This is a genomic window from Caballeronia sp. GAFFF2 (assembly GCF_023631485.1).
Lineage (GTDB): Bacteria > Pseudomonadota > Gammaproteobacteria > Burkholderiales > Burkholderiaceae > Caballeronia.
Map to the genome: position 1 here is coordinate 1 of NZ_JALQDA010000006.1, position 230686 is coordinate 230686.

Below are 230686 nucleotides of genomic sequence, written 5' to 3' on the forward strand. Positions count from 1 at the left end.
CGAAGTGGCCGCTCGTTTAGTGTTCAGCGGCTGCGTGCGGTTTGGGACGTGGGGGGCGCCACCATACCCGGGGCAGAGACACGCGCGGCGCATGCGCCGCGCCGAGTCGGTCGCCGGCTCCGTTCCGCGAGCCGCTGGCGATCTATTGAACCGCCGCGTTGTCGTCGAAAAGATGCCCCAGTCTGCCGCCAGCGATGAAGACGCCGATGAAGACGTTCAAGACGAAACCGTAAAACCAGCAAGCGCCATAGCTCATGCGGTTGTGCTCCATGAACGCGGGCAGAGCGATGCCGAACAAGCAAACGAACGAGCCGAGCACAAGCCATAAGAAGTCTTTGCCCCTTTGAGCGCTTCGCGCAAAGATGTTCACGGAAAACCAGATGAAAAAACCCATCCCGAACAGCAAGTTGAGAATGGGGATCGACATGAAGATCACAAACAACCCGATCAGCGCGACTTTTGAGAACGCCTTGCCGCGTCTAAGTTGCGATGCTTCGCTTGCTAGTTTTGCGTTTGACATGGAAAACTCCGAATGATTAAAAATATGCTCTTGCGGAGAGCCGGCGAATTCAGTGAACGTCTGCGAGCCGCGAGTCGTTTTCGCAAGCCGTCAAAGATCAATTGAGAATGGGGTTAGCCCTTCGCGGGGTCGGCGGCAATCCATCCCTCTGAGCCTTTAAGCATCCGAACGCGGCTTGTGCCTGCTTTGTTCTCGATGTCGCAAAGATAGGCTTTTTCGCCGTCTGATTTGCAGCCAATCAACTTTGTCGCGTCGACCGCCCGCCTTTCTTCCGAGAGTCGCTGATCGAGAAATGAGTTCTTTCCCATCAGTTGCTCCGCTTGCGTCTTTCCTTGATCGAGTTGCTTGGTCAACGCGGCCCTCACGTCGGCTTCGCTCGGCGAGCCGCCGCAAGCAGACAAGAGCGTCGAGACCCCGAGCGCGGCGACCAAGCTCAGTCGTTTAGGCCGCTTCGACGATTTGGGAATTGCGTTGGTTTGGCGGCGTATTTGTTTGATTTGCATGTCTAATTTTTGGGTGTTTGTTTGAGATAGGCAGCTTGCTTTTAAGGCTTTGCCGCAGGCGTTGTGTGCCGCAGCAGCATGAGCCGCGTTGAAACCATTGGCCCTTTGGCTGGCGAGTCGCGCAGCTCGGATTTGACGATTCGCTTGGCCGAGGGCGCATACCACAGCGTCTCTCGCGTGACGCCCGAGCCGCCGTAAAGCTCGTCGCTTTGCCACAGCGTCTTCTCCGCGATTCGAAACGCCTCGAAAATTCCGGCCGGCGTCTCCACGCGCTCGACGGCCTCGACTTTGGCCTGTCGCTTGCACTCGGAACGCCACGAGCCGTTGCGATAAAGATAGGAAGCCGTCCAGCTCTTGCCGACAAACAATGGGAATTCGAGCCGCTGGTCGCTCGGCTCGAATTCGCTTGCCCCCGAGCGTCGATAGTTCGTGTTCGCGTCAATGAGCGCGAACCCCGAGCGGCCGCCCGAGAGCGAGATCGCGGTCTCGCTGGCGGAGACGCTGGAAACGGCCTGCGCGTAGCGCGCGTTTTGCGCGGGGTCCAGATCGCTGCGATAGTCGAACTCCCACTCTTCTCCGACAGCGAAGGCCGGGGCTTCGGCCCGGACCAGCGCGGGGGCGGTCGTCGCCGAGGCGGGAACGGGCGGCGGGAACACGGGGCTTGTGTTCGCCGCGCACGCGGCGAGGCCGGCGAGGACGGCGCACGCAAGTGGAAATGGCGCTCTCATTGCGGCGCGCCTCAATTGAAGACCGGCAAGCGATTCGCGCCGGCTGCGCCAGGCGAGCGTTGCGACTTCGCAGAAGTGGCGGCGGAGGGCGTCGCCGACGTGTTTGACGAGCCTGTCGTCGTGCCCGTCGTGAACGACCAGCTCACAGAGAACGGCGTGGCCGTCGTGATCGACGTGTTCGTCAGCGAGCCCGTTGCCGTGACCTTGTAGGTCGTGTTGTTGGCCAGCGGAGCGATCGGAACGCACACGGCCAGGCGGGTTGCTTCCGCGTTGTTGCTGTTGTCCATCTCGTCGCACTGAACCGCGGCGCCCGAAGCGTCCGTGATCGCGAACGACACGTTCGAAAACGCGCCATTGCCAGCCGCGGTGAGCGTCACCGGGTAGCCGACCACCGTGTTCACCAGCTGCGGGTGGTTGGCCGCCAGCGGATTCGGCGTTTCGATCGCCAGCCAGGTCGGCTTGACGTTCGTCTGGCCGGCATACGGGTAGGCCACGAGCTTGTTGTCCGGCGTCGAAGCGACGTAGTCGACGAAGTCGCCCACAAACGTCGAATACTTCGTCGGGTCCGTGGTCGGGACTTGGCCCATGCCGACGCCCGTCGTGTCGAACAGGAAAATCGCGCGGTGGAACGGAGCGTCAAACAGGCCGTCGATCGCTTCGGTCGAGCTCGAGAAGCCCGTCGGGTTCGCGGGGTTGCCCGGGAAGCCCGCGGCGATTTCGCCGACCGAGTTCGTGGTGTAGCCGGCGGCCGCGACGCGGTCCGTCGGCGACACGCCCGTGAAGTCCGGCTGGCCAGCGGTTTCATAGTGGCCGACGCTGTTGGTGTCTTGCATGTTCTTGGCGTGGTTCAGAGCCGCCGTGCCCACGGCCGACACATACTTTAAAACTGGCAGGCCGAGTTGAGCGCGCATCGCGTTCGCGTAAGCGAGCGAGTCGTTGACTGCGTCGCCGGTCGCCGTGAAAGAGGCCGCGCCCGCGCCCGCCGGGGTCAACAGGGAGATCGAGCTTGTGTTCGTGTTGGTGTCCGCGCCGGTGTTCGCGCCCCCTCCCGTGTTCGCTCCGCTGCCGGCCGGCGTCGTGGCCGCTCCGCCGCTGTTTCCTCCGCCTCCGCCGCAAGCTGCCAGGAAGAGGGCAAAGGCGGCCGCTGAGGCCAAGGTTTTAGTTTTCATTTGATCCTCGTTTGCGGCTTGCGCTTTTTCTGGCGCGCCCCGCATGTCTTGATATGTTTATAAATTAACGTAGTGCGACTACAGATTAACGTAACTCGTGTATTTTGCGCAGGGCATCCCCTCGAAAATAGACCCGCGTCGCTTTTTCGCGACGAGGGAGCTAGCATGCGAACGGCCGGTGGGAGCGAAGAACTGCTTAAGCGAATTGGCGGAGCGATTGCGGCCGCGCGCAAGCGCGCGGGTCTCACGCAATCGGTCGTGGCGAACGCCGTCGGCGTCGAGATTCAAACGATTTCTCGGCTGGAAACCGGAACCATCTCCCCGACCGTTCACCGCCTCTCTCAATTCGCCGAATTGTTCGACTGCCCCATCGGATCGCTCTTCGGCGAGCATCGAGCAGCCGCAGGCGAAGACGCGCGGTCTTTGAGCTTGTTGATCGCGGATTTGCCAAGGGAGGACCGGCGAGTGATCCTCCGAATCGTCTCGGACGCGGCGTCGCTGGCTCGCGCGAAGGATGAGAGGCAATACCGCGAAGCGGCCATCGAGCGCCGTGAATTGCTTGAAGCGACCGGCGGCGACAAAGGCAAAAAGCGGCGGGCCAAACGCTTGTGAGCGAATCGGCGCGTTGGCCATGACCATCTTTCGCCATCGCGCATGGCGACTTGTCTCAACAGTCATCTCCCCCGTCCTTCTCTCGTTCTGCCGCTTTAAGCGGCGCTGTCCAATGGGCGAGATATTCCTCGAAGCCCGCGTGTCGCGCCGCTCGTTGCGTCCGGCGTTTCCTCTCATTTCGTCCGCAATCGCTTGGCTTGCGCCGCCGCGCCGCCGCCGCCGCGCGCGCGGGCCAATTAAAATGCGCAAAAAACGAACAAGCGATGAAATGCCGAAGCCTTTGCGATTTGACAGCGGAGCCGTGGGGCCGATGGACGCGGAAGAAGTGTGGAGGGAGGCGTTGCGCCCAATCTACGAGTTGCAACGATCAAAGACGGAGTTCGAAGCCCTGATTCACACGTGGAGCCTCGACGGCAAGATGTTGCTGACGAGGCATTTCACGAAAGACGAGGTTTGGTTCAAGCGCACGCGGCGACGCATAGCGACGAGCGGCGTCGAGCACTATCTCGTGCACTGCCTGCTCGGCGGAAGCTTGGCGTCGGAATCCGAAGGCGCGCAACAGCGGGTCGCGCTTAATTCGATCGCTGTGCGCGACACAAGCGTGGAGAACGTCGGCTTCGCCGTGAACGCCCCCATGCTCACGCTGAGCGTTCCGCGCGCGGCCCTTGACCGGCTGATGCCGGAGGGCGCTAAGCTGCACGGGGCGACGTTCGCGGCAGCCGATCCCGTCGGCGCGCTCATGTCGTCGCACGTCGTGGCGCTCGCGAATGTTTTGACGGACATGTCAACCGACCAATCGCGCGTCGCGGCGGAGGCGACGATCGGCTTGCTGGCCTCTTGCCTGCTTCCGCAAGTTGTGGAGATCGACGAAAGCCGGCCGGACGCCCGCTTGTCTCCGATGCTCCGCGCTCGCGCTTTGGCGATGATTGAGCGTCGTTTGCTGGACCCCGAGCTAGGCGTGGAATCGCTTTGCAAGTCTTTGCGGCTTTCGCGCACTTCGCTTTACGAGTTGTTCGCTGATCGCGGCGGGGTGGCGAACGCGATTCGCGGCAAACGGCTTGACGAGGCGTATCGGCGGTTGGCGGATCCGATGCGAATGCGGGAGCGAATTGGCGAGATAGCCTACGCCAGCGGTTTTTCGAGCGAGTCGACATTCCATCGAGCTTTCAAGGATCGCTTTGGCTGCTCTCCGACGGAGGCTCGCAACGAGAGCGCGGGCCCGAGACGGCCGGAGGCCGACGACACGCCCGAGGCCCTGGCCGCACGATATGAAGCGGCCGTGCGCAACTTGAAGGGGTAATTGCGAAGTCAGTGGCGGACCAAGAGCGCGCGCGTCGCGGGCAAAATCCTTGGCGCTCATGGCCGCCGGGATCAATCCAGCGTCGCGTCAGGTTCCCCGAGCCAAGGCAAGTCGATCGGCGAAATGACGAACGCGCGCTCCGGCGTGTTTGCAGTTTTCGGTTGGGTCCAAACAAGGCCAAACCGCAGCTCGTCCCGCTCGGGCAGCGAAAATATGCGTGGCCGCTGCTTGAAGTCGCCGCTCCATCCAGCCGCGCGAGCGGTGTCGAGCGCCCATTGATATTCGATTTCAAGGACGCCGATTTCCGGGCTGTTTTCCTTGCGCGCAAGTTCGCGCGCTTCGTCAAACATCGGCATCCATCCAAAGTTGCTGTGAGAGAGATCTTCCAGAGCGTAAGCGCGCCACGACATGCGAATTCCTTTGTTTTTTAAGCGCGCGCCGAATGGCGCGCTTCCTGAATGTCGGACGCGCGACGATTATCTTAAGCCTTGCCGAATCCGAACGAGTCAGCAGCGATTGCCGTGAGGCCATGCAACTTTCTCAGTATGGGAGGGCTCGCATCGTTCACACGGCAAGGAATGAGCAGCCGGAGCGGCCCTAGCGAGGCCACGCGGGTGCCGGTGCGCCACGCGGCGACGCGGAGTCCGCATTCGGAGGCGGCTTTAGACGAAACGCGCCTCGCCAATCGGCGCGGCCGGTGGTCGTCAACGGGCGCGGTCGATTCGGCCGCAGACGGCCTCTCTGAAACGAGCGCATGCGGCGTCGAGATCGGCGATGGCGCCTTTCAGCTCGCTGGCGTGGGCCGGCGAAAGGCGAGCGGGATTCAGGTAAGGCTCGACGGCCTGTTTTGCGCGCGACAAATTTCGAAACTCGGCGAACGCCTGGCCCGCCGCGCCGACGCTCGCGCCGTCGGCGGCGCAATGGCTCAGCCGCGCGAACAACTCCGGCAAAATCCAATGGGACGCGGCGATGGAATCCATCGCGTCGGCGAAGGGGAGCCGGCCTTCGCTCACGCCCAGATGCATGCGGCAGACGCCTAGAAAACGTTTGCTCCAAGAGTCGAAAATGTCCAGCGTCTCTTGCAGCGCGCAGGAGTCGCGCTCGCACACGGCGCCACGGGGCGACGGGCTTGGCGAGTCGACGCGCTCGGGCTGATCGCGAACCCCTTCGGACGGGCTTTGAAAAGTCAGGCGGCCGCTGAACAGTCGCGGCCAGCGATAGGGCTGGGCCATGGTCGCGCTCCGAGTCGTTTCGTCTAAGCATACGCTTTCAGAGCGGACGATTGTTTTAAGGATTTCACGGAGGAGCGGCGCGTCGTCTCGCCGCGCCCGTCGAGCGTTGCCCGCCGCGCCGTCGTGCGAGAATGACGCGTGATCATACAAAATGGCCTTGCCGATGCCGAAAGACTCAAAGGCCAAAGTGAAGCCGGGCTTGGCAAAGCGCGCCCGACACAAAAAGGCGTTGTTTTTGCCGCTCGACACGGCTGCGGCAAACCGCATTTCGCTGCGCTCGTGGACCGCTCTTCAACGCGCGCGCGACGGCGACGCCGACAACGAGGCCGCCCTTGCGCTCGCGCACGCGGCCATGGTGGCCGCGCGCGTCGCCGAGAAGGGCTTCGGCGAAGTGGACGGCGTCGCGATGGGCAAGGCGAAAGAGGGGCTCGCCGAGGTCATCGAAAGAGGCTGCGACAGCGGCGACTGGCGTTTCTCCGCCGAGCTGCTGGACGCGCTCGTCCCTGTGCTCGATGAGCATTGCCGCCAGCTTCGGCAAGTGAGGATGCTCGCCCAGGTCGAGGCGAACGAATGGCTTGAGGCGCGGATTGAGAAGGGCGCGCTGATGTCTGACTTGTTGAGCGGCAAGGCTCAAGGGACCGCTGAAAGGGCCGTTAAGAGCGGGAGCGGAGGCGGGGGCGCCGGAGGGGTGGCGGAGCGCGCAGACCAAGCGCCGGCTGCGCCCTCGGGCACGGATGAGCAAAATCGAGAGCGAAAGTGAACATGGGCGGCGAGCAGCATCGCGCGGAGGCGCGATATCAAGAGTTTCTGGCGACGATGGCGGCGCAGCGGTATTTCCTGACGATCGCCGAGCAGAAGGCCGCCCACGCGTTGCTGGCGCAGGGGTTTGGATTTGTGGAAGTCGCGACGCTTCTAGAAGCGTCGCCGTGGGTGGCGTTTTATCGAGAATGCCTCAAATCCCATCGCTTGCCCGAGTGTCCTCAAACGCGCGAGGCCTTGCGAGAATCGTTTGATCTTGGCGAGCCGAGCGCCGTCGCGGCGGAGCGCGCTTTGGAGGCTGTGCGACGACACGTCCAATCAATGGACAGGCCCCCAGTGGGGCACCCGGCGGCCGGGGCTGCGACGATCAAGGCGGCCGCCATTGAGTTCGAGATTGAGCTCTTCGGCCGAAGGCACGTTCGTAAGCAGCGCTGGCCCGACTGGATGGATCGATTGGTGGCAGGCGGCCGTTGAGCGCTATCTCGCGACGCTGTGGAGATCGAGCGCCCCTGCTATGCGAGGCCGCGCCCATGCGTTGCCCTTCATGCCTCAAATATTTGGCTGCTCGACAGGCCGACTGCTAACAGTCATGTCAGCGACGCTTTCAAGGCCTCGAAGTGCAGTGTGTCTTTCTCAAGCAGCTCGAATAAGTCGGAGACCACGTGCTCAATGTCGCAAATGAGATCGGTGTTCTTCGAGAGCCTCTCGATGTCGTTGAGATGGCTGAAGTAATGCAGGACTTTAAGAATGCGCTTCGACTTCTCCTTGCCGAAAAGCGTGTCAACGCGCTGGTCAACCGTTCCTTCGACGAAATGCGGAATGCGCGCGTAGCTATACAACTCCACGAATCGTCGAACGGCGTTAGGAATCGACAGCAGCGTTTCCAAATCGCCTTTGTCCGCGCTCGTGTGGAAGTTGCGGACGACGCCGAACATATAGTGGTATTCGGACGAATATTTAAGGATGGACAGCGGGAGATTCACAAACGTCGAGCTTGTGGGCGACAACTTTTTCGTTTGGAAATAGCGCCTTTTTTTCTTCGCCGGCAACTCGCGAAGCAACGAGAAGAACTCAAATTTGTGCGTCGAAATGAAGAGTTGCGCGCACGCTATTTTCCACTCGGCGTCGGTCTCGTCTTGCTTGAAGAAGACCTCTCTAATGATCGAGTTGACTTGAAATATATGGTTGCTGTCCAAGCTCGAAATGGGGTCGTCGATGTAGACAAGCGACTTCGAGAGGTCTTCGATCTCGTCCAGCTTGGTTAGGAAGAAGGCGAACGCAATGGCTGTCTTCTCGCCTTCGCTAAGGTTTTTCGCGATGGTCTCGCGGCGGGCAAGCCGGAAACGGTCTGACTCCCCTTCTTTGACGACTTCGATTTGGAGTTCATCGCTGCCGAGCAGATTCGAGATCCGCTCGTTGATCTTTTCGCGTCCTTTTTGCGCAAAGCTTATCTGCGCTTCCAGCTCCGAGTTTTCCGCTTTGAGGCGCTTTCCGATGGCCTCTATCTTGGTCCGGTGGGCAAGATTGATATCGCGTTTTTTGGCAATGCCCGACGCGCGTTCCGCTTCGAAAAGCTCGGCGGCGAAGTGCATTTTCGCTGTCTTGACGGCGCCGTTTTTGAGTTTGCCGAAGCTTGCGCCAATGGCGTTGTTGGCTGCCACGATTTCGTTGAAGGTGGCTGCGCGCCGCGCCACTTCTTTTTCCGCCTCGTTCGACAGAGCCGGAGGCTCCATCGCGTCGAAGGGGGCTTCCATTCTGCGCGCCATGGCTGCGGAAAGCAGGGCCGTCTGCTCATTGAAAGCCGTTGTCGCGGCCACCAAGTCTTGGTCGCGCTCGCCGCCTTCTCGCGGAAGTCGGGATAAAAGTTTGCCTTCGCGAACGCCGCAACCTCAACGCGAAGCGCGTCAGCGGATTGTTTCGCCGCGATCAATTCCCCTTTGAACCTCCGCAGGTCAGTGGAGAAGTGAGCGCGCAGAGCTTCCATTCGCTCCAAGGCCAGCGCGTTGCCGCAAAACTCGCAATGGCCCATGCCTTGATGCAGCGTCAAACCGTTCTCCACCCAATTCGCGACAGCCGAATTCTCTCGAAGGTAGTCGATTGCGGTCGACATCTGCGGCACCTTTCGAAGGAGAGGTCCGCATGCCGCTATCGCTTTCGACAAAGTGGGTTGAAGTCGAACCAAGGTTGCCGGGTCAAGCTTGTCCTTGTCGGAGGCCAAGGCCTGCTTGAGGCACGCTGCCAGATCTTCTGCGCTGAGGCGAGCCGCCGCCGCATTTTCTGCGTTTAGCCCGGCAAGCAAGCTGTTGAGATGCGAAGCTGTGAAGGCTTCGACAAGGGACAACTGCACTTTGATCTGCTTGGCCTCAACGGTGCGATTCTGGCTCATCTGATTTTCAGCGGCGTCCGCCAGCCGGCGGTGTTTCGCGAACGCCATTCGGCAGCGCTCAATGAGCTTGGCGTTTGAGGCGATCTTCTTTTGCGCCTCGATTGTGTCTTCGCCCAACAACAAAATCGGATGAAATGTTCCTCCGTTCCAACTGAGATTCTTTTCGACAAAATCCGAATTGAAAACGCGAACGACGCCGGCGTATGCGCCTAAGTTGGACTGGTCCAGCGTCGAACCGTTTTCCTCGGCAAGGGAGAATGCCGCCCCTGCGTAGTCCGCGTGAAGCGACTTCGCTTCTAGACAATGGAACAATCTTGACAACGTCGTTTTTCCTGAATAGTTCCATCCATAAATGACGTTCACCGGGGCGAAGTCCTGCATGCCGGCTGGCTTCGCATAGTCTCCAAAGACGCCAAACCTCTTGATGCGCGCCACTGTTTTGATCATGGTGTTTCCGCTCTCAGCGCCTTGTTATTTGATTGTCGATCCGGCGGCCCACGCGGCGAGAAGCGAAACACGCCGCGCCTCGTCGATAGGCAGAGGATTCTAGGTCAAGGTCTTGATCGCGAAAGGAGCGATTAGAGGCGAAAGTCGCCTCCAATTTTCCGCATCGAAAATCGAGGTTATTCCGCCGGCCGCTTCGAGTTCGAGACGAAATGAGTTTTTGACAACGGGGATTCGTAGTAATCCTCGGCCAGGAAAGTCAGAATCCGTCGCAATCCAACTCTATCGGTTGGCAGTATGATCCGTTCGTCGGGGTCCAGATCAATCTGAAGCTTGAATTGCAGAGCCGCCTCGGCGATCGCCTTGCCGGAGTGCGCGTCGAGCACGCCAGACTTGACGATGAATGATATCTTTCTCCTGACAAGCGGTTTGGCGGAGGTGACAAATCCATCCAAATCGAACACGGAAAGAGCGTCGTGCGACGCGAAAGCCTCGACATCCTCGTTTGTGGCTTCTTCGTAATGCCGGCTTAGATCAAAGACTCGTCGGAGCAGATGAAAGCTCTTGAATTTGAGAACGCCATTTTCCAAGACCGCCAGCAGGCTGTCGCCCAGCGTTATCCCGTCGTCGCGAATTTGCTGGAAGGTGTCTCCCGAATAAAACATTGAAAGACGTTTTTTCGAGATGATTCTTCGTCGATCAAAAATCTGAATGAGAGCCGCCACGCGAATGTCGTGCTCATGGCCCATAAACAGCGCCAAAATGCTCTCCGCGGAATGACGGGCGGGATCGAACTGGTCGATGGACAGCGGCCGATCAATCGCGGTTATTATGCCATCCACATCCTGGAAGCCCGCGATTTCAAGCGCTTCATCGCTCTCCGGCGAATAGCGTCCGTCAAAGGCGAACACTTCCTCGATCGAATTCTCGAAGAACGCGAGTTGGTCCGCGAAAGTCTTCTGCACTTCCCTTTGCAGATCGGCGGTTAGGCTGAAACGGAGAATGCGCGGCGCTGGCGCCTTCATCAAAGCAAACAAAGTCATTGATACGCCTTTTTATTTTTGGTCGGGCGCTTCGAGAATCCCAAAATCGCTGATTTGCACGACCTTCTTCACAGATAAGACGTTGCTGATCCTTCGTCGCGTGATCATAAGATAAGAAACGCCTCCGTCCGTGTCCACTTCGTAAAAATGATATCCGAGCAGCCCAAGCACGGGATTGACCTGCGCGCTTTGCGTCCCCCACAACACGAAGAGCAGCATCGCCGCTGCTACAAGCCACGCTACGAGGTCGGGGCTGGACGGCTGGGGCTTGAAAATCAGCGGCAGCGCGTAGGCGATGAAAAAGCCAATGACTTCCTTGTCGGCGCTTTTGGCCTTGGTGATGGTCACACGCAGGGTTTCGAGCCGACGCGCCGAAGCGGCGATGATGCCACCAGCTAGAAAGCCAAGCGCCAAGCACGTCGCGACAGCGGCAGAGGCCCAGAGGTAATTGCGAGATCGCGCGAATTGAAACGCCAAGGAAACCGACAAGGGCGAAATGGCGGTGAGCGCGAGAAGGACGCGAACGAGCCGGCTTAGCATGCGTGGGACCTTGCAGTTTCGACCTAGGGCTTAATGTTTGCGGACAGCCAGTCATTCCATCTGCCGCGCGAGTAGCAAAGCCCGCTCAAATCTAGCCCGGGATATCGCAAGCGGGGCAGAACGAGTTCGGCGAATTGCGCTGGCGTGTATTTCGCCTTGTAGCGAGCGGCACCCATCCCCTCGGCTTTGTGCCCGACAAACTCATCGATCTGAACCGGTTTTGCGTCATTTGCGTGCAGCGTCGTCTCGACTGTGTCGCGAAAACTATGGAAAACCTTTCGCCGGGGCTGATGCACACCGACTTCTGGCAGATGCTTTTCGTTGAAGTCGCGGCTGATGTATTTCTCACGCTTGCCCATCGAATCGGCTGGCAGGTGAGGAAAGAGCCGCGTCCCGCCGGCGCTGCGAACGTCTTCGATATAGTCGAGCAAGCCAAGGCGCAGCAGCTCGGAGTGAATTGGAATCGTTCGTGTCGAGTCTGCGTTTTTCGTGCGGGTGGGGTTCTCGCCGCGCGGATCGTGAGCGATGCGCAAGCACGGAAGGTCATCGACCGGCTCCAAGTCTTGCAGGCGAAGCTGAGCAATCTCGTTCGCTCGCGCACCTGTGAACAACGCGATGAGCGGAGCCCAGAATTGATGAGGTCTTTTGGCGTCGTTGAAACGTTCCGGCTCGAAGATCAACTTCAGCTCGTCTAGCGTAAACGCCTCTGCGCCGCCCTCGTCGCTGCGCGTCGGCGAGGGGCGCGCCACGCCCTCCAATGGATTCGGGCCGGCGTGCCTGCCGTTGCCGACCGCCCACTTCATGAACAGTTCGGAGGCGTTGATCTGCGCGCGAACAGTCTTTGGATGCAATGTTTTTCCGGCGCTCGTCTGCGTCAGCAACCCCTCGGCGTAGCGGATGCATTGGGCGCGCGCGATCGAATGGACCAACGCGTCCGGGCCGCCGACGGCTCGCGCAAAACCCGCCAACGCGGTCGCGTAGGCCTTGCGAGTCGATCCGGCCAGAGATCCGAGGTGGGACAGCCACGCCGCGATTGCTTCGTCGAGGCGCTGCGGAACGTCGACGGGCGGCGATGGGGCGCGCGGCGGTAACCCGATCGCGGCGGCCAACTCGTCTCGCTCGGCCAGTTGAGCGGCCGTCGGCTCGCCCGCCATTCGTTGGCCGAGTCGCGTTCGGGCTCGATCGATCATGGTCGAGAACGCGCGCAGCTCTTCGGCCTCTCGCCCCGGCGTGGTTTCCAAGCGATCGGCCGAGACAGAGCCGTCGGCTCCGATGCGCAAGCCCTCCACGATGAGCTTTCGGATCGAATCCGCGTCAATGCGGTCAGGGTCAAAATGCGCGGCCAAGCGTTTCGCCTCCTCAACGATCGGAATCATTCTTGCCGACAGATGGTAAGCCAAGAGGCGGGCGGCCGTCGGGCTTTTCGTGCCAAGCGAGCGCTTGATTTCTCTTTGGCCGAGGACCGCCCGAAGGGAGGCGGGAAGGACGAGGCGAAACGAATAGACGCCGTGTCGAGAACGGCGAAGGTGCGACGCAAGGCGCATGGGCTCACTCAATAAAGAGTGGACCACCGCTTTGGACCCCCGGGCGCGCCCGGAAATGAAAAAAGCCCTGACAAGTCAGGGCTTTCGTGATGCTGGTGGCGAATCAGGGATTCGAACCCCGGACCTGCGGATTATGATTCCGTCGCTCTAACCGACTGAGCTAATTCGCCGAAAGAAGCGAGATTATGGCGATAGGTGAAACCGCTGTCAACCCCTGCCGCTCGTTTTATTCAAGCGGCAGGAAAGCGCCAGGAAAGCACCATCGTCATCAATCTTCGTCATAGACATTCGTCTTGCGCGTGTCCTTGACGAACAACATGCCGATCACGAACGTCGCCAGCGCAATCACAATCGGATACCACAAGCCCGAATAGATATCGCCTCTCGCGGCGACGATAGCGAAGGCCGTCGCCGGAAGAAATCCACCGAACCAGCCATTGCCGATGTGGTACGGCAGCGACATCGACGTGTAGCGAATCCGCGCCGGGAACATCTCGACCAGCATTGCCGCGATCGGGCCGTAGACCATCGTCACGAAGATCACGAGGATGGTCAGAACGACGATCGCCATCGGCCAGTTGATGAGCGCCGGATCGGCCTTCGCCGGGTAGCCCGCGCTCTTCAACGTGCCAGCAAGCGTCTTGTCGAAGGCCGCGCCTTGCGCCTTCGCGTCGGCCGCTTTGCCGTCGTAGGTGTTCACCACCGTTTCGCCGACCTTGATCTGCGCGAGCGTGCCCGCCGGTGCCGCGACGTTTTCGTAGTTGAGACCGGCCTTGGACAGCGCGCTCTTCGCGATATCGCACGACGACGTGAACTTCGACGTGCCCACCGGATTGAACTGGAACGAGCACTCGTCCGGATTCGAGATCACGACAATCGGCGACTTCTGCGTGGCGGCTTCGAGCGTCGGGTTGGTGTAGTGCGCGAGCGCCTTGAAGAGCGGGAAGAAGCTCAACGCGGCGATCAGGCAGCCCGCCATGATGATCGGCTTGCGGCCGATCCGGTCCGACAGCGACCCGAAGAACACGAAGAACGGCGTGCCGATCAAAAGCGCCACCGCGACCATGATATTCGCGCTGGTGCCATCGACCTTGAGGGTTTGCGTGAGGAAGAAGAGCGAGTAGAACTGCCCCGTGTACCACACGACCGCCTGACCCGCCGTCAAACCGAACAGCGCCAGCAACACGATCTTCAGGTTCTTCCATTCGCCGAACGCTTCGGTCAGCGGCGCCTTCGAAGTCTTGCCTTCGGACTTGATGCGCTCGAACACCGGCGATTCATGCAGCTTCATGCGAATCCACACCGACACCGCGAGCAGCAGGATCGATACGAGAAACGGAATACGCCAGCCCCAGGCACCGAACTGTTCTTCGCCAACCATCGTGCGTACCGCCAGAATCACGATCAGCGAAATGAAAAGGCCAAGCGTCGCCGTGGTCTGGATCCACGCGGTCCATGCGCCGCGCTTGTTGGCCGGTGCGTGCTCCGCGACGTAGGTCGCCGCGCCGCCGTACTCGCCGCCGAGCGCGAGGCCCTGCAGCAAGCGCATCGCGATGAAGATGACCGGCGCCGCAATGCCTATGGTCGCGTAGCCGGGCAGGAAGCCGATCAGAAACGTCGACAAACCCATGATGACGATGGTCACGAGGAAAGTGTATTTGCGCCCGACCATATCGCCGAGCCGCCCGAACACGATCGCGCCGAACGGACGCACCGCGAAACCCGCCGCGAAGCCGAGCAGCGTGAAGATGAAGCCAGCGGTCGGATTGACGCCCGAGAAGAACGTCTTGCTGATGTAGATGGCAAGCGAGCCCGCCAGATAAAAGTCGTACCACTCGAACACCGTGCCGAGCGACGAAGCGAAGATGACCTTCCTTTCCTCGCTCGTCATCGGTGCGTGGGAAATGCGCCCCTCAACCGTAGCCATGAATCGTCTCCTGTTTTGAATTCGCGTACGTGTCGGAAACGCCCGAGGCGCTCCGGTGCAACGATTATTGGAACGAAAACTTACGGCGTTCTGACTCGCTCGGATGCGTGTCGAATCGGCGCATAAAGTACATCTTCGGCTAACCATCTGCTATTTTCTTTTTATCTCGCTCATTCTTGCGTCAATGCGCGTTTTATGTTGTTTGTCGAGGTGTTGGGCGCTGGGCGGGCTCAGGGTTTGTCCCGCATAGGAAAAACCCGCTGTAAGCTCACGCGAACCAGCGTTCCAGCCAGTCGCGGCGCTTCCTGATACACATGATCTTCGATGACGAGCGTGCCGCCGTGCATCGCCGTGATCTCCTTGACGATGGCGAGACCGAGGCCGCTGCCGTCGCCCTCGCGTCCGAGAATGCGATAGAAACGCTCGAGCACGCGCTCGCGTTCGGCGCTCGGAATGCCAAGTCCGGTGTCTTCCACTTCGAGATGAACGTGATCGAGATCGTGCTCGCCGGTCCGCACGCGCACGGTCACGCGTCCGTTCGGAGGCGTGTAGCGGATGGCGTTATCGATCAGATTCGACAGCAATTCACGCAGCATCACCGCGTTGCCCTCTACTTCGACGGGATACGCGGGCTCCTCGTAACCGATATCGATACCCTTCGCGAGCGCCGCCTGCACCCAGTCGCGCACGGCGAGCCGCGCGAGATCGGTCAGTTCGACGTGCGAGAAAATCTGCCCCGTCGCGCGATTTTCCGCGCGCGCCAACGCGAGCAATTGCGTGACGAGCCGCGCCGCGTGCTCGGAACTCGTGGCGATCTGTTCGAGCGAGCGCTGCACTTCCGTCGATACCTCTTGGCGCAACGCAAACTCCGCCTGCATGCGCAGGCCGGCGAGCGGCGTTTTCATCTGATGCGCGGCATCGGCGATAAAGCGCTTTTGAAACTCCATGTTCTGTTCGAGCCGCACGAGCAAATCGTTGAACGACGCCACGAGCGGCGCGATCTCGGGCGGCGCGCGGGCCGCTTCGAGCGGCGAGAGGTCGTCCGGACGCCGCGCGCGAATGTTCGACTGCAGCGCGTGCAGCGGCGCGAGCCCGCGCGAGAGGCCGAACCACACGAGCACGATGGCGAGCGGCAGGATCACGAACTGCGGCAGGATCACGCCTTTGATGATGTCGTTGGCGAGCTGGCTGCGTTTGTCCAGCGTCTCGGCGACCTGCACGAGCACCGGCTGCGTCTCGGCGGGATCGCGTCCCGGCGCGAGACCGGGCACATCGACCGTCGTATAGGCGACGCGAATGTCGTTGCCGCGCAGGGCGTCGTCGCGAAATTCGACGATGCCCGGCTGCGGACGATCGTCGTCATGCGGCAAGGGCATGTCACGGTCGCCGCCGACCAGTTCGCCGCGCGTGCCGAGCACTTGAAAGAACACGCTGTCGACGTTGTCGGCGCGCAGGAAATCGCGCGTGACATCGGGTAGACGCAGTTCGGCGACGCCGTTCACCGGCTGGATCTGGCGCGCGAGCATGTAGACGTCGGCTTCGAGCGCGCGGTCGAACGGACCGTTCGCAATCGACTTCGCGACCAGATACGTCACCGCGATGCTCATCGGCCAGAGCAGCAGAAGCGGCGCAAGCATCCAGTCGAGAATCTCGCCGAAGAGCGAGCGCGGATGCGTTTCGTTGTCGGGTTCGAGTTCGTCGGGAGGCGCGAACGGGTTGGCGTAGCGCGCGTCGCGCTTGGCGTCGGTGTCGCTTTCGGTGGCGGCGTGGTCGTGTCCGTGCCGGGCTTCGCTTGGTTCGGTGGAAACGGGCGACGCCATGCGCGGCTACTTGTATTGAGGGCTGGCGGGCAGGGAATCGCTCGCCGCGGGTTGGGCAACGGCGCCGTTGTCGACGGTGGCGACGGCTTTTTCCAGCGTGTAGCCGAGCCCGCGCACCGTGATGATGCGCGCGCCGCTCGCTTCGATTTTTTTGCGCAAGCGGTGCACGTACACCTCGATTGCGTTGTTGCTTACTTCTTCACCCCACTCGCACAGATGATTCACGAGCTGTTCCTTCGACACGAGCCGCCCGATGCGCTGGAGCAGCACTTCGAGCACGCCGAGTTCGCGCGCGGACAGGTCTACGACTTGCTCGCCGATATGCGCGACGCGTCCGACCTGGTCGAACGCCAGCGAACCATGCTTCACGACAGTCGGACCGCCACCCGCGCCGCGTCGCGTCAACGCTCGAACGCGCGCTTCGAGCTCGTTGAGCGCGAAGGGTTTGGCCATATAGTCATCGGCGCCGAGGTCGAGTCCCTTCACGCGTTCGTCGACACTGTCGGCCGCCGTCAGGATCAAAACCGGCATCTGCGAATTGCGTGCGCGCAGGCGGCGCAGCACCTCCAGACCGGGCATGAGCGGCAGGCCGAGATCGAGAATCAGGAGGTCGAAAGTTTGCAGCGAAAGGGCGGTATCTGCCTCGACGCCATGCTTCACATGGTCGACGGCGTATCCCGATTGGCGGAGTGATCGAATGAGACCGTCCGCGAGTATGCTGTCGTCTTCGGCAATGAGGATTCGCATCGTGTTGTGCGCCTTCGTGCGCGGCAAAGCGCAGTCATTGCCGACACCGCATTTCGCCCGGCGCGGCGGTCTCCAGGTGTTTTGCGGTTTTTGCGCGGTGCGCGCGGCGTGGAAAAAAGACTGCGTCGCGCGATCGGGCTTGCAAAAACTACTGTTTTTTTATACAGTGTCTGCGGGAGTGCTACAGACGGGCTCGAGTTCGTTTCGAGCTTGCCGGCACCCGCCTCAGACGCCGTTCATCATAGCAAAGGACGATTCATGGAAGAAAGCAAGAAAGGCCCGGCTGGCATGACTGCGGAGAAGGGCAAGGCATTGGCCGCCGCGCTCGCGCAGATCGAAAAGCAATTCGGCAAAGGGTCGATCATGCGGCTCGGCGCAGGCGAGGTGGTGGAAGACATTCAGGTGGTCTCGACAGGGTCGCTCGGTCTGGATATCGCGCTTGGCGTCGGCGGCTTGCCGCGCGGCCGTGTCGTGGAAATCTACGGGCCCGAGTCGTCGGGCAAGACCACGCTCACGCTGCAGGTGATCGCCGAGATGCAAAAGGTCGGCGGCACGGCGGCGTTTATCGACGCAGAACACGCGCTCGACGTGCAATACGCGCAGAAGCTCGGCGTGAATGCGCAGGAACTGCTGATCTCGCAACCGGACACGGGCGAGCAGGCACTGGAAATCGCGGATGCGCTGGTGCGCTCCGGCTCCATCGACATGATCGTCATCGACTCCGTCGCGGCGCTCGTGCCGAAGGCGGAAATCGAAGGCGAAATGGGCGACTCGCTGCCTGGTTTGCAAGCGCGCCTGATGTCGCAAGCGCTGCGCAAGCTGACTGGCACCATCAAGCGTACGAACTGCCTCGTCATCTTCATCAACCAGATCCGCATGAAGATCGGCGTGATGTTCGGCAACCCGGAAACCACCACGGGCGGCAACGCGCTGAAGTTCTATTCGTCGGTGCGCCTGGACATTCGCCGTATTGGTTCCATCAAGAAGAACGACGAAGTCATCGGCAACGAAACGCGCGTGAAGGTCGTGAAGAACAAGGTCTCGCCGCCGTTCCGCGAAGCCATTTTCGACATCCTTTATGGCGAAGGCATTTCGCGTCAGGGCGAGATCATCGACCTGGGCGTGCAGGCCAAGCTGGTAGACAAGGCGGGCGCCTGGTACAGCTATAACGGCGAGCGTATTGGTCAGGGCAAGGACAACGCGCGCGAATTCCTGCGCGAGAACCCGGACATCGCCCGCGAGATCGAGAACAAGATCCGCGAATCGCTCGGCGTGGCGGCAATGGCTGACGCCGTGGCGCCGGGCGCCACGGTGGCGGACGAGTGAGTTGTCGCTTAATCGTTACGTGGTCGTCGTCTCGTTGTTTAGATACTCACTTGGTCACTGACGATGTTGAAGCGCCGGTTCGGATCGAAGGCTGGCAGAACGGACGGAAGGTTCGGGCGGTCTGCTGGTTCTGATGATCCGAATGGCGCGAGTGATCCCCAGTCGCGTGACACTCAGTCGCGCGATTCGACGAAGGCGTTGCGTGGTGGCTGGCGGCGAGAGTTGCCGGTGAATGCGCGTGATGCTGCTGAGTTGGACGCAAGGGCGGCCGATGTTGATGCTGCTGCTGTCCGGGAAAGTGAGACACCGTCGTCCGAAGATCGCCGGGCGCGTCTGGAGCAAGCCCGCGCGTTGCTGATGCAGGCAGCGTCCATTCGTGAGGGCAACGCACCGTCGAGAAACGCAACCTCCAAGCCGGCAGTGGAAACGCCGACTCTGGCGACCAACCGTGCGCAGAACGCGTCACCCTTGGCAAGCCGGATTGCCAATCCAAACCAATCATCTGCAATCGACGCCTTCGAAGACGCCGATCCTTTCGAGCCCTTCGAGCAGTGCACGCCGGATGTAGGCGTCAACACAGCATCCGAATCGGTCTACAGCCGTTCAAGTCAACGCGCTCGCAAAACTTCCGCTGCCGAAGTCAAAGATTCCAAGCGTCCGCAACGTTCGCTTAAAGGACGCGCGCTTGCTTACCTGTCTCGTCGGGAATATAGCCGCGCGGAGTTATCGCGCAAGTTGCGACCCTACGTCGAAGAAGCCGATTCGCTCGAAACACTGCTCGATAGCCTCGAACGTGACGGCTGGCTCTCGAACGAGCGCTTTGTCGAAAGCGTCGTGCATCGAAGAGCGGCGCGCATGGGCGGCAGCCGGATCATCCACGAATTGAAGCGTCATGCAGTGGGAGAGACGCTCATCGGCGAAACTGCCGACAAACTCGCGCAGACCGAAACCGCGCGAGCGCAGTCCGTATGGGAGAGGAAGTACGGCGTCGTACCAGAAACGCCCGCGGAGCGTGCGAAGCAAGCGCGCTTTCTCGCGGCGCGCGGCTTTTCCATGAGCACGATCAGCAAGGTGTTGAAGGGAAGCGACGAAGACTGGACCGACGAAGTCATCGACGATTGATGGCGAACGCCGTCTAGTTTAGTGCGGGCGCATTCGAGCGCCATGTGATTGCCCGAGCGCCATGTGCATCTATTCGTGCTTTCACGTGCTGGACTCATGGCGAAGCCGCATTCCATCACGACGTGGTTCAAAACCATTCACACGCGAAGCGTTAGGTTAATTATTCCATGCTCCACGCGCTTGCCTCATCGTGCTGGCGGATTTCGACCTCTGAGTAATTTCAGGTTTTGCGCGCATGCAAAGAGGCCGGGCTCATGTTTCCACATCCGCGTGTTGAGCTTCTAGTCCACCAAAGTAAGAAGTGATTCCAAACGACCATGTGCATGCAAGCTCCGAGGCGGGAAGAAAATCCCGCACCGCGCCGAAGCGTTAATAAGCACAGGCTTTCAAGCTTTCCCCGCGCACGTTTCTGGTGCCTGAGTCATCCCCGGCTTGAAATACCCAATATGCTAAAATTCCACGGTTTTCCCGTTCCGGCTTTGGTCCAGCATGCCTCTTTCCCCGCCCGTTTCCCGACAATTGCGCCATCGTCGCGCGATTCGGATTGAAGCGTTCGAGCGAGATGACGGCCTATGGGACATCGAAGCCGTCCTAACCGACGAGAAGACGCGCGACTTTCAACTCGTGACGGGCGTGCGGCCCTACGGTCAGCCAATCCATGAACTCTGGCTACGCATTACCATCGACCGCGAACTCACTATCGTCGACGCAGAAGCGTCCTCGGAGTGGGCGCCTTATGCTGGTCTCTGCGCCGAGTCCAATCCCGCCTATCGCTCGCTCATCGGGCTCAATCTCCTCAAGAACTTTCGCCGCGAAGTCAATCAGCGTATTGGCGGCGCGGCTGCTTGCACGCATCTCACCGAGTTGTGCGCCGTCCTTCCGACTGTCGCCATCCAGGGATTCGCGGGTCAGGTCTGGAACACCGAATCGGGCAATCCGTTCGATTCGAAGGACGCAAAGGCAGCATCGGACACACCGCCGTTTCAACTCGGGCGCTGTCACGCATTGCGCTTCGACGGCCCCGCGGTCGAGGAGTACTATCCGCGCTGGTTCGAGCGCGCAGGCACAAACGACACCAAGCCGCGCGACACCTAGCGCGCACGCGGCGATCAGCATTCAAACAAGAATCGATGAAATCAGCGGTTCAGCAAATCGAAGTTCACTCCAACTCTCAGACTGAAGGAATCACGCATGAAGATTCACGAGTACCAGGGTAAGGAAATCCTGCGGAAATTCGGCGTCGCGGTCCCGCGCGGCAAACCCGTGTTCTCGGTGGATGATGCGGTCAAGGCCGCGGAAGAGCTGGGCGGCCCGGTATGGGTCGTCAAGGCGCAGATTCACGCTGGCGGCCGTGGTAAGGGCGGCGGCGTGAAGGTCGCGAAGTCGATCGATCAGGTCCGCGAATACGCGAACCAGATCCTCGGCATGCAGCTCGTCACGCACCAGACCGGTTCCGAGGGCCAGAAGGTGAACCGTCTTCTGATCGAAGAAGGCGCGGACATCAAGAAGGAACTTTACGTCGGCCTCGTGCTCGACCGCGTATCGCAGAAGGTCGTCGTGATGGCGTCGAGCGAAGGCGGCATGGACATCGAGGAAGTCGCGGAAAAGACGCCCGAGTTGCTGCACAAGCTGCCGGTCGATCCCGCCACGGGCTTGAAGGACGCCGAAGCGGACGACCTCGCCCGCAAGATCGGCATTCCAGACGCATCGTTGCCGCAAGCACGCACCATTCTGCAAGGTCTCTACAAGGCGTTCTACGAGACGGATGCATCGCTCGCGGAAATCAACCCGCTGATCCTGACCGGCGACGGCAAGGTCATCGCGCTCGACGCCAAATTCAACTTCGACGCGAACGCGCTCTTCCGTCACCCGGAAATCGTCGCGTATCGCGATCTCGACGAAGAAGATCCGGCTGAAGTCGAAGCGTCGAAGTTTGACCTCGCGTACATCTCGCTCGACGGCAACATCGGCTGTCTCGTGAACGGCGCGGGTCTGGCCATGGCCACGATGGACACCATCAAGCTGTTCGGCGGCGAGCCGGCCAACTTCCTGGACGTCGGCGGCGGCGCCACGACCGAGAAGGTAACCGAAGCCTTCAAGCTGATGCTCAAGAATCCGAACCTGAAGGCGATCCTCGTCAACATCTTCGGCGGCATCATGCGCTGCGACGTGATCGCGGAAGGCGTGATGGTCGCGTCGAAGGCCGTGGACCTGAAGGTGCCGCTCGTCGTGCGCATGAAGGGCACGAACGAAGACCTCGGCAAGAAGATGCTCGCGGACTCCGGTCTGCCTATCATCTCCGCCGACAGCATGGAAGAAGCCGCGCAGAAGGTCGTCGCGGCGGCCGAAGGCAAGTAAGCGCGCCCGCTTCCTAGTCTGACAAGAGCGTTCCACCAGACACGAATGGCGGCGCGGGCTTTCCATATGAGAAAGCGTCGCGACGCCAAACGAACAGAGGTCACTACATGTCGATTCTGATCAACAAAGACACGAAGGTCATCACGCAGGGCATCACCGGCAAGACCGGTCAGTTCCATACGCGCGCCTGCCGCGAATACGCGAACGGCCGCGAAGCGTACGTTGCGGGCGTGAACCCGAAGAAGGCCGGCGAAGATTTCGAAGGCATCCCCATCTACGCGAGCGTCAAGGAAGCGAAGGCCGAAACGGGCGCAACCGTATCGGTGATCTACGTTCCGCCCGCGGGCGCCGCCGCCGCGATCTGGGAAGCCGTCGAGGCCGATCTCGATCTCGCCATCTGCATCACGGAAGGCATTCCGGTTCGCGACATGCTGGAAATCAAGGACCGCATGCGCCGCGAAAATCGCAAGACGCTGCTGCTCGGACCGAACTGCCCCGGCACGATCACGCCGGACGAACTGAAGATCGGCATCATGCCGGGTCACATCCACCGCAAGGGTCGCATCGGCGTGGTATCGCGCTCGGGCACGCTGACGTATGAAGCAGTGGGTCAGTTGACGGCGCTGGGTCTTGGCCAGTCGTCGGCAGTCGGTATTGGCGGCGATCCGATCAACGGTCTCAAGCACATCGACGTGATGAAGATGTTCAACGACGATCCGGAAACGGACGCCGTCATCATGATCGGCGAGATCGGCGGTCCGGACGAAGCGAACGCCGCTTACTGGATCAAGGACAACATGAAGAAGCCGGTGGTTGGCTTCATCGCGGGCGTCACGGCGCCTCCGGGCAAGCGCATGGGTCACGCAGGCGCGCTGATCTCGGGCGGCGCGGACACGGCCGATGCCAAGCTCGAAATCATGGACGCGTGCGGCATCAAGGTCACGAAGAACCCGTCGGAAATGGGTCGTCTGTTGAAGTCGGTGATCTAAGTGGGTTTATCGGCAGAACGGCCTGGGGTTTGGTACTCTTACCGAATCCTTTCGTAACCGCCGAATAGAAAGCGAGGGAGCGTTGGCTTCCTCGCTTTTTTTATTACTACATGCTCGATTTTTTTGCGACGCTCCATTGGGGCGCGGTGCTTCAGATCATCGTCATCGACATTCTGCTCGGTGGCGACAACGCGGTCGTGATCGCGCTTGCCTGTCGCGGTTTGCCCGACGGCCAGCGCACGCGTGGCATCTTGCTGGGCACGCTCGGCGCCATCGTGCTGCGCGTCGTGCTGATCGCGTTCGCGGTGTTTCTGCTCGATATCCCGTTCCTCAAGTTCGTCGGCGGCATCCTGCTGCTGTGGATCGGCGTGAAGCTGATGCAGCCCGACCACGACGCGCACGAGATCAACGCGTCGGACAAGCTCTGGACAGCGGTCAAGACCATCGTCATCGCGGACGCCGTGATGAGCCTCGACAACGTCATCGCCATTGCGGGCGCGGCGGAGGCGGCGGACCCGCGGCATCGCTTCACGCTCGTCGTCTTCGGGCTGGTGGTGAGCATTCCGCTCATCGTGTGGGGCAGCACGCTGGTGCTGAAGCTGCTCGATCGCTTTCCGGTCATCGTGCTCTTCGGCGCGGCGTTGCTCGGGTGGATCGCGGGCGGCTTGATCATCGACGATCCCTTCATCGATCGATGGCCCGAGCTGAACACGGAGCTCGTCGGGTATATCGCGAGAGCGGTGGGCGCGATTTTCGTGGTCGCGGCGGGCGTGCTAATCAAGCGGCGCGCGCTCGCCAGTGGAAAACGGGCGCCGGGGTGAGGTTGTTCTATGCAGTGGGGTGATTGAGGCGCACTCCGCCGAATCGCGTTGACCGGAACGGCTCACACTGAGGCCTTTACCGAAAGACGCTCACCCCAGGCCCCCACGTTAGCCATTCGGCCGACTGTCACCGCTAAAGCTCCCTGAATAAGATCGAAGCGTCCAGATTGCATCATGCATCCGGGCGCTTTTTGTCCTTTTGGGAGTACCGATGACAACGATCACCTGCAACACGAATTCGCCGCGCGCCTGGCGCGCAATGCACGGCTGGCTGCGCTCTGCCGGCGACGCGGCGACGCGAGGCTTCACCCTGATCGAACTGATGATCGTGTTGGCGATCGTCGGCGTGGTGGCCGCGTATGCGATTCCCGCGTATCAGGATTATCTGGCGCGCAGCCGGGTGGGCGAGGGCTTGTCGCTCGCGGCATCGGCGCGGCTTGCCGTGGCCGAGAACGCGGCGAGCGCGGCCGATCTCGCAAGCGGATATGCCTCGCCGCCGGGCACGCGCAACGTCGACTCGATCCACATCGACAGCGACAACGGCCAGATCACGATTGCCTATTCGACGCGCGTCGCGCCAGCAGGATCGAACACGCTCGTGCTCGTGCCATCCACGCCCGACAACGCCGAGACTCCGACGGCCCGCGTGTCGCTTGCGCGCGGATCGGTGCAGGCAGGCACCTTGACGTGGGAATGCTTCGCGGGCGGCAAGGCGGCGTCGTCGTTGCCGGCGCCGGGCGCGGGACCGTCGCCCGCGGAGGCACCGAGCTTGCCCGCCAATCTCGCGCCGGCGGAATGCCGTGGCTGACGTGCATCGCTGACGACGGGCAGACGAGCGGTGCGTCGGCATCGCTCGTCTGCCATCGGCAAGAAGCGGTCAGGTGCGGGGATTTTTTGTTGGAAACGCGGGGATTTCGTCGCAAATCGGGCTGTGTACCGGACATGGGCAGCAAAGTTTTGTATAGTGCGCCGGTTGCCGACGTTCACAGCCCCTCATGCCTTCTCAATACGCGCGCTACCTTTGTTTTGCCGTTCTGTGCCTTGCGTTGACCTTGCCGTTTGGCGTCGTCAACCACACGTACCCGATTCCGACCTTCTACGCCGAATACAGCGCGCTGGCGCTTTACTTGGCGCTCGGGGCGACGGTCGCGCTGCTCGTGCGCGTGTCGGAGCCGCGCGTGTCGTTCGCCTCGCCGGTCGTTGCGCTCATGCCGCTTGCGTTCGGCGTGCTGCTCATCGCGCAGACGGTGTTGCTGCCGGTATCGCAGCCTTCGATGAACTGGCTCGGCGGCGCGTATCTGCTCGCCTCGTTCATCGCGGTGCATACCGGCTACGGGCTCGTGCGCGCGGGTTTGTCGGAGAAGGCGTTGCGCATCGGCGCGGCCGCGCTCATGGCGGGCGGTTCGTTCGCGGTCTTTTGCCAGATCGTGCAGTTGCTGCATCTGGAGGTGAAGTTCACGCCGTTTGTCGTCGCTTATAACGTGATGGCTGAGCGGCGGCCGTTCGGCAACATGGCGCAGGCGAATCACCTCGCAACGGTGATCGCCTTCGCGATGGCGGGCGCGCTGTACTTCGTGCAGACGCGGCGTTTGCCCGTTATCGTGTGGCTCGCGCTGACGGCGGTGTTTTCGCTAGGACATGCGCTGACCGTTTCGCGCGGACCCTGGTTGCAGATGGCGGTGATCGTCGTCGCCGGATTCTGGATGGCGTTCGTGCAGGGGCGGCCGGCAGCGGCGGAAGGTTTCGACGGACCCGGCCGCCGCGATCTTCGCGCGTGGCTCATGCCGGTGGTGCTCGCGCTCGTGTTCTTCGCGGTGAACGCGGCGGTGCGCTGGGCCAACGTGCGCTTCCACTTCGACCTCGCGCAATCGGCCGCCGAGCGCATGCAAGACGCCAATCAGATCGCGCCGCGCCTTGCGTTGTGGAAATACGGCTGGACGATGTTCCATACGCATCCCATCCTCGGCGTCGGCTGGGGCGAGTTTCCGCGCTATCAGTTCGACATGGTGCGCGAGCTGGGCGGCGTCGAGATCGCGAACAATGCGCATGACATCTTCATCGATTTGCTCGCGAAGACGGGCGCGCTGGGCCTCGGCATTCTGGTACTGGGGTTCGTCTTCTGGCTGATTCGCGTGCTGCGCGCGCCGCAGACGCCCGCGCGCATTTTCGGGCTTTCGCTGCTTGGCGTTCTGCTGATGCATGCGTTGGTTGAGTATCCGCAGCAATACATGTTCTTTTTGATGCCGGCGATGCTCGTGATCGGCTTGCTGGAGACGCGGCCGTTGCGGCTGGTGGCGAAGCCGTTGTCGTTCGGCGTGTACGTGGTGCTCGTGGTGGGCGGGCTGGCGGCGTTGTATCCGGTAATGCTCGACTATCATCGGGCCGAGGTGCTTTACTACGGATCGCGGCCGGCGGAGCAGTATCGGGACGATCCTTCGTTCCTCTTCACCGCGTGGGGCGAATACGGCGCGGCCACGCTCGTGCCGATCAACGCGCAGAACCTCGAAGAGAAGCTCGCGATGCATCGCAAGGCGATTGCGTTACTGCCGGGCGAGACGGTGTTGCGGCGATATGCGGTGTTGCAGGCGCTTGCTGGTCAGCGCGACGAAGCGCTGGACACGATGGCGAAGCTCAAGATTTTCGCGACCCAACTTCATGACTGGCCGAAGCAACTGGCGTCGGTTTATCAGCTCATCGATGAGACGGGGAAGCCGCTGGCTTCTTTCAAGGCGGATCTGGTGAAGTTGTATGGAGAGCCGGGGGTGGGGGGCGCCACTGCCGATGATGACGATGATGATGAGTGAGGTCGGCGTCGGCTCCGGGCGCGAGGACTACGTCGCCACCCAATCCCCCGACTTCCCGCCATGCTTCTCCAGCACCTTCACATTGTTGATGGTCATGCCGCGATCCACCGCCTTGCACATGTCGTAGATCGTCAGCAAGCCGATCTGCACGGCGGTGAGCGCTTCCATTTCCACGCCGGTGCGCCCGACCGTTTCCACACGCACTTCGCAGTGCACGCCAGGTAGCGTTTCGTCGATGCTGAAATCCACCGCCACGCGCGTCAGCGCAAGTGGATGACACAGCGGAATCAGGTCGGCCGTGCGCTTCGCGCCCTGAATAGCGGCGATGCGCGCCACGCCCAGCACGTCGCCTTTTTTCGCGCGGCCTTCGCGGATCAGCGCCAGCGTGCCATCGAGCATGGCGATGGAACCGCGCGCGACGGCGATGCGGCGTGTCTCGCCCTTGTCGCCGACATCGACCATGTGCGCCTCGCCGGCGGCATCGAAATGTGTGAGTCCGGACATAGCCTCTCCTTCGAACGGGCGCTCATCATACCAGCGCGATACGGCGTCTTCGGTCCGATTCAATCCACCGCCGAGCGCCGAACACTTGATACGATAAGCCTGTTTTCGTCATCAAGCTGACCGGCTCGCCGACGCCGGTTTCGCGCCATGAATTTGACACGTTCGAGCCGTGCGCTCATTTTCGTGCTGTGCCTGAGTCTCGCCATGCCGCCCGTTGCGTTGGCGCAGGTTGGTGCGTCCGTGGCTCGCGTGGATGATTCGGCGAAGGCGGGCGCAAGGGGCGCTGCAAAGGCGACCGCCGCGAACGTGACCGCCGCAAATGCGATTACCGCAAATGCGACCAACGCAAATGCGACCACCGCAAATGCGACCACCGCAAATGCGGCCAACGCAAATGCGATCGCCGCAAACGCGACCACCGCAAACGCGACCACCGCAATCGCGACCAACGCAAATGCGACCACCGCAAATGCGACCGCCGCAAACGCGACCAACGCAAACGCGACCACCGCAAACGCCGGCACCTCAAACGCGCCCACCGCCACCGCGCCCACCGCAAACGCGCCCACCACAACCGCGCCCACCGCAAACGCGCCCACCGCAAACGCGCCCACCGCAAACGCGCCCACCACAACCGCAACCGCAACCGCAACCGCAACCGCAACCGCAACCGCAACCGCAACCGCAACCGCAACCGCAACCGCAACGGCAACCACGCCCAAGGCAACCGCGACCACCACCACCGTCCTCGCCTCACCCCCCGCCAACCTGGCCGACGGCGTCTTCGGCGTCTACGGCGGCGCCGAAAGCCGCTTCGCCAATCGGCCTGGTGAAATGAGCGGCCTGCGTGCGCCCTTGTCCTCGGTGCAGCTTCCCGATCTCGGCGATGGCTCCGGCGGCACGCTTTCACCGCAAGCCGAACGCACGCTCGGCGAACGGATGATGCGCGAAGTCCGCGCCGACCCCGACTATCTCGACGACTGGCTGATGCGCGATTACCTCGATTCCATCGCCACCAAGCTCTCCGCCGCCGCCGCGACGCAGTACCTCGGTGGCTATCGGCCGGACTTCGACCTGTTCGCCGTGCGCGATCCGCAAATCAACGCGTTCTCGATGCCCGGCGGTTTCATCGGCGTGAACACGGGGCTGATTTCCGCGACGCAGACCGAGTCGGAACTGGCGTCGGTCATCGGTCATGAGATGGGGCACGTGCTGCAGCGGCACATCGCGCGCATGATCGGCGCGCAGAAAAAGAGCGGCTATGCCGCGCTCGCTGCCATGCTCGCCGGCTTGCTCGCTGGCGTGATGGCGCGCAGCGGCGATCTCGGCATGGGTATCGCGATGGGCGGGCAGGCGTTCGCCGTCGACAATCAGCTCAAATTTTCGCGCGCGGCGGAACACGAAGCGGACCGCGTCGGCTTTCAGATGCTCGCCGCCGCCGGCTACGATCCCTACGCGATGACCGCGTTTTTCGCGCGTCTGGACCGCCTGACGATGTCCGACAACGGCGTGCCGCCTTATGCGCGCACGCATCCGCTGACCGTCGAGCGCATCGCCGATATGGAGGATCGTGCGCGGCGCGTGCCGTATCGCCAGCCGCGTCAGTCGCCCGAATACGCGTTCGTGCGGGCGCGCGCGCGGGTGTTGCAGGTCAATTATGCGAGTGATTATCGCGAGGTCGCGAGCCGGCTGAAGACCGAGATCAGCGATCAGACCGCGCTCAATCCGGCGGCGAACTGGTATGGCGTCGCGCTCGCGCAGTCGCTGCTCGGCGATTACGACGCCGCCAACGATGCGCTCGCGAAGTCGCGCCGTCTGTTCGAAGGCGAGGAGGCGAATGCGGCGGTGGCATCGGCGCAGGCGCGGCAGGAGTTGAAGAGTATCGGCGGCGCGGATGCGGCTAGCGGCGCACGGGGTTTGAAGGCGCAGCGTGGGACGGCATCGTCGGCGAAGGCGGCTGCTTCCGTCGATGCCGGGTTGAATCTCGCTGCCGACGGCGTGAGATCCGCACAGACGAGGCATGCGCCTGCCGTCACCGATGCAAGGACGAATGGCGTCGCGTTATCGGAAGGCATGTCTTCGCTGCTCGGCAGTAGTGCGCACGATGTGCTGAGCTTTTCGGGGAGCGGCAATCGCGCGAGTAATCCGAACAATCCGCTCGACGTCAAGAGCGCGGCCAACACAGACGGCGCGACGCTGGCGAACGGCGGGAACGGCGGGAACGGCGGGAACGGCGGGAACGGCACGAACGGCGGGAACAATTCGCTCAACGTCAAGAACGCGGTCAACACAGGCGGCGCGACGCTGGCGAACGGCACGAGCAGCACTAACAACGCAAACAGCGCAAACAGCGCAAACAGCGCGAACAGCGCGAACAGCGCGAACAGCGCGAACAGCGCGAACAAGTCGCTCAACGTCAAGAACGCGGTCAGCACAGGCGGCGCGACGCTGGCGAACGGCACGAGCAGCACGAGCAGCACGAACAACGCAAACAACGCAAACAACGCAAACAACGCAAACAACGCAAACAGCGCGAACGGCGCGAACGGCGGGCACGGCACGAACAATTCGCTTAACGTCAAGAACGCGGTCAGCACAGGCGGCGCGACGCTGGCGAACGGCACGAGCAGCACGAACAACCCAAACAACCCAAACAACCCAAACGCAAAAGGCCTGAAAACCGCAAACGTCTCAACCGCAGAGAAAGATTCGTCGAGCCACCAAAACAACCCATCCGAGACGAATCGCGCGGGCGCTGCGACAACCACCGATGCGAACAGCAACTCCCGCCACACGACCGCATCCAACACCCCGACCTCGAAGAACACGATCCCGCTTCCGCCGGTCCATGTCACGAGCACCTCGATCCCGCGCCAGAGCCCACAACCCGCCGCGCCACCGCAGCCGCCAGCGCCTGCAACGCCCCGCAGCACGCCTAGCCTCGACGTGCTAGCCGCCGATATCGCCCGCCGCGCCGGCCGTAACGACGACGCCATCCGCCTCGCGGAAATAGCGCAGAAGCGCTGGCCGGACTCGCACGCGGCGATCGATATCCATCTGCAAGCCTTGCTGTCGGCGCACCGCTACGCCGATGCCCAATCGCTCGCGCGCCAGGAAACGCGCGCCGACCCGTTACGCCCCGACTGGTGGCTCTATCTCGCGCAGGCGAGCGCAGGCCTCAACGACCCGCTGAGCCAGCATCAGGCGATGGCCGAGAAATTCGCGCTCGACGGCGCATGGCCATCCGCGATTCGGCAGCTAAAGGAAGCGCGCGACCTGAAAACCGCGAGTTTCTACGATCTCTCGACGATCTCCGCGCGTTTGCGCGATTTCGAAACGCGCTACAAGGAGGAGCGCGAGGAGGAGAAAAACAGCTGAACGGCGGCGGGCTACGGGTAGCTCTAAGCGAGCGCCCGACCTTGGCCACGACCGTACACGATCCGTGCGCCGATAACCTCTAACCCTGCACGCCAATAGCCCGCGCAGCCGGACTCGCGACAAAGCCAAAACGCGCTCCGACATCCGTCCGTCTGATCGTCTGCAAGGGAAGATCAATGCCGCCGCGCCAATGAAACACGCCACCGTGCTCGGGCGAGGCAGCCTCATCCAGCGAAGCATGATCCGCCAGCACCTCCAGATCATGATCGTGCAAGGCGGCCACGCGAGCCGGCGAGGAAGCATCGGCGAACAACACACCGCCTTCATCGTCGATCCACGCCTGTTCCGGCTCGAACGCCGCGCCCGCCTGATCGGTCAGCTGCAACGAACCATCCGCCGATACATCGAGCCGCACGATCCACGGCGTATAAGCCAACTCCACATACACGCGCTGCGGACCGTTCTGGAAGAACCACTGACCCTCGTCGTCGCGCTCGTAATTGCGGTTGATGAAGCCGATCAGCGCCTCATGCCGGATGGGACTGCCGAGTTCGCCCGCGGCTTGCGCGGCATCGTCGCGCATGCGCCACTGGCCGCGTCGGTCGAGCAGAAGCCAGCCCGTGCAATGCGGCACGTTCGGCCATTTGGCAAGCGCCTGCCTGACGATGTCATCCATGAGCGACGAAGTTCTCCAAATAGCCGAACACACGCTGCGACAACCAGTCGATCCGCCCTGGAAACGGCCCCGTCATGAAGCCGACATGTCCGCCGTGGTTCGGCTGATCGAGCGTGACGCGCGACGACACTTCCGCCTGCGACGGCAACGCGAACTCGGGCAAGAACGGATCGTTACGCGCGTTGAGGATAAGCGCTGGCGCCGCGATGCGGTTCAGATGTGCGCGCGTGGTCGCGGTCGACCAATAGTGGTTGGTATCGCGAAAGCCGTGCAGCGGCGCGGTCACGACGTTGTCGAACTCGTACAGCGTGCGCGCGGCGAGTACGGCGTCGCGGTCGTAAAGGCCGGGAAACTGTCCGAGCTTCGCAAGCGCCTTGCGCTTGAGCGACTTCAAAAAGCTGCGTGTGTAGATCATGCCGAAGCCTTGCGAGATCGCTGCGCCGCCCGCGTGAACATCGAGCGGAGCGGAGATGGCGGCCGCCGCGCTGATGATCGACGAAGCCTCGGCGCCGCGGTCGCACAGCCAGTGCAGCAGCACATTGCCGCCCAGCGAGACGCCCGCCGCCACGATCGGCCCCGCGTGATTGGCGCGCAGGCGTCGCAGAATCCAGTCGACTTCGGCGCTGTCGGCGAGATGGTAAAACCGCGGCAGCAGATTGAGCGCTCCGCTACACGTGCGAAAGTGCGGCACGACGCCGTGCCAGCCGCGCGCTTGAGCGGCGGCCATCATCGTGCGGGCGTAGTGGGAGTCCGAACTGCCTTCGAGGCCGTGAAACAGCACGAAGAGCGGGGCGTCGGCGGGTGCTTCGTCGGCTACCCAGTCGAGATCGATGAAGTCGCCATCCGGCGTGGTCCAGCGTTCGCGCCGGTATTGCACCGCCGGCTTGCGCGCGAAGAGCGCCGGCACGATGGTCTGCGCGTGGCTCGTCGGCAGCCAGCGCGGCGCGTTGTAGAGCCAGTCCGCAACCGGCGCGCCGAGCGTTCGCCCGGCTGCCTGCACGCTTTCCTTAAGCGCCGCTGCGGGCCCCGTATCCACGAATGACGAATCGTGTTTCAACAAAGGATCGCGCTTCATGGCCACTCCCCGACATACGTCTTCTTAGTGCTGCTCTGCAACCGGGCCGCGTTTTTTAGTGCAGCGGCCCCTGACCGTGGCGCATCTTGACTGCGAACTGGCCGGCTGTTTCCATCGGCATCTCGCTCGCGTGAATGTGCGCGATTTTCCATTCGCCGCGTTCGTGGACCATCACATAAGTCGTGAACACCATGCGCGGCGCCACCGTTCCGGCTGGCTGATGCGCCTCCGCGATCGCATACACGACGGTGCCGAGACTGTCGTACACGCGGATATCGAGCGGCTCGATGGTCACCGCCTGCGCTTCGAACTGCTTGCCGATCCCGGCGCGGATGCTCGGCAGGCCATGCAGATGCGTGCCGTCCGCGCAGATGCACGTGGCGAATTCCTCGTCGATCCACAACGACATCACGCTGTCGATGCTGGCGTCCGCGACAGCCTGGTAATAAGCGTTGAGGGTGTCGGCTGCGGCTTCGAAGAGGCGGGCGAAACGTGGCATGGCTCGTGGGTCTCAGGCTTTCGTTACGGCGCGCGCCCGTAGTGCCGGACTAGCGCCGCATCGGTCATTGGTCAAAGCATGCCCCCGTTCGGAGGCATTCGCGTGTGAGCGCCCGCACACTTGGGTCGATGCCGTCGGAGAACCGCTAGCGGATGTCGCAGCGGATCAATCTTCGAGATATCAACGATGCGCGAGCAGCATGCCGCGCAAGTCGCCGAAAACCTGTTCGGCGGAAAGTTCGCGAAGGCAGTTCAGATGGCCGAGCGGACACTCGCGGGCAAAGCACGGACTGCATTCAAGATGCAGCCATTGTACCTTTGCGAGATCGGACAAGGGCGGCGTGTGGCGCGGGTCGGTCGAGCCGTACACCGCGACGAGCGGCCGTCGCATGGCCGCCGCGACGTGCATGAGGCCGGAATCGTTGGTGACCACCGCGCTCGCTCGCGCGATCAACGCGCATGCTTCGCCGAGCGATGTCTGGCCGCACAGGTTGCGCACATTCGGTGCGCGGGCGGCGATGGCATCGGCGACGGCGGAATCTTTATTCGATCCCAGCGCGATGATCCGCGCATACGGAAACGACTGCGCGACGAACTGCGCCAGCGACGCAAAATGCTCCGGCGGCCAGCGCTTGGCGGGACCATACTCCGCGCCGGGGCAAAACACGACGAGCGGCGTACGCGTATCGAGATTGAAGCGCGCCGACACACGCGCGGACTCGTTCGGATCGTTTTCCAGGCGCGGCACGGGCAGCGTTGGCGCGGGATTTTCGATGCCTTCGGGCTGCGGTTGCGCAAACTTGTCGACGAACGGCAGCTTCGCGCCCGGCGCATAAGCGAGCGCGGCGTAGTGCACGGTCATCGGCGGACGCTCGGTCTTCGGCGGATTGGCATGCCGCACGTTGAGCAGACCGTAACGGCTTTCGCCCTTGTAACCGATGCGCAGCCGGATGCCCGCCATCCAGGGCAGCAGCGCGGATTTCGCGGAATTGGGCAGCACGTAGGCGGCGTCGTAGCCGACATCGCGCAGGTCGCTCGCCAGTTGCCAGCGGCGCAGCAGTTGCAGCTTGCCGTGGGCGAGGTCGGTGGCGTAGACGTCGTGAATTTCCGGCATGCGTTCGAGCACGGGCGCGACCCACGAGGGCGCGACGGCATCGATCACGATGCGCGGATGCAGCTTTCTCAACAGCGTGAAAAGCGGCTGCGCCATGAGTGCGTCACCGATCCAGTTCGGTGCTATTACCAGCGCGCGGCGCATCAGTCGTTTTCCGATCTCAAAATATACGCGGCTCGCGGCTTATGGCGAGTCGTCGGTTGATGTGGGTGAGGGGCTTGAGCGCGCAATGTGTGATTGCGATTCGCGCATTGGACGAAGGCCGAAGCGGGCACGAGGCGTGGCTTCGGCCTTCCGTAAGAGGGCGGCTGCTCAATGCCCCTTGATGACTTCGCCGTCTTTCAGCTTGTAGCGCGTGCCGCAATACGGGCAACGCGCTTCGCCGTGCGTGATGTCGATAAACACGCGCGGATGCGTGCTCCAGCGCTGCATCTTCGGATTCGGACAGAACGCGGGCAGGTCCTTGGCCGACAGTTCAACCAGCGGCATTTCCTTCAGGTCGCTCATTGCAATCTCTTTTGAATGACTTGTGTTGCGTGCGGGGACACGGCGGGACGCTTGAAACCTCGCCCGCCGCAGCTTGCATTAAACCTTGGCGAGCCAGCTTGCGTACTTCTCGTTCTTGCCGCCGACCACGTCGAAGAATGCGCTTTGCAGCTTCTCCGTGACGGGACCGCGCGCGCCCGAGCCAATGGTGCGGTTGTCGAGTTCGCGAATGGGCGTGACTTCGGCGGCCGTGCCGGTGAAGAACGCTTCGTCGCAGGTGTAGACCTCGTCGCGCGTAATGCGCTTTTCGATCACCGGAATGCCGAAGTCGCGCGCCAGCGTGATGACCGTGTCGCGTGTGATGCCGTCGAGGCACGAAGCCAGGTCCGGCGTGTACAGCTTGCCGTTGTTGACGAGGAAGAAGTTCTCGCCGGAGCCTTCGGAGACATAGCCGTCCACGTCGAGCAGAAGGGCTTCGTCGTAGCCGTCGGTGATGGCTTCCTGATTCGCGAGGATGGAGTTCACGTACCAGCCGGAGGCCTTGGCGCGCACCATCGACACGTTGACGTGATGGCGCGTGAACGACGAGGTCTTGACGCGAATACCCTTCGCGATGCCGTCTTCGCCCAAATACGCGCCCCACGGCCACGCAGCAATGGCCACGTGAATGGTGTTGCCCTTGGCCGACACGCCGAGCTTTTCCGAGCCGACCCAGATGATCGGGCGGATATAGCAGGATTCGAGCTTGTTCTCGCGCACGACTTCGAGCTGCGCGGCTTCGATGGTGGCCTGGTCGAACGGCACTTCCATCTGAAAGATCTTGGCCGAATTGAAGAGACGCTTGGTGTGTTCCTTCAGGCGGAAAATGGCCGTGCCTTGTGACGTCTTGTATGCGCGCACGCCTTCGAACACGCCCATGCCGTAGTGCAAGGTATGGGTCAGAACGTGGATATTGGCGTCACGCCAGTCGACCAGCTTGCCATCCATCCAGATCTTGCCGTCGCGGTCGGCCATTGACATACGGTTCTCCTAGCTGTCTCGTTCAGTGAATGCGGGGCTTGGCGCCTTAGTTCGGCATGAGTGCGGCGCTGGCCGAAAGGCGGCGAAAGACCGTTATTTTAGCGTGATTTCGCGACGGAACCGATCTCGAAGCGGCTTTCACGACGCTATAATTTTCCTTTCGCCGCCAAGTTGCCGGCAAAGTTTCCTTTCGTCGCGGTATTGCGCGCGGATTACGCGCGGGATCGAAACCAGCGTGGAGCCAGCGCCCGGCGCATCGGTTGGAAGCGGCCAAATACGCGTCATCATGGATTGGCCGCTAAAAGCATCCGGTGCTATCGGTTAAAATGCTGGTCTTTCCTGTTGCATCAAGCGAGGTCGAGAGTGTGTCCGGCAGTCACCGCGCAACGGTTCCCAAGCTCACCGCCTCAACGGAGCGCGCCCGGCATGTGCTTGTATCTAAGCGCCGCCGCCTGTCTGTTCCTTCGATCTCCTGCTTTCCCGGTTCCTCGTATTGCCTGTTTTGCCCGCGCGTTCGGCCCGCTCGCGCGGCCTTCGCCTCCGGCATGATCCGCGTGTCGTTGCCACGGCTCCAAGAAGTCCTCGAAGTCACGCGGCCACCCCACGAACCGGCCGGCACAAGCCGGTCTTCCTCGCCCGAACCGCTTTTCTACCTACGTTGACTCCCATGACGAAAGTATTGCGTTTCACCGACCTCATCTCCGAAGGCAAAGTCTCCGGCAAGCGTGTGTTCATCCGCGCGGATCTGAACGTGCCGCAAGACGATGCCGGCAACATCACCGAAGACACGCGCGTGCGCGCCTCGGTGCCGGCCATCGAGGCCGCGCTCGATGCAGGCGCTGCCGTAATGGTCACGTCCCATCTGGGCCGCCCGACCGAAGGCCAGTTCAAGCCGGAAGACTCGCTCGCGCCCGTCGCGAAGCGTCTGTCCGAATTGCTCGGCCGCGACGTGCCGCTCGTCGCGAACTGGGTCGATGGCGTCGAGGTTCAGCCGGGCAACGTCGTGCTGCTCGAAAATTGCCGCTGCAACAAGGGCGAGAAGAAGAACGACGACGGCCTCGCGCAAAAGCTCGCGAAACTCTGCGACATCTATGTGAACGACGCCTTCGGCACCGCACATCGCGCGGAAGCAACCACGCACGGCGTCGCGAAGTACGCGCCGGTCGCGTGCGCGGGCCCGCTGCTCGCCGCCGAACTCGATGCGCTCGGCAAGGCGCTCGGCAACCCGAAGCGTCCGCTCGTCGCCATCGTCGCCGGGTCGAAGGTTTCGACCAAGCTGACCATTCTGAAGTCGCTGGCGGAGAAGGTGGATCAACTGATCGTCGGCGGCGGTATCGCCAACACGTTCATGCTGGCCTCGGGCCTGAAAATCGGCAAGTCGCTCGCCGAAGCCGATCTCGTCGACGAAGCGAAGGAAATCATCGATCAGGCGCGCACGCGCGGCGCATCCGTGCCTATTCCGAGCGATGTCGTCACCGCGAAGGAATTCGCCGCGACCGCGAAAGCCGAAACCAAGCCCGTCGCGGATGTGTCCGACGACGACCTGATCCTCGATATTGGTCCGGACACCGCGAAGGCGCTCGCCGCGCAACTGGAAACGGCGGGCACGATCGTATGGAACGGCCCCGTCGGCGTGTTCGAGTTCGACCAGTTCGGCAACGGCACGAAGACGCTGGCGCAGGCCATTGCGAGTTCGTCGGCATTCTCCATCGCGGGCGGCGGCGACACGCTCGCGGCCATCGCGAAGTACAACATTTACGACAAGGTGAGCTACATCTCGACCGGCGGCGGCGCGTTCCTCGAATTCCTGGAAGGCAAGACGCTGCCCGCGGTCGAAGTGCTCGAGTCGCGGGCTTAAGGTCTTGACGACCCGAGGAAATCCGGCGAAGGCAGGCAAGAAGGGCGCGCAGGAAGCCGGCGGCGCGCAAAAAGACGGAATCAGAAATGTAGTGGCGGGCGGGGCATCGGGCGACGAGCTCGACGCCGCCGCGCTCGCGGCGCGGGCCATTGCCGAAGCGGCTCAGAACACCGAGCCGTCGTCCGGCGAAGCCCGCGCGCAGAATCAGCAACCGAGGCAGAACGAAGACGCGGCATCGCCGGCACCAACGGCGGCGCCCGTCATCATCGGCGGCTTGCCCGCTCATGCAATCAAGCAAATCGATAAAGCGACGCCGGCACGATCCGGCGCGCGCGCGCAACCGGTGAGCAACACCTCACCGTCGGCGCAACGTGCTCGCAGCGTCACGGGCGGTCCTACAGAGACGAGGAATTCCATGCATCGCGCTACCAAAATTGTTGCCACCATCGGTCCGGCATCGAGCAGTCCCGAGATCCTGCTGCAGATGATGCAAGCGGGGCTCGACGTCGTTCGCTTCAACTTTTCGCACGGCACCGCCGACGATCATCGCCAGCGCGCCGAATGGGTGCGCGAGGCCGCGCGCCAGACGGGCCGCGAAGTCGCCATCATGGCCGACCTGCAAGGCCCAAAAATTCGCGTCGGCAAGTTCGAGAACAACAAGACGATGCTCGTCGCGGGCAACAGTTTCGTGCTCGACGCCAATTGCGAACTCGGCAACAACGAGCGCTGCGGACTCGACTACAAAGACCTGCCGCGCGATTTGCGCGCCGGCGACGTGCTCCTGCTGAACGACGGCCTGATTGTCCTCGACGTCACGCGCGTGATCGGCGAAGAGATTCACACGGTCGTGAAGGTCGGCGGCGAGTTGTCGAACAACAAGGGCATCAACCGGCAGGGCGGCGGACTCACGGCGCCGGCGCTGACCGAGAAGGACATGGAGGACATCAAGACGGCGATGTCGCTCGGCGCGGATTTCGTCGCGGTGTCGTTCCCGAAAAACGCGACGGACATGGAAATGGCGCGTCAACTCGCGAACATCGCGGGCGCGCCTTACGGCATCAAGCCGAAGATGATCGCGAAGATCGAGCGCGCCGAAGCCATTCCGGCGCTGCAAGGCATTCTGGATGCGTCGGACGGCATCATGGTCGCGCGCGGCGATCTCGCGGTGGAGGTGGGCAACGCGGCCGTGCCCGCGCTGCAAAAGCGCATGATCCGCATGGGGCGCGAGTCGAACAAGCTCGTCATCACCGCCACGCAGATGATGGAATCCATGATCCACGCGCCCGTGCCGACCCGCGCGGAAGTGTCGGACGTGGCCAACGCCGTGCTCGACGGCACTGACGCCGTGATGCTTTCGGCCGAAACCGCGGCGGGCAAGTATCCGGTGACGACCATCGAGACGATGGCCGCCATCTGCGTCGAAGCCGAGAAGTCGGAAGAGTCGCAACTGGACCGCGATTTCCTCGACCGCACGTTCACGCGCATCGACCAGTCCATCGCCATGGGCGCGCTGTTTACGGCGTTCCATCTCGGCGCAAAGGCGGTCGTGGCGCTGACCGAATCCGGTTCGACCGCGCTGTGGATGTCGCGTCACTGGACGCATGTGCCGATCTTCGCGCTAACGCCACGCGTGGCGAGCGAGCGCACGATGTCGCTGTATCGCAATGTCACGCCGTTGCATCTCGATACCAACATGGACCGCGACGACGCGCTCAATCAGGCGCTGGAAGTGGTCGTGTCGAAGGGATACGCGGCGCGCGGCGACATGGTCGTGCTCACCGTCGGTGAGCCGATGGGCGCGGCGGGCGGCACCAACACGCTGAAGATCGTGCGCGTCGGCGATCATTTCTGAGCGCGCGCAAGCAAAAAAACGCTTTCGGATGAGCGCGAATTCAGCCTGATCCGAGCCAGGCGTTATTTGTAAAGTAAAATCAACGGGTTCCGGCGACGGGACCCGTTCCCATTTCTTTTTCGCCGCTCATGGCAACCTGAGCGGCGGTCAACATTTCTCCGTACCTCTTCGGACCATGACGATGTCCACGCTATACGAATCCACGATCAAATCGCTGCCGCTGCTCGGCCGCGGCAAGGTTCGCGACAACTATGCCGTCGGTCAGGACAAGCTCCTGATCGTTACGACCGACCGCCTCTCCGCATTCGACGTCGTCATGGGCGAGCCGATTCCGAACAAGGGCCGAGTGCTCAATCAGATGGCCGACTTCTGGTTCGAGAAGCTCGGTCATATCGTGCCGAATCACAATACGGGTATCGATCCGGCGAGCGTCGTCGCGCCGGACGAGGTGGCGCAGGTGACGGGCCGCGCGGTCGTGGTGAAGCGGCTCGAACCGATTTTGGTGGAAGCGGTCGTGCGCGGCTATCTCGCGGGCAGCGGCTGGAAGGACTATCAAGCGACGGGCGCGGTCTGCGGCGTGGAATTGCCGCCCGGCCTGCAAAACGCGCAGAAGTTGCCCGAGCCCATTTTCACGCCCGCCGCGAAGGCCGAAATGGGCCATCACGACGAGAACATCACGTACGACGACATGGAACGGCGCATCGGCACCGAACTGTCGGCCACCATCCGCCGCATTTCCATTCAGTTGTACAAGGAAGCCGCCGAGTATGCGGCGACGCGCGGCATCATCATCGCGGATACCAAGTTCGAGTTCGGCCTCGACAACAAGGGCGAGCTGTTTCTGATGGACGAAGTGCTCACCGCCGACTCCTCGCGCTTCTGGCCGGCCGACGGCTATCAGGTCGGCACGAACCCGCCGTCGTTCGACAAGCAGTTCGTGCGCGACTGGCTCGAAACGCAGCCGTGGAAGAAGGAACCGCCCGCGCCGAAGCTGCCCGACGAAGTCGTCGCCAAGACCGCCGAGAAGTATCAGGAAGCGTTGCAGCGCCTGACCGGGCAGACGCTCGCATAACACCCGTATCGCGCGCGGTCATTTGGAAGAGATGACGGCGCGCCCGAACCAACGCCCAAGGAAAGCAGCTAAATGAGCGAAGTACAGACCGGAGCGCATTCGCACGATGCGCCGCTCGTCGGCGTGTTGATGGGTTCCAGCTCCGACTGGGACGTCATGAAGCACGCCGTCGCGATCTTGCAGGAATTCGGCGTGCCTTATGAAGCGAAGGTGGTGTCCGCGCATCGCATGCCGGACGAGATGTTCGGTTATGCCGAAAGCGCGCGCGCGCGCGGCGTGCAGGCGATCATCGCGGGCGCGGGCGGCGCGGCGCATCTGCCGGGCATGCTGGCCGCCAAGACCACGGTGCCGGTGCTCGGCGTGCCGGTGGCGAGCAAGTATCTGAAGGGCGTGGATTCGCTGCATTCCATCGTGCAGATGCCCAAGGGCGTGCCGGTCGCGACCTTCGCCATCGGCGAGGCGGGCGCGGCGAACGCGGCGCTCTTCGCGGTGTCCATTCTGAGCGTGACCAATGCGCGTTACGCCGAAGCGCTGGCCGCGTTCCGTGTGAAGCAGAACCAGGCCGCGCGCGATATGGCGCTGCCTCCGCTCTGAAGCGTTGAAACGTCGAAGCTTTGAAGTGCGATGCCGCGCGCCCAGTTGCGCGGCGTCTGGAAATCAAACCAGCAAATCAGTCCCGGCAAGCCCCAGCCCACGATGAACCCAAACAAATCCCCGAACTCACCCATCCTGCCCGGCGCGTGGCTCGGCATGGTCGGCGGCGGCCAGCTCGGCCGCATGTTCTGCTTTGCCGCGCAGTCGATGGGCTACCGCGTCGCCGTGCTCGATCCTGACCAGACGAGTCCGGCGGGCGCGGTCGCTGATCGTCACATCCGCGCCGGTTACGAAGACAAGGCCGCGCTCACCGAACTCGGCCGCTTGTGCGCGGCGGTTTCCACCGAGTTCGAGAATGTGCCGTCGGCAAGTCTCGAATTCCTCGCTTCGTGCACGTTCGTGAGCCCGGCGGCGAGTTGCGTGGCAATTGCGCAGGATCGCGTTGCGGAAAAGCGGTTCATCGCCGAGGCGGGCGTGCCGGTCGCGCCGCACGTGGTGATTGAATCGCCGGAAGCGCTCGCGGCGTTGTCGGACGAGAAGATCGCGGCAGTGCTGCCCGGCATTCTCAAGACCGCGCGCCTTGGCTATGACGGCAAGGGACAGGTGAGCGTGCGCAACGTGCAGGAAGTGCGGAACGCGTATGGCTCGCTTTCGGGCGTGCCGTGCGTGCTCGAAAAACGCATGCCGTTGAAGTACGAAGTGTCCGTGCTGATCGCGCGTGGCGGCGACGGCAAGTCGGCCGTGTTCCCGCTTGCGCAGAATTCGCATGTCGGCGGCATTCTGGCAAAGACCGTCGTGCCTGCGCCCGATGCGCCCGCCGCGCTCGTCGCGCAAGCGCAGGATTCGGCGTTGACCATCGCGGCAAAGCTGGGCTATGTCGGCGTGTTGTGCGTCGAATTCTTCGTGCTGGAAGACGGAACCCTCATCGCCAATGAAATGGCGCCGCGTCCGCACAATTCCGGCCATTACACGGTCGATGCCTGCGCCACGAGCCAGTTCGAACAGCAAGTCCGCGCGATGACCGGCATGCCGCTCGGCGATACGCGCCAGCATTCACCAGCTGCAATGCTGAATCTGCTTGGCGATATCTGGTTTAACGGCGACAAGCAACGTGCTCCCGCCTGGACCGACGTCGTGGCAATGCCGGCTGCGCGCCTGCATCTGTACGGCAAGGAAGAAGCGCGCCATGGCCGCAAGATGGGCCACATCAACTTCACGGCGGCGACGCTGGAAGAGGCGCGCACGGCGGCGCGCGACTGTGCGCGCATGTTGCATATCGCGCTCGATTGAAAGACTTGAAGCAGTAAGGCAATGACCATCATCCATCCGAGCGCCGCGCAGATCGACGAAGCAGCGGCCCTGCTCGACGCAGGCGAACTCGTCGCGTTTCCGACTGAAACGGTCTACGGCCTCGGCGGCGATGCCGAGAATCCCGAAGCCATCGCGCGCATCTATGCCGCGAAGGGCAGGCCGGCAAATCATCCGGTGATCGTGCATCTCGCGCCCGAAGCCGATCCAGGCTATTGGGTAAGCGCGTTGCCGGCGGATGCACAAAAGCTCATCGACGCCTTCTGGCCCGGACCCTTGACGCTCATCCTCAAGCGCGCGGAGCATATTCCGGCGGCGGTGAGCGGCGGGCAGGATTCGGTGGGCATTCGTTGCCCGTCGCATCCGGTGGCGCAGCGGCTGTTGTCGGCCTTTCACGTTTTACGCAGCGGAACGGGCAAGCAAGGCGGCGTGGCGGGGCCTTCGGCGAATCGCTTTGGACACGTAAGTCCGACGAGCGCACAACATGTTCGCGATGAATTCGGCGCGAGCGTTCATGTGCTCGATGGCGGGACGGCGCAAGTGGGAATCGAATCGACGATTCTGGATTTATCGCGCGGCTTTCCCGCTTTGTTGCGGCCGGGACACGTGAGTCCGCTGCAGATCGCGGATGTGATCGGCGTCGCGCCGAGATTGCCGGATGGAACGGATGCCACCGCGCCGCGCGCCTCGGGCACGCTGAAGGCGCATTACGCGCCGAGGACGCCGCTCGCGTTGCTGCCTTTCGCGGCGATCGAACCGATCCTCGTTGCGGCCCGTGCCAATGCGCGTGACAAGAAAATCGCGCTGGTGGCGCGTGCGTCGAGCGCAGGCGATTGGGCGCGCGATTCCGGCGTGCACTTCGTGGCTGCACCTGAAGACCCGCAGAGTTACGCGCGGGAGTTGTATGGCTTGCTGCGGGCGCTGGATCGGGCGAATGTCGAACGCATTCTCATCGAGAAGCTGCCGGAATCGGTCGAGTGGATCGCGGTGAATGACCGGCTGGGAAGAGCGGCGGCGGCATTCGAAGGGGAAGGCGCTTAGCTCGCTCATGTTCGCTTCGACAGCGACGCGAAGGATTGTCCACGGCAAAAAGAAACCGCCCGGAAGACCATCTCCGGGCGGCTCGCCGACTTCCAATAAACCGGACTACTTACCCAACCCCGCCGCCGCGACCTTTTGCTCGGCTGTCTGCGCATACAGCGCATGCAGATGCGTCGTCGGGTGCACGGTGTCCGCGTACATATAAAGTTGATCCGCGTTGGCCACCGTGTAGTTCTGCGGCGAGCAGAAAAGCGAGGTGGCGAATGCTTGCGGATTCGGCTCGCCGAAAGCCGCTGCTGCCGCGGCCATCGCCTGCAGATTGCACGCCGTGCCGGTATTCGACACCGTGAATCCGAACTGCCCGAAGTTGGCCGTGATATTGGCGAGCGCCGGCACGATATCCAGATAAATCACCTTCGACATCAGGCCCGATTGCGTCAACGCGGCGGCAAGCGCCTGATTGAAGCCAAGCGATGCCTGCGTCAGCAGCGCCTTGACGGCCGCGTTGCTCATCATGCCCTGCGGCGTGGTGCCGATATCCGGTACGTTCGACACCAGCACGTGCGTCGCACCATGCTGCAGCACCGAGCCGATGACGCCCGCCAGATCGATCGCCGATTGCACGATGGCGGTGGTCGCCTGCGCTGGCGTCATCTGTCCTGCCTGCACGGCCGTGAGGTTGTACAGGATATCGTTCGCGCCGCCATTGACGATGACGAGCTGATTCGAATTGAAGCTCCCGTGCGACGCCAGATAGTTCGTCACCTGTTGCGCCACCGGCACCGTCAGCGCGCCCGTGTAATTGGCGGGATCGGTCGTCGCATGACTCACGCCGATAGGATTGGTCACGCGCGATCCGCCCTGCGCGTAGCCGAGCCCCGATTGCGCCTGGGGTGGCGTGCCGAAGCCACCGGTCATCGCGGGCGTGAGCGTGTCGCCGTAGTATTGCGCGACATCCTGAACCCACACCTGACCGGGATTCGTCGTGAAGCGGCCGCCGCCGAAGTTGGCCGCCGCCACCGGCGCGTAGGTGCCGACGTCGGAGAGGCTATCGCCGAAAGAGACGACTTGCAGTTTGACACCGCCCGGCGGCAACGAATTGTTGTTGTCGTCGCCACCGCCGCCGCACGCGGCAATCAGGGCGAAAGCGGCGCTCGCCGTGGCGATTCGGGCGTAGCGCACCAGGGCGGCGCGCGTCGAGAGTTGCTTCTTCATGGACCTCGTCTCCAATTTTCGGTGTTATCTGTTTGAATCCGCAGCGCGTGTGCCTTGTGTTGGCCCGCGTGTCTGTCTGCGTTTCGTCCGGCGTGCGCCTCGATACGCGCGTGCGCTCGAACGAATTGTGCATCACGAAGGTGGTCGAGTCATCCTTCCGTCATGCGTGCCCGACAGCGTACACGGCGCGCGTGCAGGCGCGGGCGGTCTTCGTAGAAGAAATCTTCGGTCCGCCTTGCCGGGCGCGGGTTTGGCTCAATTGCGTCGCGCCTGCCTCCTATGCTTGGCGCAACGCGCGTTCAGTCTTCGATGCCCGGCTTGCGCGCGCCTTCGTACACCCATTCGAGGAGCGCGTCGTGCGCGGCGCGCGCTGCCTCGGCGCGCGGATCGTTGATGAAGCTCACCACGACATAACTCTCGCCATTGGCCGCGCCGACGTAGCCCGCGATCGCCCGGACATCGCGCAAGGTGCCGGTCTTGATGTGCGCATTGCCGAACGCGCCCGCGTTGGTCAGGCGGTTGCGCATGGTGCCGTCCACGCCGGCAATGGGCAGCGATTCGACGAACACTTGCGCGACCGGACTCGCGTTCGCCGCTTGCAGAAGGTCGGCAAGGGAGAGCGCGGAGATGGTTTCGTCGCGCGAGAGTCCGGAGCCGTTGTCGAGCACGAGACCGGCCATTGGCAGGGCGCTTTTCTTGAGAAACGTCTGGATGGCCTGCGAGGATTTGGCGGTCGTCGCGGGCGGTTTCAGTTGCGCCGCGCCGATGGTCAGAAACAGATTTCGCGCCATCACGTTGTTACTGAACTTGTTGATGTCGCGCACGATATCCGACAGCACCGGGCTGCGATGCGTACCGACGAGCCGCGCCGACGAAGGCGTCGGGCCTTCGCGCGTGGCGCCCTGAAACGTGCCGCCCGCCTGCTTCCACAGCGCGAGGAAGCCGCCTGCGAAGAACGTCGAATGGTCGAGCGCGGCGACGTTGATGGTGCGCGAGCCGCAGCGCAACGGATAGTCGCCGATGAACGACGCCTGCACGAAGCCGCCCTGCGTCTGCGCCACGCTCGGCGATGCGGACGGCAACGTGCCCGCGCACGCGCCGCGCGTCACGCGCAATTCGTTGTCGATCTGCAGTTGCGCCAGTTGCGGCAATACGTCGATGGATACCTGCCCGTCCGGATTCGGCGTGAGCGTGAAGGTAAGCGACTTGAACGCGTAGAGCAACGGATCGGGACCGACGTTGTAGGGCGCGGCATCGTCGTTATCGAACGCGGGCAGATCGCGCGTGGAGGCGTCGAAATAGCGCTTGTCGAGCACGAGCGCGCCATCGATTCCCGTGATGCCGTTCTTGCGTATCTGATCGACGAGATCGATCAGTTCTTCCGGCACGAGCTTCGGGTCACCCGTGCCCTGAATGTAGAGATTGCCGTGCAGCACGCCTTGTGCGTCGACATCGCCATCGGCGTAGGCGGTGGTTTTCCAGCGATAGTCGGGGCCGAGCAGCGAGAGGCCCGAGTAAGTCGTGACGAGCTTCATCGTCGATGCGGGGAGCATCGGCCGGTCCGCGTTGATCGTCACGAGCGGCACGGGCGCGCCGATACGTTGCACGACTACGCTCATCGACGAAAGCGGGATGTGCGCGTGAGCGAGCGCCGCCATGACCGGTGCGGGCAGTGGCCCGGCGGGCACGCGTTCTCGTGCGGCGAGGGCTTTCTCGGCTCTGGACGCCTTGCCTGCGCGTTTTGCCTTCGCGCCGCCATGCGCCGCGCGCTCGGGCGCCTGCGCTTGCGATTCGGACTTCGAGCCGCCACGCGCTTGTGCTTCGGGCATGTGAGCGATGGCGGCAAAGCCGATTGCGGCGGCGAGTGCAAACGACGAACAGCGAGAAACGAGCGAGACAAGCGGCATGGGCGTGCTTTTGATGTTGTTAGGCGAAGCCCACACGGGCGAAAAGCTCATTGTAGACAAGCTGGCTTGCGAAAATCGTACGAATAGGGGTTTGTCGGCTGGCCAAGGGCGGCGAGCAAGCGCGCCCCTCGTCACATCGCGTGATTGAGCGTCATAGATTCCAGCACCCTGCAAGATCCATCACATCCACCCATTAAGCCTTGCTTAAGCCTGCCCGCGCCCGGCAAAGCTAGAATGGCTACGACTTTCAAAGCCGGTCTCCCCACCACGAAGACGAGATGCCATGCGAATCCTGCTAGTCGAAGATGACCGGATGATCGCCGAAGGTGTGCGCAAGGCGCTGCGCGCGGACGGCTTCGCGGTCGACTGGGTGCAGGACGGCGAGGCCGCGCTGACGGCCGTCGGCGGCGAGCCCTACGACCTGATGCTGCTAGACCTCGGCTTGCCCAAGCGCGATGGCATCGACGTTCTCAGGACGCTGCGCGCGCGTGCGAACGCATTGCCGGTGCTGATCGTGACGGCGCGGGACGCCATTGCCGATCGCGTGAAAGGACTCGATGCCGGCGCCGACGATTACCTCGTCAAGCCCTTCGATCTCGACGAACTCGGCGCACGCATGCGGGCGCTCATCCGTCGTCATGCGGGACGCGGCGAATCGCTCGTGCGTCATGGTCAACTCACGCTCGACCCGGTCGGGCATCAGGTGACGCTCGCGGGCGCGCCTGTCGCGCTCTCGGCGCGCGAATTCGCGTTGCTCGAAGCGTTGATGGCGCGTCCGGGCGCCGTGCTCTCGAAGAGTCAGCTCGAAGAGAAAATCTACGGCTGGGGTGAAGAAATCGGCAGCAATACGGTCGAGGTCTACATCCACTCGCTGCGCAAGAAGCTCGGCGCGGACCTCATTCGCAACGTGCGCGGCTTGGGCTACATGGTCGCGAAGGACGCCTGATGCGGTCCATCCGCCGGCAATTGCTCATCTGGCTGCTCGCGCTCGTGATTGTCGGCGTGGGCTTTGCCGGATGGCTCATCTACCGGCAGGCGCTCGCCGAAGCCAACGAACTCTTCGATTATCAATTGCAGCAGATCGCGGCGGCGCTGCCTTCGGAGCCGTTTTCGTCGGTGCTCACGTCGCGCAGCGAAAGCGACGAGGGCGTCGTCATCCAGATCTGGAATCGCAACGGCGTGCTGATGTACTACTCGCATCCGCGCGTGCCGCTCGCGCCGCACGCCGAACTCGGCTTCTCGACGGAAATGACGGCGCGCGGCGAGTGGCGCGTGTATAGCGCGATCGTCGGCGACAACGTCGTGCAACTTGCGCAGCCGCTTTCGATACGCAACCGCGTCGCGGCGGGCGTCGCGTGGCGCACGTTGTGGCCGCTGGTCCTGTTGCTGCCGCTGCTCGGGCTTGCGATCTGGGTGATCGTCGGACGCGGGCTTGCGCCCTTGCAGCGTGTGACGAGCGCGCTCGATACACGGCATCCCGAAGCACTCGATCCGCTTCCCAATCAACGCTTGCCGCAGGAAGTGCAGCCGGTCGTGCGGGCGCTGAACGCGCTGCTGGCGCGTTTGTCGACGGCGCTCGATACGCAAAAAGCCTTCGTCGCCGATGCCGCGCACGAGTTGCGCACGCCGCTTGCCGCCGTGCAGATTCAGGCGCAGCTCGTGGCGCGCGCGCAGGACGACGCATCGCGGCGCGAGGCGTTGCTCGATTTGCACGAAGGCATCGCGCGCGCCACGCGGCTCGCGGAGCAGTTGCTTGCGCTCGCGCGCTCGGAGCCGGACGGCAAGGGCGTGGCGACGAAAGTCGATCTGGCCGCGTTGCTCGAAACGTGCGTGCGCGGTTACGTGCTCGTGGCGCAGGAGCGCGGCGTGGACCTCGGCATCGAGGCAAGCGAGCCCGCCACCGTGACGGGCGACGCGGATTCATTGCGCGTGATGTTCAACAATCTCATCGATAACGCGACGAAATACACGCCGCGCGGCGGCCGCGTGGATGTCTGCTTAAAAATAAAAGATGGACATCCAGTCGTCGAAATCGCGGATTCCGGGCCGGGCATTCCAGAGAACGAACGAGAAAGAGTATTCGACCGGTTTTATCGCGTGGGCGAAAGCGTGGACCGCGCGCGTACGGATGTGGCGGGCAGCGGGCTTGGGCTTGCCATCGTGCGGCGGATTGCGGATCAGCATGGGGCGGCTGTTCACCTTGGAGCGTCCGTCGCAGGCGGACTTCGAGTCGTGGTCACGTTTTGAGTTTCACGCGCTGGTCCCTATCGGATCGTCATGCGCTGATGGGCGCATAGGGCGTTGGGCTGCGCTAGCAGGCCAAACAGCGTCCGCCTTTAGGCGCCGTCGTTGTTTAAAAAGAATTCCAAATTCCGATTCTTCTCCGGTTTGTTCAAACGCGATCGCCGGAATGAAGAACAACCAAGTTAGCGATTTGAAGGAAAGCTGTAATGCGGTAACACAGGATCTTTTCAAATCCACACAATTAATTACTCGTTTCAGACCTGATTTTCTATCGGTTAGACGTAAGTCTATTGACATCGGCAGACATTAGGAGCGCGCTTATGTCTCCTGACAACAAATTGCCGTAAATTTCGTCTCACTGCAGGCGAGCTAGTTTCGATTGATCGACGTGCTTCAAGGCAGTTAAATCAACGAGACCCCTAATGCTTGCAACTGTCAACGTCGGCTGCGCCTATTCGGTGACATTGCTCTCTTTGATTCGTTTTTAACTCGCGATCCTTTTTTGCTTTGAACGAATTCTCGTGCAAAGCAGTGTTTTATCGCATTCGATTTTTACTCTTAGGTTTATTCATGAACAAAGTTCTTCGTCCCTCGAAACTGCAATCGCGCCTGATCAAAAAAGTAATGCCCGCCGCTCTCGCTGCAGGCGCTGTTGCAATTGCATTGCCGATGACGGCGTCAGCTGTTACTGCACCATTGATCGTCAATGACATGGACTTTGGTACGCCTGATCCGGGCCAGTGTCAATTTCTGTCGGGTCAAGCCGTAACAACCGTTGGCATGGAAAATTGCGGCACGTCTGCCACTGCCGGTTACAACACAGTTACCCAAACGGGCTCAGTTTCGATCGCGAATGCTTCTATCTCTGTCGGGGGTTATCAGTTTATCAATGGCGCCGATTCTAATAACAACGCGCTGACCGTTTCGAAAACGGGCGCCAATATTCAACTCAACAATGGCAAGGTAACCAATCTTGCAGCTGGCACGGCGAATACGGATTCGGTGAATTTCGGGCAGTTGAAGAACACCGCACAAAGCACGGCAAAGGCGATTGGCGGCGGTTCTGCCCTGAATAGCGACGGCACGATTTCGGCTCCCAGCTTCGCGCTGACGAACGCAAACTCGATCAATGGTACGTCTGGCGCCGCTACCGACGTCGGCACGGCTTTCGGTACGGTCGATGCAGCGTTGGGCAAGCTCAACTCGAACGTGACGCAAAACACAGCCGACATCGCGAACCTCAACACCGGACTCACAAACGGCACACTCGGCTTGGTTCAGCAAGACCCGACGACACGCACTATCACCGTGGCAAAGTCCACGAACGGTACCGTTGTCGATATGACGGGCTCGCAGGGCGCTCGCACGGTCACGGGCGTTGCTCCTGGCGCCATTTCCGCATCGAGTCTAGATGCAATCAACGGCTCGCAGCTCTACGCTACGAACCAGAACGTGGCACAAAACACGTCCAACATTGCGCAGAACACGTCCGACATCGCGGCGCTGAACACGAACGTTGCTCAAAACACGTCTGATATCTCGTCGCTGAAAACCAACGTTGCGCAGAACTCGTCGGATATCGCGCAGAATACGAGCGACATCAGCAACATCAATCAACAGATCGCCAGCGGCAACGTCGGTCTGGTGCGTCAAGACGCAACGACGCAAAACATCACCGTCGCGAAGGACACGGGCGGCACGGTCGTCGACATGACGGGCACCGATGGCACGCGTACGGTGACCGGCGTATCGGCTGGCGCCTTGAGCGCCGACAGTACCGACGCAGTCAACGGCTCGCAGCTCTATCAAACGAACCAAAACGTTTCGAGTCTGGCGCAGCAATTGAGCAACGTCGAAGGCGCTGCTTCAACGGTCGCTTCGCAAAAGACCGACACCCCCGCTGTTGCGTCCGGCACCGACTCGACCGCCCTCGGAAATGGCTCGAAGGCAACGGGTAACAACTCCGTCGCGTTGGGTAGCGGTTCTGTCGCGGACGAAGACAACACCGTCTCGATCGGCTCGAAGGGCAACGAACGTCGCCTGACGAACGTCGCGCCGGGCATCAACGGTACCGACGGTGTCAACATGAACCAGTTGAACGCAGTTCAAAGCAACGTCGATACGGTAGCTCGTCAGGCATTTTCCGGTATCGCCGCCGCGATGGCCATGCCGAACCTGACGCCGAGTCAGCCGGGCAAGACCGTGGTCGCAGCCGGTGTCGCGAACTACAAGGGCTATACGGCCATGGGCATTGGCGGCACCTACCGTTCGCGTGACAGCCGCTGGCTCGTCAACGCTGCAGCCTCGATCACGCCGCACGGCGACGCAGGCGTGCGCGGTCAAGTCGGCTACGAGTTCTAAGCGCGCGGTTCGCGAGCGAGACCAAACCAGAAGCACGAAGCATCGATAAGGCAGTAAGCAGGGCGGCTATCCGAAAGGGTAGCCGCCCTTTTTGCATTTTTACGCACCTTAAGAAAGCTTTAAGCGACACCCCGTAATCTTCGTTCATCCAATGGCGCCTTCTCAAGCGCAACCCGTCAGGAGCACACACGATGAAAGCGAAGATTCTCACACGCAGCGCCGTCGCAGCAGCGGTCGCCGTTGCCTTGTCGGCGGGCTACGTGGCCGGCCATAACAACGTGCCTGCGCCGCAGGTCATCGCGCCCGCGCAAGCCGCGCTGATGCCTGCCGAAGCCGCGGCGAAGACCGGCGTTCCCGATTTCTCCGGCCTCGTCGAAACGTATGGTCCGGCCGTGGTGAATATCAGCGCGAAGCATGTCGTGAAGCAAACGTCCGCCCGACGCGGCAACGCGAATCAAGTGCCGATGGACCCCGACGATCCGTTCTATCAGTTCTTCAAGCGCTTTTATGGCGGCGTGCCCGGCATGGGCGGCGGCGATGGCGCGGGTCCCGGCGCGGACCGTCCGAGCGAAGGGCTGGGTTCGGGTTTCATCGTCAGCAACGACGGCTACATTCTCACCAACGCGCACGTGGTCGATGGCGCGAATGTCGTCACCGTCAAGCTCACGGACAAGCGCGAATATCGGGCGAAGGTGGTTGGCGCGGACAAGCAATCGGACGTCGCGGTGCTGAAGATCGACGCGAAAGATTTGCCCACGGTGAAAATAGGCGATCCCAACGGCAGCAAGGTCGGGCAGTGGGTGGTTGCCATCGGTTCGCCGTATGGCTTCGACAACACGGTGACCTCCGGCATCATCAGCGCGAAGTCGCGCGCGCTGCCCAACGAGAATTACACGCCGTTCATCCAGACCGATGTGCCGGTGAATCCGGGCAATTCGGGCGGGCCGCTCTTCAATCTGCAAGGCGAAGTCATCGGCATCAACTCGATGATCTATTCGCAGACGGGCGGTTTCCAGGGGCTTTCGTTCGCCATCCCGATCAACGAGGCGATCAAGGTAAAGGACGCGCTCATCAAAACGGGTCACGTCGATCGCGGCCGGCTCGGCGTAACGGTGCAAGGGCTAAATCAGACGCTCGCCAATTCGTTCGGCATGAAGTCGCCGCAAGGTGCGCTCGTGAGTTCGGTCGAGCCGGGCGGACCGGCCGCGAAGGCTGGCTTGCAACCCGGCGACGTGATTCTTTCGCTGAACGGCACGCAGGTGACGGATTCGACCTCGTTGCCGTCGCAAGTCGCGGGTCTTTCGCCGGGCACATCGGCGAAGGTGCAGGTGTGGCGCGACAAGAGCGCGAAGGATCTGACCGTGACGATCGGCGCGCTGAAGGACGCCAAGACCGCAAGCGCTGACGTGAAGGGCGACGACGATGGCGGCGCCGCCGCACAGGACGCGCGCCTCGGCGTCGCGGTGCGCCCGCTCACGCCGGAAGAGAAGCAGGAAAGCTCGGTGTCGCGCGGTTTGCTCGTGCAGCAATCGAACGGCGCGGCGGCGAATGCGGGTATCCAGGCAGGCGACGTGATTCTCGCGGTCAACGGCCAGCCCGTCACGACGGCGCAGCAGTTGAAGACGATGATCTCGCACGCGGGCGACAGCATCGCGCTGCTGATCCAGCGGGACAATGCGCAGATTTTCGTGCCGGTCGATCTTGGCTGATGGTGTACGTCGATGCGCGTCGTGCGGTTCGGAGTGGCGTGTTCGCGTCGCTCCGAAACGCGCTTGCGCATGCGGCATGAATGGCGCTTAGCGTCGCTGAGTCGTCCGGCGTGCTTTTCCAAACGCGCAATGGATAGCACGTTCTGCAATGGCTTTCGCATCATTCCACCAAGCGCGTTCCACCGCACGATCAACAACACCCCGCCCGAACGCGCAGGCACAAAGCATGCTCTACACCCCACTCGGTGCCCCATCGCGTGGAAAAGACGCATCGGGCGTGGCGTCGTCGGTGTGTTCGCATGCCGCGGCATCGAATAAAGGAGCCAACATAATGATGAGCAAGACCACGGGAAAACTGGCGACCGCGTTGCTGGTGACGGCGCTTTCGGCTGGAATGGCAGGCGCCGCATGGGCGCAGGCATCGAGTGCCGGCACGAGCGATACGTCGAGCGCGGGCAACGAAAACGGCGGCGGACTGCCGCAAATCGAACAGCAAGGCGACGTGTCCTACACGTCGGGCGGCGTCGGCCTCGACGAATCGCACGCCTTGCAGCGCGAACAAGCGCATTGGCCGCTATCGCTGCGCTTTACGGGTCCGACCGCGGATTACTTGTCGGGCGTGCACGTGCGGATCGTCGGCGGCAAAGGCGGCGAAGTGCTGAGCACCGATTCCATGGGACCTTACATGCTTGTCAAGCTGCCGGCGGGCAGCTACACGGTCTACGCCAAGTACAAGGATCAGGAGAAGAAGCAGTCGGTCAATGTCTCCGGACCGGGCAAGGCAAAGGCGGCGTTTCACTGGAGCATCCAGTAACGATAATTCCCGCCGGTCCGGGCGAAATCCCGTCCACCCGGCGACCAGAGTTTGTCTCATAATGAAGCCACGGGCAGCACGCTCGTGGCTTTTTTTGGTGACGAGGCGTCCAACGCGCCTCGCAAATTCGGCAGAGGCCGGAGGGCCCACGATGAGCACGGATCTGAACGACGGGCATGAAGCGGCGCATCGGATCGAGATCGCGCCGAACGGACGGCGCTGCCGCGTGATTCACCAGGGCGTCACCTACGCCGACACGCACGAAGCCGTGACGCTTTCCGAAACGGGCGCCGACGACGTGCACTATTTCCCGCGCGCCGACGTCAACATGGCGCGCTTGCAACGCTCCATCCATACATCGGACTGTCCGTTCAAGGGGCAGGCCACACACTACCATCTGATGACCGAGGAAGGTCTGGTCGAAAACGCCGCCTGGAGTTACGAGGCGCCGCTCGAAAGCGCGCGGCAGATCGGCGGATACCTCGCGTTTTATCCATCGCGCGTCGATCGTATCGACGTGACTTCCTAGGCAGGGCGTCGAATAAAAGCGCCGAACTCGAGGCGCGCGAGCCGAAACGCAATAGCCAGATCGCGGTCCTTGCCCGGAGAAGCGGATGGAAGTCACCGAAGCGTTGCGCGTTCCGCTCGATCCGGCGCATGTGAAGGCGGCGTTGAGCGATCTCACGCTGTTGCGCGCGAGTCTCGATAATTGCGAGTCCTTTACGCTCACGCCGAGCGGCGAGTACGTGTTGACGCTCGTCATGCCGATCGGCGCCTTGCGCGCGCGTTACGAAATTCGCGCGCACATTGCTCGTCGCAGGCGTCTGGCGCAGGCCGACGAAAGCCAAGAAATCGACGACGACACCAGCACGCTCAGTTTCAAGGCCCGCGGCGAAGGCGTGGGTTCGTTGCGCGGTCAGATAGCCGTCGCGGTGAACGCGGAGGACGGTGGCGCGGACACGTGGATCGAATATACGGTCTGGGCGACGGTTTCGGGGCCGCTCGCCGCATTGCCGCCACGGCAGATCGAAAACGCGCTGCACGAAGCAGCCGACGACTTTTTCGCCGAATTCTGCGAAGTCGTGCGGGCGAAATACGGTTTGCCATCGGCGCGTGCGGAACAGGGAGCCGTGCCGCGCCGGCATCTCTTCTTGCGACCGGGTTCGATGTCGGCGGCGTTCTCGCGTCGCGGCGGCGCGACCGCTCGCGCGATGGGCGGAACCTCCGTCGATGGCGCCGCGACCAATGTGCTGCGTCATCGTCTGGCCGCGCATGGCCTCGTGCGCCGTAGTCGCGATGGCGCGGGCGCACCGCGCGTGTTCGGTCTGCTCGCCTGGGCGTGGCTCGCGATGCTAGTTTGCGTCGGACTCTTTGTGTTCTTCGCAGAGTACGTTGGCCTGCAATGAGGCGGGCATCGAACGCTCGGGGTAGCCGGCGTTCTTGAGCAAGGCCGGACTGCACCGCAAGGCGTCGAAGCAGGCATCGATGACGGCTTCGGAGTCGTGTTCCGGATCGACGCTTCCGGGCAGCATCAGCGAATCGTGCAGGATGCCGGTGAAAAGCCCGTGCAACAGCGTGGTGGCGCGTCGCGTGTCGAGCGCCGCTGGCAGTTGCTTCTTTTCGATGGCATTACGCAGCGCACGCTCGATGCGCTCCATGCCGTCGCGCATGTTGTTCTGATGGCGCTCGCGCACCGGTCCCATTTCCTCGACGAACTCGCACTTCAAAAACAGAATGTCGAAGACGCGGCGGCGCTGTTCATCGGCCGTGATGCTGCGCATGCACCAGATGAAGATTTCGCGGATGCGCGCAAGCGGGTCAGGCTCCTTGCCGTCGAGCGTCGCTTCCACGAGTTCGTCGAGCGGAAGAAGACTGCGGTCGAACATGGCGTTGAAGAGGTCGCCCTTGTTGGCGAAATGCCAGTAAATCGCGCCGCGCGTGACGCCCGCGGCGTGCGCGATATCCGCGAGCGTCGTTCGCGACACGCCTTTTTCGTAAAAGACGCGCTCCGCCGCGTCGAGGATGCGGTTGCGTGTCTCCTGTGCTTCTTCCTTGGTTCGTCTGACCATATTCTGCGGCCGTTGGCCGTCTGCTCCTGCCTTGCTGTTCGACCGGGCGAAGGCCGGTTGTCGAAGGTTTGTCGAACGTAATCGATTCCGTCGAGGCGATTTCGCTACGCCTTGCCGACGGATCGCTGTCTCAGTTTTTTACATTCATTCGTGAATGTATATACAATACCACCCGTCGACCGATAGCCCAAGCTGGAGAGGGCGAGTACTATCCGACCAAGCTTTCATTTCGATTGCCCGTTCTGGCCGTCCTCTTGGCCATCGGCGGCGCTTGCATAGCGCCGCGCACGGGCAGGAATACAGGCAAGCGAGCCGGCCACTGGCCGGTCGTTGCGCTCACTGGTCTCACTGCTTGGTTATTGGTCAGCGTCTTGCGACGCTTGTGCGCGGCATCGCCCGGGGAAGGCCGTCGCGCACCCAACTTCACTCTCAGTCTTAGACAGAGGTCGCTCCATGCGCGTCGAACGGGTTCCATTCCGCTTAATCACCGCCGCGACGGCTGCCGTTTTCCTGGCTGCCTGCGGACAAAAACAGTCAGCACCTCCGCCGCAAACGCCCGAAGTGGGCATCGTCACCGTGCAGCCGACCAGCGTGCCGGTCATCGCCGAATTGCCGGGCCGCACGAACGCGTTCCTGGTCGCGCAAGTGCGCGCGCGGGTGGATGGAATCGTCCTGCGCCGTGAGTTCGTCGAAGGCGCGGAAGTCAAGCAAGGTCAGCGTCTGTACAAGATCGACCCGGCGCCGTATATCGCCGCACTGAACAACGCCAAGGCGACGCTCGCCAAGGCGCAGGCGAACGTCGCGTCGCAGAACGCCTTGACCGGGCGCTACAAGGTGCTGGTCGCGGCCAATGCGGTGAGCAAGCAGGACTACGACAACGCCGTGGCCGCGCAAGGCCAGGCCGTCGCCGATGTCGCCGCGGGCAAGGCCGCCGTCGATACCGCGCAGATCAACCTCGGCTACACCGACGTGGTCTCGCCGATCACCGGCCGCACGGGTCTGTCGCAAGTCACGCCGGGCGCGTATGTACAGGCGAGCGCGGCGACGCTGCTCACCACCGTGCAGCAGCTCGACCCGATCTACGTCGATCTGACGCAATCGAGCGTCGACGGCCTCAAGCTGCGTCGTCAGATTCAGGACGGGCGTTTGCAGACTCAGGGCATCCACGCGGCGAAGGTGTCGCTGGTGCTGGAAGACGGCCGCGTCTATCCGGAGCAGGGCAAGCTGCAATTCTCCGATGTGAGCGTCGACCAAAGCACGGGTTCGGTCACCGTGCGCGCGATCTTCGACAACAAGGATCGCGTGCTACTGCCGGGCATGTTCGTGCGGGCGCGTATCGAGGAAGGCACGAACGACAAGGCGCTCGTCGTGCCGCAAATCGGCATCACGCATGACCAGAAGGGCCAGCCGACCGCGCTCGTCGTCAACAAGGACGACAAGGTCGAACTGCGTCAGCTCGTCACCGGTGGCACGTTCGGCAACAACTGGGTGGTCGACAGTGGCTTGAATCCGGGCGACCGCGTGATCGTGAACGGCGTGGAAAAGGCGAAGCCCGGTATGCAAGTGAAGCCGGTCGCGGCGCAACTGCCCGCACAGCCGGCCTCGGGCGCGGCGGCCGGTCAGGCGCCGGCGGCATCCGGCGCGGGCGCGACACCCGACAACGCCAACAGCGCGAGCGGCGCCACGGGCCCGAGCGCAGCCGCGCCGGGCGCAGCTTCGGGCAACGCATCCGGCGCGCAAGCGGCGCCGGCATCTGCCGCATCGGGCGCGTAATAACAGGGAGCCTGTTTCATGGCAAAGTTTTTTATCGATCGCCCGATTTTTGCGTGGGTGATCGCGATTATCTTGATGCTGGCGGGCATGGCGTCGATCTTCACGCTGCCTATTGCGCAGTATCCGACGATCGCGCCGCCTGCCATCCAGATCAGCGCGACGTATCCGGGCGCATCCGCGAGCACGGTCGAGAACACGGTGACGCAGGTGATCGAGCAGCAGATGAGCGGCCTCGATCACTTGTTGTATCTGTCCTCGACCAGTGACGACTCGGGTACGGCCACCATCACGCTGACGTTCGCGGCGGGCACGAATCCGGACATCGCGCAGGTGCAGGTGCAGAACAAGCTGCAGCTCGCGACGCCATTGCTGCCGCAGGTCGTGCAGCAGCTCGGTACGAAGGTCACGAAGTCGAGCAGCAGCTTTTTGCTAGTGCTTGCGTTCGTGTCCCAGGACGGAAGCATGAACAAGTACGACCTCGCGAATTACGTGGCGTCGAAAATTCAGGACCCGCTTTCGCGTATCGATGGTGTGGGTACGGTCACGCTGTTCGGCTCGCAGTACGCCATGCGTATCTGGCTCGATGCGACCAAGCTCACCAACTACAGTCTGACGCCGGTCGACGTGCAGACCGCCATCACCGCGCAGAACGTGCAGGTGGCGGCGGGCTCGCTCGGCGGCACGCCGGCTGTTCCGGGGCAGATGTTGCAGGCGACCATCACGCAAGCGACGCTTCTGCAAACACCCGAGCAGTTCGGCAACATTCTGCTGAAGGTGAATCAGGATGGCTCGCAGGTGCGCCTGAAGGACGTGGCGCGTATCGATCTGGGTGGCGAAAACTATAACTTCGACACCAAGTACAACGGTGCGCCGACGGCCGGTTTCGGTATCCAGCTCGCAACGGGCGCGAACGCGCTCAACACCGCCAAGCTCGTGCGCCAGAAGGTCGACGAACTGTCGAAGTACTTCCCGAACGGGCTGGTCGTGAAGTATCCGTACGACACCACGCCGTTCGTGCGGCTTTCGATCGAGGAAGTGGTCAAGACCCTGATCGAAGGTATCGTGCTGGTGTTCCTCGTGATGTATCTGTTCCTGCAGAACTTGCGGGCAACGCTCATCCCGACGATCGCCGTGCCGGTCGTGTTGCTCGGCACGTTCGCGATCATGTCGGCGGTCGGGTTCTCCATCAACGTGCTGTCGATGTTCGGCCTCGTGCTTGCCATCGGCTTGCTGGTGGACGATGCCATCGTGGTGGTGGAAAACGTCGAGCGGGTGATGTCCGAGGAGCACTTGTCTCCACGGGACGCAACCCGCAAGGCGATGGACCAGATCACGGGCGCGCTGGTGGGCGTGGCGCTCGTGCTGTCGGCGGTGTTCGTGCCGGTGGCGTTTTCGGGCGGTTCGGTCGGCGCCATTTACCGGCAGTTCTCGCTCACCATCGTGGCGGCCATGGTGCTGTCCGTGATGGTCGCGCTGGTGCTCACGCCGGCGCTGTGCGCGACCATTCTGAAGCCGCATCCGGAAGGGCATCAGCCCGAGAAGAAGGGTTTCTTCGGCTGGTTCAATCGCAACTTCAACAAGAGCCAGGACAAGTACCACAAGGGCGTGCAGCACGTGATCCGGCGCTCGGGGCGCTGGCTCATCATTTATTTGGTCGTGATCGTGGCAGTGGGCATGCTGTTCCTGCGCCTGCCAAAGTCGTTCCTTCCCGATGAAGACCAGGGCACGATGTTCGTGCTCGTGCAGGCGCCGTCCGGCTCGACGCAGGAATACACGGCCGGTGTGCTCGCCGACGTGCAGAACTATCTGCTGAACGACGAGAAGGCGATCGTCGAATCCGTCTTCACGGTGAACGGCTTTTCGTTCGCGGGTCGCGGCCAGAACTCCGGTCTCGTGTTCGTGCGGATGAAGGACTACGCGCAGCGTCAGGCGAGCAACGACAAGGTGCAGGCGCTGGTCGGCCGGATGTTCATGCACTTCGCGCCCTATAAGAACGCGATGATCTTCCCGGTCAATCCACCGTCGATTCCGGAACTCGGCACCGCGTCGGGCTTTGACTTCGAGTTGGAGGATCGCGCCGGCGTGGGGCACGCGAAGCTGATGGAAGCGCGCAACATGCTGCTCGGCATGGCGTCGAAAGACCCGGTGCTCGCGCAGGTGCGTCCGAACGGCCTGAACGACACGCCGCAGTTCAAGGTGAACATCGACCGCGAGAAGGCGAATGCGCTCGGCGTCTCCATCTCCGATATCGACCAGACTTTCTCGATCGCGTGGGCGTCGCAGTACGTGAACAACTTCCTCGACGTGGATAACCGGATCAAGAAGGTGTACGTGCAGTCCGAGCCGCGCTTCCGTATGTCGCCGGAAGACATCGGCAAGTGGTATGTGCGTAACACCTCGGGCACGATGGTGCCGTTCTCGGCCTTTGCGACCACCGACTGGATCTACGGTTCGCCGAAGCTCGAGCGCTACAACGGTATCTCGGCGGTGGAAATCCAGGGTGCGGCCGCGCCTGGCAAATCGACCGGTCAGGCAATGACGGCCATCGAAGCCATCGCGGCAAAGTTGCCGGCGGGTATTGGCTACGAATGGACGGGGCTGTCGTATCAGGAACGTCAGTCGGGTTCGCAGGCGCCTATTCTGTACGGCATCTCGATTCTCGTCGTGTTCCTGTGTCTCGCGGCGCTGTACGAAAGCTGGTCGATTCCGTTCTCGGTCATCATGGTCGTGCCGCTCGGCGTGCTCGGCGCGCTGCTCGCGGCGACGCTGCGCGGTCTGGAAAACGACGTGTTCTTCCAGGTCGGCCTGTTGACTACGGTGGGTTTGTCCGCGAAGAACGCCATTCTGATCGTCGAGTTTGCGCGCGAGTTGCGCATGCAGGGCATGTCGACGGTGGAAGCCGCGATGGAAGCGGCGCGTCTGCGGCTGCGTCCGATTCTGATGACGTCGCTCGCGTTCATTCTCGGCGTGATGCCGCTTGCCATCAGTAACGGCGCGGGTTCGGCGAGCCAGCACGCAATCGGCACCGGCGTGATCGGCGGGATGCTGACCGCGACCTTCCTTGCGATCTTCACGATCCCGATGTTCTTCGTCGTGATCAGCAAGTTCAGCAAGAGCAAGGACATGCCGGCACCGGGTTCGTCCGGCGGCGATATCGAAGGTCCGCATGGCGGCGCGCCCGCGGGCTCTGGCAAGGAAGGACATTGAAATGCTAAAACTTTCGTTGATCGCAGCCGCCGTGGCTTTCGTGGCCACGGGCTGCACCTTCGAGCCGAAGTACGACCGGCCGGCCGCGCCCGTCACGCAGACGTTCCCGGAAGGCGGCGTGTACGCCACGCAGCCGACTGCCGAAGGCGCGGCAGACAAGAGCCGCAGCGCGAGCGGGCAGACCGCGCCGGATATCGGCTGGCGCGACTTCTTCGCCGATGCGCGTCTGCAGCGTATTGTCGAACTCGCGCTCAAGAACAATCGCGATCTGCGCGTGTCGATGCTCAACGTCGATGCGGCGCGCGCGCAGTATCAGATCACGCGCGCGGGCCTCTTCCCGACGCTCGATGCGGTTGGCTCGCAAAGCAAGCAGCGCACGCCGCGCAACCTGTCGTTCTTCGATCAGACCATCTCGAACACGTATTCGGTGGGCGTGAATGCGTCGTGGGAAATCGACTTCTTCGGGCGGATTCGCAGCCTGAAGGATCAGGCGCTCGCGCAGTATTTCTCGCTCGCGGAAACGCGCAAGGCGGCGGAAATCTCGCTGGTGTCTTCGGTGGCGGACCAGTATCTGACCATGCTTGCCTACGACGATCTGCTTACCGTCACGCAGAACACGCTGAAGACGGCGCAGGAGTCGTATCGCATCACCAAGCTGCAGTTCGACAACGGTACGGGTTCGGAACTCGATCTGCGTCAGTCCGAGGGCGTGGTGCAACAGGCGCAGGCGAATCTGCAGTCGCAGGCGCGTCTGCGTGCGCAAGCGGAAAACGGTCTCGTGCTTCTCGTGGGCGAACCGTTGCCGGACGATCTGCCGGGCGGCATGCCGCTGGATGCGCAGGACTTGCTCGCCGACATTCCGGCAGGTCTGCCTTCCGACCTTCTCACGCGCCGTCCCGATATCGCGGCGGCCGAGCAGAGCTTGCTTGCGGCCAATGCGAACATCGGCGCGGCGCGGGCCGCGTTCTTTCCGCGCATTTCGTTGACGGGCAGTTTCGGTACGCTCTCGCCCACGCTTGGCGGATTGTTCAAGCCGGGTTCGGCGGCGTGGTCGTTCGCACCGCAGATCAGCGTGCCGATCTTCGAGGGCGGCACGAACGTCGCCAATCTGGATCTGGCGAACGTGCAGAAGCGCATCGAGATTGCCAACTACGAGAAGGCCATTCAGACGGCGTTCCGCGAAGTGGCCGACGGTCTCGCCGCGCGCGGCACGTACGACGAGCAGATTCGCTCCCTGCAACGCTTCGTGAGTTCGCAGAGCCGGCGGCTGGAGTTGTCGGACCTGCGCTATCGCAATGGCGTGGACAGCTATCTCGCTGTTCTGACCGCGCAGACCTCGTTGTATGACGCGCAGCAAACGCTCATCAGCGCGCGCCTGAACCGCCTGACCAACCTCGTCGATCTGTATCAGTATCTCGGCGGCGGATGGATCGAGCATTCCGGCGATGCCCCGCGTCCGGCCGACACTCCCACGGATTTCGGCTCGGCTACTCCGCCGAAGGCGGCATCCGACGCGGCGAGTTGAGGTTCGCAAGTTGCGCTCGGTAGTCACTTTCGCAAGCTGTCCGTGATGGTTGATAGTGGGATGATGCAGTGAAGAGCCCGACCTCGTGTCGGGCTTTTTTTCGTCCATGGTCCACGTCGCGGCGTGACACTGAATGTACCGGGAAAACGCGTCGCGCGATGACAGGTCGTGCCAAATTTCAGCAAATTATTACCTTTGTTTAGCGTTACTGATCGACGCGCTAACTATAATCGGCATCCTCCAACGTGCCTGCGTGCTGAAGGCATGTCAGCTTTCCTGTGCAACTGCGTGCGTATCGGCATTAATCGACACGCAAATCAGTTGCGATTGCATGTGAATCGGCTGCGAATGGACTGCAAATGGGCTGCAATCGACGAAGCGCTTCCTGGCCACAGGCTTCATTCAATGGGGAAGATTAGGTATCCCGAAAAGACGATTGGCAACGACGTTCTTTCCGTCCGTTCTCGACCGAGGACGCGCGTATCTATTCATCTATTTATCCCGGTAACCACAGAGGTCGTCGCTCCATGCGTTTCGAACGGATTCCATACCGCCTCATCTGCGCTTTGTCGGTCGTCACGCTAGCGGCCGCATGCGGTGAAAAACATCCGGACATGCCGGCGCATGCGCCCGAAGTCGGCGTCGTCATGCTTGCGCCGGTCGCGGTGCCCGTCACGAGCGAACTGCCGGGCCGCACCAGCGCTTTCATCGATGCACAAGTGCGTGCGCGCGTCGATGGCATCGTGCTGCGCCGTGAATTCACCGAAGGCAGTCTCGTCAAGGCTGGTCAGCGGCTCTACAAGATCGACCCGGCGCCGTACATCGCCAAGCTGGACAGCGCGAAAGCGTCGCTTGCGAAGGCCGAGGCGAATCTCGCATCGACCAATGCGCAAGCCGAGCGCTACAAGGTACTGGTCGCCGAGAACGCGGTAAGCAAGCAGGACTACGACAACGCTGTTGCGTCGGCCGGTCAGGCCGCCGCCGACGTGGCACAGGCTCGCGCCTCCGTGCAGACCGCGCGAATCGACCTCGGCTATACCGATGTCACCTCGCCCGTGACCGGCCAGATCGGCATCTCGCAGGTCACGCCGGGCGCCTACGTGCAAGCGGCGCAAGCCACGCTCATGGCAACCGTGCAGCAGCTCGACCAGGTGTATGTCGATCTCACGCAATCCAGCCTCGACGGGCTCAAGCTGCGCCGCCAGATTCAGGAAGGGCGTCTTACCGCGTCGGGTCCGAACGCCGCGAAGGTTTCGCTGATTCTCGAAGACGGCCGCGTCTATCCCGAACAGGGCCGCCTGCAGTTTTCCGATGTGACCGTCGACCCGTCCACCGGCTCCGTGACCGTGCGCGCCGTGTTCGAGAACAAGGATCGCGTGTTGTTGCCCGGCATGTTCGTGCGAGCGCGTATCGAAGAGGGCGTGAATCCGCAGGCGCTGGTCGTGCCTGTCACGGGCGTCACGCATGACCAGAAGGGCACGCCAATCGCACTGATCGTCGATACCGACGGCAAGGTCGCGCTACGCGAGCTCGTGACCTCCGGCATGGTCGGGCAGAACTGGGTCGTCGACAGCGGCGTGAAGGCGGGCGACCGGGTGATCGTCGAGGGTATCGAGAAGGTGCGTCCCGGCATGCCGGTGAAAGCGGTGACGGTTCAGTCGCCCGGGCCTTCCACGCAGCCTTCTTCCGACAATCAGGCCGCCGCTCCCGCGAAGGCTGCTTCAGCCGTTGCTGGCGCGTAGGGACGGAGGATACGCCACATGGCCAAGTTTTTTATCGATCGCCCGATTTTCGCGTGGGTGCTTGCCATCATCCTGATGCTCGCGGGCCTCGCGTCGATCTCGACGCTGCCGGTCGCGCAATATCCGACGGTCGCGCCACCCAGCATCCAGATTACGGCGACGTATCCCGGTGCATCGGCGCAGACGGTCGAGAACACAGTCACGCAGGTGGTCGAGCAGCAGATGAACGGGCTCGACCATCTGCTCTACATTTCGTCCACCTCCGATGACTTCGGCACGGCCACCATCACGCTGACCTTCGCGGCGGGCACCAACCCCGACATCGCGCAGGTGCAGGTGCAAAACAAGCTGCAACTGGCGACACCGAACTTGCCGCAGATCGTGCAGCAACTCGGGTTGTCGGTTTCGAAGTCGAGCAACAGCTTCCTGCTCGTGCTCGCGTTCGTCTCCGAAGACGGCAGCATGAGCCGCAACGATCTCTCCAACTACGTCGCGTCGCATTTGCAGGACCCCATCAGCCGAGTCAACGGCGTGGGCACGGTGAGCCTGTTCGGCACGCAGTACGCCATGCGCGTCTGGCTAGATCCAAACAAACTCAGCAACTTCCAGCTCACACCGGTCGACGTGCAGAACGCGCTCAAGGCGCAGAACGTGCAAGTCTCGGGCGGCCAGCTAGGCGGCACGCCTGCGGTGCCCGGCCAATCAATGCAGGCCACGATCACCGAAGCTACTTTGCTGCGCACGCCCGACCAGTTCGGCAACGTGCTTCTGAAGGTGAATCAGGACGGCTCGCAGGTGCGGGTGAAGGACGTGGCGAAGGTGGGTCTCGGCGGCGAGAACTACAACTTCGAGACGCAGTACAACGGTTCTCCGGCGGCGGGCTTCGGTATCAATCTGGCGACTGGCGCGAACGCGCTGGCGACGGCGGACGCGGTGCGCGCGAAGGTACAGGAGCTGTCGAAGTACTTCCCGCCCGGTCTCGTCGTAAAGTATCCGTACGACACGACGCCGTTCGTGCGCCAGTCGATCTCCGACGTGGTGAAGACGCTCATCGAGGCCATCGTGCTGGTGTTCCTCGTGATGTATCTGTTCTTGCAGAACATCCGCGCCACGCTCATTCCGACCATCGCGGTGCCGGTGGTGCTGCTCGGCACTTTCGGCGTGATGGCGGCGGTGGGTTTTTCCATCAACACGCTATCGATGTTCGGCATCGTGCTCGCCATCGGCTTGCTGGTGGACGACGCGATCGTGGTCGTCGAAAACGTCGAGCGCGTGATGAGCGAGGAAGGGCTTGCGCCGAAGGAAGCCACGCGCAAGGCCATGGGCCAGATCACCGGCGCGCTGGTGGGCGTGGCGCTCGTGCTGTCGGCGGTGTTCGTGCCGGTGGCGTTCTCGGGCGGCTCGGTCGGGGCGATCTATCGCCAGTTCTCGCTGACCATCGTCTCGGCAATGGTGCTCTCCGTGCTGACCGCGATGATCCTCACGCCGGCCTTGTGCGCGACCATCCTGAAGCCCTTGCCGCAAGGTCACGAGGAAAAGACCACGGGTTTCTTCGGCTGGTTCAATCGGACCTTTAACAAGGGCCGCGACAAGTATCAGGTCGGCGTTGCGCGTGTGATTCGTCGCTCGGGGCGCTTCCTCGTGTTATACCTCGCGGTCATCGCGGTGGTTGGCCTCTTGTTCACCAAGCTGCCGAAAGCGTTCCTGCCCGACGAAGATCAGGGCACGATGTTCGTGCTCGTGTCCACGCCCGCCGGTTCCACGCAGGAAATGACCCAGCGCGCGCTGAACGACGTGGCCAACTATCTTTTGAAGAAAGAAAGCGGGATCGTCGAGTCCGTCTTCACGGTCAACGGCTACAGCTTCGCGGGCCGTGGCCAGAACTCCGGCCTCGTGTTCGTGCGCATGAAGGACTTCGCCAAGCGCCAGAGCGCGGACGAAAAAGTGCAGGCGCTCGTCGGCCGAACTTTCGGACAGTTCGCGGGCTATCGCAATGCGCTCGTATTTCCGGTGAATCCGCCGTCGATTCCCGAACTCGGCACCGCGTCGGGCTTCGACTTCGAACTGGAGGATCGTGGCGGCGTGGGACACGAAAAGCTGATGGAAGCGCGCGGCATGCTGCTCGGTCTGGCCGCGAAAGATCCGTCGCTTGCGCAGGTGCGCCCGAACGGCTTGAACGATACGCCGCAGTTCAAGGTCGACATCGACCGCGAGAAGGCGCTTGCGCAAGGCGTGTCGGCGTCCGATATCGACCAGACGTTTTCGATCGCCTGGGCGTCTTCGTTCGTCAACAACTTCCTTGATGTCGACAGCCGGATCAAGAAGGTGTATCTGCAGGGCGACGCGCCGTTCCGCATGTCACCCGACAACATCAATAGCTGGTACGTGCGCAACAACGCCGGTTCGATGGTGCCGTTTTCGTCGTTCGCGACCGGCCGATGGAGTTTCGGCTCGCCAAAGCTCGAACGCTACAACGGCAATTCGTCAGTCGAAATCCAGGGCATGGCCGCGCCGGGCCGCTCCACGGGCCAAGCCATGCAGGCCATCGAAGCCATCGCCGCGAAGTTGCCGGCAGGCATTGGCTACGAATGGACGGGTTTGTCGTTCCAGCAAATTCAATCCGGTTCGCAGGCGCCGGTTCTGTACGGCATTTCGATCCTCGTGGTGTTCCTGTGTCTCGCGGCGCTCTATGAAAGCTGGTCGATCCCGTTCTCCGTGATCATGGTCGTGCCGCTCGGCGTGGTCGGCGCGTTGCTTGCCGTCACCTTGCGTGGACTCGAAAACGACGTGTACTTCCAGGTCGGTCTTCTGACCACGGTGGGCCTGTCGGCGAAGAACGCCATTCTGATCGTCGAGTTCGCGCGCGACTTGCAGATCTCCGAAAAGATCGGACCGATCGAGGCCGCGCTCGAAGCCGCGCGTCTGCGTCTGCGTCCCATCCTGATGACCTCGCTCGCCTTCATTCTCGGTACCTTGCCGCTCGCAATCAGCAATGGCGCGGGCTCGGCGAGTCAGCACGCCATTGGCACCGGTGTGATCGGCGGCATGGTGACCGCGACGTTCCTCGCCATCTTCATGGTCCCGATGTTCTTCGTCGTCGTGCGCGCGCGCTTCGGCGGCGACAAGGAAGACGCGGACGCGGCGATCGCGCACTACGAACGGCAACGTGCCAATGCCTCGCACGGCGAGGGAAAGGGCAACAGCAACAGCAACGGCACGGGCAAGCAGGGACATTGAGATGCGTAGAGTTTCTTTGATTGCAGCAGCCGTGTCCGTGATCGCGACCGGCTGTACGATGGCGCCGAAATACGAGCGCCCCTTGCCGCCAGTCGCAGCGAGCTTTCCGACAGGCGGTGTGTACGAGACGCAACCGCCGGGCGCGCACAATGCAAACGGCGTGGCCGCGGCCGACACTGGCTGGCGCAATTTCTTCGTCGATGCGCGTTTGCAGCAGCTTATCGATATCGCATTGAAGAACAATCGCGATCTGCGCGTCGCCGTGCTCCACGTGCAGGCGGCGCAAGCGCACTACCGTGTCGTGCGTTCGGAACTGTTTCCGACTATCGGCGCGCAAGCGGGCCAGTCGAAGCAGCGCACGCCGAAAGATCTGTCGTTTCTCGATCAGACGATCTCGAATCAGTATTCGGTCGGGTTGAACGGCGCATGGGAGATCGATCTGTTCGGCCGCGTGCAGAGTCTCAGGAATCAGGCGCTCGCGAAGTATCTTGCAACGGCGTACGCACGCAAGGCAGCGGAGTTATCGCTCGTGTCCCAAGTGGCGACACAGTATCTGCAAGTGCTGGAGGCTGACGACCTGCTTCAAGTCACGCAACAGACGCTCAAGACCGCGCGCGATTCATACGGTATCAACAAGCTCAAGTTCGATAACGGTACGGCATCGGAACTGGAACTGAGTCAGTCGCAGACCGTGGTCGAAAGCGCGGCGGCCAATTTCCAGGCGCAGGAGCGCGCACGCGCGCAAGCCGTCAATGCGCTCGTGCTGTTGCTCGGCGAGCCGATGCCCGCCGAGATGACGGGCGGCATGCCGCTCGACGATCAGCACCTGTTGACCGATATTCCGGCGGGTGTGCCGTCGGATCTGCTGACGCGCCGTCCGGACATCATGGAGGCCGAGCAGAATTTATTGGCGGCGAACGCGAACATCGGCGCGGCGCGCGCGGCGTTCTTCCCGAGCATTTCGCTCACCGGCAGTTTCGGCACGCTGAGTCCGTCGCTCGGCGGGTTGTTCAAGCCGGGTTCGGCAGCATGGAGTTTCGCGCCGACCATCACGCTGCCGATCTTCGAAGGCGGTCAGAACATGGCCAATCTCGATCTGGCGAACGTGCAGAAGAAGATCGAGATTGCGCAGTACGAGAGGGCCATTCAGTCGGCCTTCCGCGAAGTCGCCGATGGGCTCGCGGCCCGCGGCACTTACGATCAGCAAATCGCGGCGCTCACGCGCGAAGTGAGCGCACAGCAGCGGCGTCTCGATCTTTCGACATTGCGCTACAAGCAGGGCGTCGATAGCTATCTCGGCGTGCTCGAAGCGCAGCAGGATCTGTATTCGACACAGCAGATGCTGATCACGGCGCGCACTGAGCGTTTGTCTAATCTGGTGAGCTTGTATCAGGCGCTCGGCGGCGGATGGATCGAGCATACGGGAGACATGCCGCGCGAGGCAGATGCGCCGGTTGCGGCATCGGCGGGTTGAGATCGTGCGAAACAGCGCCTGCTGTTCTTGCGCGACGTAAAAAAACGCCGCGGCTTACACCGCGGCGCTCAACGCAAGCACTACAGGAATCTGCTCTTACTGCGCTTCACGCGCATGAGCCGCGCCGTCGAACTCGTGTGCGGCCTCGCGAATCTCGCGGCGCGCATCGCGCTCCTTGCGCACGCCGTTGAACACGATATTCAGAATCACCGCCGACACCGAAGCCAGCAAGATGCCGCTGTGAAGAATCGGCTCCAGCGCATGCGGCAGTTGCGTGAAGAACTTCGGTGCGACCACCGGCACCATGCCCATACCCACGCTCACCGCGACGATGAACAGGTTGTGATGGTTCGTCGAGAAGTCCACGCGCGACAGCGTCTTGATGCCGTTCGCCGCGACCATGCCGAACATCACGATGCCCGCGCCGCCAAGCACGAACGGCGGCACCGATGCAACGACCTGCGCCATCTTCGGAAAGAGGCCGAGCACGACGAGAATCACGCCACCGGTCGCGCAGACGAAGCGGCTCTTCACGCCCGTCACGCCGATCAGCCCGACGTTTTGCGAGAACGACGTATGCGGGAACGAGTTGAACACGCCGCCGATCAGCGTGCCGAGGCCATCGACACGCAGGCCGCGCACGAGCGCTTTCTGATCCACCGGACGATCGACGAGATCGCCGACCGCGAGAAACATGCCGGTCGATTCGATGAAGGTCACGAACATGACGATGACCATGGTCGCCACCGACAGCGCGTCGAAGTGCGGCAAGCCGAAGTGGAACGGCAGCACGACGCCGACCCACGGGGCGTGCGCGACGCCGTCCATGTTGACGCGGCCGAGCATGGCGGCGATCACGAAGCCCGCGACAATGCCGAGCAGCACCGAAATATTGGCGATGAAGCCGCGCGCGAACTTGTTGATGAGCAGAATCAGCGAAAGCACGACGAGCGACAGCAGCAGATAAACGGGATTGCCGTAGTCGGGATTGCCCACACCGCCCGCCGCCCAGTTGATGCCCACGCCCATCAGCGACAAGCCGATCACCGCGATCACCGTGCCGACCACGACGGGCGGGAAGAAACGCAGGAGCTTGCCGATCATCGGCGCGAGCACGATGCCGATCACGCCGGCCGCGATGGTCGAGCCGAACACATCGAGAATGCCGAGCGAAGGATTGGTGCCGATGGCGACCATCGGGCCGACGGCGGCGAAGGTACAACCCATGATGACCGGCAAGCGGATGCCAAAGATCCAGAGACCGAGCGTCTGGATCAGCGTGGCGACGCCGCATGAAAAGAGATCGGCGCTGATGAGGAACGCGATCTGATCCTTGGACAGATTCATCGCGGCGCCGAGAATCAGCGGCACCGCAACCGCGCCCGCGTACATCACGAGAACGTGCTGGATGCCAAGTGTCAGTAACTGTCCTGTCGGCAAACGCTCGTCCACCGGATGCACCTTGTTCGAAGCCATGTCTCTCTCCTTGTATGCCTTGGCATTTGTGTGGCCTCCACGGTAAGTGCATCAAAATGCGCGAACAAGACCACGGGACGCTATACGCCGCGTTCGCACGCCGATATATATTTAGCGCGCCCGGATCGTTTGCGTTTCGCGGAAGTCCTTGCTACAAGGGGTTTGGCGGTTATCGAAGCAGAACCGTCGTGTGACGAAAGGCCGCCATCTTCGTGTGCTCGTTATGATGTTCATGGCGGCGCGCGTATAGTCCGTTTTTCATGCTCGTCGCGTATTGGCGGGGTTAACCCGCGATTTACGCGTTTTCCCTTACTCCTTCCGAAGCACGAAATCCCATGCGTTTCTTAGGCATCGATCTCGGTACGGGTTCGCTGAAACTGGCCATCATCGATGAACGCGGCCACGAGGTCGCCATGACGAGCCGTGCTTATTCGGTCACGAGCGCACATCCCGGCTGGGCTGAAACTTCCGTCGATACCTGGTACGCCGCGCTCGCCGATGCCGCCGCGCATCTTCCCGTCGACGAACGTCAGGCGGTGCGCGCGATCGGCTTCTCCGGTCAAATGCATGGCGTCGTTCCCGCCGATGCCAACGGCCGCGCGTTGCGCCCCGCGATGCTTTGGCCGGACACGCGCGCGAGCCATCTGCTCGATGCGTGGCCCGAGCCGCAGCAAAACCCCGTCGCGCCGGGCATGGCCGGTCCGCTGTTGCGCTGGCTCGTCGCGCATGAAAGCACGCTTGTCCCGCAGATGCGCTGGGCGTTGCAGCCGAAGGACTGGCTGCGCGCGCGTCTGGGCGGCGCGTTCGTGACGGATGCATCGGATGCATGCGCCACGGCGCTCGCCGCGCCATCGGGCGAATGGGACGATGCGCTCATCGACAAGCTGGGTTTGCAGCGCGCGTGGTTCGCACCGCTCGCGGCATCGCATGCAACGGCGGGCACGCTGTCGGCGGCAGCGGCGGCCGAACTGGGCTTGCGCGCGGGCATTCCGCTCGCCGTCGGCGCGGGCGATACGCCATGCGCCGCGCTCGGCAGCGGACTCACCGCCGACGGCGACGCGCTTCTCACCACGGGCACCGGCGGCCAGATCATCGTGATGTGCGACGCCGCGCCCGCACCCGTGTACGGACTGCATACGTATCGCGCGGCGAGCGGCGCGTGGTATCGCATGGCGGCCATGCAGAACGTGGGCGTCGCGCTCGAAGCGGTGCGCGGCTGGCTTGGTTATGCATCGTGGCCGGCCGCTTACGTCGCCGCCTTCGCCGCCGACCCGTGCGCCTCCGTCACGTTCCTGCCGTACCTGAGCGGCGAGCGCTCGCCGTGGATGAACCCGGCAGCGCGCGGCGGCTGGCTCGGCCTCGGTCTCAACGATTCGCGCGGCACGTTGATGCGCGCCGCCTTCGAAGGCGTGACGTTCGCATTGCGTGCGGGACTCGATGCCATCAGACAGCACGGCACGCCGCTGACATCGTTGCGGCTTGCGGGCGGCGGTTCCATCGATGCACGCTGGCGGCAATTGCTCGCGGATTCCCTGCAAGCCGAACTCCATGCCGTCGATTGCCCGAACGCGGCAACGCGCGGTGCGGCGATGCTCGGCGGCATCGCGGCGGGGCACTTTCGTATCGACGAGATTCACGCGCTCGCGCCATCCGCGACACGGGTCGCGATTCCGCAAACGAACCCCGCACTCGATACGCGGTATGCGCGCTTCATCGATCTGTACCAGCGCGCGCATGACTGGTTTTGAGCGTGGGCGCTCGGGGCATCGGCTACGCAAAGTGCCATGTCTAGAGCGAACCCACGCCGACCCCGCGCCGCGTTTTTCTTTTACCGCTTAAACTTTGCGCTCGACCGAAGTTCGCGCCGTCCGGTTCATGAAGAACCGCTTCATATGAGCTGCCCCTGACCACATCGAAATCAGCCATGTCCGCATCCGCACCGTCGCAACCCGCTTTCCGCTCGCGCGAATTCCTGCTCGATCACGCGCTGCACACGATGATCTTCTATCACCCGCACTGTCTCGATCCGAACGGCGGGTTCTATCATTACTACAAGAACAACGGCACGATCTACGACCGCAAGTCGCGGCATCTCGTGTCGAGCACGCGCTTCGTCTTCAACTACGCGATGGCGCACAAGCACTTCGGCCTCGACGAATACCGCGGCGGCGTGAAGCACGGCATCGACTATCTGCGCGAGTTTCACTACAACCCGCAAACGGGCGGCTACGCGTGGACGCTCTCCGGCCGCGACGTCACCGATGCGACGAATCATTGTTATGGCCTTGCGTTCGTCGTGCTTGCGTATGCGAAGGCGATCGAAGCGGGTTTCGACGAAGCACGCGCCTATCTCGACGAAACCTGGCAACTAATGGAGACGCACTTTTGGGACGCCGCCCACGGCTTGTACAAGGACGAAGCGAGCGCCGACTGGAAGGTGTCGGACTATCGCGGCCAGAACGCCAACATGCACACGTGCGAAGCGTTTCTCGCCGCCTTCGAGGCGACCGGCGAAGCGCGCTATCTCGACCGCGCGGCGCTCCTCGCCGACAACATGGTGAACCGTCAGGCAGCGCTTGCGGGCGGGCTCGTGTGGGAGCACTACAAGCCGGACTGGTCTGTCGACTGGGATTACAACAAGGGCGATCGCAGCAACATCTTCAGGCCTTGGGGTTTTCAGCCGGGACATCAGACCGAATGGGCGAAGCTGCTGATGATTCTCGACCGGCATCGTCCGGAAGCGTGGCATGTCGCGCGTGCGCGTGAGCTTTTCGATCGCGCGATGGAACTGTCATGGGACGACGAGCACGGCGGCATGGTCTACGGCTTCGACCCCGACGGCAAGTTCTATGACGAGGACAAGTACTTCTGGGTGCAGGCGGAATCGTTCGCGGCCGCGGCCTTGCTCGCGGATCGCGCCGAACGCGATAGCGACAGCGCCGCCGCGACGCGCTACTGGAACGATTACGACCGTTTGTGGACCTATAGCTGGGCGCATTTCGTCGATCACAAGTACGGCGCGTGGTATCGCATCCTCACGCGCGATAACCGCCAGTACAACGACGAGAAAAGCCCCGCCGGCAAGACCGACTATCACACGATGGGCGCATGCTACGAAGCGCTGAACGTGATCCGCTAATCCCTATCAAACGACATCAGGAGCCTTGAACGATGAAGACCAAAGCAGCAATCGCATGGGAAGCAGGCAAGCCGCTCACCATCGAGGAAGTCGATCTCGAAGGCCCGCGCGCGGGCGAAGTGCTGATCGAAGTGAAAGCGACGGGCATTTGCCACACCGACTACTACACGCTCTCGGGCGCCGACCCCGAAGGCCTGTTCCCCGCGATTCTCGGCCACGAAGGCGCAGGCGTGATCGTGGATGTCGGGCCGGGCGTCGGCACGCTGAAGAAGGGCGACCACGTCATTCCGCTCTATACGCCGGAATGCCGTCAGTGCAAATTCTGCCTCTCGCGCAAGACCAATCTTTGTCAGGCAATTCGCGCGACGCAGGGCAAGGGCTTGATGCCCGATGCGACCTCGCGCTTTTCCATCGACGGCAAGCCGCTCTTTCACTACATGGGCACGTCGACGTTTTCGAACTACATCGTGGTGCCGGAGATCGCCGTCGCAAAGGTGCGTGAGGACGCGCCTTTCGACAAGATTTGCTACATCGGCTGCGGCGTGACGACCGGCGTGGGCGCGGTCGTGTATTCGGCGAAGGTCGAAGCGGGCGCGAACGTCGTCGTGTTCGGGCTGGGCGGCATCGGCCTGAACGTGATCCAGGGCGCGAAGATGGTGGGCGCGGACAAGATTATCGGTGTCGATATCAATCCGGGGCGCGTGGAGCTTGCGAAGAAGTTCGGCATGACCCACTTCATCAACCCGAACGAAGTGGAGAACGTGGTCGACCATATCGTGCAACTCACCGATGGCGGCGCGGACTATTCCTTCGAATGCGTGGGCAATGTGAAGCTGATGCGTCAGGCGCTCGAATGCACGCACAAGGGCTGGGGACAGTCGTTCATCATCGGCGTGGCGGCGGCGGGGCAGGAGATCAGCACGCGGCCGTTCCAGCTCGTGACCGGGCGCGAATGGAAGGGCTCGGCATTCGGCGGCGCGCGTGGACGCACGGATGTGCCGAAGATCGTCGATTGGTACATGGAAGGCAAGATCAATATCGACGATCTGATTACGCACCATTTGCCGCTTGAACGTATTAACGAAGGCTTCGACCTGATGAAGAAGGGCGAGTCCATTCGTTCCGTCGTGATCTATTGATAGAGGATGCAGCCATGCTCGAACTCGTCGAAGAACACCGTTGTTTCGATGGCGTGCAGCGTATTTACCGGCATCAGTCGGACGTGATTGGCCTGCCGATGCGCTTTTCGGTTTTTCTGCCCGCGCAGGCTGCCCATTCGCGCGTGCCGGCGTTGTTTTATCTTGCCGGCCTGACTTGTACCGAAGAGACGTTTCCCATCAAGGGCGGTGCGCAACGTTACGCCGCCGAGCATGGCATTGCATTGATTTCGCCGGATACGAGCCCGCGAGGAGCGGGTATTCCGGGCGAATCCGATGCGTGGGATTTTGGCGTTGGCGCGGGTTTTTATGTCGATGCGACGGTGGCGCCTTGGGCCGAGCGGTATCGGATGTATTCGTATGTGACGCAGGAGTTGCGTGAACTGGTTTTGCGAGAGCTGCCGTTGCGCGAGGACCGGATTGGCATTTTCGGGCACTCGATGGGTGGGCATGGTGCGCTCGTGCTCGCGTTGCGTAATCCTGATCTTTATCGCTCGGTGTCGGCGTTTGCGCCAATTGCCGCGCCGTCTTTGTGTCCCTGGGGCGTTAAGGCTTTCTCCGGATATCTTGGTGATAATCGCGAAGCGTGGAAGCTATACGATGCCAGCGAACTCGTTATCGGCGATGCGGCTTCGCGTTTCGATGGCGGGATCTTGATCGATCAAGGACTTGCGGATCAGTTTCTCGACGGGCAGCTTTTTCCGGATGTTTTCGAGCGGAATGCTCGGGAGGCGGGGCATCGAGGGGTCGTCTTGCGTAAGCACGATGGGTACGATCATGGATACTTTTTTATTTCCACGTTCGTGGGGGAGCATGTTGCGCATCATGCGCGAGTTTTGTGTAAGTGATTTTTTTGGGTTTCGGCTGACTTTGGTTTTTGTATCTGGTTGGGGCGCTTTTTTTCTTCGGGGAAGTTGCTCTGGTTTCTTGCGGTCCTTTGCAGTAGCCGCCTGCCCGGCGGAGGGGTTACTTTCTTTGCTGCTGCAAAGAAAGTAACCAAAGAAAGCAGCTTTGGAACCGGCTTCTGAAGCACAACTGGTCCCTCGCTATTTCCCACAAACCCTTTGAGCACTTCCCATTGCTCGCGCTCGTGGTTAATCAATTATTAGGTATGCGGCGTTTTTGACTGCGCTGTGTAGTGGTCTAATGAATCCGGACGCTGATTTAGGCGAGAATGGTCGCCATGAAGAGGTGTCTGATGAGCAAGCAACGACGTACGTTTCCCCGGAGTTCAAACAGCAAGCCGCCGGTCTGGTGTGGTGCGGACCAATATCGGTAAGCGTGGCCCAGGCATCGAATGTCGCATCGGACAAGTCCGAATGTTGACCTGAACCGTTCCAGCACACACGCATATAACTTCTTGAATCTGCGGAATATTCAGCGGTTCCTACAGAATCCCGCTCAGTTCATTGCCTAATGGCAGCGATTTATTGCGTCACAATGGCCCGTGGTCGAAAAAGTAATTTCGTCGTCCTTTCGAACACGAGGCAACGCAAGACATGGCTGCAACCGATTTTCTGACGGCGATCAAAGATCGCAACGCATGGCTTTCCCAGCACCTCTCATTGACTGTCGCAGGACTTAAGGTCCCGGTCCGTCCGCTGGAATACACCATCACGGAAGCGATGAACGAGTTGTTCGAACTCGATATCCTCATCTATTCCGACGATCAGACGCTCGATGGCGTCCACTTTCTCGGCAAGAACGTGTCCTTCGTCGTCGAGGAGCGCGCGGCGCTGAAGTACCTCGACACCGCATCGCGTCACGCGCGGACCTTGCACGGCGTAGTCCGTGAATTCACGCACCAGAGTTCAAGCAACGATGGTGCGCAATTCCGTCTGAAGATCGCGCCACGTGTGTCCTTACTCGATCTGACGAAGACGTCAAACGTCTTTTTACAGAAGACGCTCAAGGACATTTTCTACGAGCTATTGGTCGATCGTGAACATCTCTTTCCGCATGATATCGAGTTGAATTTTGAGGGCGTCGATCAGCGCTACGATCAACTGCTGATGCACGAGGAAAGTGTTCTTGAATTTTTCCGACGTCAGTGCTTACGGCATGGGTTGTATTGGTACTTCAGGCACGCTCCGCTCGACAGTAAAACCCATCGCGATACGCTCGTGGTGGATAACCGTGCGAACGGTTACATGCGTTCGATCGACGTGCCCTACATCCGTCCCAATGGTCTGGACGGCGAGTTTCACGAAGCGCTGCTGAGCATCAAGCGCAGGCAGACGCTGCTGCCTGAAAGCGTCGAGTTGCGCGATCACAACTATCGGACGCCCAATGCGCCGGTGTCCGCGATCGCGTATGTGGATCGAGGCGACAAAACGCTCCATGGCCAAATCAATCGGAGCAGCGAGCATTTCCATACTCCGGAAGAGGCGCAGGCGCTCACCAAAGTTCGTGCGCAGGACATTGCTTCGAAGCAGGTCATTCACGCTGGCACGACGAACATCGCCGGGCTGTATCCGGGCTGGGTGCTGACGACCACCAACCACAAGTTGCCGAAAGCGCCTTATGGTCTGGTGATCGTCAAGCTCAAGACGACGGGTTCGCTCTCCAAGCCGGTTCTGAACGAATTCGAAGCCACGCCTGCGGACAAGATATGGCGGCCCGAGTACGTCCCCGAGCGCGACTGGAAATGGATGAACGGCTCGATCATCGCGACGATCGAATCGAGCGCCGAGGGCAGCCCCTATGCGGATTTAGACGCGCATGGCCGGTATCTGGTCAGGTTTCACTTCCATCGTGGCGCGGGCAAGTCGGGATCGAACAGCATGCGGCTACGGCTGATGACGCCGTCGGCCTCGCGCGAAGGCGGGTTTCATGCGCCCTTGCTACCCGGAACGGAAGTCAGAATTTTTTTCACAAATTCTGATATCGACAGGCCCTATATAGGATTCGCCGCCTTCGACTATTCACACACGAATCACGTTCACGGGCTTGAGGGCTGGAACTCGCGTTCGGTGTGGCGCTCGGCGCTGCTCGCCAACAAGGTGCGCTTCGAGGACTTCAAAGGCCGCGAAGGCGTGAAGCTGGCGACGATCTATCAGAAGTCGTCGGTGAGCATGGGCTATCTGGTGGACAACCAGAAGCAGCTTCGCGGTGAAGGCGTCGAAATTCACACGCAGGGCCACGCGACCATTCACGGATCGAAGGGGCTGTTCTTTTCTGCGGATGCGTTGTCGAGTCCGAATGCGCCGCATCTGGAGATGAACGCCGCGCTGAAGGAACTGCAATCGGCTTTGACGCGCGTCACGTCGCTGGTTCAGGCGACGACGCAGGCGAAGGCCGAGCCTGCCGATCGTGATACGCAGGCAAGCTTGATGGACACGCTCGATCAACTCAAAAGCGCCGGCCTGCTCGCGAGCGCGCCGGGCGGCATGGCCTTCGTGACGCCGCGCTCGGTGCAGCAGGCGGCGGGCGACAACGTGATCGTCAATGCGGGCAAGCACGTCGATATCAGTGCGGTGAGGCGCTTCACGGTCGCTGCGGGCGAATTGATTTCGCTGTGTGCGCAGAAGCTGGGCATGAAGCTGTTCGCAAAAGGCCCGGTGGATATTCAGGCTCACGACAGCACGCTGAACCTTTATGCCGACCAGCAATTGCACGTCTCCAGCGCCAACGCGAATGTGCTCGTCAACGGCAAAACCCGCGCCGTCCTCGCCTGCGGCGGCGCGGCGATCAAGATCGAGAACGGCAGCATCGAATTGGTCTGTCCGGGGGATTTCAAGATCAAGGCGGCGTCGTTCACGTTTGAGGGGCCGCAGAGCCTGAATCCGCCGCTGCCGAATTTACCCAAGAGCGATTTCAAGCTCGCAGAAACTTATATTCAATCTCGCTAAAACATGATTATCAGCCCCCCGTTCCTTCCGGCTGAAGGCCTCACCGTGCCCGCCGAGAAGTGGAAAACCGATCCGATGATGGATGTGGTGGATAAGTTCGAGCTGACCTATAGCGGCGTCTTTCCAATTGCCTCGGATCGTCGCTGGCATTGCGGCATGCATCTGGTGCCTGATTGCGGACTTGGCCAGAAAGAGCCGGTGCGCGCGATTGCTGATGGCGAGGTCGTGGCGTATCGCGTGGCGCAGAATGCAGTATCGGATGGGCAGAAGAAGTCCGATGGCACCAATGCGCTGAACAGCAATACGAGTTTCGTGCTGCTCAAACATACGACCGACACGGGCGAAGGTCGCACGATCACGTTTTATTCGCTGTACATGCACCTGCTCGACCTCGTGAGCATGCAGGGGCTTGTGCCGCAGCTGCAGCCAAGCCAGGCTCCGCAAAACAGTTCGCCTAACGCGCTACCTGCGTGGCTGCTCGCCGAGACCGAAGGCGTTCAACCCGGCGGGAGCAAAAAGGTGTATCGCAAGGATCAGCTCGGCTATGTCGGGAAGTATCACAACGAGACGCATCTGCACTTCGAGATCTTCATGACCGAGGCGGATTTCACGGCGTGGTTTGAGCAGAATGGTCATAAGGTGGCACTGGGAGAGTCGCACCCAGAGACGCCAGCGTCAAAGGACTATTGGGGGCATACGTACTTCGTCATCCCTGAGAAATCCGCATTCGTCAGCGTGCCTCCGGGAATGGCAAGCCTGAACACTGGAGGACACACCCCAAAGCCATTTTTTCCGGCGCTGAATGAGGGCGTCTTGGGCGATGGCAATACGCTGTATGTCCAGACGTATTTCAGTCGCGGCGAGCGGTTCATGCGCGCGTGGATCGATCGGGGCGATGGTACGCTGGTCGCGCTTACGCCGGATGAGCCGATCAAGGATAAGTTCGACGAATACGAGTATCAGTTATACGAACGTGCCACGAAGCTGTACGGAACGTGTCCGAGCGATGGCTACGAGATGCTGCGCTTCGGGCGGATTCTGAGTACGGATACGCCCTCGCTGTCGGCAGAGGCACAGGCGACGTGGCTGGCTGTGCCGTTCGATCAGGGCAAGGTCGGATATATCAATGTGAATCAGCAGACAGTGAAGACACTGTCGGATGCGGATTTCCCGTTCTTTATGGACTGGCAGAAGATCGAGGACGGCAATACGCCTTTTGATCAGGCTGGTCTGTGCGGATATGACGAGCTATGCCGGATCACCGGCGTGAGCGATCTGCAGTCGCCTGATGCGGCTACGCTTCAGGAATTCAGTAAAGAGGAGAGCCTGAAATCGTACGTACAGGGACAGGCGGCGGTACGCGCCAAGCTAAAGGGCTTTATCTGTCACGCGAAGAGCGAGTGGGACGCGAGTAACAATGAAGCTCGATACGGCGGCTTAAAAGAGCCGGAGGGGTTCTTTGGAAAGCGCAAGGATCTCGATCCTGACGGGTACACGCGTTTCATCGAGTTTGTGGAGCAGTCGCAGTTCATGGGGCAAGTGCAGGTGCAGTCGGGTGAGGACAACAAGCTTTGGTTCTTCCATCCGCTTGCGTTTATTCGGCACTTTAGGAAGGGTGGGTGGTTGAGTGCGAATGAATTCAAACGGATTTATTCCGACAACCATTATCCGAGAAATGTCCGCCCTAGCGGAGAAGAGTTGCGGTCTACATATCTAACGCCGCTAAACCTCGCGACAAGGAAGTTTGTCCTTGCAACCCCCTCGCGATTAGCACATTTTTTGGGGCAAGGTGCTGTCGAGAGTGCATGGCTGATGTCAATGCAAGAAACAAGCATGCTAGGAACTGTCACCGCGGGCGCGCTTCACGGTGCCGCAATTAATCCAGCCTCGAAAATATCAGAATCCGATCTCGGGCATTGGTACGGACAAGTGCCGTCAGAAGAAGATCTCTGGTTTAAATCTGAGAAATTCAATAGCCACGGTGGCAGGGTAGCGGGTAGCTACGACTGGAAAAATGGAAACTGTGACAAGGATGATGCTCAAAAATTTCGCGGGCGTGGATTTAAGCAACTTACAGGCAGGAGCAATTACGCAAGTTACTGGCTGTTTCGGGGCTGGATTACGCGTTCTTCATTTACGGATTCATGGTGGAATGATGCAGCATTCAGGCGGCATGATCGAAACGGCATGACAAAAACTCCAGCGAATATTGAGGACCCACATAGAGTCGCCTTTATCGAAAATTGCATCGATAGCGGAGCATTCTATATACGTGTTGAGCGGCCAAAAGTGGTGCAAGAAATTGATCGCGATACTTTGCGTGCTGCGAGTAACGATCAAGAAAGAAATAGTGAACGAGAGATTTCTAGAGCAGTCACCTATGCGATCAATGGTGGCTACATTGATGACGCGCGTAGATTAGAATATACGCATGCAGCAAAGGAGATTATTTGTGACTAGGAAGTATATTCTTTTATTGTTAATCGGATTCTTGTCGCTAAGTTCGGGTTCGATAATGGCGGAAGGCCAGTATGAGGTTCAAGGCGACGCCATTCGATTATTCAATCACGCTACGACTACTCAGTTGTGTAAATTGGACGCACCAGCTATTTATGCAACAGAAACTTACGACGAGGCTGCAATCATTGTCTCCGGTCGCGGATATGTAGAAAAAAAAGATCTTGAAGATTGCTCCGATAATAAAAAAATACATGTACATAATATTCCGGGACATGTTGGTGTTCTAACAGATGTCAATGTTGAGCAAAAGCTCTACGTTGCGCTGGATTTTGTGACAGTGCAGCCCTATACATGGCTGGCGACCATTGCTAAGCTTGGTACGTCAAAAAATTTAGTCTCTCTCCGTGGCGCTTATATTCCCAGGCAGTCGCTTTCCAATATGAAGAAGTTTTCATTTGGAGGCAGTGGTGATGCTGGTAGTTCTATCATTTCCTTAGATGGTAAATTTGTTGCACCGAACGGAGAAGTTGGTTGCGAGGAAAACTCTTACCCAGGTGTTTGGGACATATTAAAAAATGAGCGGGTTGTCACTGACAGTAGTGCATGTAGTTCATTATTTGGCAAAAAACCTAAATGAGGTATACGTCGTCCTTCAACGAAAGGTGAACAAAAAGCAAGAGGATTCGGCGATGCTTGAGTAATTTTCGTCAGCAGCACATATATCGATTGATGAATCTTGTTGATGGACTTAGTCAAAATAGAAGTGCTTGCCTCAACAGCGTAGAGATTATTCAGCGGATAACGTAGGTTTCGTCAATCGACTTGTCAACGGTGGCCCGAATGCTTACAACGAAAGACAGGCTTATACAGTGTTTATGCTGAACCAATTATGGGATGCGATGCCTGACTTCTTCCCTGAGTTGCTGACGCCCGCTCACCGCTCGGCAATAAAGCCGGATCTGACTCGCATAGAGAACTAAATTGAAAATATTAAAACTTTTTATGTTTGTTCTATGGTTTTTTTTGACCGGACCAACTGTCGCAGCGGACCAGTACAAGAATTTTCGTGTGGCTCCTTCTGTGACGACGTCCATTTATCGTGTCGATAGCTCAGTAAAAGTTAAGATTTCGGAGGTAGGTAAAAAAGAACGGTATCAAGTATTGACTTTTGATACCGAAAGCACGCTGCATCTGGCTGTAGCGGACTATGCTTTTAACGGGACGAGGGGCTTTTCCGTGTGGTACCTGGACGAAGGAATGGGTAAAGACACGATCTCAATGGTGTTTCTATTCTCATTGAAACAACATCGATTCGTCGATATTCGGCCCGCTTGTGGGGACGACTTTGTTAACCTTCAAATTGACAACGTCAGACGTGAATTGGTTAGCACGTATTACGAAAGAAACGAAGCCGTGCTGTGTCGAACAAAGTCTAAAACGCTCAGCCCACAATGAAATCCCCGATCCGCTACGGCGACAGAATCGAACACAGCGGCGAAGTCACGAGCGACTCGCGTCCAAAAACAATTTAAGACACGTTATTTTTTGCGGCTCTGCTTGCTTGCTCAGCTTCTGTTTTCTCAGCGAGCCCAAACAGTAGCGGCGATGCTTTTTCGCAATGTATGGCTCGCACAAGTAACGATAGGCTAACCTGTGGTTCTGGATGCGGAATGATTTTGCATCAGTACTACGAGGAGGGGGTATCCGAATTGAATCGGAATTCCGAAAAAATTGTTTTGCAGATAAATAATGTCAGTTCCTCATGCGTAACGGTTGCGGAGGATTATCTGAGTATATTTTCGCAAGCATCCGAACGTATTAAAAAGGAAGCAGCGGATCAACCAGGTTGGTTGGAAGATAAGCTAGATTTACATTTCGCAAAACAACAGCTAGCCACACTTAAGCTGCTCTTGAAAGAGTGTAGATAAGAATCATGCGTTGTCCCCCTTCCTTACGGCCGAAGGCCTTACCATGCCTGCTGAGAAGTGGAAAACCGATCCGATATCAGATACTTCTCACGGGCGATCGTACTTCGGGTACAAATTCCTCACGGACAATTTTTGAGGGGCGCGCTGGTGGGAGTTGGTGCGTCGTACTTACGTCACCGCCTGTTGCCAGTCTCTCTCCGGTGAGCCAACGTAGTGTGACTGCAAACCCAATACGATGGAAAACATAGACGCAGGCATCACCTGGCTATCCGGAAACTCACGTAATCTATGTTTGGAGTCAAGCGAGTCACATTTATAAGCCATCGCAATGCTATTTAGTATTAGGTGGAAAGAGACAAAAATATTAGTTGCTCAAACGCGTATAGATGACTGCGTATCGACTAGGAACGGCAGGGTTGGAGCTGTTTAATTTACGTAAACGCAAAGACGGAGCCTCGGTCCTCCGGATCGAGCCGAGTGAAAAATAAGTTATGATATTAAAACTGATAAAGGTGCTTTCCCTTCTATCGCTTTTCATCCCGATGGTAGCCCATTGCGATGCACTTGCGGATGTTTATTGCTTCTCATCAGACACTAAGGGCATTGAAGACTTCGAATTTCGCATGTTCTTCGATCAGTCAACGAAATTTTCAAGCGGGTTTGTTCGATATCAGAATTCGAAATCTGTAATTCCGCTGGTACTGAAATCTGCTGACGAACAGACGTTGAGTGCAGGTAGGCCGGACGAATTAACCTCGACGTGGCTTGAATTTAATCGCGGAAAGATTACCGGTGAATACGAAATGGTAAGTCAAGGAGCCAACATTTATTCAATGGTATATACAAATTATGGTACACGGAAAAAGTCAAGCTTTATTCTTGATCCAAACGTCACCCCTAGCCTTGAGAAGGGTTGTCAGTGGTAGCTTTCTGTAATGCGTGTCCTCAAGTTGGGCATGCAAATAAAAAGGTTTGCAAATGAAATCCCCCATCCGCTACGGCGACAAACTTGAGCACGGCGGCGAAGTCACAAGCGGCTCGCCGTTCAGCACGTTCATGGGCCGCGCACTCGCGCGCCGCGACGACAGCGCCCAATGCGACCTCCACGGTCAAACCACGATTGCCGAGGGCGACGAACGGTTCCCCGATCGCGACGGCAAGCCCTACGCGATGCAGGATCATCGCTGCGCGTGCGGCTGTCGCCTTATCTCATCCTTGCAGAACGTGAACTTCGCGTAATACATGCCGGTTGATCTGTCCGACATCGGTGAGCCTTATCCGTATCCGGCACATGGCCCGCGCCTGCTGCCGTGGCTCGGTATCTGGCTTACGTGCTGCGCGGTGGGCGCGCCGCTTATCCTGCTGATGTGGCCATCGAGTGAACCCGCGAGCGGCGCTGCGTTCTGGGTCGCTGTGATTGGCGGCCCGCACGCGGTGTTCCTCGGCCTGTTGTGCTTCGCGCGCATCGCATATGAAGCGATGTGGCACTACGCGCACAACTGCAACACAGCGCGCGCCGCGCGGCTCGCTGCGCGTCTGCGCATCGCGCAAAAGCGCTTGCAGGTACTGGGCGTGGGTTACTGCGTGCCATCCGTGACGTCCAAGTTGAGCGCAATCGTCACCATGACGACGCCGCTGTTCAAATCGCAAATGCCACGCAGCGGAGCGGGGCTCGTCGTTCACAACCGCTTCGACGATGAAGCGTGGTCTGAAGAGCCGCAGCCCGAGCCCGAGGACAATGAGGACCAGGCGAACGAAGAGCATGATCAAGCATGCGAAGCCGTACCTAAAATCGCCACCGTCGTACTGAAGCTCGTCGATGCACTCGCGCCGCTGATTCCGGCGCTGCAAGCGCTCGCGCAATATGGTCCGCAATACGCACCGCTCGCGCGCGTGCTGGCGCATCCCGACGAAATGGACCTGCGCACACAGCAAGCGCGCGATGCGTTGCGCATCGCAGGCGCGCCCGCACTCGAATGCGCGGCTGAGCCAGCGCCGCACAATCTGATGCTGGCCGACGCTTGGCTCGACTCGCGCGAGCGTCGCGCGTTGTTGATTCTGGCCTTCGCCTGGCATGACGCCGATCCGCCCGCCAACAGCAGCGAAGCGGCTGTTGCGGTGCTGCTGAGTCCGGGCTTCTATCAACTTCCCGAGCCGATACGTGTGCTTGCGACCTTACACCGCCCGGTCGAGGAACTGGCCGGCGTCGAGTCGCTGCGCGATCTCATTTGCAACACAACGATATGGGGCAAGGCCGAACCTCAGACCATCACACGTGCGTGGCTCACGCGTCTCGAGCGCAATCACGACAGCACGCTACTCGATACGCTCAAACAAGCCTCTTTCACCGGCATCGCCACCCGCGAATCGCATGGCCGTCTGGATCGCGTATTGGGCAATGCAGGCGCAGCAAACGCATGGCTTTCCATCGCAGCCGCGATCGAATCGCGTTTGGCAGGCCCACACCTGATTGTCGATCGCTTGCAGTCTGCCATTCTCTACGTCAACACGAATCCTTTGCATGACCACACCGAGTACGCCGGGCAACAACCTGAAAGCGCTTGAATCGAAAGCTTCCACATCACTATCGTCTGGTTTCCTTATCATTTGGGGCGTCGCGCTGGGCGCTTTCCTGATCGCTGCGCTTTTGGGTGCGCTCGCATGGTGGGGACGTGCCGACATCACCGGTCTCACGTCGCTGGAAATGCGCATTTCTGCGTTGCTCAGGATCGTTCTTGTGCTTGCGGTCGTGTTGGTTGTGCACGCGGGGGCGCTGTGGCTCGGTCTGTACAGGAAGTTCGCGCGATGGATCGGCGATATCGGTGAAAGTGGCAAAGCGACGCGTTCCGCGAAAGCGCAGAAGCGCGATCCTCGTCTGCAATTGCTGTGCGACGAACTGCGCGTCTCGATCGGATGGCGCTGGCGAAGCGCGATGCCGTGGCTCATGCTCACGGGCGAAGAAGCGCTCGTCGATGAAGTCGCGCCCGGTCTCAAGCAATCGGCCGTACTGCGGGTGGGCGATACGATCCTCGTGCATGCCGCGCCCGATGGCATCGACCCTGAAACGTGGCGCACTCAGCTTCGCCGTTTGCGCCGCGCGCGCCCGGTAGATGCCGTCATTCCCGTGATGCAGGCCAGCGAAGCGCTGCCGGTGAATGAGGAGCGGCCCCGTGCGCTCTCGAATCTGGCGCGTGAGTTGGGCTGGGCAGCCCCGGTGACGTTGCTGCACACGGTGAGCGTACGCGGCGAGCGCCCTGACGAATTTCATGCGCTGGGCGCATTCATTCCGACGCCGTTGAACGCGGACACGCAAGCATCGACCAACTTGTTGACGCACGAACTGAGCGTGATCGAAAAGGCGGCAGCGGACGTTGGCGTGGCGCTATTGGGCAACGCGAAGCCGGTTTGGTATCTGGCCGAAATATCGCAGTATCTCGATGTGCGGCGCGAGCAAATCGTGAGCGCATGGCAAACGTTATGTGCATCGAAGTGGCGTCGTGCATCGCTCGCGGGCGTTATGTTTGCGCCGGTCTATGCGACGCCCGCCGTTCCGACGCCAATTCCTGCACACGAGGAAGATGTTGCGCAGGAAGTGGCCGAACGGATTGCGAACAAGACGACAGTGCCGCGTGAGCAACCGCGCGCGCTGCTGCCAATCTGGCGTGAAATCGGCGCACGCGTCGATCCGCGCAAAGGACGGCGTATCGGCTTTTATTGGCCGAACGCGCTGGCGGCTCTGGTGATGATCGGCGCCATCGCCTGGTGCGCGGCGATGACGATCTCGTTCATCGGCAACCGCTCCCTCGTTCAGGATGCGCGCAGTACGGTCGATGCGGCGCTCGCCGTTCAACCGAACACCTCTGCCGCTTTACGCAGGCAACTCGACCTTCAACAGCAAATCGAGAAGCTCGAATACCGCCAGCAGCACGGTGCACCGTGGTATCTGCGCGCGGGCCTGAATCGCAATGACGAATTGTTGGCCGCACTCTGGCAACCGTATTCGACGATCGCCGCACGAAACCTGCGCGATCCGATTGGACGTCACCTCGAAGCATCGCTCACGCAGTTATCGCAAGCCCGCGCCGACGCTTTGCCTAACGCCGACGAGCAACAACGCGATTACGACGCGCTTAAAGCCTATCTGATGCTCGCTGACCCGAAGCACGCCGATGCCGCGTTCCTGTCCAGGCAACTCCCAAGCGCATGGCCCGCGAACCCAGACATGCGCACCGGCGAGTGGCTCGATCTCTCGCAGCGCCTCGCCTCCTTCTATGCCAATCATCTCCGCGCGCATCCCGAATGGCGTCTCAGCGGATCAAGCGATCTCGTCGGCATGGCGCGTAACACGCTGGTCAACCAGATCGGTCTGCAAAACTCCGATGACACGCTCTATCAATCCGTGATCGCGCAGGTGAAAGGCAAGTACGCGGATATGACCTTGCCGACACTGCTCAACGGCGCGGACGCGCGCGGCCTGTTCGCATCGGCGCATACGGTTCCCGGCGTCTATACGCGCGCCGCGTGGGACGGGATCGTGAGCGATGCCATCGACAAGGCCGCGAAGGAAGGCCGCGTCAGCGCCGATTGGGTGCTCGCCGATGCACGCGCCGCACGTGTGCCCGGTGCGGCGCTCGAAGCGCAGCAGGACATGGAGGAAGTGCGCCTGCGCCTGCGGGCGCGCTACTTCTCCGAATACGCCGCCGCGTGGCAGTCGATGCTAAACAGCATCCAGTGGCAGCCTGCCACGAACTTGAGTGCAGCGATCAGCCAGCTTACGCGCCTGACCGATGCGCAGACATCACCGTTGATCGCGCTGATGAAGTCGGTCGAATATCAGGCCGGAGCGGGCCGTCCGTCGCAGGCGCTGCCCGACACGCTGGTGCGCAAGGCTCAGGACATGATCGGTACAAAGACGAACAACCCGAGCGAACCGATCGTCAATCCACTCGACAAACCCTTCGGCCCGCTGCTCGCGCTGATGGGCGATGACGTGATGACAGGCGCCAAAGCCAACAGCAGATCCGGCAGCAAAAACGCAGCCGACTTCAGCGGCGTCAGCCTCGCGCACTTTCTGACAGTCGCCACCACCATGCGCCTAAAGCTGCAACAGATCGCCACCGGCGCGGATGCGCAGGCGATGGCGCGTCAAATGGCGCAGGCCGTGTTTCAGGGCAAGCTCTCCGAACTCACGCAGGCGCGGGACGATGCCGCACTCACCGCCGCGAGCCTCGGCTCGCAATGGTCAGGCTTCGGTGACGCGCTGTTCGCTCGTCCGCTCGATGTGGCATGGCAAACGATTCTGCAACCCGCCGCGGCCAGTCTGAACGACCTGTGGCGCTCGGCAGTGGCCGCACCGTTCGCCAGTTCATTCGACGGCCATTACCCGTTCGCCGACACGGATGCCGACGCGTCCTTCGTCGAACTTGGCCGCTACATCAAGCCCGATACGGGGCTGATCTGGCGCTTCGTGACGACGCAACTCGCCGGTATCTTGCAGCAGCAAGGCAACGCATGGGTCCCGAACGACCTCGCCCCGCAAGCGCTGCAGTTCGATCCCGAGTTCCTGTCGGCGCTGCGCCAGTTATCGACGCTGGGCGCGCAACTCTACACGCAGGGCGATGCGAACTATCGGTTCCAGCTCATGCCGCATCCGACGCCTGAGGTAACGCGCAATGTGCTGACGATCGATGGCACGAAGATCGAGTACTTCAACCAGTTGGAGCAGTACACGTCGATCGTGTGGCCGAGCAACGGTCAGAATGGGCGCACGACGCTGACGTGGGAATCGGATACGGCGGGCACGCGCATCGCGTTCCAGGCGAATGGTGACTGGGCGCTGTTGCGTCTGCTTGGCACCGCCAAAGTAAAGCCGCTCGACAGCACAAGCTACGCGTTGACCTTCAATCAGGACAGCGGCTTTCCGCTGCACTACGACCTGAAGGCACAGGTTGGCGCGGGACCGCTCGATCTGCTCAAGCTGCGCGGTTTCAAGATGCCGCAGCGCGTGTTTATCGTCGGCAAGGGCGGCGTGGTCGCAGGAACGCCCGTGCTGCCGCCGCTGCCACCCGAGTTGCAGTAACCCGTTTGAACAGAATGAAGCACGACACCACCAGCGGCATCGAACCCGACTTCCCGCCATCTCGCCAGGATCAGGACCCAGTTCTGCGCTACTACGAAGCCGAGATGCGCTATCTGCGCGAGTCGGGCCGCGAGTTCGCGCGCGCTCATCCCGACCGCGCCCGCATGCTCAATCTCGATCGCGTCGGTGACCGCGATCCGTACGTCGAACGCTTATACGAAGGCTTCGCGTTCCTCACCGGCCGCTTGCAGCAGAAACTCGACGACGAACTCCCCGAACTGACCGAAGGACTCGTGAGCCTGCTATGGCCGCATTACCTGCGCATGATCCCGTCGCTGTCGATCGTCGAATTGATCCCGCGTATGGAGAAACACGAGCGCACCGAACAAGTGCCCGCAGGCGTAACGGTCCGATCCAAACCGATTCCGGTGACCCGAGACGCATCGGACGGTATTACGCAGAAGAACGTCCAATGCCTGTATCGCACGACGCAGCCGGTGGACTTGCACCCCGTGCGTCTGGAGCAGGCGGGACCGGGCGTGCGTCACGATGGCCGCTCGATCATCCGGCTTGCCTTCAGACTCGATGCCGCCGCCAAGCGCAACGAAACCGACCTCTCGCGCCTGCGCCTGCACCTGAGCGCCGATCAGGCCGTCGCGTTCGCCATGCACCTCGCGCTCACGCGACACGTGCATGCGATCGACTGGCGTATCCCTGAAGTGCGCGATGGCGAAGCTCTACCGCTCGATGGCGTGACGATCGAACCGGCTGGCTTCTCGCCCGAAGAACGCCTTTGGCCCAAGTCCGACGCGGCGTTCGCGGGCTATCAACTGCTGCTCGAATACTTCACGTTCCGCGAAAAATTCCTGTTCGTCGATATCTGCGGTCTCGACGTGAACGAGCTGCCGGAACGCTCCACGCATTTCGAACTGGACATCGTGCTGAAAGAAACCTATCCGCACGACATGCGCTTCAGCAAAGACAACGTGCGGCTGTTCTGCACGCCGGTAATCAATCTGTTCGAACTGGACGCCGAACCGCTCGTGATCGACCATCATGAAACGGAATACCGCGTAATTCCGGCGAGCCATCAGGGCGAGCACATCGAAACCTATTCCGTCGATGGCGTGGTCGGCTTCGATCACGTCACAGCGCAAAGTTTCGAATACGTGCCGTTCTCGAACTTCCGTCATCGCGGCGGCATGATGCGGCACGAGTCGCCCGAGCGCTATTTCCATACGCGCGTGCGCCCCGGCATGGACGGCCTGCATGAGACGTGGCTGATCTTCGGCGGCAACGCATGGGAGTCGATGGAGGACTTGCCGGAAGAAAGCGTGTCACTGCGCGTGACCGGCACGAATGGCCTGTTGCCGCGCAAGGGCCTGCGTGAAGCACGCATCGACGAAATGGTGGGCGGCGCAGCGGAGCTTGTCGGCGTGAGAAACCTCGTCGCGCCGACGATGCCGCTGTACCCGCCGACCGGCGATCGCTTCCAGTGGCGCGTGCTGTCACACCTCGCGCCCAACTTCCTGTCGATGATGAATGCCGAAGTGTTGCGCGGTGCGCTGGCGCTTTACGACTGGACCAATGACGAACTCAATCGCAGGCGGCTGGCGGGCATTCTGTGGGTATCGGAGACGCTGCTCGAAGAGGTGTCGGGCGGGGCCGTAGAGCGTGGCGTGTTGATCGAAGTGACGATCGATTCGCAGGCGTTCTCGGGTGACGGCGATGTGATGTTGTTCGGCGAACTGCTGCATCGGTTCTTCGAGCTTTACGCGGAGATCAACCTGTTCACGAAGCTCGAGGTCATCAGTCTGCCGACGCAGAAGCGCGTCGAATGGCCGCGCAGCAAGACGTGGCGCTCGCCACTATGAAACCGCGCGATCTGCCCGATATGCAACAGTCGATCGAACCGCTTATCGCGGCTTTGCTCGCACATGCGCCGGCGATGAGCTTCATGCAACTGTACCGATCGCTTGAAGCAAACCACCCCGAGATGGCAAACGGCTTTGGCTCTTGCGAGCGAGACACGCACGAGCATGAGCCGGTGCGCTTTGGCTCGCATCCCCGCATGGGTTTCCCTGCGGGCGAGATCGAGCGTGTCGGACTCGATGACTCTAGCGATGGCCCGTACGCTGTTCCATTGCCGCCCGTCGTTCGCACGACTTTAATGGGTCTGTACGGTGTCGATGCCGCGATGCCGAGCCATTACCTCGACGATATCGCGCAACGCGAAGAAGGACACGAAGCGGTCGAAGCGTTCCTCGATCAGTTCCATCACCGATTCGTGACGCTGCTGTATCGCACATGGAAGAAGTATCGCTATACCGAAACCTTCCGTTACGGCGGAGCCGATACCCATTCGCAAAACCTGCTCTGTCTTGCCGGTTTCGGTTGGGGCAACAAGCCCGCGCGCGCCGGTGAGCGACGGTGTTGGACGGAAAAAGCCGGACTTTCCTTGTAAATCCCTATCCATGAGGGGTTCAGCCTCAAACCCGTCTTTGCTTTGCAAAGAAAGTAACCCCCTCCGCCGGGCAGGCGGCTACTGAACAAAAACGCAAGAGAGCGGCCCAACTTCTCAACCGCGCCGAATAAAGAATGCAACCCGCTAAGCGGATGGAAGCTGCTTTCCTTGGTAACTTTTTTGCAGCCGCAAAGAAAGCTACCCCCGACCGGAGACGGCTACTAAACCAAAACGTAAGACAACGACAAAACCCCAACCCACCGCGCCCGCAAAAGCAGCAAAAAACCTTCTCAACCCTTCCTCAACAAACTAACCCCATAAACCAAAGCCGCGAGCATCGTAATCCAGAAACTGGTAGGCCAATCCGTGTAATAGGCAAGCGTCAACCCCACCCAAGCCTGCGCGAGCGCAAAAAGACCAGCCAACACCAACCCCGACGACAACCGCGTCGTCAAATTCTGCGCAGCGGCAGCCGGCCCGACCATCAACGCAAAAACGAGCAATACTCCGACGATCTGCGTACAAGCCGCCACCGCCAACGCGGTAATCGCAAGAAACAACGTCGACACGAGCCGCAGCGAAACCCCTTTCGCCTCCGCCAACTCCGGCTGCAGCGAAGCAAACAACAGCGGCCGCATGATCACCGCCAACGCGCCCAGACTCACGACCGCAAGCCCCGCCAGCACGATCAACACGCTATGACTCACGCCCAGCACATTGCCGAACAAGAGAGCCGTAGCCTGCGTCGCATAAGCCGTGAAGAAGTGCAGAAACAACAAACCGAAGCCAAGCGATAGCGACAAAATCACGCCAATCGCCACGTCACGTCCCGCGAGCTTCTCGCCGAGCGCGCCCATGCCGACGCCCGCCGCAAGCGTGACGCCAATCATCCCCCAAAGCGGCGGCAGGCCGATCAACACGGCGCCCGTTGCGCCCGTGAAGCCGACGTGCGACAACGCGTGACCCGCGAACGTCTGCCCGCGCAGCACCAGAAAATAGCCAACGATCCCCGACAGCACCGCGACGATCCCCGACGCCGCGAATGCGTTGACCATGAAGTCGTATTCAAACATTGTGCGTATGCTTTCCCTTCGTGTCGTGACCGTGCGCATGCGCGTGGCCATGACCGTGATCGTGCTCATGCTCGTGCCCATGAGCATGTTCGTCGCCTTCTTCGTGCGCATGATCGAGCTTGTCGATCTCCACATCGCCCGACATCACGAAGATGCGGCCGTTCACGCGCATCACGTCGATCGGCGAGCCATACAGCTTCGACAACACCGGCTTCGAGATGACCTCATCGACCGTGCCGAGCGCCGCGCGTCCATTGCCGAGATACAGCACGCGGTCGAGCGAGTTGAGCAGCGGATTAAGTTCATGCGCCGAGAACAGCACGGTGATGTTCAACTCGCGCTGCACACGCCGCACGAGTTCGACCACGCTCGTCTGATGCCGCGGGTCCAGACTGATGAGCGGTTCATCGAGCAAGAGAAGGCGCGGATCGCCGAGCAGACATTGCGCAAGCAGCAAGCGCTGCCGCTCGCCTCCCGACAACTCGGACAGCGGCCGCCCGGCGAGCTGCACCGCGCCGACGAGATCGAGCACGCGCTCGACATCCGCGCGAATGCGGGCATTGCGATGCGGCACGCCCCAGTGATGTCCGTCCGCCGCCATCGCGACGAAATCGCGGCCCAACACTCGCCGGCCCGCAAGCCCGCTGCGAATCTGCGGCATATAGCCAATGGTCGGATTGCCGCGCACCACCGCCGCGCCGTTCACGCGAATCGTTCCGCCGGCGAGCGGCACGAGGCCGAGCAGCGCGCGCATGAGCGTGGTCTTGCCCGCGCCGTTCGGCCCGAGCACGCCGATGAATTCGCCCGTGTGGACGGTGAAACTTGCGTCGTCGAGGATCGTGCGGCCGCCGAGTTCCAGCGTCACGCGATCGACTTCGAGCGCGGGTCCCGAGTGAACGCTCATCTTTGCCATCCTTGCAAGGCGCCCGATAACGAATCGAGCTGACCCAGCATCCATTGCTGATAGGTCTTGTTGGCAGGCAACGTCTCCGTCACGCTGACGCTAGGCAAATGCGCGTCCTTCGCCACGTTGAGCAGGCGTTTCGTGAGCGCGCCCGTCGCCTGGCTGTTGTAGATGAGCACGTGCACGCGCCGCTCGCTCAGATCCTTTTCGAAAGCGGCGATATCGGCGGGACTCGGCTCGGTCTCGTTCATCTCGGCCATCTGGAAGCGCTGATTGCGCATCTCGAAGCCGATGGCATCGGCCATATAGCCGAACACCGGCTCGGTGGCCGTCACCGGCACGCCCTTGAAGTGTGCGCGCAATTGCGCGACGCTGGCATCGATCGGCTTGAGCGAATTCAGGAAGGTCGCGAGGCGCGCGTCGTAATCGCTCTTGTGGGACGGGTCCGCGCTTACGAGATACTGGCTCACCGCTTTAGCGACGGCGGGCATGGTCGCCGGGTCGTACCAGAGATGCGGATTGTCGCCGGACTTCTTGCCGACGAGCTGCGCCGCGACGATTATCGTGCGCGTGTCGTTCTTTCTCGATGCCGCGAGCAGTTTGTCCATCCATGGATCGTAGTCCGCGCCGTTGTAGACGACCAGCGCCGCGTGCTGAAGCGCACGCGCGGTCTTCGGGCTGGCTTCGAAGAGATGCGGATCTTCATCCGGATTGCTGAGGATGCTCGTCACCTGCACGTGATCGCCGCCGAGCTGGCGGATCACATCGCCATAGAAGTTTTCAGCCGCCACGACGGGCACGCGCGTGGCTTGCGCGAAAGCTCCCTGGCAAAAGCCGAATGCGGCGACGAGGCAGGTGAGGACATGCGCGAGTTTCATCGGGTTCCTTGAGTCGTTGAAGGGCGTGCCGGCGCGGTGCGGCAGGGGCAAGGTTCGTGGCTCGAACGACGTGCGCTCAGGCGTGGCGGTGCTTCTTCTGGCAATCGCTGCACAGTCCGCTCAATTCGACGACCTGATGCCGTACTTCGAAGCCATGCGCAGGCGGCGTGGCCGAAAGCGACGAAGCCAGATCGCGGCCCTGTATTTCGAGCGTGTTGCCGCAGTCGTCGCAGATGAGGAATTGGCTTTCGTGCGGCTTGCCGGCATCGCAGCAGGCGACGAACGCGTTCTTCGATTCGATGCGATGCACGAAGCCGTTCTCGACCAGGAAGTCGAGCGCGCGATAGACAGTGGTGGGCGGCACGCGCGCGCCGCGCTTCGGCTCCATCGCGTCGATGAGGTCGTAGGCGCCGATCGGCTTGTGCGCCTTCAGCACGAGTTCGTACACGTGCCGGCGCAAGGGTGTGAGCGCGACGCCGCGCTCGCTCGCCAGCGCTTCCGCGCGAGCGAGCATGGTTTCGACGGATGCGGTCATGTTGAGGCTCGGTGTTCGGGTTTGATGCATGACACGGCGTTCATGTCGAATGCCGCATCGGAGAATTCCGAGATGATATAACGTATCAGCGTCGAATGCATCCTTCGGAAGGACCGCTCCTTGAAGCAAGCCGCGGCGCGGCTTTCCGCCGCGGACGCAATTGCGCGTCGCACCATCGAAACTGGTTTTCCCGCCTTGACACTTCTCTACACAACGCCGATCATTCGACCACACAAAGAGCAATTGATCGAAGCCAGAGCGTTCGCTCACTTCGAACCAAACAAAAATCTCGGAGATGTCGGTGAGATTGAGCGACAAGGTGGCGATCATCACGGTTGCCACGAGTGGTATTGGCGAAGCGGTGGCGCGGTCTTTTCTTGAAGAAGGCGCGAAGCTCGTGGTCGAAGACGAGAGTGAACTCCGTCGGCGCTCCGAAGACGCTGGCGAACGCGTGCATGTGTTCGAGCGCATCGTCGCCAAGACCGTCGAGCGTTCCGGCGGTATCGACATTCCCTTCAGTCACGCGGCGCTCATCGACATGCACCCAATCCTCGGCAAATCGCGGGAAATCCACGGCCATGTCTTCGCGGTCAACGACATCATGGCCCGCGAGCTCAGCGTCAAAAAGTGGCAAGCGGACGAGTTGACGGCCCTTGCAGCGCGAGGCGCACCGTCTATAGTGAAACGGCACGATAAGCACGCAAGGGTAGGGCGCAAGACCAAAGAAGGCAGCGAAAGGTAAGAGGCGATACCGCAGCGAAGATTCAAAAGAAAACCCGAAGCAAAACCGGAATCCACGCGATATCCATCGCGCATCCCTGAGGCAGCAGGCAGCGGCACACCGGCGCTTGCGAGACAGGCACCGACGGCATCGAAGACATCGCCGCACGGCCTGTTTCCCGCATGGCGCCCATGCCAACAAAAAAGGAGACGCACCACAATGAAACGCATCCACACTATCGTTCGGACAGAGCCGCGTGCACAGCTTGCCGTGACCGGCGTCGTCGCATCGCTTATCGCGGCAAGCGCGGCCTTCGTGCCGCCTGCGCAAGCAGCGACCACCATCACGGTGGCCACGCTCAACAACCCGGACATGATCGAGCTGAAAAAGCTCTCGCCCGCGTTCGAGAAGGCCAATCCGGACATCCAGCTGAAGTGGGTGATTCTCGAAGAAAACGTGCTGCGTCAGCGCGCCACCACCGACATCACGACCAACAGCGGCCAGTTCGACGTGCTCACCATCGGCACGTACGAAGCGCCGCAGTGGGGCAAGCGTGGCTGGCTCACGCCGATGGCCAATCTGCCCGCGAACTACGATCTCGACGACGTGGTGAAAACCGCCCGCGACGGTCTCTCGTACAACGGCCAGCTCTATGCGCTGCCGTTCTACGTCGAAAGCTCGATGACCTATTACCGTAAGGATCTGTTCGACGCGGCCGGCCTCAAGATGCCCGATCAGCCGACCTACGATCAGATCAAGCAATTCGCCGACAAGCTGACCGACAAGGCCAAGGGCCAATACGGCATCTGCCTGCGCGGCAAGGCAGGCTGGGGCGAGAACATGGCCTTCGTTTCGACGGTGGTGAATACCTTCGGCGGCCGCTGGTTCGACGAACAATGGAAGGCGCAGCTCGATTCGCCCGAATGGCACAAGGCCGTGTCGTTCTATGCGGACTTGCTCAAGGCCGACGGCCCTCCGGGAGCGAGCTCCAACGGCTTCAACGAAAACCTCACGCTGATGTCCTCGGGCAAGTGCGCGATGTGGATCGACGCGACGGTTGCCGCCGGCATGCTTTACAACAAGGCGCAGTCGCAGGTCTCGGACAAGATCGGCTTTGCCGCCGCGCCGATCGCCGTGACGCCGAAGGGCTCGCACTGGCTGTGGTCGTGGTCGCTCGCGATCCCGAAGACGTCGAAGCAGCAGGACGCCGCGAAGAAGTTCGCCGCGTGGGCCACGTCGAAGGAATATATCGAAATGGTCGGCAAGGACGAGGGCTGGGCCTCGGTGCCGCCGGGCACGCGCAAGTCCACCTACGCGCGCCCCGAGTACAAACAGGCCGCGCCGTTCGGCGACTTCGTGCTGGCGGCGATCGAAAGCGCCAATCCGAACGATGCGTCGCTCAAGAAGGTGCCGTATAGCGGCATCCAGTTCGTGGGCATCCCCGAGTTCCAGTCGTTCGGAACGGTGGTGGGTCAGTCGATCGCCGGCGTTGTCGCGAATCAGGGCAGCGTCGATAGCGCGCTCAAGGCCGCCAACGCGGCAGCCGATCGCGCAGTGAAACAGGCGGGCTATCAGAAGTAAGTCACGTAGTTCGCAGGCCGCGCGTCTTCGCCCTCCGAAGATGCGCGGCCGGTCAATCATCGAGAGGTGTCACGATGAGTCAACTGAATCCCCCTATCTCCGACCACTACCAGGAGTCCGCGGCCGAGCGCGACAAGAAGCGCGCGAAGTCGGTGCGCTGGCTGATCACGCCCTCGACCGGTCTCCTGTTCTTGTGGATGGCGATCCCGCTCGCGATGACGATCTGGTTTTCGTTCTCGCGCTACAACCTGCTCAATCCCGATGTAAAGGGTTTCGCGGGCTTCGATAACTACGAGTTCCTCGCCACCGACCCGGCGTTCGGCCCGTCCATTGGCCATACGCTGACCCTGATCGGCTCGACGCTCGGCATCACGGTGATAGGCGGCGTGCTGCTCGCCGTGCTGTTCGACCGCAAATTCATCGGGCAGGGCATTGCGCGGCTTCTGGTGATTGCGCCGTTCTTCGTCATGCCGACGGTGTCCGCGCTGATCTGGAAGAACATGATCCTGCACCCGGTGTATGGCCTGGTCGCCTCGCTGATGCGTTCCATGGGCATGCAGCCGATCGACTGGTTCGCAGACTATCCGCTCTTCGCGGTCATCATGATCGTGTCGTGGCAATGGCTGCCGTTCGCGTTCCTGATTCTCTTCACGGCGATCCAGTCGCTCGATCAGGAGCAGAAGGAAGCGGCACGCATCGACGGCGCGGGTCCGTTCGCCATGTTCTTCTTCATCACGCTGCCGCACTTGCGTCGCGCAATCGCCGTCGTCGTGATGATGGAAACCATCTTCCTGCTGTCGATCTTCGCTGAAATCTATACGACCACCGGCGGCGGTCCGGGCACCGCGACCACCAACCTGTCGTATCTCATCTATGCGCTCGGTCTGCAGCAGTTCGATGTCGGTCTCGCATCGGCGGGCGGCATCCTCGCGGTGATCCTCGCGAACGTAGTTGCGTTCTTCCTCGTGAGAATGCTCGCGAAGAACCTCAAAGGGGAGTACGAGTCATGAGCACTCAACCGGTTTCCACCAGGCCGCCCGTGCCCGTGTTCGAACATGTGAAGCGCATCGTGCCCGGCATTGTTGCGTGGATCGTTTCGATCCTGTTGTTCTTCCCCATCTTCTGGATGACGATCACCGCGTTCAAGACCGAGCAGCAGGCATACTCGTCGTCGCTTTTATTCACGCCGACGCTCGACAGCTTCCGCGAGGTCTTTGCGCGCAGCAACTACTGGGGCTTCGCGCTCAACTCGGTGCTGATCTCGCTGGGCGTCACGGTGATCTGCCTGTTGCTCGCCGTGCCCTGCGCCTACGCGATGGCCTTCTTCCCCACGAAGAAGACGCAGAAAGTGCTGCTGTGGATGCTCTCCACGAAGATGATGCCGTCGGTCGGCGTGCTGGTGCCGATCTATCTGTTGTGGAAGAACACGGGCCTGCTCGATACGGTGTCGGGTCTCATCATCGTGTACACGCTGATCAATTTGCCGATTGCCGTGTGGATGGCGTTCACTTACTTCAACGAAGTGCCGCGCGACATTCTCGAAGCGGGACGCATAGACGGCGCGACGACGTGGCAGGAGATCGTCTATCTGCTCATGCCGATGTCGCTGCCGGGACTGGCATCGACCGGTCTCCTGCTCGTGATCCTCTCTTGGAACGAGGCGTTCTGGAGCATCAACCTGTCGAGCTCGAACGCGGCGCCGCTTACCGTGTTCATCGCGTCGTATTCGAGTCCGGAAGGCTTGTTCTGGGCCAAGCTTTCGGCGGCGTCGCTGCTTGCCGTCGCGCCGATTCTCATCGTCGGCTGGCTCTCGCAGAAGCAACTGGTGCGCGGCCTGACCTTCGGCGCGGTGAAGTGAGGCGTACCCAGTGAACCTGACACCTTCCAGAGAAGCCGCGCTCGCAGATCGACTGATGATCTGCGACTGCGACGGCGTGCTCATCGACAGCGAAGCCGTGGCGGCGCGCATGCTCGTCACGGAATTGCAGACGCTGTGGCCAGGCGTCGATATCGAACCCGTGGTGATGCCGCTGCTCGGCTTGCGCATCGAAGCCGTGCTCGCGAGCGCGGCGGACACCGTGAACCGCACGCTCACGCAGGATCAGATCATGTCGATCCGCCGCGCGGTCGAAGCGGCGGCGGTAGAAGCGCCGCCGGTCGCGGGCATCGCCGAGGCGCTTGCCGCCGTGCCGCTCACCAAGGCATGCGCGAGCAACAGCTTCGCGGCTTACGTGGATACCGTCCTGAATCGCACGGGCCTCGTGCAGTTTTTCGGCGACAGGCGCTTCACGGCGGACATGGTGGCGAACCCGAAGCCTGCGCCCGACGTGTATTTAGCGGCGGCGCGCGCGTTGAAGGTCGACCCGTTGCGCTGCCTCGTGGTGGAGGACAGCGTGACCGGCGTGACGGCGGCGCGCGCGGCGGGCATGCAGGTGCTGGGGTTCATCGGCGGAGGACATGCGACGGAAGGACAGATCGGCGCGTTGAAGCGCGCGGGCGCGGAAGTCGTCTTCGACGACATGGCGCGCTTGCCCGCACTCGTCGAACAATGGCTGCAGCATGCGACCTTCGAGACGCCTTGAAAAGAGGCTCGGCTAAGCGTCGCAAACAAAGAAACATGGAGACGGATCATGGCTAGTCTGACACTGCGTAACATCAACAAGCGATATGAAGACACCGAGGTGATGAAGAGTGTCAACCTCGATATCAACGACGGCGAGTTCGTCGTGTTCGTCGGACCGTCGGGCTGTGGCAAGTCCACGCTGATGCGCATGATCGCGGGGCTGGAGGAGATCAGCGGCGGCGATCTGTCGATCGACGGCGTGCGCGTGAACGAGTTGCCGCCCGCGAAGCGCGGCATTGCGATGGTGTTTCAGTCGTACGCGCTCTATCCGCACATGACGCTCTACGACAACATGGCGTTCGGACTCAAGCTCGCGGGCGAGAAGAAGCCCGCGATCGATGCGGCCGTGAAGAACGCCGCGAAGATTTTGCATATCGATCACTTGCTGGACCGCAAGCCGAAGCAGTTGTCGGGCGGGCAGCGCCAGCGCGTGGCGATTGGCCGCGCGATCACGCGCAAGCCGAAAGTGTTTCTCTTCGACGAACCGCTTTCCAATCTCGACGCCGCGTTGCGCGTGAAGATGCGCCTGGAATTCGCGCGCCTGCACGACGATCTCAAGACGACGATGATCTACGTGACTCACGATCAGGTCGAAGCAATGACGCTGGCGGACAAGATCGTGGTGCTCTCGGCGGGCAATATCGAGCAGGTCGGCACGCCCAACACGCTGTATCACGCGCCGGCCAACAAATTCGTGGCGGGTTTTATCGGCTCGCCGAAGATGAACTTTCTCTCGGGCACGGTCGAGCGCATTCAGGACGATGGCGTGCTCGTGAAGTATTCCACCGGCGAGACGCAACTGGCCGGCGTGCTGCCAGGCAATGCCAAGCCCGGCGATGCGGTGACTATCGGCATTCGTCCGGAAGCGTTACAGCCGAACGTTTCGGAATACGGCGTGTCCGCTTCGACGATGACCGTGGAAACGCTCGGCGACGCGGCTTATCTGTACGCGGAGACATCGGTGGCGCCGGACGGCTTGATCTCGCGGATTCCGCCCTTGGAGAAGCACACGCGGGGCGAGAAGCTGAAGGTGGGCGCGTCGCCGGAACACTGCCATTTGTTCAACGCCGACGGCATCGCGTTCAGGCGGCACGTGGTGGAAGCTTATCTCGTGGAGCATCCGGAATTGGCTGTGCCGAGCGTGGCGCGGGCTTGATTTCCGCAGTGGCGCCGGTGTCTCGCGTGGACGCCGGCGTCATGGGACGAGCGATTCAAGCCGCCAGCGCCGCGCGCGCGCAAAGCTCATCTGTCACCAATCCAGACAACCACTTCCCCTTCAACGCCGCGACCAGCGCCGCGCGCTTGCGCTCGCCGCCGGCAAAGCCGATGGTCGGCCGTTTCGGCGGCGAATCGATCTTGAGGCTCGTCGCGCGCGCGCCTGTTTTCGAATCGACGCGCGCTCCGTTCGCATCGATCGGCAGGCCGAGCAGTTCCGCCACCGCGCCCGCTTTCATCAACTCGTGGACTTCGGCGTTCGAGATGAATCCGTCCTCGTGCAGCGGACAATTGATGCCCACATTGCCGATGCCGACAAAAGCCACGTCCGCTTTCTGCGCGAGCGCATCCACGATCCGATAAAGACGGTGATTGCACCATTGCGCGCGCTCGGCTTCGCTATCGGCCATGAGCGGCGCGGGCAGCATGAAGTGCTTGCCGCCGGTCTTTTCGGAGAGCTGCTGCGCGACGTCGTAGCGATTGGACGAACCATCGTGCGCAATCGCGCCGACGAGCGACACCAGCCGATGCTGCGGCCGCTCCAGTTGCCCGATCTGCGCGACCACCGCCTTGAGCGTGCGCCCGCTGCTGATGGAGACGACGAGCGGTTTCTCATCGACGAGATAGCGTTCCATCACCTGCGCGCCTGCTACCGCGAGCTTGCGGTCCACTTGCTCGTTGCTGTCGCCGTCGATGGGCACCACTTCGCACATCGCGAGTCCGTAGCGGTCGCTGAGTTGCTTCGCAAGCGAAAGGCAATCGGCGATCTGATGATCGACTCGCACGCGAATCAGGTTCTTTTCGACCGCGAAGGCGACGAGCCGCTGCGCGACAGGTCGCGAGATTTGCAGTTTTTCGGCGATCTCATTCTGAGTATTGCCCGCGACGTAGTAGAGCCACGCGGCGCGCGTCGCCAGATCGAGTTTTTCGTTGGACTTGGGCACGGTCGTTGAATTGAGTCTGCTTCAGTTGTAGTTCTTTTTATAGCGCGCGGCGCGGTTTATCGTCGGAAACCATCGCCGAATATTTACCCGCACGACCGAAACGCTGCATTCAGGCCAAGCAAGGCGGCCAATGAATGCCGTTTGAAAAACGAAACAGCCGGCTGCCCGCTTAATGGCAACAGCCGGCTTTCGAACGTCTCTCGGCGTCAGGCTAGTCGCGGACGCGCCGGATCGAACAACGGCCGCACGTGCTGATACAGCTCGCGATAGCCCTTGAGCCGCTGGCGCAACGCCGCGTGGCGCTCGGCATTCGGCGTGAACTCCTGCTTGATGGCAGGTTTGGTCAGCACCGTCGCCGGATCGCCGCCCGCCGCGAGCCAGCCGAGCCGCGCCGCGCCGAGCGCCGCGCCCGTCTCGCCGCCGCCGTGCGTGCGCGTGGGCGTATCGAGCGCATCGGCGAACATTTGGCCCCAGTACGCACTGCGCGCGCCGCCGCCAAGCAGCGACAAGGCATGCGCTTCCGTGCCCGCGGATTGCAAGGCGTCGAGACCATCGGTCAGGGCGAGCGTCACGCCTTCCAGCACCGAATAGCCGAGCAAGGCGCGATCGGTGGCGTGCGTCATGCCGAAGAACACGCCCTGCGCGTAAGGGTCGTTGTGCGGCGTGCGCTCGCCGCTCAAATACGGCAGGAACAAAGGCGCGGTCGATAAGGCATCGGCGGGCAGCGCCTCGATTTCCGCAAGCAGCGTGGGCTCGTCGGTGGACGTGAGCTTGCATACCCAGCGCAGGCAACTCGCCGCCGACAACACCACGCTCATTTGATGCCAGCGGTCCGGAATGGCGTGACAAAACGCATGCACCGCCGATGCCGGATTGGGCCTGAAGCGATCGCCCACCACGCACAACACGCCCGACGTGCCGAGCGAGAGGAAGCCATCGCCGGGTTCGGTTGCGCCGATTCCCACCGCGCTCGCCGCATTGTCGCCGCCGCCTGCCGCAACGATGACGCCATCGGGCAAGCCGAGTTCACGCGCGAGTTCCGGACGCAAGGTGCCCGAAGGCTCGCTGCCTTCGGCGAGCTTCGGCATCTGCTGCCGCGTCATGCTGCACGCGGCGAGCAGTTCGTCCGACCAGTCGCGTCGCGCAACATCGAGCCAAAGCGTGCCGGCGGCATCGGATGGATCGGACACCTTCGTGCCCGTGAGATGCATGCGCAGATAATCCTTCGGCAACAGCACGCAAGCCGTCTGCCGGAAGATTTCCGGCTCGTTGTGCGCGACCCAGAGCAGCTTGGGCGCGGTGAAACCGGGCATCGCCAGATTACCGGCGATCTCGTGCAGATTCGGCGCGCGCTCGTAAAGCTCGGCGCACTCCTTGTCGCTGCGCATGTCGTTCCAGAGGATGGCCGGGCGCAGCACGCGATCGCTCGAATCGAGCAGCACCGCGCCATGCATCTGCCCGGACAGGCCGATGCCGCGCACTTGCGCGAACTCTTTCGGAGACTTGTCGCGCAAGGCGAAGAGGGCGGCGCGCGTGCCTGCCCACCAGTCGAGCGGATTTTGTTCGGACCAGCGCGGTTTCGGGCGCGACACCGTAAAAGGCGTGCCCGCCGTGCCGATTACACTGCCGTCGCTTGCGAGCAGCAGCACTTTCACTTCGGAGGTGCCGAGGTCGATACCTAAATACATGAACGGACCTTTGTCGAAGCCAGGCGCGAAGCCCGGCAGAAAACCGGAGGCGCTAATGTAACGCCGTGCGCCTCAATGCGCCATGAGCACAACACCCAAGCGAGCCAATCAAGGCCGGTTCTTGAGCCACGCATCGACGCGCCCGATTGCCGCGCGCAGCACGCGCTCCAGGCTTTCGGTCTGCGCCATGCTGCCCCAGAGCAGCTTGTCGCCGGCGAAGGCCTTGATCGGATCGTCGGCCGTGAAATAGCCATGCGCGACGGCGGGGTCCATCACGCCATCCTGATAGGTATAAGGCAGCTTGCCTTCGTGCCAGCGTTCGAGGAAGCGAAAGAAGAGCGCGGGCAGAATCGCGGTCGCGTCGGGATCGACGTCGCGCTCGAAACATTCCGCGAGCGTCGGCGCGATAAAGCCCGGCAGCTTCGAGAAGCCATCGGCGGCGACGCGCTGATTCGTGTCCTTGATATACGGATTGCTGAAGCGGTCGAGCACGACATCGCGATACTTCGCCAGATCGATTGGGCTAGGCGTGAGGCACGGGATGACGTCGTCGGTGACATAGGCTTCGGCGAGAGCGCGAATCTCCAGGTCCTGCGTGCCTTCGTGAATGTACTGCAGGCCGACGAGCGTTCCCGCCCACGCAATGCAGCTATGACTCGCGTTGAGAATGCGGATCTTCGCCTCTTCGTACGGCAGCACGGACTCGACCATCTCCGCGCCAACCTTCTCCCAAGCGGGCCTTCCCGCGATGAAGTGATCCTCGATCACCCACTGAATGAACTTCTCGCCCATGATCGGCGCGCGGTCGTCGAAACCCGTCGCGGCTTTCACGCGCTCCGCGACATCGGGTGTCGGACGCGGCGTGATGCGGTCGACCATCGCGTTCGGGCACGAGGTGTTGGCGATCATCCAGTCGCGCAATTGCGTCTCGCCGCGCAGTTCGAGGAATTCGAGCATGCCCGCCTTGAAGCGGTCGCCGTTGCTGCGCAGGTTGTCGCAGTTCTGCAGCGACAGCTTGCCCGCGTCGTTCTTCATGCGGGCGTCGAGAATGGCGGCAATGGCACCGTAGATGGTGGTCTTCGCGCCTTTCAGGTCGGCGGCGAGATCGACGTTGCCGGTTTCGAGCTTGTCGTGTTCGTCGAGGTAATAGCCGCCTTCGGTGACGGTGAACGATACGATCTTGCATTCGGGCGCGCTGCCCGCCGCGATGAGCCCGTCGAGATCGGCGGTCCAGGGGATCACGCGGCGGATGGAGCGCACCGTTTCGTAGTCGCGCTCGCCTTGCGGCGTGACGGTTTCGAGCGTGTATTCGCCGTTTTGCGCGGCGAGCGCATCGAGCACGGCGTTCATGTCGCCGCGAATGTTGCCCACGGCGAGCGACCAGCTCGCATCGCCCGATTCGATCAGCCGGCTCAAGTACCACGCCTGATGCGCGCGATGAAAAGACCCCGCGCCGATGTGCAGGATCACATTGTTTTCGCTCGTCATGTCTCGCTTCCTTTGATTGGATGTGCGCCCGTTCTTCGCGGACGACCGTTTGCGTTTGCGACGCCTTGCGCTCACAATTTACGCAGCCGTGGTGAGCATTTGCTCTTTGGTTGATCGAATGATCGTATTGGACATCGCGAAAGTCAAGGCGCGGTGCCGCATGCGGCCGCGCGCGGCAGCGGCGCTTAAGCGCCGGACGTAGCCCAGCGCGCCGTTACAGGACGAATCGGGAATAACCCGGATAGTCAGCATGGCCGGCGTTGAACGAAGGTCTGCATCAACCATAGGCAATGACGCGGCAAACCACACAGAAAGATACGAGTCGGAGACAAAGCATGGATTACGTGATCGGCATAGACATCGGCACGCAGAGCACGAAGGCGCTTCTGGTCGATACGACTGGCGCAATCGTCGCGCAACATTCGAGCGCCTATCATCCGGATACACCGAAGCCGCTCTGGGCGGAACAATGGCCGTCCGTCTGGTTCGATGCCGTGACCGAAGCCTTGAGCGGCTGCGTCGCGAAAGCGCGTGCGAAGGGCGTCGCGGCCGATCAGATCAAGTCGGTCTGCGTGAGCAGTCTCTACGGCGGCTCGGGCATTCCCGTCGACGACGACATGGAAGCGCTTTACCCGTGCCTCATCTGGATGGATCGCCGCGCGACCGCGCAAGTCGAATGGGTGCGGCAGAACGTGGATATGGCGCGCATCGAGGCGATCACCGGCAACGGCGTCGACAGCTACTACGGCTTCACGAAAATTCTGTGGATGCGCGAGCAGCAGCCGGAAGTCTGGAAGAAGACGCGCTATTTCCTGCCGCCGAACGCGTTTATCATCCAGCGCCTCACGGGCGAACTCGCGATCGATCACAGCTCGGCGGGCAATATCGGCGGCGTGTACGACATCGGCCGCCGCGCGTGGTCGGAAGAAGCGCTCGACATGCTCGGCATTCCCGTGTCGATGATGCCCGCGCGGCTCGTCGAGTCGTCGGAGATCGTGGGCGGGCTGTTGCCGCAGTGGGCGGACAAGCTCGGGCTTGCGGCGGGCACACCGATCGTCGCGGGCGGCGTCGATGCGGCCGTCGCCACTTTCGCGGCGGGCGTGACGCGCGCGGGTCACCATGTCGCGATGATCGGCACGAGCATGTGCTGGGGCTACATCAACCAGAGCGTCGATGCGCGACACGGTCTCGTCTCCATGCCGCACGTCTACAACGGCAAGCGCGATCTCTACGTGTTCGGTGGCGCCAGCACGGCCGGCGCGTGCGTCGCGTGGTATCGCGATCAGTTCTGTCAGGCCGAGATCGCGGCAGCCAAGCAAATACCCGATGGCGATCCGCATCGGCTGCTCGAAGATGCGGCGGCCAAGGTCGCGGCGGGTTCGGACGGCGTCGTGTTCCTGCCTTATCTGATGGGCGAGCGCAGCCCCGTCTGGGATGCCCACGCGAGCGGCACGTTCGTGGGCTTGAATCTCTTTCACACGCGCGCGACGCTCTATCGCGCGGTGCTCGAAGGCGTCGCGTTTGCGTTGAAGCACAACATGGAAGCAGGGCGGCGCGGCGCGCAATCGCTGGATGACAAGCTGATCGTGGTCGGCGGCGCGGCGCATTCTGACCTGTGGATGCAGATCATCGCGGATGTAACGGGTTATCCCGTGCAATCCATCGAACAGGAAGTCGAAGCGGCGATGGGCGCGGCCTTGCTCGCGGCGCTCGGTGCCAATCTCATTTCACGCGAAACGGCGGAAGGCGGCTGGGTCACGCTCGTGGATCGCGCAGAGCCGGACGAAGCACGGCAACGCGTTTATAGAGACCGCTTCGGCGTCTATCTCGATCTGTATCCGGCGCTGAAGCCGCTGATGCATCGCCTGCGCAGCGACAGCTAACGCAATTCTCCGGGATGCGCGTCGAACACCGGCCCTTGCACGAAGTGCACGTCGTATTGTTCGAGCGCATTGAACTGCGCGGCATCGGCGACATTGCTGAAGATGAGCGGAATGCGCAGCCTATGTGCATACGCCACCAGATGCTTGACCACGGAATCGCGCAAGGCGGCGCGCGCATCCATCTTGATGAAGTCGAGCCGCGCCATGTCCGATACCGCCATGATCTGCCCGGCATTGGGCAGATTGCCCGCTACCTTGAAACCGTAGCGCTGATAGCTTTTGATGAGGTAGCCGAGAAACGTCTTGTGCGCGACGGCCGCCGCCGGCAATTCGATCACGATGCGTCCGGGATTCACGCCGAACTCCAGCAACACCGACGAGAAGTGCAGACCGTGGTCGTACTTCACGCTCTTCAATAACCGCTCATGCACGCGCAAAAACAGCAGACCGGGCTTTTGCGCGCCGAAGAAATTGAACGCATGCAGCGCGCGCGATAACCGGTCGAGCGCGACGAGTTCGCGGTCGTTGTCCAGTTGGCCAAAGGGATCGTGCGGAGTATCGCCTTCGATCAGCGTCTGCGCCTGCACGCCGAGTTCGTCGCCGAAACGCTCGGCGCTCTCGGGCGACGCGCTCAACACCTGCGGAAAGCTATGCGTGCCGACATCGAAGATCGGCTCGTACGCGCTTGCAATACGCAACTCGCCATAGTTCGCGACCGCTTGTCCCGCGTGCTCGCCTTCGCCCAGCACGATATGCGCGCCGAGAAACGGATGCGCCTTGGCGCGGTTGACGAGTTCTGTCACGGACGGGGTGATCATGGCGCGTTCGGCGTTAAGGCTTCCAAGGTGGGACGAATTCCGTCGATGGTACCAGCGCATGGCGCCGTGGCTTGCGCCAAATTCACATATTCATATGCGGGTGGGATAAGCCACGCTCAGGGTTTACGACAAATTTCACTAAACGTAATTGGTTTTACCATTCGTAAATACCACGCGATGGCACTCATCGAGGATCACGACCATGCCGACGTTCGACACGCATACCGACGCCAGCGCGCACTATCAGTCGGGTTTCGCCAACGACTTCGCGACCGAAGCGTTGCCGGGCGCGCTGCCCATCGGCCGCAACTCGCCGCAGCGCGCGGCCTACGGTCTTTATGCGGAGCAGCTTTCCGGCACGGCTTTTACCGCGCCGCGCGCGCATAACCGGCGCTCGTGGCTGTACCGCATCCGGCCGGCGGCAGTGCATCGGCCGTTCGTGCAATTGACTGGCGATGCCTCGCGCGCGCGGCTCGTCGCCAATTTCGCCGATGTGCCGCCCACGCCGCCGAACCAGTTGCGTTGGGACCCGCTGCCGATGCCCGCCGCGCCGACCGATTTCATCGACGGCTGGGTGACGATGGCCGGCAACGGCGCCGCCGAATCCATGAGCGGCTGCGCGATTCATTTGTACGCGGCGAACCGTTCGATGCACGAGCGCTTCTTCTACAGCGCGGACGGCGAATTGCTGATCGTGCCGCAAGCAGGGCGGCTCGCGATCTGGACCGAACTCGGCAAGCTCGATATCGCGCCGTTCGAGATCGCGGTGATTCCGCGCGGCGTGCGCTTTGCCGTGGCGCTGCCGGATGGCGAAGCGCGCGGCTATATCTGCGAGAACTTCGGCGCGTTGCTGCAGCTGCCCGATCTCGGGCCTATCGGTTCGAACGGGCTCGCCAATCCGCGTGATTTCCTCACGCCGCACGCGGCTTATGAGGACCGCGAAGGCGCGTTCGAACTCATCGCCAAGATGAACGGCGTGCTGTGGCGCGCGGATATCGGCCATTCGCCGCTCGACGTGGTCGCGTGGCACGGCAACTACGCGCCCTACAAATACGACCTGCGCCACTTCAACGCCATCGGTTCGATCAGCTTCGATCATCCAGATCCGTCCATCTTTCTCGTGCTGCAATCGCCGAGCGATACGCCGGGCGTCGATAGCATCGACTTCGTGATTTTTCCGCCGCGCTGGCTCGCCGCCGAGGACACGTTCCGGCCGCCCTGGTTCCATCGCAATGTGGCGAGCGAATTCATGGGCCTCGTGCATGGTGTCTACGACGCGAAGGCCGAGGGCTTCCTGCCGGGCGGCGCGAGTCTGCACAACTGCATGTCGGGACACGGGCCGGACGCGGATACCTTCGAAAAGGCATCGAGAAGCGATACCTCGAAGCCCGCGAAGGTCGGCGACACACTCGCCTTCATGTTCGAGACGCGCACGCTCATCAAGCCGACGCAGTTCGCGCTCGAAACCGCGCAATTGCAGGCGCATTACTACGAGTGCTGGCAAGGGCTCACGAAACACTTCAACCCGGAGCAACGATGAACGACGCGCTTCACGCGACGCGTGCGCCGCAACTCAGAAGCTGGCTCGACTCCGCCAACGATCCGGCGAGCGACTTTCCGATCCAGAACCTGCCGTTTGGCATCTTCAGCGACCCGGTGAATCCGCGGCCGCGCGCGGGTGTGGCTATCGGCGACTGGATCGTGGACCTGGCGGCGCTCGAAGAAGCGCGTCTCGTCGATGGTCACGGCACCTTCAACGCGCCGCGTCTGAACGACTTCATCGCGCTCGGACGCGATACGTGGCGCGCGGTGCGCAGCGCGCTCGGCGGCCTGCTGCAAGAGGGCGCCTCCACGCTGCGCGACGACTCCGCATTGCGCCGCCGCACGCTCGTTCCGCGCGCCGATGCAACGCTCCATCTGCCCGTCGAGATTCCCGGCTACACGGACTTCTATTCCTCGAAGGAACACGCGACCAACGTCGGCTCGATGTTCCGCGATCCGAAGAATGCGCTGCTGCCGAACTGGTCCGAGATGCCGATCGGCTATAACGGACGCGCGTCGTCGGTGGTGGTGAGCGGCACGCCGGTGCGCCGCCCTAACGGCCAGTTGAAAGCGCCCAACGAAGAGCGGCCGGTGTTCGGCGCATGCCGCAAGCTGGATATCGAGCTGGAGACGGGTTTCATCATCGGGCGCGGTAATGCGCTCGGCGAACCGATTGCCTGCGCGGATGCGGAGTCGCATATCTTCGGCATGGTGCTGCTCAACGACTGGAGCGCGCGCGACATCCAGCAATGGGAATACGTGCCGCTCGGACCGTTCAACGCGAAAGGGTTCGCGACCACCATTTCGCCGTGGATCGTCACGCTCGACGCGCTCGAACCCTTCCGCACCGCGACGCCCGTGCAGGAGCCGCAACCGCTCGCGTATCTTCGGCATGAGGGAGAGCACGCGTTCGACATCGACCTGGAAGTGACGCTGAGGCCGGAAGGCGCGAGCCGCGCCACGACCATCTCGCGCACCAATTTCAGGCTGATGTACTGGTCGATGGCGCAGCAGCTTACGCATCACACGGCATCGGGCTGCAATACGCGCGTGGGCGATCTGATGGGCTCCGGCACCATCAGTGGCGCGACGCCGCAATCGTGCGGCAGTTTGCTCGAAAGCACGTGGAACGGACAACGGCCGTTGAGCCTCGTCGAAGGCGGCGAGCGCGCGTTCCTTCAGGACGGCGATGAAGTCACCTTGCGCGGATGGTGTCAGGGCGAGGGTTATCGCATTGGTTTCGGCGAGTGCGCGGGGCGCATCCTCGCGGCGCGCAACTAACTTCAAGGATTGAACATGGCGAATGCGGTCGATGTGGAGAGCGCGCTTGGCCACGCGCACCGGCCCGGCTTCCAGGCGATGCTGCTCGTGTTGTGCGGACTATGCCTCGTGATCGATGGCTTCGACGCGCAAGCGATGGGTTACGTCGCGCCGGCCGTCATCGCGGACTGGCACGTGTCGAAAGCGGGGCTCGGGCCGGTTTTCAGCGCGAGTCTTTTCGGCATGCTGCTTGGCGCGCTCGGCTTGTCGGTGCTGGCGGATCGCATCGGGCGCAGGCCGGTGTTGATCGGCTCGACTTTTTTCTTCGCGTTCTCGATGATCGCAACCGCGTTCACCGACAGCTTGCCGGTGCTCACGGCCTTGCGTTTCGTGACGGGTCTTGGCCTCGGCTGCATCATGCCGAACGCAATGGCGCTCGTCGGCGAGTTCTCGACGGCCGAGCATCGCGTCAAGCGGATGATGCTCGTCTCGTGCGGCTTCACGCTCGGCGCGGCGCTGGGCGGCTTCGTGAGCGCGGCGCTGATCCCTGCTTTCGGCTGGCGTTCTGTGTTCTGGGTCGGCGGCCTGGTGCCTTTGTTGCTCGCGGTTTGGATGGTCATCGCGCTGCCTGAATCGCTGCAATTTCTCGTGCTGAAAGGCCGCGAGGCGCGCGCCCGCGACTGGCTCGCGAAGTTCGATCCGTCGCTTGCCATCGATGCCTCGACGCGGCTCGTCGTCCGCGAAAAAGCGAGTTCGGGCGCGCCGGTCGCCGAACTGTTCCGCGCGGGCCGCGGGCCGGTCACGCTGATTTTGTGGGCGATTAGCTTCATGAATCTCATCGATCTGTACTTCCTGTCGAACTGGCTGCCGACGGTCATGCGCGATGCGGGATACTCGCCGGGCATGGCCGTGCTGGTCGGCACGCTGTTGCAGACGGGCGGCGTGGTAGGCACGCTCATGCTCGGCTGGTTCATCGAACGATTCGGCTTCGTGCGTGTGTTGCTGGCCTGCTTTCTCGTGGGCGCGGTGAGCGTGGGGATGATCGGCGGCGTGGCGCACGTGCAGTTCTGGCTGTTCGTCGCGGTGTTTGCGGGCGGGTTCTGCATCGTCGGTGGACAGCCTGCGGTGAATGCGCTCGCGGGGCATTTTTATCCGACCTCGCTGCGGTCTACGGGCATCGGCTGGAGTCTGGGCATCGGACGCGTGGGGTCGGTGATCGGGCCGCTCGTCGGCGGACAGATGATCGCGCTCGGATGGAGCAATGCGTCGCTCTTTCATGCGGCGGCGTTGCCGGTGTTCTGCTCGGCGTTGCTGGTTGGCGTGCTGGCTTTCGTGCGGCGGGAGCAAAGTGGGGCGGCGCAGACGGCTTGATGTGATGGAGACTTGATTCCTCAAGCGAAGCCGGCGCCGGCGCATGATGTCGCGCCACGCCGCCGCGTGGCCTTCGGTCGGCACGATCCAGATGTGCAACGAAGGCCCGCGCGTAACGGCGTGTGCGCCATGCCTGCTAGGGCGACCCATCCGGTGGCGCGCTCGCAGCCGGCTCCGACAGAAAGACGGCGCGTTGGACGTTCAGGAAACGCAATCAGCGTCATCTGTCGAAGCGCGCTTCTCCCAAGCCGCCGCGCCCAGAAACGCCGCCGCCGCGACCACCAGCACGCCAATCAGCGCATCCGGACTCACGCGATCCATCAATGTCCCCGCGATGATCGGCCCGCCGAAACTCGCCACGCTCCACGAAGCGCCGACGATAGCCGTCGCCGACACCAGCGCCGTGCCGCGAAAGCGCTCGCCGCACGCAACGATAGACAGCGTATAGACGCTGCCCGCGGCCGCGCCGGTCACGAACAGGAGCGGCCAGCACAACCACGGATACTCGACCGCCCACGGCAGCAGCGGCAGCAGCAGCGTGACCACCACGCCCGCGCCGACATGCACCTTCGTGCGCCCGATACGGTCCGCCAGCCAGCCGATGGGAAACTGCATCAAGGTATCGCCGAACAGGATGGCGGAGGCGAACAGCACGCCCACGTCCGCGCCGACGCCGTGCGAGATCGCGAAGAGCGGCATCAGCGAAAGCGCGAGCGTGTCGAAGAGCGCGAAGAAACCCGTGCCGATCACGAGCGCGGGCATGCGCGGCAACACATGCCGCCAGTCGCCAGCGGTAGCGTGTTCGTCGTGCGATGCAAGCGTGTGCGGCGTGCCGCGAATCGAGGCGAGCGCGGGCAGCGCCAGCAGAAAGATCGCGCCGCAGACGGCGAAGCGCGCCGAAGTCCAGCCGCCGATGGCGCTGACGAGCACCGGCCCCGTCATCTGAAACAGAGTGAAGTTGGTCGCGTAAATGGCGACGACGCGCCCGCGCGTGGAGTCGTCGGCGAGCTGCGTGACCCATGCTTCGCCAATGGTGAATAGCAGCATCAGCGCCGCGCCGCATAGAAAGCGCAGCACGGCCCATAGCCACAGATTCACGGTGAACTGCATTGCGATGGTCGCGAACGCTGCGACGATCACCGCCCCGACAATCGTCCCGCGTGCGCCCAGCCGACTCGCAACGCGGCTTGCGAAAGGCGCGACGGCCAGCCCGCCGCCTGCCTGCATCGCCGTCATCAGGCCGACGATGCCCGTGCCGAACCCGGCTTGCGTGAGTGCAAGCGCGGTGAGCGGAATGGTCGCGCCTAGCCCGAGGCCGACCACCGCGACACTCAGGATGAGCGCGAGAAAGTCGCGAGAAAGAATGCCCTTCATATACCGCCGTGCCGCTCGCTTCGCCGAGAACCCGTGAGGATCGGCAGCAGCCTCAAGCGGCCTGCCCGAACGCAACGCGCCGCGCACGCTTGTCGAGCGTCGCGGAAAGCAGCGTGAGCGCAAAGGCGCAGCACGCCATCAGCACGCCGACCCACGGCAGCGAAGTCAGCGGCGCGCCTGCGCTGATGACGCAGCCGCCCAGCCACGCGCCCGTGGCGTTGCCCAGATTGAACGCGCCCTGGTTGAGCGTGGAGGCGAGATTGGGCGCATCGCTCGCGCGGTTCACTATCAGGATCTGCAGAGGCGGCACGATCGCGAACGCGAGCACGCCCCACAGGAAGATGGTGATCATCGCCGAGACCGGTTCGTGCATGGCGCCCGCGAAAATCGTGAGGATCACGACGATCGACAAGAGGAACGTCAGCAGCGAGCGCAACAGCTTCCAGTCGGCGAGCTTGCCGCCAAGCGTGCTGCCGACCGTGAGGCCGAGGCCGAACAACAGCAGCACGTAAGTCACGGCGTGCGGCGTGAAACCGGTGACATCCTCGAGAATCGGCGTGATGTAGGTAAAGACCGAGAACAGGCTCGCCGAAGCCAGCACGCTGATGCCGAGCACCATCAGCACCTGCGGGTTCTTGAGCACGTCGAATTCGCGCAGGATGCTGGTCTCGCGCATCTCGATGTGCTTCGGCAGGCAAACCGCGAGCGCGCCCGCCGCGGCGAGGCCGATCAAGGTCACGACCCAGAAGGTCGCGCGCCAGCCGGCCGCTTGGCCGAGCGCGGTGCCGAGCGGCACGCCGAGCACGTTGGCGAGCGTGAGGCCGGTGAACATCAGCGCAATGGCCTGCGCGCGGCGGTTCGGCGCGACCAGATCGGCGGCGACCACCGAGCCGATGCCAAAGAAAGCGCCATGACAGAACGCGGTGACGATACGCGCGCCCATCAGCACCCAGTAATTCGGCGCGAGCGCGCAAAGCGTATTGCCGACGATAAACACGCCGATCAGCCCCATGAGCGCCTTCTTGCGCGGCATCTTCGCCGTGACGACGGCAAGAATCGGCGCGCCGATGGTCACGCCGAGCGCATAGCCCGAAACGAGCATGCCTGCCGCCGGAATCGATACCGCGAGATCGCGCGCGACATTGGGCAGCAGGCCCATGATGACGAATTCGGTCGTGCCGATGCCGAACGCGGCGATGGCGAGAGCGAGAAGGGGCAGAGGCATGGCGGAGGGTGCGAGTGCGGTGTGTCGCGCGGCGCGCGTCGTCGGAATGAGCGGCGCGAATGTCGGCGAGTGAAGGCTCGGATTCTACCGAAAGGTCATTTTTGATGCTGGTGGAAACCCTTAGTCTGCTCGGCCCGGACAATGCACTCCCGCGAACGGATATTTTGACGAATGCCGCCTCGTCGACGGAGTTTTACCCGCACGGCAGCTAGTTGACGTCAGATGTTTCTAGTAATGTTCTGACAGGACGCCATTGCTTGCGCGAGCGAAGTTCTGGGCGAGTGTTGGAAAAACGCAGCATCCACTGATTGACATGTCCCAACTCAAAAGTTTTTTCGGCGCCGCCTTTGCTGCCGCGCTGCTCGTCTCGGTTCACGCGCAGGCGCAAAGCAGCGCCACCGGACCCATTGCCACGTCGGCGGGCGCGCTCAATTTTCTGCGCGACGAATCGGGCTTCGCCGCCGTGCTCGGCACCGATACCTTCGACCGCTTCGACGCCAAGCGCGTCGTGCATTTCGACCAGACGGGCGCGTCCGACACGCTCACGCGCTCGCTCGTGCAGACCGACGTCGGTCCCGTGCTTTACGACTTTCGTCACAAGCCGCCGCTCGTGCAGCGCATCGGCAAGAGGCTCGTCGTCAAACGCGTGTTCTGGCAAGGCGAGGAAGTCGTCATGCAGACGTCGTCCGGCTGGTACGGCTATCAGCGCGGGACATTGACCAAGCTGCAATCGTCGACGTCGACGTATCACTGACTCAGTTGCGCACGTTGAAGACGCGTTCGCCCGCCACGACATAAACCGCTTCGCCGCGCACGTCGCCGTTGACCTCGAAACCGCCAGTGAACGCGCCGAACGCGGGCAGCACGCCCGAGCGTTGGCCGAAGCGAAAGCACGGCAGCCGCACGCTGTCGGCACGCGTCGCGAGCCGGTAAACAGGGTGTTCATGTCCGGCGAGCGCGTAGGCATCGTCCACGGTTTGCGGATGATGACAAAGCGCCCACGGTCCCAGCCGATACGGCTCCTTCACGAGTTCCACGCCGAACGCTTCGGGCAGCGCGCCCGCGTGCTTGTCGTGATTGCCTTCGACCAGCACGAGCCGCATTTGCCGATGCCGCATGCGCCACGCATGTAGCGCCGTAAGCGTTTCATCGGCATGCGACTCGCGCGCATGGAGCAGATCGCCGAGAAACACGATCGCTTCAGGTTTATGCGTGGCGACGAGCGTATCGAGCCGCATCAGGCTTTCCGCCGTCGTGCCGACTGGCACTGGAATGCCGCGCGCGCGAAACACGGCGTCCTTGCCGAAGTGGGCATCGGCGATGAAAAGCGTCATCAGAATGGGATCGAAGGCCGCGCGCTCCGCCGAAAGCAGGAGCGCGTGACCGTTCACATCGACCGTCAGTGCTTCAATTGCCATTTGCATCCTATGCTTGCGCTGCTTTTTCCAGATCGGCAAGCATACGCTCCACGCGGTCCGACAGCTTTTCGGTACTCACCTTTTCACGCAGACGCGCGATGATCAGCGGAAACGCAAAGGGCGTCGGCTTCTTCGGATGCGTGAGCGCGAGACGGCTTTCGCTCATGCGTTGCAGCGCGGCGCGGATGCGGCCGAGTTCGAGTTCCTGCAACATGACTTCTTGATCGGCTTGCGTGAGCAGCAGATTGCCGCTGTCGTGCTTGCGGAACACTTCGTAGAAAAGCCCGCTCGACGCCTGCAATTGCCGCGCGCTTTTCTGTTGCCCCGGATGCCCTTGATAAATCAGCCCCGACACGCGCGCAATTTCCCGGAAGCGCCGCGCCGACAATTCCGAGGCATTGAGGCTCGCGAGAATGTCGTGCTCGAGATTTTCCGCCGAGAAAAGCCCTTCCTCGATGAGCGTTTCCCAGTCGAACGGCCGCGCCGACAGCAGTTCGAAGCCGTAATCGTTCATCGAAATGGAAAAGGTGCTGGGCTGATCGCGCGCGACGCGCCAGCCGATGAGCGAGCCCAGGCCGATGTGCGCCATGCGCCCGGCGAATGGATAACAAAAGAAGTGATGTCCTTCGCGCGACCGCACGCTTTCGACGACCAGCACGCCCGGTCCCGGCAGCGCGGACCATTTCGCCTGCAAGTCGAGCAGCGGTTGCACGGCGCGCATTTCGGGTTCGTCGTAGATGCCGTCGTTGGCGCGCGCGAGCATGACGAGCGCGGCCTCCGAGAGTTCGGACGAGAGTGGCATCTTGCTGCCGGCCCATTGCGGCATCGCGCCGCGCGAGGAGGTCGCGCGTTTCACGTAGGCGGTCATGTCGCGCACGCGCACGAGTTCGAGCGCGCGGCCGCCGAAGGTGAAGACATCGCCCGGTTTCAGGCGCGAGATGAACGATTCTTCCATCGCGCCGATCCGTCCGCCCGTCATGTAGGCCACGCTGATGGTCGCATTGGCGACGATGGTCCCGACATTATTCCGATGCCTGCGCACGAGGTCCTCGCGCGGCACGCGATACACGCCGTCGTCGCCATGAACGACGCGGTGATAATCCGGATACGCCGAAAGCGAAGTGCCGCCGCGTTCGACGAAGGCGAGCGCCCAGTCGAATTCGGCCTGCGTGAGATCGCGATACGCATACGCCGTGCGTACTTCGTCGAACATGTCGGCGGGCGTGAAGCCGCCGCCTATCGCCACGGTCACGAGATGCTGCACGAGGACATCGAGCGGCTTGAGCGGCATGTCTCGTCCTTCGATACGCCGCTCGCCGATGGCCCAGCGCGCCGCGGCCGCCTCCACGAGTTCGAGCGCATGCGTCGGCACGATGGTCACGCGCGACACACGCCCCGGCGCGTGTCCCGAACGTCCGGCGCGCTGCATGAGACGCGCGACGCCTTTGGGCGAGCCGATCTGAAACACGCGATCCACCGGCAGAAAATCGACGCCGAGATCGAGACTCGACGTGCATACGACGGCTTTCAGTTGCCCGTTCTTCAGACCGAGTTCGACCCAGTCGCGCACTTCCTTGTCGAGCGAACCGTGATGCAGCGCGATGAGCCCGGCCCACTCCGGCTTCAACTCCAGAAGCGCGCGATACCAGATCTCGGATTGCGAGCGGGTATTGGTGAAGACGAGCGAGCTTTGCGCGTGCTCGATTTCATCGGCGACGGGTCCGACCTGGCGCACGCCGAGATGGCCGCCCCACGGAAAGCGCTCGATGGTCTCGGGAATCAGCGTGTCGACGACGAGCGTTTTCGGCTGCGCGCCGCGCACGATGACGCGTGGCGTGCGCACGGGATGCAGCAGCGCGTCGTGCGCGAGCGCGAGATTGCCGAGCGTGGCGGAGAGACCCCAGATCTGCACCTCGGGACGCCAGCGCGCGAGGCGGGCGAACGCGAGTTGCGTCTGCGTACCGCGTTTGTTGCCGAGCAGTTCATGCCATTCGTCGACCACGACGAGCCGCACGTGCGCGAGTTCTTCGCGCGCGTTGGCGCGCGTGAGCATGAGCGTGAGGCTTTCCGGCGTGGTGACGAGCGCGGAAGGCATGCGGCGGTTCTGACGCGAGCGTTCCGTGGATGACGTATCGCCCGTGCGCAGGCCGACGGTCCACGGCACCGAGAGCGCCGTCACCGCCGTTTGCAAGGCGCGGGCGGAATCGGCGGCGAGGGCGCGCATCGGCGTGATCCACAGCACGGTGAGCGGCGCGGGGAGGGGCGTTTTGTCGGTGATGGCGGCAACGCGGTCGGCGGTCTTTGCAGTGGATTGCGCGCTGTCCTCCGGGTCCGCAACAGCAAGCGCGCGGCTTTGCTCGTCGAGCCGGGAATTGCCAGCGGTCTTGCCTTTACGCTTCGCGCCCGCTTTGGGCTTCGGCGGTCCCGCGTACGCCGCAAGCGCCCCGAGCCACACGGCCCATGTTTTGCCCGCGCCCGTGGTCGCATGCAATAAGCCGCTCGCGCCTCGTTCGATCTCACGCCAGACTTCCCGCTGAAACTCGAACGGCTGCCAGCCGCGCGAATCGAACCAGCGCGTGATGCGTTCGTCCATCGGCTTCGCGGCTTCCTGCGCGTCGTATTCAAACGGCGCGGGTTTGAATAGCTCGGTGGCGGCATCGAGCTTGGCCTGCGCCGCCTGCGTGCGCGGCACGCGACGCGGACGCGGCGCACGGCGCCTGGAGCGCGCCGACGTGTCGGGCGTGTCGGGCGTATCGATACCGTCCGCATCGTCGAGTTCACTCATGCCGATGCTCCGCGCGAGCTTCTCATGCCACCGCCTCGTTCAAAAACCCCTTGAGCATGTCGAGCGTATCGGCGTCCTCGATAGTCTTGTCGGTCCGCCAGCGCAGCATGCGCGGAAAGCGCACCGCGATGCCCGATTTGTGGCGTGGACTCGCCTGAATGCCCTCGAAGCCGATCTCGAACACGAGCGTCGGCGTGACGCTGCGCACCGGACCGAATTTTTCGATGGTCGTCTTGCGCACGATTGCATCGACCTTGCGCATTTCCTCGTCGGTCAAGCCGGAATAGGCCTTGGCGAACGGCACCAGCGTGCGCACGCCGTCCGCTTCGTCCCAGACCGCGAAGGTGAAATCCGTGTAGAGGCTCGCGCGCCGGCCATGGCCGCGCTGGGCGTAGAGCAAGACGGCGTCGATGGCGTAGGGATCGATCTTCCACTTCCACCAGGTGCCCGACGCCTTGGTGCGGCCAACGCCATACATCGACATGCGCTCTTTCAGCATGAGCCCTTCGACACCGCGCGCGCGGCTTTCGCCGCGCAAGCCGGCGAGCGTCTCCCAATTGGGCGCCACCACGAGCGGCGACACGCGCAAGACATCCACCGCGAGCGATGCCGCCAGCGCATCCAGCTTCGCACGACGCGTTTCCAAAGGCTCGGTGCGCAGGTCGCGGCCATCGGCTTCGAGCAGATCGTAGGCGAGCATCGCGGCGGGAGAATCGGCGAGCACTTTCTTCGTCAGCGACTTGCGCGTGATGCGCGGCTGCAGACGCGCGAACGGCAGCGGTGCGTCCGCGCCCGGTTCCCACGCGAGAATCTCGCCGTCGATCACGGTGCCGTCGGGCAGTGCCGCGCCGAGCGCGGCAAGCTCCGGAAACCGCTCCGTGACGAGATCCTCGCCGCGCGACCAGATCCACACGCGGCCCGCGCGCTTGACGATCTGCGCGCGAATGCCGTCCCACTTCCATTCGGCGATCCAGTCCGATGGCGCGCCGAGCGTCGCCGGATCGATTTGCAACGGATGCGCGAGAAAGAAGGGAAACGGCAGGCCGATATCGCTTTCGTGCGGGGTATCGACGTCATCGCCTTCGGCTGTCGGCGCGATCAGCCGAAGATAACGCGCCGCGCTCGGGCTTTGGCGCGAGTCGGTCCAGCCGACCATGCGTTGCGCGATGCGCTTGTGATCGACGCCCGCCACTTGCGCGAGCGCGCGCACGACGAGTTGCCGCGCGACGCCCACACGAAAACCGCCGCCGATCAGCTTGGTGAGCAGGAAGCGCTCGCCCCAGTTGAGCTCGTCCCAGTAACCGAGCAGCCGCTCGCGCAACTCCGCCGGCGACACGCCACGCAAGGTCAGCACGTGCTCCTCGATCCATTGAGCAAGCCCGAGTTCCGATTCGCGCGAGGCGGGCGGGAGCACGTGTGCAATCGTCTCCGCGAGATCGCCGACGGCCTGATACGACTCCTCGAAGAGCCAATCCGGCAGACCCGCGCGTTCGCGGGCGAGTTCGGTCAAAAGGCGCGTCGGCACCGACTGGCGCGGCTTGCCGCCTGCAAGGAAGTACGACGCCCACGCCGCGTCTTCGGCCGCGGCGCCCGAGAAGTAGGCGATCAGCGCTTCGAGCTTCTCGTTCGTCGATGTGGTGGCGTCGAGCGCCGTATAAAGCGTCGCGAAGCGTTTCATTGCGGCGCCGTCTCGGCTGACGCGTCGGTCGCGGCTGGCGCAGAGACTTCGGCGGGCGCATCGGCGGCATCGGCTTCGATGGCGTCGTCGCCGTATTCGGTCGTGAACGCGCCTGCTTCGAGACCTTGCTCGGTGAGCCAGCGCACCATCGGCTCGATCTGTCCGTGCGTGACGATCACGCGTTCCGCGCCCGTCGCGCCTATCGCGAGTTGCAGGCCCGGCCAGTCCGCATGGTCGGACAACACGAAGCCGCGGTCCACGCCCTTGCGCCGCCGCGTGCCGCGCAGACGCATCCAGCCGGACGCGAAGGCATCGCTGTAATCGCCGAAGCGGCGCATCCACGTGCTGCCTTGCGCGGATGGTGGCGCGACGATCAGCGCGCCCTTGAACTCGGCCTTGTCGCGCGCGGCGATTTCACTGACGAGGCGCGTCGGCGGCAGGTCGACACCCGCATCGCGATAGGCGCGATTCAGCGGCTCGACCGCGCCATGACAGAAGATCGGCCCGATGCTCCTGTCGATGCCCGCGAGCACATGCTGCGCCTTGCCGAACGAATAGCAGAAGAGCACGGAAGCGCGGCCTTCGGCGGCGTTATGCCGCCACCATGCATCGACGCCATCGAACACGGCCTTGGACGGTTCCCATCGATAGATCGGCAAGCCGAAGGTCGATTCCGTGATGAAGGTATCGCAGCGCACGGGCTCGAAGGGCGCGCAAGTCGGATCGGGCTCGACCTTGTAGTCGCCGGATGCGACCCACACGCGGCCGCCGTGCTCCACGCGCACTTGCGCCGAGCCGAGCACATGTCCGGCGGGATGCAGCGAGACCGTCACGCCATTCACGTCGATTCTCTCGCCATAAGGCAGACCTTGAACGTCGATGCCCGGAAGGCGCGACTGCAACACGCCCAGCCCCGCTTCGGCGGTGAGATAGTGCGCATGTCCGAAGCGTGCGTGGTCCGCATGCGCGTGCGTGATCACGGCGCGTTCGACCGGTCGCCACGGGTCGATATAGAAGCCGCCCGGCGGGCAAAACAGCCCTTCGGGCCGCGCGACGATCAGGTCGGAAGAGGTGTCCACGAGACGTTGAGGCATGCAGCTTGCCAATAGTGTTCGATTCCGACCACAAAAGCACGCCACGTGCCCGTCATGGTGCTTTCACGATTAACCGCTAGGGTGTAAAAGTTTAACTGACTCATCTATCGCCGCTTCATCTCGCGATACGCGCGCACGGGGCGCGCGCCGCTCGTCTTTTTGGTGCCGAACATGGATACGATCGTAGCGCCGACCGCCGCAGAAGCGGTCTGGATCGTCAGGCTGCAAGGCCATCCTCAGTACGACTTCGTGCGCCTGAAACGGGTCTTCAACGACCCGGGTTCCCGCCATCAGGTCGTACTCGTCGATGTCAGGAAACTGCTCGAATGCGCCAATCGCGACGACACCGACTACGTGCTCAAGGCCGTCACCGACTGGCACGCGGGCAAGGTACGCGGTATCCGCGAGTTTCTCGACCCGGACAATCCGCGTGTGCCGGAGATGCCTTACGTGACCATCAGCGTGCGCCGCTCGTCGGGTTTTCTCGGCTTGCTGGGCGTGCATCGTGAGGGTGTGATCGCGTTTCGCAACGGGCAGCATCGCGCGCGCTATCTGGCTCATGCGGGCGCGCTTTGCATGCCGGTGGAAGTGCACGAGCGCGAAGCGGCCATGCTGCTTGCCATGTGCGCCGCGCCCGGCGAAGCGAGCGCGGAATACGGCGATATGTGATTGCGCCGGTCAGGCGGCGGGGGCATCGACCAGATTACGCGGCGTGCCGTTCGCCCATGCGATGAGGTTGCCGAGCGTGGTCGATGCAATCTCGATCAACGCCTCGCGCGTAAAAAACGCCTGATGCGCGGTAATGATGACGTTCGGAAACGTGAGCAGACGCGCGAGCACGTCGTCCTGAAGCAAGTGGTCCGAATGGTCTTCGAAGAAAAGACCGCCTTCTTCCTCGTAGACATCCAGTCCGAGATGCCCTAACTGGCCGCTCTTCAACGCGCCGATCAACGCATTGCTTTCCACGAGCCCGCCGCGTCCGGTATTGATGAGCATGGCGCCGCGCTTCATGCTTGCGAGCGCGGGTTCGTCGATCATGTGATAGGTCGCGGGCAGGAGCGGACAGTGCAGCGAGACGACATCGGAGTTCGCGAGCAGTTCGTCCAGGGCGACATAGCGCGCGCCGCGTTCGAGCAGGTCCGTGGCGGGCGGTCCTGGATCGTAGGCGAGCACCTGCATGCCGAAGCCCGCCATGATCTTGCCGAACGTGCGCCCGATGATACCCGTGCCGACCACGCCGACGGTCTTGCCATACAGATCGAAGCCGAGCAGGCCGTTGAGCGAGAAATCGCCTTCGCGCGTGCGCGCCACCGCGCGATGCAGCCGGCGATTGAGCGTGAGGATCATGCCGGCCGCGTGTTCCGCCACCGCATGCGGCGAATACGCGGGAACGCGCGTGACGGCGATGCCAAGGCGCTTAGCCGCATGCAGATCGACATGATTGAAGCCCGCCGAGCGCAATGCGACCAGACGCGTGCCGCCTGCGTGGAGCTTTTCGAGTACGGCGGCGTCGACGAGATCGTTGACGAACGGGCAGACGGCCGTGAAACCTTGCGCAAGGATGGCCGTCTGCGCGTCGAGATGAGCTTCGCGAAAATCGAGCTCGACGCCGAACGATTCGTTAGCCTGACAAAACGTATCGGCGTCGTACTGACGGCTGCTAAAGAGAATGAGGCGATGGGAATGGGCGCTCGACATGTTTCGTCACAGGCAAGAATCGACGCGTACCGGCCTGTGAGATAAGCCGCACGCCTTTGGGGTCAGTGGTGGGTCGCCGAGGTGACGGCAGGCGTCACGCCTGCGCCCGGTGCGGGTTTGAAGGCGGGGGGCGTCGGCCGATAGATTTCATCTGGCTTGGACGATGCCGAGGTCACTTCCTGAATGAGCCTTTCAAGCGCGTAGTCGATGAAAAAGCGCGTCTTGGCAGGCAGATATTGACGTCCCGGATAGACGATCGACACTTTCATCTCCGGGTCGTCGATGGTGTACTCGGGCAAGAGCCGCACGAGCGTGCCGTCTGCGATATCCCGGTTGACGATGCCTTCGGGCAGGATCGAAAAGCCCATGTCACGCATCGTCGCAAGGCGCACCATCAGCGCACTGTTGACCGAGTAGACGGGAGCGAGGGCAACTTGGTCCGCTGCTCCATGGCGGTGCCGAAAATGCCACGAAGAGCTTCGTATCTCGCTGGGTAGCCCAACGGACGGCATGGACTGTAGATCGGTTGGCGTGGCGGGCGTGCCGTGTTCAGCGAGATACGCGGGCGTGGCAACGGGCACGAGCGCGTTATTGCCGACGGGACGTTCCACGAGCGCGGTGCTCGACACCATGAACGCGGTGACGATTCCCACGTCATAGCCGTCTTCGACGAGATCGACGTGACGTTCGGCGAGCGTCAGGCGCACATTGACTTTCGGATAAAGCTTTCTGAATCCGTCGATTAACGGAGTAAGGGTTAGGAGTGAAAGCGCGCTCGATGCCACCACGCGCAAAGTGCCGCTAGGTTCGCCTTCGGTATGGGTAACTGCCGACTCAAGATGATCCAATTCTTCCAGCAGAGCCCGACAGCCTTCGAGATAGCGTGTGCCGGCTTCCGTGAGAGAAAGATTTCGCGTGGTCCGGTTAATCAAACGCGTTCGCAAATGCGCTTCGAGCATGGCAATTGCCCGTGTCACCAAGGCATTTGAGACGTCTAGTTGCTGGGCGGCTCGTCTGAAGCTTTCGGTATCGGCTACCCGAACGAAAACTCGCATTGCATGGATCTGATTCATTGTGCAGCCCTCAGGTTGTACAGCGATGGAGTGAGTTAGGCGCATCCAAAAATACGGCCGTTCACTTTTGTTGACCCTCGTTTTGTTCTTTAAACGGATAATATTGACAGGACGAAAGAAATGCAATATTTAATTTTTTAAGGTAAATAGAGTAATTGCGCACGTGACGGGTTTTATTTCGGTTTTTCGTAGATGCACGGACTTGATGGTTGATTTTTATACGAATCTGCTCCTGAAGGTGCGATATCGCACGGAACCGCGCTTATGCTTGCCAGCAAAGCCATAACGAAGTCGTATGAAGTATTGTGTGGATACTAAAAAGCAGCATTTTAATTAACCGTGAGATTAGTAGCGGGTTTATGTTAGGAAACGTATCTCCGCTTTGCTGAATTGGATAAAATCCAATCGGGATTTTCCCGGCTTGAGAGCTAATAAATAAGCCCGAGGTTTTGTCGACAATCAACCGGATCTACACCAACCATGCTGTGGACTCTGTTAAAGGCGCAACCGGAAATAGCTCTCTTCGCGAGTCTCGCGATCGGTTTTTTTATTGGGTCTTTCAAACTCGGGCCGATTCAGCTGGGCGGCGTTTGCGGCACGCTCATCGTCGCATTGATTCTCGGGCAAAGCGGCGCGCGAATTTCCTCCGATCTGAAGAATATCGCTTTTGCGCTGTTTATCTTTGCGCTCGGATTCACGGGCGGCCCGCAGTTTTTCGCGAATGTCGGACGCGGCTGGCGCTACGGCATCCTCTCACTCGTGGAAGTCGTGGTGGTGGTGGCGCTCGTGCTCCTGAGCGTGCGTCTGCTCAGGCTCGATCCAGGCACGGCGGCGGGACTTCTGGCCGGCGGCGCCACCGAATCGGCCGTGATCGGCACGGCGTCCGAGGCCATCGGGCGGCTTGGGCTTCCGGCCGCGGAAATCGCGCGCTTGCAGGCGAATATCGTGACCGCGTACAGCGTGAGCTACCTGTTCGGGCTCGTCACGATCGTGCTCTTTTCGAGCCAGTTCGCGCCGCTCATCCTGCGCGTTAATCTGCGCGATGAAGCCGAGCGCGTGTGGCGCAAGCTCGGTGGCGACGGCGCGCTGTCCGAAGGGCAGACGCTTGCCGCGCCGCCTCTCGCCGGACGCGAACTGAAAGTGACGGCGGGCGCGGGCCAGTCCATCGGCGATCTTGAAAAGCGCTTCGGCAACAACATCAGCGTGCAGCGCGTGTTGCGCGACCGCTCGGTCATCAAGGCGCAGCCGTCGGTCATCCTGAAGGCGAACGACCGCGTGATGGTCGGCGGCCGCCGCGAGGCGATCGTCGAGGCACTGCCCGCCATCGGCGAGGAAGTGTTCGGCGGCGGCGTCTCGGATGTCTACGTCGAGAAAGTCGATGTCATGCTCACAGCGCGCGCGCTGCACGGCCTCACGCTTGCCCAGGCGCGCGCCCGCGCCGCGCCGGGCGAAGGGCGCGGCGTCTTCGTCGCGGCCGTGACCCGACTGGACAGCACCATTCCCGCGTTGCCCGGCACGCAACTGCATCGCGGCGATGTGCTGACGCTCGTCGGCAACAAGGAAGATGTCGCGCGCGGCGCGTCGAAGCTCGGCTACATCATCCGCGCGACCCAAAAAACCGACTTCGTGTATCTCGGGCTCGGCGTGATCGCGGGCATCGCGATCGGGCGGTTTTCGGCGCGTGTCGGCGGCATCGACATCACGCTCGGCACGGGCGGCGGTTGTCTTCTCGCGGGTCTTCTGTTCGGCTGGATTCGTTCGCGCTATCCGGTGATCGGCTCGTTGCCATCCGCCGCCGCGCAGATTCTCAAGGACTTCGGGCTGTGCACCTTCATCGCGGCGGTGGGCTTGTCGGCGGGCGCGGACGCGCTGCGGCTGATTCGCGAATTCGGTGTCGCGCTGCCGCTTGCGGGCATCGTCATCACGCTGGGGCCCGCGCTCGCGTCGCTTTTTATCGGCAGGATGCTGCTCAAGCTCGAAGTGCCGATGCTGCTCGGCGCGATCGCCGGCCAGCAGTGCAGCACGCCCGCCATCAGCGCGCTCGTCGGCGTGACGGGCAACGCGACGCCCGTGATCGGCTACACCATCACCTATGCGATCTCGAACGTGCTGCTGCCGCTGCTCGGGCCGCTCGTCGTCGGGCTGGCAAGCAAGCTCGGCTGAAGGGGACATCGACATGGAATGGCTGCACCTCGTCTTTCAGAAGTCGCCCGAAACGGCGCTCTTTCTTTCGCTCGCGGCGGGTTATCTCATCGGCCAGATCAACTTCGGCAAGTTCCAGCTGGGCGGCGTGGGCGGCTCGCTGCTCGCGGCAGTGGCGATCAGCCAGATCGGCGTGCAAATCGACAATGGCGTGAAGGCGGTGATGTTCGCCGTGTTCATCTATGCGGTCGGCTACGACTCCGGGCCGCAGTTCTTCAATTCGCTCAATCGCAAGACGCTGCGCGAAATCGCGATGGCCGTGTTTCTGGCCGTCTCCGCGCTCGTCACGGTGATCGTCTGCGCGAAGGTCTTCGGACTGAACAAGGGACTCGCGGCCGGACTCGCGGGCGGGGCGCTGACGCAATCGGCGATCATCGGCACGGCGGGCGACGCCATCGCGCGGCTCGGCTTGCCGGCCGCCGAAGCGAAGGCGCTCCAGTCCGATGTCGCCATTGCCTATGCCGTGACTTACGTCTTCGGCTCGCTCGGCGCGATCATCGTCTGCGTGAACATTCTGCCGAAGTTCATGGGACAGAGCCTGAAGGAAGCATCCGTCGATGCCGAGCGGCAGCTTGCGGGCGGCGGCGCATCCGGGCCCGCGGCGGGCCAGGTTTCCGCGTTGCCCGCGCTCGTCGGGCGGGCGTTTCGCGTGACGGCGGCAAGCGGCGCGGCGGGCCGCACGGTGGCCGACCTCGAAATGGCCGAAGCGGACATGATCACCATCGAGCGCATCCGGCGCGGCGGCAAGGCGCTCGAAGCGCGCCCCGACGTCATGCTCGCGGCAGGCGATATCGTGCTCGTCGTCGGACGGCGCGAAGTAATGGTGAGCGCGGCGGCGGAACTCGGCGAGGAAGTCGCGGACACCGACGGCATCAGCGTCGTCATGCAGAAGCGTCAGGGCGTGTTCACCAAGCGCGGCATGAACCACACGACGATCGCCGCGCTGCGCGCGACCGTGGATCGCGACATGCGGCACGGCGTCTATATCCAGGAGATTTCGCGCGCCGGTTTGCCTATGCCCGTGTTGCCGGAGACGCGCCTCGAACATGGCGATGTGATCACCGTCTACGGTTCGCCGCAAGACACGAAGCGCGCCGTCGATGCCGCCGGTTACGAGCTTCCCTTTACCGACAAGACCGACTTCATCTACATGGGCGTGGGTATCGTGCTGGGACTGCTGATCGGGCTGATCGTGGTGCGCGTGGGCGGCATACCGATCACGCTCGGCTCGGGCGGCGGCTGTCTGCTCACGGGCCTTCTGTTCGGCTGGATGCGCGGCAAGCATCCGATGTATGGCGTCATGCCGCCCGCCGCATCGCAATTGCTGAAGGACTTCGGGCTGGCTGCGTTCGTCGCGGTGGTCGGCCTGAACTCGGGCTTGCAGGCGGTCGTGACGGTGAAGCAAAGCGGCGTGACCATCTTTCTGCTCGGCGTATTCGTCACGCTGTTTCCGCTTCTTCTCACGATGCTGTTCGGCCGATATGTCCTGCGCTACGACAACGCGGCGGTTTTCGCGGGCGCGCTGTCGGGGTCGCGCAGTGCGAATCCGGCGTTCGGCGGCGTGCTCGACAAGGCGGAAAGCCCGGTGCCGACGGCTGCGTTCGCCGTCACCTACGCGCTTGCGAACGTGCTCCTGACCTTGCTCGGGCCGCTCGTCGTCGGACTGGTCTAGCGAAGACCTGGAGTGCTCCTTGCGACATAATCGGCCTTCAGCACAAGGAGGCTTTCCATGGCGAACACACTGCCAACCGTCACGTTGCCGAACGGCGAAACCGTTCCGAAGCTCGGCCAGGGAACCTGGGAGATGGGCGAACGCCCGAACACCCGCAAGACCGAGATCGCCGCATTGCGCGAGGGCGTGGAACTCGGCATGACGCTCATCGATACCGCCGAAATGTACGGCGATGGCGAAAGCGAAAAGCTGATCGCCGAAGCGCTCGGCGACCGGCGCGAGGACTTGTTCATCGTCAGCAAGGTGTATCCGCATAACGGCAATGAACGCGGCGTGCAGAGCGCGTGCGAGCGCAGCCTGAAGCGGCTGGCGACGGACCGCATCGATCTTTACTTGCTGCACTGGCGCGGCGGCGAGGATCTGGAAGGCGTGATCGCGGGCTTCGAAAAGCTCAGGCGCCATGGCAAGATTCGCCACTGGGGCGTGAGCAACTTCGACACCGACGACATGGAAGAACTTTTTTCGCTCGATCACGGCGATGCCTGCGCAACCGATCAGATTCTCTATAACGTCGCGCGACGTGGACCCGAATTCGACCTGCTGCCGTGGTTGCGCGAGCGCCGCATTCCGGCGATGGCGTATAGCCCCGTCGATCATGCGCGTCTACCGAGGGGCGGGGCGCTGGAGAAGATCGCGGCGGCGCGCGGCGTATCGGCGTTTCAGGTCGCGCTCGCGTGGGTGCTGCAACAGCCGCAAGTCTTCGCGATTCCTAAAGCCGCGGATATTGTGCATATCCGCGAGAATCGCGCGGCGCTCGACCTTGCGTTGTCGGCGGATGAACTGGCGGATATCGATCAGCAGTTCAAGCCGCCAAAAGCGAAGCGCGGGTTGGAGATGCTTTGAGCGGGCTCAAGTGCAAAGCACGTGCAAGTCACGTGCAAGCGTGATGCAAATGCACCGACCCCAGCACCGCCACTTCAGCCGGCGTGCGCTTGAGATCGGCTTCGTTCACCTGTTTCGCATCGGCGAGAAAGTCATCGACGATCGATGACACCGACGTATCCGTCAGGCACAGCGACACGCGCTTGGTGTCGCCATCCTGCAGCGACGCGCGTTGCGACAGGAACAGCACGCCGTACTGATAACCCCGCACGATGCCGCGCACGGCGCCCACGCACTGACCTTGCGCGGTGTTGTCGCCCTTCTGGGCGCATTGCTGCGCGAGCGAATAAGCAGTGAAGCTCTGGTCGATGGCGGCAGGCGCCGCCGTCTGCGCGTGAGCGGCGGCCGAACCGAATGCACAAGCTGCGGCGAGAGCGAGCGAGAGAGTGGGTTTCATCGATTGAATCCTCGTTGTTTTGAGAGTGAACCGATGAGAGGCGCAAACACGCACTTTGGTTCCGGACGCGCGGCGCTTAAGTCACCTTTTCGGGACTTTGCAGCGCGCGCAGCTCCTCGACCGGAATATGACAGTGAATGGCATGACCGTGCCCCGCATCGCGGCAAGGCGGAGCCTTGCGTTCGCAGATGTCGCCGATCTTGCGCGGACAGCGCGTGTGGAACACGCATCCCGAAGGCGGATTCGCCGCGCTCGGCAACTCGCCCGACAAGCGAATGCGCTCGTTTTGCACGGGCGCGCTTTCGAGCGCGGGCACCGACGAGAGCAGTGCTTCGGTGTACGGATGCTGCGGCCCCGTAAAGACATCCGCCGCGCGGCCGATCTCCATGATGCGCCCGAGATACAGCACCGCAATCCGATCCGACAAATAGCGCACGACGTGCAGATCGTGCGAGATGAACACGTAGCTCACGCGCCGTTCGCGCTGCAAGTCCGCCAGCAGATTGAGGATGGCGGCCTGCACGGAGACATCGAGCGCGGAAGTCGGCTCGTCGCAGACGACGACGCGCGGATCGCCCGCAAAAGCACGCGCGATCGCCACGCGTTGCTTCAACCCGCCCGACAACTGGCGCGTGCGCGAGCCGAGATAGCGCTCCGGCAGACGCACGGCTTCGGTCAGCGATTGCAGGCGCTTTTCCTTCGCTTCGCCACGCAGCGACGCGAGTTTCGACAGCGAACGCGCAATCAGCCGGCGCACCGAATGCGCGCGATTGAGCGCCGAATCCGGGTTCTGGAACACGATCTGCAGCGACTTCACCTGCTCGTCGCTGCGCCGCGTGACGCGTTCGGGCAGATGCTGGCCGTCGAGTTCGAGCGTCGCGCCCTTGTCCGGCGAGACGAGGCCCAGCAGCAGCTTGGCGAGCGTGGTCTTGCCGCTGCCCGATTCGCCGACGAGTCCGAGCGTTTCGCCTTGCACGAGGTCGAGCGAGACATCGTGAACGGCGCGCACTTCTTCATCGCCGACATGGAAGGTTTTGGACAGGTTGCGTGCGGTGAGCGCGAGCGTCGGTTGCGCTCGATGATCGAGTGGAGGCGCGGCGGGCGTTTCGTCGGTCGAACGCGGCAGCGTTTCCGCGCGTTCGTGATAGTGACAGCGCGCCATCTGATCGCCGTGCGCCGCACTCATCCGATACGGCGGCGGCGCTTCCTTGAGACACCGTTCGTCGGCGAGCTTGCAGCGCGCGGCGAAGATGCACCCTTGCGTCACCGATCCCGGCAGCGGCAACGAACCGGGAATGGTGTCGAGCCGGCCGTTTTCCTTGCTGCGGCCACTCGTCGGCAGACAGCGCAATAGGCCCACGGTGTATGGATGGCGCGGCTTTGCGAAGACATCGGCGGTTGCGCCTTCCTCGACGAGCTTGCCCGCATACAGCACGCCGACGCGCTCGCACATGCGCCCGATCACCGCGAGATTGTGGCTGATGAACAGCACGGCGGTGCCGAGTTCCTCACGCAATTGCGCAATGAGATCGAGCACTTCGGCTTCGACGGTGGCATCGAGACCGGTGGTGGGTTCATCGAGAATCAGCAGTTCGGGATTGCAGGCAAGCGCCATGGCGATCACCACGCGCTGCTGCATGCCGCCCGACAGTTGATGCGGGTAACTTTCCATCACCCGTTCGGGCGATGCAATACGCACACGCCGCAGCATCTCCACCGTGCGCTCGAGCGCATCGCTTTCAGAAGCGCCCGAAGCCTCGAAGGCTTCGGACACTTGCCGCGCGACGGTCAGCGACGGATTCAACGCGCGCCCCGGGTCCTGATAGACCATGGAGACGGCATCGGCGCGCATTTCGCGCAGGGCGTCGGCGGACAGCGCGGAGACATCGCGCCCGGCTATCGAGATGCGGCCTGACTTTACGCGGCCGTTCTTCGGCAAGTAGCGCAGCACCGCGAGCGCCGCCGTCGACTTGCCGCAGCCGGATTCGCCGACGAGTCCGTACGCTTCGCCACGCCGCACGCGCAAGGAGACGTCCTGCAGCACTTCGCGCTCGCGTCCGCGCGAACGGTAGGCCACCGTCAGTCCGACGATGGTGAGCGCGTCCGTCGCTTCGCCCTTGGCGGCGCCGAACGTGGGAAATGCCGATGGCGGCGGTCCGTTCATCGGTCGAGCACTCCTTGCACGGCATCCGCGACGAGGTTGACAGCGACGACGAGCGAGGCAATGGCGGCGGCATCGAACACGACCGTCCACCACGCGCCGCCCGCCATCAGCGTATAGCTTTCGGACAACGCGAGTCCCCAGTCGGCGGACGGCGGCTGAATGCCAAATCCCAGGAACGATAGCGTCGCGACCGCGAAGATCGCGTAGCCGAGCCGCACGGTGGCTTCGACGATGATCGGCGGCAGCACGTTCGGCAGAATCTCCGCGAACATGATGTAAAGCGCGTTCTCGCCGCGCAACTGCGCCGCCATCACGTAGTCGAGATGGCGTTCGCCCAGCACGGCGGCGCGTACCGTGCGCGCGGTGATCGGCGCGAAGGTCAGGCCGATCACGATGATCACCGTCGTGTTGCTCGCGCCCACCGCGGCCAGCGCCAGCAGCGCGACGATGACGAGCGGCAGCGCGAGAAGAGCGTCGATAGCGCGGCCGACGACGGCATCGACCCAGCCGTCGAAGTAGCCGACCACGAGGCCGATGGCCGTGCCCGCAGCCGTGCCGATGAGTGTCGCGAGCGGCGCGATGGTGAGAATGTCGCGCGACCCGACGATCACGCGCGCGAACACGTCGCGGCCGAGCTGATCGGTGCCGAACCAGTGATCGCCGGAAGGCGGCGCGAGCGAGTTCAAGGGATCGGAAGCGTAGGGATCGATCGGCACGGCATGCTGACCGAACAAGGCGCACAGCACCCAGAAGAGCAGGATCGACACGCCGACGACGAAGGTCGCCGAGCGCGACAGCGCGAAAAGCGCCTCGAAGCGCTTCGGTTTGACGGGGGCGAGGGCTTGCGTGCTCATCGCCCGTCTCCCGACGAATCCGCCGTGCGCAGACGCGGATTCAGCACGACGTAAAGCGCATCCGCGATCAGATTCGCCGCCGTGTAGATCACGCCGATGCTGAGTACGCCTGCTTCGAGCATCGGGAAGTCCTTGGCCTTCGCCGCGTTGTAGATCAGCGAGCCGATGCCCTGATAGTGGAAGAGCGTCTCCACGACGACCAGCCCGCCGATCATGTAGCCGAGCTGCGTCGCGGCAACCGTCACGGTTGGCAGAAGCGCATTGCGCAGCACGTGCCGCCAGATCACGATACGGCGCGGCAAGCCCTTGAGGACCGCGGTGCGCGTGTAGTCGGCATCGAGCGCTTCGACGGTGCCCGCGCGCGCCATCCGCGCGATATAGCCGAAGAACACGAAGACGAGTGGCAGCACCGGCAAAATCAGATGCTGCAATTGCGTGAGAATGCCGGCATCGGCGCTGACGCTTGCTTCTATTGGCAGCCATTGCAGCCACACGCCGAAGATGAGGATCAGCACGATGGACGAGACGAATTCCGGCACGACCGTCAACGTGAGTCCGCCAATGCTGATAATCCGGTCGATCCAGCGCCCCGCGTGCAGCGCCGCATACACGCCGCCTGCAATGCCGAGCGGCACCACGACGATGAACGCCAGCGCGCCGAGCTTCGCCGAATTCCACAGCGCCTCGCCGATAAACGGTGCAACCGGCGCGCGAAACGCATACGACTCGCCCATGTCGCCGCGCAGGAAATGCGTGATCCACGCCGAATATTGCGTGAGAAGCGGCCGGTCCACGCCGAGCTGATGATTCAGCGCGGCGACAGCGCGCGCATCCGCGAGCGGGCCGAGAATGGCGCGGCCGACATCGCCCGGCAGCAACTGGCCGCCGGCGAAGATGATCATCGACAAGAGCCAGAGTGTGACGAGCGCGAGCAGCACGCGCACGCCGACGAAGCGCAACACGCGGCGTGCTTTCGCGCCGCCGTTGCGCGCCGGCCCGATGCGGGTCGAGGGCGTGATCGTGCTCATCCTCGCGAACCTCCTTTAAGCCGCCGACACCGTCGCCCGGTCGAACCACATCTGCGAAATCGCATTGAAGCGCACGCCCGAAACATTGGCGCGCGTGACGATCAGCTGGTCGTAGAAGTACGGGATGATCACGGGCGTTTCATCGAGCAACAGATGCTGAATGTCGCCCGACACTTTCTTCTGCGATGCCACGTCGAGCGAGGCCACGAACTGCGCGACGAGTTTGTCGTAAGCGGGATTCTTGAAGTGCGCCGCGTTCCAGGTGCCGTCGCTCGTGAGCGGCGCGTTGAGGAACACGTTCGGCACGCCGCGATGCCCGTAGTCCGTGATGCCGAGCGGCGAATCCAGCCAGTCCGACTTGCCGAACGTGCCCGAGCCGTAATACAGATCCTGACTTTCGACCTTCAGCGTGATGCGGATGCCCACGGCCTTGGCCGCGTTCTGCACGACGACCGCGAGGTCAGGAATTTCCATGTACTTTTCGGTCGTGAGCGTGATGTCGAAGCCGTTCGCCACGCCTGCCTCGCCGAGCAGTTGCTTGGCCTTCGCAACATCGAGATGGCGCTGCGGCACGGAAAGATCGCTCGACGGAAACACGGGCGCAAACGGGCTGTCGTTGCCGACCGTCGCGCGGCCCTTGAACAGCCCTTTCACGATGACTTCGCGATTGATCGCCAGTGCCAGCGCCTGGCGCACGCGCTTGTCCTTGAACGGGCCGGTGTCGCAGCGCATGTGAATCTGCCGATGCGAGCTCGACTTCGCGCCCAGCACCTTGAACTGCGAGTTGCTCAGGATCGAGACGCCGCCTTGCACGGTGAAGTCGCCCATGACGTCGGCCTGGCGGCCTTGCATGGCGAGAAGCTGCGCCTGATGGTCCGCATAGAACGAGAAGTTCACGCGGTCCGGCAGCGCTTTCGCGCCCCAGTAGTCGAGATTGCGCACGAACGACGCGCCCACTTTCGGCGTGTACTTTTCGAGCTTGAACGCGCCCGTGCCCATGAAGGTCTTCTCGTACGAACCGGTGAAATTCGCCGGGAGAATGACGGCGTTGTAGTTGTCGGACGAAACGTAGTAGGGGAAATTGCCGTTGGGCGCGTCCAGATGAAACTCGACGGTGTGATCGTCGATAGCCTTCGCGGAATCCTTCGACAGCACGCCTTTCAGAACCGAGAGCGCGGCCGAACCGGCGTTCGGATCGGCCAGGCGGTTGAAGGTCGCGGCTACGTCCTTGGCGGTCATGGTCTGGCCGTCGTGGAACTTCACGTTCTGGCGCAGCTTGAAAGTCCAGACATCGCCCTTCGCATTCGACGACCACGACAGCGCGAGCGCGGGATTGAGCGCGAGCTTTTCGCTGTCGTCGTCGATCAGGAATTCGCCGGTTTGATTGATCAGCGCGAGACCCGAGGCATCGGTGACGGTGAGCGGATCGACGGCGCCCGCGGGCGTCAGATGCGCCACGCGAATGGTGCCGCCCGGCTTGGCCGCGGCCTGAGCGCGAGCGTTCGTCGCGCCGAGTCCAAGCAAGCCGCCAGCCGAAAGCGCGATACCCAGCACGCTCGCATGCCGCAATAACTCGCGGCGCGTAAGCCGGCCTGCCTTGAATTCGTCGATCGCATGATTACCCAGTTCGCCCGCATGAGTGCGCGCTGCGTCGAGGTGATGTGCGTCGGTCGAGGATTTCTTCATCGGTGGTCGTTCCGTATGCGGGTTGTCGTTATGCGTTCGGCCATGCGAAAAGCGTTGCCGCGTCGTTTCGAGGAAGCAAGGAACGGGCCGCATGCCAAGGCGTGCGGCCGGTATGTCAATGATCGCGCGGATGCTTGTGGATCGGGTCGACCCAGAAGACTTGCTCTGGCGCTTCCACGGCATCGATATTCAGGTTCACGACGACGGCTTCGTTGTCGCTGCGCACGAGCACGCATTCGAGCGGATCGTCGGTGCTCGCGTTGATTTCCTGATGCGGCACGTAAGGCGGCACGAAGATGAAGTCGCCCGGACCGGCTTCGGCGGTGAATTCGAGGTGTTCGCCCCAGCGCATGCGCGCCTGTCCGCGCACGACGTAGATCACGCTTTCGAGCGCGCCATGATGATGCGCGCCGGTTTTGGCATTCGGATGGATCGTGACCGTGCCCGCCCAGATTTTCTGCGCACCGACGCGCGCCGCATTGATCGCGGCCGCGCGGTTCATGCCCGGCGTCTGCGCGGTGTTGGGGTCGAGCTGGTCGCCCTTGATGACCTTGACGCCGTGCTCGCGCCAATCGGTGTGATGTGCGTCGCTCATAGTGGTCGTGATGGTCGTGGTGATCGCGTCGGGTTTGTCGTTTTGGTCTGCGGATAAAAAAAGTCCGTTGCCGCCACCAACAACGCGCGAGCAACGGACTTCCGATATTACACGTCTTAAGCGGCGATCATTTTCCTTTGGAATTGATGATCGCTTCGGACACGTTGGACGGCGTCTCGGTGTAGTGCTTGAACTCCATCGTGTAGGTCGCGCGGCCTTGCGTGAGCGAACGCAGCGAAGTGGAGTAGCCGAACATCTCGGCCAGCGGCACCTCGGCGCGCACGATCTTGCCGCCGCCGCCCGCGATATCGTCCATGCCCTGCACGATGCCGCGACGGCTCGACAGATCGCCCATCACGTTGCCCATGAACTCCTCGGGCGTTTCCACTTCGACGGCCATGGTCGGTTCGAGCAGCACCGGCCGCGCGCGGCGCATCGCTTCCTTGAACGCGATGGAGCCTGCCATGCGGAAGGCGTTTTCGTTCGAATCGACATCGTGATAGGAACCGAAGGTCAGCGTCACTTTGGTGTCGACGACCGGATAGCCCGCCAGCACGCCTGCCTTGAGCGTTTCCTGAATGCCCTTGTCGACCGCCGGGATGTATTCGCGCGGAATCACGCCGCCCTTGATGGCATCGACGAATTCGTAGCCCTTACCCGGGTCCGGTTCGAGCGTGATGACCGCATGGCCATACTGGCCGCGCCCGCCCGATTGCTTGACGAACTTGCCTTCCACGTCCGTGACCTTGTTGCGCACCGTCTCGCGATACGCCACTTGCGGCTTGCCGACCGTCGCTTCGACGCCGAACTCGCGCTTCATCCGGTCGACGAGAATTTCAAGGTGCAGTTCGCCCATGCCGGAGATGATGGTCTGACCGGATTCCTCGTCGCTCGTGACGCGGAACGACGGATCTTCCTGCGCAAGCCGGTTCAGCGCGATACCCATCTTTTCCTGGTCGGCCTTCGTCTTCGGCTCGACGGCCTGCGAGATCACCGGTTCCGGGAAGATCATCCGTTCGAGGATGATGACGTGGTTCGGATCGCAGAGCGTGTCGCCCGTGGTCGCTTCCTTGAGACCGACCGCCGCCGCGATGTCGCCCGCGCGCACTTCCTTGATTTCCTTGCGCTCGTTGGCGTGCATCTGCAGGATACGGCCGAGGCGTTCCTTCTTTTCCTTCACCGGGTTGTAGACCGTATCGCCGGAATTCACGACGCCCGAATACGTGCGGAAGAAGATCAGCTGGCCGACGAACGGGTCCGTCATGATCTTGAAGGCGAGGGCGGCGAACGGCTCGTCATCGCTCGGATGGCGTTCCGCTTCCTGGTCGTCTTCCGTGTGGCCAAGGATGGCGGGCACGTCCACCGGCGACGGCAGATAGTCGATCACCGCGTCGAGCATGGCCTGCACGCCCTTGTTCTTGAACGCGCTGCCGCAAAGCATCGGCACGATTTCGTTGGCGATGGTGCGTTGTCTGAGCGCCGCCTTGATTTCTTCCTCGGTCAGGCTTTCGTGGTTCTCGAGGTACTTTTCGAGCAGTTCCTCGTTGGCTTCGGCGGCGGCCTCGACCATCTTGCCGTGCCATTCGTGCGCGAGTTCCTTGAGGTTGTCGGGAATCTCCGCATAGGTGAACTTGATGCCCTGGCTGTCGTCGTCCCAGAGAATGGCCTTCATCTTCACGAGATCGACCACGCCCTGAAAGTGATCTTCCGCGCCGATGGGAATTTGAATCGGCACGGCCACGCCCTTCAGACGCTCGCCGATTTGCCGCTGCACGCGGAAAAAATCCGCGCCGACGCGGTCCATCTTGTTGACGAACGCAATGCGCGGCACCTTGTACTTGTTCGCCTGACGCCACACGGTTTCAGACTGCGGCTGCACGCCGCCGACCGAGTCGTAGACCATGCACGCGCCATCGAGCACGCGCATCGAGCGTTCGACTTCGATGGTGAAGTCGACGTGTCCCGGCGTATCGATGATATTGATACGGTGTTCAGGATAATTGCCCGCCATGCCTTTCCAGAAGGCCGTGGTTGCAGCCGACGTGATCGTGATGCCGCGCTCCTGCTCCTGTTCCATCCAGTCCATCGTGGCCGCGCCGTCGTGCACCTCGCCGATCTTGTGCGTCACGCCGGTGTAGAAAAGAATGCGCTCGGTGGTGGTGGTCTTGCCGGCGTCGATGTGAGCGCTGATGCCGATATTCCGGTAGCGCTCGATGGGAGTCTTGCGGGGCACGTGAACCTCCTTTGGAGTAGTAAGCCCTGGCGGCATGCGCATATTCCGTGCACGCCGCCACACGATTGCCGTCCGGGCTCGCAACGGCATCGCGATAATCTTTTCAGGATAGCGCGTTGGCAAGGTCTTTGCAGGAAACTCGCTGGAACGCTCCTGCGGCAATGGAAAAGGCTCGGAGACGGCCATATGCGGCCGGTATGGACGAAAAAAAGGCGCGTTCACGTGACGCGCCTCTTTATCTTTCCAGCGATTGCCGCGATTACTGTGCGGCCGGCAAGCCCGAAATCTTCGTTCCCGGCTTGATGCCTTTGGCCGTGAACCAGCCCTTGCTCATTTCGAGGGCATAAACGCCGTTGTTGCGCGGGCAATGGTTGTTCTCGGTTTCGGCTTGCATCTCGTCGATGTCGGTGACGGTGCCATCCGCGCGAATGAACGCGATCGACAGCGGGATCAGCGTGTTCTTCATCCAGAAGCAGTGGACCGCGTTTTCCTGAAACACGAAGAGCATGCCTTCGTTCGATGCAAGCTGCGTGCGATACATGAGGCCTTGCTCGCGATCGGCGTCGTTGGCGGCGACAGCGGCATCGATCACGAACATGCCGGCGGTGAGTCTTGCGCGGGGGAAATCGGAAGGCTGCTTGGCACCGGGCGGCATGGTCTGCGCTTGTGCTAGCGGCATTGCCGCAAACGGCAACAACAACGCAATAGTTAATGCTTGCACGGCGGCAAGCGCGCGGCTCGCAATGCGCGAACGCCAATTTGAATGATTCGGACCGAATGAAGACTTCAAGGCATGAAACAACGGAATCACGACGATGCTCCTTATCAAGAATCGATGCGCCGAGAATCCGGCAGGCTCACGGCAAACTCGCGAATGTTACTCGAAGCGCGTGCCATGAGGCGAGTCGATAAAACAAAAGGGCAGATGCCGTGTTGGCCATCTGCCCTTCAACGCCGTAAAGACGGCGATATTGCTCGTTATTGATTTTGCAGGTACTGCAACATCGAACTTCGCTATACCGCCTCTTACAACGAACTTACTGAGCTGCCGAAGCGGCTTCCGGTGCCGAAGCGGCAGCCTTCTTGTGCGCATGCTTCTTCGAGCTCTTGTGCGACTTGTGAGCCTTCTTTGCCGGTGCCGACGAAGCAGCAGCCGGAGCAGCAGCTTCCGGTGCCGATGCTTGTGCGAATGCAGCCGTTGCGAACAGGCCAGCGACGAGAGCAGCGATCAGTTTGTTCATTTGTGAATCCTCTAGCTTGAGTTGATTAACCAAACGACCCGGTCATGGAGTCATGTCGGTAAACGAGCCATCCACCTTTCGGTTGACAGTCGTATCGATGATTTGGTCTTCGATACAGCTGTGAGCGCTTTGACCTTTCAAATACCCTGGAGCACACAGCATATTCAATTGGTTTATCGCTCATGCCGGATAGCTTTGTTCGGCATCTGCGGTCCTTAACGCATCGCGTGAAGACTCGGTTGACGTCGTTTGAAAGAGATTTGCAAACGCGCGGCAAAAAGTTTCTCGGCGCTTTGCACGCGTGCTTACACGACACGCCATTTAAACGCACGACGTGACGCTTATCGTCGATAAAGCTTTAAGCGCGTCGCCACGGCGCACGCGCATTCACCTCGATGCATTCGCCCGGCGCGAGTCCGAGCGCGAAGATATCGAGTGCGCCGACAGCCACGCGCACGAGCCGCAACGTCGGATAGCCCACGGCTGCGGTCATGCGCCTGACCTGCCGGTTCTTGCCCTCGGTGATGGCGAGCTCGATCCACGTCGTGGGGATTGCCGCGCGATAGCGGATCGGCGGATTGCGCGGCCAGAGCGCGTCGCTATCTTCTTGGGCGACGAAGGCGCATTGGCACGGACGCGTCACGTAGTCGCCCAGATCGACGCCTTTCGCGAGATGCGCGAGCGCGGCATCGTCAGGGGCGCCTTCCACTTGCGCCCAATAACGCTTGACGAGCTTGTGACGCGGCTCGGCAATACGCGCCTGCAACGCGCCATCGTCGGTGAGTAATAGCAGGCCTTCGCTGTCGGCGTCGAGCCGGCCCGCCGGGTACACGCCCGGCGTCTTTACCCAGTCGCCGAGCGAGGGACGCGTTTCGTGCGCGGAAAACTGGCAGATGGTGCCGAAGGGTTTATTGAGCGCGATGAGCGGCATCGGAGGAAGGCGCGGCGGAATTCGAAGCGGCATCTTAATGCATAATGAGCCGCCCCCAATCCTGACGCGAGCCGACGCAAGCGCGACGCCAGGCTTCGAACGGCGACCGGCTGTACTCGCGCGTGGTTAGAATGCTGTTCTGGCCATGCTCGCGGGCGCCGTCGACGTTCATGGTCCGCGAATCGTCCGCACTATCGCGCCAGCTTCCATTCGAGCCCGGCCTTCTTTGGAGTCGACCATGCCGTATCAGCACATCCAGGTTCCGGCGGACGGTGAAAAGATCACCGTCAACGCGGATTACTCGCTCAACGTCCCGGATCAGCCGATCATCCCGTATATCGAGGGTGACGGTACGGGCGTCGACATCACGCCGGTCATGATCAAAGTGGTCGATGCGGCGGTCGAGCGGGCCTACGGTGGCAAGCGCAAGATTCAATGGATGGAGATCTTCGCGGGCGAGAAGGCGACGCGCGTCTACGGTCCCGACGTCTGGCTGCCGGACGAAACGCTCGACGTGGTGAAGGAGTACCTCGTGTCCATCAAGGGACCGCTCACGACGCCGGTGGGCGGCGGCATTCGCTCGCTCAACGTCGCGCTGCGCCAGCAGCTGGACCTCTACGTTTGTCTGCGGCCGGTGCGCTACTTCAAAGGCGTGCCTTCGCCCGTGCGCGAGCCAGAAAAGGTCGACATGGTGATTTTTCGCGAGAACTCGGAAGACATCTATGCGGGCGTTGAGTGGCCCGCCGAATCGCCGGAAGCGAAGAAGGTCATCCAATTTCTGCGCGAGGAAATGGGCGTGAAGAAGATCCGCTTTCCGGACTCGTCGGGGCTCGGCATCAAGCCGGTGTCGCGCGAGGGCACCGAGCGGCTCGTGCGCAAGGCAATTCAATACGCCATCGACAACGAGCGCCGCTCGGTTTCTCTCGTGCACAAGGGCAACATCATGAAGTTCACCGAGGGCGCGTTCCGCGATTACGGCTATGCGCTCGCGCAGAAGGAGTTCGGCGCGGAACTGATCGACGGCGGCCCTTGGATGAAAGTGAAAAATCCAAAGACGGGTGGCGATATCGTCGTCAAGGACGTGATCGCGGATGCGTTCCTTCAGCAGATTCTTCTGCGCCCGGCCGAATACGACGTGATCGCCACGCTGAACTTGAACGGCGATTACATTTCCGATGCGCTCGCGGCGCAGGTCGGCGGGATCGGCATTGCGCCGGGCGCCAATATGTCGGACTCGGTTGCAATGTTCGAAGCCACTCACGGCACCGCGCCGAAGTACGCCGGCAAGGATTATGTGAATCCGGGATCGGAAATTTTGTCCGCTGAGATGATGCTGCGTCATCTCGGCTGGACCGAGGCGGCGGATCGAATCATCGACTCAATGGAACAATCCATTCTGTCCAAACGCGTTACTTACGACTTCGCGCGTCTCATGGAAGGCGCCACGCAAGTTTCATGTTCGGGTTTCGGCGAAGTAATGATCGAGAATATGTGACAGCGCGGCCGCAACGAATCACCGGCATTTGCATTAAAACCCCAAGGGCTTAAAGTCTTTGGGGTTTTGTCTTTGGTAAAACGCGTAGAAACAGGCAATAAAAAAACCCGGCCTGGGCCGGGTTTCAAAGGCTTTGCGCTTCTTACGGTCAGTCCGCGTCTCAGACAGTGTCCTGGATGTTGGAAGCCTGCTTGCCCTTCGGTCCCTGGACAATCTCGAAGGAGACCTTCTGGCCTTCCTTGAGCGTCTTGAAACCGTTCATTTGAATCGCCGAGAAATGTGCAAACAGATCCTCGCCGCCTTCATCGGGCGTGATGAATCCGTAACCTTTCGCGTCGTTAAACCATTTGACCGTACCAGTAGACATTCGTACATCCCCTCTAACTCTCGTCGCAACCAGAGCACGCTCGAAAAGCTCGTCGGCCACCCCACTTTGTGAACCGCGTCCTCCTCACTAGCTCACCTCGGCTCTTTTTCTATTTCCGGAGGCCCCCGGAAAAAAGTGCCAGTTTGATTGTTGAATCTCTTAAATCGGGTGTCAAGGAAATTTTGAGATGGCCGTTAAGCTCGTTGTGTATGTCGCATTCGTAGGGTAATTCCTGCATTGCGTGTGCGCAGCCGCCCAAGCAAGCCATCTTGAAAAGTCGCATAATCGTCTCACTTGTGTGGTAGCCCGGCGGCCCCCGGCACCCGGCGTGCAGTTTGTTTTTTTTGAAGCTGTGCGATACTGGTTTCAACGAGGTGCAAGCGGGCCGCGCTGACGTGATAAGCAGCGGCAGGATTGAATGGACGTTCCATCTGCGAGGGTTGCAGCCAGCAGTAATATCGACCGGGTGACCGGCGCTGGTGCGACGATTGCGATGGAGTCGGTGTTGTTTAGAATGGGTGTATGGCGACAAATCCCAACAAGCAGGACGGCACGGTACTTGAGCGGCAGGAGCAGAAGCTCAAGCAGCCGGCGATGTACAAGGTAGTGCTGCTGAACGACGACTTCACGCCGATGGAATTCGTCGTGATGATCGTGCAGGAATACTTCAATAAGGATCGTGAGACTGCGACGCAGATCATGCTGAAGGTTCATCGCGAAGGCAGGGGAGTTTGTGGGGTCTACACGCGAGACATTGCGTCGACCAAAGTTGAGCAAGTCGTTAGCCATGCACGGCAGGCGGGTCATCCGCTGCAGTGCGTGATGGAGGAAGCATGATTGCCCAGGAACTGGAAGTCAGTCTGCACATGGCGTTTATGGAAGCACGTCAGGCGCGGCATGAGTTCATTACGGTCGAGCATCTCTTGCTCGCCCTTTTGGACAATCCGACCGCGGCTGAGGTGTTGCGTGCCTGCGCAGCCAACATTGAAGATTTGCGTCAGAACCTGCGCAATTTCATTCATGACAACACGCCGACCGTGCCCGGCACGGACGACGTCGATACTCAGCCGACGCTTGGTTTCCAGCGCGTGATTCAACGCGCGATCATGCATGTGCAATCGACCTCGAACGGCAAGAAGGAAGTGACCGGCGCGAATGTGCTCGTCGCGATCTTCGGCGAGAAGGATTCGCATGCGGTCTACTACCTGCAACAGCAGGGCGTGACGCGTCTCGATGTCGTGAATTTCATTTCGCACGGTATTGCCAAGAGCAGTAGCGGCGATGCGGCCAAGGCGAGCAGCGAGGCGAATCCGGAGTCGGAAGACGCCGCGGCGCAGAAGGAAACGCCGCTCGCGCAATTCACGCAAAATCTCAACCAAAGCGCGAAGGACGGCAAGATCGATCCGCTGATCGGCCGCGAGTCCGAAGTCGAGCGCGTGGTGCAGGTGCTGTGCCGTCGCCGCAAGAACAATCCGCTGCTGGTCGGCGAAGCGGGCGTGGGGAAGACCGCGATTGCGGAAGGCCTCGCCTGGCGCATCACGCGCGGCGAAGTGCCGGACATTCTGGCCGACGCTCAGGTCTACTCGCTCGATATGGGCGCGTTGCTGGCGGGCACGAAGTATCGCGGCGATTTCGAGCAGCGTCTCAAGACGGTATTGAAGGAACTGAAAGAGCGTCCGCACGCCATTCTGTTCATCGACGAAATTCATACGCTGATCGGCGCTGGCGCGGCTTCGGGCGGTACGCTCGACGCGTCGAACCTGCTGAAGCCGGCGTTGTCGTCGGGACAGTTGAAGTGCATTGGCGCGACCACGTTCACCGAATATCGCGGCATCTTCGAGAAGGACGCGGCGCTTTCGCGGCGTTTCCAGAAGGTCGATGTCACCGAGCCTTCGGTCGAGCAGACAGTTGCGATTCTGCGCGGTTTGAAGTCGCGTTTCGAAGAGCACCACGGCGTGAAATATTCGTCGGGCGCGCTGTCGGCGGCGGCTGAACTGTCGGCGCGCTTCATTACGGATCGTCATCTGCCGGACAAGGCGATCGACGTGATCGACGAAGCGGGCGCGGCCCAGCGCATTTTGCCGAAGTCGAAGCAGAAGAAGACTATTGGAAAGAGCGAGATCGAAGAGATCATCTCGAAGATCGCGCGCGTCCCGCCGCAAAGCGTGTCGCAGGACGATCGCAGCAAGCTTCAGACGCTCGATCGCGACCTGAAGGCGGTCGTGTTCGGTCAGGATCCGGCTATCGATGCGCTGTCGGCGTCGATCAAGATGGCGCGTGCGGGTCTCGGCAAGATGGACAAGCCGATCGGCGCGTTCCTGTTTTCCGGCCCGACCGGTGTCGGCAAGACCGAAGTCGCGAAACAACTGGCGTTCACGCTGGGTATCGAGTTGTTGCGCTTCGACATGTCGGAATACATGGAGCGTCACGCGGTGAGCCGGTTGATCGGCGCGCCGCCGGGCTACGTCGGGTTCGACCAGGGCGGTTTGCTGACCGAGGCCGTCACGAAGAAGCCGCATTGCGTGCTGCTGCTGGACGAAATCGAGAAGGCGCACCCGGACATCTACAACGTGCTGTTGCAGGTGATGGACCACGGCACCTTGACCGACAACAATGGCCGCAAGGCGGACTTCCGCAATGTCATCATCATCATGACGACGAACGCGGGCGCCGAGGCCATGGGCAAGGCGGTGATCGGTTTCACCGCGAAGCGCGAGTCGGGCGACGAAATGGCCGACATCAAGCGGATGTTTACGCCTGAGTTCCGCAACCGGCTGGATCAGATCATCAGCTTCCGTTCGCTGGACGAGGAAATCATCCTGCGCGTGGTCGACAAGTTCCTCATGCAACTGGAAGATCAGCTGCACGAGAAGAAGGTCGACGCGGTCTTTACCGACGCATTGCGCAAGCATTTGGCGAAGCACGGTTTCGATCCGCTGATGGGCGCGCGACCGATGCAGCGTCTGATTCAGGACACCATCCGCCGCGCACTCGCCGACGAGTTGTTGTTCGGCAAGCTGCTCAACGGTGGTCGCGTGACGGTGGACGTCGATGCGGAAGACAAGGTGCAACTGACCTTCGACGAAAACACGGCTCCGCCGCGTAATCCGAATCCGGAAGCGATCGAGGTAGATTGAGCTTTTTGCGGTTGAAGACAAAAACGGCGCGGATCGAATCCGCGCCGTTTTTTTTACGCGTCTCGCCCAGATTCCTAGTGATCGAGCGAGATCGGGTTATCCATATAGATATTCAGCTTCTGTCTGGTCCACGGTTCCGGGTTGCCTATGGTCGTGACGATGCCCGTCGTCGCGCCGCCGCCGAGCAACAAGGTGAAGATGCCACGCAGTGGAAAGTCGCCGTAGAGGGGGGTGGTGATATCGAACGGCTCGGAGCGCGTGAACATGTCCGCGACCGTGTTGCCCATGTATTGCGTGAACGCATCCGGGAAAGGCAGCGCAAGCACGGTTGCATTGACGTGGCTCGCATCCGAGCCGATCGCCGGATCGCCGAGAATGCAGCTTCCGCCCGTGCCCCAGTGCTGTGAATCGAACGGGTCCGCGACGGGGTCGTCAACGGTCGGGATGTGGCTGGCCGGAATTTGCCACGGCATCACGGGCAACTTGAGCGCACGACTGACGGCCTTGCAAAAGTCGAAAAAGCGATCCCATTCGCGTGGGCCGTAGCAATAGCCATTTTCGTAGGCGCGCTGAGTGAAGTCATCGGCTTCGTACCGGTCGATAGCCAGAAAGTCGGGCTTGTACGGCTCGTCGTAGACGCCAAGGCTCTGGACGTAGCTCGCCGTCTGCTGCGCCATTTGCGCGGGATCGACGTCGGCCTCGTAGATCCACTCCGAGTAGCCCACACCCCAAAGGTTGATCTGCCAGCCGAAAGTCACCTTGGGCGCGATGGTGCGCGTCAGCCAGTTCACGGCCAGCACATAGCCTTTGATGTCCTCCGTGACGTTTGCGGGAATCGTGGCGGTGACCTGCCAGTGATCGAGCGCGGTCTGCAGCGGCGCGCGTACCGGCATCGCGTAAGTCGGAGCATATTTACCCTGCTCGCATGAGCCGAGGAAGTCAGGATTCACGATGAATCCCGCCGGCACCGGATGCGCGCTGTCGATTGCCTCGTTCGCGATATTGAGCGCCAGAATGTAGTTCGCGAAGCTGTGTGCGTGAGCGTCCGCGTTCGCCAACTGGTCCGGCGTGTCGCCGAGCGACAGGTTGCAGGTGTAGGACACCATTACGGGCAGCACCGGCTGCACATTGCCCAGGTCGTCCTCGACTGAACGGGCGAGCGAGATCGTCGCGCGGGTCTGAGGGTCGTCCGTCAGGTACGTGCTGGCGTCGCCCGCGCCGTCCGTTCCGGCATAACAGAAGATCGAAGTTGCGCGCGCGGCGACGAAATCCGCTTCATTGCTCGGCACGAGATCGGTACAGCCGCCGAACGACAGATAGTTCGGAAAGCCGGGCACGGTGAGATTGGCGGAGGTCGTAATGTTCACATCGAGATGCGCGCTCTCGTCGTTCGTCACGTTGAGCGAGGACGGTGCCTCGACGACATAGACCACGCCCGCGAGAAGGAAATCGCCCGCCGTCGTGCTATAGCTGCCTGGCTGTATCGGAACGGCAAATGCCGTCTGTTGCGACTTGGCGGATACGTTCTGCACATAGGTCATGGAACCGCCCGTCAGACGCAATTCGATCGCATGATCGACCGCATCCTGAGCCGTGATATTGATCGGCAGCTCGACATAGCCCGTGGTGGGGACGTTCGAGGTGGTGATCATCGAATCACTGATCGTCAACGTTTGCAGTGCGTTCGTCAGCGTGACGAGCGGCACCGAGAACGAGTATTCGACATTATTGAGCGCGACGTTTTGAATCGAGACTCGTGCGCTGCCCGAGGGTGGCAGCTTGCGTAGCGAAACGACGCTGTTCGTCCGGGTGTCGAATAATGCGAGCGTCGCGCCGGTCTCGATGTCGTTCACCGTCACATGAAGCGTTTCGGTCGAAAGGCCGGTAAGCGCGCCAAACGAGAGATCGAGCGAACAGTAATATTCGACCGGACCAAAGCTCGCTTTAAGCGACGAGGTTTGACCCGCCACGATCTTGACGGTCGACTGGTCCACGAGCAACGGAGCGAGGACCGTCTCATCGCCCGTGACAACAGGGTTGGCTATCACGCTATACGTGCCTTGTTCCAGTTCGGACGTACACGTCTGGTCATAGCAAAGGACGACGGTGACGGCCGCGTCCCCCTGAGTCAGCGTGAGTGTGGGAAGCACACCGGACAGAGCGGGATCGGGCGCGGCCGGACACGTGATTGACAGGGTTCCTTCGATATCGGGCGACTGGTCCGCCGCGAAGGTGAACGAATTGAGCCACGTGTCGGGGCTGGCTACCAGATTCCCATTGATGCCGATGGTGATCTGATCCGCCGGCTGCATCGTGTAGGACGTGGTGTAGTCGATCGTCACGGTGGCGTCGAAAGTGCCGTCGCCCAGTTGCGAAACGTCTGCGGTAATGTCTCCGATCACGTACACGGCATACGCTGGCGTGATTGCCGTAGCGTCGATATTGGCTGGGGAGTGAAAGTTGAACGCAAGATAGTTGTCGACCGTGACCGCGCTGTCGTCTTCATAGCGCAGGTTGGAGACGATGATCGTGCCGTACCATTCATTGGCGCCCGCACCGACGACTGCATCATATTTGATCTGCATGTTCTTGCTCCATCCGTTATTTCGGCTGGAATCATTATCAATTCGATATACGAAATAATAACGAGCCGATTTGTGAACTTACTTTATTTAAGTATGTACAACGAACTAATTGCAATGTGTCTTGTTTGTCGGCTCCTAGAACAATCAAGATATTGAGAATCTCGATAGCCGCTGCCAGCTTATCGAGGCGTGGTGCCGAACACCTTTAAATCAGTTCGACACCCGATTTATAGGTGGCGGAAATAAATGCCAGAATGGGAGAAATCCGAGATTTGCGCACCGTATCGGGGCGCGCGCCGGGGATGGCGCTCGAATAGAAAACGAATGATCGGGCCGTTGCAGCCCGACCTATGCGGCTTAGTGCTTGCCCGTGCTACCGAAACCACCCGCGCCACGCGCGCTGGCATCGAAATCATCGACGATATTGAACTGTGCCTGCACCACCGGCACGATCACCAATTGCGCAAGACGCTCCATCGGATTCAACGTAAATGCAGTGTCCCCGCGATTCCATGTCGATACCATCAGTTGCCCTTGATAATCCGAATCGATCAGACCGACCAGATTGCCAAGCACGATGCCATGCTTATGACCGAGTCCTGATCGCGGCAGAATTAGCGCCGCATAACCGGGGTCCGCGAGATGAATGGCGAGGCCAGTGGGCACGAGCACGGTTTGATGCGGCTCGATGACCATCGGCTCGTCCAGACACGCGCGCAGGTCGAGGCCCGCGCTGCCAGGCGTGGCATACGCGGGCAGGAAATCGCGCATGCGCGCATCGAGAATCTTGACGTCGAGTTTCATACGTTCTTTTGAGCGTGGCGGCCGAGTTCGAATGCCTCGGCGAGAAGTTGATAGGACCGCGTGCGCGCAGCATAGCTGCCGGCGACTGTAAGGACGATGAGTTCATCGGCGTCGAATTGCTCTTGCAGCGCATGCAGCTTTTCCGTCACGCGCTCTGGCGTGCCGATGATACTGCGCGCTTTCTCATGCGCGATCACTGCGAGCTCGCGTTCGCCGTAGACCTGCGAGATGCCCTGCGCAATCGACGGAATAGGCTGATTCAAACCATAAGCCATTTGCACGCGCCGCAGATCCACCGCGCGTTCGAGCGCATCGGCTTCCTTGTCGGTATCGGCGCAAATCACGAAAACCGCTGCGGCGAGATAAGGCTTCTCCTCGTGGCCGGCCGTGAAACGCTCGCGATAAGCCTCCGCCACGCGATGCCCATACTGCGCGTTGATGAAGTGCGCAAACGCAAAGCGAATGCCGAGTTGCGCGGCGAGCAAGCCGCCGAAATCACTGGAGCCGAGCATCCACAGTTGCGGACGCGTTTCGATCTGCGGCTGAAGCAGCACGCCTTTCGCGAGTGAATCGTCGGGCAGTTCGCCTTTGAAAAGCGCGACGAGTTCGGCCACTTGTTGCGGGAAAATGTCGCCGCGATTGTATGAACCCGCGGCCACCGCCTGCGCCGTGCGCATGTCGCCGCCCGGCGCGCGCCCGACACCCAAGTCCACGCGATTCGGAAACAGCGCTTCAAGCATCAGGAACTGTTCGGCCACCTTGAACGAACTGTAGTAGGGCAGCATGACACCGCCCGAGCCAATGCGGATACGCTTCGTGAGACTTCCGATACGCGCGAGCATCACTTCCGGACACGGGTTCGACACACCGTACAAACCGTGATGCTCCGCGCACCAGTAGCGCGTGTAGCCGAGGTCGTCCGCGAGTTGAGCGAGATCGAGCGTGGCCGCGATGGCATCCGCGGTCGAGTGACCGTGGATCACAGGCGTCTGGTCTAAAACCGAGAGCTTTGTCATGGGCTTAGGAGAGGATCGAGCCGCCGCCGTGTGGCGCGCGTTTCGCTATTTCGCCGATCAGCGTGCGAGCAAGCGTCGCTTTGTCGGCGCGCGGCAAGGGTGTCGCGCCGGATGCTTCGAAGAGCACGACTTCGTTGTCGTCGCGGCCGAACGTGAGCGGACCGAGATTGCCGATCAGAAGCGGCACGTTTTTGCGCTTGCGCTTCTCTTCGCCGTGAACGTCAAGATCGCCGCTTTCCGCCGCGAAGCCGACGCAATAGGGCGGGTTCGGCTGCTTGGCCACCAACGCGAGAATGTCCGGATTCTCGACGAACTCGAATGATGGCAACGGCTGACCCGCGACCTTCTTGATCTTGTGCTCGCTGACATGATCCACACGCCAGTCCGCGACCGCCGCCACCGCGATGAAAATGTCCGCATCGGGCGTGGCCTGCATGACGGCGTCATGCATCTGCATGGCCGTCTGCACGTCTTGCCGAAACACGCCCCAGGGCGTTGGCAGCGAAACGGGCCCCGCCACCAGATGCACGTCCGCGCCGGCTTGCGCCGCCGCACGCGCGAGCGCGAAGCCCATCTTTCCTGATGAACGGTTCGTGACGCCGCGCACGGGATCGAGCGGCTCGAAAGTCGGGCCGGCCGTGATGAGCACGCGCTGGCCGCGCAAAATCTTAGGCTGGAAGAAGGCGCAGATGGCTTCGAACGTGGCTTCGGGTTCGAGCATGCGTCCGTCGCCGACCTCGCCGCACGCTTGCGAGCCCGAATCCGGTCCTAGCACCTCGATGCCATCCCCGCGAATGTGCGCGACGTTGCGCTGCGTGGCCGGGTTTTGCCACATCTGCTTGTTCATGGCGGGCACGACGAGCAGCGGACAATCGCGTGCAATGCACAAGGTCGAGAGCAGGTCGTCGCACATGCCGTGCGCGAGTTTCGCGAGAAAGTCGGTGGATGCGGGCGCGATGACGATGGCATCCGCCTCGCGCGAAAGATCGATATGCGGCATGTTGTTCGGCATGCGCGCGTCCCATTGCGAGGTGTAGACGGGACGGCCCGACAACGCCTGCATGGTGACTGGCGTGATGAACTGCGTGGCTGCTTCCGTCATCACGATTTGCACGGTCGCGCCCGCCTTGATCAAGAGGCGCGTGAGTTCCGCGATCTTGTAGCAGGCGATACCGCCGGTGAGGCCAAGCACCAAATGCTTACCCGTGAGTTCGCTAGTCAACTTGCCTCCATCGATGCGAGACGCACGGCTCTCTGTAAAGCCGCGCCGGAAACATCAGCGCGAACCGCGCACGCGCCGCAGTTCGTCGAACACGAGCAGGACCGCGCCGACCGTAATCGCGCTGTCGGCAAGGTTGAACGCGGGCCAGTGCCACGCGCGCACGTGAAAGTCCAGAAAGTCGATCACGTGACCATAAGCGATACGATCGATCACGTTGCCGATCGCGCCGCCCATGATGAGCGCAAGCGCCGTGCAGAAGAGCCGTTGCGCCGCGTGCTTCTTGAGCAGATAGCCAATCACGACAGCAGCCACCACGCCCAGCGCCGTGAACGCCCAGCGCTGCCAGCCGCCCGCCGCCGCGAGAAAGCTGAAGGCGGCGCCGCGGTTATAGACGAGGAACAGGTTGAAGAAGGGCGTGAGCGCGTGCGGTTCGCCGTAAGCGAAAATCTTCTGCACCGCGATCTTGGTCAACTGATCGAACAGAATGACGATCAGCGCGACGCCGAGCCACGGCGCAAGTGAGCCACTACCGGAAGTTTGTTTCGACATCGTTCGAACCATTATGCCGCGCCCCGCGTTTCGCCAGCGCCGAAAAGGTTGGAGAAGCAGCGGCCGCACAGTCCCGGATGATCCGCGTGCGAGCCGACATCCGCGCAGTAGTGCCAGCAGCGCTCGCACTTGAGATAGCTCGATGCGCTCACGTCCACGCCTTCTTCCGCTTCGCTCGCCACGCGCTCGAGCGCCGCCGATGACGTGATCAGCACGAAGCGCAACGCATCGCCGAGACTGGCGAGCGCGTCATAACGCGCGCCGCTTGCGCGCACGAGCACCTCGGCTTGCAGCGACGAGCCGATCAGATTGGCCGTCCGCGCTTCTTCCAGCGCCTTCGTCACGTCGCCGCGCGCGTTGCGGATGAGCGTCCACGTATCGAGCAATTCGCCCGCATTCGCCACTTCCGGATACGCGTGATAGACCTCGGTGAAGATGGTTTCCTGACCGGGCTTGAGCACCTTGTACGCCTCTTCCGCCGTGAACGACAAATACGGCGCGATGAGCCGCAGCAAGCCATGCGCGATGTGATAAAGCGCCGTCTGCGCGCTGCGGCGCTCGCGTGAATCGGGCTTCGTCGTGTAAAGACGATCCTTCAGCACGTCGAGATAGAAGCCGCCCAGGTCTTCCGAGCAGAACGTGGCGATCTTGGCGACGACCGGGTGGAACTCGTATTTCTCGTAATGCGCGAGCGCGTCGTCCTGCAGATTGCGCGACAGCGCGATCGCGTAACGATCGATTTCGAGCCAGTCTTCGACCGGCAACGCGTTCTTCTCGAAGTCGAAGTCGGACAGATTCGCGAGCAAGAAGCGCAGCGTGTTGCGGATACGCCGGTACGTCTCCGTCACGCGCTTCAGGATTTCCTCGGAGATCGCGAGCTCGCCGGAATAGTCCGTCGATGCGATCCACAAGCGAATGATTTCCGCGCCCAGACGGTTCGCCACCTCGTGCGGATCGACGCCATTGCCGAGCGACTTCGACATCTTGCGGCCTTCGCCATCGACCGTGAAGCCGTGCGTGAGAAGCGCGTCGTAAGGCGGGCGGCCGTCGAGCATGGATGCCGTCAACAGCGACGAATGGAACCAGCCGCGATGCTGGTCCGAACCTTCGAGATACAGGTCCGCCGGAAATTGCAGCGAGTCTTTGTGCGAGCCGCGCAGTACGTGCCAATGCGTGGTGCCGGAGTCGAACCAGACGTCGAGCGTGTCGCGATTCTTTTCGTACATGTTGGCGTCGTCGCCGATCAGCTCGCGCGGGTCCAGCGCCTGCCATGTTTCTATCCCGCCTTGCTCGACGCGCTTCGCCACTTCCTCGAGCAATTCGAGCGTGCGCGGATGCAGTTCGCCCGTTTCCTTGTGCACGAAAAACGCCATGGGCACGCCCCACTGACGCTGACGCGAAAGCGTCCAGTCCGGGCGATTCGCGATCATGCTGTAAAGGCGCTGCTTGCCCCACGACGGATAGAACGCCGTGTTCTCGACGCCTTCCAGCGCGGTCTCGCGCAGCGTCTTGCCGCCGTCCTTCGGCGTCACGTCCATGCCTGCGAACCATTGCGAGGTCGCGCGATAGATGATCGGCGTCTTGTGGCGCCAGCAATGCATGTAGCTGTGCGTGTACTTCTCGGTCTTGAGCAGCGAGCCCGCGCCTTCGAGCGCCTCGATGATCCGCGGATTCGCGTCCCAGATCGACAGTCCGCCGAAAAGTGGCAGCGATTCGATATAGCGGCCGTCGCCCATGACGGGGCTGACGATGTCGGAGTCCGACATGCCGTGCGCCTTGCACGACACGAAGTCTTCCACGCCGTACGCTGGCGACGAGTGCACGACGCCCGTGCCGCTTTCTGTCGTCACGTACTCACCGAGATACACGGGCGCCGTGCGCTTGTAGCCCGGATGCGCCGCCGCGAGCGGATGATGAAACCGCAGGTTCGCGAGCTTCGCACCGGTCGTCGTGGCGATGACTTCGCCCGGCAAGCCGTAGTTCTGCAGGCATGCCTCGACGCGCTCTTGCGCGAGGATGAGGAGGCCGCGCGGGGTACCGACGAGTGCGTAGACGATCTCCGGATGCACGTTCAGCGCCTGATTGGCGGGAATGGTCCAGGGTGTGGTCGTCCAGATAACGATGCCGCCTTCAGCCTTCGGCAACGCGGGCAAACCAAACGCCTGCGCGGTCTTTTCGGGTTCGGCGAACGCGAACAGCACGTCGATGGTCGGATCGGTCTTGTCCTTGTATTCGACTTCCGCTTCGGCTAGCGCCGAGCCGCAGTCGAAACACCAGTTCACGGGCTTGAGGCCGCGGAACACGTAGCCCTTTTCCATGATCTTGCCGAGCGCGCGGATTTCACCGGCTTCGTTCGCGAAGTTCATGGTCTTGTACGGATTGTCCCAGTCGCCGAGCACGCCAAGACGCCGGAAACCGACCTTCTGTTTCTCGATCTGCTCGCTCGCATAAGCGCGCGCCTTCTGCATGACTTCCGTGGCCGGCAGCGACTTGCCGAACTGCTTTTCGATCTGGATTTCGATCGGCATGCCGTGGCAATCCCAGCCCGGCACATAGACCGCGTCGAAGCCCGCGAGATTGCGCGCCTTGACGATCATGTCTTTCAGAATCTTGTTGACCGCGTGACCCAGATGGATGTCGCCGTTCGCATACGGCGGGCCGTCGTGCAGGATGAACTTCTTGCGGCCCTTGCTGGCGGCGCGAATTTTCTCGTAGATTTTTTCGTCCTGCCATTCCTTCACCCACGCAGGTTCGCGCTTGGGCAAATCGCCGCGCATGGGGAACGGGGTGTCGAGCAGGTTGACGGGATATTTCGCAGCAGCTTTTTGTTTCTTGTCGCTCATGTGTGACTCGGTGAATTCGGTGAGACGGCGTCGCCGACGCGCGCAGTGATTCGATGACGGGGCAGCGGGCGGCGCAAGGGCGCCGCGCGCTCACCTAATTCGGTCGGTGGCCGAAATGGCGAAGCCCGTCGCGCCGCTGCCCGCCGCGCTTGCCGGCGGCAGGCCGAAGTAGGCGCGCGCGCTGGCGACGTCCTTCGCGATGGCAACGGAAAGCGTTTCCAGGTCGACGTACTTTTCTTCGTCGCGCAGCTTCTTCAGGAATTCGACGCGCACGAGCTTGCCGTAGGCGTCGCCGTGCCAGTCGAGCACGAAGACTTCGAGCAGCACGCGGCCGGAGTCGTCGACGGTCGGGCGCAGGCCGAGACTCGCGACGGCGGGCAAGGGTTCATCGGCAAGCCCATGCACGCGCACGACGAAGATGCCGGCGAGCGCGGGCCGCTTGTGCGCAATCGGCACGTTGAGCGTGGGAAAGCCGAGATCGCGGCCAAGCTTGGCGCCATGCACGACGTGGCCGCTGATGACGTACGGACGGCCAAGCGCGAGTTGCGCGGCGTCGAGGTCGCCCGAGACGAGCGACGAACGCACCGACGACGACGAAATGCGCGCGCCGTTCGGATGCGCGACGGTTGCCATCTGCTCGACTTCGAAGCCGTGTTTTTCCCCGGCTGCCTTGAGCGATTCGAAGTCGCCCGCGCGTTTGGCGCCGTAGCGGAAGTCGTCGCCGATCATGACCCAGCGCGCGTGCAGCCCGTTCACGATGATGTCTTCGACAAACTTGTCGGGCGGCTGGCTCGCGAACGTGTGATTGAAATGCTCGACCACCACGCGATCCACGCCATTCGTGCGCAGCGCTTCGAGCTTGTCGCGCAACATGGCGATACGCGGCGGCGCGCCCGCCGGATTGAAGAATTCGCGAGGGTGAGGCTCGAAGGTCATGACGCAGACCGGCAGCCCGCGTGCGTCCGCGGCGGCGCGCACGCGCGCGAGCAACGCCTGATGACCGCGATGGACACCGTCGAAGTTGCCGATGGTCAGCGCACAAGGCGACCGGCTTTCGGCATTGGGGAGGCCGCGAAAGACTCTCACGATAGACGTTGGTGGGTGGGCAGGGCTTGCGCCGCAAAGCGTTAGATTATAAACGCTCGCACGCATCGACGGGCGCGCGCGGCCGGATGCTGCGCGCTCGTCAATCGGATTGGCACGATTTTCGCCGTCGCCGAATGATAAAATCCGCGAATGAAAAATATCGTCATTCTGATCTCCGGACGCGGGAGCAACATGGAGGCCGTCGTGCGTGCTTGCGCGCGCGAAGGCTGGCCGGCTCGCGTTCGCGCGGTCGTTTCAAACCGGCCGGATGCCGCCGGGCTTGGCTTCGCGGCCGAGAACGGCATTCAAGGCGTGGTGGTGGATCATCGCGAATTCGACTCGCGTGAAGCGTTCGATGGCGCGCTCGCGCGGGAAATCGATCGCTTCGAACCGGATTGCGTGGTGCTCGCGGGCTTCATGCGGGTTCTGACAAATGCCTTCGTCGAACGCTATTCGGGGCGCATGCTCAATGTGCATCCGTCGCTCTTGCCGAGTTTCGCGGGCTTGCGCACGCATCAGCAAGCGCTCGATGCCGGCGTGCGCGTGCACGGCGCAAGCGTGCATTTCGTGACGCCCGAGCTGGATCATGGTCCGATCGTCGCGCAAGCCGCGGTGCCGGTTTTGCCCGGCGACGACGCCGCCACGCTCGCCGAGCGCGTGCTGGCCGTCGAACATGAGATTTACCCACGCGCGGTGCGCTGGTTCGTGGAAGGGCGTCTTGCCATCGAGGGAGAGCGCGTCGCGCTTCGTTCCTCTGAGCCACAGTGGCTCTTTGCCGACATTGCCGGGGAGGGCGCATGAGGCTGCATGGATTTTTGATTGGTCAAACCGAAACGCTATTGGCGGACGTACTCCGCTTTTCAGGTCCCGCCGATGCCGCGACCAGCCGTTTCTTCCGCGCGCATCCGAAGCTCGGTCACAGCGAGCGCGGCGTGATCGCGGAGGCGGTGTTCGCCGTGCTGCGCCGGAAAATGGAGTTTTCGCATCTGGCCGAAAGCGGCAGCGGCAACCAGGCGCGGCGTCTCGCGCTGCTCGGGCTGATGCAGACTGCCGGTCTCACCGCGCTCAAGCCGCACGTCTCGGCCGACGAATACCAATGGCTCGCGCAGGTATCGAAGATCGATCCCGCGAGCTTGCCGGTGCGCATACGCACGAACTTGCCGCAGTGGATTTACGAGGCCATGGCCAAGCGTTTCGACGCCGAGGAACTCGCCAAACTCGCGGCCGCGCTGAACTATCCGGCGCCGCTCGATCTGCGCACGAACCCGATCAAGGCGAGCCGCGATGTCGTTTTGAAAGCGCTGAGCGAAGCCGGCATCGACGCGGGCGAAATGCCGTTCGCGCCGTTCGGCGTCCGCGTGGACGGCAAACCCGCGCTCACGCGCCTCGCGCCGTTCCAGGAAGGCTGGATCGAAGTGCAGGACGAGGGCAGCCAGTTGCTGTGCTCGCTGATGGCGCCGCGCCGTGGCGAGATGATCGTCGACTTCTGCGCGGGCGCGGGCGGCAAGACGCTGGCGCTCGGCGCAATGATGCGCTCGACCGGCCGTCTCTACGCGTTCGACGTCTCCGACCGGCGTCTCGCCAAACTCAAGCCGCGTCTTGCGCGCAGCGGGTTGTCGAACGTGAATCCGGTGCTGATCGACAGCGAACACGACGCGAAGATCAAGCGCCTCGCGGGCAAGATCGACCGCGTTCTCGTCGATGCTCCCTGCTCCGGCTTGGGCACGTTGCGTCGCAATCCCGACCTGAAGTGGCGGCAATCGCCCGCGACGGTAGCGGAACTCACGCCCAAGCAGCTCTCGATTCTCACGAGCGCGGCGCGCCTCGTCAAACCCGGCGGGCGTCTCGTCTACGCGACGTGCAGCATGCTCGAAGCCGAAAACGAAGGCGTGGTGAAGCAGTTCCTGGAAGCGCATCCGAACTTCCGTGTCGTGCCCGCGCGCGATGTGCTGGCGGAACAGCGCATCGACCTCGACACGGGCGAGTTCTTGTCCTTGTGGCCGCACAAGCACGGCACCGACGGCTTCTTCGCCGCCGTGCTGGAACGCGTGCCCGACGCAAAATCGCCGAAGGCTTCCGCGGCGGAAGACGAAGCGCCTTCCGAAAGCTGATGCCGAACCGCATCCTGACGCATCTTTCCGAACGCCTGTTTCGCGACTTCGGCGAACCGGAGGTGCTGTGGCAGGTTGCGGTTCTGATCGGCCTGCTGGTCGTCGCGTGGTGGTGCGCGCGGCTGCTGCGCAAGCGGCTGGATGCGCGCCGCCAGTCGCGCTTCGAGGCGGTGCGTTTCGGCGCGGAGAGCCTGAACAAAGCGCTCTTTCCGCTGCTCGGCACGGTGTTCGTGACGGCCGCGCAACTGTTGCTCGCGCCGTTCATCCACACCGCGTTCCTGCGGCTCGCGCTGGTGCCGTTGTTGGGCATCACCGTCATCTATCTGATGTTCTACGTCGCGCGCCGCGTGTTCAATCGCGACGGCACCGAGCACGAGGCGGGCGCGCTCCTCTTTCTGTTCGAAAAGCTCGTGACGACCATCGTCTGGGTCGTGATGCTCCTCACCGTAATGGGCATACAGGACGACGTCGTGCGCTGGATGGCGAGCGTGCGCTTCAATTTCGCCAACGCGCACATGACTCTGCTGTCGCTTGCATCGGGCGTGCTGTGGGTCTGCGTGACGCTGATCGTGGCGATGTGGGCCGGCGCGCTGCTCGACGACCGGCTGATGCGCTCCCGCTCACTCGACGCCAATCTCAAGGTCGTGCTCGGCCGCGTTGCGCGGGCACTGATGATCCTCGCGGCCATATTGGTCAGTCTGTCTATCGTCGGCATCGACATTACGGTGCTCGGCGTGTTCGGCGGCGCGCTCGGCGTGGGGCTGGGTTTCGGCTTGCAGAAGATCGCGAGCAACTATGTCTCGGGCTTCATCATTCTGCTCGACCGGTCGCTGCGACTTGGCGACATGATCAACGTGAGCAACTATCAGGGCACGGTCACGCAGATTCGCACGCGCTATACCGTCGTTCGCGGACTCGACGGCATCGAAACGTTGATTCCGAACGAAAAACTCATCACCGACGTGGTACAGAACCATTCGTCGTTTCTGACGCGCGGCAACGCGAAGATTGCCGTGCAGGTGAGTTATCGCTCCGACGTGGAACGCGCGATGCTCCTACTGATGGAAGCCACGCACGATGTCGAACGCGTGCTGCAGGACCCTGCGCCCGCCGCATTGCTTGCCAGCTTTGGCGCTGACGGCATCAATCTAGAATTGAGTTTCTGGATCGAAGATGCCGCAAAGGGCACGGGCGGCGTCAAGTCGCAGGTAAATCGTCGTGTTTGGCGGTTATTTTGTGACAACGGCATTGAAATCCCCTACGCGCAACGCGAGATAAGGATTGTTGGCGACGCGCGCAATGCACCAGTCGATACGGTAGGAAATGCCGAAAGGCGCGGCGATGACGCCGCAGGGCCGGCCGGAGCCCCGGTTTGATGCTCGATCCGTTGATTTGGATCGAAAACAGGCATTAAATCGGCGCGTGAGTTTTTGCGCGTTTTGTTACCATACAAGAAATTCTACCTTTACGACAAAGACTTGGAACGCATGCAGTAGAATGCGATCGAACTTGCGCGCGTTTCTTTCATGTGCCCAACACGGTGTTCAGCGTCATTTGCACCGGCCATTTTTTCCGAATTTCACAGCTAGATAGGTAAATTGCCTTGCTGAATTCTTCTCTCGAATTTCTCGCCAACGGATTGCTCGACTTTTCTTGGTGGCAGATCATTTTGTTCACGCTCGCGATGACGCACGTTACCATCGCTGGCGTCACGATCTATCTGCATCGCTGCCAGGCGCATCGTGCGCTCGACCTGCATCCGATCGCGAGTCACTTTTTCCGTTTCTGGCTCTGGTCGACCACCGGCATGCTGACCGGCCAATGGGCGGCGATCCACCGCAAGCATCACGCGAAGTGCGAAACCGAAGAAGATCCGCACAGCCCGCAAACGCGCGGCATCTGGAAGGTGTTGCTCGAAGGCGCCGAGCTTTATCGCGTCGAAGCTAAAAACGAAGAGACCATGCGCAAGTTCAGTCACGGCACGCCGAACGACTGGCTCGAACGCAATCTCTACACGCGTTATCCGATCCTCGGCATCAGCATCATGATGGTTATCGACGTCGCGCTGTTCGGCATCGTCGGTCTGTCGGTCTGGGCCGTGCAGATGATCTGGATTCCGTTCTGGGCAGCTGGCGTGGTCAACGGTCTTGCGCACTGGTGGGGTTATCGCAACTTCAATTCGGCCGATGCCAGCACGAACATTTTCCCGCTCGGTATCCTGATCGGCGGCGAAGAGCTGCATAACAATCACCACACGTATGCCACGTCGGCGAAGCTGTCGAATAAGTGGTACGAGTTCGATATCGGCTGGCTCTATATCCGCATGTTGTCGGCTGTGGGTCTCGCCAAGGTGAAGAAGGTCGCGCCCACACCGCGTCTGGCGGACAGCAAGTCGGTGCTCGACAACGACACGCTGCAAGCCGTGCTCGCGAACCGCTACGAAGTGATGGCGCGCTACGGCAAGGCGCTCAAGCGCGCATACGCACAGGAACTGTCGAAGCTGAAGGAAGCCGGTGCGCGCGAGAAGTATCAGTTGATGCGCGGTGCGCGCAAGTGGGTTCATAAGGAAGAAGACGGTCTCGACGAGCCGCAGCGCAAGCAATTGCCGGAACTGTTCTCGGACAACCAGAAGCTGCGCACGTATATCGAAATGCGCAAGGACCTGTCGGCAATGTGGGACCGCTCCAATGCGTCGCGCGAGCAACTGCTGGTGCAATTGCAGGACTGGTGCCACCGTGCGGAAGAGAGCGGCATCAAGGCTCTGCAAGACTTCGCGATGCGCCTGCGACGCTACGCCTGACATCGCGATATCCGTTAAAATTTGACGACGTCACAAGACCCCGCTCTGGCGGGGTCTTTGTTTTTGGGCGGCGGATTTCGCGTTTTGTCGCGGCGCTGGGTTTGCAGCGTGGCCGGGCAGCGCATCGATACGAGTCAGCGCCGGCACGACACTCGCGCGGACACAGGAGACAGAAACAATGGAAGCGATCAGGAGCGTCGAATACGACCGGCCGCATGGCCTGACGTGCGGCGTAGGCGAGGCGTGGGCACGTGTTCCCAACGCGCCGTCCGCCGAAGAGAAGCGCGAATTGAAGGCGCGAATCCGTGCGCTGTTGCATCGGGAAGAGGCGGTTTTGGTGGCGCACTATTACGTGGATTCCGAGCTCCAGGAACTCGCCGATGAAACGGGCGGTTGCGTCGCCGATTCGCTCGAAATGGCCCGTTTCGGCCGCGATCACGCCGCGAAGACACTGGTCGTCGCGGGCGTGCGTTTCATGGGCGAGACATCGAAGATCCTGAGCCCCGGCAAACGCGTGTTGATGCCCGATCTGGACGCCACCTGCTCGCTCGACCTCGGCTGTCCGCCCGACGAATTCTCCGCTTTCTGCGATGCTCACCCGGACCGCACGGTCGTCGTGTATGCGAACACGAGCGCGGCCGTGAAGGCGCGCGCGGACTGGATGGTCACCTCATCGATCGGACTGGAAATCGTCGCGGATCTGCACGCGCGCGGCGAGAAGATTCTGTGGGCGCCGGACCGGCATCTCGGCAACTACATCCAGAAGAAGACCGGCGCGGACATGCTCTCGTGGCAGGGTTCGTGTCTCGTGCACGACGAGTTCAAAGGCATCGAGCTGGATCTTTTGCGCGCCGAATATCCGGACGCGAAGGTTCTCGTTCATCCGGAGTCGCCGGAAGGCGTCGTGCAACTGGCGGACGTCGTCGGTTCGACCACGCAGCTGATCGATGCCGCCGTCAAGCTCGACGCAAAGCGCTTTATCGTCGCGACCGATCTCGGCATCCTGCACAAGATGCGGCTCGCGGCGCCCGGCAAAACCTTCATCGAAGCGCCGACCGCCGGCAATAGCGCCACGTGCAAGAGCTGCGCGCATTGTCCGTGGATGGCGATGAACGGCCTCGCCAATCTCGCCGATGTCCTCGAGCGCGGCCACAACGAGATTCACGTCGATGCGGCTATCGCCGGGCGCGCGCGCGTGCCGATCGACCGCATGCTCGACTTCGCCGCGCGTCACAAGAAGCGTGTGCAGGCGAGCGGCGATCTCGCGAAGGATCAAACGTTGTTCTCGAACGTGGGGCCCGCATGACGAACCACTCGCCTTTATTCGCGGAGATCCGCGCGCAGTACGGCGAAGCGTTCGATGCCGCGCTCGCCCGCAATGTCGCCGATGCGCTCGCCGAGGACATCGGCAGCGGCGATCATACGGGGCGTCTCGTGCCAGCAGACACACGTCGCACGGCGCGCATCATCGTGCGGGAAGAGGCGGTGCTGTGCGGCGCGCCGTGGTTCGACGAGGTGATGCGTCGCGTCGATCCGAGCATCGAAGTCGAATGGCGGTATCGCGAAGGCGAGCGCATGACGGCGAATACGCCGGTCGTCTTGCTGCGCGGCCAGGCGCGTTCGCTTCTGACCGCCGAGCGCAACGGCCTCAACTTCCTGCAATTGCTGTCGGGCGTGGCAACGGCGACGCGCCGTTATGTCAATGCCATCGAAGGCACGCGGGCGCGCATCCTCGACACGCGCAAGACGCTGCCCGGCTTGCGGCTCGCGCAGAAGTACGCGGTGCGCGTGGGTGGCGGCGCCAATCAGCGGCTCGCGCTCTATGACGGCATTCTGATCAAGGAAAATCACATCGCGGCGGCGGGCGGCGTCGGCGCTGCAATGGACGCCGCGCTCGCGCTCGACGCAGGCGTGCCCGTTCAGATCGAAGTGGAAACGCTGGCGCAGCTTGAAACCGCGTTGGCGCATCGCGCGGAATCTGTGTTGCTCGACAACTTCACGCTCGACGCCATGCGCGAAGCCGTGCGCGTGACGGCGGGAAGGGCGCTGCTCGAAGTCTCGGGCGGCGTGAATTTCGAGACCGTGCGGGCGATTGCGGAGACGGGCGTGGACCGCGTCTCTATCGGCGCATTGACGAAGGACGTGCGGGCAACGGATTTTTCGATGCGCTTGATCGAAGAGTAAGCTTGCTGCGCGTCGACATCTAAACCGCGCGCCGCCTCGCCGCCGGCGGCATCAACACTGTCGGGAGCGCTTTCGGCAAAGTCGCCGGCCAGTCGCGACTGAAGTGCAGCCCGCGGCTCTCGCGTCGCGAGCACGCGCTTTCCACGATCAGCGACGCCACATCCACGAGATTGCGCAGTTCCAGCAAATCGCGGCTGACCTTGAAGTTCGCGTAGTACTCGTGGATTTCGTCGCGCAAAAGCGCAAGCCGGTGCTGCGCGCGCGCCAGCCGCTTGTCCGTGCGCACGATGCCCACGTAATTCCACATCAGCCGCCGCAACTCGTCCCAGTTGTGCGCGACGACGACTTCTTCGTCCGGATCGGAAACGCGGCTTTCGTCCCAGTCGGGCAGCGGCGCATGGCAGCCCGCTGAATAACCTTCCGTCTCGATCGCCTCGGCCGTCGCGCGCCCGACCACCAGACATTCGAGCAGCGAGTTGCTGGCGAGCCGGTTCGCGCCATGCAGACCTGTGTACGACGTCTCGCCGACCGCATAAAGTCCCGCGCGATCCGTGCGGCCCGCGAGGTCCGTCACGACGCCGCCGCAGGTGTAATGCGCGGCGGGCACGACGGGAATCGGCTCCTTTGCCATATCGATGCCGAATTCGCGGCAACGCGCGAGGATCGTCGGGAAATGTTCTTCGAGAAACGCGCGCGGCTGATGGCTGATGTCGAGATAGACGCAATCGATGCCGCGCTTCTTGATTTCGAAGTCGATCGCGCGCGCGACGATGTCGCGTGGTGCGAGTTCGGCGCGTTCGTCGTGCGCGGGCATGAAGCGTGTGCCGTCGGGCAGACGCAGTACGCCGCCTTCGCCGCGCACGGCCTCGGAGATCAGGAACGACTTGGCGTATGGATGGAACAGGCAAGTCGGATGAAACTGGATGAACTCCATGTTGGCGACGCGGCAGCCAGCGCGCCACGCCATCGCGATGCCGTCGCCGGTGGCCGTGTCGGGATTCGTCGTGTACAGATAAACCTTGCCCGCGCCGCCCGTGGCGAGCACGGTGTGCGGCGCTTGAATCGTCACGGTTCGTCCGCTCGCGAGATCCAGCGCGTAGAGACCATGACAGCGGTGCCCCGGCAAGCCGAGCCGGTCGGACGTGATCAGATCTATCGCGGTATGGTCTTCGAGAACCGTGATGTTCGGATGATTGCGCACGCGCTCGTTGAGCGTCGTGACGACTGCGTGGCCGGTGGCATCCGCGGCATGAATGATCCGCCGATGGCTATGGCCGCCTTCGCGCGTCAGATGGAAGCCGAGTTCCGCGGAGACATCGCGCGTGAAGGGCACGCCTTCCGCGATCAGCCATTCGATTGCCGCGCGCCCGTTTTCGACGATGAAGCGCGTCGCCGCTTCGTCGCAAAGTCCGGCGCCCGCGACGAGCGTATCGCGCACGTGATTGTCGATGCTGTCCGCCGAATCCAGCACGGCCGCGATGCCGCCTTGCGCCCAGTCGCTCGCGCCAACGCTCACCGCGCGCTTGGCGATGATCGCGACGCGCCGCGTTTCGGCCAGGTTCAACGCCACGCTCAAGCCTGCGAGCCCGCTTCCCACGATCGCTACATCGAAATTCATGCTGCTCGATCTCCGTCTATGTGCTTTTATGACTGCAAGCCGGCAAGCATAACGCGCTCGCCACCCAACCGGCACGGATAACCCGCGCGCGAACGTGTGAAAGCGAAAGAAGAAAAATCGCGCGCACAAACAAAAAGCCCCGCGTGTGCGGGGCTTCTCGTGTCTTTGTCAGGCTCTCAATATCAAGCGCTTACTTGATCTTGGTTTCCTTGTACTCAACGTGCTTGCGGACGACGGGATCGAACTTCTTGATCAGCATCTTTTCCGGCATGTTGCGTTTGTTCTTGGTCGTCGTGTAGAAGTGACCCGTACCTGCGGTCGATTCCAGCTTGATCTTGTCGCGTGCGCCCTTGGCCATGTGCGTGCTCCTTAGATTTCACCGCGTGCGCGCAGGTCTGCGAGCACGGCGTCAATACCGTTCTTGTCGATCAGGCGCAGGCCGGCGTTCGAGACGCGCAGACGCACCCAGCGGTTTTCGCTTTCAACGAAGAAACGGCGGTTCTGCAGGTTCGGCAGGAAACGGCGCTTGGTCTTGTTGTTTGCGTGGGAAACGTTGTTGCCCGACATCGGGCCTTTCCCAGTTACTTGGCATACGCGTGCCATGAGGACACTCCTAAAACACGTTGAGTCCGGAAGTCAAACGCTCGATTTTGGGGGAATCCCGCAATCGATACCTCAAATTCGCCCGATTGCCTTGAACGGGGAGTTGGCAGCACGGTTATGCCAATGAGGACGACGTAAGCCCGAAACAGGTGGGTTGAGAAAACGAATCGTGGATTCTAGCAGGAAAAACGTAGCAATATCAAGCCCGTTCGTCCTTATCTTAGTCAACCTCGACTACTTCGGGTCAAATCTAAAGCCAGCCCTCACGCGCAAAAGAAAAAATCTCATTGCCCGCGACCACCATGTGATCGAGCAATTTCACGTCGATGAGATTCAGCGCATCTTGCAGCGTGCGGGTGAGCTTCTTGTCGTTCGCGCTAGGCTCCACGCCGCCAGACGGATGATTATGCGCCACGATCAGCCCCGCCGCGTTCAGATGCAAGGCACGCTTCACGATCTCGCGCGGATACACCGCCACCCGCGTGAGCGAGCCGCTCGCTTCCACGTGCGCATCGATCAGTTGATGCCGCGCATCGAGATAGATACATAGGAAAAGTTCGTTGGGCTGAGTGCCGATTCTCAGGCGCAGAAAGTCTTCCACCGCGCCCGGCGAGTTCAGCAGCATGCGTTCGCGCGCCTTCTCGATGAGCGCCCGTCGACACAGTTCCGACACGGCCAAAAGCGTGGCCGCGCGCGCCTCGCCGACGCCGCGCTCTTCCTGGAGCTGAAGCGCGGACGCGTCGAGCACGCCGCGAATCGAGCCAAAGCGCCGCAGCAGCGCACGCGCCACATCGACTGCCGTTTTGCCCGGCAATCCTGTGCGCAAAAATACGGCGAGCAACGCGGCGTCGCTCAACGAGTCGCCGCCGGACTGCAACAGACGCTCGCGCGGCTTGTCCGTCTTGTCCCACTGGGAAATTGGCAGAACGGAAACGGGCTGCGGCAGCGCGGGGCCGGCTTCCATTTCACGCATCAGAATCTCAAAATTGGCGGACATTCCTTCCCCTGAGGCCATCTTAAGGCTGTATTTTTGCGAGATACACCGCACTTACGCCGCTCGAGCGAAGCGCGGCGCTTCCCAACTCTGTCTTACAATAGCGGTTTCGGCGCGCGCTCCGCCCCGCCACGCGGCCCGAAGTATCGCGCCAGGCGCACGTCCCGCTTCCGACTGAACCGTCACAGCCAATACTCATGAGCATCATCGATATCTCCGAGGTGAAACCCGGTTCGCATGTCACGCTTCATTACCGGCTCGCACTGGCCGATGGCGCCGACATCGTCAACACGTTCACCGACAAGCCCGCGACCCTCCTGCTCGGCGCAGGCCAACTCGCGCCGCCACTGGAAGAGATTCTGCTGGGAATGAAGGTCGGCCACCATTCGACCTTTCAGCTAACGCCGGAGCAAGCGTTCGGGCCGCGCAATCCGGAGCTCGTGCAGCGCGTGTCGCTCGCGACGCTGCGCGAAAACAGCATGATTGGTGAGGATTTTTCTCCCGGCGATCTCGTCGAATTCAACGCGCCCAACGGTGGGCGCTACGCGGGCGTGCTCAAGGAAGTGGGCGAGACGTCGGCGCTTTTCGACTTCAATCACCCGCTCGCCGGCCAGTCGCTGGCCTTCGAAGTGAAAATCATCGGAATTCTGTAGCCATGAGCCTGACTGAAAGCCTCAACGAGATCGATACCGACGTCGAGATCCTGCTCGCGCAGCCGCGCGGCTTTTGCGCCGGCGTGGATCGCGCGATCGAGATCGTCGAGCGGGCCATCAAGCTGTTCGGCGCGCCCATCTACGTGCGGCATGAAATCGTCCACAACGCCTACGTGGTGTCGGACCTGCGCAAGAAGGGCGCCATTTTCATCGAGGAACTGGACGACGTGCCCGAAGGCGCCACGCTTATCTTCAGCGCGCACGGCGTGTCGAAAGCGGTGCGCGGCGAAGCCGAAGCGCGCGGTTTGCGCGTGTTCGACGCCACGTGTCCGCTCGTGACCAAGGTGCACATGGAAGTCGCGAAAATGCGCCAGGAAGGCTTCGACATCGTGATGATCGGCCACAAAGGCCATCCGGAAGTCGAAGGCACGATGGGCCAGTCGGGCGAGGGCATGCATCTCGTCGAGGATATCGAAGACGTCCTAAAGCTCGATCTGCCCAATCCTGACCGCATTGCCTATGTCACGCAGACAACCCTGTCCGTCGACGACGCCTTCGCCATCATCGACGCGTTGAAGACCAAGTATCCGGCCATCAAGGAGCCGAAGAAGCAGGACATCTGCTACGCGACGCAAAACCGTCAGGACGCGGTGAAGTTCCTCGCGCCGCAATGCGACGTGGTGATCGTCGTAGGCAGCCCGAACAGTTCGAATTCGAGCCGTCTGCGCGAAGTGGCCGAGAAGCGCGGAATCCCGGCCTATATGGTCGATTCGCCGACGCAGATCGATCCGCGCTGGGTGGAAGGCAAGAAGCGTATCGGCGTGACGGCGGGCGCATCGGCGCCGGAAGTGCTCGCGCAGGCGGTAATCGCCCGTTTGCGTGAGCTCGGTGTGCGCAATGTGCGTTCGCTCGAGGGAATCGAGGAAACCATCGCGTTTCCGCTGCCGCGCGGGCTGACCTTGCCGCAATGAGTTAGATAGTTCTTTCGAAAAAAGCGCCTACGGGCGCTTTTTTTCGTTCTGTGTGGACGCTTTCGCTCAAGAACGGAACTACTCGGGCCGAGATAAGACCCAAGCGGTAAGCACTATTTTGGGGCGACTTTTGTTCGGTAAGAATTTAAGGGTTTCCCCTCGCTGCAAAGGCGCAGACGTCAACGCTTAAACGCGCCGAATAAACCCGTTCCCGTTATGGTGCAACTGCTGCACAAAAACGAATCGCAACCCGGTTGCGACTTGCGCGGAAAATCGTCAAAAAAAACGGGTTGCAATGCTGGAAAACCCCGCCACACAAGAATATTGCTCGTCTCATATTTAGCGTTACAATGCGCCCGTCTTGGGCTCGGAGGGGTCTCTCGGCAACGGTTTTGAAAGGCGCAGGAGACCTATTTGATGCGATTCAAGTTTGCTTACGCCGTGTCCATCGCGGCTGCGGTTGCAATGGCAACAGCATGCGGCAAGAAGGGCGAAGGCGAAGCGAGCGCACCGGTAGCGGCGGCGAGCGCGGTGTCCGCACCTGCCGCAGCGTCGGCTGCGGCAGCCCCCGCCGCGAGCGAAGCAATGGTCGTCAAAATTGGTCACGCCGCGCCGCTTACCGGATTGCAGGCACATCTCGGCCGGGACAATGAAAACGGCGCGCGGCTCGCACTCGAAGAGATCAGCGCGCAGGGTTTGACGATCGACGGGCGCTCCATTCGCCTCGAACTCGACAGCCAGGACGATGCAGCCGATCCGCGCGTGGGCACCGAAGCCGCGCAGCGTCTAGTCGACGACCATGTGGTCGCGGTGATCGGCCACATGAACTCCGGCGTGTCGATTCCGGCTTCGAAGATTTACAGCGATGCGGGCATCGCGCAAATTTCGCCGTCGACGACCAATCCCGAATACACGAAGCAAGGCTACAAGACGACGTTTCGCGTCGTGGCGACCGACGCGCTGCAAGGCCCCGTGCTGGCCAATTACGCGATCAAGACGCTGCACGCGAAGAGAATCGTGGTGGTCGACGACGCCAGCGCCTACGGCCGCGGCCTTGCCGATGAATTCTCGAAGACGGCGCAGGCCGGCGGCGCGAAGCTTGCCGCCCGGGAAGCCACGAGCGAAAAGGCGCGCAAATTCAAGGCGATCCTCACGAAAATCAAACGCATCCAGCCGGATGTCGTGATGTACGGCGGCATGGACGTAACGGGCGGGCCATTCGCGAAGGAAGCGGCGGCGCTCGGCATCAAGGCGAAGATTCTGGCGGGCGACGGAGTCTGCACCGGCAAGCTCGTGGAACTTGCGGGCGACGCCGTACAGAACATCGTCTGCTCGGAAGCGGGGCTCGCGCTTTCGAAGATGGATAAGGGCGCCGACTTCGCGCAGAAGTACGAAGCGCGCTTTCATGCGCCGGTCCAGATTTATGCGCCGTTCACGTACGACGCGATGTACGTGATCATCGATGCCATGAAGCGCGCCAATTCAATCGAAGCGCCCAAGGTGCTCGCGGCGATCGCCACGACGGACTTTAACGGTCTGACCGGGCATATCGCGTTCGACGACAAAGGCGACCTCAAGGCGGGCGCCATCACGCTCTACGAGTTCAAGGACAAAAGGAAGGACGTGCTGGACGTAGTCAAGCAGTAAGCGAGATGTGTGAAAGCGGCGTCGCGCGTTGAGCGCCGTTCTCATGGCTTCGTGGCAGTGGATGGGAGTAAGACTTCCGTGAAAACCGTTCGGAGACGTTTGCAGCCAGATCCGGCAGCAGGCGGGACCCGGGCGATTAACCTTACCGGTTTTTTTAATCAGTACGCGCAGTGCTGCTCCAGATTTCGCTTCACATCGGTTTATCGGCCGGTGATAAAGACGTAATCCGGTCGCACGGGGCTAAGGAGCGTTATATGGATATTTTCATCCAGCAGGTCCTCAACGGTCTGGTGCTTGGCAGCATTTACGCCATCATCGCACTGGGCTATACGATGGTGTACGGGATTCTCGGCATCATCAACTTCGCGCACGGCGACGTGCTGATGGTGGGTGCCATGGTCGCGCTGTCGGCCATCGGCGTGATGCAGAATCACGCGCCGGGCATTCCCGGGCCGATCATGCTGACCATCGCGCTTGTCATTGCCGCCGTGGTCTGCGCGGTGGTGGGCTACACGATCGAAAAGGTCGCGTACCGTCCGCTTCGTAAAGCGCCGCGTCTTGCGCCGCTGATCACCGCGATCGGCGTGTCCATTCTCTTGCAGACGCTCGCGATGATGATCTGGGGCCGCAATCCCCTTGCGTTCCCGCAGTTGCTGCCGACCGATCCGATCAACGTCATCGCCGCCGACGAAACCCGTCCGGGCGCGGTGATCTCGATGACCGAAATCGTCATCATCGTGGTCGCGTTCCTCGTTATGGGCGGCTTGCTCCTTCTCGTGCACAAGACCAAGCTCGGCCGCGCCATGCGCGCAATCGCCGAAAACCCAGGCGTTGCATCGCTGATGGGCGTGAACCCCAACTTCGTGATTTCCGCGACCTTCATGATCGGCTCGGCGCTTGCCGCACTCGCCGGCGTGATGATCGCCTCCGAATACGGCAACGCGCACTTCTATATGGGCTTCATCCCCGGTCTCAAGGCGTTCACGGCGGCGGTGCTGGGCGGCATCGGCAACCTGGGCGGCGCGATGGTCGGGGGCGTGTTGCTGGGTCTCATCGAACAGTTGGGCGCCGGTTATATCGGCAACCTGACAGGCGGCGTCTTCGGCAGTAACTATCAAGACGTGTTCGCCTTCATCGTGCTGATCATCGTGCTCGTGTTCCGTCCGTCGGGTCTGCTCGGCGAACGTGTCGCGGATCGCGCTTAACCCTCGCGTGAGGAGCTAAAAAATATGACTTCGATTCAACCGATTGAGCCGTCCACGACGCTCATTCCCGAGAAAAACGCGACCCGCAAGCTGGTGGTCGGCGTCATCACCACGGTGCTCGTGATCGCGGCGCCGATGATCATCGGCGCGGCAGGCGGCAACTACTGGGTGCGCGTGCTCGACTTCGCGATGCTCTACGTGATGCTCGCGCTGGGCCTGAACGTAGTGGTCGGTTTCGCCGGCCTGCTCGATTTGGGCTACATCGCGTTCTACGCGGTCGGCGCTTACGTCGCAGCGCTGCTGTCGTCGCCGCAACTGACCTCGCAGTTCGAGTGGATCGCGCATCTCGCGCCGGGCGGTCTGCACGTGCCGTTCCTCATCATCGCGCCGTGCGCGATGGCGCTGGCCGCGACCTTCGGTGTGCTGCTCGGTGCGCCGACGCTTCGTCTGCGCGGCGACTACCTCGCCATCGTGACCTTGGGCTTCGGGGAGATCATCCGGATCTTCATGAACAACCTCGATCGTCCGATCAACATCACGAACGGTCCGAAGGGCATCACCGGTATCGATCCGGTGACCGTCGCGGGCTTCAACCTCTCGCAGACGCACACGTTCTTCGGCATGAAGTTTCCGTCCGTGTACATGTATTACTACCTCTTCGTGCTCGGCGCGTTGCTGGTGATCTGGGTGTGCACGCGCTTGCAGCACTCGCGTATCGGCCGCGCGTGGGCCGCTATCCGCGAAGACGAAATCGCCGCCAAGGCAATGGGCATCAACACGCGTAACGTAAAGCTGCTGGCCTTCGCGATGGGCGCGTCCTTCGGCGGTCTGTCGGGCTCGATGTTCGGCGCGTTCCAGGGCTTCGTGTCGCCGGAATCGTTCACGTTCTGGGAGTCGATCGTCGTGCTGGCGTGCGTGGTGCTCGGCGGCATGGGCCATATCCCGGGCGTGATTCTCGGCGCGGTGCTGCTTGCCGTGTTCCCCGAATTCCTGCGCTCGACCATGGGTCCGCTGCAGAACGCGATCTTCGGTCATCAGATCGTCGATACCGAAGTCATCCGCCAGTTGCTCTACGGTCTCGCGATGGTGCTGATCATGCTGTATCGCTCGGAAGGCCTGTGGCCGGCCCCGAAACACGAAGACAAGATCGCGAAGATCGCGAAGCGCGGCAGCAAGAAGCCAGTGCGCGCCTAAACGGGGAACTCAAAGATGAGCGAAAAGCAAACGCGACTGTCCGTGAAGGGCGTCAACAAGCGCTTCGGCGGGCTGCAGGCTTTGTCGGATGTCGGCCTCGAAATCAAGGCGGGCGAAATCTACGGTCTGATCGGTCCGAACGGCGCGGGCAAGACCACGTTCTTCAACGTGATCACGGGCCTTTACACGCCGGATTCGGGCGTGTTCAAGCTCGATGGCGAAGCTTATACGCCGACGGCGGTGTATCAGGTGGCGAAGGCGGGCATTGCGCGCACGTTCCAGAACATCCGGCTCTTCGGCGGCATGACCGCGCTCGAAAACGTGATGGTCGGACGCCATGTGCGCACGAAGCACGGTCTCATCGGCGCGGTGTTTCAGACGCCGTCCGAGCGGCGCGAAGAGCGCGAGATCAAGGAGCGCGCGCTCGAGCTGCTCGAATACGTGGGCGTGCTGCAATACGCCGATTACACGTCGCGCAATCTGTCGTACGGCCACCAGCGGCGTTTGGAAATCGCGCGCGCACTGGCGACCGATCCGAAGCTGCTCGCGCTCGACGAACCGGCCGCCGGCATGAACGCGACGGAGAAAGTGGAGCTTACGCGTCTGCTCGACAAGATCCGTAGCGACGGCAAGACGATTCTGTTGATCGAACACGACGTGAAACTCGTGATGGGATTGTGCAACCGCATGACGGTGCTCGATTACGGCAAGGTGATCGCCGAGGGTCTGCCGCAGGACGTGCAGAAGGACCCGAAGGTGATCGAGGCATATCTGGGTGCGGGGGTGCATTAATGGCGACGCCAAGCGCAATGTTGAAGGTCAAGGGTTTGCAGGTGAACTACGGCGGCATCCAGGCGGTGAAGGGTGTCGATCTGGAAGTCGGACAGGGCGAACTCGTCACGCTGATCGGCGCGAACGGCGCCGGCAAGACCACGACGATGAAGGCCATCACCGGTCTCAAGCCGTATTCGGGCGGCGACATCGAATACATGGGTCAGTCGATCCGTGGCGTGCCGACGCACGAGTTGCTCAAGCGCGGTCTTGCCATGGTGCCGGAAGGCCGCGGCATCTTCGCGCGCATGTCGATTCTGGAAAACATGCAGATGGGCGCCTATCTGCGCAACGACGCCGACCAGATTCAGAAGGACACCGACCGCATGTTCGGCTTCTTCCCGCGTCTGAAGGAGCGCGCATCGCAATATGCGGGAACGCTGTCGGGCGGCGAACAGCAGATGCTCGCCATGGCGCGCGCGTTGTTGTCGCGTCCGAAACTGCTTCTGCTCGATGAGCCGTCGATGGGTCTTTCACCCATCATGGTCGAGAAGATTTTCGAGGTGGTGCGGGAGATTTCGTCGGAAGGGCTGACGGTGTTGCTCGTCGAACAAAACGCGCGTTTGGCGTTGCAGGCGGCGAATCGCGGCTACGTGATGGACTCGGGCGTGGTCACCATGTCCGGCGACGCCAAGATCATGCTCGACGATCCGAAGGTGCGTGCCGCGTATCTCGGCGAGTGAATAGTGCTTGAGTCGTTCGAAAGCCCTTCCACGGAAGGGCTTTTTTTATAGCCGCGTTTATAGAGACGTTTATAGCCGCTTGCCGAGGCTCACGACTTCATCCATCCGATACCCGAGCTTTTCATAGAAGCCGCGCAGTTCGGTCTTGACCGCGAGTATCTGCAGATTCACTTTCGGGCATCCGCGTGCCGCGAGCGCTTCTTCGGCATGGCGCATGAGCGTTGCGCCATAGCCGCGCCGGCGTAACGCGGGCGCCACGGCCAGCGAATAAACCCAGCCGCGATGACCGTCGTAGCCGGACATCACCGTGCCGACCACGCGGTCCTCGACCGTTCCGACGAAGAACAACTCCGGCTGCGTGTTCATCTTGTTGGCGATCGACAATGCCGGATCGCGCTGCGGCCGCGATGCATCCGCGTATTCGGGGAAGACATCGCGCCACAGGGCGATCACGGCTTCGCGATCGCTTGCATCGAACGTACGGATGATCACAGCGCATCCAGCACGGTGCGCAGCATTTTCAGCATTTGGTCGATCTCGTCCTTCGTCACGTTCAGCGCGGGCATGAAGCGCAACAGATTCGGACGCGCGGCGTTGAGCAGCAGGCCGTCGGGTTGCAACAGACGCGCCTTTTCGACGATCTGCGGACCCTTGTCGCTATCGAGCAGAAGCGCGCGCAACAAACCTTCGCCGCGCTCGCCCCTGAAGCCGCGCTCGGCCGACAGCTTCAACAACTCGGACTTCAGGTATTCGCCACGCTCGCGCACGCCTTCGAGAAAGCCGGGCGCGACGAGTTGCGAGATCACCGAGTAACCCACTGCCGTCATCAACGGATTGCCGTTGTAGGTGCCACCCTGATCGCCCGGTTCGAAACATTCGATTGCCGCCGTCGAAAGGAGCGCTGCCAGCGGCACGCCACCGCCAATACCCTTGCCGAGCGTCATGATGTCCGGCTCGATGCCCGACAGTTCGTAGGCGAAGAGCGTTCCCGCGCGGCCGCATCCGCTTTGCACTTCATCGACGATCAAGAGCAGGTTGTGTTGCTTCGTCAGATCGCGCAATTGCTGCATGAATTCGCGCGTGGCCGGAATCACGCCGCCTTCGCCCTGAATCGGTTCGAGCATCACGGCGACGGTCTTTTCCGTGATGAGCTTTTCCACCGATGCGATGTCGTTCAGATCGGCCTTCGGAAAGCCCGGCACTTGCGGTGCGTAGATGGTGTCCCAGCCCGGCTTGCCGCTTGCCGACATGGTCGCGAGCGTGCGGCCATGGAAACTGTGGTCGAACGTGATGATTTCATACGCGCCGTTTTTGAACTTGCGTCCCCACTTGCGCGCGAGCTTGATCGCGCCTTCGTTGGCTTCCGCGCCGCTGTTGGCGAAGAACACCTTGTCGAAGCAACTGTTGGCGGTGAGCAGACCCGCGAGCTGTGCCATAGGCGCGTTGTAGAACGCGGGCGACGGGTTGATGAGCGTGCGCGCCTGCTTTTCCAGTGCTTCGATCATGCCTTCGTTGCAATGGCCGAGCGAATTGACAGCCCAGCCCTGAATGAAGTCGAGATATCGCTTGCCGGTGTTGTCGTAAATCCAGGAGCCTTTGCCGTGCGTGAACACGATCTCGGGGCGGTTCGTGATGTACATCAGCGAATCGACGGGGTACTCATTGAAATTCATGACAGCAGGCTCCACGAAAGCAGTGACGAAGGAAAGGAAGCGAGAAGAACGGCGAGCCGAAAAAAACAAAAGCCACGGATATCCGTGGCTTCATTTCTTGCGCGTTGAACAAACCGAACCTTTGCGCGCAAATGCGTGACGAGCCAGCGGCATCCCTAGGGAAGCGGCGAGCGGCGACGTCGAAGTGCGCGAAGGTGAATCAGGATCGAGTTCATTCGCGAAGGATACGTTATCAAGTTCCCGCCTGTAAACCGTGCGCGCGAATTTTTATCCGCGCGCAGGTTCGCAGGCTGGCACCTTTGGCGATTCAGACCGGATGCGCGAGATCCGCCGCGCTCGTGAACGAATCCGCATAGAACTCGTCTTCCGGCAAGCGATGATGCAACGTGAAGTCGCGCTGCGCCGATTCCACCATCACCGGCGCGCCGCACGCGTACACCTGATGAGCGCTCAAGTCTGGCAGATCTTCGATGACAGCACGATGAACGAAGCCCGTGCGGCCGGTCCATGCGTCGTCGGCGTCGGGTTCGGAGAGCACCGGCACGAACTTGAAGTTCGGCACTTCGCGCGCCCATTGCTCGGCAAGCGCCATCATGTAGAGGTCTTTCTTGCGACGGCCGCCCCAGTAGAGCGTCATCGGGCGATTGAGGTTCTTGAACACCGCATGCTCGATGATCGCCTTGATCGGCGCGAAGCCCGTGCCCGACGCGAGCAGCACGATGGGCTTGTCGGATTCGTCGCGCAGAAAGAAGGTGCCGAGCGGACCTTCGAAGCGCAGGATGTCGCGTTCCTTCATCGCGCCGAAGACGTGGTCCGTGAACGTGCCGCCGGGCATGTGACGCACGTGCAGTTCGAGCGGGCCTTCGTGATGCGGCGGGCTCGCCATCGAATAGCTGCGACGTTTGCCGTCCTTCAGAATGAATTCGATGTACTGCCCCGCGAGATATTGCAGACGTTCGTTGGCGGGCAGTTGCAGCTTCAGTTCGATGACGTCGCCGGCCTTGCGTTCGAGCGCGTTCACGCGGCAGGGCAGCTTCTTCACCTGCACGTCGCCGACACCCGCGACTTCGCGCACGTCGATGGTGAGATCGGTCTGCGCGGTCGCGCAGCAGAAGAGCGCCATGCCGCGCGTTTTTTCGTCGTTCGAGAGCGCGGACGAGGAATGCGGCGCCTGCTCGATTTCGCCCTGGACAACGGACCCCTTGCAGGAGCCGCACGCGCCGTTCTTGCACCCGTAAGGCAGACCGATACCCTGGCGCAAAGCGGCCGTCAGGACCGGTTCATCGGGTTCCACCTGAAACTGCCGGCCGCTTTGCCGGAGCGTTACATTGAAAGCCATAGATCGAATTCTTGCTGTCTCGTGAAGGAGTGTTCCGTGCGATGCCGCGAGCCATGAAGCCGTCGACAATGACTGCCGCGGATACAATGCTCGGCATGATCGCCACTCGAACTTTGCGCCGCTCGCGCGTGCTTGTCGTCGGATGCGGCGATGTCGGCATGCGCGCGTTGCCGCTTCTGCAAAACCGCGCCGCCGCGCCGCGCGTGATCGCGCTTACGCATCATCCTGAACGCGCGGGCGAGTTGCGTGCCGCGGGCGCGCTGCCCATTGGCGGCGACCTCGACGCGCGCCGGTCGCTGCGGCGCCTGGCCGGTATTGCGAAGACCGTCTTGCATCTCGCGCCGCCGCAACGCGATGGCGCCGCCGATACCCGCACGCGTGCGCTCATCGCCGCGTTGCGCGCACCGCGCCGCTCCGTCGCGCGTGGCCCTATGCAACCGGGTTCGCGCATTGTCCGAAGGTCGTTCATTGTACCCGACGCCCCTTTCGCGACGGGCACGCGCTTCGTGTACGCAAGCACGACGGGCGTCTACGGCGATTGCGCCGGCGCGCACATCGATGAAACACGGCCCGCGCGTCCGGAGAACGAGCGCGCCCGGCGCCGCGTATCGGCGGAACGGCAACTGCGGCATGCAGGCGCGACGAGCGGCTGGCACGTGTCGATCGTGCGGATTCCGGGAATTTATGCGGCGAATCGTTTGCCCGTGGCGCGCATCGAGAAGCGCATGCCGGCGCTTCTGGCGAGCGAGGACGTCTACACGAATCACATTCACGCCGACGATCTCGCGGCCATCCTCGTGCGCGCGCTCGAACGCATGCGGCCGCAAAGAGTCATCAACGCATCCGACGATACGGATCTGCGCATGGCCGACTATTTCGATCTCGTCGCCGATGCCTACGGACTGCCGCGTGTGCCGCGCATCTCGCGCGAGGAAGCCGCGACGCAGCTCGAACCGGTTACGCTTTCGTTCATGCGCGAATCGCGACGACTCGCCAACGCGCGCCTGAAGCGCGAGCTCGGTTACGCGCTGCGTTATCCGACCGTTTCCGACTTCCTGCGCGCGACGGCAAGCGAGCGCGCGGCCCGCTAGATAAGCGCGGGCAAGGTTTCGAGCAGGATGAAGCACATCAGCGCGCCGATCAACGCGCCGATCAGATTCGGCGAATACTTGTGCCGCATGTGCATGGCGACGGCCAATGCCCCGATAAGAACAACGCTCAGTGCGGCGAACGCGATCAGCGCAACGGTGGTGTGGGCGAACATGATGCCCTCCTGCTTTTTTGATAGTCATTCTGGTGTCCGTGCTTTGAGTATATGAATACGGACGCCGGAAAGCATGCTGCGGTGCAACGCCTCGCGTTCAGGGCTTACACCGATTTGCAGGATCAATGCGCGCCGATAAACGCGGCGACATCGGCCAGAACCGGGGAATTTGCGTGTGCCGACGCGGTGAAGGCATCGACGATGCGCCCGTGGTCGTAGCCCGGATAGCGCTTGAGCTCGACGCTATCGTCGTGCGCGCGCAACGCCGCGGCGAAGCGCTCGCTGTTGCGCGGATCGACGACGTTATCGGCGGTGCCGGTGGCGAGAAGCATCGGCGGCTCGTTGCCGGAAATGAAGTCGATCGGCAGCGTTTCGGCGCGCTCCGCTGCCGGAAAGATGTCGCCCATGTGCGGCTCGGACGGAATGGCGACATACGGCCCGGCGAGCCCGATCATGCCGCGCAACGATTCCTTCGCCATGCCTTGCGCTTGCAGATAGCGGCCGTCGGTGGCGAGCATCGCCGCGATATGCGCGCCCGCCGAATGTCCCATCACGAAGATGCGCTCCGGGTCGCCGCCGAACTCATGCGCGTGATCGCGCGCCCAGCGCACCGAGGCGGCGGCATCGGCAAGGAAGCCAGGGAAGACGGTTTCCGGATATACGCGGTAATCCGGCGTCACCGCGACGAAGCCGCGTTGCGCGAGCGCGTCGGCCACGCCGCGCGAATCGGCGCGCTGGCCGGCTTGCCAGCTTCCGCCATAGAAATACACGATCACCGGACGCGCATGTTGCGAGGCTTCTTCGGGCGCGTAGACGTCGAGCCGTTGCCGCGAAGTCGGGCCGTAGGGCAGGCCGTCGGCGAGTTCTTCGTCATCGGACGCGGCCGTGACTGCCGTTGCCCGCGCGCGCGACGGACCGAAGCCCGCAGCGCACGCCGCCAGTGCCAGAGTGATGAAGCGCCGTCTCGCCGCGAGTTGCATGATGTCGTCGACCCTGAAAGTGATCGGCGCGCAGCCGATGCTATGACGTGCGTGAGTCCCGCAGCGCGGCGAGATCGGTCTCGTCGAGCCAGCGCCACGCGCCTTCGGCCAGGGACTCAGGCAAAGCATAACCGCCCACGCGCTCGCGATGCAGTTTCTCCACCCGGTTGCCGGCCGCCGCGACCATGCGCTTCACCTGATGGTATTTGCCTTCCTGCACGGTGAGTTCGAGCAGATGTTCGTCGCGTCGCGTGGCCGCGAGCGCGGCGCTCGGCTTCGTCTCGCCGTGCAACAGGACGCCTTCGACGAGGCGCGCGAGTTGTGCATCGTCGATGGGGTGACGCGTCGTCGCCAAATACAGCTTCGGCACCTTGCGCTTGGGCGACGTGAAGGCATGCACGAAGGCGCCGTCATCGGAGAGCAGAAGCAGGCCGGTGGTGTCCTGATCGAGCCTGCCGACGGGCTGCACGCCGCGCTCGATCAACTGCGGCGGCAACAGGTGAAAGATGCTCAGGTGATGTTGCGGATCGCGCGAACATTCGTAGCCGGGCGGCTTGTTCAGCGCGATGTAGGCTTTCTCGCGATACGTCCAGGCGTGCCCGTCCACTTCGAATTCGGGCGATGGCGTGAGGGAAATGCTCGCGTGGGGATCGGCGCAAACATCGCCACCGATACATACGCGGCCTTCGGCGACGAGTCCGCGGCATTGGCGGCGCGACCCGAAGCCTTGGGAGAAGAGGAGGGTTTCGAGGTCCATCGGATAGGCGGGGTTGAAGCGGCGATTCTAGCAAGCGGCGGGGGCTTGCGAGCGATTGCCCCCGCCGTTGCTCAATGCGCGTCGCCGCGACCCTTCGCCACCGTCGGCACGCCCCAGCCGAAGAGCGTCGCGTTGGAACGGTCTTCCGCGAGGCTCGTCACGGGCGCGTGGTGCGATCCCACGCTCCAGCGGCCATCGAAGGTCATCGCGGGCACCGCGGGCGCCGGGATGGCCGCGCCTTGACTGAAGTAGGCGATGTTCGCTTCGTATTGCGCGGCCGTCGCGTGGCGCAGGACTGCTTGCGTTTGCGCGTTGCGCGGATCGAGCGCCACGGCGCGCCGGGCATTGCGGACCGCGCAGGACGGGTCCTTGTTCAACGGGCACGAGCGGGCGCTTGCCACGGCGCTGTCGCGGGCGCGTTCCTGGCGGGCGACATCGGCTGCGAGTTGTTGAACTTCCGGGTTGCGCGATTGGCTCGAAGCGAGGACGCGCAGGTTGCGGCGGGCGGCAGCCAGGTCGCGATTGGCGAGCGCCTGCTGGACGGCGGCGATGTTGCGGGCCACGGCGGGTGATTCTTGCGGCGGATGGGTGTCGGCGGGTTTGGCGGCGATCGATGCTGTCTTCGATAATGGAGCGGCGGATGCGCTCGCGGCCGACGTGGTCGTGTGGTTGCGGGAAGCGTCCTGCGCGATGACGGTCGCGGCGGCTTGTGTCGATGCGAGAGGGGTCGTGGCGGGATGCGCTGCGTTTCCGGCTGCCGGGCTGTGTTGGGAGGCTTCGGGCGCGTTGGCGACTGCGGTCTGCGCAGCCGGCTTCGCGCTTGGCGATGCGGTCTTTGAAGCTGCCAATGTCGTCGCGTTGCTTCGCGAAGCATCCGCTGCGGTGACAGCGCCGGCTGCGGTCTGCGTTGCCGGCTTCCCGCTTGCGGTTGTTTCTGATGTTGTCGTCGTCGCGTTGCTTCGCGACGTATCGGGCGTGTTGGCGCTAGCGGCCGCGGTCTGCATCACCGGCTTTGCAGTCGTCGATGCAATGCCGTTCGATGCCGTCTTCGATGCCGCCGCGTTGCCCCGCGAAGCATCCGCCGGGGTGGCGACACCCGCTACGGTCTGCGTCGCCGGCTTCGATGACGTCGAGCCATTCTCAGGCTTCGAGTTCGCCGCCGTTTGCGTCGCAGGCGACGCGACCGCTCCAGGCGCGCTGTGAGCGGCGAGCGAAGGCGCTGCCGGTTGTGCGGCGTTCACATTCTTCTTGCCATCGGTACCGGCCGCGACTGCTTCCCGTGTGCCGATCGCATCGTTCGCGGGGGCCTTGTTCGATGAGCCGCTCGCCATCGTGGCATTGCCGGGCGATGCCGGTTTCACCGTCGATGCACCGGCGTCACCAGCACCAGCCGCATTCGACGCCAAAGCCTTGTTCTGCGATGCGCCAAGCGCGGAAGCTGCCGGCGTTTGCACGGAAACAGTGCCGCCGCCCGCCGACGGCTTGCTTTGCGATACCACTGCGCCGGTAGACACACCCGCATCGGCGATCGATGCGGTTTTCACCACCGGCGTAGTCGCGGACTGCGGAGCCTGACTCGTCGATGCCAGAGCCAGAGCAGCGGATTTCGGCTCCGTTCCCATTGCGGGCTTCGCAACCGTCGAATTCCCAAGCCCGGCGTTCGTCGCACGACGATCGGCCATTGCCGTCGCCATAGGCCGATTGCCCGACGGTGTCGCCGATGCTCCCGCTGTCACGCCGGCAATCGCCACGGAACCGCCCGCAGAGGATGCATCGGGTGCCCGACGCGAACTCGCATCGGCCGAATTCGCGCGACTAGCAAGCCTTTGCGCGTCATCTGCACGAACACGTTTCGCATCGTCGTCAGCCGATGCCAGTGTGCGCGCCTGTTCCGCGACCGCTCTCGATTGGTCGAGTCCGGCACGCTTCTCGTCGCCCGCGCCGCGCGCCGCCGACGCACCATTTCCAATCGATCCAGCCGCGCTGATCACCGGCCGGTTCGCCGTGACGACGCCTCCGTCCGATTGCACGTAAAGGTATCCGCCTGCGGCGAGTCCCGCGACCACGCCGCCAATGAGCACCGCCAGTCCCTTCCTCGCCGGCTTGCGCTCGGCCTCGGGTGGCAGGTCGCCCGGCTCGGCAAGACTCGGGTAGGACGTCACCATCCTGCGACGAACGAGACGCGTCAGCCAGCCGGTATCGCGCAGATCGGTAATGTCGAGTTGCCCCGGCATCGGCGCGGCGGCAGCGGCGGCCGCGGGCGCCGCGGATGCAATGGGCGCGACAGGATCGGATCGCGTCGTGAAGATCGCGCCCTGCCGATCGGACCCGCAAGAAGGGCACGTTTCTTCCTCTGCGCGCGAAACGGCGTTACAGCGGCGGCAAATCACCGAATCGAGCGTGAGCGAATATTCTGGTCGGTTCATGTCGCACCCTATTGGAGTTATGGCCCGACACATGGCGCGGGCGGGTCACGACATCGGAACTCCTAAGGAAGCCGAAAGCGGTCGCCTGCGCAGGCACGCATCCTCGCGATGCACCCTGCGCCGGAGTCCTGAATGCCGAGCGGGAGCCTATTTTTGCGACTCCCGGTGAAACGCGTCTACGCGATTGCGCACATAGGCGTAATGATCGTGTAGGGGAAAACGCGGAGTTTGTAGTCTGAATATGTGCGTTGCGCCGCATAAAACAGGTATTAGCGATCTTGTCCTGGCCGATAGGCCGACTACCCGATGCACGCGGCATCGGCGAAATTGGCGGTCAATGCAAACGAGCGGGCACGACGATGAAATCCAGCGGTTTTGAATCGACGACGCGGCAGTTGGTTCTTCTGCTGCCGATCTTCATGGGCGTGATCGAATACTTGTTACGTGTCGCGATGAGGCAGTCGGATCAGAGCGAGTTCTTTCCAATCTCGCTTGTCGCGTCGGGGATCAGTTTGAATCTTGCGGTGACTGCGTTGCCACACGACTTGCTTGAAGTGACTGCGGGACGGCAGCTATATAGGCATTTTCGGCAGGCGATATTTATTGCGAATCTGGGAATTTTCGCCTCGCTAGGCGGGGTTCTTCTGTGGATATACTTGCTACTGGCTTCATTCAGTGAGGATGTCAAAGGGTTGATCGTGCTTCATCCTTTGCTGGACGCTTTGTCCTACTACCTAATTTCAATGTCTTTGACATATCACAAGGCAGAGGTGGAAAAATGCTGGACCTCGTAATTGGATTCTTCAAGGAGTACGGAATCGTAGTCGTGATGTGCGGCGGCGCGTATTTCGCCTTGCCGCAATATCTCAAATGGCTCAACCGGAGGCTAATGGCAGAACGCGCGCAAGCGAAACTCGAGGACAGTCTCAGGCTGTAGACGCTATGCCTCGGTCGCCCCAAACGCAAAAAAGCCGCTCTAAAAAGAGCGGCTTTTTCATCAATTCTGGTGCCCAGGGCCGGAATCGAACCGGCACGCCTTGCGGCGGGGGATTTTGAGTCCCCTGCGTCTACCAATTTCACCACCTGGGCCTTCAAAATTGCCACTCGCGAGGAGCAGCAAATCGAGTCCGCGATTATGGCGCAAAAATCCGCCGTGGGCAAGCCGGTTCGACAAGCCGCCCGAAAGCACGCCTTCACTGACTCAAATAAGTGAACTGTCCGTCCTTGATCACGCCCATCACGCTTGCGCGCTGATCCAGCCCGACGTGATCCGTCGCGCTCGTGTTCACGACGCCATTCGGCACGACGAGCTCATGCGCGTGCTCCAGTTCCGACCGCAAAGCCACGCGGAATTCTTTCGTACCGGGTTTCGCGGTCTTGAGCGCGCGCGCCACGGCATCCTGCAAACGCGGGTACACGCCCGCCGCATCGCCGGCAAATTGCGTCACGGTGCCCTTGCCGTACTTTTCCTCATAAGCGCTCACGAACGCCAGCGCCGCTTTCTTCGAAGGATGATCGGCCGGCAGCGTGCGCGCGACGACCACGGGCTGCGTCGGAAAGAGCGTGCCTTCCACATCCTTGCCGCCCAGCTTGATGAACTCCGGCGTCGCAATGCCGTGCGTCTGATAGATCGCGCCCTTGTAGCCGCGCTCGACCAGCGTGCGCTGCGGCAAAACGGTCGGTGTGCCCGCGCCCGCGATCAGCACCGCATCGGGCTTCGCGGACATCAGCTTGAGAATTTGCCCCGTCACGCTCGCGTCGGTCCGGTTGAAGCGCTCGCTCGCGACGATCTTTATGTGACGCAACTCCGCGAACTTGCCGAACTCGTTGAACCAGCTGTCGCCGTAGCTATCCGCGAAGCCGATGAAACCGACCGTCTTCACGCCATGATTCGCCATGTAGCGCGTCATCACGTCGGCCATGGCGCGGTCGGTCTGCGCCATCTTGAAGGCCCAGACCTTCTTGCCTTCCTGCGGCTCGACCACCGAAGCCGAACCGATCAGCGTGATCATCGGTGTCTGGTATTCCGCCGCGGGATCGAGCGCCGCGAGCGCGGCCGGCGTGATGTTCGGGCCGACGATCACATCGACACGATCCTCGGTGATGAGCTTGCGGATGTTGCGCACGGCCGCGCCCGGGTCCGAACCGTCATCGAGGATGATGTACTCCGCGTTCTGCCCGGCGATGGTTTTCGGCCACATCAACATCGCGTTCTTGCTGGTGATGCCGATGGTCGCGGCGGGGCCCGTGCTCGACAGGTCCACGCCTACTTTCAGTTGCGCGTGCGCGGCAGCGGCCAGCGCGGACAGGGCAACGCCGGCCATGAGCCGGCGCGTGAACATCGACAACTTCATCGAAAAGCTCTCCAGGAGGGTGATGGGTTCTTCTGCGTCTCTATTACTCAAGACGAGTGGCGATCAGAGTTCGTAGCTTTCGTGGTCGCCCGAAAGCGCTTGCTCGATCAGCTTGCGATTCATCGACGGCGACAACAGTTCGACGAGCGTATACACATAGCTGCGCAAGTACGCGCCCTGTTTGAGCGCAAGCCGCGTCACGTTCGTGCCGAACAAGTGGCCAACCGGCATCGCGCGCAAATGCTTGTCGCGCTCCGGATTGAACGCGATGTCCGCCATGATTCCCACGCCGAGCCCGAGTTCGACATAAGTCTTGATGACATCGGCGTCGATGGCTTCGAGCACGATATCCGGCGTGAGATTGCGCAACGCAAACGCCTGATTGATCTTGCTGCGGCCGGCAAACGCCGCTTCATAAGTGATGAGCGGGTACTGCACCAGATCGTCGAGCGTGAGAAGCTTGCGTTCCAGCAGCGGATGATCGGCCGGCATGACGGCCAGATGCTGCCACTGGAAGCAGGGCAGCGAAATCAGTTCTTTATAGTTGGCGATGGCTTCCGTCGCGATAGCCACATCCGCCTGATCGTGGATGACCATTTCCGCGACTTGCGTCGGGCTGCCTTGCAGAATCGAAAGATGCACCTTGGGAAAGCGCTTCTTGAATTCCGCGATAGCCGAGGGCAGCGAGTAGCGCGCCTGAGTGTGCGTGGCGGCAATGACGAGATTGCCCTGATCTTGCGCCGCGTAGTCCTTGCCAACGCGTTTCAGGCTTTCCACTTCCTGCAGAATCTTTTCGACCGATGCGAGAATGATGCGCCCCGGCTCGGTCAGCGATCTGACACGCTTTCCGTGGCGTGTGAAAATCTCGACGCCGAGTTCATCCTCGAGCTCGATGATCGCTTTCGACACGCCCGGCTGCGAGGTAAATAAAGCCTTTGCGGCCTCGGTCAGGTTGAAGTTCTGCCGCACGGCCTCGCGGACGAAGCGGAACTGGTGCAGATTCATGTAGTGCCTTCGTTTTTTGCCCTTTCGTTATTACCTGAGGGCATATCAAAGTAAGTTTTAAGTCGTTTGCAATATATAGCAGGTTTATTACTATCAGTCCAATTTTTCCAATATCCATATCTGTTTTTGTCATTAGCTAATGAATTAAGCGTCGGAACGGCGCTTGCGGTGACGAATCAATATGGAATGGCTGAATTCTCAACGCGCCGCGTAACCTAGGACGCAGGCGTTTGAACTAAAACTTGGGGCCCCGAATGTACCAATACGATCAGATCGACCAGCGCATCGTCGACGAACGTGTCGCGCAATACGCCGACCAGGTTCGCCGTCGCTTGTCGGGCGAGTTGAGCGAAGAGGAATTCCGTCCGCTGCGTCTGCAGAACGGCCTGTACATGCAGCGTCACGCCTACATGCACCGCATCGCGATTCCGTACGGCAATCTGCGCAGCGATCAGATGCGCATGCTCGCCACCATCGCGCGCGAGCACGATCGTGGGTACGGCCACTTTTCCACGCGCACCAACATCCAGTTCAACTGGGTCGAGTTGGAAGAGACGCCCGAGATTCTGCGCAAGCTGGCATCGGTGCAAATGCACGCCATTCAGACGTCGGGTAACTGCATCCGCAACATCACGGCGGATCAGTTTGCGGGCGTGGCGCCGGATGAACTCGTCGATCCGCGTCCGTGGGCCGAGATTCTGCGTCAATGGTCGACGTTCCACCCCGAGTTCGCATGGCTGCCGCGCAAGTTCAAGATCGCGGTGTGCGGTTCGGAAGAAGATCGCGCGGCCACGCAGGTGCACGATCTGGGCGTCTATCTGAAGAAGAACGAAGCGGGCGAAGTCGTCGCGAGCATTCTCGCGGGCGGCGGGCTCGGCCGCACGCCGATCGTCGGCGCGGTCATCAAGGAAGACTTGCCCTGGCAGCATCTCATTACGTATTGCGAAGCCGTGCTGCGCGTGTACAACCGCTACGGCCGCCGCGACAATATGTATAAGGCGCGTATCAAGATTCTCGTGAAGGCGCTGTCGCCGGAGAAGTTCGCGAAGCAGGTCGAGGAAGAGTGGCAGCATCTGAAGGACGGCCCTTCGACCATCACGGCGGAAGAAGTCGCACGCGTGTCGCAGTACTTCGCGCCGCCTGCCTACGAAAAGCTGCCGGATACCGACGCCTCGTATGAAAAGCATCTGATCGACAGCAAGCCGTTCGCGCGCTGGGTCGAGCGCAATGTGCGTCCGCATAAGGTGTCGGGCTACGCGTCCGTCACGCTGTCGCTCAAGCCCACCGGCATTGCGCCGGGCGACGCCACCGACCAGCAGATGGACGATGTCGCCGCTATCGCCGATGAATTCTCCTTCGGTGAGATTCGCGTATCGCACGAGCAGAATCTGATTCTCGCCAACGTCAGGAAGCACGATCTGTACGCCGTGTGGGAACGCGCCAAGGCGGTGGGTTTCGCGACCTCGAACGTCGGTTTGCTGACCGATATCATCGCGTGCCCGGGCGGTGATTTCTGCTCGCTCGCGAATGCGAAGTCCATTCCCATCGCGCAAGCCATTCAAGAGCGCTTCAGCAACGCCGACTACGTGTACGACCTGGGCGACCTGTCGCTCAACATCTCGGGCTGCATCAACGCGTGCGGTCACCACCACGTCGGCAACATCGGCGTGCTGGGCGTCGATAAGGACGGCTCGGAGTGGTATCAGGTGACGCTCGGCGGCGAGCAAAGCTCGGGCGCGACTGGCGCGCATCTCGGCAAGGTCATCGGCCCGTCGTTCTCGGCGCATGAAATGCCGGATGTCGTGTCGAGCGTGATCGACACCTTCGTCGACAACCGCATGGAAGGCGAGCGCTTCATCGAGACGTATAACCGCATCGGCATGACGCCGTTCAAGGAGCGCGTGTACGCATCGCGCCAGGCGCACGCTTAAACGTCGACGAGACCGAGGACTTTGCAGATGGCTTTGATTATCAAGAACCGCTCCGTCGTCAATGACGATTTCACCGTGGTCCGTGCCGCCGAAGACGGCGCGCTGCCCGCACTCGATGCGCTGCCCACCGGCAAGTTGCTCGTGCCGTTCGCGTTGTGGAAGGAGCATCGTGCGGCGCTCGTTGCTGCGCATTCGAAGGACGAACTCGGCGTGTGGCTCGCGCCCGACGACGAACCCGCCGATCTCGTCGCCGATTTCGGCGACATCGCCGTGATCGCCGTCGATTTTCCAGTGTTCCGCGATGGCCGCGGCTTCTCCATCGGCCGCTTGCTGCGCGAGCGCTATCAGTGGACGGGTGAGTTGCGCGCAATCGGCGACGTGCTGCGCGATCAGTTGCTGTTCCACGCGCGCTGCGGCTTCGACGCATTCGCTGTGCGCGAAGACAAGGACATCAATGACGCGCTCAACGCGTTCAACGAGTTCACGGAGCGGTATCAAGGCGCGACCGACGATCTCGAACCGCTGTTTCGCCGTCGCAGCGCGGTTCTCGCGACGCTTGGAGCCTGAGGCATGACTCCCGAATTGCAAGCCAAGGTTGAACGCCTCGACGCGCTGCTCGATTCGATCGCAGCGCGCCATGAGCGCGTCAAGCTAGCCAGCAGCCTCGCCGCCGAAGACATGGTGCTCACGCACGCCATTCTGTCGCGCGAGGTGAATATCGGCATCTTTTCGCTGAACACGGGCCGTCTGCACGAGGAAACGCTCGGCATGCTGGACACGGTCAAGGCGCGTTATGGCTACGGCATCGAGCAGTTTCATCCGCGCCAAGATGCCGTCGATGCCTACGTCCGCGATCACGGCCTCAACGCGTTCTACGAGAGCATTGATTTACGCAAAAGCTGCTGCCATATCCGCAAGGTGGAGCCGCTCAATCGCGCGCTGTCGGATGTGTCGGCGTGGGTGACGGGGCAGCGCCGCGAGCAGTCGGTGACGCGCACCGAACTCTACGAGGAAGAGCACGACGCGCCGCGCGGCATCGCCAAGTTCAATCCGCTCGCGGACTGGACCGAAAGCGATGTCTGGGACTACTTGAAGGCCTTCGACGTGCCGGTGAATCCGCTGCATGCGCGCGGTTATCCGAGCATAGGCTGCGAGCCATGCACGCGCGCCGTGCGCCCCGGCGAAGATAGCCGCGCCGGCCGCTGGTGGTGGGAATCGCGCGATACGAAAGAATGCGGCCTGCACATCACGAACATCAAGATCGTCGAAGAAGCACCGAGTTCGGCTATCTGAATCATCGAGGTGCTCAGAGAGAAGCGCCCGGTACGAACACTGTCACTGAACGCGGCGTTAAAGCGCCACAAACGCATGACGCAGCCAATAAAAGGATCGACGCATATGAGCACCACGCTCGACTCTACCGTCACCGCCCCGATTACCAATCAGGCGACCCGGATGGACCATCTCGACTGGCTCGAAGCCGAGTCGATCCACATCCTGCGCGAACTCGTCGCGGAGTGCAGCAAGCCCGCGCTTCTGTTCTCGGGCGGCAAGGACTCGGTCGTCGTGCTGCATCTGGCGCTTAAGGCATTCGGTCTCGGCGCGGGCCGCAAGACCGTGCTGCCGTTTCCGCTCGTCCATATCGACACCGGCCATAACTTCGGCGAAGTGATCGAGTTTCGCGACCGGCGCGCGGCTGAAATCGGCGCGGAACTGGTCGTCGGCCACGTCGAGGATTCGATCAAGAAGGGCACCGTGCGTCTGCGTCGCGAAACCGATTCGCGCAACGCCGCGCAAGCGGTGACGCTGCTCGAAACCATCGAGCAATACGGCTATACGGCGCTGATCGGCGGCGCGCGCCGCGACGAAGAGAAGGCGCGTGCGAAGGAACGTATTTTTTCGTTCCGCGACGAATTCGGCCAGTGGGACCCGAAGGCGCAGCGTCCAGAACTCTGGAGCATCTATAACGCGCGTCTGCATCCGGGCGAACACTTGCGCGTGTTCCCCATCTCCAACTGGACCGAACTCGACGTGTGGCAATACATTGCGCGCGAGAAACTCGATCTGCCGTCCATCTATTACGCGCATGAGCGCGAGATCGTGCGCCGCAACGGCCTGCTCGTGCCCGTGACGCCGCTCACTCCGGTGCGCGACGGCGAAACCGCCGAGATGGCGCAAGTGCGCTTCCGGACGGTCGGCGACATCAGTTGCACGTGCCCGGTTTCGAGCGATGCCGACGACGTCGAAAAGATCATCGCCGAAACGGCCGTGACGGAAATCACCGAACGCGGCGCCACGCGCATGGACGATCAGGCTTCCGAAGCCGCGATGGAACAGCGCAAGAAGCAAGGTTATTTCTGAAGCCACGCCCCCAAGGAACGAACGAAATGAGCATCTATCAAGCTGAAGACCTGGGCGTGTTGCGCTTCATCACGGCGGGCAGTGTCGACGACGGCAAGAGCACGCTGATCGGCCGCCTGCTGTACGACAGCAAAGCCGTGCTGTCGGACCAGTTGTCCGCCATCTCGCGCGCCAAGAACAAGCGCACCGTGGGCGATGAGATCGACTTGTCGTTGCTGACCGACGGCCTCGAAGCCGAGCGCGAGCAGGGCATTACCATCGACGTCGCGTATCGTTATTTCGCGACCGCGAAGCGCAAGTTCATCATCGCGGATACGCCGGGTCACGAGCAGTACACGCGCAACATGGTGACGGGCGCATCGACGGCGCATGCGGCGATCATTCTCGTCGACGCGACGCGCGTCACCTTCGACAACGGCGACGCTCAACTCCTGCCGCAGACCAAGCGCCATAGCGCGATCGTCAAGTTGCTCGACTTGCAGCACGTGATCGTCGCGATCAACAAGATGGATTTGGTCGAGTACAGCGAAGCGCGCTTCAACGAAATTCGCGATGCGTACGTCGTGCTCGCGCGTCAGCTTGGAATCGCGAATGTGCGCTTCGTGCCGGTGTCGGCGTTGAAGGGCGACAACATTGTGTCCGCGAGCGAGCGCATGCCGTGGTATGCGGGCGAGCCGCTGCTCGACTTGCTCGAATCGCTGCCGGTCGCGCAGCCCGTCGATCAGGCGCTGCGTTTCCCGGTGCAATGGGTCGCGCGTCAGGACGGCTCTCAAGCCGACGATTTCCGCGGCTACATGGGCCGCGTCGAAGCGGGCGAAGTGCGTCTTGGTGACGCCATCACCGTGCTGCCGGCGAATCGCCAGGCGACGGTCGCCGAGATCATCGCGCCGGTGCCGGGCGGCGTTGCGCCGGTGGATCGCGCGTTTGCCGGCCAGACGGTGACCATTCGTCTCGCCGAGGATGTCGATGTCTCGCGTGGCGATACCTTCGTGCCGCGCGCGGAGAGCGAAGCGCAGACGGTCGAACCCGCGAAGAAGCTCGAAGCGGATCTGTGCTGGTTCGACGAAGAGCCGCTTTCGCAGCAGCGCAAGTATTTGTTGAAGCAGACGACAAACACCGTGTTCGCGCGGATCGGCGCGGTGAAGGAAGTGCTGGATGTGCATACGCTGTCGCATTCGGTCGATCGCAATACGCTCGCCATGAACGATATCGGCCGCGTGGCGTTGACCTTGCAGAAGCCGCTCGTCGCGGACTTGTACGAGACGCATCAGGGCACGGGCGCGTTCGTCTTGATCGACGAGGCGACGCATCACACGGTCGCAGCCGGTATGATTCGCGCAATCTCAGCCTGAGTGCATGCAAATGGGTAAGGTCTATCTGATCGGAGCAGGGCCGGGCGCGGCGGATCTCATCACCGTGCGCGGCATGCGTTTGCTCGAACAGGCCGACGTGGTGCTGCACGACGCGCTCGTCGAACCTTCGATGCTCGACTACGCGCCGAACGCACGCAAGATCGCGGTCGGCAAGCGTTGCGGGCAGCGTTCGACGGCGCAGCATTTCATCAGCAAGCAGATCGTCGATGCCGCTTTGGAACACGCCCTTGTCGTGCGTCTAAAGGGCGGCGATCCGATGCTTTTCGGCCGCGCGGATGAAGAGATGCGCGCGTTGGAGGCGGCGGGTATCGACTATGAAGTGGTGCCGGGAATCACGGCGGCGCTCGCCAGCGCGGCGACGCTCAAGCGCTCGCTGACCTTGCGAGGCGTCGCGCGCAGTGTCGCGCTGGCGACGCATAGCCGCGCCGCCGACAGCGACGATATCCGCGAGCAGGCGCAGGCGGATTCGCTCGTGTTCTACATGGGCCGAGACAGCGCGCCAGACATTGCCCAACAGTTGATCGATGCGGGACGGCCGGGTTCGACGCCGGTGGCGATCGTCGAGGCGTGCAGCACGCCGCGCGAGCGCACGCTTACGCTTACGCTGGCGCGCATGGCGCTAGGCGAGGCGCAGGAATGGCTCGATGCATCGCAGCCGAGTTTGCTGATGATAGGCGAGGCGTTTCGGGATCGCGACGCGGTGGTGAAGCCGAAGGTGCATTTGAAGGGGATGCAGGCGGCGGCTTGAGTTGATACGTCGGTAACGCGTTCGGTTGCGCCACTCGTTTAATGCTTTGCGTGACTCGGCTAGATGACGGGCAGACACAACGACTCAAACCTGCCGCAAACAATACTCCGCGACCGCATCCAGCACCGCATCATCCTCGCCGACCGCCGTCGCGCAATGAATCGCGACAGAGGGATGCGCCGCGCGACACGTCTCGATTACCGCCGGCAAGTCACGCCTCACATGACCGCCTTGCCCGAAGAACACGGGCACCACGGTAACGGCATCGCAACCTTCTTCAGCCAACTGCGTCACCGCCGAAGGCAGATTCGGCGTCATCAACTCCAGAAACGCAAGCGCAACCGGCTCGTCGCGCCCGGCACGCAGGCGCGACGCAAGCCGTTCGAACGGCTCCGCCCAACGTGGATCGCGTGCGCCGTGTCCGAACAGTACGATGCCGTGCTTGCCCATCATCTTCTCCCGAAGAAACTCAGTGCCGCTCGACCCACTTGAGCCCCAGCAAGCCAATGGCGAGATAGGCGAGGGCAGGCGCGGCCGCAGTAATCGGAGCCGGCCACGTATTCAAGGTCCCGATGTGCGAGAAGAGCGTATTGAATAGCTGAAAACTCATCCCGATCATGATGCCGCCGAACACCTTCACGCCGACCACGCCAGCCCGCGTGTGCAAATATGCGAACGGCAGCGACAGCACCAGCATGACGAACACCGCGAACGGATAAAGAATCTTGCGCCAAAACGCAATCTCGTAACGCTGCGTGTCCTGATGATTTTCCGTCAAGTGCTGGATATAGCGAAACAGGTTGAACATCGACATGCGATCCGGTGACACCAGCAGCACCGACAGAATCTGCGGCGTAAGCTCGGAACGCAGCGAGTACTCCGGCAGCGTGGTTTGCTTCGCGTTGTAGATAGGGTTGAGCGCGTCGTTGGGATTGATGGCCGCGAGCGGCGCATCGACCAGTTGAGTGTCCGTTACCCCCGTCAGCTTCCAGTGGCCCGGCGGTTCGAAGACGCCACTCTGCGCTATACGCACATTGGTGAGACGGAACTTCGAATCGAATTCATAGATACGCACGTTGGCGATCGTCGTATCCGGGTTCAACGTGCCCACGTTGACGAAGCGCGTGACTTGCTCGCCGTTCTCCTTCGCGGTCAGCGTGTCCTTTACCCACACGCCCGACTGGAAATTCGACGAGACCGACGACCCCAGCGCCTCCAGACGCACGCGCTCCGACAACTGATCCGCATAAGGCCCAACCACTTCGCCGATGATATACGTCACCAGCACGAGCGGAATCCCGATCTTCAAGAGCGAACGCAATGCCGTGCCCGTCGAGAGTCCCGACACGCGGAAGATGGTGAATTCGGACGCCGCCGCCATCTGCGCGAAGACATAAATGGCCGAGATGAGCGCAGCAACCGGAATGATTTCGTAGAAGCGCGAAGGCGTCTGCAAGGCCACGCGCAATATCGCGAGCGTGAACTTGTAGTTGCCATGCCCCACGGTGTTCAGTTCGTTGATCAGGTCGAAGAAAAAGAACAGGCCCGAGAACGCGAACAAAATGAAGATGAACGCCAGATAGATCTGGCGCGCGAAGTATCGTTCGTAGATGCGCATTGCGTCAGGCTCCCTTCGAACGCGTGAACGTCGAGAGCGTGAAAAGTGGCCGGTTGCGCACGCGCAGCCAGAAGATGAACGCCACGAGCGCCGCCACCAGCAAATGCAGGCCCACGAGTCCCACGCCGAACGACATCTTTCCCTGCTCGATCCATGACTGGACCACGTTCAGCAAATTCGAATAGGTCAGATAGATGAGCACGGCCATCACGAGATTGATGGTCCGGCTGCGGCGCGGGTTCTGATAAGACAGCGGAATGGCGAGCAGCATCAGGTTGATGGCGATGAGCGGCAGACCCAGGCGCCACGCGAATTCCGCGAGGTTGTCCTTGCTCGGATTGGCGAGCAGGTCGGGCGTGGATATGCCGGTGGTGGTCGGCGTGTTGACGACCTGATGACTCATTATCTTCACACCGTAGCGCTCGAACTCCGTGATGCGGAAATTCGGCTGGCCAGGCTCGCCATCGTAACGACGTCCGTTTTCCAGCACGATGAAGCGGTCGCCGTCGGGGCGCGTCTCCGTGTGTCCGTTCTTCGAGACGATGACGTTGACCTTGCCGCCTTCGGTGCTCGTGACGAACACGTTCTCCACTTGCGACTGATCGGGCGACATCTTCTCGATGAAGAACACGCGATGACTCGAAGGCGATTCGCGGAACTGGCCCGGCGCGAGCAGCGATACTTCATCGCGTTGCTGGAAGCGCGCCTTGATGAGTTTGCTCTGCTGATTCGACCACGGCCAGCCGACGAACGCGAAAAAGACGATAAGGATGATGATCGGCGTGGAAAACACCGCGATGGGCTTGATGAGCTGCGTCTGGCTCACGCCCGAGGCAAGCCACACGACCATCTCCGAGTCGCGATACCAACGCGTCAGCACGAAGAGGATGGAAACGAACAGCGTCACGATCAGCATGACCGCGAGATAGCCGATCACGGTGAGCCCGATCAGCACGACGACATCGCGCGGGTCGACCTGGCCCGATGCCGCGAAGCCGACGATACGGATCATCATCGTCGTGAGCATGATCGTGAGCAGCACCATGAATACGGCGCCGGCCGTATACGCGAGTTCGCGCTGCAGGGAGCGTTCGAAGATCATTGAATTTAGCTGAATTTAGCTGAAGGCCGGCGGCGATGCGGCGTAACGAACATGCCCTGCAACAACAAGAAGTAGATGCAGTAGCAATGCAATCGTTCCCCGAGTCAGTCGGGCTTTGCCTGTGACCGCCGCGGAAAAAATAGCGGATAATTGCGGCTTTCATCCTTCAGCCCAGATTTTATCCGAGGATAAGCGCGATGGACTTTAGCATAAAAGCCTGTGATTGGAGCAAAGGCGAGGCAAATGGTTTCCTCACCGGGAAGTCAGATGTGATCGTGCTCGGCATCTTCGAAGCACAGACGTTGACAGGCGCCGCACGCGACATGGATGTCGCCACCAAAGGGCTCGTTTCGCGCGTCGTGAAGGCCGGCGACATGAACGGCCGCGCAGGCACCACGCTCCTCATTCCCGAAGTCACGGGCATTGGCGCATCGCGCATCTTGCTCGTCGGACTCGGCAAGCAGGACGCCTTCAATCAGAAAGCATATGGCGAGGCAGTACGTGCCGCGTGGCGCGTGATTCTCGGCGCCAAGATCGTCCAGGCTACGTTTACGCTCGCGCAGTTGCCCATTCAGGAACGCAGCGGCGACTGGGGCGTGCGCGCCGCCATCCTCGCATTGCGCGAACTGACCTACAAGTTCACGCAGATGAAGAGCAAGCCCGACAACAGCGCGCGCTCGCTCAAGAAGATCGTCTTCAGTGTCGATCCCGCCGATGAAAAAGCCGCGAAGGCCGCAGCCAGGCAAGGCGTGGCGATCGCCAACGGCATGGACCTCACGCGCGATCTCGGCAACCTGCCACCGAATGTCTGCACGCCGACTTATCTCGGCCAGACCGCGAAGAAGCTCGGCCGCGACTGGAAGCTGAAAGTCGAAGTGCTCGGCCAGAAGCAGATCGAAGCGCTCAACATGGGCTCGTTCCTGTCGGTGGCGAAGGGTTCGGTGGAACCGCCGCAATTCATCGTCATCCATTATCAGGGCGCGGGCGGGACCGAGTCCGGCAAGGCGAAGGGCAAGAACGCGCCGGTCGTGCTGGTCGGCAAAGGCATCACGTTCGATACGGGCGGCATCTCCATCAAGCCCGGCGATTCCATGGACGAGATGAAGTACGACATGTGCGGCGCGGGCTCGGTATTCGGCACGCTGCGCGCGGTCGCCGAGATGGGGCTCAAGCTGAACGTCGTCGGTGTCATCCCGACTTGCGAGAACATGCCCGCGGGCAACGCGCTCAAGCCGGGCGATATCGTCACCGCCATGAACGGCACGACCATCGAAGTGCTCAACACCGACGCCGAAGGCCGTCTCATTCTGTGCGACGCGCTGACCTACGCGGAGCGCTTCAAGCCTGCCGCCGTCGTCGACATCGCGACACTTACCGGCGCCTGCGTCATCGCGCTCGGCCATCACAACACGGGCCTGTTCTCGAAGGATGACGCGCTCGCCGGCGAATTGCTCGATGCCTCGCGCGAAGCCGTCGATCCGGCGTGGCGTCTGCCGCTCGACGACGAGTATCAGGATCAGCTCAAGTCGAATTTCGCGGATGTCGCGAATATCGGCGGGCGTCCGGGCGGCAGCATCACGGCGGCGTGCTTCCTGTCGCGTTTCGCGCAGAGCTATCCGTGGGCGCATCTGGATATCGCCGGGACCGCGTGGAAGAGCGGCGCGGCGAAGGGCGCCACGGGCCGACCCGTGCCGCTGCTCTCGCAGTTCCTGATCGATCGCGCGGGCCAGTGAGCGTAAGGCCGTGACGCGCATCGACTTTCATACCAACGTGGGCGATTCGCTCGCCTACGCCTGCCGCCTCGCGCGCAAGGCGTATGCGAGCGGGCGCGCGCTCGTCGTCCTTGCCGAGCCGCGCCGTCTCGCCGAATTCGACGAGCAGTTGTGGACCTTTGCGCCGCTCGAATTCGTGCCGCACTGCATGGCGAAAAGCCCGCTTGCGGCCGAGACGCCGGTCGTGCTCACGTCGAATCTGGATGACGCGCCGCATCATCAGGTGCTCGTCAATCTCGGCGCGCCGGTGTCCGCGCAATTCGCGCGCTTCGAGCGGCTCGTGGAGATCGTCGGCAACGAGGACGACGAACTCGCGTCCGGGCGCGAGCGCTTCCGGTTCTATCGGGATCGCGGTTACGCCATCGAAACGCACAAGCAAGGCGGTTGAGCGAACATAGCGCGCCGTCGCGGGGCATTACGATTGGCGCACAACACAGGCTCATCACGCGACGGACGGAGACACCATGACCAAAACACCTGAATCCTTCGATACGTCCATCCCCGTTCTCACCGATGTCGTCGTGCCCGGCAAGCCGGAATATGCGCGCGCGGCATCGGCGGAAGCGGCATTCGAATACGATGCCGCGCTGGTCGCCGAACGCCTGCGCGCGCGCGTCACGCAGTATCTGGACACCGATGCCCGCGCGCTGATCGCGGCGCGCTGCGAGGAAGTGCTGCGCGAACATACGCAGACGCTCGTCGAGGACATCACGCGCGAAGTGGCGGTGGCGCTGGATGGACGCTTGCGCGAGTGGGTGGGAGCGGCGGTGGAAGAGGAGTTGCGGCGGCAGCGGGAAGAGTGAGCGGGGCTTGCCAACGGCTCCGAACGAAAAAAGCCGCTACGAATAACATTCGTAGCGGCTTTTTAACGCCGGGCGCTCGCCTTTCCTGGCTGGACCCACTTCAGCCCGTTACCGCCCCGCGATTGGCCGGCAACGCCAACGCCGCATACTTTGCCAGCACGCCGCGCGTGTAACGCGGCGCCGGCTTCGTCCACAGCGCGCGGCGGCGCGCGATCTCCGCGTCATCCACGTTCAATTGCAGCAGCAGCTTGTGCGCGTCGATGGTGATCGAATCGCCTTCCTGCACGAGCCCGATGGTCCCGCCCGCGAACGCTTCCGGCGCGACGTGGCCCACGACCATGCCCCACGTGCCACCAGAAAACCGCCCGTCGGTGATGAGGCCGACGGTTTCGCCCAACCCCTTGCCGATGATCGCCGACGTCGGCGCGAGCATTTCCGGCATGCCGGGGCCGCCTTGCGGGCCGAGATAGCGCAGCACGACGACATCGCCGGGTTTGATCTTGTCGGCGAGAATCGCGTCCATCGCGCTTTGCTCGTCTTCGAACACGCGCGCCGGCCCCGTGATGACCGGGTTCTTCAAGCCCGTGATCTTCGCCACCGCGCCGTCTTCCGCGAGATTGCCGCGCAGGATCGCAAGGTGGCCTTCCTTGTACAACGCCTGCTCGATCGGAAAAATCACCTTCTGATCCGCGCGCGGCTTGCTCGGCACGTCCTTCAGTTCCTCGGCGAGCGTGCGGCCCGTGATCGTGATGCAGTCGCCGTGCAGCATGCCCGCATCGAGCAGGATCTTCATCACCTGCGGAATGCCGCCCGCCTTGTGCAAGTCGGTCGCGACATATTGGCCTGACGGCTTCAGGTCGCAGATCACCGGCACTTTTTTGCGCATGCGCTCGAAGTCGTCGATGCTCCATTCGACTTCCGCCGCATGCGCGATAGCCAGATAGTGCAGTACGGCATTGGTGGAACCGCCCGTCGCCATGATGAGCGCCACGGCGTTTTCAATCGACTTCTTGTTGATGATGTCGCGCGGCTTCAGATCTTTCTTCACGGCCTCGACGAGCACGCGCGCCGATTCGCCGGCGGAATCGACCTTCTCCTGATCCGGGTTCGCCATCGTCGAGGAATAGAGCAGCGACATGCCGAGCGCCTCGAACGAAGAGCTCATGGTGTTGGCCGTGTACATGCCGCCGCACGAACCGGTGGACGGACACGCGTTCTTCTCGACACCCTTGAAATCTTCCTCCGACATGCGCCCGGCCGTGAACTCGCCGACCGCCTCGAACGACGACACGATGGTCAGGTCCTTGCCCTTCCAGTTGCCCGGCCGAATGGTGCCGCCGTACACATAGATGCCCGGCACGTTCATGCGCGCGAGGCCGATCATGCCGCCCGGCATATTCTTGTCGCAGCCGCCGATCACGACCACGCCGTCCATCCACTGTCCCTGCACGGCCGTTTCGATACAGTCGGCGATGACTTCGCGCGAGACGAGCGAGTACTTCATGCCTTCGGTGCCCATCGACATGCCGTCCGAAATGGTCGGCGTCCCGAAGATTTGCGGATTCGCGTCGGACTTGCGAATGGATTCGACGGCGGCATCGGCGAGACGCTGCAGACCCGCGTTGCACGGCGTGATGGTGGAGTGACCGTTGGCGATACCGATCATCGGCTTGTCGAAGTCTTCCTCCTTGTAACCGAGGGCGTAGTACATCGAGCGGTTCGGCGAACGTGCGACGCCCTGCGTGATGTGTTTCGAGCGGCGATTGAAGGGCATGGCTGCCTCCTGAGGGGATCGTGGTTCTTGGTGTGGTGCAGGAAGAATGCAGTGTCGTCGATGTATCTGTCCAATATATTATTCAGGGTCTATTGAGTCGCAAAACATATCGATGCCAGTCGAACTCCGCCTGCTGCGCTACTTCGTGACCGTCGCCGAGGAGATGCACTTCGGCCGCGCCGCCGCGCGCCTCGCCATGACGCAGCCGCCGCTCTCGCAGGCCATCCGTGCGCTGGAAGACGCGCTCGGCGTCGTGCTGTTCGAACGCACGCGGCGCACGGTCGAACTGACGCCGGTTGGCCGCGATCTGTTGCCCGAGGTGCGCCGCCTGCTTGCCACCGCCGACGCCTTGCGTCCGCTCGCGCAGTCGCTTTCGCGCGGCGAGGCGGGCGTGCTCTCGCTCGCGTTCGTCTCCACGGCGGATTACGGCCTTTTGCCAGCGTTACTGCGCGAATTCAATGCGCGTTATCCGGGCGTGCGTCTGCAACTCACGGAAGCCACCAGCGATGTTCAGATAGACGAACTCGTGGCCGGCCGTATCGATGCCGGTCTCGTGATTCCGCCGCTGCCGCCGCGTCACGCCATGACGCTTTCGTATCTGCCGATTGCGCGCGAGCCGCTCGTCATCGCCATGTCGACGGATGCCGCGCAGGAACTCGGGCAGGGCGCCGCCGAATGGACCGAGACGCCCGTCGATCTGCACGACTTGGCCAGCGCGCCGCTCGTCGTCTTTCCAAGGCGTCTCGCGCCGGGTTTGTATGACATCATTATGGGCTGCTACGGCGCGGCCGGTTTGACGCCGCGCATCGGACAAGAGGCGATACAGATGCAGACCATCGTGAGCCTCGTGTCCGCCGGCATGGGCGTCGCGCTCGTGCCGCAGTCGGTGCGGCATCTGCGGCGCACGGGCGTGGTGTATCGCCCGTTGCGGGAACCGGGGCCCGTGGTCGAAACCGGGCTCGTGTGGCGCGCGGCCGAAGTGAGTCCGGTGTTGAGCCGGCTCATCGAGATCGTGCGCGCGCAGGCTGCTGCCGTCGTTGCCGTATGATTCGCCTTTGAAGTTCGCCTGGCTCTTCCATTACACGATGCTCATACATCCCAATTTCGATCCCGTCGCGATCCATCTCGGACCGCTCGCCGTGCGCTGGTACGGCCTCATGTATCTCGTTGCGTTCATTTCGGCCATTGCCATCGGCAGATTGCGTCTGCGCTTGCCGCATGTCGCCGCGCAAGGCTGGACCGTCAAGGACATCGACGACATGCTGTTTTACGGCGTGCTCGGGACGATTCTCGGCGGCCGCATTGGCTATGTGGTGTTCTACAAGGCGAGTTATTACTTCGCGCATCCGCTCGATATCTTCAAGGTGTGGGAAGGCGGCATGTCGTTTCACGGCGGCTTTCTCGGCGTGACGCTCGCGATGGTCCTGTTCGCGTTTCAGCGCAAGCGCACGTGGCTGCAAGTGACGGATTTTGTCGCGCCGATGGTGCCGCTCGGACTGGCGGCGGGGCGTCTCGGCAACTTCATCAACGGTGAGTTGTGGGGCCGCGTGACCGATCCGGCCGCGCCCTGGGCCATGCTCTTCCAAAACTCCACCAACGACGACGCCATTTGGCTCGCGAAGCATCCGCAGCTCGATGCGCAATACAATCTCTCGGAGATTTTCTCGCGCTATCACATGCTGCCGCGCCATCCGTCGCAGTTGTATGAAATCGCGCTGGAAGGGCTCGTGCTGTTTGCGGTGATCTACCTCTTCGCGCGCAAACCGCGGCCGGTGGGCGCAGTGTCGGCGTTGTTTCTGATCGGTTATGGGATTGCGCGCTTCACGGTGGAATTCGCGCGCGAGCCGGATGATTATCTCGGACTCCTCGCGCTCGGCTTTTCGATGGGCCAATGGCTCTCGCTGCCAATGATCGTCGCGGGCATCGTCATGATGGTGTGGGCGTACAAACGTCAGAAACGCGTGTCCGGCAACGCGGCGTAAATCACGCCGCGTTCTCCGGCACAGCAGTTATCGCCCCATTTGCACCGAACCCGACACGTCGACGGTCACCGTCGTCGTGCCGGCTTCGAGCGCCATCGGCGCGCCGACCTTCGCGTCCGCGCCAAGCGAGCGGGCCTGCATCATCATCACCGGGCGCGGACCCGCGCCGCTGTGGCCCACGTTCACTTCGCGGATCGTGAAGTTGGCGTAGCCGAACGCCTGGCTCGTGGCCTGCGCTTCCTTGCGGAACGACTCGATGGCCTGCGTCGAGAGCTTCTGCTCGGCGGCGCGCTGCGCTTCGGGCGACAGCGAGAACGCGACGCTGCCGACTTGCATGGCGTTACTCATCTTGCCCGCGAGCTTGGACGCCGCCGCGAAGTCATGCGATTCCAGCACGACCTCCGTGCGGCCGCGCCACGCGGAGATCTTGCCGTCGCGATCCGTGCTCGGATAAACCGTGAACGAGCCGCTTTTCGCGGTCACGTTGTCGACGCCTTTTGCTTCGCGCAATGCGGCTTCGGCGCGCTGATTGAGCGTGGTGGTGAGCGACGATGGATCGGCCGCTTCCTGCTCGTAGAACAGCGTGATGTTGACGACATCTTGCGGCACTTGCGCGCTGGCTTGCGCGGATAGCGAGAGCACGCCGGATGGCTGCGGATTGGTGATTACCGTCTGAGCGGCGGCCGAAAGCGGAAGCGTGAGCGCGGCGCTCGACATCGCGACGAAGGCGAGGGCGGCGGCGGTTTTCTTGTCGATCATTCAAGGACTCCGAGTGCAAGAGCATCGCGTGATTCGCGACCGCACTTAGGCGCTTCGTTCGTTCCCTTAGTTCCCTTGAACGATTCGCGCGCCCTAGACCAGACGCTCGGTTATGAAGCGCCACTGCGCCTCGGTCACGGGCGTGATCGACAGCCGATTACCGCGCGCCAGCACTTGCATGTCGGCGAGTTCCGCGTGTTCGCGCAATGTCGCGAGCGGAATCAACGGCGTCTTCTTGACGAAACGCACATCGACGAGCATCCAGCGCGGCGTCGCCTGCACGGACTTGGCGTCGAAGTACGGGCTTTTGGCGTCGAACTGAGTGGGATCGGGATAGGCCGTCGAACAGACTTTGGCGATGCCCGCAATGCCCGGCTCCGGGCAACTCGAATGATAGAAGAGCACGCCGTCGCCGACTTGCATCTGGTCGCGCATGAAGTTGCGCGCCTGATAGTTGCGCACGCCCGTCCACGGGAGGGTTTTCTTCGGCGCGTGCGCGAGATGATCGATGCTCGCTTCGTCCGGTTCGGACTTCATCAGCCAGTAGCGCATGATGGATTCGGCAACGGGGTTTTAAAACGGGCTCGACAAAAGCAAACGGCATCGGTATGAACCGATGCCGCTGGAGTAGGGTCCCCACCTCGGCCGCTAGGCCGGCATCCTGAACCTGGGTTCAAGATTGGTCGCAGTAAGCAACACTTCGGGTACATCAGACAGAGTGACGCGCGCGCCCGTGCTGCAAGTTTCCACAACCGTGCCAATGTAGCATTGGTTCAAGGAATATATGACCTTGGCGAACCAGGCAGGGAGTAGTCACTCTACACCAATCGAATGTCTAATGCAGCCTCTCGACACCAATTGCGCAGTTTCTTTTTTCGATTGACATCGCGCGACCGATTAGCGTTCGCCACGGAGCGGCGTCGCGGCACTTCGGTCACTGCACTTCATACTGCGCAATGACAGCACCAAGCTGTTCGTTCATGGAGTGCATCGTGCGGCGAATTTCCTCGGCGGGGAAGGCCTCGCCATGACGCACGCTTTCTTGCAGCCTCAGCAATTCGGAAGCGAGTGAAAGCGCGGCCATCACCGCGATGCGGTCTTGCCCGCGCACGTTGCTTGCATTGCGCACCTTGTTCATCTCGGCGTCGACCCGTGCCACCGCTTCACGCAGCGCGCCTTCGGTTTCCGGCGAACAGGCGAGGCGATATTGCTGGCCGAGAATGGATACTTCGATCTGCGTGGTCGTCATGCCTTCTCTCCGTGATGATGCTCGCTGTGCTCTCCCGCGTGCGCATGCTCGTGCGCGGCTTGCACATCGTGAGAGCGGGCATCGAGGAGATCGAGCTGATTTTCCGTCTCGGCATGATTCGCGGACTTGCCGCGCGGCAACTTTTCGAGGATCGCGTTCAGGCGGACCTGCGCGTCGTCGATCTTGGCCGAGAGGGAATCACGTTCGGCTTGGAGCGTGTCGCGCTCTTCGCGCATTTGCACGAGCTCTGCCTGCACGTTCGCGTAGTCGCTACGCAGTTGTTCGATTTGTGCTTCAAGCGCGAGACGCGCCTGATTGTGCCGCTCGCTGATCTGGATCAGCCGGCCGATATTTCCTGACAGTGATTCGAGTTCGTTGAGCATGTGCTGCGTCCTCTAAAGACCTCGCATTCTAGCGCGGTTCAACGGAGCTTCCGATAATTGTCTCGTTTCGAGACGTAACAGCACGCGATCATGCGTGCATCGCGATGCATTCGTGTGTGGAAAGCGCGGGCGCTGCCGATGTGTTGCGACGGCGGGTTCTAGTTGGGTTCGTCGTGAGCCGTGTGTCTTGCGATGATCGGCCAGGGTCGTTTCTTGACGGTCCTGAATCGCGCTCCTACACTTGCCGCACTTTTGGTGCTCGCGTCCGCATTCTTTTGCGGGCGCAGTCAAACGGGAAACAGGAAGCGGCGCCGCCAAGGCCACGCCAACCTGTGCTGCCCCCGCAACGGTAAGCGACCGCAACGCAAGTTGCAAGTCGTCCCTTGCGCGTTTTTCGCCGCGCCGTCGTGTGAGTTTGCTTGCGAGTTTGTCTGATTCGCAAGAATCCGCCGCTCGACGCAGGCAAGGCGAAGAACGTGTCGATGCCACTGCGCTTCATGCGTGGGAAGGCGGGACGGTGTGTCGCCAGCCCGGATACCGGCCAACTGTTCAGCGCGTTCGTCTGTTCGCATTCGAGCGCGCTCGTCGCGCATTGGCCTTGCGGGGAGCGAGGTCGCGCCAGCCTACGCATGGGAACATTTCACGCATGGTATCGCCACTTGCCCGACACGCGGGCAGACGCAAAACGATCGAACGCGCCGCGCTCGTCGCCCTCAACACCTGGCTGCTCGCTCATGAAGCGCTCGCGGACGAAGCCTCGCAACCGCCGCTCGCGCCCGTCGTCGTGACCGCGACGCGCACCGTGCAACCTCTCGCCGATACGATCGCGCAGACTTCGCTCTTCGACGCCCAGGATATCGCCGATAGCAATGCCTACGACGCGCTCGGCGTCATCGGTCTTGCGCCCGGCGTGCAGGTGACGCGCAATGGCGGCCCGGGAGCGAATGCAAGCACGTTCATACGCGGCGCGTCCTCGACGCAATCGCTCGTTTTAATCGACGGCGTGCGTGTGGAGTCCGCATCGCTCGGCTCGGCGCAGCTTGCGCAGATCATGCCGGATCAGATCGACCGCATCGAAGTCGTGAACGGCAACGTGTCGGCGCTGTACGGCTCGGGCGCGATCGGCGGCGTCGTGCAGATCTTCACGAAAGACGGCGAGGCGCATCCGCCGCGCTTCTACTTCGAGACGGAATACGGCAGCTATCACACGCAGCGACAAGCGGCGGGTGTTTCCGGCGCGCTCGATAGCGAAGGCCGCACGACCTTCAGCTTCAACGTATCGCGCGAGAAGACCGATGGTTTCTCGTCGATCGATCCCGCGCTCGCGCCCAACGCCAATCCGAACGCGAACGGTTATCTGAACGAAAGCGTCGCGGCCACGCTGCGCCACAAGTTCGGCGACAAATGGGACGCGGGCGTGCGCTTCTATCAGTCGAACGGCATCGACAGTTTCGACGATGCCTACGGCTTGCCTGGCGATCTCAACGATTCGCACAGTCGCGTGCGGTCGACATCGGTGTTTGCGAACGGCCGTATCACGGACCAGTGGACCACGCATTTCACGGTCGCGCAGGGACAGGACCGCGCGAACATCGAGCAGAACGGCATCTATACGAGCCGCTTCAATTCCGAGGATCGCCAGTATCTGTGGCAGAACGACTTTCGCCTGACGGAGGCGCACAAGCTCCTGTTCGGTTACGAGCATCTCGACCAGACGCTCGATTCGGATCAGTTCAGCGCGCCGGATCGTCACGTGAATTCGGTGTACGCGGGCTATGTGGGACGCTTCGGTCCGAGCGAGGTGCAGGCCAATCTGCGCCACGACCAGTATTCCGATTTCGGCGGCGCGAACAGCTACTATCTGGGCTATGCGTACAACATCGACACGCACTGGCGCGCGAGCGCGAGTTACGCGGCGTCGTTCCGCGCGCCGAGCTTCGACGATCTCTACTATCCGTTCAGCGGCAATCCGTCCATTCAGCCCGAGCGCAGTCATTCGGTGGAAGCGGCGCTGCAGTACGCATCGGACCAAGTGGGCGTGCTGCGCGTGACGGCGTTTCAGACGCGCTATTCGAATCTGATCGATTACGTATCGGACGGCAGCGGCTTCTATATCGCGCAGAACGTCGGACGCGCGAAGGTGCAGGGCGTCGAGGGATCGTGGGCAGGGCATGTCGGCGCCACTGATTTACGCGCGGGCGTGACGTTCCAGAATCCCGTCGATGAAACCGGCAATCAGGACCTGACGCGCCGTGCGCGGCGTTTCGCGAGTTTCAGCGCGCATCGCTCGATAGGAAGCTGGCGCGTGGGTGGCGAGTGGATCGTGAGCGGTGCGCGCAGCGATTACGATTCGACGCTCGCGGGCTATGGCGTCGTGAATCTGTCGGCGCGCTATGACATCACGAAGTCGTGGTACGTGAGCGCGCGTGTCGACAACCTCTTCGACCGGAACTATGAACTGGCTTATTCGTACAACACGCCGAGGCGCGGCGCTTATGTCACGCTCGGCTGGCGCCCGTCGTGAGCGACACCGTTGACCTGCGCCGCGCGATGAACGCTAAACGCGCGTTAGGCATCTGGGCTGCGCTCGGGCTTGCCGCGTTGCTTGTGTTTGCGGTGTCGCTCGCGCTCGGCAGCGTCGCGTTGCCCTTGCCACGCGCCATCGCGGCGTTGCTGCACGCGCATGCGGCCGCGCCCGATATCGCCGATGACATCGTGCTCACCTTGCGTTTGCCGCGCGCGCTTGCGGGTTTCGCTTCGGGCGCCTTGCTCGCGCTTTCCGGCGCGCTGCTGCAAGTGCTGTTGCGCAATCCACTGGCCGAGCCGTACGTGCTCGGCGTATCCGGCGGCGCGGCGACCTTCGCGCTCACGGCGATGCTCGCGTCGCTGCCGTGGTGGGGCATCGATCTGGCCGCGTGCGCGGGCGCGTTCGCATCCATCGTGCTGGTGCTCGGACTCGCGCGACGCGACCTGTGGCACGGCGATCGCGATGCCTCGCCGCGTCTTCTGCTGACAGGGGTCGTGATAGCGGCGGGCTGGGGCGCGCTCATCACGTTGATCCTCAGTATTGCGCCGGAGAATCGCTTGCGCGGGATGATCTTCTGGCTGACGGGCGACCTGAACGGCGCAGCGACGCCGTGGCCCGCGCTGATCGCGCTCGTCGTCGCGATGATCGTCGTCGTGCCGCTCGCGCCGCAACTCAACGTGCTGTTGCGTGGCGATACGGCCGCGCGTTCGCTCGGCGTGCCTGTCTCGCGCGTGCGGCTGTCGGTGTATCTCGTCGCATCGCTTGCGGCAGCGGCGGCTGTCACGACGGCGGGCACCATCGGCTTCGTTGGGCTCGTCGTGCCGCATTTATTGCGGCTCGCGTTCGGCAACGATCAGCGCATGCTCGTGCCGGCGTCGGCGCTGGCAGGCGGCCTCGCGGTGATGAGCGCCGATCTCGTCGCGCGCACGGCGATCGCGCCCGCGCAATTGCCGGTGGGTGTGGTGACCGCACTCGTCGGCGTGCCGATGTTCCTGTGGATGCTGCTGGCGAGACCGCGATGACCCTGCATATCGAACACGTCAGCTTGCGCGCGGGCGCGTGCACGCTCGTGGAAGACCTCACGCAAAGTATCGGCGCGGGCGAGATGTGGTGCATAGCCGGGCCGAACGGCGCGGGCAAGACCACGCTCATTGGCGTGCTCGCGGGTTTGACAAAGCCGGCCGAAGGCGCGATATCGCTCGATGGCCGCGCGCTCGCATCCTGGCGCGCGGCGGATCTCGCACGCGCGCGCTCGCTGATGCCGCAAAGCTCGCACGATGCCTTCAGCGCGACCGTACTCGACACCGTGCTGCTGAACCGCTTTCCGTATGTCACGGGCTGGGGCTGGGAGAGCGCCGAAGACCGCGCTGCCGCGCATGCCGCGCTCGATGCGCTCGGTCTTCTATCGTTCGCCTCGCGCGATGTCCTGACATTGTCGGGCGGCGAACGGCAACGCGTGACGCTCGCCGCCGTGCTGTGCCAGAACACACCGCTCTTGCTGCTCGACGAACCGCTCGCGCATCTGGACCTGCATCATCAGATCGATTGTCTGCACGTACTGGCCGACGCCGCGCGCAAGTCCGGCCGCACGGTGATTTTCTCGTGTCACGATCTCAATCTCGCGCGGCGCTTCTCGACGCACGCGCTTTTGCTCGATGGCAGGGGCGGCGCGCACGCCGGTCTCGTCGCGGACGTGCTCACGCCTGAACGCGCGAGCGCCGCGTTCGGCTATCCGCTAGCCTTGATTCGCGATGGCAAGCACGAAGCGCTTGTGCCGTCCATTCCCGTTGCACGCACCTGAAGGATTGCCGATGTCAAACGCTCACGACTTGCCTACGCCCCGCGCGCCAGACCGTTCGCGCGAAGCCGAACTGCAACGCATCATCGATACGAAAACGAAGCCGCCGGGCAGCCTCGGTCGGCTCGAAACGCTCGCGCTGCAAATGGGCGTGATTCAGCGCACGACGAAGCCGTGCATCGAGCGCCCGGCGATGATCGTGTTTGCGGGCGATCACGGTATCGCGGCCGAGGGCGTGAGTCCGTATCCGCAAGAAGTGACCGCGCAGATGGTCGCGAATTTTCTGGCGGGCGGCGCGGCGATCAACGCGCTGTCGCGTTCGGTCGGCATGACGCTCGAAGTGGTCGATGCGGGCGTGGCGACACCGATTCCCATCGATAGCGGCTACGAGCGTCTGTCGCTCGGCCTCGGCACGCGCAACTTCGCGAAGGAAGCGGCGATGTCGCGCGAGACCGCGCTCGAAGGCATCGCGCGCGGCGCGGCGCGTGTGCGGCATCATGCGGCGCTCGGTACGAACGTGATCGGCTTCGGCGAGATGGGGATTGCGAACACGTCGGCGGCGGCGTGCCTGATGAGCCGTCTGTGCGGTGTGCCCATTGGCGAATGCGTCGGACGCGGCACGGGTCTCGACGATCGCGGCCTTGCGCACAAGCGCGACGTGCTTGGCCGAGCGCTCGCGTTGCATGCGGCCGAAGGCGATGCAATCGACACACTCGCGACGTTCGGCGGCTTCGAGATCGCGATGATCGCGGGTGCGTGTCTCGCTGCGGCGGACGCGGGCATGACGATTCTCGTCGATGGCTTCATCGCGACTTCCGGCCTGCTCGTCGCGGCGAAGATCGCACCCGAGGTGCTCGACTACTGCGTGTTCGCGCATGCGTCGAACGAGGCGGGGCATCGGGGCATGCTCGCGCATCTGCATGCGGAGCCGCTGTTGGAACTCGACATGCGGCTTGGCGAAGGCACGGGCGCGGCGCTCGCGTTGCCGATCCTGCGCGCGGCCGTTGCGTTCGTCGATGAGATGGCGAGCTTCGAGGCGGCGGGTGTCACGGATAAGCGAGAGTGACGGCGATGAGCATCATCCGCAAGCGCTGCACGAGGTCGGGGCGCGTCACTGCGTTCAGGCGCGCGGGCGTCTCGACCCGCTTGCCGCAATGACCCGTCCGCTCGACGAACTGCGCTACTTCTTCACCGCGCTCGGCTACTTCACGCGCGTGCCGGTGCCGCGGTGGGTTGGCTTCGAGCGCGCTTATTTGAACGCGGCGGCGCGTTATTTTCCGCTCGTCGGCGTGATGGTCGGCGGTATTGCCGCGCTCGTCCTGCTCGCGGCGTTGCGCGTGCTTCCGTTGGGCGTTGCCGTGTTGCTGTCGATGGCCGCCACGCTCGTGCTGACCGGCGCGTTCCACGAAGACGGTCTTGCCGATTGCGCCGACGCCTTCGGCGGCGGCTATACGCGCGATGACGTGTTGCGCATCATGCATGACTCGCGCATCGGGGCGTTCGGCGCGATTGCGCTCGTCATTGCACTGGCGCTCAAGTGGCAGACGCTCGCAAGCACGCCGGCGCTCATTGCGGCATGGTTGCTGATCGCCGCGCACGCCGCGAGCCGCGTTTTCGCCATCAGCTATCTCGTCACGCTCGACTATGTGCGCGCCGAGGGCAAGGCGAAGCCGGTCGCACAGCGCATGAGCGCGGGCTCGTTTCTGATTGCGATGATCTTCGGCGTGCCGTGGCTCTTTGTCATCGACTGGAAATTCGCCTGCCTGACGCTCGCGTTGCTCACGGTGCTGCGCTGGGCGATGGGACGGTACTTCGTGAAGCGCATCGGCGGCTACACGGGGGATTGTCTCGGCTTCGCGCAACAGGTGTTCGAACTGGCCATTTATCTCATCGGGCTCGCATGGATCTCGTACTGATCCGGCATCCAGCCGTGCGCGTCGATGCAGGCGTGTGCTACGGCCAGAGCGATGTTCCCTTGCTGCGCGATGCGAATGCATCGGCTTGCGCTCTGAAGGCGCGCATGCTGTCGCTGAACGTGCCCGCGTGTGTCGATGGCTGGCATTCGAGCGGACTCGTGCGATGTGCATCGCTGGCCTCGGCGTTGAGCGATGGCATCGCGCCTCACGTCGATGCGCGCCTCGCCGAGATGAACTTCGGCGCATGGGAAGGGCGCGCGTGGGATGCGATCGATCGCGCGCTGATCGATGCCTGGGCCGCGGATATCGAACACGCGAGGCCGCACGGCGGGGAGAGTCTCGTGCAGTTCGCCGGGCGCGTGGAGGCCTGGTTGCGTGATATCGAGCGTGCCGAACGGCCGGTGCATGTGATCGCGCATGCTGGCGTCATGCGCGTGCTGACAGCGCATATGCTCGGGATGGAGCGCGCGAGCGTGTTGCAATGGCCGATCGAATTCGGCGCGATCGTGCAGTTCAGGCGCGTGAGAGGGAAGTGGCTGCTGGTGCGGTGGAATGCCTGAGGGCAGGGCCGCTTCGGTCACTTTTCGCGACGCCCGCGCGCTTGCTCCAGATCCCTGCAAAGCTCGGCCGCGCCCAGCGCGATGCGCGGCGTAGGCCGATTGATCAGATCGCCATCGATACCGAAGAGGTTGCCGCGCGCCACCGCGGTGAGCGAACCCCATCGCTTCCATCGATCGAGTGCGGGCAACGCGCGATTCGGCGTCGTCGCGCCGGGCGTCGCGGTGACGATGGCTTCCGGGTTCGCCGCGAGCACGGCTTCGGTCGAGATGGTCGGCACGCGCGTGTCGTTCGCGGCGAAGACGTTGACGCCGCCGCACAACGCGATCACTTCGCTGAACACGTTGTCGCGGTTGAGCGTCATGAGCGGGTCGTCCCACACCTGATAAAACACGCCGACCGGCGGACGTTGCGCATAACGCGTCCGCAGACTGCCGATATCGCGCGTGAATGCAGCCGACGCCGCGCGTGCGTTCGCTTTCGTGCCGAGCAACGCGCCGAGCCGGTCGATGTTGCTCGCGATATCGTCGAGATGGCGCGGTTCGCTGAAGAAGATCGGAATGCCGAGCGCTTGCAGCCGATCCATCTGCCGCGCCGCATTGCCATGCCGCCATACGACGATCAAGTCCGGATGCAATGCGACGATGCGCTCTAGATCGAGCGCCTTGTTGTCGCCGACGCGCGGGATAGCCTGCGCTTCCTTCGGATAATCGCTATACGTCACCGCGCCGACGATACGCGACCCGCCGCCCGCCGCGAACAGCAATTCGGTGACATGCGGCGCGAGACTCACGACGCGCGTGGCGGGTGTCGCTAGCGTGATGCTGGAGCCGCTGTCGTCGGTGACGGTGATGGCGGCGAAAGAGGGCGATGCGCTCAGCGTCAACGTCGTTGCGAGAAGGACATGCGGAACGGCGTGTCGAAGCGAACGCGCGGCGAACGCGCGCAGACCTCGGTTGCTTGCGCGCCGGAGCAAGCCGATTCGCGCAGCCAAGGTGCGCAAGACGAGTTCTAAGCCCACGCGCAAACCTCCGGGAGCGAGCGTTCAAGCTGCGCCCGATTGACTTCACTGCCAAGCAAGCCGATCCGCGCAGCCAAGGTGCGCCAGAAAGATTTCGACGTCACGCGCAAACCTCCGCCATCGCTCGTTCAAGCCGCGCCCATTCTCCTTCGCTGCCTGGCAAGCCGATGCGCAAACTCGGCGTCATCCCAGCCGGATCGAAGAGCCGCGTCCAGATACCGCGCGTGGCAAGCGCATGGTGCAAGCCGCTCGCATCCAATGTCTGGAACGACGTAAAAAGCGGCGTCGCACGCGCGTCGAACCCATGATGCGCGATAAGCGCCGCGAGCCGTGCGCCATCGCGCTGCAAGCGTTCGCGGGTTTCCCGTTGCCACGCGCGATCCTCGAACGCCGCCCGCACCGCGTGACGCGCGGGGCCGCTGACGGTCCATGAACCCAGCGCATCGGTGAGCATGGCGATCACATCGGGTGCGGCAAGCACGAAGCCCGCGCGAATTCCCGCGAGCCCGAAGAACTTGCCGACCGAGCGCAGGACGACAAGCCCCGCATCCGCGCTGCGACCGGCAAGAGACTCGGCGGGATCGACATCGGCGAATGCTTCATCGACGATCAACGTACCGCCGCGCGATGCCAGCTTCGCATGCCAATGCAGCAAGACGTGGCGCGGGAGACGCTCGGCGGTCGGGTTGTTCGGATTGGCGACGATCACGTGATCGACGGCATTCGGCAACGGGTCGGCATTCACATCGAGCGGTACGACCGAATGGCCCGCGCGCACGAACGCCGGCGTGTACTCGCCATACGTCAACGGTGCGATGGCCACCGTGCCTTTCTTCAAGAGCCACGGCAAGGCACGAATGGCGGCCTGCGAACCCGCGACGGGCAGCGCGAGCGGCGCGCCGTAATGAGTCGCGGCGAGTTCGGCGAGACCATCGGCGTCTTCGGGCAAACGGCGCCAGGCATCGGGCGGAATGGGCGGGACCGGATAGCCTAAGGGGTTGATGCCCGTCGAAAGATCGAGCCAGTCGTCGAGCGCGATGCCGTATCGAAGCGCGGCTTCGCGCAGATTGCCGCCGTGACGGATGGGACGCAGTGGATCAGACATGATGGCGTGTGGAAGGCGCGAAGTGATGGACGCGTCGAATCGAAACAGAAGAATCACCCATGTCCGGACGCGCTCATCAAGGCAAAGACGAGCAGGATGGCAAGCCACAGCAAGATCGAACGCTCGACGAGCCTCAACGCCGCGACCACGTGCCTCGGCGTGGCCTCATGACCCGCGCCGAGCGTCGGACGCGCTTCGAGCACGCCGTGATAAACCGCCGCGCCGCCAATCAGCACATTGAGGCTGCCCGCGCCCGAGGCCATCACCGGCCCTGCGTTCGGACTGTCCCACGCACGCGCCTGCGTGCGCCAGCAATGCCAGGCCATGCGCGTGTCGCCCGCGAGCGCGTAGCTCGCCGCCGTGAGGCGCGCGGGAATGAAGTTGAGCACATCGTCGATGCGCGCCGCCGCCCAGCCGAAGCGCAAGTAACGCGGCGTGCGATAACCCCACATCGCGTCGAGCGTATTGGCGAGACGAAACGCGAGCGCGCCCGGCCCGCCCGCGATCACGAACCAGAAGAGCGCCCCGAAGATTGCATCGTTGCCATTTTCGAGCGCGGATTCGACGGCCGCGCGCGAAAGGGCGTTCTCGTCGGCTTGCGAGGTATCGCGCGACACGATCCGCGAGGTGAGCTTGCGCGCGCTTTCGAGGTCGCCGAGCGAGAGGGCGCGGGCAATCGGCGCAATGTGCTGACGCAAGCTCTTGGCGCCGAGCGCGAACCACAGCAAGATCACATGCACGGCCGCGGCATACGCGGGCGGCAGCACGCTCACGAGCGCCCATGCGACCAACACCGGCGGCACGACGGCCGCAAGCCACGCAAGCATGCCCGCCGGCCGCGCCCGATGCCCCGTGTTCATGCGCGCTTCGAGCTTCGTCGCATATCGCCCGAAGGCGACGAGCGGATGCCGCGTGCGCGGCTCGCCGAACATGCGATCGACGATCACGCCGAGCACCGCGAGCAAGGACATCGAGTAAAAGGAAAGCAGGAGCATCGCCGGTCAGCCTTTCAGCGCGATCGGCAGACCCGCGACCATCAGCGTCGTGCGCGTGCTTGCGGCGGCGACGCGTTGATTCAATCGGCCGAGTTCATCGACATAAAGGCGCGTGACGGAACCGAGCGGCACCACGCCCAAGCCGATTTCGTTCGATACCACGATGACCGTGCCGCGCACGGCGGCGAGCGCGCGGTCGAAGGCATCGAAGGCATCGGTGGCCTCGCGCGGCAGTGACGCGTTCTGCGCGTCGGCGTTATCGGTTGTGAAGAGCAGATTGGCGAGCCAGAGCGTCAGGCAGTCGATGAGCACGCACGCGCCCGGCCTGTCCGCGTCGCGCACGGCATCGGCAAGACTGAGCGGCGCTTCGACGAGCGTCCAGTGCGCGGGCCGTCTTTCGCGATGATGCCGCACGCGCTCGGCGAACTCGGCGTCGCTGCCGACGCGCGCAGTCGCGATGTATGTCACGGGCAAACCGCTCTCGTTGGCAAGGCGTTCGGCGTGCGCGCTTTTGCCCGAACGAGCGCCGCCGAGAACGAAGATGAGGTTGCGTGGAGAGTGGGTCGTGGTCATCGCAATATTGTACCGGCGGGCTAAGATGCAGGCTTTCACCCGAGGACCGCATTCCATGTCTTTCGCGCCGCGCGGCACGCTGATGATTCAGGGCACGACTTCCGATGCCGGCAAGAGCACGCTCGTCGCGGGCCTGTGCCGGCTCGCGCGGCGCGGCGGCGCGAAGGTCGCGCCGTTCAAGCCGCAGAACATGGCGCTCAACAGCGCGGTCACGGTGGATGGCGGCGAGATCGGCCGGGCGCAGGCGCTGCAGGCAATCGCGGCGGGCGTGCCCGCGCGCATCGACTTCAATCCGGTGCTGCTCAAGCCGACGAGCGATCGAGGCGCGCAAGTGATCATCCACGGTCACGCGCATGCGAATCTGGACGCGCGGGCGTATCACGAATACAAGCGCACCGCGTTCGATGCCGTGCTCGCGTCCTACGCGCGGCTCACGGCCGAATTCGACGCGGTGATCGTCGAAGGCGCGGGCAGTCCCGCCGAAATCAATCTGCGCGATCGCGATATCGCCAACATGGGGTTCGCGGAACGAGTCGATTGTCCGGTCGTGCTGGTGGCGGACATCGATCGCGGCGGCGTGTTCGCGCATCTCGTCGGCACGCTCGCGTGTCTTTCGGAAAGTGAGCGGGCACGAGTGCGCGGCTTCGTCATCAACCGGTTTCGCGGCGATATCGGCTTGCTGGCACCGGGGCTCGAATGGCTCGAAACGCAGACCGGCAAGCCGGTTCTCGGCGTCTTGCCGTATCTGCATGGCCTCACGCTCGATGCCGAGGACATGCTGCCGTCGCAGGCGCGGTCGCGCGGCGCGGAATCGACGCTGAAGGTGATCGTGCCGGCGTTGCCGCGCATCAGCAATCACACGGACTTCGATGCGCTGCGGGCGCATCCGCAAGTCGATTTCGAGTACGTTCGGCCGGGCATGGCGCCGCCGCCCGCCGACTTGATCGTGTTGCCTGGGTCGAAAAGCGTGCAGCGCGATCTGGCGTGGCTGCGTTCGAACGGCTGGGAGCGGGCGATCGAGCGGCATCTGCGCTACGGCGGCAAGGTGCTGGGCATCTGCGGCGGCATGCAGATGCTGGGGCGCACGGTCGACGATCCTTCGGGCCTCGAAGGCGCGGCGGGTTGTGTCGATGGCCTGGGGCTGCTCGATCTCGCCACCGTGCTCACGCCCGACAAGCAGCTCGCAAACGTGACGGGGCGGCTTGTCATCGACGGCAAGGAGGCGCCCGTGCGCGGCTACGAGATTCATATGGGACGCACGAGCGGCGCGGCGCTCGCGCGGCCGGCGGTGGCGCTCGACGACGGCCGCTTCGACGGCGCGGTGTCGCAAGACGGGCAGATCGCGGCGACGTATCTGCATGGCCTCTTCGATACACCCGAAGCCTGTGCCGCGTTGCTCGCGTGGGCCGGCGTGAACGATGCCGCGCCGCTCGACTATCCGGCGTTGCGGGAGGCGTCGCTCGACCGGCTCGCGGATTCGTTCGAGCAGGCGCTGGATCTGAAGGCGGTGCTGGCGGCGTTCGCTTAAGGACGAGCTGCCGCGGGGCGTGCTTTTCCGCATTCAAGTTTTGCGGCAGCGGTCCGTTATCTGATTGTCGGCACGCCGTGACGAGCGGCGGCCTGTGCTCAATCCGATACCAAGAACACGCTCTCATGAAACTGCGCTCCAAGCTTATGCTGCTCGTATTGCCCGTCCTCGCTGCTTGCGGCGGCGGCGGCGGCGACGACAAGACCTGCACGACCGACCTCGGTAATCTGCAGAAATCGTGCGTAACGAATCCGTCGCATACGCTTCCTGAAGGCTTCTGGTACGGCTCGGTGAATTCCGGGCAGTCGTTCGCGGCGCAGACCATCGTCCTCGAATCGGGTCAGTACTTCAGCATCTATTCGCGAGATGGCTCGTTCGTCTGGCTGATCGAAGGCATCATGACGGCGACCGATGGCGCGTTCAGCGACGCGTCGACGGTAGGTTTCCACGAAGCAGGCGCGATCCGTGCCGGCTCGCTCAGCGGCAACTTCACGCAGAAGAGCACGCTCACCGCGACCACCTCGCTCTATGTTCCGCCCGATACCGCCGCCACCGCGTACAACGGCAACTACAACGCGACGTACGACACGCCGATCGCCATCAACGACGTGGCGCGCACCTGGACGAGCGCATCGGGCGTCTCGCCGATCTCGTCGATCACCTTCGCGGCGGACGGCACGGCCAAGGGCACGCAGAACGCCTGCACGTTCACGGGCAGCTTCAAGCCGCGCTCGACCGGCAAGCATCTGCTCGATGGCACCTTGAAATTCGCGGGCGGCGCGTCTTGCACGCTCAATAACGTGTCGATGCCCGTGGAGGCCACGGTCGTCAACGGACAGCTCACCGTCGTCGGCGTCACGACGCAGCGGGATCAGGCGTTCTATCTGTCGGGACAGTGAGCCTGTTGCTGGTTTCCTAAAATCCCGGTTCTTTGCTTAGGATTTAGCCCGCCGCGCGCGGGCTTTTTCTCGTCCAGTGTGCCGTGACGCCTCGTACACGTCGCAGCACGACAACAGTTTCTGATACGACAAATACAATTTTTGTACCGTCCGTTTAATAGACACTTTACAATTGTTAACGATTCGCATTTACGCGCTCAGACGGCTCAATTCACCTTTTTTCGAATATCCACGCCTTATGTCACGATCGGTCACCCAGCAAGAAGTCAGTCGCCGCACTGCGGTATCGAAGGCGGTAGAACGTCTTTTCGTGGGACTGGTCGCCGCCGCCGCAATGCAGGCGAGCGCTTACGCGCAAGGCGCGCCGGCGGCGGACGGCACCTCGGCCGATAGCGCCGGTGCTGCTCAATCGACGACCTTGCCCGCCGTGATGGTCAAGGGATCGGCGGCGCCCGGCGATCTGCCCGCGCCCTATGCAGGCGGACAAGTGGCGCGCGGCGGCAGCATCGGCGTGCTTGGAACGGCGAACGTGATGGACCAGCCTTTCAGCACGACGAATTACACCGAGCAGATGATCCAGGACACGCAGGCGCGTACCATTGGCGACCTCGTCGTCAACAACGCGTCGGTGCGCACGGAGCAAAGCGGCGGCGGTTTCGGCGACGTGTTCCAGATTCGCGGCTTCGACGTCCAGCCGACCGATGTCGCGCTCAACGGCCTCTACGGCATGGTCTCGGCGGCGCGCGTGCCGGTCAACCTCCTAGAACGCGTCGAAGTGCTGCAAGGCCCGGGCTCGCTCATGTACGGCATGGGACCGGGCGGCAGCGTCGGCGGCGCGATCAACATCGTCACCAAGCGCGCCGACGATACCCCGCTCACGCGTCTCACTGCGCTGTATCAATCGAAGAGCCAGTTCGGATTTGCCGCCGATATCGGCCGCCGCTTCGGCGATGAAGGCCAGTGGGGCGTGCGCTTCAACGGCCAGATCAAGGACGGGCAGACCGGCATTGCGCACGGCAACCAATTGCAGGGCGACAGCGCGATCGGCCTCGACTATCGCGGCAAACAGTTGCGTTGGTCGTTCGACGCCTACAACGTCTCCGAGAACACCGACGAGTACCGCTCGCAGATCGGTTTCGGCACCGCGACCGCCGTGCCCGCCGTGCCTTCGGCATACAACAATCTCTATCCCGGCTCGAAGCTCAAGCTGCGCGATTCGGCCGTCATGACGCGCGCCGAGTACGACATCAACCAGTACGTGACCGTGTACGGCGCGGCGGGAGAGCATTACGGCACGTCGCAGCAGAACTTCCCGTATGCGGCGGGCATGACGGCGGCGGGCGAGTTCAGCGCCTATAACGGCTATTACGACCAGTACACGCGCACCAAGACCGTCGATGCGGGCCTGCGCTTTCACTTCGATACCTTCGGCGTCAAGCACACGCTGGTCACGGGCGTGACGAGCCTGAATCAGGAGATCGGCTACTTCTACGCGCTGGGATCGACCGCGGTGGCGTCCAATCTCTATTCGCCGTCGCCCCTTGCACCCGTCGATACCCCGCGCGGCGACATGCAGCGCAGCAGCCAGACGCGTCTGAACAGTCAACAGGTCATCGATACGATGTCGTTCTTCAACGACCGCGTGCTGCTGACGGGCGGTTTCCGTCGTCAGACGATCGGCCAGGACAATTACGATCCGACCACGGGCGCGCAGCAAAGCTCGCTCGACCAGCAGGCGATCTCGCCGCTCGCGGGCATCGTGATCAAGCCGCTTTCGAATGTTTCCGTGTACGGCAACTTCACGTCGGGTCTTTCGAATGGCGGCACGGCGCCGGCGGGCACCGCGAACGCGGGCCAGGCGTTTGCGCCGTACAAGTCGAACCAATACGAAGCGGGCGTGAAGGCGGATTGGGGCCGCGTGCTGACATCGGTTTCGGTGTTTCAAATCTCGCAGCCCAACGCCGTCACCGATCCCACCACGAATTTCTACGGCTACAACGGCAAGACGCGCGTGCGCGGTCTCGAACTGGCTGCTTACGGCGAAGTGTTCCGCAGTCTGCGCCTGATGGCGAGCGCGACGTTCTATGATCCGAAGGTTTCGGGCACGGCGGGCGGCACGCAGGACGGCAACGATCCGGGCGGCGTGCCTAAGTTCGCCTTCAACCTCGGCGCGGATTACGACTTGCCGTGGGTGCCGGGCCTGAGCGTCAACGGGCGGATCATCCATACGGGCGCGCAGTACTACGATTCCAGCGATACCTTGCGCTTGCCGTCGTGGACGCGTTACGACGTCGGCGTGCGTTACGGAATGCGCATCGCGAAGAAGGACGTCGTGTTTCGCGCCAACGTCGAGAATCTGTTCGGCAGCCGGTACTGGATGCAGCAGGGCACCTACGTGACCAACGCCGCGCCGCGGACCTTGCTGATTTCCGCGCAAGTCGATTTCTGATCGCGACTTGAAAAGCCGGGACAGTCGCGCCGCTGTCCGGCTTTTCCTCAATAAAGAATCATCTGCGTACACCGGAACATGGCGATCAGCTTTCCTTCGCCATTGGTGACGCTTGCATCCCACACTTGCGTGCTTCGTCCGGCATGCACGGCCGTCGCCCGCGCGATGATCTTCCCTTCACGCGCCGTCGACACGTGATTGCTCTTCAATTCGAGCGTCGTGAAATTCTGCGCGTTCTCCGGTAAATGAGCGATGCACGCGTATCCGCAACAGGTATCCGCCAGGCCGACGACCGTTGCCGCATGCAGAAAGCCATTGGGCGCGAGTAACTCCGGCCGGATGACGAGTTCGCCCGTCAACGCGCCTTCTTCGAGTGAAATCAGTTGCACGCCGAGCAACTCGGGCAGACGGCCCTTCTGACGGTTGCGAAGAAAGTCGAGCGTCACATCGGAACGAAGGGGCATGGCGGTCGTTTAGAAGAGAGGGAAGAAAAGGAAAGGGTAGTCCGTTCGGCCAGCGCTTCGCGTGAGCGCCATTTTGCCGATAATATCAACGGCTCGAAATCATGTATCGGTTCCTAAAACGAAACCGCGCGCAGGCGTATCCCGGCGAAGGGCGTCGAAATCAAGCGCGTCGAACAATCTTCTGGACAATTCATGACCGTGATCGTGGTGGCAAATCCGAAGGGCGGCGTCGGGAAAAGCACGCTCGCAACCAATCTGGCCGGGTGTTTCGCGGCAAACGGCGAGTGGGTCGCGCTCGCCGATCTGGACAAGCAGCGCTCCTCGCACGCGTGGCTTTCGCTGCGCCCGGACACGCTGCCAAGAATCGAAGAATGGAATCTCGACGTCGACGCGCCCGCCAAGCCGCCCAAGGGCCTGGAAAAAGCCGTCGTCGATACGCCCGCCGGAGTCCACGGCAACCGGCTCGCGCTCGCGCTGGATATTGCCGACAAGGTGATCGTGCCGCTGCAACCGTCGATGTTCGACATCCTCGCCACGCAAGACTTTCTGTCGAAACTCGCGAAGGAAAAGGCGGTGCGAAAGGGCGCGATTCAGGTCGGCGTCGTCGGCATGCGGGTGGACGCGCGTACGCGCTCGGCGGAACAACTGCATCGTTTCGTGGAAAGTCTCGACTTGCCCGTGCTCGGCTTTTTACGCGACACGCAAAACTACGTGCAACTCGCCGCGCACGGACTCACGATCTGGGACGTCGCCAAAAGCCGCGTGGAGAAGGACCTGGAGCAGTGGCAACCCATCATCGAATGGGTCAGCAAAAAATAAGGCCGGCGGTCCTTGCGGAGCGCCGGCCAAGTCGCGGATGAACTCGGACGATCAGGTCCAGTTCTGCGTCGGCACGTGATCGCGGTTGCCCTTGATGCGGTTCGCTTCATCGACGAAGACGAGGTCCGGCTTCCAGCCCGCCGCGATCTCTTTTTCGTCGACGGCCGCGAAAGCCGCAATGATCACGAGGTCGCCCAACTGCGCGCGCCGCGCCGCCGAGCCGTTCAGCGAGATCATGCCGCTGCCGCGCTCGCCCTTGATGGCATAGGTGGTCAGGCGCTCGCCGTTGTTCACGTTCCAGATGTCGATCTGCTCGTTCTCCAGCAGATTCGCCGCTTCGAGCAGATCCTCGTCGATTGCGCACGAGCCTTCGTAGTGAAGCTCGCAATGCGTGACCGTCGCGCGGTGAATCTTCGATTTGAGCATGGTGCGCTGCATGATGCGTGTGGTTCCTTTACTTCAGATTTCCAGATTGTCGATGAGACGGGTGTTGCCGAGCTTCGCCGCCGCCAGCACGACGAGCGGCGCGCTCGCATCCGCTTCGCCCGGCGCGAGCAGGTCGACGCGCTTGCGCACGCTGATGTAGTCGGGTTTCCAGCCGCGTTCGGCGAGCGCGTTCATGGCCGTGCGTTCGAGCGCGGCCAGATCTTTCTCGCCCGAGAGCACGGCTTCGCGCACGCGATTCAACTGCAGCGCGAGTTGCGGCGCTTCGGCGTGCTCGGCGGCCGACAGAAAGCGATTGCGCGATGACAGCGCGAGACCGTTTTCCTCGCGCACCGTTTCGGCGGCGATGATCTCGGTGGGCAGCGCGAACTGGTGGCACATCTGCCGCACGATCATCAGTTGCTGATAATCCTTCTTGCCGAACACCGCGACGCGCGGCTGCACGCACGACATCAGCTTCATCACGACCGTGCACACGCCGGTGAAGAAGCCGGGGCGGAATTCGCCTTCGAGAATGTCGCCGAGGTTATGCGGCGGATGCACGCGATACTGCTGCGGCTCCGGATACATATCCACTTCGGTCGGCGCGAACAGCACGTAGACGTTCTCCGACTGCAGCTTTTCGATGTCGTCCAGCAGCGTGCGCGGATATTTGTCGAAGTCTTCGTTCGGCCCGAATTGCAGCCGGTTCACGAAGATGCTCGCGACCACCGGATCGCCATGCTGGCGCGCAAGCCGCATGAGGGAAAGATGGCCTTCGTGGAGGTTGCCCATCGTCGGGACGAAGGCGGTGCGGTTCTGACCGCGCAACTGATCGCGCAGTTCGTGAATTGAGCTGATGACTTTCATCGAGCGGGTGTCTCCTGGCGGGCGGCAGCAACAGGCCGCACCGAGGCAAGGGTAGAGAAAATGCTTTTAAGCGGGAGAGTACGCGAGTCTCACGTAAATGGGCGCAAAAGGCTCGGCCTGAGTGATTTCGATCAGCGATTCGCGCGACAACTCCAGCATGGCGATGAAGTTCACCACGACCACCGGTACGCCGCGCGTGGGATCGAATAGCTCGGAGAACTCCATGAAGCGCGCATGCTGCAGGCGCCGCAGGATCACGCTCATATGCTCGCGCACCGAGAGTTCTTCCCGCGAAATCCGGTGATGCTGAACGAGCTTCGCGCGCTTGATGACATCGGCCCAGGCGGAGCGCAGGTCGTTCATGTCGACGTCGGGGAAGCGTTGCGTCGACGCCTGCTCGATATAGACGTCCGCGCGCAGGAAGTCGCGGCCGAGTTGCGGCAACTGGTCGATACGTTGCGCGGCGAGCTTCATCTGCTCGTATTCCAGCAAGCGGCGCACGAGTTCGGCGCGCGGGTCTTCGGCGTCCTCGCCGGTGTCGGCCTTCTTGACCGGCAGCAGCATGCGCGACTTGATCTCGATGAGCATGGCCGCCATCAGCAGATATTCCGACGCGAGTTCGAGATTCGACTCGCGAATCTGATCGACATAGCCGAGATATTGCGCGGTGACATCCGCCATCGGAATGTCGAGCACGTTGAAATTTTGCTTGCGGATGAGGTAGAGCAGCAGGTCGAGCGGGCCTTCGAACGCTTCGAGAAAGATTTCGAGCGCGTCCGGCGGAATGTATAGATCCGTTGGCAGCTTCCAGAGCGGCTCGCCGTAGAGATGCGCGAAAGCGACGCCGTCGATGGTGTCGGGCGTCGAGTCGGTCGCAGGCTTGGCGAGCGCGGCGGCCCGTTCATCTCGCGAGTCGTCCGGGGCCTGACGGCGGGGCGACTGCGGCTCGCGGCCGGCTGTGCTCACGTTCAGAAGTTCTGGTAGTAGACGTATGGCGTCTGGTTCACGCGCGCCTTTTGCTGGCGTCCGCGTTCGTCGAGGTCGACCGGCTGCTTGTCCCACAGGAGCGCGCGGCCGCGACGCTGTTCGTCTTCGAGCGTCGGCTTTTGGCTTTTCAACTGATTGATGAACTGGGTGATGTCCGACTGGTACATGATCGGTTTTCCGTTGGCTCGATGCGGTGAGTAGGGACGACGCGCCCGGCAGCCTTTGCTGGCGCCGATGCCGCGCGGCACTGGGTTCGATCTCCGGGATTTTACAGCAAGCGTGAAGCGGTAACGCATGGACTTGGGGCTGCCACGTAAGCGATTATTGGAACCCGCGGAACCCCGCGAGCGTCTGACCGTCCAAAGCCGCACGACAGCGCGCCCGGCAGCGGTCCGCGGACGGCGCGCGGCAAACCACACCGCCGCAAGCCGCCGTTGCACATCCGTGCTCGGTTCCCATGCGAAGCTGTGGTGAAATAGCGCCTGCGCGCCGTGACCGGCTCATCGCATTGCAGCCGCGCGTTCGAGGTTCATCTTTCAGTCTCATTCATCCAGATGCCGGAGGTCACGTTTGGCGGGGCGTTCGTTTGATCCGCTGCGCGCGTTGCGCGCCTGTCCGCCGAAACGGCCGCACATGGCGATGTCCACGTCGCCCGGAATGAAGCGCTTGCCGGCTGCACTGCGCAGCTTCGTGGCATGTGCGCTCCTGGCGGCCGCTTGGCCTGCGTTCGCCAAGTACGACATCGACATCGACGCGCCGCGCAGCGTCAAGAAGCTGCTGAAGGACCATCTCGATCTGTCGCGCTTCGCCAAGCGCGACGACGTCAGCGACGACCAGTTCCAGTTCCTCGTCACCGCCGCGCCGAAGGACGTGCGCGACCTCGTCGCGACCGAAGGCTATTTCACGCCGGTCGTGCGCACCGACGTGACGACCGATGGCGACAAGCGCAAGGTGACCGTCAGCGTCGATCCAGGTCCGCAAACGAAGATCGCCTCCGTGCAACTGCATTTCACGGGCGCGGTGACGACCGAAGACCGCAATCAGGAGAATGCCGCGCGTTTCGCGTTTTCAGTGAACGAAGGCGATCCGTTCTCGCAAGGCGCGTGGGACGACGCCAAGAACGCCGCGTTGCGCGCGCTCCAGTCGCGGCGCTATCTCGGCGCGAAAATCGTGCGCTCGCAGGCGCGCATCAATCCGCGCGCGCACCTCGCCGATCTCTCCGTGACCTTCGACAGCGGTCCGACCTTCACATTCGGCAAGCTCGATATCAGCGGCACGAAGCGCTATCCGGAAAAGATCATCGACAACGTGAACCCGATTCATCCGGGCGAGATCTACGACGTCTCGCGCGTGAACGAACTGCAACGCCAGGTGCAGAACACGCCGTATTACGCGAGCGTGGCCATCGACGCGGACAACGACGTCAACAAGCCGCTCGAAACGCCGGTGCATCTGAAGGTGAGCGAGTATCCGTACAACAGCATCCGCTACGGTGTGGGTTATGCGACCGATACCGGCTTTCACGTGCAGGGCGCCTACAGCTATCTGAATACGTTCAACGCGGCCTATCCGTTCACCATTTCCGGCCGGCTCGATCAGACGCAGCAGTACGGCCGCGTGCAACTCGCGATGCCGCCCGATTCGCGCGGCTGGGTCAACGCGGTGTTCGGCTCCTACACCATCACCGACGTATCGAGCACAAAGATTTATAGCGGACGCGTGGGCGTGCAGCGCTCGCGTTCGACGCAGAACATCGACACGACGTATTCGCTCGCTTTCTACGACGACCGCATCACGCAGAACGAGCCGAATCCGTCGACGGCGCGCGCGCTCGTGCCCGCGTGGACGTGGGTGCGCCGCGATGTCGACGATCCGCTGTTTCCGCGTCGCGGCAACATCATTCGCGCGGAAGCAAGCTTCGCGGTGAAAGGCTTGATGACCGATCAGACCTTTGCGCGTCTCTACACCAACGCGCTGCAGTATCTGCCGATCACGAAGAACGATCTCTTCGTGTTTCGCGCGGAATTCGGCGGCGTGTTCACGAGCGGGCCGTCGAGCGGCGTGCCGGCGTCCCTGCTGTTTCGCGCGGGCGGCGCGAATTCGGTGCGCGGTTATAGCTATCTGAGTATCGGCAACAATGTGGCGGGATCGATCTTGCCGACCAAGTACATGGTGACGGGCAGCAGCGAGTATCAGCACTGGTTCACGCACGATTGGGGCGGCGCGGTGTTCTTCGACATCGGCACCGCGACTGACACTTGGAGCGAGCGCGTCTTCCAGCCGGGCGTGGGCGTCGGCGCGCGCTGGCGCAGTCCGGTCGGGCCGGTCAACGTGGACGTGGCCTACGGGCTCAAGAACAAGAGCATCAAGCCGTATCTGACGCTCGGCATTGCGTTTTGAACGGGCGCACGAGCGATGGTGGATATCAAGGGCATGACGGAATCGAGCGCACACGGAAGCAAGGACGAGCCGCGTTGGGATGAGGCGGGCGGCGTCGTTGCGTCCGATGCTGACGCGGGCGCCGGCAATAACGGCGGCAGCGGCGGTTCCGGCGACGATAAAAAGCCGCGCCGCGGCGGCTTCAGGCGTTTCATGCGCTGGTTGGGCGTGCTCGCACTGGTCATCGTTCTGATCGTCGTGCTTGCCATCGGCACCGTGTTGTTCGTGCTCAACACCGAGCGCGGCACGCGTTACGCGTGGCAGGCGGCGACATCGCTGCTCAAGGGTCAGCTGACCGGCAAGCTCGATGGCGGCGCTATCGCCACCGGCGTGAGTCTGCGCGATGTCCACTGGAAGAGTCCCGACGGCAAGGGCACGGACATAGCGGTCGACAGCGTTTCGGGACGCTGGGCGCTCACGCGCGAACCGCTGCGCTTTACCATCGATTATCTGCATGTCGGCACCATCGACGCGCGCATCGCGCCTTCGCAAGAAAAGTCGACGAAAACGGAATTGCCGAAGGATTTGCGCCTGCCGATCCAGCTTGCCATTCGCGACCTGAGCGTGGAAAAGCTGCGGTTGCATCAGGGTGCGACGACCACCGAATTCTCGCGCCTGCTCTTCAACGGCGGCAGCGACGGGCAGCATCATCAGGCGACGGTGCAGCGGCTCGACACGCCGTTCGGCGCGGTGACGGCATCCGCGAAACTCGACGGCGGCGCGCGTCCGTTCCCGCTTTCCGGCGATGCCGGCTACACCGGCAAGCTAAACGGCGAAGCGGTGCAGGTGGGCGCGCGGTTATCGGGCTCGCTGGAAGACCTCATTGCCGATATCGACGCCAGCGGCATGAAGCTCAACGGCCGCGCGCATGTCGAAGCGCTGCCGTTCGGCGACGTGCCGCTCAAGCTCGCCATCGTCAATGTCGATCACGTCAATCCGCAGGCGTTCAGCCCGGGCGCGCCGTTCGCCGACCTCGCCGTGAGCGCCGAAGTGAAGCCGGTCGAGAACGCGCCGGGCTTCGTGGTGAGCGGGCCGGTGTCGATCGTCAACGCGAAGCCGGGCGCCATCGACAAGAAGCTGCTGCCGCTCATCGACGCGCACGCCAACGTGCGGCTCGATGCCTCCGCGCAAAGCATCACCGATCTAAACGTGCGTCTCGTGAAAGAAGCGACCGTGACGGGTGGCGGCTCGCTCAAGGGCGGCGACGGCAAGTTCGACCTCAAGGTGGCGAAGCTCGACCTCAACGCAATCGAAGCGAGCGTGCGTCCGACCGATTTCTCCGGGCCGATCAGCGTCGTGCTCGCGGGCGATACGCAAACCGTCACCGCCGACCTGAACGATCCGAAAGCGGCGATCCGCGCGCAAGCCAAGGTGAAGCTCGACCCGAAGCAGACCGCGCTCGACGAAGTCAAGCTGACCGTCGGCAAGGGTCGCGTCGAAGCGAACGGTGTGCTCAAGAAAGATACGAATTCGAGCTATGACCTGAAGGCGAAATTCATCGACTTCAATCCGCTTCTGCTCACGCAGCAGTTGCTTCAGCCGAAGCCCGCGCCCGTCAGGAAAGGCACGCAGAAGAAGCCCGCGCCCGCGCGCGTGATCGAGGCGCGCGTGAACGGCACGCTGGCCGCATCCGGCAGACTCGCGCCCGAACTCACCACCAAGGCGACCTTCAAACTCGCCGACAGCATGTACGACAACTTGCCGCTCACCGGCGAAGGCACGGTGCAACTGGCGGGCATGCGGCTCTTGCCAAGCGCGGCCAAGTTGTCTGTCGCGGGCAACGATGTCGATCTGAACGGCAGTTTCGGCGCGCCCGGCGACCGGCTGCGTTTTCGCGTCGATGCGCCGCAACTCGAGCGCCTCGGCTTCGGTCTCGCGGGGACGGTGAAGGCGGACGGCGATCTGACCGGCTCGATTGCGCATCCGAACGTGGCTGCGAATTATCAGGCCGATGGCGTCGTGTTCGGCGCGAACCGCCTCGGTCATGCGGAAGGTCGCGCGGATATTCGCGATGGCTCGAACGGCGCGCTCGTCTTCACGCTGAAAGCGCGCGATGCGAGCACCTCGGGCATCGAAGTCGCCACGCTCGATGCGAACCTCAACGGCACACGCATGCATCACACGCTCGACGTGACCGCGGCCGGCAAGGTTCAGGGGCAGCCGGTGAATCTCGCGCTCGGCGCGAACGGCAAGTTCACCGATGCCGCCGACGGCCCGCATTGGGACGGCACGATCACGAAGCTCACCAACAAGGGCACGCCGTCGGTCAACCTCGAACAGCCGCTGACCGTGAGCTACGGTCCGGCCAGGCTCGTGCTCGGCGCGACGCGGCTCGTCGCGGAAGGCGCGGCGCTCAATCTCAAGTCGTTCGCGCTCGATCACGGCCGCATCCAGTCGGCCGGAACGTTGACGAATCTCTCGGTGCCGCGGCTTCTGGCCGTGCGTCAGGAAATGACGGGCGAGGAGCCGCCGATCCGCACCGACCTCGTCTTCGATGGCGACTGGAACTTCTCGCTCGGCGCCACGGCGACGGGTTATGCGCAGCTCAAGCGCCGCAGCGGCGATGTGACCGTGGAAGGCACCCGTGGCGTCTCGGCGCTCGGCATCAACGACATCTCGGCGCGCGCCGATTTCTCCAACGGCAATACGCTCAACGCGACGCTGCGCGCGCAGGCGACGCGCATCGGCGTGATCGAAGCCAACGCGCACACGCCGCTCGCCAATCGCGACGGCATGCTGACCGTGGTCGACGAAGCGCCGCTCTCCGGCGCAATCAACGCGAATATCCCCGAACTGCGCACCACCGGCGGGCTGCTCGGCCCGAGCTATCTGCTGGGCGGCAAGCTTGCGCTCAAGTTGAGCATCGCGGGGATCGTCGCCAAGCCGAATCTGTCGGGGTCGCTGACGGGCGACAATCTTTCGGCGACGGTCGTCGATCAGGGCGTTCAGTTGAAGGACGGCATCATTCGCATTGCGCTGTCGGAGAATCTGGTGGACTTCCAGCAGGTGGAGTTCCACGGCGCGAGCGGCACGTTGCGCGCGACGGGCAAGGTGCGGCTCGATCAGGCACAGCCGGACCTCACCGCGAGCATCATCGCGGACAAGCTGGAACTGTTCGCCTCGCCCGACCGGCAATTGTCGCTTTCGGGCAGCGCGAGTATCGCGAACGCGGGATTGCAGGGCGGCATGGCGATCAACGGCAAGTTCACCGTCGATCACGCGCTGTTCGACTTGCCGGAATCCGGCGCGCCATCGCTCGGCGACGACGTGGTCATCGAACGTCCCGATGGCACCATCAAGGGCGAAAACACGACGAAGCAGACGGTGGCCGCAACGGAAAAACCGGTTGGACCGTTCACGCCGCGGGCGAATATCGACATCGACCTGGGGCAGCGCTTTCGCTTCAAGGGCGCCGGCGCGGATCTCGGGCTTGCCGGCGTCATCAGTGTGACGAGCGCGCCGAACATGCCGCTGCGCGCGGTCGGCAATGTGCGCGTGACGACGCCGGGTTCGAGTTACACGGCGTTCGGGCGCAAGCTCAACATCGAGAATGGCTTCTTCACGTTCAACGGACCGGTGGCGAACCCCGGCATCAATGTCCTCGCGATGCGGCGCAATCAGGAAGTCGAGGCGGGCGTGCAGGTGACGGGCACGGTGCAGGCGCCCGTGGCCAAACTCATTTCCGAACCGAGCGTGCCTGACAACGAAAAGCTCTCGTGGCTCTTGTTCGGTCATGGCACGGATCAGGGTAATAACGTCGGCCAGCAGAGCGCAATGACGAGCGCACTCGCGTTGCTCGGCAGCACGGGCGGCAAGCGTATTGCGCAGACCTTCGGGCTGGATGAATTCACCATCGGTTCGAGCGAAGTGGGCCTGACCGATCCGCAAGTGGTGATGATCGCCAAGGCCATCAACGAGCGGCTGGTGATTGGCTACGAGCAGGGTCTGCAATCGGCCAGCAACGCGATCAAGGCGACACTGAGCCTGTCGCGATTCTGGTCGGTGACGGCGTATGGCGGGACGTTCCAGGGCGTCGATCTGTCTTACACACGGCGCTTCAATTCGTGGATGCGGCTCTTTTCGTCGACGACGCCCACGCGGTCGGAGCGGGCGGCGGCTTCGTCGGCCGCGGCGGCATCCGAGGTAGAGTCGACCACGGAGTAGATCGCTTTGAAGACGTAAGGGGAGAGGGGCATGCGAGTCGATCGCGTGCCCCTTTTTGCTTTTGCGCCGCGCCCGTAACCGATGCCCTATTGCTGATCCCAAAGTCCGCTTCTGATCTGAATCGTTCTCAAAGCGCGGAAAAATCCGCAAGAAAATTCTCAATATGGATGCGTTACATCAACGATTTATGTAGGAACTTTGTAGTTTTAAGCGTGTTCCTAATCGGTCGCATGGCCCGAGTCAGCATACTCAGCCTTTCGTCAGGAAGCGAGTATGAATATCTTGTTCACGACGCGACCTGACGAATTTTCAAATCGGGCTCAGTCACTCAGGTGACGACTAAGGAATACTTATTATGAAGAAGATCATTCTTCCGCTGGTCGCGGTGTCCATGTCTCTAGCAGGCGCTGCTGCGCACGCCGCACCGGCAGGTAACGGTGGCACGCTGACTATCAACGGCGAGCTGACGGCCAACACGTGCACGGTAAGCGGCAATGCCCAGGGCAACAACTTCACCGTGACGCTGCCGGCGCTTGCCGCAGCGGAACTGACGGACGCCGGCTCGACCGCGGGTGCCACCGGCTTCAACATTGCACTGTCCAACTGCACGCCGGCCACGGGCAACGTGCACACGTTTTGGGAATACGGCGCGAACACGCTGGCCGACGGCAACCTGAAGAACAACGGCACGGCGACCAACGTCGAAGTCCAGTTGCTGGACTACAACGGCTCGGCCCAAGCCATTGACGTGAGCAAGGCCGACGGTGCGCAGCAGTCGCAAGACGTTGCAATCACGAGCGGCAGCGCAAGCCTGCAATACGCAGCGCAGTACAGCTCGCCGATGGGCGCCGCAACCGCGGGCACGGTGACGAGCCAGGTGACCTACTCGATGGTCTATCAGTAAATCGATTCGCAAACGAGGACGCCCTCGCGGCGTCTTCGTTTAACCCTCGCACGGCGCGCGGGGTCGAGTCATCGCGTCACCGCAAATTTTGTTGAATGTCATGAGTCTCCGAAAAGTCGTTTTTAGCGCAGTGACAGCGGGTGTGCTCGCTCTCGTTGCGATCCTGCCGTTCGCAGCAAATGCGTCCGTCGTCGTCGCGGGCACGCGCGTGGTGTACAACGCCACGGATAGCGAAGTGACGCTTAAGCTGTCCAACGCGGGAAAATCGCCGGCCTTGACGCAGGTGTGGCTCGACAAGGGCGATCCCAAGGTCGATCCGGCTCAGATCGATCTCCCGTTCGTGCTCACGCCGCCGTTTGCGCGTATCGACCCGGGCAAGGCGCAGACCGTCCGTATCGCCTATACCGGCGAAGCGCTGCCGAAAGATCGCGAAACCCTGCTCTGGTTCAACGTGCTTGAAGTGCCGCCGAAGCCAACCGAAGCTCAGGCCGGCGCGAACTACGTCCAGCTCGCATTCCGCTCGCGCCTGAAGTTTTTCTTTCGCCCGCAAGGTCTGCCGGGCAGCGCCGACGACGCACCGGGCAAGCTCACATGGCGGCTGTCGTCGCAAGGCGGCAAGTCCGCGCTCGTGGTTTCGAATCCGACGCCTTATCACGTGACGATCATCGACGCTCATGTGGGCGAAGGCGAACATGCTGCCCGATTCGATGAAGGCGGCATGGTGCCACCGGGTGGCGAGCTCACGCTGCCACTGTCCGGTAAGGCGACCGCGAACGGCCAGGTCTCGTTCACGACCTTGAACGACTACGGCGGTCCCACGAAGCACGAGGCAGCGATCCACTAAGACGCGCTGCATGCGGGCTATCTGACCCATTCACGAGCGACGCGAAGGATGTCGATTCCTTCGCCATCGGTCGGCCACACGCCGGGCGCGAATAGCCTGGCGTTCACGTACACCAAGACTTAATCGTCGCGAGGCAGCGAGCCCCGGATGCCGATGTTTCCCATCGGTGGGGAGCGGTGTTGCCCGCGAATCCGGCTCGATATGAATGAACGCTGCATGGAATCGAATTCGAGGTTCGCTCTCTCGCTGAGTCGGACCAGCGTCGCCGTGATGCTCGCCTTCGCCGCGGCGCATGCCAGGGCCGATGCAAACACGCCGGCTCGCACGGACACTTCGTCATCGTCCGGGGTGCGGCCGGATCGGGCTCAGGCCTCGTCCGATGTCAAGGCTGCATCGAGTGGTGCGACGGTTGCATCGACGGCATCGACCTCGACGGCATCGGCCGCATCGGCCGCATCGGCCGCATCGGCCGCGCCCGAGGCCGTGGAGTTCGACCCGGGCTTCCTGCGCTTTGCTGGCGCGGCGGTCATGGACGTCAGCCGCTTCGACAAGGGCAACATCGCACTGGCCGGCAATTACCGCGCCGCACTGTACGTGAACGGCGTGTGGCTCGGCATGACCGCCATCACATTGCGCAATGTCGGCGCGCCGGACCATCGCGCGGTCCCGGTCTTCGATCGCGATCTGCTCGCGCGCGCGGGCGTCGATACCATGCGCCTGCCCGATTCCGCGTTAGCGCAACTCGACGCCGCGAACAGCACGGGCGGCGTGGCGCTGCCGGACCTGATCCCGCAGGCGACGGCCACCTTCGACATGGGCGAACAGCGCCTCGACGTGAGCGTGCCGCAAGCGATGATGAGCCGCAACGCGCGCGGCTGGGTCGATCCGAAGCTGTGGGACGAAGGTGTGCCAGCCGCGACCTTGCAGTACAACGCCAACGTGTATCGCTCGAATGGCGGCGGCGTGTCGAACACTCAGGGTTATCTGGGCGTGACGGCGGGTCTCAACTTCGACGCCTGGCGTTTTCGCTACAACGGCAACGTCACGACATCGTCGTTTGGCGGCACGCATGCACAGAGCCTGCAGACGAACGTGCAGCGTTCGCTGATTCCGCTCAAGAGCCAGTTGACGCTCGGCGACTCCTACACCGACGGCTCGATCTTCGATTCGTTCGGCGTGCGCGGCGTGCAGCTCGCAACCGACGACCGCATGTACCCGGAATCGCAGCGCGGCTATGCGCCGATCGTGCGGGGTATCGCTAATACTAACGCGAACGTTCAGGTCAAGCAAAACGGCAATCTCATCTACGAGACGACGGTCGCGCCAGGTCCTTTCGA

The 230686-nt window shown here is 62.2% G+C and carries 193 protein-coding genes, 2 tRNA genes, 1 other RNA gene, 6 pseudogenes and 1 riboswitch (1 of these 203 cut by a window edge); of the genes and pseudogenes, 108 read left to right on the forward strand and 94 right to left on the reverse strand.

Annotated features, from left to right (window positions below):
* Window positions 1-142: 142 nt before the first annotated feature.
* The 4 genes from NCT04_RS02620 to NCT04_RS02635 form a co-directional block, all read right to left on the reverse strand.
* Entirely contained in the window at window positions 143-520 is a 378-nt protein-coding gene (locus NCT04_RS02620) for a hypothetical protein (RefSeq protein WP_250463256.1), read from the reverse strand.
* 113 nt (window positions 521-633) lie between these two features.
* Complete coding sequence (locus tag NCT04_RS02625; RefSeq protein WP_250463259.1) at window positions 634-1023, reverse strand: hypothetical protein; 390 nt, start codon at window positions 1021-1023, stop codon at window positions 634-636.
* A gap of 41 nt (window positions 1024-1064) precedes the next feature.
* Window positions 1065-1679: a hypothetical protein gene (locus NCT04_RS02630; RefSeq protein ID WP_250463262.1), complete on the reverse strand. Its 615-nt coding sequence runs from the start codon at window positions 1677-1679 to the stop codon at window positions 1065-1067.
* A gap of 83 nt (window positions 1680-1762) precedes the next feature.
* Complete coding sequence (locus NCT04_RS02635; protein WP_250463266.1) at window positions 1763-2905, reverse strand: CAP domain-containing protein; 1143 nt, start codon at window positions 2903-2905, stop codon at window positions 1763-1765.
* A gap of 180 nt (window positions 2906-3085) precedes the next feature.
* Between NCT04_RS02635 and NCT04_RS02640 the strand changes: the two genes are divergently transcribed.
* Window positions 3086-3532 (forward strand): helix-turn-helix domain-containing protein, encoded by a 447-nt coding sequence (locus NCT04_RS02640; RefSeq protein ID WP_284509309.1) that lies wholly within the window; start codon window positions 3086-3088, stop codon window positions 3530-3532.
* Between the two features lie 112 nt (window positions 3533-3644).
* Window positions 3645-4832, forward strand: coding sequence for a helix-turn-helix domain-containing protein (locus NCT04_RS02645; protein WP_250463273.1), 1188 nt, complete (start codon window positions 3645-3647; stop codon window positions 4830-4832).
* Between the two features lie 71 nt (window positions 4833-4903).
* On the opposite strand, the gene NCT04_RS02650 is transcribed toward NCT04_RS02645, so the two are convergent.
* Together NCT04_RS02650 and NCT04_RS02655 are read right to left on the reverse strand one after the other, a co-directional pair.
* Entirely contained in the window at window positions 4904-5242 is a 339-nt protein-coding gene (locus NCT04_RS02650; protein ID WP_250463277.1) for a hypothetical protein, read from the reverse strand.
* 294 nt (window positions 5243-5536) lie between these two features.
* Window positions 5537-6064 (reverse strand): hypothetical protein, encoded by a 528-nt coding sequence (locus NCT04_RS02655; protein ID WP_250463280.1) that lies wholly within the window; start codon window positions 6062-6064, stop codon window positions 5537-5539.
* A gap of 163 nt (window positions 6065-6227) precedes the next feature.
* On the opposite strand from NCT04_RS02655, the gene NCT04_RS02660 reads away from it, so the two are divergent.
* Both NCT04_RS02660 and NCT04_RS02665 read left to right on the forward strand, forming a co-directional pair.
* Window positions 6228-6824 (forward strand): hypothetical protein, encoded by a 597-nt coding sequence (locus tag NCT04_RS02660; RefSeq protein WP_250463283.1) that lies wholly within the window; start codon window positions 6228-6230, stop codon window positions 6822-6824.
* A 2-nt stretch (window positions 6825-6826) separates the two neighbouring features.
* Window positions 6827-7297 (forward strand): hypothetical protein, encoded by a 471-nt coding sequence (locus tag NCT04_RS02665; protein ID WP_250463286.1) that lies wholly within the window; start codon window positions 6827-6829, stop codon window positions 7295-7297.
* A gap of 113 nt (window positions 7298-7410) precedes the next feature.
* On the opposite strand, the gene NCT04_RS02670 is transcribed toward NCT04_RS02665, so the two are convergent.
* The 9 genes and pseudogenes from NCT04_RS02670 to NCT04_RS02710 all read right to left on the reverse strand — a co-directional run bounded on the left by NCT04_RS02670 (window position 7411) and on the right by NCT04_RS02710 (window position 17274).
* Entirely contained in the window at window positions 7411-8640 is a 1230-nt protein-coding gene (locus NCT04_RS02670) for an AAA family ATPase (protein WP_250463289.1), read from the reverse strand.
* A gap of 107 nt (window positions 8641-8747) precedes the next feature.
* Window positions 8748-9656: pseudogene (locus tag NCT04_RS02675) on the reverse strand (AAA family ATPase); the annotation flags it as partial.
* Between the two features lie 176 nt (window positions 9657-9832).
* Window positions 9833-10696, reverse strand: coding sequence for a Kiwa anti-phage protein KwaB-like domain-containing protein (locus tag NCT04_RS02680; protein ID WP_250463292.1), 864 nt, complete (start codon window positions 10694-10696; stop codon window positions 9833-9835).
* A 12-nt stretch (window positions 10697-10708) separates the two neighbouring features.
* Complete coding sequence (locus tag NCT04_RS02685; RefSeq protein ID WP_250463294.1) at window positions 10709-11236, reverse strand: KwaA family protein; 528 nt, start codon at window positions 11234-11236, stop codon at window positions 10709-10711.
* A gap of 23 nt (window positions 11237-11259) precedes the next feature.
* Window positions 11260-12780, reverse strand: coding sequence for a site-specific integrase (locus NCT04_RS02690; RefSeq protein WP_250463296.1), 1521 nt, complete (start codon window positions 12778-12780; stop codon window positions 11260-11262).
* A 93-nt stretch (window positions 12781-12873) separates the two neighbouring features.
* A tRNA-Met gene (locus NCT04_RS02695) sits at window positions 12874-12950 on the reverse strand.
* Window positions 12951-13048: 98 nt separating this feature from the next.
* Window positions 13049-14707: an MFS transporter gene (locus NCT04_RS02700; RefSeq protein ID WP_244827131.1), complete on the reverse strand. Its 1659-nt coding sequence runs from the start codon at window positions 14705-14707 to the stop codon at window positions 13049-13051.
* 230 nt (window positions 14708-14937) lie between these two features.
* Complete coding sequence (locus NCT04_RS02705; protein WP_250463298.1) at window positions 14938-16527, reverse strand: sensor histidine kinase; 1590 nt, start codon at window positions 16525-16527, stop codon at window positions 14938-14940.
* 6 nt (window positions 16528-16533) lie between these two features.
* On the reverse strand, window positions 16534-17274 hold the full coding sequence (locus tag NCT04_RS02710) for a response regulator transcription factor (RefSeq protein WP_244827133.1): 741 nt from the start codon (window positions 17272-17274) through the stop codon (window positions 16534-16536).
* 258 nt (window positions 17275-17532) lie between these two features.
* Between NCT04_RS02710 and recA the strand changes: the two genes are divergently transcribed.
* The 8 genes from recA to NCT04_RS02750 all read left to right on the forward strand — a co-directional run bounded on the left by recA (window position 17533) and on the right by NCT04_RS02750 (window position 26694).
* On the forward strand, window positions 17533-18600 hold the full coding sequence (recA, locus tag NCT04_RS02715) for a recombinase RecA (protein ID WP_284502972.1): 1068 nt from the start codon (window positions 17533-17535) through the stop codon (window positions 18598-18600).
* A gap of 357 nt (window positions 18601-18957) precedes the next feature.
* Window positions 18958-19722: a recombination regulator RecX gene (gene recX / locus NCT04_RS02720; RefSeq protein ID WP_502800648.1), complete on the forward strand. Its 765-nt coding sequence runs from the start codon at window positions 18958-18960 to the stop codon at window positions 19720-19722.
* A 489-nt stretch (window positions 19723-20211) separates the two neighbouring features.
* Window positions 20212-20817, forward strand: a complete 606-nt coding sequence (locus NCT04_RS02725) for a DUF2889 domain-containing protein (protein ID WP_250463302.1) — start codon at window positions 20212-20214, stop codon at window positions 20815-20817.
* 96 nt (window positions 20818-20913) lie between these two features.
* Window positions 20914-22080, forward strand: coding sequence for an ADP-forming succinate--CoA ligase subunit beta (gene sucC / locus NCT04_RS02730; RefSeq protein WP_244827136.1), 1167 nt, complete (start codon window positions 20914-20916; stop codon window positions 22078-22080).
* 107 nt (window positions 22081-22187) lie between these two features.
* On the forward strand, window positions 22188-23069 hold the full coding sequence (gene sucD, locus NCT04_RS02735) for a succinate--CoA ligase subunit alpha (RefSeq protein ID WP_159835338.1): 882 nt from the start codon (window positions 22188-22190) through the stop codon (window positions 23067-23069).
* A gap of 110 nt (window positions 23070-23179) precedes the next feature.
* On the forward strand, window positions 23180-23890 hold the full coding sequence (locus NCT04_RS02740; protein ID WP_244827137.1) for a TerC family protein: 711 nt from the start codon (window positions 23180-23182) through the stop codon (window positions 23888-23890).
* A gap of 211 nt (window positions 23891-24101) precedes the next feature.
* The gene (locus tag NCT04_RS02745; protein ID WP_502800649.1) at window positions 24102-24698 is read left to right on the forward strand and encodes a pilin; all 597 of its coding nucleotides are present in this window, start codon (window positions 24102-24104) and stop codon (window positions 24696-24698) included.
* A 187-nt stretch (window positions 24699-24885) separates the two neighbouring features.
* Complete coding sequence (locus NCT04_RS02750; protein WP_250463304.1) at window positions 24886-26694, forward strand: PglL family O-oligosaccharyltransferase; 1809 nt, start codon at window positions 24886-24888, stop codon at window positions 26692-26694.
* Window positions 26695-26721: 27 nt separating this feature from the next.
* On the opposite strand, the gene moaC is transcribed toward NCT04_RS02750, so the two are convergent.
* Both moaC and NCT04_RS34620 read right to left on the reverse strand, forming a co-directional pair.
* Entirely contained in the window at window positions 26722-27198 is a 477-nt protein-coding gene (gene moaC, locus NCT04_RS02755) for a cyclic pyranopterin monophosphate synthase MoaC (protein WP_244827139.1), read from the reverse strand.
* Between the two features lie 325 nt (window positions 27199-27523).
* Window positions 27524-27955: a pentapeptide repeat-containing protein gene (locus NCT04_RS34620; protein ID WP_350029994.1), complete on the reverse strand. Its 432-nt coding sequence runs from the start codon at window positions 27953-27955 to the stop codon at window positions 27524-27526.
* A 2-nt stretch (window positions 27956-27957) separates the two neighbouring features.
* On the opposite strand from NCT04_RS34620, the pseudogene NCT04_RS02760 reads away from it, so the two are divergent.
* Window positions 27958-30576, forward strand: a pseudogene (locus NCT04_RS02760) (M48 family metalloprotease); the annotation flags it as partial.
* Window positions 30577-30655: 79 nt separating this feature from the next.
* Here NCT04_RS02760 and NCT04_RS02765 read toward each other — a convergent pair.
* From NCT04_RS02765 to NCT04_RS02790, 6 genes are all read right to left on the reverse strand, one after another.
* Window positions 30656-31252 carry a DUF2946 family protein gene (locus NCT04_RS02765; RefSeq protein WP_250463308.1) on the reverse strand — a complete coding sequence of 199 codons (597 nt, stop codon included), beginning with the start codon at window positions 31250-31252 and terminating at the stop codon, window positions 30656-30658.
* Window positions 31245-32327, reverse strand: a complete 1083-nt coding sequence (locus NCT04_RS02770; RefSeq protein ID WP_250463311.1) for a YheT family hydrolase — start codon at window positions 32325-32327, stop codon at window positions 31245-31247. Before NCT04_RS02770 ends, NCT04_RS02765 begins: the two co-directional genes overlap by 8 nt.
* A gap of 55 nt (window positions 32328-32382) precedes the next feature.
* Window positions 32383-32826: a nuclear transport factor 2 family protein gene (locus tag NCT04_RS02775; RefSeq protein WP_244827142.1), complete on the reverse strand. Its 444-nt coding sequence runs from the start codon at window positions 32824-32826 to the stop codon at window positions 32383-32385.
* 180 nt (window positions 32827-33006) lie between these two features.
* Window positions 33007-34083 carry a lipopolysaccharide heptosyltransferase II gene (waaF, locus tag NCT04_RS02780; RefSeq protein ID WP_244827143.1) on the reverse strand — a complete coding sequence of 359 codons (1077 nt, stop codon included), beginning with the start codon at window positions 34081-34083 and terminating at the stop codon, window positions 33007-33009.
* A 168-nt stretch (window positions 34084-34251) separates the two neighbouring features.
* Window positions 34252-34446, reverse strand: a complete 195-nt coding sequence (locus NCT04_RS02785) for a zinc-finger domain-containing protein (protein WP_244827144.1) — start codon at window positions 34444-34446, stop codon at window positions 34252-34254.
* Window positions 34447-34524: 78 nt separating this feature from the next.
* The gene (locus NCT04_RS02790) at window positions 34525-35445 is read right to left on the reverse strand and encodes a branched-chain amino acid transaminase (RefSeq protein ID WP_244827145.1); all 921 of its coding nucleotides are present in this window, start codon (window positions 35443-35445) and stop codon (window positions 34525-34527) included.
* A 667-nt stretch (window positions 35446-36112) separates the two neighbouring features.
* Between NCT04_RS02790 and NCT04_RS02795 the strand changes: the two genes are divergently transcribed.
* From NCT04_RS02795 to NCT04_RS02820, 6 genes are all read left to right on the forward strand, one after another.
* On the forward strand, window positions 36113-37303 hold the full coding sequence (locus tag NCT04_RS02795; RefSeq protein WP_250463314.1) for a phosphoglycerate kinase: 1191 nt from the start codon (window positions 36113-36115) through the stop codon (window positions 37301-37303).
* A gap of 343 nt (window positions 37304-37646) precedes the next feature.
* Complete coding sequence (pyk, locus tag NCT04_RS02800) at window positions 37647-39155, forward strand: pyruvate kinase (RefSeq protein ID WP_370652122.1); 1509 nt, start codon at window positions 37647-37649, stop codon at window positions 39153-39155.
* A gap of 181 nt (window positions 39156-39336) precedes the next feature.
* Entirely contained in the window at window positions 39337-40227 is an 891-nt protein-coding gene (locus NCT04_RS02805; RefSeq protein WP_244827147.1) for a phosphoribosylaminoimidazolesuccinocarboxamide synthase, read from the forward strand.
* A 72-nt stretch (window positions 40228-40299) separates the two neighbouring features.
* Entirely contained in the window at window positions 40300-40821 is a 522-nt protein-coding gene (gene purE / locus NCT04_RS02810) for a 5-(carboxyamino)imidazole ribonucleotide mutase (RefSeq protein WP_244827148.1), read from the forward strand.
* A 102-nt stretch (window positions 40822-40923) separates the two neighbouring features.
* A complete protein-coding gene (locus tag NCT04_RS02815) occupies window positions 40924-42111 on the forward strand; it encodes a 5-(carboxyamino)imidazole ribonucleotide synthase (protein ID WP_244827149.1) in 1188 nt (395 codons plus the stop codon).
* Between the two features lie 21 nt (window positions 42112-42132).
* Window positions 42133-43170, forward strand: a complete 1038-nt coding sequence (locus NCT04_RS02820; protein ID WP_250463317.1) for an L-threonylcarbamoyladenylate synthase — start codon at window positions 42133-42135, stop codon at window positions 43168-43170.
* A 105-nt stretch (window positions 43171-43275) separates the two neighbouring features.
* Here the strand turns inward: NCT04_RS02820 and NCT04_RS02825 are convergent, their stop codons facing one another.
* Complete coding sequence (locus NCT04_RS02825; RefSeq protein WP_250463320.1) at window positions 43276-44385, reverse strand: SGNH/GDSL hydrolase family protein; 1110 nt, start codon at window positions 44383-44385, stop codon at window positions 43276-43278.
* A 299-nt stretch (window positions 44386-44684) separates the two neighbouring features.
* A complete protein-coding gene (gene dacB / locus NCT04_RS02830; protein ID WP_502800652.1) occupies window positions 44685-46214 on the reverse strand; it encodes a D-alanyl-D-alanine carboxypeptidase/D-alanyl-D-alanine endopeptidase in 1530 nt (509 codons plus the stop codon).
* Window positions 46215-46575: 361 nt separating this feature from the next.
* On the opposite strand from dacB, the gene NCT04_RS02835 reads away from it, so the two are divergent.
* From NCT04_RS02835 to NCT04_RS02865, 9 genes and pseudogenes are all read left to right on the forward strand, one after another.
* Window positions 46576-47238 (forward strand): response regulator, encoded by a 663-nt coding sequence (locus tag NCT04_RS02835; RefSeq protein ID WP_244827152.1) that lies wholly within the window; start codon window positions 46576-46578, stop codon window positions 47236-47238.
* Window positions 47238-48539, forward strand: coding sequence for an ATP-binding protein (locus NCT04_RS02840; protein ID WP_250463326.1), 1302 nt, complete (start codon window positions 47238-47240; stop codon window positions 48537-48539). The genes NCT04_RS02835 and NCT04_RS02840 overlap by 1 nt, the downstream gene beginning before the upstream one ends.
* A 777-nt stretch (window positions 48540-49316) precedes the next feature.
* Window positions 49317-50024, forward strand: a pseudogene (locus NCT04_RS34835) (hypothetical protein); the annotation flags it as partial.
* 252 nt (window positions 50025-50276) lie between these two features.
* Window positions 50277-50361 (forward strand): annotated as a pseudogene (locus NCT04_RS34840) (hypothetical protein); the annotation flags it as partial.
* A 92-nt stretch (window positions 50362-50453) separates the two neighbouring features.
* Window positions 50454-50897 (forward strand): annotated as a pseudogene (locus NCT04_RS34845) (YadA family autotransporter adhesin); the annotation flags it as partial.
* 191 nt (window positions 50898-51088) lie between these two features.
* Window positions 51089-52606, forward strand: coding sequence for a DegQ family serine endoprotease (locus NCT04_RS02850; protein WP_244827155.1), 1518 nt, complete (start codon window positions 51089-51091; stop codon window positions 52604-52606).
* 331 nt (window positions 52607-52937) lie between these two features.
* On the forward strand, window positions 52938-53420 hold the full coding sequence (locus tag NCT04_RS02855) for a peptidase associated/transthyretin-like domain-containing protein (protein ID WP_250463332.1): 483 nt from the start codon (window positions 52938-52940) through the stop codon (window positions 53418-53420).
* Window positions 53421-53571: 151 nt separating this feature from the next.
* Window positions 53572-53949, forward strand: a complete 378-nt coding sequence (locus NCT04_RS02860) for a DUF427 domain-containing protein (RefSeq protein ID WP_250463335.1) — start codon at window positions 53572-53574, stop codon at window positions 53947-53949.
* A gap of 85 nt (window positions 53950-54034) precedes the next feature.
* Complete coding sequence (locus tag NCT04_RS02865) at window positions 54035-54826, forward strand: SRPBCC family protein (RefSeq protein ID WP_250463338.1); 792 nt, start codon at window positions 54035-54037, stop codon at window positions 54824-54826.
* Here the strand turns inward: NCT04_RS02865 and NCT04_RS02870 are convergent.
* Window positions 54773-55489, reverse strand: a complete 717-nt coding sequence (locus tag NCT04_RS02870) for a TetR family transcriptional regulator (RefSeq protein WP_244827159.1) — start codon at window positions 55487-55489, stop codon at window positions 54773-54775. The genes NCT04_RS02865 and NCT04_RS02870 overlap by 54 nt on opposite strands.
* Window positions 55490-55942: 453 nt before the next feature.
* Here NCT04_RS02870 and NCT04_RS02875 point away from each other — a divergent pair, with 453 nt between their 5' ends.
* The 6 genes from NCT04_RS02875 (at window position 55943) to NCT04_RS02900 (ending at window position 68447) form a co-directional block, all read left to right on the forward strand.
* Window positions 55943-57262, forward strand: coding sequence for an efflux RND transporter periplasmic adaptor subunit (locus NCT04_RS02875; RefSeq protein WP_244827160.1), 1320 nt, complete (start codon window positions 55943-55945; stop codon window positions 57260-57262).
* Window positions 57263-57280: 18 nt separating this feature from the next.
* On the forward strand, window positions 57281-60469 hold the full coding sequence (locus NCT04_RS02880) for an efflux RND transporter permease subunit (protein ID WP_250463341.1): 3189 nt from the start codon (window positions 57281-57283) through the stop codon (window positions 60467-60469).
* Between the two features lies 1 nt (window position 60470).
* Window positions 60471-61994, forward strand: a complete 1524-nt coding sequence (locus NCT04_RS02885; protein WP_250463344.1) for an efflux transporter outer membrane subunit — start codon at window positions 60471-60473, stop codon at window positions 61992-61994.
* A gap of 527 nt (window positions 61995-62521) precedes the next feature.
* The gene (locus NCT04_RS02890; RefSeq protein WP_250463347.1) at window positions 62522-63736 is read left to right on the forward strand and encodes an efflux RND transporter periplasmic adaptor subunit; all 1215 of its coding nucleotides are present in this window, start codon (window positions 62522-62524) and stop codon (window positions 63734-63736) included.
* Between the two features lie 18 nt (window positions 63737-63754).
* Window positions 63755-66973 carry an efflux RND transporter permease subunit gene (locus NCT04_RS02895; RefSeq protein WP_250463350.1) on the forward strand — a complete coding sequence of 1073 codons (3219 nt, stop codon included), beginning with the start codon at window positions 63755-63757 and terminating at the stop codon, window positions 66971-66973.
* A gap of 1 nt (window position 66974) precedes the next feature.
* Window positions 66975-68447, forward strand: a complete 1473-nt coding sequence (locus NCT04_RS02900) for an efflux transporter outer membrane subunit (RefSeq protein ID WP_250463353.1) — start codon at window positions 66975-66977, stop codon at window positions 68445-68447.
* Between the two features lie 96 nt (window positions 68448-68543).
* Here NCT04_RS02900 and NCT04_RS02905 read toward each other — a convergent pair whose 3' ends face one another.
* Window positions 68544-69923, reverse strand: a complete 1380-nt coding sequence (locus NCT04_RS02905; RefSeq protein WP_250463355.1) for a nucleobase:cation symporter-2 family protein — start codon at window positions 69921-69923, stop codon at window positions 68544-68546.
* A 335-nt stretch (window positions 69924-70258) separates the two neighbouring features.
* On the opposite strand from NCT04_RS02905, the gene NCT04_RS02910 reads away from it, so the two are divergent.
* From NCT04_RS02910 to NCT04_RS02970, 13 genes and pseudogenes are all read left to right on the forward strand, one after another.
* Window positions 70259-71671 carry a xylulokinase gene (locus NCT04_RS02910; protein WP_250463357.1) on the forward strand — a complete coding sequence of 471 codons (1413 nt, stop codon included), beginning with the start codon at window positions 70259-70261 and terminating at the stop codon, window positions 71669-71671.
* 176 nt (window positions 71672-71847) lie between these two features.
* Window positions 71848-73062, forward strand: coding sequence for an AGE family epimerase/isomerase (locus NCT04_RS02915; protein ID WP_250463359.1), 1215 nt, complete (start codon window positions 71848-71850; stop codon window positions 73060-73062).
* A gap of 32 nt (window positions 73063-73094) precedes the next feature.
* Window positions 73095-74201, forward strand: a complete 1107-nt coding sequence (locus tag NCT04_RS02920; protein WP_244827166.1) for an S-(hydroxymethyl)glutathione dehydrogenase/class III alcohol dehydrogenase — start codon at window positions 73095-73097, stop codon at window positions 74199-74201.
* Window positions 74202-74215: 14 nt separating this feature from the next.
* Window positions 74216-75067: an S-formylglutathione hydrolase gene (fghA, locus tag NCT04_RS02925; RefSeq protein ID WP_250463361.1), complete on the forward strand. Its 852-nt coding sequence runs from the start codon at window positions 74216-74218 to the stop codon at window positions 75065-75067.
* Between the two features lie 651 nt (window positions 75068-75718).
* A complete protein-coding gene (locus NCT04_RS02930) occupies window positions 75719-78070 on the forward strand; it encodes a type VI secretion system Vgr family protein (protein ID WP_250463363.1) in 2352 nt (783 codons plus the stop codon).
* Window positions 78071-78073: 3 nt separating this feature from the next.
* Window positions 78074-80530, forward strand: a complete 2457-nt coding sequence (locus tag NCT04_RS02935) for a M23 family metallopeptidase (RefSeq protein ID WP_250463365.1) — start codon at window positions 78074-78076, stop codon at window positions 80528-80530.
* Window positions 80523-81167 (forward strand): hypothetical protein, encoded by a 645-nt coding sequence (locus NCT04_RS02940; protein ID WP_250463368.1) that lies wholly within the window; start codon window positions 80523-80525, stop codon window positions 81165-81167. Before NCT04_RS02935 ends, NCT04_RS02940 begins: the two co-directional genes overlap by 8 nt.
* Before the next feature lie 344 nt (window positions 81168-81511).
* Window positions 81512-81985 carry a hypothetical protein gene (locus NCT04_RS02945; protein WP_250463370.1) on the forward strand — a complete coding sequence of 158 codons (474 nt, stop codon included), beginning with the start codon at window positions 81512-81514 and terminating at the stop codon, window positions 81983-81985.
* A gap of 1451 nt (window positions 81986-83436) precedes the next feature.
* Window positions 83437-83697: a PAAR domain-containing protein gene (locus NCT04_RS02950; protein WP_250463372.1), complete on the forward strand. Its 261-nt coding sequence runs from the start codon at window positions 83437-83439 to the stop codon at window positions 83695-83697.
* A gap of 3 nt (window positions 83698-83700) precedes the next feature.
* Window positions 83701-85023, forward strand: a complete 1323-nt coding sequence (locus NCT04_RS02955; protein WP_250463374.1) for a KPHS_23130 family T6SS system protein — start codon at window positions 83701-83703, stop codon at window positions 85021-85023.
* The gene (locus NCT04_RS02960) at window positions 84980-88537 is read left to right on the forward strand and encodes an ImcF-related family protein (RefSeq protein ID WP_250463376.1); all 3558 of its coding nucleotides are present in this window, start codon (window positions 84980-84982) and stop codon (window positions 88535-88537) included. Before NCT04_RS02955 ends, NCT04_RS02960 begins: the two co-directional genes overlap by 44 nt.
* A gap of 14 nt (window positions 88538-88551) precedes the next feature.
* The gene (gene tssF, locus NCT04_RS02965; RefSeq protein ID WP_250463377.1) at window positions 88552-90411 is read left to right on the forward strand and encodes a type VI secretion system baseplate subunit TssF; all 1860 of its coding nucleotides are present in this window, start codon (window positions 88552-88554) and stop codon (window positions 90409-90411) included.
* Window positions 90375-90959 (forward strand): annotated as a pseudogene (locus NCT04_RS02970) (type VI secretion system baseplate subunit TssG); the annotation flags it as partial. The gene tssF and the pseudogene NCT04_RS02970, both read left to right, overlap by 37 nt.
* A 332-nt stretch (window positions 90960-91291) precedes the next feature.
* On the opposite strand, the gene NCT04_RS02975 reads toward NCT04_RS02970, so the two are convergent.
* From NCT04_RS02975 to NCT04_RS02990, 4 genes are all read right to left on the reverse strand, one after another.
* On the reverse strand, window positions 91292-92074 hold the full coding sequence (locus NCT04_RS02975; protein ID WP_244827172.1) for a metal ABC transporter permease: 783 nt from the start codon (window positions 92072-92074) through the stop codon (window positions 91292-91294).
* Window positions 92067-92978, reverse strand: coding sequence for a metal ABC transporter ATP-binding protein (locus NCT04_RS02980; RefSeq protein WP_244827173.1), 912 nt, complete (start codon window positions 92976-92978; stop codon window positions 92067-92069). The genes NCT04_RS02975 and NCT04_RS02980 overlap by 8 nt, the downstream gene beginning before the upstream one ends.
* Entirely contained in the window at window positions 92975-93856 is an 882-nt protein-coding gene (locus tag NCT04_RS02985; protein WP_250463379.1) for a metal ABC transporter solute-binding protein, read from the reverse strand. The genes NCT04_RS02980 and NCT04_RS02985 overlap by 4 nt, the downstream gene beginning before the upstream one ends.
* Before the next feature lie 76 nt (window positions 93857-93932).
* Window positions 93933-94391 carry a Fur family transcriptional regulator gene (locus NCT04_RS02990; protein WP_250463381.1) on the reverse strand — a complete coding sequence of 153 codons (459 nt, stop codon included), beginning with the start codon at window positions 94389-94391 and terminating at the stop codon, window positions 93933-93935.
* A gap of 120 nt (window positions 94392-94511) precedes the next feature.
* On the opposite strand from NCT04_RS02990, the gene NCT04_RS02995 reads away from it, so the two are divergent.
* From NCT04_RS02995 to NCT04_RS03025, 7 genes are all read left to right on the forward strand, one after another.
* Entirely contained in the window at window positions 94512-94772 is a 261-nt protein-coding gene (locus NCT04_RS02995) for a hypothetical protein (protein ID WP_250463383.1), read from the forward strand.
* Window positions 94711-95133 carry a hypothetical protein gene (locus NCT04_RS03000; RefSeq protein ID WP_250463385.1) on the forward strand — a complete coding sequence of 141 codons (423 nt, stop codon included), beginning with the start codon at window positions 94711-94713 and terminating at the stop codon, window positions 95131-95133. Before NCT04_RS02995 ends, NCT04_RS03000 begins: the two co-directional genes overlap by 62 nt.
* Window positions 95134-95331: 198 nt before the next feature.
* Window positions 95332-96693: an ABC transporter substrate-binding protein gene (locus NCT04_RS03005; protein WP_244827176.1), complete on the forward strand. Its 1362-nt coding sequence runs from the start codon at window positions 95332-95334 to the stop codon at window positions 96691-96693.
* Between the two features lie 74 nt (window positions 96694-96767).
* A complete protein-coding gene (locus NCT04_RS03010) occupies window positions 96768-97703 on the forward strand; it encodes a carbohydrate ABC transporter permease (protein WP_244827177.1) in 936 nt (311 codons plus the stop codon).
* Window positions 97700-98551, forward strand: a complete 852-nt coding sequence (locus tag NCT04_RS03015) for a carbohydrate ABC transporter permease (protein ID WP_250463387.1) — start codon at window positions 97700-97702, stop codon at window positions 98549-98551. The genes NCT04_RS03010 and NCT04_RS03015 overlap by 4 nt, the downstream gene beginning before the upstream one ends.
* 55 nt (window positions 98552-98606) lie before the next feature.
* Complete coding sequence (locus tag NCT04_RS03020) at window positions 98607-99275, forward strand: HAD family hydrolase (protein ID WP_244827969.1); 669 nt, start codon at window positions 98607-98609, stop codon at window positions 99273-99275.
* A gap of 48 nt (window positions 99276-99323) precedes the next feature.
* Window positions 99324-100472 carry an ABC transporter ATP-binding protein gene (locus NCT04_RS03025; protein ID WP_244827179.1) on the forward strand — a complete coding sequence of 383 codons (1149 nt, stop codon included), beginning with the start codon at window positions 99324-99326 and terminating at the stop codon, window positions 100470-100472.
* A gap of 55 nt (window positions 100473-100527) precedes the next feature.
* Here the strand turns inward: NCT04_RS03025 and NCT04_RS03030 are convergent, their stop codons facing one another.
* The 4 genes from NCT04_RS03030 to NCT04_RS03045 form a co-directional block, all read right to left on the reverse strand.
* Window positions 100528-101475: a sugar-binding transcriptional regulator gene (locus tag NCT04_RS03030; protein WP_250463389.1), complete on the reverse strand. Its 948-nt coding sequence runs from the start codon at window positions 101473-101475 to the stop codon at window positions 100528-100530.
* A gap of 206 nt (window positions 101476-101681) precedes the next feature.
* A complete protein-coding gene (gene xylB, locus NCT04_RS03035) occupies window positions 101682-103163 on the reverse strand; it encodes a xylulokinase (protein WP_250463391.1) in 1482 nt (493 codons plus the stop codon).
* A gap of 108 nt (window positions 103164-103271) precedes the next feature.
* Window positions 103272-104651, reverse strand: coding sequence for a D-arabinitol 4-dehydrogenase (gene dalD / locus NCT04_RS03040; RefSeq protein ID WP_250463392.1), 1380 nt, complete (start codon window positions 104649-104651; stop codon window positions 103272-103274).
* A 78-nt stretch (window positions 104652-104729) separates the two neighbouring features.
* On the reverse strand, window positions 104730-104936 hold the full coding sequence (locus tag NCT04_RS03045; RefSeq protein ID WP_250463393.1) for a hypothetical protein: 207 nt from the start codon (window positions 104934-104936) through the stop codon (window positions 104730-104732).
* Between the two features lie 50 nt (window positions 104937-104986).
* Between NCT04_RS03045 and NCT04_RS03050 the strand changes: the two genes are divergently transcribed.
* Window positions 104987-106534 carry an FGGY-family carbohydrate kinase gene (locus tag NCT04_RS03050; RefSeq protein ID WP_250463395.1) on the forward strand — a complete coding sequence of 516 codons (1548 nt, stop codon included), beginning with the start codon at window positions 104987-104989 and terminating at the stop codon, window positions 106532-106534.
* On the opposite strand, the gene NCT04_RS03055 is transcribed toward NCT04_RS03050, so the two are convergent.
* Entirely contained in the window at window positions 106531-107352 is an 822-nt protein-coding gene (locus tag NCT04_RS03055) for an EAL domain-containing protein (protein ID WP_244827185.1), read from the reverse strand. The genes NCT04_RS03050 and NCT04_RS03055 overlap by 4 nt on opposite strands.
* Window positions 107353-107554: 202 nt before the next feature.
* Here NCT04_RS03055 and hmgA point away from each other — a divergent pair, with 202 nt between their 5' ends.
* From hmgA to NCT04_RS03070, 3 genes are read left to right on the forward strand one after another with little or no spacing between them, the layout of a single operon-like run.
* On the forward strand, window positions 107555-108892 hold the full coding sequence (gene hmgA / locus NCT04_RS03060) for a homogentisate 1,2-dioxygenase (RefSeq protein WP_250463397.1): 1338 nt from the start codon (window positions 107555-107557) through the stop codon (window positions 108890-108892).
* Window positions 108889-110175: a fumarylacetoacetase gene (gene fahA, locus NCT04_RS03065; RefSeq protein WP_250463399.1), complete on the forward strand. Its 1287-nt coding sequence runs from the start codon at window positions 108889-108891 to the stop codon at window positions 110173-110175. Before hmgA ends, fahA begins: the two co-directional genes overlap by 4 nt.
* Window positions 110176-110190: 15 nt before the next feature.
* Entirely contained in the window at window positions 110191-111525 is a 1335-nt protein-coding gene (locus tag NCT04_RS03070; protein ID WP_250463401.1) for an MFS transporter, read from the forward strand.
* Between the two features lie 201 nt (window positions 111526-111726).
* On the opposite strand, the gene NCT04_RS03075 is transcribed toward NCT04_RS03070, so the two are convergent.
* Both NCT04_RS03075 and NCT04_RS03080 read right to left on the reverse strand, forming a co-directional pair.
* Window positions 111727-112899 carry an MFS transporter gene (locus NCT04_RS03075; protein WP_244827188.1) on the reverse strand — a complete coding sequence of 391 codons (1173 nt, stop codon included), beginning with the start codon at window positions 112897-112899 and terminating at the stop codon, window positions 111727-111729.
* A gap of 52 nt (window positions 112900-112951) precedes the next feature.
* Window positions 112952-114124 (reverse strand): MFS transporter, encoded by a 1173-nt coding sequence (locus NCT04_RS03080; RefSeq protein WP_250463404.1) that lies wholly within the window; start codon window positions 114122-114124, stop codon window positions 112952-112954.
* 313 nt (window positions 114125-114437) lie between these two features.
* Between NCT04_RS03080 and NCT04_RS03085 the strand changes: the two genes are divergently transcribed.
* Window positions 114438-114878, forward strand: coding sequence for a hypothetical protein (locus NCT04_RS03085; RefSeq protein WP_250463406.1), 441 nt, complete (start codon window positions 114438-114440; stop codon window positions 114876-114878).
* Window position 114879: 1 nt separating this feature from the next.
* On the opposite strand, the gene pdeM is transcribed toward NCT04_RS03085, so the two are convergent.
* The 4 genes from pdeM to NCT04_RS03105 are packed head-to-tail and all read right to left on the reverse strand — an operon-like array spanning window position 114880 to window position 121099.
* Window positions 114880-115542: a ligase-associated DNA damage response endonuclease PdeM gene (gene pdeM / locus NCT04_RS03090; RefSeq protein WP_244827191.1), complete on the reverse strand. Its 663-nt coding sequence runs from the start codon at window positions 115540-115542 to the stop codon at window positions 114880-114882.
* A 7-nt stretch (window positions 115543-115549) separates the two neighbouring features.
* Entirely contained in the window at window positions 115550-118327 is a 2778-nt protein-coding gene (locus NCT04_RS03095; RefSeq protein ID WP_250463408.1) for a ligase-associated DNA damage response DEXH box helicase, read from the reverse strand.
* A gap of 22 nt (window positions 118328-118349) precedes the next feature.
* The gene (locus NCT04_RS03100; protein WP_250463411.1) at window positions 118350-120005 is read right to left on the reverse strand and encodes an ATP-dependent DNA ligase; all 1656 of its coding nucleotides are present in this window, start codon (window positions 120003-120005) and stop codon (window positions 118350-118352) included.
* Window positions 120002-121099, reverse strand: a complete 1098-nt coding sequence (locus NCT04_RS03105) for a ligase-associated DNA damage response exonuclease (protein ID WP_284509306.1) — start codon at window positions 121097-121099, stop codon at window positions 120002-120004. The genes NCT04_RS03100 and NCT04_RS03105 overlap by 4 nt, the downstream gene beginning before the upstream one ends.
* Before the next feature lie 171 nt (window positions 121100-121270).
* Here NCT04_RS03105 and NCT04_RS03110 point away from each other — a divergent pair, with 171 nt between their 5' ends.
* Window positions 121271-121768, forward strand: a complete 498-nt coding sequence (locus tag NCT04_RS03110) for a plasmid fertility inhibition factor family protein (protein WP_244827195.1) — start codon at window positions 121271-121273, stop codon at window positions 121766-121768.
* Window positions 121769-121777: 9 nt separating this feature from the next.
* On the opposite strand, the gene NCT04_RS03115 is transcribed toward NCT04_RS03110, so the two are convergent.
* Both NCT04_RS03115 and NCT04_RS03120 read right to left on the reverse strand, forming a co-directional pair.
* Window positions 121778-122797, reverse strand: coding sequence for a 2-hydroxyacid dehydrogenase (locus tag NCT04_RS03115; protein WP_250463414.1), 1020 nt, complete (start codon window positions 122795-122797; stop codon window positions 121778-121780).
* Window positions 122798-122859: 62 nt separating this feature from the next.
* On the reverse strand, window positions 122860-123870 hold the full coding sequence (locus NCT04_RS03120) for a LysR family transcriptional regulator (protein WP_502800653.1): 1011 nt from the start codon (window positions 123868-123870) through the stop codon (window positions 122860-122862).
* Window positions 123871-124350: 480 nt separating this feature from the next.
* On the opposite strand from NCT04_RS03120, the gene aspT (NCT04_RS03125) reads away from it, so the two are divergent.
* Genes aspT (NCT04_RS03125) through NCT04_RS03135 form a run of 3 tightly spaced genes read left to right on the forward strand, consistent with a single transcriptional unit; the run spans window position 124351 to window position 128647 of the window.
* Entirely contained in the window at window positions 124351-126033 is a 1683-nt protein-coding gene (gene aspT / locus NCT04_RS03125) for an aspartate-alanine antiporter (protein ID WP_250463419.1), read from the forward strand.
* Window positions 126034-126046: 13 nt separating this feature from the next.
* Window positions 126047-127744, forward strand: a complete 1698-nt coding sequence (aspT, locus tag NCT04_RS03130; RefSeq protein ID WP_250463421.1) for an aspartate-alanine antiporter — start codon at window positions 126047-126049, stop codon at window positions 127742-127744.
* Between the two features lie 57 nt (window positions 127745-127801).
* Window positions 127802-128647 (forward strand): aldo/keto reductase, encoded by an 846-nt coding sequence (locus NCT04_RS03135; protein WP_250463424.1) that lies wholly within the window; start codon window positions 127802-127804, stop codon window positions 128645-128647.
* Window positions 128648-128675: 28 nt separating this feature from the next.
* On the opposite strand, the gene NCT04_RS03140 is transcribed toward NCT04_RS03135, so the two are convergent.
* The 10 genes from NCT04_RS03140 to NCT04_RS03185 all read right to left on the reverse strand — a co-directional run bounded on the left by NCT04_RS03140 (window position 128676) and on the right by NCT04_RS03185 (window position 139815).
* Complete coding sequence (locus tag NCT04_RS03140) at window positions 128676-129083, reverse strand: hypothetical protein (protein ID WP_250463427.1); 408 nt, start codon at window positions 129081-129083, stop codon at window positions 128676-128678.
* A gap of 76 nt (window positions 129084-129159) precedes the next feature.
* A complete protein-coding gene (locus NCT04_RS03145; RefSeq protein ID WP_250463430.1) occupies window positions 129160-131247 on the reverse strand; it encodes an ABC transporter ATP-binding protein in 2088 nt (695 codons plus the stop codon).
* A complete protein-coding gene (locus NCT04_RS03150; protein ID WP_250463432.1) occupies window positions 131244-132101 on the reverse strand; it encodes an ABC transporter permease in 858 nt (285 codons plus the stop codon). The genes NCT04_RS03145 and NCT04_RS03150 overlap by 4 nt, the downstream gene beginning before the upstream one ends.
* Window positions 132098-133129: an ABC transporter permease gene (locus NCT04_RS03155; protein WP_250463435.1), complete on the reverse strand. Its 1032-nt coding sequence runs from the start codon at window positions 133127-133129 to the stop codon at window positions 132098-132100. Before NCT04_RS03155 ends, NCT04_RS03150 begins: the two co-directional genes overlap by 4 nt.
* A 15-nt stretch (window positions 133130-133144) precedes the next feature.
* Window positions 133145-134815 carry an ABC transporter substrate-binding protein gene (locus NCT04_RS03160; protein ID WP_250463438.1) on the reverse strand — a complete coding sequence of 557 codons (1671 nt, stop codon included), beginning with the start codon at window positions 134813-134815 and terminating at the stop codon, window positions 133145-133147.
* A 115-nt stretch (window positions 134816-134930) separates the two neighbouring features.
* Window positions 134931-135410 carry a cupin domain-containing protein gene (locus NCT04_RS03165; RefSeq protein WP_250463441.1) on the reverse strand — a complete coding sequence of 160 codons (480 nt, stop codon included), beginning with the start codon at window positions 135408-135410 and terminating at the stop codon, window positions 134931-134933.
* Between the two features lie 127 nt (window positions 135411-135537).
* A complete protein-coding gene (fusA, locus tag NCT04_RS03170; RefSeq protein WP_250463444.1) occupies window positions 135538-137643 on the reverse strand; it encodes an elongation factor G in 2106 nt (701 codons plus the stop codon).
* 259 nt (window positions 137644-137902) lie between these two features.
* Window positions 137903-138445 carry a DUF192 domain-containing protein gene (locus NCT04_RS03175; RefSeq protein ID WP_404989357.1) on the reverse strand — a complete coding sequence of 181 codons (543 nt, stop codon included), beginning with the start codon at window positions 138443-138445 and terminating at the stop codon, window positions 137903-137905.
* A 235-nt stretch (window positions 138446-138680) separates the two neighbouring features.
* Window positions 138681-138884 carry a hypothetical protein gene (locus tag NCT04_RS03180; RefSeq protein WP_244827208.1) on the reverse strand — a complete coding sequence of 68 codons (204 nt, stop codon included), beginning with the start codon at window positions 138882-138884 and terminating at the stop codon, window positions 138681-138683.
* 358 nt (window positions 138885-139242) lie between these two features.
* Window positions 139243-139815 carry a pseudouridine synthase gene (locus tag NCT04_RS03185; RefSeq protein ID WP_244827971.1) on the reverse strand — a complete coding sequence of 191 codons (573 nt, stop codon included), beginning with the start codon at window positions 139813-139815 and terminating at the stop codon, window positions 139243-139245.
* A 238-nt stretch (window positions 139816-140053) separates the two neighbouring features.
* Between NCT04_RS03185 and icd the strand changes: the two genes are divergently transcribed.
* Window positions 140054-141310 (forward strand): NADP-dependent isocitrate dehydrogenase, encoded by a 1257-nt coding sequence (icd, locus tag NCT04_RS03190; protein WP_244827209.1) that lies wholly within the window; start codon window positions 140054-140056, stop codon window positions 141308-141310.
* A gap of 160 nt (window positions 141311-141470) precedes the next feature.
* On the opposite strand, the gene NCT04_RS03195 is transcribed toward icd, so the two are convergent.
* Complete coding sequence (locus tag NCT04_RS03195; protein WP_244827210.1) at window positions 141471-141677, reverse strand: cold-shock protein; 207 nt, start codon at window positions 141675-141677, stop codon at window positions 141471-141473.
* Between the two features lie 522 nt (window positions 141678-142199).
* On the opposite strand from NCT04_RS03195, the gene clpS reads away from it, so the two are divergent.
* On the forward strand, window positions 142200-142514 hold the full coding sequence (gene clpS / locus NCT04_RS03200; protein WP_244827211.1) for an ATP-dependent Clp protease adapter ClpS: 315 nt from the start codon (window positions 142200-142202) through the stop codon (window positions 142512-142514).
* Window positions 142511-144814 (forward strand): ATP-dependent Clp protease ATP-binding subunit ClpA, encoded by a 2304-nt coding sequence (gene clpA, locus NCT04_RS03205; protein ID WP_244827212.1) that lies wholly within the window; start codon window positions 142511-142513, stop codon window positions 144812-144814. Before clpS ends, clpA begins: the two co-directional genes overlap by 4 nt.
* Window positions 144815-144888: 74 nt before the next feature.
* Here the strand turns inward: clpA and NCT04_RS03210 are convergent, their stop codons facing one another.
* The 7 genes from NCT04_RS03210 to NCT04_RS03240 all read right to left on the reverse strand — a co-directional run bounded on the left by NCT04_RS03210 (window position 144889) and on the right by NCT04_RS03240 (window position 154919).
* Window positions 144889-147399 (reverse strand): hypothetical protein, encoded by a 2511-nt coding sequence (locus NCT04_RS03210; RefSeq protein ID WP_250463447.1) that lies wholly within the window; start codon window positions 147397-147399, stop codon window positions 144889-144891.
* A 357-nt stretch (window positions 147400-147756) separates the two neighbouring features.
* Window positions 147757-148203: a dUTP diphosphatase gene (dut, locus tag NCT04_RS03215; protein ID WP_250463450.1), complete on the reverse strand. Its 447-nt coding sequence runs from the start codon at window positions 148201-148203 to the stop codon at window positions 147757-147759.
* Complete coding sequence (locus NCT04_RS03220; RefSeq protein WP_244827215.1) at window positions 148200-149219, reverse strand: LLM class flavin-dependent oxidoreductase; 1020 nt, start codon at window positions 149217-149219, stop codon at window positions 148200-148202. Before NCT04_RS03220 ends, dut begins: the two co-directional genes overlap by 4 nt.
* A gap of 4 nt (window positions 149220-149223) precedes the next feature.
* On the reverse strand, window positions 149224-150441 hold the full coding sequence (coaBC, locus tag NCT04_RS03225) for a bifunctional phosphopantothenoylcysteine decarboxylase/phosphopantothenate--cysteine ligase CoaBC (protein ID WP_250463453.1): 1218 nt from the start codon (window positions 150439-150441) through the stop codon (window positions 149224-149226).
* 54 nt (window positions 150442-150495) lie between these two features.
* Entirely contained in the window at window positions 150496-151002 is a 507-nt protein-coding gene (gene lspA, locus NCT04_RS03230; protein WP_244827217.1) for a signal peptidase II, read from the reverse strand.
* Window positions 151002-153833 carry an isoleucine--tRNA ligase gene (gene ileS / locus NCT04_RS03235; protein WP_250463456.1) on the reverse strand — a complete coding sequence of 944 codons (2832 nt, stop codon included), beginning with the start codon at window positions 153831-153833 and terminating at the stop codon, window positions 151002-151004. Before ileS ends, lspA begins: the two co-directional genes overlap by 1 nt.
* A 90-nt stretch (window positions 153834-153923) precedes the next feature.
* Window positions 153924-154919 (reverse strand): bifunctional riboflavin kinase/FAD synthetase, encoded by a 996-nt coding sequence (locus tag NCT04_RS03240; RefSeq protein WP_250463459.1) that lies wholly within the window; start codon window positions 154917-154919, stop codon window positions 153924-153926.
* A gap of 150 nt (window positions 154920-155069) precedes the next feature.
* Between NCT04_RS03240 and purN the strand changes: the two genes are divergently transcribed.
* The 6 genes from purN to nadC all read left to right on the forward strand — a co-directional run bounded on the left by purN (window position 155070) and on the right by nadC (window position 162014).
* The gene (gene purN / locus NCT04_RS03245) at window positions 155070-155720 is read left to right on the forward strand and encodes a phosphoribosylglycinamide formyltransferase (RefSeq protein ID WP_250463462.1); all 651 of its coding nucleotides are present in this window, start codon (window positions 155070-155072) and stop codon (window positions 155718-155720) included.
* Window positions 155717-157030: an RsmB/NOP family class I SAM-dependent RNA methyltransferase gene (locus NCT04_RS03250; RefSeq protein WP_244827221.1), complete on the forward strand. Its 1314-nt coding sequence runs from the start codon at window positions 155717-155719 to the stop codon at window positions 157028-157030. Before purN ends, NCT04_RS03250 begins: the two co-directional genes overlap by 4 nt.
* Window positions 157030-158406, forward strand: coding sequence for a mechanosensitive ion channel family protein (locus tag NCT04_RS03255; protein WP_250463464.1), 1377 nt, complete (start codon window positions 157030-157032; stop codon window positions 158404-158406). The genes NCT04_RS03250 and NCT04_RS03255 overlap by 1 nt, the downstream gene beginning before the upstream one ends.
* A 227-nt stretch (window positions 158407-158633) precedes the next feature.
* Window positions 158634-159830 carry a DesA family fatty acid desaturase gene (locus NCT04_RS03260; RefSeq protein WP_244827223.1) on the forward strand — a complete coding sequence of 399 codons (1197 nt, stop codon included), beginning with the start codon at window positions 158634-158636 and terminating at the stop codon, window positions 159828-159830.
* A gap of 178 nt (window positions 159831-160008) precedes the next feature.
* On the forward strand, window positions 160009-161136 hold the full coding sequence (gene nadA, locus NCT04_RS03265) for a quinolinate synthase NadA (RefSeq protein WP_250463466.1): 1128 nt from the start codon (window positions 160009-160011) through the stop codon (window positions 161134-161136).
* A complete protein-coding gene (gene nadC / locus NCT04_RS03270) occupies window positions 161133-162014 on the forward strand; it encodes a carboxylating nicotinate-nucleotide diphosphorylase (protein ID WP_250463468.1) in 882 nt (293 codons plus the stop codon). The genes nadA and nadC overlap by 4 nt, the downstream gene beginning before the upstream one ends.
* Window positions 162015-162033: 19 nt before the next feature.
* Here the strand turns inward: nadC and nadB are convergent, their stop codons facing one another.
* The 4 genes from nadB to radC form a co-directional block, all read right to left on the reverse strand.
* Window positions 162034-163632 carry an L-aspartate oxidase gene (gene nadB / locus NCT04_RS03275; RefSeq protein WP_250463471.1) on the reverse strand — a complete coding sequence of 533 codons (1599 nt, stop codon included), beginning with the start codon at window positions 163630-163632 and terminating at the stop codon, window positions 162034-162036.
* Between the two features lie 190 nt (window positions 163633-163822).
* A complete protein-coding gene (rpmG, locus tag NCT04_RS03280) occupies window positions 163823-163990 on the reverse strand; it encodes a 50S ribosomal protein L33 (protein WP_007180630.1) in 168 nt (55 codons plus the stop codon).
* An 11-nt stretch (window positions 163991-164001) separates the two neighbouring features.
* Entirely contained in the window at window positions 164002-164235 is a 234-nt protein-coding gene (gene rpmB / locus NCT04_RS03285; RefSeq protein WP_008351171.1) for a 50S ribosomal protein L28, read from the reverse strand.
* 250 nt (window positions 164236-164485) lie between these two features.
* Window positions 164486-165232, reverse strand: a complete 747-nt coding sequence (radC, locus tag NCT04_RS03290; protein WP_250463474.1) for a RadC family protein — start codon at window positions 165230-165232, stop codon at window positions 164486-164488.
* 194 nt (window positions 165233-165426) lie between these two features.
* On the opposite strand from radC, the gene NCT04_RS03295 reads away from it, so the two are divergent.
* The 7 genes from NCT04_RS03295 to NCT04_RS03325 all read left to right on the forward strand — a co-directional run bounded on the left by NCT04_RS03295 (window position 165427) and on the right by NCT04_RS03325 (window position 172413).
* Window positions 165427-165882 carry an FKBP-type peptidyl-prolyl cis-trans isomerase gene (locus NCT04_RS03295; protein WP_244827228.1) on the forward strand — a complete coding sequence of 152 codons (456 nt, stop codon included), beginning with the start codon at window positions 165427-165429 and terminating at the stop codon, window positions 165880-165882.
* A gap of 2 nt (window positions 165883-165884) precedes the next feature.
* Window positions 165885-166853 carry a 4-hydroxy-3-methylbut-2-enyl diphosphate reductase gene (ispH, locus tag NCT04_RS03300; protein ID WP_244827229.1) on the forward strand — a complete coding sequence of 323 codons (969 nt, stop codon included), beginning with the start codon at window positions 165885-165887 and terminating at the stop codon, window positions 166851-166853.
* A 417-nt stretch (window positions 166854-167270) separates the two neighbouring features.
* The gene (locus NCT04_RS03305; protein ID WP_250463477.1) at window positions 167271-168500 is read left to right on the forward strand and encodes a branched-chain amino acid ABC transporter substrate-binding protein; all 1230 of its coding nucleotides are present in this window, start codon (window positions 167271-167273) and stop codon (window positions 168498-168500) included.
* Between the two features lie 254 nt (window positions 168501-168754).
* On the forward strand, window positions 168755-169705 hold the full coding sequence (locus NCT04_RS03310) for a branched-chain amino acid ABC transporter permease (protein WP_244827231.1): 951 nt from the start codon (window positions 168755-168757) through the stop codon (window positions 169703-169705).
* Window positions 169706-169729: 24 nt separating this feature from the next.
* The gene (locus tag NCT04_RS03315; RefSeq protein ID WP_244827232.1) at window positions 169730-170899 is read left to right on the forward strand and encodes an ABC transporter permease subunit; all 1170 of its coding nucleotides are present in this window, start codon (window positions 169730-169732) and stop codon (window positions 170897-170899) included.
* A gap of 15 nt (window positions 170900-170914) precedes the next feature.
* Complete coding sequence (locus tag NCT04_RS03320) at window positions 170915-171691, forward strand: ABC transporter ATP-binding protein (protein ID WP_244827233.1); 777 nt, start codon at window positions 170915-170917, stop codon at window positions 171689-171691.
* A gap of 17 nt (window positions 171692-171708) precedes the next feature.
* Complete coding sequence (locus tag NCT04_RS03325; protein WP_370652081.1) at window positions 171709-172413, forward strand: ABC transporter ATP-binding protein; 705 nt, start codon at window positions 171709-171711, stop codon at window positions 172411-172413.
* A 69-nt stretch (window positions 172414-172482) separates the two neighbouring features.
* Here the strand turns inward: NCT04_RS03325 and NCT04_RS03330 are convergent, their stop codons facing one another.
* From NCT04_RS03330 to NCT04_RS03340, 3 genes are all read right to left on the reverse strand, one after another.
* Window positions 172483-172905: a GNAT family acetyltransferase gene (locus NCT04_RS03330; protein WP_250463480.1), complete on the reverse strand. Its 423-nt coding sequence runs from the start codon at window positions 172903-172905 to the stop codon at window positions 172483-172485.
* The gene (locus tag NCT04_RS03335) at window positions 172902-174086 is read right to left on the reverse strand and encodes an acetylornithine transaminase (protein WP_244827236.1); all 1185 of its coding nucleotides are present in this window, start codon (window positions 174084-174086) and stop codon (window positions 172902-172904) included. Before NCT04_RS03335 ends, NCT04_RS03330 begins: the two co-directional genes overlap by 4 nt.
* Window positions 174087-174393: 307 nt before the next feature.
* The gene (locus NCT04_RS03340; protein WP_250463483.1) at window positions 174394-175425 is read right to left on the reverse strand and encodes a CDP-6-deoxy-delta-3,4-glucoseen reductase; all 1032 of its coding nucleotides are present in this window, start codon (window positions 175423-175425) and stop codon (window positions 174394-174396) included.
* A 95-nt stretch (window positions 175426-175520) separates the two neighbouring features.
* On the opposite strand from NCT04_RS03340, the gene NCT04_RS03345 reads away from it, so the two are divergent.
* On the forward strand, window positions 175521-176516 hold the full coding sequence (locus tag NCT04_RS03345) for an NAD-dependent epimerase/dehydratase family protein (RefSeq protein ID WP_250463745.1): 996 nt from the start codon (window positions 175521-175523) through the stop codon (window positions 176514-176516).
* Here NCT04_RS03345 and NCT04_RS03350 read toward each other — a convergent pair.
* The 4 genes from NCT04_RS03350 to NCT04_RS03365 all read right to left on the reverse strand — a co-directional run bounded on the left by NCT04_RS03350 (window position 176513) and on the right by NCT04_RS03365 (window position 180852).
* On the reverse strand, window positions 176513-176689 hold the full coding sequence (locus NCT04_RS03350) for a hypothetical protein (RefSeq protein ID WP_244827238.1): 177 nt from the start codon (window positions 176687-176689) through the stop codon (window positions 176513-176515). The genes NCT04_RS03345 and NCT04_RS03350 overlap by 4 nt on opposite strands.
* A gap of 122 nt (window positions 176690-176811) precedes the next feature.
* A complete protein-coding gene (locus tag NCT04_RS03355) occupies window positions 176812-177669 on the reverse strand; it encodes an alpha/beta hydrolase (RefSeq protein ID WP_250463486.1) in 858 nt (285 codons plus the stop codon).
* A gap of 40 nt (window positions 177670-177709) precedes the next feature.
* The gene (locus tag NCT04_RS03360; RefSeq protein WP_244827240.1) at window positions 177710-178426 is read right to left on the reverse strand and encodes a pseudouridine synthase; all 717 of its coding nucleotides are present in this window, start codon (window positions 178424-178426) and stop codon (window positions 177710-177712) included.
* 71 nt (window positions 178427-178497) lie between these two features.
* On the reverse strand, window positions 178498-180852 hold the full coding sequence (locus tag NCT04_RS03365) for a hypothetical protein (RefSeq protein ID WP_250463489.1): 2355 nt from the start codon (window positions 180850-180852) through the stop codon (window positions 178498-178500).
* A gap of 278 nt (window positions 180853-181130) precedes the next feature.
* Here NCT04_RS03365 and NCT04_RS03370 point away from each other — a divergent pair, with 278 nt between their 5' ends.
* Complete coding sequence (locus tag NCT04_RS03370; RefSeq protein WP_250463492.1) at window positions 181131-181646, forward strand: hypothetical protein; 516 nt, start codon at window positions 181131-181133, stop codon at window positions 181644-181646.
* Window positions 181631-181789, forward strand: a complete 159-nt coding sequence (locus NCT04_RS03375; protein ID WP_250463495.1) for a hypothetical protein — start codon at window positions 181631-181633, stop codon at window positions 181787-181789. The genes NCT04_RS03370 and NCT04_RS03375 overlap by 16 nt, the downstream gene beginning before the upstream one ends.
* Window positions 181790-181856: 67 nt before the next feature.
* On the opposite strand, the gene NCT04_RS03380 is transcribed toward NCT04_RS03375, so the two are convergent.
* The 3 genes from NCT04_RS03380 to NCT04_RS03390 all read right to left on the reverse strand — a co-directional run bounded on the left by NCT04_RS03380 (window position 181857) and on the right by NCT04_RS03390 (window position 184211).
* A tRNA-Leu gene (locus NCT04_RS03380) sits at window positions 181857-181941 on the reverse strand.
* 104 nt (window positions 181942-182045) lie between these two features.
* Window positions 182046-183206, reverse strand: a complete 1161-nt coding sequence (locus NCT04_RS03385; RefSeq protein WP_250463497.1) for an ABC transporter substrate-binding protein — start codon at window positions 183204-183206, stop codon at window positions 182046-182048.
* 63 nt (window positions 183207-183269) lie between these two features.
* Window positions 183270-184211 (reverse strand): CysB family HTH-type transcriptional regulator, encoded by a 942-nt coding sequence (locus tag NCT04_RS03390; protein ID WP_250463500.1) that lies wholly within the window; start codon window positions 184209-184211, stop codon window positions 183270-183272.
* Between the two features lie 254 nt (window positions 184212-184465).
* Between NCT04_RS03390 and NCT04_RS03395 the strand changes: the two genes are divergently transcribed.
* The 6 genes from NCT04_RS03395 to cobA all read left to right on the forward strand — a co-directional run bounded on the left by NCT04_RS03395 (window position 184466) and on the right by cobA (window position 190624).
* Entirely contained in the window at window positions 184466-186142 is a 1677-nt protein-coding gene (locus tag NCT04_RS03395) for a nitrite/sulfite reductase (protein ID WP_250463503.1), read from the forward strand.
* A gap of 27 nt (window positions 186143-186169) precedes the next feature.
* Window positions 186170-186709, forward strand: a complete 540-nt coding sequence (locus tag NCT04_RS03400; RefSeq protein WP_250463506.1) for a DUF934 domain-containing protein — start codon at window positions 186170-186172, stop codon at window positions 186707-186709.
* Window positions 186710-186712: 3 nt separating this feature from the next.
* Entirely contained in the window at window positions 186713-187435 is a 723-nt protein-coding gene (locus tag NCT04_RS03405) for a phosphoadenylyl-sulfate reductase (RefSeq protein ID WP_250463509.1), read from the forward strand.
* A gap of 105 nt (window positions 187436-187540) precedes the next feature.
* The gene (gene cysD, locus NCT04_RS03410; protein WP_244827248.1) at window positions 187541-188503 is read left to right on the forward strand and encodes a sulfate adenylyltransferase subunit CysD; all 963 of its coding nucleotides are present in this window, start codon (window positions 187541-187543) and stop codon (window positions 188501-188503) included.
* Between the two features lie 26 nt (window positions 188504-188529).
* Window positions 188530-189855 carry a sulfate adenylyltransferase subunit 1 gene (locus tag NCT04_RS03415; RefSeq protein WP_250463512.1) on the forward strand — a complete coding sequence of 442 codons (1326 nt, stop codon included), beginning with the start codon at window positions 188530-188532 and terminating at the stop codon, window positions 189853-189855.
* 10 nt (window positions 189856-189865) lie between these two features.
* Window positions 189866-190624 (forward strand): uroporphyrinogen-III C-methyltransferase, encoded by a 759-nt coding sequence (gene cobA / locus NCT04_RS03420; RefSeq protein WP_250463515.1) that lies wholly within the window; start codon window positions 189866-189868, stop codon window positions 190622-190624.
* An 84-nt stretch (window positions 190625-190708) separates the two neighbouring features.
* Here the strand turns inward: cobA and NCT04_RS03425 are convergent, their stop codons facing one another.
* The 3 genes from NCT04_RS03425 to lptF are packed head-to-tail and all read right to left on the reverse strand — an operon-like array spanning window position 190709 to window position 193344.
* A complete protein-coding gene (locus NCT04_RS03425) occupies window positions 190709-191074 on the reverse strand; it encodes a sirohydrochlorin chelatase (protein WP_250463748.1) in 366 nt (121 codons plus the stop codon).
* Window positions 191075-191093: 19 nt separating this feature from the next.
* Window positions 191094-192242: an LPS export ABC transporter permease LptG gene (gene lptG / locus NCT04_RS03430; RefSeq protein WP_244827252.1), complete on the reverse strand. Its 1149-nt coding sequence runs from the start codon at window positions 192240-192242 to the stop codon at window positions 191094-191096.
* A gap of 4 nt (window positions 192243-192246) precedes the next feature.
* Window positions 192247-193344 (reverse strand): LPS export ABC transporter permease LptF, encoded by a 1098-nt coding sequence (gene lptF / locus NCT04_RS03435; protein WP_244827253.1) that lies wholly within the window; start codon window positions 193342-193344, stop codon window positions 192247-192249.
* Between the two features lie 197 nt (window positions 193345-193541).
* Here lptF and NCT04_RS03440 point away from each other — a divergent pair, with 197 nt between their 5' ends.
* From NCT04_RS03440 to NCT04_RS03450, 3 genes are all read left to right on the forward strand, one after another.
* A complete protein-coding gene (locus NCT04_RS03440) occupies window positions 193542-195077 on the forward strand; it encodes a leucyl aminopeptidase (RefSeq protein WP_244827254.1) in 1536 nt (511 codons plus the stop codon).
* 10 nt (window positions 195078-195087) lie between these two features.
* Window positions 195088-195504, forward strand: a complete 417-nt coding sequence (locus NCT04_RS03445) for a DNA polymerase III subunit chi (RefSeq protein ID WP_244827255.1) — start codon at window positions 195088-195090, stop codon at window positions 195502-195504.
* Window positions 195505-195580: 76 nt separating this feature from the next.
* Window positions 195581-195919, forward strand: a complete 339-nt coding sequence (locus NCT04_RS03450) for a DUF2486 family protein (RefSeq protein ID WP_244827256.1) — start codon at window positions 195581-195583, stop codon at window positions 195917-195919.
* Window positions 195920-196019: 100 nt separating this feature from the next.
* Here NCT04_RS03450 and ilvD read toward each other — a convergent pair whose 3' ends face one another.
* On the reverse strand, window positions 196020-197693 hold the full coding sequence (ilvD, locus tag NCT04_RS03455; protein ID WP_244827257.1) for a dihydroxy-acid dehydratase: 1674 nt from the start codon (window positions 197691-197693) through the stop codon (window positions 196020-196022).
* 112 nt (window positions 197694-197805) lie between these two features.
* On the opposite strand from ilvD, the gene NCT04_RS03460 reads away from it, so the two are divergent.
* Both NCT04_RS03460 and lgt read left to right on the forward strand, forming a co-directional pair.
* Window positions 197806-198741: a LysR family transcriptional regulator gene (locus NCT04_RS03460; RefSeq protein WP_250463520.1), complete on the forward strand. Its 936-nt coding sequence runs from the start codon at window positions 197806-197808 to the stop codon at window positions 198739-198741.
* A 37-nt stretch (window positions 198742-198778) separates the two neighbouring features.
* Window positions 198779-199675 carry a prolipoprotein diacylglyceryl transferase gene (gene lgt, locus NCT04_RS03465; RefSeq protein WP_250463750.1) on the forward strand — a complete coding sequence of 299 codons (897 nt, stop codon included), beginning with the start codon at window positions 198779-198781 and terminating at the stop codon, window positions 199673-199675.
* A 27-nt stretch (window positions 199676-199702) separates the two neighbouring features.
* Here the strand turns inward: lgt and NCT04_RS03470 are convergent, their stop codons facing one another.
* From NCT04_RS03470 to NCT04_RS03490, 5 genes are all read right to left on the reverse strand, one after another.
* Window positions 199703-200434: an SIMPL domain-containing protein gene (locus tag NCT04_RS03470; RefSeq protein WP_250463523.1), complete on the reverse strand. Its 732-nt coding sequence runs from the start codon at window positions 200432-200434 to the stop codon at window positions 199703-199705.
* A gap of 93 nt (window positions 200435-200527) precedes the next feature.
* Window positions 200528-200986, reverse strand: a complete 459-nt coding sequence (locus NCT04_RS03475; protein ID WP_250463526.1) for an EVE domain-containing protein — start codon at window positions 200984-200986, stop codon at window positions 200528-200530.
* Window positions 200987-201063: 77 nt separating this feature from the next.
* Window positions 201064-201246: non-coding RNA, 6S RNA (ssrS, locus tag NCT04_RS03480), on the reverse strand.
* A 122-nt stretch (window positions 201247-201368) separates the two neighbouring features.
* Window positions 201369-201683 carry a cell division protein ZapA gene (locus tag NCT04_RS03485; RefSeq protein ID WP_244827262.1) on the reverse strand — a complete coding sequence of 105 codons (315 nt, stop codon included), beginning with the start codon at window positions 201681-201683 and terminating at the stop codon, window positions 201369-201371.
* A complete protein-coding gene (locus NCT04_RS03490; protein WP_244827263.1) occupies window positions 201680-202066 on the reverse strand; it encodes an ATPase in 387 nt (128 codons plus the stop codon). The genes NCT04_RS03485 and NCT04_RS03490 overlap by 4 nt, the downstream gene beginning before the upstream one ends.
* A 236-nt stretch (window positions 202067-202302) precedes the next feature.
* Window positions 202303-202626, forward strand: a riboswitch (cobalamin riboswitch).
* Between the two features lie 86 nt (window positions 202627-202712).
* Here NCT04_RS03490 and NCT04_RS03495 point away from each other — a divergent pair.
* From NCT04_RS03495 to NCT04_RS03520, 6 genes are all read left to right on the forward strand, one after another.
* Entirely contained in the window at window positions 202713-204590 is a 1878-nt protein-coding gene (locus NCT04_RS03495) for a TonB-dependent receptor domain-containing protein (protein WP_250463529.1), read from the forward strand.
* Between the two features lie 26 nt (window positions 204591-204616).
* Window positions 204617-205615, forward strand: a complete 999-nt coding sequence (locus tag NCT04_RS03500) for a FecCD family ABC transporter permease (RefSeq protein ID WP_250463752.1) — start codon at window positions 204617-204619, stop codon at window positions 205613-205615.
* Window positions 205612-206394 carry an ABC transporter ATP-binding protein gene (locus NCT04_RS03505; protein WP_250463532.1) on the forward strand — a complete coding sequence of 261 codons (783 nt, stop codon included), beginning with the start codon at window positions 205612-205614 and terminating at the stop codon, window positions 206392-206394. Before NCT04_RS03500 ends, NCT04_RS03505 begins: the two co-directional genes overlap by 4 nt.
* 10 nt (window positions 206395-206404) lie before the next feature.
* On the forward strand, window positions 206405-207457 hold the full coding sequence (gene cobT / locus NCT04_RS03510; RefSeq protein ID WP_250463534.1) for a nicotinate-nucleotide--dimethylbenzimidazole phosphoribosyltransferase: 1053 nt from the start codon (window positions 206405-206407) through the stop codon (window positions 207455-207457).
* Between the two features lie 88 nt (window positions 207458-207545).
* A complete protein-coding gene (locus tag NCT04_RS03515; RefSeq protein WP_250463754.1) occupies window positions 207546-208307 on the forward strand; it encodes an adenosylcobinamide-GDP ribazoletransferase in 762 nt (253 codons plus the stop codon).
* Window positions 208292-208867: a histidine phosphatase family protein gene (locus tag NCT04_RS03520; protein ID WP_250463537.1), complete on the forward strand. Its 576-nt coding sequence runs from the start codon at window positions 208292-208294 to the stop codon at window positions 208865-208867. The genes NCT04_RS03515 and NCT04_RS03520 overlap by 16 nt, the downstream gene beginning before the upstream one ends.
* A gap of 17 nt (window positions 208868-208884) precedes the next feature.
* Here the strand turns inward: NCT04_RS03520 and NCT04_RS03525 are convergent, their stop codons facing one another.
* The 4 genes from NCT04_RS03525 to cobU all read right to left on the reverse strand — a co-directional run bounded on the left by NCT04_RS03525 (window position 208885) and on the right by cobU (window position 212559).
* On the reverse strand, window positions 208885-209751 hold the full coding sequence (locus tag NCT04_RS03525) for a cobalamin-binding protein (protein ID WP_250463756.1): 867 nt from the start codon (window positions 209749-209751) through the stop codon (window positions 208885-208887).
* Between the two features lie 235 nt (window positions 209752-209986).
* Complete coding sequence (gene cobD, locus NCT04_RS03530) at window positions 209987-210991, reverse strand: threonine-phosphate decarboxylase CobD (protein ID WP_250463540.1); 1005 nt, start codon at window positions 210989-210991, stop codon at window positions 209987-209989.
* Window positions 210992-211044: 53 nt separating this feature from the next.
* Window positions 211045-211986 carry an adenosylcobinamide-phosphate synthase CbiB gene (cbiB, locus tag NCT04_RS03535; protein WP_250463543.1) on the reverse strand — a complete coding sequence of 314 codons (942 nt, stop codon included), beginning with the start codon at window positions 211984-211986 and terminating at the stop codon, window positions 211045-211047.
* A gap of 6 nt (window positions 211987-211992) precedes the next feature.
* Window positions 211993-212559 carry a bifunctional adenosylcobinamide kinase/adenosylcobinamide-phosphate guanylyltransferase gene (gene cobU / locus NCT04_RS03540; RefSeq protein WP_250463546.1) on the reverse strand — a complete coding sequence of 189 codons (567 nt, stop codon included), beginning with the start codon at window positions 212557-212559 and terminating at the stop codon, window positions 211993-211995.
* A 55-nt stretch (window positions 212560-212614) separates the two neighbouring features.
* On the opposite strand from cobU, the gene NCT04_RS03545 reads away from it, so the two are divergent.
* The 3 genes from NCT04_RS03545 (at window position 212615) to NCT04_RS03555 (ending at window position 217435) form a co-directional block, all read left to right on the forward strand.
* A complete protein-coding gene (locus NCT04_RS03545; protein WP_250463549.1) occupies window positions 212615-214087 on the forward strand; it encodes a cobyric acid synthase in 1473 nt (490 codons plus the stop codon).
* Window positions 214088-214212: 125 nt separating this feature from the next.
* Entirely contained in the window at window positions 214213-214986 is a 774-nt protein-coding gene (locus NCT04_RS03550) for a hypothetical protein (protein WP_250463551.1), read from the forward strand.
* 238 nt (window positions 214987-215224) lie between these two features.
* Entirely contained in the window at window positions 215225-217435 is a 2211-nt protein-coding gene (locus NCT04_RS03555; protein ID WP_250463553.1) for a TonB-dependent receptor, read from the forward strand.
* A gap of 47 nt (window positions 217436-217482) precedes the next feature.
* Here the strand turns inward: NCT04_RS03555 and NCT04_RS03560 are convergent, their stop codons facing one another.
* Complete coding sequence (locus tag NCT04_RS03560) at window positions 217483-217899, reverse strand: PaaI family thioesterase (RefSeq protein WP_244827275.1); 417 nt, start codon at window positions 217897-217899, stop codon at window positions 217483-217485.
* Between the two features lie 192 nt (window positions 217900-218091).
* On the opposite strand from NCT04_RS03560, the gene NCT04_RS03565 reads away from it, so the two are divergent.
* Complete coding sequence (locus NCT04_RS03565) at window positions 218092-218718, forward strand: nucleotide-binding protein (protein WP_244827276.1); 627 nt, start codon at window positions 218092-218094, stop codon at window positions 218716-218718.
* Window positions 218719-218769: 51 nt separating this feature from the next.
* Here NCT04_RS03565 and panD read toward each other — a convergent pair whose 3' ends face one another.
* From panD to NCT04_RS03585, 4 genes are all read right to left on the reverse strand, one after another.
* The gene (gene panD / locus NCT04_RS03570; RefSeq protein WP_244827277.1) at window positions 218770-219156 is read right to left on the reverse strand and encodes an aspartate 1-decarboxylase; all 387 of its coding nucleotides are present in this window, start codon (window positions 219154-219156) and stop codon (window positions 218770-218772) included.
* Window positions 219157-219177: 21 nt separating this feature from the next.
* Window positions 219178-220011 (reverse strand): pantoate--beta-alanine ligase, encoded by an 834-nt coding sequence (panC, locus tag NCT04_RS03575; protein ID WP_244827278.1) that lies wholly within the window; start codon window positions 220009-220011, stop codon window positions 219178-219180.
* 66 nt (window positions 220012-220077) lie between these two features.
* A complete protein-coding gene (locus tag NCT04_RS03580; protein WP_244827977.1) occupies window positions 220078-220863 on the reverse strand; it encodes a segregation and condensation protein A in 786 nt (261 codons plus the stop codon).
* Window positions 220864-220979: 116 nt separating this feature from the next.
* Entirely contained in the window at window positions 220980-221168 is a 189-nt protein-coding gene (locus NCT04_RS03585) for a DUF3460 family protein (RefSeq protein ID WP_250463758.1), read from the reverse strand.
* 487 nt (window positions 221169-221655) lie between these two features.
* Between NCT04_RS03585 and NCT04_RS03590 the strand changes: the two genes are divergently transcribed.
* The 5 genes from NCT04_RS03590 to NCT04_RS03610 form a co-directional block, all read left to right on the forward strand.
* On the forward strand, window positions 221656-223398 hold the full coding sequence (locus NCT04_RS03590) for an autotransporter assembly complex protein TamA (RefSeq protein WP_244827979.1): 1743 nt from the start codon (window positions 221656-221658) through the stop codon (window positions 223396-223398).
* Between the two features lie 15 nt (window positions 223399-223413).
* Window positions 223414-227601 (forward strand): translocation/assembly module TamB domain-containing protein, encoded by a 4188-nt coding sequence (locus NCT04_RS03595; RefSeq protein WP_250463556.1) that lies wholly within the window; start codon window positions 223414-223416, stop codon window positions 227599-227601.
* A 355-nt stretch (window positions 227602-227956) separates the two neighbouring features.
* Window positions 227957-228505, forward strand: coding sequence for a fimbrial protein (locus NCT04_RS03600; RefSeq protein ID WP_250463559.1), 549 nt, complete (start codon window positions 227957-227959; stop codon window positions 228503-228505).
* A 100-nt stretch (window positions 228506-228605) separates the two neighbouring features.
* Complete coding sequence (locus tag NCT04_RS03605) at window positions 228606-229349, forward strand: fimbrial biogenesis chaperone (RefSeq protein ID WP_250463562.1); 744 nt, start codon at window positions 228606-228608, stop codon at window positions 229347-229349.
* Window positions 229350-229565: 216 nt separating this feature from the next.
* On the forward strand, window positions 229566-230686 hold the 5' portion of the coding sequence (locus NCT04_RS03610) for a fimbria/pilus outer membrane usher protein (RefSeq protein WP_250463566.1). It continues 1588 nt past the right edge of the window; only the first 1121 of its 2709 coding nucleotides appear in the window; it begins with the start codon at window positions 229566-229568; the stop codon falls past the right edge of the window.

Bases quoted from the DNA above. Each gene is read 5' to 3' on its own strand.
- panD (WP_244827277.1), bottom strand. From the start codon at position 219,156: ATGCAGCGCACCATGCTCAAATCGAAGATTCACCGCGCGACGGTCACG.
- NCT04_RS02750 (WP_250463304.1), top strand. From the start codon at position 24,886: ATGCCTTCTCAATACGCGCGCTACCTTTGTTTTGCCGTTCTGTGCCTT.
- NCT04_RS03505 (WP_250463532.1), top strand. From the start codon at position 205,612: ATGACCCTGCATATCGAACACGTCAGCTTGCGCGCGGGCGCGTGCACG.
- NCT04_RS03325 (WP_370652081.1), top strand. From the start codon at position 171,709: ATGTTGAAGGTCAAGGGTTTGCAGGTGAACTACGGCGGCATCCAGGCG.
- nadB (WP_250463471.1), bottom strand. From the start codon at position 163,632: ATGAATTTCGATGTAGCGATCGTGGGAAGCGGGCTCGCAGGCTTGAGC.
- aspT (WP_250463421.1), top strand. From the start codon at position 126,047: ATGGAATGGCTGCACCTCGTCTTTCAGAAGTCGCCCGAAACGGCGCTC.
- NCT04_RS03450 (WP_244827256.1), top strand. From the start codon at position 195,581: ATGACCAAAACACCTGAATCCTTCGATACGTCCATCCCCGTTCTCACC.
- NCT04_RS02705 (WP_250463298.1), bottom strand. From the start codon at position 16,527: ATGGCGTCGCCCGTTTCCACCGAACCAAGCGAAGCCCGGCACGGACAC.
- NCT04_RS03600 (WP_250463559.1), top strand. From the start codon at position 227,957: ATGAAGAAGATCATTCTTCCGCTGGTCGCGGTGTCCATGTCTCTAGCA.
- NCT04_RS03250 (WP_244827221.1), top strand. From the start codon at position 155,717: ATGAGGCTGCATGGATTTTTGATTGGTCAAACCGAAACGCTATTGGCG.
- NCT04_RS02740 (WP_244827137.1), top strand. From the start codon at position 23,180: ATGCTCGATTTTTTTGCGACGCTCCATTGGGGCGCGGTGCTTCAGATC.
- NCT04_RS03160 (WP_250463438.1), bottom strand. From the start codon at position 134,815: ATGAAGAAATCCTCGACCGACGCACATCACCTCGACGCAGCGCGCACT.
- NCT04_RS02960 (WP_250463376.1), top strand. From the start codon at position 84,980: ATGACCACACCGAGTACGCCGGGCAACAACCTGAAAGCGCTTGAATCG.
- ileS (WP_250463456.1), bottom strand. From the start codon at position 153,833: ATGAGCGACAAGAAACAAAAAGCTGCTGCGAAATATCCCGTCAACCTG.
- NCT04_RS03025 (WP_244827179.1), top strand. From the start codon at position 99,324: ATGGCTAGTCTGACACTGCGTAACATCAACAAGCGATATGAAGACACC.
- cobD (WP_250463540.1), bottom strand. From the start codon at position 210,991: ATGTCTGATCCACTGCGTCCCATCCGTCACGGCGGCAATCTGCGCGAA.
- NCT04_RS03105 (WP_284509306.1), bottom strand. From the start codon at position 121,099: ATGCCTCAACGTCTCGTGGACACCTCTTCCGACCTGATCGTCGCGCGG.
- NCT04_RS02620 (WP_250463256.1), bottom strand. From the start codon at position 520: ATGTCAAACGCAAAACTAGCAAGCGAAGCATCGCAACTTAGACGCGGC.
- tssF (WP_250463377.1), top strand. From the start codon at position 88,552: ATGAAGCACGACACCACCAGCGGCATCGAACCCGACTTCCCGCCATCT.
- rpmB (WP_008351171.1), bottom strand. From the start codon at position 164,235: ATGGCACGCGTATGCCAAGTAACTGGGAAAGGCCCGATGTCGGGCAAC.
- NCT04_RS02895 (WP_250463350.1), top strand. From the start codon at position 63,755: ATGGCCAAGTTTTTTATCGATCGCCCGATTTTCGCGTGGGTGCTTGCC.
- NCT04_RS03100 (WP_250463411.1), bottom strand. From the start codon at position 120,005: ATGAAACGCTTCGCGACGCTTTATACGGCGCTCGACGCCACCACATCG.
- NCT04_RS03140 (WP_250463427.1), bottom strand. From the start codon at position 129,083: ATGAAACCCACTCTCTCGCTCGCTCTCGCCGCAGCTTGTGCATTCGGT.
- NCT04_RS03365 (WP_250463489.1), bottom strand. From the start codon at position 180,852: ATGAACCGACCAGAATATTCGCTCACGCTCGATTCGGTGATTTGCCGC.
- NCT04_RS02700 (WP_244827131.1), bottom strand. From the start codon at position 14,707: ATGGCTACGGTTGAGGGGCGCATTTCCCACGCACCGATGACGAGCGAG.
- NCT04_RS03010 (WP_244827177.1), top strand. From the start codon at position 96,768: ATGAGTCAACTGAATCCCCCTATCTCCGACCACTACCAGGAGTCCGCG.
- NCT04_RS02860 (WP_250463335.1), top strand. From the start codon at position 53,572: ATGAGCACGGATCTGAACGACGGGCATGAAGCGGCGCATCGGATCGAG.
- NCT04_RS03375 (WP_250463495.1), top strand. From the start codon at position 181,631: ATGCTGGACCTCGTAATTGGATTCTTCAAGGAGTACGGAATCGTAGTC.
- NCT04_RS03180 (WP_244827208.1), bottom strand. From the start codon at position 138,884: ATGAACAAACTGATCGCTGCTCTCGTCGCTGGCCTGTTCGCAACGGCT.
- NCT04_RS02770 (WP_250463311.1), bottom strand. From the start codon at position 32,327: ATGAAGCGCGATCCTTTGTTGAAACACGATTCGTCATTCGTGGATACG.
- NCT04_RS02985 (WP_250463379.1), bottom strand. From the start codon at position 93,856: ATGAAACTCGCGCATGTCCTCACCTGCCTCGTCGCCGCATTCGGCTTT.
- NCT04_RS03490 (WP_244827263.1), bottom strand. From the start codon at position 202,066: ATGCTCAACGAACTCGAATCACTGTCAGGAAATATCGGCCGGCTGATC.
- hmgA (WP_250463397.1), top strand. From the start codon at position 107,555: ATGCCGACGTTCGACACGCATACCGACGCCAGCGCGCACTATCAGTCG.
- NCT04_RS03475 (WP_250463526.1), bottom strand. From the start codon at position 200,986: ATGCGCTACTGGCTGATGAAGTCCGAACCGGACGAAGCGAGCATCGAT.
- NCT04_RS03495 (WP_250463529.1), top strand. From the start codon at position 202,713: ATGGTATCGCCACTTGCCCGACACGCGGGCAGACGCAAAACGATCGAA.
- NCT04_RS03605 (WP_250463562.1), top strand. From the start codon at position 228,606: ATGAGTCTCCGAAAAGTCGTTTTTAGCGCAGTGACAGCGGGTGTGCTC.
- cobA (WP_250463515.1), top strand. From the start codon at position 189,866: ATGGGTAAGGTCTATCTGATCGGAGCAGGGCCGGGCGCGGCGGATCTC.
- NCT04_RS02785 (WP_244827144.1), bottom strand. From the start codon at position 34,446: ATGAGCGACCTGAAGGAAATGCCGCTGGTTGAACTGTCGGCCAAGGAC.
- NCT04_RS03315 (WP_244827232.1), top strand. From the start codon at position 169,730: ATGACTTCGATTCAACCGATTGAGCCGTCCACGACGCTCATTCCCGAG.
- NCT04_RS03485 (WP_244827262.1), bottom strand. From the start codon at position 201,683: ATGACGACCACGCAGATCGAAGTATCCATTCTCGGCCAGCAATATCGC.
- NCT04_RS02890 (WP_250463347.1), top strand. From the start codon at position 62,522: ATGCGTTTCGAACGGATTCCATACCGCCTCATCTGCGCTTTGTCGGTC.
- NCT04_RS02680 (WP_250463292.1), bottom strand. From the start codon at position 10,696: ATGACTTTGTTTGCTTTGATGAAGGCGCCAGCGCCGCGCATTCTCCGT.
- NCT04_RS03320 (WP_244827233.1), top strand. From the start codon at position 170,915: ATGAGCGAAAAGCAAACGCGACTGTCCGTGAAGGGCGTCAACAAGCGC.
- NCT04_RS02640 (WP_284509309.1), top strand. From the start codon at position 3,086: ATGCGAACGGCCGGTGGGAGCGAAGAACTGCTTAAGCGAATTGGCGGA.
- NCT04_RS03005 (WP_244827176.1), top strand. From the start codon at position 95,332: ATGAAACGCATCCACACTATCGTTCGGACAGAGCCGCGTGCACAGCTT.
- NCT04_RS02825 (WP_250463320.1), bottom strand. From the start codon at position 44,385: ATGAAGAAGCAACTCTCGACGCGCGCCGCCCTGGTGCGCTACGCCCGA.
- NCT04_RS02725 (WP_250463302.1), top strand. From the start codon at position 20,212: ATGCCTCTTTCCCCGCCCGTTTCCCGACAATTGCGCCATCGTCGCGCG.
- NCT04_RS03560 (WP_244827275.1), bottom strand. From the start codon at position 217,899: ATGCCCCTTCGTTCCGATGTGACGCTCGACTTTCTTCGCAACCGTCAG.
- sucD (WP_159835338.1), top strand. From the start codon at position 22,188: ATGTCGATTCTGATCAACAAAGACACGAAGGTCATCACGCAGGGCATC.
- NCT04_RS02665 (WP_250463286.1), top strand. From the start codon at position 6,827: ATGGGCGGCGAGCAGCATCGCGCGGAGGCGCGATATCAAGAGTTTCTG.
- NCT04_RS02710 (WP_244827133.1), bottom strand. From the start codon at position 17,274: ATGCGAATCCTCATTGCCGAAGACGACAGCATACTCGCGGACGGTCTC.
- NCT04_RS02905 (WP_250463355.1), bottom strand. From the start codon at position 69,923: ATGGCTTCGAACAAGGTGCATCCGGTGGACGAGCGTTTGCCGACAGGA.
- fahA (WP_250463399.1), top strand. From the start codon at position 108,889: ATGAACGACGCGCTTCACGCGACGCGTGCGCCGCAACTCAGAAGCTGG.
- NCT04_RS03045 (WP_250463393.1), bottom strand. From the start codon at position 104,936: ATGGTTGATGCAGACCTTCGTTCAACGCCGGCCATGCTGACTATCCGG.
- NCT04_RS02840 (WP_250463326.1), top strand. From the start codon at position 47,238: ATGCGGTCCATCCGCCGGCAATTGCTCATCTGGCTGCTCGCGCTCGTG.
- NCT04_RS03305 (WP_250463477.1), top strand. From the start codon at position 167,271: ATGCGATTCAAGTTTGCTTACGCCGTGTCCATCGCGGCTGCGGTTGCA.
- dut (WP_250463450.1), bottom strand. From the start codon at position 148,203: ATGAAACTCGACGTCAAGATTCTCGATGCGCGCATGCGCGATTTCCTG.
- NCT04_RS03400 (WP_250463506.1), top strand. From the start codon at position 186,170: ATGGCTTTGATTATCAAGAACCGCTCCGTCGTCAATGACGATTTCACC.
- recX (WP_502800648.1), top strand. From the start codon at position 18,958: ATGCAGGCAGCGTCCATTCGTGAGGGCAACGCACCGTCGAGAAACGCA.
- NCT04_RS03165 (WP_250463441.1), bottom strand. From the start codon at position 135,410: ATGAGCGACGCACATCACACCGATTGGCGCGAGCACGGCGTCAAGGTC.
- NCT04_RS03020 (WP_244827969.1), top strand. From the start codon at position 98,607: ATGATCTGCGACTGCGACGGCGTGCTCATCGACAGCGAAGCCGTGGCG.
- lspA (WP_244827217.1), bottom strand. From the start codon at position 151,002: ATGGTTCGAACGATGTCGAAACAAACTTCCGGTAGTGGCTCACTTGCG.
- NCT04_RS02870 (WP_244827159.1), bottom strand. From the start codon at position 55,489: ATGGTCAGACGAACCAAGGAAGAAGCACAGGAGACACGCAACCGCATC.
- NCT04_RS03095 (WP_250463408.1), bottom strand. From the start codon at position 118,327: ATGAGTGAACTCGACGATGCGGACGGTATCGATACGCCCGACACGCCC.
- icd (WP_244827209.1), top strand. From the start codon at position 140,054: ATGCCGTATCAGCACATCCAGGTTCCGGCGGACGGTGAAAAGATCACC.
- NCT04_RS03015 (WP_250463387.1), top strand. From the start codon at position 97,700: ATGAGCACTCAACCGGTTTCCACCAGGCCGCCCGTGCCCGTGTTCGAA.
- cobU (WP_250463546.1), bottom strand. From the start codon at position 212,559: ATGACCACGACCCACTCTCCACGCAACCTCATCTTCGTTCTCGGCGGC.
- NCT04_RS03470 (WP_250463523.1), bottom strand. From the start codon at position 200,434: ATGATCGACAAGAAAACCGCCGCCGCCCTCGCCTTCGTCGCGATGTCG.
- aspT (WP_250463419.1), top strand. From the start codon at position 124,351: ATGCTGTGGACTCTGTTAAAGGCGCAACCGGAAATAGCTCTCTTCGCG.
- NCT04_RS03220 (WP_244827215.1), bottom strand. From the start codon at position 149,219: ATGACAAAGCTCTCGGTTTTAGACCAGACGCCTGTGATCCACGGTCAC.
- nadA (WP_250463466.1), top strand. From the start codon at position 160,009: ATGGAAGCGATCAGGAGCGTCGAATACGACCGGCCGCATGGCCTGACG.
- lptF (WP_244827253.1), bottom strand. From the start codon at position 193,344: ATGATCTTCGAACGCTCCCTGCAGCGCGAACTCGCGTATACGGCCGGC.
- NCT04_RS02875 (WP_244827160.1), top strand. From the start codon at position 55,943: ATGCGCGTCGAACGGGTTCCATTCCGCTTAATCACCGCCGCGACGGCT.
- NCT04_RS03335 (WP_244827236.1), bottom strand. From the start codon at position 174,086: ATGAATTTCAATGAGTACCCCGTCGATTCGCTGATGTACATCACGAAC.
- NCT04_RS02685 (WP_250463294.1), bottom strand. From the start codon at position 11,236: ATGCTAAGCCGGCTCGTTCGCGTCCTTCTCGCGCTCACCGCCATTTCG.
- dalD (WP_250463392.1), bottom strand. From the start codon at position 104,651: ATGACGAGCGAAAACAATGTGATCCTGCACATCGGCGCGGGGTCTTTT.
- NCT04_RS03155 (WP_250463435.1), bottom strand. From the start codon at position 133,129: ATGAGCACGATCACGCCCTCGACCCGCATCGGGCCGGCGCGCAACGGC.
- NCT04_RS03550 (WP_250463551.1), top strand. From the start codon at position 214,213: ATGAAACTGCGCTCCAAGCTTATGCTGCTCGTATTGCCCGTCCTCGCT.
- cobT (WP_250463534.1), top strand. From the start codon at position 206,405: ATGTCAAACGCTCACGACTTGCCTACGCCCCGCGCGCCAGACCGTTCG.
- moaC (WP_244827139.1), bottom strand. From the start codon at position 27,198: ATGTCCGGACTCACACATTTCGATGCCGCCGGCGAGGCGCACATGGTC.
- NCT04_RS03340 (WP_250463483.1), bottom strand. From the start codon at position 175,425: ATGGCTTTCAATGTAACGCTCCGGCAAAGCGGCCGGCAGTTTCAGGTG.
- waaF (WP_244827143.1), bottom strand. From the start codon at position 34,083: ATGCGCCGCGCGCTGGTAATAGCACCGAACTGGATCGGTGACGCACTC.
- dacB (WP_502800652.1), bottom strand. From the start codon at position 46,214: ATGCCCGAAGCACAAGCGCGTGGCGGCTCGAAGTCCGAATCGCAAGCG.
- NCT04_RS02865 (WP_250463338.1), top strand. From the start codon at position 54,035: ATGGAAGTCACCGAAGCGTTGCGCGTTCCGCTCGATCCGGCGCATGTG.
- NCT04_RS03390 (WP_250463500.1), bottom strand. From the start codon at position 184,211: ATGAATCTGCACCAGTTCCGCTTCGTCCGCGAGGCCGTGCGGCAGAAC.
- NCT04_RS03595 (WP_250463556.1), top strand. From the start codon at position 223,414: ATGGTGGATATCAAGGGCATGACGGAATCGAGCGCACACGGAAGCAAG.
- NCT04_RS03110 (WP_244827195.1), top strand. From the start codon at position 121,271: ATGGATACGATCGTAGCGCCGACCGCCGCAGAAGCGGTCTGGATCGTC.
- cbiB (WP_250463543.1), bottom strand. From the start codon at position 211,986: ATGCTCCTGCTTTCCTTTTACTCGATGTCCTTGCTCGCGGTGCTCGGC.
- NCT04_RS03070 (WP_250463401.1), top strand. From the start codon at position 110,191: ATGGCGAATGCGGTCGATGTGGAGAGCGCGCTTGGCCACGCGCACCGG.
- NCT04_RS02795 (WP_250463314.1), top strand. From the start codon at position 36,113: ATGACGAAAGTATTGCGTTTCACCGACCTCATCTCCGAAGGCAAAGTC.
- NCT04_RS02775 (WP_244827142.1), bottom strand. From the start codon at position 32,826: ATGCCACGTTTCGCCCGCCTCTTCGAAGCCGCAGCCGACACCCTCAAC.
- clpA (WP_244827212.1), top strand. From the start codon at position 142,511: ATGATTGCCCAGGAACTGGAAGTCAGTCTGCACATGGCGTTTATGGAA.
- NCT04_RS02935 (WP_250463365.1), top strand. From the start codon at position 78,074: ATGATTATCAGCCCCCCGTTCCTTCCGGCTGAAGGCCTCACCGTGCCC.
- NCT04_RS02655 (WP_250463280.1), bottom strand. From the start codon at position 6,064: ATGGCCCAGCCCTATCGCTGGCCGCGACTGTTCAGCGGCCGCCTGACT.
- NCT04_RS03515 (WP_250463754.1), top strand. From the start codon at position 207,546: ATGACCCGTCCGCTCGACGAACTGCGCTACTTCTTCACCGCGCTCGGC.
- NCT04_RS03135 (WP_250463424.1), top strand. From the start codon at position 127,802: ATGGCGAACACACTGCCAACCGTCACGTTGCCGAACGGCGAAACCGTT.
- fghA (WP_250463361.1), top strand. From the start codon at position 74,216: ATGCTCGAACTCGTCGAAGAACACCGTTGTTTCGATGGCGTGCAGCGT.
- radC (WP_250463474.1), bottom strand. From the start codon at position 165,232: ATGTCCGCCAATTTTGAGATTCTGATGCGTGAAATGGAAGCCGGCCCC.
- NCT04_RS02920 (WP_244827166.1), top strand. From the start codon at position 73,095: ATGAAGACCAAAGCAGCAATCGCATGGGAAGCAGGCAAGCCGCTCACC.
- NCT04_RS03310 (WP_244827231.1), top strand. From the start codon at position 168,755: ATGGATATTTTCATCCAGCAGGTCCTCAACGGTCTGGTGCTTGGCAGC.
- NCT04_RS03500 (WP_250463752.1), top strand. From the start codon at position 204,617: ATGAACGCTAAACGCGCGTTAGGCATCTGGGCTGCGCTCGGGCTTGCC.
- NCT04_RS02765 (WP_250463308.1), bottom strand. From the start codon at position 31,252: ATGGATGACATCGTCAGGCAGGCGCTTGCCAAATGGCCGAACGTGCCG.
- rpmG (WP_007180630.1), bottom strand. From the start codon at position 163,990: ATGGCCAAGGGCGCACGCGACAAGATCAAGCTGGAATCGACCGCAGGT.
- recA (WP_284502972.1), top strand. From the start codon at position 17,533: ATGGAAGAAAGCAAGAAAGGCCCGGCTGGCATGACTGCGGAGAAGGGC.
- NCT04_RS02625 (WP_250463259.1), bottom strand. From the start codon at position 1,023: ATGCAAATCAAACAAATACGCCGCCAAACCAACGCAATTCCCAAATCG.
- lgt (WP_250463750.1), top strand. From the start codon at position 198,779: ATGCTCATACATCCCAATTTCGATCCCGTCGCGATCCATCTCGGACCG.
- NCT04_RS03350 (WP_244827238.1), bottom strand. From the start codon at position 176,689: ATGTTCGCCCACACCACCGTTGCGCTGATCGCGTTCGCCGCACTGAGC.
- NCT04_RS02850 (WP_244827155.1), top strand. From the start codon at position 51,089: ATGAAAGCGAAGATTCTCACACGCAGCGCCGTCGCAGCAGCGGTCGCC.
- NCT04_RS03085 (WP_250463406.1), top strand. From the start codon at position 114,438: ATGTCCCAACTCAAAAGTTTTTTCGGCGCCGCCTTTGCTGCCGCGCTG.
- NCT04_RS03555 (WP_250463553.1), top strand. From the start codon at position 215,225: ATGTCACGATCGGTCACCCAGCAAGAAGTCAGTCGCCGCACTGCGGTA.
- NCT04_RS03075 (WP_244827188.1), bottom strand. From the start codon at position 112,899: ATGAAGGGCATTCTTTCTCGCGACTTTCTCGCGCTCATCCTGAGTGTC.
- NCT04_RS02990 (WP_250463381.1), bottom strand. From the start codon at position 94,391: ATGACCGCATCCGTCGAAACCATGCTCGCTCGCGCGGAAGCGCTGGCG.
- NCT04_RS03210 (WP_250463447.1), bottom strand. From the start codon at position 147,399: ATGCAGATCAAATATGATGCAGTCGTCGGTGCGGGCGCCAATGAATGG.
- NCT04_RS02950 (WP_250463372.1), top strand. From the start codon at position 83,437: ATGAAATCCCCCATCCGCTACGGCGACAAACTTGAGCACGGCGGCGAA.
- NCT04_RS03590 (WP_244827979.1), top strand. From the start codon at position 221,656: ATGAAGCGCTTGCCGGCTGCACTGCGCAGCTTCGTGGCATGTGCGCTC.
- NCT04_RS02645 (WP_250463273.1), top strand. From the start codon at position 3,645: ATGGGCGAGATATTCCTCGAAGCCCGCGTGTCGCGCCGCTCGTTGCGT.
- NCT04_RS03520 (WP_250463537.1), top strand. From the start codon at position 208,292: ATGGATCTCGTACTGATCCGGCATCCAGCCGTGCGCGTCGATGCAGGC.
- cysD (WP_244827248.1), top strand. From the start codon at position 187,541: ATGAGCACCACGCTCGACTCTACCGTCACCGCCCCGATTACCAATCAG.
- NCT04_RS02855 (WP_250463332.1), top strand. From the start codon at position 52,938: ATGATGAGCAAGACCACGGGAAAACTGGCGACCGCGTTGCTGGTGACG.
- NCT04_RS02835 (WP_244827152.1), top strand. From the start codon at position 46,576: ATGCGAATCCTGCTAGTCGAAGATGACCGGATGATCGCCGAAGGTGTG.
- NCT04_RS03415 (WP_250463512.1), top strand. From the start codon at position 188,530: ATGAGCATCTATCAAGCTGAAGACCTGGGCGTGTTGCGCTTCATCACG.
- NCT04_RS02955 (WP_250463374.1), top strand. From the start codon at position 83,701: ATGCCGGTTGATCTGTCCGACATCGGTGAGCCTTATCCGTATCCGGCA.
- NCT04_RS03355 (WP_250463486.1), bottom strand. From the start codon at position 177,669: ATGCAACTCGCGGCGAGACGGCGCTTCATCACTCTGGCACTGGCGGCG.
- ilvD (WP_244827257.1), bottom strand. From the start codon at position 197,693: ATGCCCTTCAATCGCCGCTCGAAACACATCACGCAGGGCGTCGCACGT.
- NCT04_RS02880 (WP_250463341.1), top strand. From the start codon at position 57,281: ATGGCAAAGTTTTTTATCGATCGCCCGATTTTTGCGTGGGTGATCGCG.
- purE (WP_244827148.1), top strand. From the start codon at position 40,300: ATGAGCGAAGTACAGACCGGAGCGCATTCGCACGATGCGCCGCTCGTC.
- NCT04_RS03395 (WP_250463503.1), top strand. From the start codon at position 184,466: ATGTACCAATACGATCAGATCGACCAGCGCATCGTCGACGAACGTGTC.
- NCT04_RS03295 (WP_244827228.1), top strand. From the start codon at position 165,427: ATGAGCATCATCGATATCTCCGAGGTGAAACCCGGTTCGCATGTCACG.
- NCT04_RS02975 (WP_244827172.1), bottom strand. From the start codon at position 92,074: ATGTTTGAATACGACTTCATGGTCAACGCATTCGCGGCGTCGGGGATC.
- NCT04_RS02815 (WP_244827149.1), top strand. From the start codon at position 40,924: ATGAACCCAAACAAATCCCCGAACTCACCCATCCTGCCCGGCGCGTGG.
- NCT04_RS02915 (WP_250463359.1), top strand. From the start codon at position 71,848: ATGTCCGCATCCGCACCGTCGCAACCCGCTTTCCGCTCGCGCGAATTC.
- xylB (WP_250463391.1), bottom strand. From the start codon at position 103,163: ATGTATTTAGGTATCGACCTCGGCACCTCCGAAGTGAAAGTGCTGCTG.
- NCT04_RS03185 (WP_244827971.1), bottom strand. From the start codon at position 139,815: ATGCCGCTCATCGCGCTCAATAAACCCTTCGGCACCATCTGCCAGTTT.
- NCT04_RS02900 (WP_250463353.1), top strand. From the start codon at position 66,975: ATGCGTAGAGTTTCTTTGATTGCAGCAGCCGTGTCCGTGATCGCGACC.
- NCT04_RS03360 (WP_244827240.1), bottom strand. From the start codon at position 178,426: ATGGACCTCGAAACCCTCCTCTTCTCCCAAGGCTTCGGGTCGCGCCGC.
- NCT04_RS03565 (WP_244827276.1), top strand. From the start codon at position 218,092: ATGACCGTGATCGTGGTGGCAAATCCGAAGGGCGGCGTCGGGAAAAGC.
- NCT04_RS03405 (WP_250463509.1), top strand. From the start codon at position 186,713: ATGACTCCCGAATTGCAAGCCAAGGTTGAACGCCTCGACGCGCTGCTC.
- NCT04_RS02820 (WP_250463317.1), top strand. From the start codon at position 42,133: ATGACCATCATCCATCCGAGCGCCGCGCAGATCGACGAAGCAGCGGCC.
- NCT04_RS03050 (WP_250463395.1), top strand. From the start codon at position 104,987: ATGGATTACGTGATCGGCATAGACATCGGCACGCAGAGCACGAAGGCG.
- NCT04_RS03545 (WP_250463549.1), top strand. From the start codon at position 212,615: ATGTCTTTCGCGCCGCGCGGCACGCTGATGATTCAGGGCACGACTTCC.
- NCT04_RS03425 (WP_250463748.1), bottom strand. From the start codon at position 191,074: ATGGGCAAGCACGGCATCGTACTGTTCGGACACGGCGCACGCGATCCA.
- lptG (WP_244827252.1), bottom strand. From the start codon at position 192,242: ATGCGCATCTACGAACGATACTTCGCGCGCCAGATCTATCTGGCGTTC.
- sucC (WP_244827136.1), top strand. From the start codon at position 20,914: ATGAAGATTCACGAGTACCAGGGTAAGGAAATCCTGCGGAAATTCGGC.
- purN (WP_250463462.1), top strand. From the start codon at position 155,070: ATGAAAAATATCGTCATTCTGATCTCCGGACGCGGGAGCAACATGGAG.
- NCT04_RS02805 (WP_244827147.1), top strand. From the start codon at position 39,337: ATGTCCACGCTATACGAATCCACGATCAAATCGCTGCCGCTGCTCGGC.
- NCT04_RS03460 (WP_250463520.1), top strand. From the start codon at position 197,806: ATGCCAGTCGAACTCCGCCTGCTGCGCTACTTCGTGACCGTCGCCGAG.
- pdeM (WP_244827191.1), bottom strand. From the start codon at position 115,542: ATGGCAATTGAAGCACTGACGGTCGATGTGAACGGTCACGCGCTCCTG.
- NCT04_RS02790 (WP_244827145.1), bottom strand. From the start codon at position 35,445: ATGTCAATGGCCGACCGCGACGGCAAGATCTGGATGGATGGCAAGCTG.
- NCT04_RS02910 (WP_250463357.1), top strand. From the start codon at position 70,259: ATGCGTTTCTTAGGCATCGATCTCGGTACGGGTTCGCTGAAACTGGCC.
- NCT04_RS03440 (WP_244827254.1), top strand. From the start codon at position 193,542: ATGGACTTTAGCATAAAAGCCTGTGATTGGAGCAAAGGCGAGGCAAAT.
- NCT04_RS03145 (WP_250463430.1), bottom strand. From the start codon at position 131,247: ATGAACGGACCGCCGCCATCGGCATTTCCCACGTTCGGCGCCGCCAAG.
- NCT04_RS03385 (WP_250463497.1), bottom strand. From the start codon at position 183,206: ATGAAGTTGTCGATGTTCACGCGCCGGCTCATGGCCGGCGTTGCCCTG.
- NCT04_RS02650 (WP_250463277.1), bottom strand. From the start codon at position 5,242: ATGTCGTGGCGCGCTTACGCTCTGGAAGATCTCTCTCACAGCAACTTT.
- NCT04_RS03120 (WP_502800653.1), bottom strand. From the start codon at position 123,870: ATGAATCAGATCCATGCAATGCGAGTTTTCGTTCGGGTAGCCGATACC.
- NCT04_RS02930 (WP_250463363.1), top strand. From the start codon at position 75,719: ATGGCTGCAACCGATTTTCTGACGGCGATCAAAGATCGCAACGCATGG.
- NCT04_RS02885 (WP_250463344.1), top strand. From the start codon at position 60,471: ATGCTAAAACTTTCGTTGATCGCAGCCGCCGTGGCTTTCGTGGCCACG.
- NCT04_RS03080 (WP_250463404.1), bottom strand. From the start codon at position 114,124: ATGCCTCTGCCCCTTCTCGCTCTCGCCATCGCCGCGTTCGGCATCGGC.
- NCT04_RS02980 (WP_244827173.1), bottom strand. From the start codon at position 92,978: ATGAGCGTTCACTCGGGACCCGCGCTCGAAGTCGATCGCGTGACGCTG.
- NCT04_RS02690 (WP_250463296.1), bottom strand. From the start codon at position 12,780: ATGCGCCTTGCGTCGCACCTTCGCCGTTCTCGACACGGCGTCTATTCG.
- NCT04_RS03150 (WP_250463432.1), bottom strand. From the start codon at position 132,101: ATGAGCACGCAAGCCCTCGCCCCCGTCAAACCGAAGCGCTTCGAGGCG.
- NCT04_RS02745 (WP_502800649.1), top strand. From the start codon at position 24,102: ATGACAACGATCACCTGCAACACGAATTCGCCGCGCGCCTGGCGCGCA.
- nadC (WP_250463468.1), top strand. From the start codon at position 161,133: ATGACGAACCACTCGCCTTTATTCGCGGAGATCCGCGCGCAGTACGGC.
- clpS (WP_244827211.1), top strand. From the start codon at position 142,200: ATGGCGACAAATCCCAACAAGCAGGACGGCACGGTACTTGAGCGGCAG.
- ispH (WP_244827229.1), top strand. From the start codon at position 165,885: ATGAGCCTGACTGAAAGCCTCAACGAGATCGATACCGACGTCGAGATC.
- NCT04_RS03055 (WP_244827185.1), bottom strand. From the start codon at position 107,352: ATGATCACCCCGTCCGTGACAGAACTCGTCAACCGCGCCAAGGCGCAT.
- NCT04_RS03345 (WP_250463745.1), top strand. From the start codon at position 175,521: ATGATCGCCACTCGAACTTTGCGCCGCTCGCGCGTGCTTGTCGTCGGA.
- NCT04_RS03195 (WP_244827210.1), bottom strand. From the start codon at position 141,677: ATGTCTACTGGTACGGTCAAATGGTTTAACGACGCGAAAGGTTACGGA.
- NCT04_RS03115 (WP_250463414.1), bottom strand. From the start codon at position 122,797: ATGTCGAGCGCCCATTCCCATCGCCTCATTCTCTTTAGCAGCCGTCAG.
- NCT04_RS03255 (WP_250463464.1), top strand. From the start codon at position 157,030: ATGCCGAACCGCATCCTGACGCATCTTTCCGAACGCCTGTTTCGCGAC.
- panC (WP_244827278.1), bottom strand. From the start codon at position 220,011: ATGAAAGTCATCAGCTCAATTCACGAACTGCGCGATCAGTTGCGCGGT.
- NCT04_RS02660 (WP_250463283.1), top strand. From the start codon at position 6,228: ATGCCGAAAGACTCAAAGGCCAAAGTGAAGCCGGGCTTGGCAAAGCGC.